Annotated in this window: 188 protein-coding genes and 1 pseudogene (1 of these 189 cut by a window edge); 100 read left to right on the top strand and 89 right to left on the bottom strand. The window is 46.7% G+C overall.

The genetic code is table 11. The annotated features are described in order from the left end of the window. Both ascF and ACVA53_RS00940 read right to left on the bottom strand, forming a co-directional pair. Positions 1-1,145, bottom strand: the 5' portion of a protein-coding gene (ascF, locus tag ACVA53_RS00945; protein WP_446504295.1) for a PTS cellobiose/arbutin/salicin transporter subunit IIBC. It extends 343 nt beyond the left edge of the window; the window shows 1,145 of its 1,488 coding nt (coding positions 1-1,145); it begins with the start codon at positions 1,143-1,145; its stop codon lies off the left edge, out of view. A gap of 143 nt (positions 1,146-1,288) precedes the next feature. Beyond that, positions 1,289-1,411 (bottom strand): hypothetical protein, encoded by a 123-nt coding sequence (locus ACVA53_RS00940; protein WP_446504294.1) that lies wholly within the window; start codon positions 1,409-1,411, stop codon positions 1,289-1,291. A 213-nt stretch (positions 1,412-1,624) separates the two neighbouring features. On the opposite strand from ACVA53_RS00940, the gene ACVA53_RS00935 reads away from it, so the two are divergent. Both ACVA53_RS00935 and edd read left to right on the top strand, forming a co-directional pair. Continuing rightward, a complete protein-coding gene (locus ACVA53_RS00935; RefSeq protein ID WP_446504293.1) occupies positions 1,625-2,164 on the top strand; it encodes a gluconokinase in 540 nt (179 codons plus the stop codon). After that, complete coding sequence (gene edd / locus ACVA53_RS00930) at positions 2,161-3,957, top strand: phosphogluconate dehydratase (RefSeq protein ID WP_446504292.1); 1,797 nt, start codon at positions 2,161-2,163, stop codon at positions 3,955-3,957. Before ACVA53_RS00935 ends, edd begins: the two co-directional genes overlap by 4 nt. A 136-nt stretch (positions 3,958-4,093) precedes the next feature. Here edd and ACVA53_RS00925 read toward each other — a convergent pair whose 3' ends face one another. After that, positions 4,094-5,101 (bottom strand): substrate-binding domain-containing protein, encoded by a 1,008-nt coding sequence (locus ACVA53_RS00925; RefSeq protein ID WP_446504291.1) that lies wholly within the window; start codon positions 5,099-5,101, stop codon positions 4,094-4,096. 873 nt (positions 5,102-5,974) lie between these two features. On the opposite strand from ACVA53_RS00925, the gene mglB reads away from it, so the two are divergent. From mglB to mglC, 3 genes are all read left to right on the top strand, one after another. Next, entirely contained in the window at positions 5,975-6,955 is a 981-nt protein-coding gene (mglB, locus tag ACVA53_RS00920) for a galactose/glucose ABC transporter substrate-binding protein MglB (protein WP_255043896.1), read from the top strand. A gap of 62 nt (positions 6,956-7,017) precedes the next feature. Then, positions 7,018-8,529 (top strand): galactose/methyl galactoside ABC transporter ATP-binding protein MglA, encoded by a 1,512-nt coding sequence (gene mglA, locus ACVA53_RS00915; protein ID WP_255043897.1) that lies wholly within the window; start codon positions 7,018-7,020, stop codon positions 8,527-8,529. 11 nt (positions 8,530-8,540) lie between these two features. After that, on the top strand, positions 8,541-9,569 hold the full coding sequence (gene mglC / locus ACVA53_RS00910) for a galactose/methyl galactoside ABC transporter permease MglC (protein WP_446504290.1): 1,029 nt from the start codon (positions 8,541-8,543) through the stop codon (positions 9,567-9,569). A 408-nt stretch (positions 9,570-9,977) separates the two neighbouring features. Here the strand turns inward: mglC and ACVA53_RS00905 are convergent, their stop codons facing one another. The 4 genes from ACVA53_RS00905 to ACVA53_RS00890 form a co-directional block, all read right to left on the bottom strand. Continuing rightward, a complete protein-coding gene (locus tag ACVA53_RS00905) occupies positions 9,978-10,976 on the bottom strand; it encodes an ABC transporter permease subunit (RefSeq protein ID WP_446504289.1) in 999 nt (332 codons plus the stop codon). Next, complete coding sequence (locus ACVA53_RS00900; RefSeq protein WP_255043901.1) at positions 10,973-11,827, bottom strand: taurine ABC transporter ATP-binding protein; 855 nt, start codon at positions 11,825-11,827, stop codon at positions 10,973-10,975. Before ACVA53_RS00900 ends, ACVA53_RS00905 begins: the two co-directional genes overlap by 4 nt. A 29-nt stretch (positions 11,828-11,856) precedes the next feature. Continuing rightward, entirely contained in the window at positions 11,857-12,885 is a 1,029-nt protein-coding gene (tauA, locus tag ACVA53_RS00895) for a taurine ABC transporter substrate-binding protein (protein ID WP_255043902.1), read from the bottom strand. Positions 12,886-13,151: 266 nt separating this feature from the next. Further along, the gene (locus tag ACVA53_RS00890) at positions 13,152-14,525 is read right to left on the bottom strand and encodes an aminotransferase family protein (protein ID WP_255043903.1); all 1,374 of its coding nucleotides are present in this window, start codon (positions 14,523-14,525) and stop codon (positions 13,152-13,154) included. A 178-nt stretch (positions 14,526-14,703) separates the two neighbouring features. Between ACVA53_RS00890 and pdxR the strand changes: the two genes are divergently transcribed. The 7 genes from pdxR to ACVA53_RS00855 all read left to right on the top strand — a co-directional run bounded on the left by pdxR (position 14,704) and on the right by ACVA53_RS00855 (position 22,345). Then, positions 14,704-16,188, top strand: coding sequence for a MocR-like pyridoxine biosynthesis transcription factor PdxR (gene pdxR / locus ACVA53_RS00885; RefSeq protein ID WP_446504288.1), 1,485 nt, complete (start codon positions 14,704-14,706; stop codon positions 16,186-16,188). A gap of 75 nt (positions 16,189-16,263) precedes the next feature. Further along, positions 16,264-17,013 (top strand): TSUP family transporter, encoded by a 750-nt coding sequence (locus ACVA53_RS00880; protein WP_255043907.1) that lies wholly within the window; start codon positions 16,264-16,266, stop codon positions 17,011-17,013. A gap of 14 nt (positions 17,014-17,027) precedes the next feature. Next, a complete protein-coding gene (locus ACVA53_RS00875; protein WP_255043909.1) occupies positions 17,028-17,804 on the top strand; it encodes an SDR family NAD(P)-dependent oxidoreductase in 777 nt (258 codons plus the stop codon). A gap of 12 nt (positions 17,805-17,816) precedes the next feature. Then, complete coding sequence (gene ald / locus ACVA53_RS00870) at positions 17,817-18,938, top strand: alanine dehydrogenase (protein WP_255043910.1); 1,122 nt, start codon at positions 17,817-17,819, stop codon at positions 18,936-18,938. A gap of 160 nt (positions 18,939-19,098) precedes the next feature. Next, complete coding sequence (locus tag ACVA53_RS00865) at positions 19,099-20,430, top strand: aspartate aminotransferase family protein (protein ID WP_446504287.1); 1,332 nt, start codon at positions 19,099-19,101, stop codon at positions 20,428-20,430. Positions 20,431-20,476: 46 nt separating this feature from the next. Beyond that, complete coding sequence (locus tag ACVA53_RS00860) at positions 20,477-21,313, top strand: 3-keto-5-aminohexanoate cleavage protein (RefSeq protein WP_255043913.1); 837 nt, start codon at positions 20,477-20,479, stop codon at positions 21,311-21,313. A 60-nt stretch (positions 21,314-21,373) separates the two neighbouring features. Next, positions 21,374-22,345 (top strand): TAXI family TRAP transporter solute-binding subunit, encoded by a 972-nt coding sequence (locus ACVA53_RS00855; protein WP_255043915.1) that lies wholly within the window; start codon positions 21,374-21,376, stop codon positions 22,343-22,345. A gap of 137 nt (positions 22,346-22,482) precedes the next feature. Here ACVA53_RS00855 and ACVA53_RS00850 read toward each other — a convergent pair whose 3' ends face one another. The 5 genes from ACVA53_RS00850 to ACVA53_RS00830 all read right to left on the bottom strand — a co-directional run bounded on the left by ACVA53_RS00850 (position 22,483) and on the right by ACVA53_RS00830 (position 26,484). Beyond that, on the bottom strand, positions 22,483-23,373 hold the full coding sequence (locus ACVA53_RS00850) for a LysR substrate-binding domain-containing protein (RefSeq protein ID WP_255043917.1): 891 nt from the start codon (positions 23,371-23,373) through the stop codon (positions 22,483-22,485). Positions 23,374-23,466: 93 nt separating this feature from the next. Next, positions 23,467-24,327 carry a sugar phosphate isomerase/epimerase family protein gene (locus ACVA53_RS00845; protein ID WP_446504286.1) on the bottom strand — a complete coding sequence of 287 codons (861 nt, stop codon included), beginning with the start codon at positions 24,325-24,327 and terminating at the stop codon, positions 23,467-23,469. A 56-nt stretch (positions 24,328-24,383) separates the two neighbouring features. Further along, positions 24,384-25,019 carry a dihydroxyacetone kinase subunit DhaL gene (gene dhaL, locus ACVA53_RS00840; protein WP_446504285.1) on the bottom strand — a complete coding sequence of 212 codons (636 nt, stop codon included), beginning with the start codon at positions 25,017-25,019 and terminating at the stop codon, positions 24,384-24,386. Between the two features lie 2 nt (positions 25,020-25,021). After that, positions 25,022-26,020, bottom strand: coding sequence for a dihydroxyacetone kinase subunit DhaK (locus ACVA53_RS00835; protein ID WP_255043920.1), 999 nt, complete (start codon positions 26,018-26,020; stop codon positions 25,022-25,024). An 8-nt stretch (positions 26,021-26,028) separates the two neighbouring features. After that, a complete protein-coding gene (locus tag ACVA53_RS00830) occupies positions 26,029-26,484 on the bottom strand; it encodes an RpiB/LacA/LacB family sugar-phosphate isomerase (protein WP_255043921.1) in 456 nt (151 codons plus the stop codon). A 431-nt stretch (positions 26,485-26,915) separates the two neighbouring features. Here ACVA53_RS00830 and ACVA53_RS00825 point away from each other — a divergent pair, with 431 nt between their 5' ends. The 15 genes from ACVA53_RS00825 to ACVA53_RS00755 all read left to right on the top strand — a co-directional run bounded on the left by ACVA53_RS00825 (position 26,916) and on the right by ACVA53_RS00755 (position 42,360). After that, a complete protein-coding gene (locus ACVA53_RS00825) occupies positions 26,916-27,569 on the top strand; it encodes a GntR family transcriptional regulator (RefSeq protein WP_255043922.1) in 654 nt (217 codons plus the stop codon). Positions 27,570-27,628: 59 nt separating this feature from the next. Further along, the gene (locus tag ACVA53_RS00820; RefSeq protein ID WP_446504284.1) at positions 27,629-28,453 is read left to right on the top strand and encodes a transketolase; all 825 of its coding nucleotides are present in this window, start codon (positions 27,629-27,631) and stop codon (positions 28,451-28,453) included. 23 nt (positions 28,454-28,476) lie between these two features. Beyond that, positions 28,477-29,490 (top strand): transketolase family protein, encoded by a 1,014-nt coding sequence (locus tag ACVA53_RS00815; protein WP_446504283.1) that lies wholly within the window; start codon positions 28,477-28,479, stop codon positions 29,488-29,490. Then, the gene (locus tag ACVA53_RS00810) at positions 29,483-30,451 is read left to right on the top strand and encodes a sugar phosphate isomerase/epimerase family protein (RefSeq protein ID WP_255043925.1); all 969 of its coding nucleotides are present in this window, start codon (positions 29,483-29,485) and stop codon (positions 30,449-30,451) included. Before ACVA53_RS00815 ends, ACVA53_RS00810 begins: the two co-directional genes overlap by 8 nt. Positions 30,452-30,532: 81 nt before the next feature. After that, the gene (locus ACVA53_RS00805) at positions 30,533-31,543 is read left to right on the top strand and encodes a tripartite tricarboxylate transporter substrate binding protein (protein WP_255043926.1); all 1,011 of its coding nucleotides are present in this window, start codon (positions 30,533-30,535) and stop codon (positions 31,541-31,543) included. A 96-nt stretch (positions 31,544-31,639) separates the two neighbouring features. Further along, positions 31,640-32,506 carry a hypothetical protein gene (locus tag ACVA53_RS00800; RefSeq protein WP_446504282.1) on the top strand — a complete coding sequence of 289 codons (867 nt, stop codon included), beginning with the start codon at positions 31,640-31,642 and terminating at the stop codon, positions 32,504-32,506. 13 nt (positions 32,507-32,519) lie between these two features. Beyond that, positions 32,520-34,055: a tripartite tricarboxylate transporter permease gene (locus tag ACVA53_RS00795; protein WP_446504281.1), complete on the top strand. Its 1,536-nt coding sequence runs from the start codon at positions 32,520-32,522 to the stop codon at positions 34,053-34,055. A gap of 12 nt (positions 34,056-34,067) precedes the next feature. Beyond that, positions 34,068-35,030, top strand: a complete 963-nt coding sequence (locus ACVA53_RS00790; RefSeq protein ID WP_446504280.1) for a D-2-hydroxyacid dehydrogenase — start codon at positions 34,068-34,070, stop codon at positions 35,028-35,030. A gap of 22 nt (positions 35,031-35,052) precedes the next feature. Next, entirely contained in the window at positions 35,053-36,093 is a 1,041-nt protein-coding gene (locus tag ACVA53_RS00785) for an aldose epimerase family protein (RefSeq protein WP_446504279.1), read from the top strand. Positions 36,094-36,571: 478 nt separating this feature from the next. Continuing rightward, complete coding sequence (locus ACVA53_RS00780) at positions 36,572-37,891, top strand: PTS sugar transporter subunit IIC (protein WP_255044549.1); 1,320 nt, start codon at positions 36,572-36,574, stop codon at positions 37,889-37,891. 34 nt (positions 37,892-37,925) lie between these two features. Beyond that, complete coding sequence (locus tag ACVA53_RS00775) at positions 37,926-38,234, top strand: PTS sugar transporter subunit IIB (RefSeq protein ID WP_255044550.1); 309 nt, start codon at positions 37,926-37,928, stop codon at positions 38,232-38,234. Positions 38,235-38,303: 69 nt separating this feature from the next. Then, positions 38,304-39,719 (top strand): glycoside hydrolase family 1 protein, encoded by a 1,416-nt coding sequence (locus ACVA53_RS00770; protein ID WP_446504278.1) that lies wholly within the window; start codon positions 38,304-38,306, stop codon positions 39,717-39,719. A 19-nt stretch (positions 39,720-39,738) separates the two neighbouring features. Beyond that, positions 39,739-40,683, top strand: coding sequence for an ROK family protein (locus tag ACVA53_RS00765; RefSeq protein ID WP_446504277.1), 945 nt, complete (start codon positions 39,739-39,741; stop codon positions 40,681-40,683). Positions 40,684-40,694: 11 nt separating this feature from the next. Further along, the gene (locus ACVA53_RS00760; protein WP_255044553.1) at positions 40,695-41,030 is read left to right on the top strand and encodes a PTS lactose/cellobiose transporter subunit IIA; all 336 of its coding nucleotides are present in this window, start codon (positions 40,695-40,697) and stop codon (positions 41,028-41,030) included. Positions 41,031-41,166: 136 nt separating this feature from the next. After that, positions 41,167-42,360 carry a carbohydrate porin gene (locus tag ACVA53_RS00755; protein ID WP_255044555.1) on the top strand — a complete coding sequence of 398 codons (1,194 nt, stop codon included), beginning with the start codon at positions 41,167-41,169 and terminating at the stop codon, positions 42,358-42,360. A 70-nt stretch (positions 42,361-42,430) separates the two neighbouring features. On the opposite strand, the gene ACVA53_RS00750 is transcribed toward ACVA53_RS00755, so the two are convergent. Beyond that, complete coding sequence (locus ACVA53_RS00750) at positions 42,431-42,661, bottom strand: hypothetical protein (protein ID WP_446504276.1); 231 nt, start codon at positions 42,659-42,661, stop codon at positions 42,431-42,433. 181 nt (positions 42,662-42,842) lie between these two features. Continuing rightward, a complete protein-coding gene (locus ACVA53_RS00745) occupies positions 42,843-43,850 on the bottom strand; it encodes a LacI family DNA-binding transcriptional regulator (protein ID WP_255044557.1) in 1,008 nt (335 codons plus the stop codon). Between the two features lie 809 nt (positions 43,851-44,659). On the opposite strand from ACVA53_RS00745, the gene ACVA53_RS00740 reads away from it, so the two are divergent. Then, positions 44,660-48,112 carry a hypothetical protein gene (locus ACVA53_RS00740; protein ID WP_446504275.1) on the top strand — a complete coding sequence of 1,151 codons (3,453 nt, stop codon included), beginning with the start codon at positions 44,660-44,662 and terminating at the stop codon, positions 48,110-48,112. A 95-nt stretch (positions 48,113-48,207) separates the two neighbouring features. On the opposite strand, the gene ACVA53_RS00735 is transcribed toward ACVA53_RS00740, so the two are convergent. Beyond that, entirely contained in the window at positions 48,208-48,846 is a 639-nt protein-coding gene (locus tag ACVA53_RS00735; RefSeq protein WP_255044559.1) for a CatB-related O-acetyltransferase, read from the bottom strand. A gap of 633 nt (positions 48,847-49,479) precedes the next feature. On the opposite strand from ACVA53_RS00735, the gene ACVA53_RS00730 reads away from it, so the two are divergent. Next, the gene (locus tag ACVA53_RS00730; RefSeq protein WP_255044560.1) at positions 49,480-49,686 is read left to right on the top strand and encodes a hypothetical protein; all 207 of its coding nucleotides are present in this window, start codon (positions 49,480-49,482) and stop codon (positions 49,684-49,686) included. Positions 49,687-49,818: 132 nt separating this feature from the next. Here ACVA53_RS00730 and ACVA53_RS00725 read toward each other — a convergent pair whose 3' ends face one another. Together ACVA53_RS00725 and ACVA53_RS00720 are read right to left on the bottom strand one after the other, a co-directional pair. Continuing rightward, positions 49,819-50,376, bottom strand: coding sequence for a DUF1439 domain-containing protein (locus ACVA53_RS00725; protein WP_446504274.1), 558 nt, complete (start codon positions 50,374-50,376; stop codon positions 49,819-49,821). A gap of 206 nt (positions 50,377-50,582) precedes the next feature. Further along, complete coding sequence (locus ACVA53_RS00720) at positions 50,583-51,695, bottom strand: NADH:flavin oxidoreductase (RefSeq protein WP_446504273.1); 1,113 nt, start codon at positions 51,693-51,695, stop codon at positions 50,583-50,585. Between the two features lie 406 nt (positions 51,696-52,101). Between ACVA53_RS00720 and ACVA53_RS00715 the strand changes: the two genes are divergently transcribed. The 4 genes from ACVA53_RS00715 (at position 52,102) to ACVA53_RS00700 (ending at position 56,304) form a co-directional block, all read left to right on the top strand. Beyond that, positions 52,102-52,518, top strand: a complete 417-nt coding sequence (locus tag ACVA53_RS00715) for a hypothetical protein (protein ID WP_255044566.1) — start codon at positions 52,102-52,104, stop codon at positions 52,516-52,518. A gap of 69 nt (positions 52,519-52,587) precedes the next feature. Then, positions 52,588-53,763, top strand: coding sequence for an amidohydrolase (locus ACVA53_RS00710; protein WP_446504272.1), 1,176 nt, complete (start codon positions 52,588-52,590; stop codon positions 53,761-53,763). A 110-nt stretch (positions 53,764-53,873) separates the two neighbouring features. Then, positions 53,874-55,220 (top strand): MATE family efflux transporter, encoded by a 1,347-nt coding sequence (locus tag ACVA53_RS00705; protein ID WP_446504271.1) that lies wholly within the window; start codon positions 53,874-53,876, stop codon positions 55,218-55,220. A gap of 202 nt (positions 55,221-55,422) precedes the next feature. Next, positions 55,423-56,304 carry an NAD(P)-dependent oxidoreductase gene (locus ACVA53_RS00700; protein WP_255044570.1) on the top strand — a complete coding sequence of 294 codons (882 nt, stop codon included), beginning with the start codon at positions 55,423-55,425 and terminating at the stop codon, positions 56,302-56,304. A gap of 544 nt (positions 56,305-56,848) precedes the next feature. On the opposite strand, the gene ACVA53_RS00695 is transcribed toward ACVA53_RS00700, so the two are convergent. After that, the gene (locus tag ACVA53_RS00695) at positions 56,849-57,235 is read right to left on the bottom strand and encodes a hypothetical protein (protein WP_255044618.1); all 387 of its coding nucleotides are present in this window, start codon (positions 57,233-57,235) and stop codon (positions 56,849-56,851) included. 659 nt (positions 57,236-57,894) lie between these two features. Here ACVA53_RS00695 and ACVA53_RS00690 point away from each other — a divergent pair. The 3 genes from ACVA53_RS00690 to ACVA53_RS00680 all read left to right on the top strand — a co-directional run bounded on the left by ACVA53_RS00690 (position 57,895) and on the right by ACVA53_RS00680 (position 61,658). Continuing rightward, positions 57,895-59,787 carry a PTS mannitol transporter subunit IICBA gene (locus ACVA53_RS00690; RefSeq protein ID WP_446504270.1) on the top strand — a complete coding sequence of 631 codons (1,893 nt, stop codon included), beginning with the start codon at positions 57,895-57,897 and terminating at the stop codon, positions 59,785-59,787. Positions 59,788-59,922: 135 nt separating this feature from the next. Further along, the gene (locus ACVA53_RS00685; protein WP_446504269.1) at positions 59,923-61,071 is read left to right on the top strand and encodes a mannitol-1-phosphate 5-dehydrogenase; all 1,149 of its coding nucleotides are present in this window, start codon (positions 59,923-59,925) and stop codon (positions 61,069-61,071) included. 50 nt (positions 61,072-61,121) lie between these two features. Then, positions 61,122-61,658: an MltR family transcriptional regulator gene (locus ACVA53_RS00680; protein ID WP_255044621.1), complete on the top strand. Its 537-nt coding sequence runs from the start codon at positions 61,122-61,124 to the stop codon at positions 61,656-61,658. Positions 61,659-61,780: 122 nt separating this feature from the next. Here the strand turns inward: ACVA53_RS00680 and nagB are convergent, their stop codons facing one another. From nagB to ACVA53_RS00620, 12 genes are all read right to left on the bottom strand, one after another. After that, on the bottom strand, positions 61,781-62,581 hold the full coding sequence (gene nagB, locus ACVA53_RS00675; protein ID WP_255044622.1) for a glucosamine-6-phosphate deaminase: 801 nt from the start codon (positions 62,579-62,581) through the stop codon (positions 61,781-61,783). A 302-nt stretch (positions 62,582-62,883) separates the two neighbouring features. Continuing rightward, positions 62,884-63,699, bottom strand: coding sequence for a phosphonate ABC transporter, permease protein PhnE (phnE, locus tag ACVA53_RS00670; protein ID WP_255044623.1), 816 nt, complete (start codon positions 63,697-63,699; stop codon positions 62,884-62,886). An 8-nt stretch (positions 63,700-63,707) separates the two neighbouring features. After that, positions 63,708-64,508 carry a phosphonate ABC transporter, permease protein PhnE gene (gene phnE / locus ACVA53_RS00665; protein WP_446504390.1) on the bottom strand — a complete coding sequence of 267 codons (801 nt, stop codon included), beginning with the start codon at positions 64,506-64,508 and terminating at the stop codon, positions 63,708-63,710. Continuing rightward, positions 64,508-65,338, bottom strand: coding sequence for a phosphonate ABC transporter ATP-binding protein (gene phnC, locus ACVA53_RS00660; RefSeq protein WP_446504268.1), 831 nt, complete (start codon positions 65,336-65,338; stop codon positions 64,508-64,510). Before phnC ends, phnE (ACVA53_RS00665) begins: the two co-directional genes overlap by 1 nt. Positions 65,339-65,349: 11 nt before the next feature. After that, the gene (gene phnD / locus ACVA53_RS00655) at positions 65,350-66,288 is read right to left on the bottom strand and encodes a phosphate/phosphite/phosphonate ABC transporter substrate-binding protein (RefSeq protein WP_255044625.1); all 939 of its coding nucleotides are present in this window, start codon (positions 66,286-66,288) and stop codon (positions 65,350-65,352) included. 235 nt (positions 66,289-66,523) lie between these two features. Then, a complete protein-coding gene (locus tag ACVA53_RS00650) occupies positions 66,524-66,868 on the bottom strand; it encodes a hypothetical protein (protein ID WP_255044626.1) in 345 nt (114 codons plus the stop codon). Between the two features lie 184 nt (positions 66,869-67,052). Beyond that, positions 67,053-68,180 carry an anhydro-N-acetylmuramic acid kinase gene (locus ACVA53_RS00645; RefSeq protein ID WP_446504267.1) on the bottom strand — a complete coding sequence of 376 codons (1,128 nt, stop codon included), beginning with the start codon at positions 68,178-68,180 and terminating at the stop codon, positions 67,053-67,055. Between the two features lie 58 nt (positions 68,181-68,238). Then, complete coding sequence (locus ACVA53_RS00640) at positions 68,239-69,231, bottom strand: M23 family metallopeptidase (RefSeq protein ID WP_446504266.1); 993 nt, start codon at positions 69,229-69,231, stop codon at positions 68,239-68,241. 9 nt (positions 69,232-69,240) lie between these two features. Next, positions 69,241-69,624 carry a PilZ domain-containing protein gene (locus ACVA53_RS00635; protein ID WP_255044629.1) on the bottom strand — a complete coding sequence of 128 codons (384 nt, stop codon included), beginning with the start codon at positions 69,622-69,624 and terminating at the stop codon, positions 69,241-69,243. Positions 69,625-69,895: 271 nt separating this feature from the next. Beyond that, a complete protein-coding gene (fabV, locus tag ACVA53_RS00630) occupies positions 69,896-71,107 on the bottom strand; it encodes an enoyl-ACP reductase FabV (protein WP_446504265.1) in 1,212 nt (403 codons plus the stop codon). Between the two features lie 135 nt (positions 71,108-71,242). After that, the gene (locus ACVA53_RS00625; protein WP_446504264.1) at positions 71,243-71,704 is read right to left on the bottom strand and encodes a methylated-DNA--[protein]-cysteine S-methyltransferase; all 462 of its coding nucleotides are present in this window, start codon (positions 71,702-71,704) and stop codon (positions 71,243-71,245) included. Then, positions 71,701-73,113, bottom strand: coding sequence for a DNA-3-methyladenine glycosylase 2 family protein (locus tag ACVA53_RS00620; protein ID WP_446504263.1), 1,413 nt, complete (start codon positions 73,111-73,113; stop codon positions 71,701-71,703). Before ACVA53_RS00620 ends, ACVA53_RS00625 begins: the two co-directional genes overlap by 4 nt. Positions 73,114-73,906: 793 nt before the next feature. On the opposite strand from ACVA53_RS00620, the gene ACVA53_RS00615 reads away from it, so the two are divergent. Continuing rightward, positions 73,907-75,481, top strand: a complete 1,575-nt coding sequence (locus ACVA53_RS00615) for a cytochrome-c peroxidase (RefSeq protein ID WP_446504262.1) — start codon at positions 73,907-73,909, stop codon at positions 75,479-75,481. 54 nt (positions 75,482-75,535) lie between these two features. Here ACVA53_RS00615 and ACVA53_RS00610 read toward each other — a convergent pair whose 3' ends face one another. Both ACVA53_RS00610 and ACVA53_RS00605 read right to left on the bottom strand, forming a co-directional pair. Further along, complete coding sequence (locus ACVA53_RS00610; protein ID WP_446504261.1) at positions 75,536-75,850, bottom strand: heavy metal-binding domain-containing protein; 315 nt, start codon at positions 75,848-75,850, stop codon at positions 75,536-75,538. Between the two features lie 190 nt (positions 75,851-76,040). Further along, positions 76,041-76,784, bottom strand: coding sequence for a dienelactone hydrolase family protein (locus ACVA53_RS00605; protein WP_446504260.1), 744 nt, complete (start codon positions 76,782-76,784; stop codon positions 76,041-76,043). Positions 76,785-76,919: 135 nt separating this feature from the next. On the opposite strand from ACVA53_RS00605, the gene ACVA53_RS00600 reads away from it, so the two are divergent. After that, complete coding sequence (locus tag ACVA53_RS00600; protein WP_446504389.1) at positions 76,920-77,921, top strand: glycosyl transferase family protein; 1,002 nt, start codon at positions 76,920-76,922, stop codon at positions 77,919-77,921. Positions 77,922-78,123: 202 nt separating this feature from the next. On the opposite strand, the gene ACVA53_RS00595 is transcribed toward ACVA53_RS00600, so the two are convergent. Then, positions 78,124-80,133, bottom strand: a complete 2,010-nt coding sequence (locus ACVA53_RS00595; protein WP_446504259.1) for a methyl-accepting chemotaxis protein — start codon at positions 80,131-80,133, stop codon at positions 78,124-78,126. 752 nt (positions 80,134-80,885) lie between these two features. On the opposite strand from ACVA53_RS00595, the gene ACVA53_RS00590 reads away from it, so the two are divergent. Both ACVA53_RS00590 and ACVA53_RS00585 read left to right on the top strand, forming a co-directional pair. After that, on the top strand, positions 80,886-81,851 hold the full coding sequence (locus tag ACVA53_RS00590) for a TDT family transporter (protein WP_255045199.1): 966 nt from the start codon (positions 80,886-80,888) through the stop codon (positions 81,849-81,851). Positions 81,852-81,989: 138 nt separating this feature from the next. Next, the gene (locus tag ACVA53_RS00585; protein ID WP_446504258.1) at positions 81,990-82,376 is read left to right on the top strand and encodes a DUF2799 domain-containing protein; all 387 of its coding nucleotides are present in this window, start codon (positions 81,990-81,992) and stop codon (positions 82,374-82,376) included. Positions 82,377-83,982: 1,606 nt separating this feature from the next. Here the strand turns inward: ACVA53_RS00585 and ACVA53_RS00580 are convergent. Beyond that, positions 83,983-85,995: a heparinase II/III domain-containing protein gene (locus tag ACVA53_RS00580; RefSeq protein ID WP_446504257.1), complete on the bottom strand. Its 2,013-nt coding sequence runs from the start codon at positions 85,993-85,995 to the stop codon at positions 83,983-83,985. 353 nt (positions 85,996-86,348) lie between these two features. Here ACVA53_RS00580 and ACVA53_RS00575 point away from each other — a divergent pair, with 353 nt between their 5' ends. From ACVA53_RS00575 to kduD (ACVA53_RS00565), 3 genes are all read left to right on the top strand, one after another. Then, complete coding sequence (locus ACVA53_RS00575) at positions 86,349-88,124, top strand: sodium:solute symporter family transporter (protein WP_446504256.1); 1,776 nt, start codon at positions 86,349-86,351, stop codon at positions 88,122-88,124. A 68-nt stretch (positions 88,125-88,192) separates the two neighbouring features. Continuing rightward, positions 88,193-89,599 (top strand): glucuronate isomerase, encoded by a 1,407-nt coding sequence (uxaC, locus tag ACVA53_RS00570; protein WP_446504255.1) that lies wholly within the window; start codon positions 88,193-88,195, stop codon positions 89,597-89,599. A 35-nt stretch (positions 89,600-89,634) separates the two neighbouring features. Beyond that, positions 89,635-90,396, top strand: a complete 762-nt coding sequence (gene kduD / locus ACVA53_RS00565) for a 2-dehydro-3-deoxy-D-gluconate 5-dehydrogenase KduD (RefSeq protein ID WP_446504254.1) — start codon at positions 89,635-89,637, stop codon at positions 90,394-90,396. A 65-nt stretch (positions 90,397-90,461) separates the two neighbouring features. On the opposite strand, the gene ACVA53_RS00560 is transcribed toward kduD (ACVA53_RS00565), so the two are convergent. Continuing rightward, entirely contained in the window at positions 90,462-90,788 is a 327-nt protein-coding gene (locus tag ACVA53_RS00560; RefSeq protein ID WP_107349286.1) for a cupin domain-containing protein, read from the bottom strand. Positions 90,789-91,204: 416 nt separating this feature from the next. Between ACVA53_RS00560 and ACVA53_RS00555 the strand changes: the two genes are divergently transcribed. Continuing rightward, positions 91,205-91,843 (top strand): RpiB/LacA/LacB family sugar-phosphate isomerase, encoded by a 639-nt coding sequence (locus tag ACVA53_RS00555; RefSeq protein ID WP_255045111.1) that lies wholly within the window; start codon positions 91,205-91,207, stop codon positions 91,841-91,843. A 296-nt stretch (positions 91,844-92,139) separates the two neighbouring features. Beyond that, positions 92,140-92,550, top strand: coding sequence for a VF530 family protein (locus tag ACVA53_RS00550; protein ID WP_446504388.1), 411 nt, complete (start codon positions 92,140-92,142; stop codon positions 92,548-92,550). A gap of 55 nt (positions 92,551-92,605) precedes the next feature. Here ACVA53_RS00550 and ACVA53_RS00545 read toward each other — a convergent pair whose 3' ends face one another. Both ACVA53_RS00545 and kduD (ACVA53_RS00540) read right to left on the bottom strand, forming a co-directional pair. Beyond that, positions 92,606-93,172 (bottom strand): YgjV family protein, encoded by a 567-nt coding sequence (locus ACVA53_RS00545; RefSeq protein WP_446504253.1) that lies wholly within the window; start codon positions 93,170-93,172, stop codon positions 92,606-92,608. Positions 93,173-93,283: 111 nt separating this feature from the next. Further along, positions 93,284-94,045 carry a 2-dehydro-3-deoxy-D-gluconate 5-dehydrogenase KduD gene (gene kduD, locus ACVA53_RS00540; protein WP_446504252.1) on the bottom strand — a complete coding sequence of 254 codons (762 nt, stop codon included), beginning with the start codon at positions 94,043-94,045 and terminating at the stop codon, positions 93,284-93,286. A 274-nt stretch (positions 94,046-94,319) separates the two neighbouring features. Here kduD (ACVA53_RS00540) and kdgR point away from each other — a divergent pair, with 274 nt between their 5' ends. The 7 genes from kdgR to ACVA53_RS00505 all read left to right on the top strand — a co-directional run bounded on the left by kdgR (position 94,320) and on the right by ACVA53_RS00505 (position 100,735). After that, positions 94,320-95,102, top strand: a complete 783-nt coding sequence (kdgR, locus tag ACVA53_RS00535; protein ID WP_446504251.1) for a DNA-binding transcriptional regulator KdgR — start codon at positions 94,320-94,322, stop codon at positions 95,100-95,102. 83 nt (positions 95,103-95,185) lie between these two features. Next, a complete protein-coding gene (locus ACVA53_RS00530) occupies positions 95,186-96,124 on the top strand; it encodes a sugar kinase (RefSeq protein ID WP_446504250.1) in 939 nt (312 codons plus the stop codon). Between the two features lie 10 nt (positions 96,125-96,134). Then, positions 96,135-96,758: a bifunctional 4-hydroxy-2-oxoglutarate aldolase/2-dehydro-3-deoxy-phosphogluconate aldolase gene (locus ACVA53_RS00525; protein WP_446504249.1), complete on the top strand. Its 624-nt coding sequence runs from the start codon at positions 96,135-96,137 to the stop codon at positions 96,756-96,758. 245 nt (positions 96,759-97,003) lie between these two features. Next, entirely contained in the window at positions 97,004-97,801 is a 798-nt protein-coding gene (locus ACVA53_RS00520) for a transporter substrate-binding domain-containing protein (RefSeq protein ID WP_446504248.1), read from the top strand. 233 nt (positions 97,802-98,034) lie between these two features. Then, entirely contained in the window at positions 98,035-99,249 is a 1,215-nt protein-coding gene (locus ACVA53_RS00515; RefSeq protein ID WP_446504247.1) for a GGDEF domain-containing protein, read from the top strand. 59 nt (positions 99,250-99,308) lie between these two features. Further along, the gene (locus ACVA53_RS00510) at positions 99,309-99,998 is read left to right on the top strand and encodes an endonuclease (RefSeq protein ID WP_446504246.1); all 690 of its coding nucleotides are present in this window, start codon (positions 99,309-99,311) and stop codon (positions 99,996-99,998) included. Positions 99,999-100,156: 158 nt separating this feature from the next. After that, complete coding sequence (locus ACVA53_RS00505) at positions 100,157-100,735, top strand: outer membrane beta-barrel protein (protein ID WP_446504245.1); 579 nt, start codon at positions 100,157-100,159, stop codon at positions 100,733-100,735. Between the two features lie 176 nt (positions 100,736-100,911). Here the strand turns inward: ACVA53_RS00505 and ACVA53_RS00500 are convergent, their stop codons facing one another. Genes ACVA53_RS00500 through ACVA53_RS00490 form a run of 3 tightly spaced genes read right to left on the bottom strand, consistent with a single transcriptional unit; the run spans position 100,912 to position 105,659 of the window. Then, a complete protein-coding gene (locus ACVA53_RS00500; protein WP_446504244.1) occupies positions 100,912-102,555 on the bottom strand; it encodes a polysaccharide lyase 6 family protein in 1,644 nt (547 codons plus the stop codon). A gap of 56 nt (positions 102,556-102,611) precedes the next feature. Next, entirely contained in the window at positions 102,612-103,868 is a 1,257-nt protein-coding gene (locus ACVA53_RS00495) for an alginate lyase family protein (protein ID WP_446504243.1), read from the bottom strand. A 9-nt stretch (positions 103,869-103,877) separates the two neighbouring features. Beyond that, entirely contained in the window at positions 103,878-105,659 is a 1,782-nt protein-coding gene (locus ACVA53_RS00490; RefSeq protein WP_446504242.1) for a sodium:solute symporter family protein, read from the bottom strand. A 439-nt stretch (positions 105,660-106,098) separates the two neighbouring features. On the opposite strand from ACVA53_RS00490, the gene ACVA53_RS00485 reads away from it, so the two are divergent. From ACVA53_RS00485 to ACVA53_RS00460, 6 genes are all read left to right on the top strand, one after another. Next, the gene (locus tag ACVA53_RS00485; protein WP_446504241.1) at positions 106,099-106,779 is read left to right on the top strand and encodes an oligogalacturonate-specific porin KdgM family protein; all 681 of its coding nucleotides are present in this window, start codon (positions 106,099-106,101) and stop codon (positions 106,777-106,779) included. A gap of 185 nt (positions 106,780-106,964) precedes the next feature. Continuing rightward, complete coding sequence (locus tag ACVA53_RS00480; RefSeq protein ID WP_255044469.1) at positions 106,965-107,681, top strand: FadR/GntR family transcriptional regulator; 717 nt, start codon at positions 106,965-106,967, stop codon at positions 107,679-107,681. Between the two features lie 326 nt (positions 107,682-108,007). Then, a complete protein-coding gene (locus ACVA53_RS00475) occupies positions 108,008-108,415 on the top strand; it encodes a GNAT family N-acetyltransferase (protein WP_446504240.1) in 408 nt (135 codons plus the stop codon). 267 nt (positions 108,416-108,682) lie between these two features. After that, complete coding sequence (locus ACVA53_RS00470; RefSeq protein WP_446504239.1) at positions 108,683-109,090, top strand: DUF1330 domain-containing protein; 408 nt, start codon at positions 108,683-108,685, stop codon at positions 109,088-109,090. Between the two features lie 15 nt (positions 109,091-109,105). Beyond that, positions 109,106-109,717, top strand: coding sequence for a LysE family translocator (locus ACVA53_RS00465; RefSeq protein WP_446504238.1), 612 nt, complete (start codon positions 109,106-109,108; stop codon positions 109,715-109,717). A 24-nt stretch (positions 109,718-109,741) separates the two neighbouring features. Beyond that, on the top strand, positions 109,742-110,380 hold the full coding sequence (locus ACVA53_RS00460) for a glutathione S-transferase family protein (RefSeq protein WP_446504237.1): 639 nt from the start codon (positions 109,742-109,744) through the stop codon (positions 110,378-110,380). A 521-nt stretch (positions 110,381-110,901) separates the two neighbouring features. Here ACVA53_RS00460 and ACVA53_RS00455 read toward each other — a convergent pair. After that, positions 110,902-113,052 carry a heparinase II/III domain-containing protein gene (locus tag ACVA53_RS00455; protein ID WP_446504236.1) on the bottom strand — a complete coding sequence of 717 codons (2,151 nt, stop codon included), beginning with the start codon at positions 113,050-113,052 and terminating at the stop codon, positions 110,902-110,904. Beyond that, a complete protein-coding gene (locus tag ACVA53_RS00450) occupies positions 113,052-115,193 on the bottom strand; it encodes a heparinase II/III domain-containing protein (protein WP_446504235.1) in 2,142 nt (713 codons plus the stop codon). Before ACVA53_RS00450 ends, ACVA53_RS00455 begins: the two co-directional genes overlap by 1 nt. A 309-nt stretch (positions 115,194-115,502) precedes the next feature. Between ACVA53_RS00450 and ACVA53_RS00445 the strand changes: the two genes are divergently transcribed. The 4 genes from ACVA53_RS00445 (at position 115,503) to ACVA53_RS00430 (ending at position 119,321) form a co-directional block, all read left to right on the top strand. Next, the gene (locus tag ACVA53_RS00445; protein ID WP_446504234.1) at positions 115,503-117,269 is read left to right on the top strand and encodes a sodium:solute symporter family transporter; all 1,767 of its coding nucleotides are present in this window, start codon (positions 115,503-115,505) and stop codon (positions 117,267-117,269) included. Positions 117,270-117,353: 84 nt separating this feature from the next. After that, positions 117,354-117,683, top strand: coding sequence for a cupin domain-containing protein (locus ACVA53_RS00440; RefSeq protein WP_446504233.1), 330 nt, complete (start codon positions 117,354-117,356; stop codon positions 117,681-117,683). Positions 117,684-117,741: 58 nt separating this feature from the next. Continuing rightward, positions 117,742-118,668 (top strand): sugar kinase, encoded by a 927-nt coding sequence (locus ACVA53_RS00435; RefSeq protein ID WP_446504232.1) that lies wholly within the window; start codon positions 117,742-117,744, stop codon positions 118,666-118,668. A gap of 29 nt (positions 118,669-118,697) precedes the next feature. Then, positions 118,698-119,321, top strand: a complete 624-nt coding sequence (locus ACVA53_RS00430; protein WP_255044482.1) for a bifunctional 4-hydroxy-2-oxoglutarate aldolase/2-dehydro-3-deoxy-phosphogluconate aldolase — start codon at positions 118,698-118,700, stop codon at positions 119,319-119,321. Between the two features lie 615 nt (positions 119,322-119,936). Here the strand turns inward: ACVA53_RS00430 and ACVA53_RS00425 are convergent. From ACVA53_RS00425 to ACVA53_RS00400, 6 genes are all read right to left on the bottom strand, one after another. After that, positions 119,937-120,686, bottom strand: a complete 750-nt coding sequence (locus ACVA53_RS00425; protein ID WP_446504231.1) for a 3'-5' exonuclease — start codon at positions 120,684-120,686, stop codon at positions 119,937-119,939. Positions 120,687-120,715: 29 nt separating this feature from the next. Beyond that, positions 120,716-122,590 (bottom strand): DUF294 nucleotidyltransferase-like domain-containing protein, encoded by a 1,875-nt coding sequence (locus ACVA53_RS00420; RefSeq protein WP_446504230.1) that lies wholly within the window; start codon positions 122,588-122,590, stop codon positions 120,716-120,718. A gap of 261 nt (positions 122,591-122,851) precedes the next feature. Next, complete coding sequence (locus tag ACVA53_RS00415) at positions 122,852-123,817, bottom strand: LacI family DNA-binding transcriptional regulator (RefSeq protein WP_446504229.1); 966 nt, start codon at positions 123,815-123,817, stop codon at positions 122,852-122,854. 310 nt (positions 123,818-124,127) lie between these two features. Continuing rightward, entirely contained in the window at positions 124,128-124,433 is a 306-nt protein-coding gene (gene chbA / locus ACVA53_RS00410) for a PTS N,N'-diacetylchitobiose transporter subunit IIA (RefSeq protein WP_255044486.1), read from the bottom strand. Between the two features lie 107 nt (positions 124,434-124,540). Then, the gene (locus ACVA53_RS00405) at positions 124,541-125,869 is read right to left on the bottom strand and encodes a PTS sugar transporter subunit IIC (RefSeq protein WP_255044487.1); all 1,329 of its coding nucleotides are present in this window, start codon (positions 125,867-125,869) and stop codon (positions 124,541-124,543) included. A 29-nt stretch (positions 125,870-125,898) separates the two neighbouring features. Further along, positions 125,899-126,207 (bottom strand): PTS sugar transporter subunit IIB, encoded by a 309-nt coding sequence (locus tag ACVA53_RS00400; RefSeq protein ID WP_255044488.1) that lies wholly within the window; start codon positions 126,205-126,207, stop codon positions 125,899-125,901. Positions 126,208-126,393: 186 nt separating this feature from the next. Between ACVA53_RS00400 and ACVA53_RS00395 the strand changes: the two genes are divergently transcribed. Further along, positions 126,394-127,677 (top strand): PTS sugar transporter subunit IIC, encoded by a 1,284-nt coding sequence (locus ACVA53_RS00395; protein WP_446504228.1) that lies wholly within the window; start codon positions 126,394-126,396, stop codon positions 127,675-127,677. A gap of 230 nt (positions 127,678-127,907) precedes the next feature. Next, positions 127,908-129,302, top strand: a complete 1,395-nt coding sequence (locus ACVA53_RS00390; protein ID WP_255044490.1) for a glycoside hydrolase family 1 protein — start codon at positions 127,908-127,910, stop codon at positions 129,300-129,302. A 107-nt stretch (positions 129,303-129,409) separates the two neighbouring features. On the opposite strand, the gene ACVA53_RS00385 is transcribed toward ACVA53_RS00390, so the two are convergent. Together ACVA53_RS00385 and ACVA53_RS00380 are read right to left on the bottom strand one after the other, a co-directional pair. Next, positions 129,410-131,119 carry a solute:sodium symporter family transporter gene (locus ACVA53_RS00385; protein WP_446504227.1) on the bottom strand — a complete coding sequence of 570 codons (1,710 nt, stop codon included), beginning with the start codon at positions 131,117-131,119 and terminating at the stop codon, positions 129,410-129,412. Between the two features lie 50 nt (positions 131,120-131,169). Next, positions 131,170-133,272: an alpha-galactosidase gene (locus ACVA53_RS00380; protein ID WP_446504226.1), complete on the bottom strand. Its 2,103-nt coding sequence runs from the start codon at positions 133,270-133,272 to the stop codon at positions 131,170-131,172. A gap of 220 nt (positions 133,273-133,492) precedes the next feature. Between ACVA53_RS00380 and ACVA53_RS00375 the strand changes: the two genes are divergently transcribed. Beyond that, the gene (locus ACVA53_RS00375) at positions 133,493-134,548 is read left to right on the top strand and encodes a LacI family DNA-binding transcriptional regulator (RefSeq protein ID WP_446504225.1); all 1,056 of its coding nucleotides are present in this window, start codon (positions 133,493-133,495) and stop codon (positions 134,546-134,548) included. Between the two features lie 94 nt (positions 134,549-134,642). On the opposite strand, the gene ACVA53_RS00370 is transcribed toward ACVA53_RS00375, so the two are convergent. Genes ACVA53_RS00370 through ACVA53_RS00360 form a run of 3 tightly spaced genes read right to left on the bottom strand, consistent with a single transcriptional unit; the run spans position 134,643 to position 138,680 of the window. Then, positions 134,643-136,247: a hydantoinase/oxoprolinase N-terminal domain-containing protein gene (locus ACVA53_RS00370; protein WP_446504224.1), complete on the bottom strand. Its 1,605-nt coding sequence runs from the start codon at positions 136,245-136,247 to the stop codon at positions 134,643-134,645. Positions 136,248-136,258: 11 nt separating this feature from the next. Beyond that, positions 136,259-137,392 carry a DUF917 domain-containing protein gene (locus ACVA53_RS00365; protein WP_446504223.1) on the bottom strand — a complete coding sequence of 378 codons (1,134 nt, stop codon included), beginning with the start codon at positions 137,390-137,392 and terminating at the stop codon, positions 136,259-136,261. Then, positions 137,379-138,680, bottom strand: a complete 1,302-nt coding sequence (locus tag ACVA53_RS00360) for a cytosine permease (RefSeq protein WP_446504222.1) — start codon at positions 138,678-138,680, stop codon at positions 137,379-137,381. The genes ACVA53_RS00365 and ACVA53_RS00360 overlap by 14 nt, the downstream gene beginning before the upstream one ends. A 118-nt stretch (positions 138,681-138,798) precedes the next feature. On the opposite strand from ACVA53_RS00360, the gene ACVA53_RS00355 reads away from it, so the two are divergent. Further along, on the top strand, positions 138,799-139,728 hold the full coding sequence (locus tag ACVA53_RS00355; RefSeq protein ID WP_446504221.1) for a LysR family transcriptional regulator: 930 nt from the start codon (positions 138,799-138,801) through the stop codon (positions 139,726-139,728). Positions 139,729-139,835: 107 nt separating this feature from the next. Further along, positions 139,836-140,281 (top strand): annotated as a pseudogene (locus ACVA53_RS00350) (PACE efflux transporter). Between the two features lie 86 nt (positions 140,282-140,367). On the opposite strand, the gene ACVA53_RS00345 reads toward ACVA53_RS00350, so the two are convergent. Together ACVA53_RS00345 and ACVA53_RS00340 are read right to left on the bottom strand one after the other, a co-directional pair. Continuing rightward, a complete protein-coding gene (locus ACVA53_RS00345; protein WP_446504220.1) occupies positions 140,368-141,561 on the bottom strand; it encodes an acetate/propionate family kinase in 1,194 nt (397 codons plus the stop codon). Between the two features lie 393 nt (positions 141,562-141,954). Next, on the bottom strand, positions 141,955-142,866 hold the full coding sequence (locus ACVA53_RS00340) for a LysR family transcriptional regulator (RefSeq protein WP_446504219.1): 912 nt from the start codon (positions 142,864-142,866) through the stop codon (positions 141,955-141,957). Positions 142,867-142,968: 102 nt separating this feature from the next. On the opposite strand from ACVA53_RS00340, the gene ACVA53_RS00335 reads away from it, so the two are divergent. The 3 genes from ACVA53_RS00335 (at position 142,969) to ACVA53_RS00325 (ending at position 146,886) form a co-directional block, all read left to right on the top strand. Beyond that, a complete protein-coding gene (locus ACVA53_RS00335) occupies positions 142,969-143,898 on the top strand; it encodes a hypothetical protein (RefSeq protein WP_446504218.1) in 930 nt (309 codons plus the stop codon). Between the two features lie 176 nt (positions 143,899-144,074). Next, positions 144,075-145,037: a helix-turn-helix transcriptional regulator gene (locus ACVA53_RS00330; protein ID WP_446504217.1), complete on the top strand. Its 963-nt coding sequence runs from the start codon at positions 144,075-144,077 to the stop codon at positions 145,035-145,037. 475 nt (positions 145,038-145,512) lie between these two features. Next, positions 145,513-146,886: a carbohydrate porin gene (locus tag ACVA53_RS00325; RefSeq protein WP_446504216.1), complete on the top strand. Its 1,374-nt coding sequence runs from the start codon at positions 145,513-145,515 to the stop codon at positions 146,884-146,886. A gap of 147 nt (positions 146,887-147,033) precedes the next feature. On the opposite strand, the gene ACVA53_RS00320 is transcribed toward ACVA53_RS00325, so the two are convergent. Then, positions 147,034-148,020: a LacI family DNA-binding transcriptional regulator gene (locus ACVA53_RS00320; protein ID WP_446504215.1), complete on the bottom strand. Its 987-nt coding sequence runs from the start codon at positions 148,018-148,020 to the stop codon at positions 147,034-147,036. A 235-nt stretch (positions 148,021-148,255) separates the two neighbouring features. Here ACVA53_RS00320 and ACVA53_RS00315 point away from each other — a divergent pair, with 235 nt between their 5' ends. The 3 genes from ACVA53_RS00315 to ACVA53_RS00305 all read left to right on the top strand — a co-directional run bounded on the left by ACVA53_RS00315 (position 148,256) and on the right by ACVA53_RS00305 (position 152,298). Next, the gene (locus ACVA53_RS00315; protein WP_446504214.1) at positions 148,256-149,695 is read left to right on the top strand and encodes a sucrose-specific PTS transporter subunit IIBC; all 1,440 of its coding nucleotides are present in this window, start codon (positions 148,256-148,258) and stop codon (positions 149,693-149,695) included. 195 nt (positions 149,696-149,890) lie between these two features. Further along, entirely contained in the window at positions 149,891-150,850 is a 960-nt protein-coding gene (locus ACVA53_RS00310; protein WP_446504213.1) for an aminoimidazole riboside kinase, read from the top strand. Then, entirely contained in the window at positions 150,847-152,298 is a 1,452-nt protein-coding gene (locus ACVA53_RS00305) for a sucrose-6-phosphate hydrolase (RefSeq protein ID WP_446504212.1), read from the top strand. Before ACVA53_RS00310 ends, ACVA53_RS00305 begins: the two co-directional genes overlap by 4 nt. Before the next feature lie 360 nt (positions 152,299-152,658). On the opposite strand, the gene ACVA53_RS00300 is transcribed toward ACVA53_RS00305, so the two are convergent. Then, positions 152,659-153,321 carry a CatB-related O-acetyltransferase gene (locus ACVA53_RS00300; RefSeq protein WP_446504211.1) on the bottom strand — a complete coding sequence of 221 codons (663 nt, stop codon included), beginning with the start codon at positions 153,319-153,321 and terminating at the stop codon, positions 152,659-152,661. A 326-nt stretch (positions 153,322-153,647) separates the two neighbouring features. Here ACVA53_RS00300 and yieH point away from each other — a divergent pair, with 326 nt between their 5' ends. Beyond that, positions 153,648-154,316 (top strand): 6-phosphogluconate phosphatase, encoded by a 669-nt coding sequence (gene yieH / locus ACVA53_RS00295; RefSeq protein WP_446504210.1) that lies wholly within the window; start codon positions 153,648-153,650, stop codon positions 154,314-154,316. Positions 154,317-154,382: 66 nt separating this feature from the next. Here yieH and ACVA53_RS00290 read toward each other — a convergent pair whose 3' ends face one another. Then, positions 154,383-155,702 carry a tetratricopeptide repeat protein gene (locus tag ACVA53_RS00290; protein ID WP_446504209.1) on the bottom strand — a complete coding sequence of 440 codons (1,320 nt, stop codon included), beginning with the start codon at positions 155,700-155,702 and terminating at the stop codon, positions 154,383-154,385. 306 nt (positions 155,703-156,008) lie between these two features. Between ACVA53_RS00290 and ACVA53_RS00285 the strand changes: the two genes are divergently transcribed. Further along, positions 156,009-156,392 carry a DUF3302 domain-containing protein gene (locus ACVA53_RS00285; RefSeq protein ID WP_446504208.1) on the top strand — a complete coding sequence of 128 codons (384 nt, stop codon included), beginning with the start codon at positions 156,009-156,011 and terminating at the stop codon, positions 156,390-156,392. Continuing rightward, a complete protein-coding gene (locus tag ACVA53_RS00280) occupies positions 156,392-157,522 on the top strand; it encodes an HlyD family secretion protein (protein WP_446504207.1) in 1,131 nt (376 codons plus the stop codon). The genes ACVA53_RS00285 and ACVA53_RS00280 overlap by 1 nt, the downstream gene beginning before the upstream one ends. A gap of 261 nt (positions 157,523-157,783) precedes the next feature. On the opposite strand, the gene ACVA53_RS00275 is transcribed toward ACVA53_RS00280, so the two are convergent. From ACVA53_RS00275 to ACVA53_RS00260, 4 genes are all read right to left on the bottom strand, one after another. Next, the gene (locus ACVA53_RS00275; protein WP_255041189.1) at positions 157,784-158,791 is read right to left on the bottom strand and encodes a LacI family DNA-binding transcriptional regulator; all 1,008 of its coding nucleotides are present in this window, start codon (positions 158,789-158,791) and stop codon (positions 157,784-157,786) included. A gap of 215 nt (positions 158,792-159,006) precedes the next feature. Beyond that, positions 159,007-160,095 carry a porin gene (locus ACVA53_RS00270; protein ID WP_446504387.1) on the bottom strand — a complete coding sequence of 363 codons (1,089 nt, stop codon included), beginning with the start codon at positions 160,093-160,095 and terminating at the stop codon, positions 159,007-159,009. A gap of 163 nt (positions 160,096-160,258) precedes the next feature. Beyond that, positions 160,259-161,275, bottom strand: coding sequence for a nuclear transport factor 2 family protein (locus tag ACVA53_RS00265; protein WP_446504206.1), 1,017 nt, complete (start codon positions 161,273-161,275; stop codon positions 160,259-160,261). A 92-nt stretch (positions 161,276-161,367) separates the two neighbouring features. Continuing rightward, positions 161,368-162,654: an MFS transporter gene (locus ACVA53_RS00260; RefSeq protein WP_255041191.1), complete on the bottom strand. Its 1,287-nt coding sequence runs from the start codon at positions 162,652-162,654 to the stop codon at positions 161,368-161,370. 355 nt (positions 162,655-163,009) lie between these two features. On the opposite strand from ACVA53_RS00260, the gene ACVA53_RS00255 reads away from it, so the two are divergent. Next, entirely contained in the window at positions 163,010-164,569 is a 1,560-nt protein-coding gene (locus tag ACVA53_RS00255) for a sodium:solute symporter family transporter (protein ID WP_446504205.1), read from the top strand. A gap of 9 nt (positions 164,570-164,578) precedes the next feature. Beyond that, positions 164,579-165,949: an L-serine ammonia-lyase gene (locus tag ACVA53_RS00250; protein WP_255041193.1), complete on the top strand. Its 1,371-nt coding sequence runs from the start codon at positions 164,579-164,581 to the stop codon at positions 165,947-165,949. 202 nt (positions 165,950-166,151) lie between these two features. Here the strand turns inward: ACVA53_RS00250 and ACVA53_RS00245 are convergent, their stop codons facing one another. The 6 genes from ACVA53_RS00245 to ACVA53_RS00220 form a co-directional block, all read right to left on the bottom strand. Continuing rightward, complete coding sequence (locus tag ACVA53_RS00245; protein WP_255041195.1) at positions 166,152-167,261, bottom strand: porin; 1,110 nt, start codon at positions 167,259-167,261, stop codon at positions 166,152-166,154. 317 nt (positions 167,262-167,578) lie between these two features. Further along, positions 167,579-169,075 carry a sodium/proline symporter PutP gene (putP, locus tag ACVA53_RS00240; protein WP_255041196.1) on the bottom strand — a complete coding sequence of 499 codons (1,497 nt, stop codon included), beginning with the start codon at positions 169,073-169,075 and terminating at the stop codon, positions 167,579-167,581. 139 nt (positions 169,076-169,214) lie between these two features. Then, positions 169,215-169,907, bottom strand: a complete 693-nt coding sequence (locus ACVA53_RS00235) for an aldehyde dehydrogenase family protein (RefSeq protein ID WP_446504204.1) — start codon at positions 169,905-169,907, stop codon at positions 169,215-169,217. A gap of 25 nt (positions 169,908-169,932) precedes the next feature. Next, complete coding sequence (gene putA / locus ACVA53_RS00230; protein WP_446504203.1) at positions 169,933-173,070, bottom strand: bifunctional proline dehydrogenase/L-glutamate gamma-semialdehyde dehydrogenase PutA; 3,138 nt, start codon at positions 173,068-173,070, stop codon at positions 169,933-169,935. Between the two features lie 87 nt (positions 173,071-173,157). Continuing rightward, complete coding sequence (locus tag ACVA53_RS00225) at positions 173,158-173,376, bottom strand: hypothetical protein (protein WP_446504202.1); 219 nt, start codon at positions 173,374-173,376, stop codon at positions 173,158-173,160. 130 nt (positions 173,377-173,506) lie between these two features. Further along, entirely contained in the window at positions 173,507-174,298 is a 792-nt protein-coding gene (locus ACVA53_RS00220; RefSeq protein WP_446504201.1) for a helix-turn-helix domain-containing protein, read from the bottom strand. Between the two features lie 590 nt (positions 174,299-174,888). On the opposite strand from ACVA53_RS00220, the gene ACVA53_RS00215 reads away from it, so the two are divergent. From ACVA53_RS00215 to ACVA53_RS00205, 3 genes are all read left to right on the top strand, one after another. Next, a complete protein-coding gene (locus ACVA53_RS00215; RefSeq protein WP_446504200.1) occupies positions 174,889-175,848 on the top strand; it encodes an AEC family transporter in 960 nt (319 codons plus the stop codon). 794 nt (positions 175,849-176,642) lie between these two features. Beyond that, positions 176,643-177,353, top strand: a complete 711-nt coding sequence (locus ACVA53_RS00210) for a helix-turn-helix transcriptional regulator (protein WP_255041203.1) — start codon at positions 176,643-176,645, stop codon at positions 177,351-177,353. A 165-nt stretch (positions 177,354-177,518) separates the two neighbouring features. Then, the gene (locus ACVA53_RS00205) at positions 177,519-177,692 is read left to right on the top strand and encodes an addiction module component (RefSeq protein WP_255041205.1); all 174 of its coding nucleotides are present in this window, start codon (positions 177,519-177,521) and stop codon (positions 177,690-177,692) included. Positions 177,693-177,774: 82 nt separating this feature from the next. Here ACVA53_RS00205 and pdxH read toward each other — a convergent pair whose 3' ends face one another. After that, on the bottom strand, positions 177,775-178,419 hold the full coding sequence (gene pdxH, locus ACVA53_RS00200) for a pyridoxamine 5'-phosphate oxidase (RefSeq protein ID WP_446504199.1): 645 nt from the start codon (positions 178,417-178,419) through the stop codon (positions 177,775-177,777). Positions 178,420-178,588: 169 nt separating this feature from the next. Between pdxH and ACVA53_RS00195 the strand changes: the two genes are divergently transcribed. The 3 genes from ACVA53_RS00195 (at position 178,589) to ACVA53_RS00185 (ending at position 183,887) form a co-directional block, all read left to right on the top strand. After that, positions 178,589-180,415: a sensor histidine kinase gene (locus ACVA53_RS00195; protein WP_446504198.1), complete on the top strand. Its 1,827-nt coding sequence runs from the start codon at positions 178,589-178,591 to the stop codon at positions 180,413-180,415. Continuing rightward, positions 180,412-181,716 carry a sigma-54-dependent transcriptional regulator gene (locus ACVA53_RS00190; protein ID WP_446504197.1) on the top strand — a complete coding sequence of 435 codons (1,305 nt, stop codon included), beginning with the start codon at positions 180,412-180,414 and terminating at the stop codon, positions 181,714-181,716. Before ACVA53_RS00195 ends, ACVA53_RS00190 begins: the two co-directional genes overlap by 4 nt. A 218-nt stretch (positions 181,717-181,934) precedes the next feature. Then, a complete protein-coding gene (locus ACVA53_RS00185) occupies positions 181,935-183,887 on the top strand; it encodes an EAL domain-containing protein (RefSeq protein WP_446504196.1) in 1,953 nt (650 codons plus the stop codon). Between the two features lie 68 nt (positions 183,888-183,955). On the opposite strand, the gene ACVA53_RS00180 is transcribed toward ACVA53_RS00185, so the two are convergent. The 6 genes from ACVA53_RS00180 to ACVA53_RS00155 all read right to left on the bottom strand — a co-directional run bounded on the left by ACVA53_RS00180 (position 183,956) and on the right by ACVA53_RS00155 (position 191,619). Continuing rightward, positions 183,956-185,608 carry a DUF342 domain-containing protein gene (locus ACVA53_RS00180; protein WP_446504195.1) on the bottom strand — a complete coding sequence of 551 codons (1,653 nt, stop codon included), beginning with the start codon at positions 185,606-185,608 and terminating at the stop codon, positions 183,956-183,958. A 173-nt stretch (positions 185,609-185,781) separates the two neighbouring features. Beyond that, on the bottom strand, positions 185,782-186,186 hold the full coding sequence (locus tag ACVA53_RS00175) for a hypothetical protein (RefSeq protein ID WP_255041212.1): 405 nt from the start codon (positions 186,184-186,186) through the stop codon (positions 185,782-185,784). 258 nt (positions 186,187-186,444) lie between these two features. Next, a complete protein-coding gene (locus ACVA53_RS00170; RefSeq protein ID WP_255041213.1) occupies positions 186,445-187,188 on the bottom strand; it encodes a phosphatase in 744 nt (247 codons plus the stop codon). Beyond that, entirely contained in the window at positions 187,188-189,311 is a 2,124-nt protein-coding gene (locus ACVA53_RS00165) for a tRNA(Met) cytidine acetyltransferase TmcA (protein ID WP_446504194.1), read from the bottom strand. Before ACVA53_RS00165 ends, ACVA53_RS00170 begins: the two co-directional genes overlap by 1 nt. Before the next feature lie 111 nt (positions 189,312-189,422). Beyond that, positions 189,423-190,397 carry a ParB/RepB/Spo0J family partition protein gene (locus ACVA53_RS00160; protein WP_255041216.1) on the bottom strand — a complete coding sequence of 325 codons (975 nt, stop codon included), beginning with the start codon at positions 190,395-190,397 and terminating at the stop codon, positions 189,423-189,425. 7 nt (positions 190,398-190,404) lie between these two features. Beyond that, on the bottom strand, positions 190,405-191,619 hold the full coding sequence (locus tag ACVA53_RS00155; RefSeq protein WP_255041217.1) for an AAA family ATPase: 1,215 nt from the start codon (positions 191,617-191,619) through the stop codon (positions 190,405-190,407). A 1,338-nt stretch (positions 191,620-192,957) separates the two neighbouring features. Between ACVA53_RS00155 and ACVA53_RS00150 the strand changes: the two genes are divergently transcribed. The 6 genes from ACVA53_RS00150 to ACVA53_RS00125 all read left to right on the top strand — a co-directional run bounded on the left by ACVA53_RS00150 (position 192,958) and on the right by ACVA53_RS00125 (position 203,854). Then, positions 192,958-194,958, top strand: a complete 2,001-nt coding sequence (locus ACVA53_RS00150; protein WP_255041218.1) for a replication initiator protein RctB domain-containing protein — start codon at positions 192,958-192,960, stop codon at positions 194,956-194,958. Between the two features lie 118 nt (positions 194,959-195,076). After that, positions 195,077-197,359, top strand: coding sequence for a patatin-like phospholipase family protein (locus ACVA53_RS00145; protein ID WP_446504193.1), 2,283 nt, complete (start codon positions 195,077-195,079; stop codon positions 197,357-197,359). A 396-nt stretch (positions 197,360-197,755) separates the two neighbouring features. Continuing rightward, positions 197,756-198,832: an efflux RND transporter periplasmic adaptor subunit gene (locus tag ACVA53_RS00140; protein ID WP_446504192.1), complete on the top strand. Its 1,077-nt coding sequence runs from the start codon at positions 197,756-197,758 to the stop codon at positions 198,830-198,832. Beyond that, the gene (locus ACVA53_RS00135; protein ID WP_446504191.1) at positions 198,832-201,927 is read left to right on the top strand and encodes an efflux RND transporter permease subunit; all 3,096 of its coding nucleotides are present in this window, start codon (positions 198,832-198,834) and stop codon (positions 201,925-201,927) included. The genes ACVA53_RS00140 and ACVA53_RS00135 overlap by 1 nt, the downstream gene beginning before the upstream one ends. Before the next feature lie 148 nt (positions 201,928-202,075). Further along, positions 202,076-202,420 (top strand): hypothetical protein, encoded by a 345-nt coding sequence (locus ACVA53_RS00130; protein ID WP_255041223.1) that lies wholly within the window; start codon positions 202,076-202,078, stop codon positions 202,418-202,420. 702 nt (positions 202,421-203,122) lie between these two features. Further along, positions 203,123-203,854 carry a prephenate dehydratase domain-containing protein gene (locus ACVA53_RS00125; protein ID WP_255041224.1) on the top strand — a complete coding sequence of 244 codons (732 nt, stop codon included), beginning with the start codon at positions 203,123-203,125 and terminating at the stop codon, positions 203,852-203,854. Positions 203,855-204,162: 308 nt separating this feature from the next. Here ACVA53_RS00125 and ACVA53_RS00120 read toward each other — a convergent pair whose 3' ends face one another. Then, positions 204,163-205,389 carry an MFS transporter gene (locus ACVA53_RS00120; protein ID WP_446504190.1) on the bottom strand — a complete coding sequence of 409 codons (1,227 nt, stop codon included), beginning with the start codon at positions 205,387-205,389 and terminating at the stop codon, positions 204,163-204,165. 205 nt (positions 205,390-205,594) lie between these two features. On the opposite strand from ACVA53_RS00120, the gene ACVA53_RS00115 reads away from it, so the two are divergent. Further along, complete coding sequence (locus ACVA53_RS00115; RefSeq protein WP_446504189.1) at positions 205,595-206,476, top strand: LysR family transcriptional regulator; 882 nt, start codon at positions 205,595-205,597, stop codon at positions 206,474-206,476. Between the two features lie 19 nt (positions 206,477-206,495). Here ACVA53_RS00115 and ACVA53_RS00110 read toward each other — a convergent pair whose 3' ends face one another. Together ACVA53_RS00110 and ACVA53_RS00105 are read right to left on the bottom strand one after the other, a co-directional pair. Then, positions 206,496-207,095, bottom strand: coding sequence for a TetR/AcrR family transcriptional regulator (locus tag ACVA53_RS00110; RefSeq protein WP_446504188.1), 600 nt, complete (start codon positions 207,093-207,095; stop codon positions 206,496-206,498). Positions 207,096-207,318: 223 nt separating this feature from the next. Then, on the bottom strand, positions 207,319-208,086 hold the full coding sequence (locus ACVA53_RS00105) for a hydratase (protein WP_255041229.1): 768 nt from the start codon (positions 208,084-208,086) through the stop codon (positions 207,319-207,321). 146 nt (positions 208,087-208,232) lie between these two features. Here ACVA53_RS00105 and ACVA53_RS00100 point away from each other — a divergent pair, with 146 nt between their 5' ends. Further along, the gene (locus ACVA53_RS00100) at positions 208,233-208,430 is read left to right on the top strand and encodes a hypothetical protein (protein ID WP_255041230.1); all 198 of its coding nucleotides are present in this window, start codon (positions 208,233-208,235) and stop codon (positions 208,428-208,430) included. 156 nt (positions 208,431-208,586) lie between these two features. Here the strand turns inward: ACVA53_RS00100 and ACVA53_RS00095 are convergent, their stop codons facing one another. Then, positions 208,587-209,102, bottom strand: a complete 516-nt coding sequence (locus tag ACVA53_RS00095) for a hypothetical protein (protein ID WP_446504187.1) — start codon at positions 209,100-209,102, stop codon at positions 208,587-208,589. Positions 209,103-209,557: 455 nt separating this feature from the next. Between ACVA53_RS00095 and ACVA53_RS00090 the strand changes: the two genes are divergently transcribed. Then, a complete protein-coding gene (locus ACVA53_RS00090) occupies positions 209,558-211,132 on the top strand; it encodes a cytochrome-c peroxidase (protein WP_446504186.1) in 1,575 nt (524 codons plus the stop codon). A gap of 100 nt (positions 211,133-211,232) precedes the next feature. Here ACVA53_RS00090 and def read toward each other — a convergent pair whose 3' ends face one another. From def to ACVA53_RS00075, 3 genes are all read right to left on the bottom strand, one after another. After that, on the bottom strand, positions 211,233-211,775 hold the full coding sequence (gene def, locus ACVA53_RS00085; protein WP_446504185.1) for a peptide deformylase: 543 nt from the start codon (positions 211,773-211,775) through the stop codon (positions 211,233-211,235). 167 nt (positions 211,776-211,942) lie between these two features. Next, positions 211,943-213,508, bottom strand: a complete 1,566-nt coding sequence (locus ACVA53_RS00080) for a DHA2 family efflux MFS transporter permease subunit (protein WP_255041239.1) — start codon at positions 213,506-213,508, stop codon at positions 211,943-211,945. A 3-nt stretch (positions 213,509-213,511) separates the two neighbouring features. Beyond that, complete coding sequence (locus ACVA53_RS00075) at positions 213,512-214,612, bottom strand: HlyD family secretion protein (protein ID WP_255041240.1); 1,101 nt, start codon at positions 214,610-214,612, stop codon at positions 213,512-213,514. Between the two features lie 186 nt (positions 214,613-214,798). On the opposite strand from ACVA53_RS00075, the gene ACVA53_RS00070 reads away from it, so the two are divergent. Further along, entirely contained in the window at positions 214,799-215,722 is a 924-nt protein-coding gene (locus ACVA53_RS00070) for a LysR family transcriptional regulator (protein WP_255041241.1), read from the top strand. Between the two features lie 7 nt (positions 215,723-215,729). Here ACVA53_RS00070 and ACVA53_RS00065 read toward each other — a convergent pair whose 3' ends face one another. From ACVA53_RS00065 to ACVA53_RS00055, 3 genes are all read right to left on the bottom strand, one after another. Next, the gene (locus ACVA53_RS00065; protein WP_255041243.1) at positions 215,730-216,257 is read right to left on the bottom strand and encodes a glycine zipper family protein; all 528 of its coding nucleotides are present in this window, start codon (positions 216,255-216,257) and stop codon (positions 215,730-215,732) included. Positions 216,258-216,564: 307 nt separating this feature from the next. Continuing rightward, on the bottom strand, positions 216,565-217,728 hold the full coding sequence (locus tag ACVA53_RS00060; RefSeq protein ID WP_255041245.1) for a glutathionylspermidine synthase family protein: 1,164 nt from the start codon (positions 217,726-217,728) through the stop codon (positions 216,565-216,567). Positions 217,729-218,462: 734 nt separating this feature from the next. Further along, a complete protein-coding gene (locus ACVA53_RS00055; RefSeq protein WP_255041247.1) occupies positions 218,463-219,026 on the bottom strand; it encodes a hypothetical protein in 564 nt (187 codons plus the stop codon). A 437-nt stretch (positions 219,027-219,463) separates the two neighbouring features. Here ACVA53_RS00055 and ACVA53_RS00050 point away from each other — a divergent pair, with 437 nt between their 5' ends. Beyond that, a complete protein-coding gene (locus tag ACVA53_RS00050; RefSeq protein ID WP_255041249.1) occupies positions 219,464-220,549 on the top strand; it encodes an AI-2E family transporter in 1,086 nt (361 codons plus the stop codon). 79 nt (positions 220,550-220,628) lie between these two features. On the opposite strand, the gene ACVA53_RS00045 is transcribed toward ACVA53_RS00050, so the two are convergent. Then, complete coding sequence (locus ACVA53_RS00045) at positions 220,629-221,354, bottom strand: TetR/AcrR family transcriptional regulator (RefSeq protein ID WP_255041303.1); 726 nt, start codon at positions 221,352-221,354, stop codon at positions 220,629-220,631. Positions 221,355-221,521: 167 nt separating this feature from the next. On the opposite strand from ACVA53_RS00045, the gene ACVA53_RS00040 reads away from it, so the two are divergent. Genes ACVA53_RS00040 through ACVA53_RS00025 form a run of 4 tightly spaced genes read left to right on the top strand, consistent with a single transcriptional unit; the run spans position 221,522 to position 226,977 of the window. After that, positions 221,522-222,598, top strand: coding sequence for an efflux RND transporter periplasmic adaptor subunit (locus tag ACVA53_RS00040; protein WP_446504184.1), 1,077 nt, complete (start codon positions 221,522-221,524; stop codon positions 222,596-222,598). Between the two features lies 1 nt (position 222,599). Further along, positions 222,600-223,676, top strand: coding sequence for an efflux RND transporter periplasmic adaptor subunit (locus ACVA53_RS00035; RefSeq protein WP_446504183.1), 1,077 nt, complete (start codon positions 222,600-222,602; stop codon positions 223,674-223,676). 8 nt (positions 223,677-223,684) lie between these two features. Continuing rightward, positions 223,685-223,921 carry a hypothetical protein gene (locus tag ACVA53_RS00030; protein WP_255041253.1) on the top strand — a complete coding sequence of 79 codons (237 nt, stop codon included), beginning with the start codon at positions 223,685-223,687 and terminating at the stop codon, positions 223,919-223,921. Continuing rightward, positions 223,918-226,977, top strand: coding sequence for an efflux RND transporter permease subunit (locus ACVA53_RS00025; RefSeq protein ID WP_255041254.1), 3,060 nt, complete (start codon positions 223,918-223,920; stop codon positions 226,975-226,977). Before ACVA53_RS00030 ends, ACVA53_RS00025 begins: the two co-directional genes overlap by 4 nt. Before the next feature lie 77 nt (positions 226,978-227,054). Here ACVA53_RS00025 and ACVA53_RS00020 read toward each other — a convergent pair whose 3' ends face one another. From ACVA53_RS00020 to ACVA53_RS00010, 3 genes are read right to left on the bottom strand one after another with little or no spacing between them, the layout of a single operon-like run. Further along, on the bottom strand, positions 227,055-227,732 hold the full coding sequence (locus tag ACVA53_RS00020) for a ChrR family anti-sigma-E factor (RefSeq protein ID WP_255041255.1): 678 nt from the start codon (positions 227,730-227,732) through the stop codon (positions 227,055-227,057). Continuing rightward, complete coding sequence (locus tag ACVA53_RS00015; protein ID WP_255041256.1) at positions 227,725-228,342, bottom strand: sigma-70 family RNA polymerase sigma factor; 618 nt, start codon at positions 228,340-228,342, stop codon at positions 227,725-227,727. Before ACVA53_RS00015 ends, ACVA53_RS00020 begins: the two co-directional genes overlap by 8 nt. A gap of 44 nt (positions 228,343-228,386) precedes the next feature. Next, positions 228,387-229,022, bottom strand: coding sequence for a hypothetical protein (locus tag ACVA53_RS00010; RefSeq protein ID WP_446504182.1), 636 nt, complete (start codon positions 229,020-229,022; stop codon positions 228,387-228,389). Positions 229,023-229,186: 164 nt separating this feature from the next. Between ACVA53_RS00010 and ACVA53_RS00005 the strand changes: the two genes are divergently transcribed. Next, on the top strand, positions 229,187-230,569 hold the full coding sequence (locus ACVA53_RS00005; RefSeq protein ID WP_446504181.1) for a DUF4397 domain-containing protein: 1,383 nt from the start codon (positions 229,187-229,189) through the stop codon (positions 230,567-230,569). Positions 230,570-230,686: the final 117 nt, after the last annotated feature.

Below are 230,686 nucleotides of genomic sequence, written 5' to 3'. Positions count from 1 at the left end.
CCGTAAAGCGCAGGCTCAGAAATACCGGCCATCAGTGCTGATGCACCCGCAGCCATCGACGTTTGTTTCAGTGCAATGTTTTTGGTCTTCCAAGCAACAGCCAAACACGCGCCGCCCATACCGATGTTTGCACCGATTTCTGATGGCATTACCATGCCCTCGGTACCTGTTTCAGCAATAGTTTGGATGATTGTTGGCGTAAATACGCGGTGCATACCGGTAAGTACCAATAGAGGCCACAATGCGCCCATGATAGCAACAGCGAGAGGACCTAGAGCACCGTGGATAGCATAGACAAGTGTAGAAATTGCAGTACCAATCCAAATGCCCATAGGGCCGACAAACAGGATACCAATCGGTGCGGCAATCAATACGATCAGCATTGGTTTTAAGAAGTTTTTCGTCACAGCTGGCGTGATGCTATCCACCCAACGTTCAATGTACGATTGGATCCAAGTCATGATCAGAACAGGAATTACCGTGTAGGTATAACGAACAGATGTTACAGGGATACCAAACAGTTCGACTGCACGGCCGTCGGCCGCCTGTGCCATCAGATCAATGAAGTTCGGGTGAACCAGCACACCGGCAATACCGATAGCCAGTGACATATTGGTTTTAAACTTAATCGCAGCCGATGCCGCTACCATAATAGGGAGGAAGAAGAAGGCACCGTCACCAATCGTGTTCAGCAGGATAATGGTTGAGTGATCGGCTTCGTAGATGTTGAACATCAATAACAGCATTGCGGCCAGTTTTACCATCGAGCCACCGATAATCGCCGGGATCAACGGTGACATGGTGCCAACAAGCGCATCCAGCATTTTGGCACCAATCACTTTAGGTGTTAGCTTTACCTTCGGTGCCGGTGTGTCGTCAGAAGAAGTGCCATCAATGTTACACAGCTTCATCACTTCTTTGTAGGCAGCAGCCACATTGTTACCAATGATAACCTGGCACTTATCACCATTGTGAACGATGCCCATGACACCCTTCACGCCCTTCAAGGCTGCGGCATCAATTTTAGCTTCATCTTTCAGAACAAAACGTAGACGAGTCATACAATGAGTCAGTGCGACAACATTGCTTGATCCCCCTAATTTTTCGACAACCGAGCGGGCTACCGCGCTGTAATCATTAGACATCTTCTCAACTCCTGCGTGTACGGAGAATAGCTAGCTCGCCTATTATGCAGCCTATTCCCCAATAAAATGCGTTGAATGTCACCCGATAAAATGTAAATACTGGTGATCAACAATTTGTTATTTTGCTTACTGGTTGATTTCACTCACCAGTTGACCAATGGCTTGCCTGTCACCTTGGCCAAAGGTTGTGCTTTGCCTCCATCCTTGATTGCAATAACCGGCACGACCTTCATCACACTCAGTTTGCTTTCGATAGTTTGTTCCATTTATCCCCCTCTCCATGGCACAGCCCGCTCTCTAAAACCGGAACAACTTTGTTGCTGTGTAGAACATGGTGTTTTGATGAATTCTTGATTCAGTGGTTCACAATCAACCAAGTTACGGGTAACATGTTACCAATAACATCGATAAAATAAACCCGATTTTGAAGATCATCTGAGAAATGAGATCTAGATCAGAAAAAGATTCAAGGAGCTTACATGGCGGGAAAAAGCATCATAGTGATGGGGGTATCTGCATCAGGGAAAAGTACTATTGGTTATGAGCTTGCCCAGCGTATTGGCGGCAAGTTCATCGATGGTGATGACCTGCACCCTAAAGCCAACATTCTAAAAATGGCTCAAGGCGAGCCGCTGAACGATAAAGACCGCGAGCCTTGGTTGGAGCGGATCCGCGACGCCGCTTTCAGCATCGAGAGCAAGAACGAAACCGGTATAATTGTTTGCTCAGCACTGAAGAAATGTTACCGGGAACAAATTCGTGAAGGAAATCACAATTTGGCCTTTTTGTACTTATCAGGAACACAGGACGTGATTCTTGAGCGTATCCGCCTGCGTCAGGGTCACTTCATGAAAGAAAACATGATTGCGAGTCAGTTTGCGGTACTTGAAACTCCTGTTGATGAAGCAGATGTCATTACCGTCGATATTGACCAAAGTATAGAAGCGATTCTAGATAGCTCTGTGTCTGCACTCACTGAACGATCTGTATCCGTCATTTCTCAGGAGCTCATCGCATGATCCACCCAACCATTACCCTGATCACCGAGCGTATCAAGGCCCGAAGCAAAGCTCTGCGCTCGAGTTTTGAAACCAAGACCACGCAGCAAGCAGAACAAGGAAAAGGCCGCGCTAGCCTTTCTTGCGGCAACCTTGCCCATGCGGTAGCCGCCTCCTGCCAGCAGGAAAAAAGCCAAATTCTGGATTTTACCCGCGCTAACCTGGCCATTGTCTCGTCTTACAATGACATGCTAAGTGCCCACCAGCTCTATAAAAACTACCCAGACCACATTAAAACAACACTCAAATCATTAGGGCATACAGCACAAGTAGCTGGCTGTGTGCCGGCCATGTGTGATGGTGTCACCCAAGGCCAGCCGGGCATGGACATGTCGTTGTTCTCACGAGACTTGATTGCCCAATCCACCGCATTCTCGCTAAGCCACAATGTGTTTGATGCCACCTTGCTACTGGGCATTTGCGATAAAATAGCACCAGGACAACTGATGGGAGCACTGAGCTACGCCCACCTGCCTACCGCATTTATTCCTGCAGGCCCAATGCCAACCGGGATAACCAATGACAAGAAAGTCGCAGTACGCCAGCAGTATGTGGCTGGTAAAGTAGGTAAAGATGCGTTGCTCGAAATGGAATGCCAAGCCTACCATTCAGGCGGCACCTGCACGTTTTATGGCACAGCCAATACCAATCAGTTGGTATTCGAAGCAATGGGCTTAATGCTGCCAGGTTCAGCCTTTGTGGCACCCAACACCGAGCTACGCACAGCACTGACCGAACATGCCAGTCTTGCTCTTGCCGCTATGACCGCCGATTCACCGAACTACCGCCCGCTCATTGATGTCTTTACTGCAGGGAATTTGGTCAATGGTGTCATTGCCCTGCTCGCTTCTGGCGGCAGCACTAATCACACTATCCATATGCTGGCTATCGCCCGTGCCGGCGGCTTGCTGCTTACTTGGGATGATATCAGTGAGCTGTCAGACATCGTACCGCTGCTTGCCAAGATGTACCCGAATGGCCCGGCAGACATCAATGCTTTCGAAGCTGCAGGCGGCGTTCCTGCATTAATGAAAGCACTGCATGATCGCGGATTACTCAATGATAATGTGCAAACCGTTTTCGGTGAGTTTTCCGATCAACTGACCCTGCCGGTGATGAGTGGCAACAAGCTGGTATGGCAACCTGTTAGCAAAAGTAGTAATACCGATGTCATTGCAACCAGCGGACAAGTATTCAACCAAACAGGCGGAACAAAAGTTCTGAAAGGGAATTTAGGCCAAGCGGTTATCAAGGTGTCTGCGGTCAAGGCCGAGCACCAATATATTGAAGCGCCAGCTAAGGTTTTCCGTTGCCAGCATGACGTGGAAGCTGCCTATCAAGCCGGTGAATTTACTGGGGACTGTGTCATTGTGGTCAGCCACAATGGTCCTGCGGCCAATGGTATGCCAGAACTTCACAAACTCATGCCCATTCTTGGCAATATCCAGAAAGCCGGTCACCAAGTCGCATTGGTCACCGATGGACGCCTATCTGGTGCTTCCGGTAAAATCCCAGCTGCTATCCATATCACGCCTGAAGCCCTGCGTGGCGGCGCGATTGGCCTGATTGAAGATGGTGATATCGTCAAACTCGATTGCCAAACTGGGCTACTGGAAGTGGCAGCGCAGTTTGACCAGCGCCAACCGGTCCAGCTAGATACAGAGGCAGGTCAAATCACCTGGGGACGAGATATCTTCAAGGTGATGCGCGAAAATGTCGGTGGTGCCGATGAAGGGGCAAGCTTCCTATTCTAATACCAATCTGGATAAGTAGTTGATCAAGTATTTATGTAGGTTGATATAAGCCATTGCTTACAAGCACGACTTAGCAAATACAAAAAAGGGAGCACTGTAATAAACAGTTCTCCCTTTGCAATAAGAAGGCTGAGGATTAAAGACTTTCCCCACGGCTAATGGTAAAGCCCATATCAAACACATTCCGCTCACTACGTTTACCTTCCAGCGCCTGGAGTAGCAACTCTGCGCTCTTTTCGCCAATTTGGTAACGCGGCGTATAGATACTGGTTAAACGTGGAGTAATGGCCTGACCGATATCCAGTGCGTTATAACCAACAACGCTAAGGTTCTGCGGCACCTGAATACCCCGCTCGTTACACGCCAGAATAGTGCCGATCGCAATATCATCATTGGTACAGAACACTCCGTCCAAATCAGGACACTCCGCCAAGGCTCGACTTAATAGCTCCCCACCGAGAGTGAAACTGGAATGTTCATGGGTCAGGATATGGAATTTCTCCAGCCCAGCTTCGTCCATTGCCTTGTCATAACCTTCCATCCGTAGTTTGGTACGGGTATCCAAGCGTGCGCCAAAGTAGGCAATATGACGCTTACCTTTGTCGAGCATGGTTTTAACCGCGGTGTACGAGGCATTGACGTGATCCAGCCCTACCACCATATCAACCGGGTGTTCTGGTAATTCCATCGCTTCCACCACAGGCACCCCGGCAGTTTTGATCATCTGCAGCGTTCGCTCAGTGTGTGCCGTCCCGGTCAGAATTAGGCCATCAACCTGATAAGAAAGCAGGGACGCTATTTTGCGCTCTTCAACGTCTTCATCGTAACTGAAATGGGCAATCAATATTTCATAACCATTAGCGTTTGTCACCGCTTCAATGCCTTGGGCAAAACTGGCAAATACTTGGTTCGACAACGAAGGTAGCAACACCCCTATCGCCTTGCTGGAAGATTTTGACAGCATGGCGGGGGCGCGGTTTTGAATGTACCCCAGCTCTTCCACCACTTCAGCAATTTTGTCGCGCGTTTTGGCTGACACCGATTCAGGGTTACGCATATAGCGGCTAACCGTCATTTTGGTAATGCCAATACGATCGGCAATATCTTGCAATGTCGGTCGAGATTTTCGTTGTTCTTGTTTCATAACAATAAGATAGATTGCAGGTCGGCTTGAAATGTTACAGTAACATATCATTTAACATATGCCTAAACAACCATTTGCCACTGATACGCACATAAATATAAAATGGCAGTCCAAACAAAACACAAAACACAAAACACAAAACACAGATTATGTTATCGCATACCACTATTGTATGACTAATGAAGAATCCATATGCAACGTGCAAATAAACTATTGAAAAATCAACACCTCCTCACATTTATCATTTAGTAATATAGACGTAAAAAACACCCGCCCCAATTAATGACAAATCATTTACTGTTTTCGTTTACACATGAAGATAAGTGCTACTATACGTTTGATTTATATCACTTATAATTATGCCTTATGTCACAAAACAAAAAATATACAACAAAGAAAAAATATCTGTCAAAAAATAAAACACCAAAGCATAAAGTTTTGTTTATAAAGAAAAAAATATCTAACCCCCACCATTAACAATAACTTCCTGCATTTTAAATAAGAGTACTGCAGCGATGATAAAAAAACAGGAAACTTTCATTAACAATCGGTATTTAACTATGATAAGTAATACACATTTATCGCTATACAAAAACAGGCTACACCCCTTATTTATATTGACATATGTTGTATTTTAAATTTCTAACAACCATAAAAAGCGTCATCTATTCTGATTTAGTATAGATATAATTGTATTCACTAAATATATGCTTTCCCGTATTAAATCCCCCCTAGGATAACGTTTACATTAGCTCAAAGTAGATCACATTATTCCTAACTCACCACAGTATAGAATTGTTGCCATGAAACGACAGGATGAAGTGGTATATCGCTTTTAATAAAAATAACATCTACACAAATAGGATTAGGTGAATGAAAAAACTTACCGTATTAGCCGCATTATGTGCAGGGATTGCTTTTGGTACGCCAGCAGTAGCGAAGACAACATTGGGATTCACAGTATATAAATACGATGATAACTTCATGTCAGTTGTTCGCCAGGCCATCGTCAAGGAAGCAGAGTCCGATGGCGATATCAGGCTGCTGATGAACGACTCCCAAAACAACCAATCGATGCAAAATGATCAAATCGATGTATTACTGGCACGTGGAGTAAAAGCGTTAGCAATTAACTTGGTCGACCCTGCTGCAGCCCCTGTCGTCATTAATAAAGCAAAGATGGATGGAGTGCCGATTGTTTTCTACAACAAGGAACCAAGCGCAGAGGCATTAGCCAGTTATGATCAAGCTTTCTACGTAGGTACCGACTCTAAAGAGTCAGGAATTATTCAAGGTGATTTGATCGCAAAACATTGGCAAGCTAACCCAGAGTGGGATACCAATGGTGATGGCGTTATCCAATATGTTCTTCTAAAAGGAGAGCCAGGCCACCCTGATGCTGAAGCACGTTCATCTTATGTCATCAAGACTCTTAATGAAGAACACAACCTTAAGACTGAAGAACTGCACCTTGATACTGGCATGTGGGATACCGCAATGGCCAAAGACAAGATGGATGCATGGATTTCAGGACCAAATGGCAAAAGTATTGAGGTTGTCATTGCTAACAATGATGCAATGGCTATGGGTGCCATCGAATCACTAAAAGCGGCTGGTCGCTCTGAGATTCCTGTGTTTGGTGTCGATGCGCTAAATGAAGCACTTGCCCTTGTTCGTTCCGGTGAAATGCAAGGTACAGTACTAAATGATGCGAATAACCAAGCAAAAGCAACTTTTGAGTTAACCCGTAACCTAGCCAATGGCTTACCAGCCGGTGAAGGTACTGAATGGGTTATTGATAACAAAGTGGTACGAGTACCCTATGTTGGCGTAGACCTCTCAAACTTGAACTAGCCTTTCTCCCTTGGTGAAGAGCCTTGCTCTTCACCATTTTTTATTCCGAGAGCACACACAATATGAATTCAGAGCACCAGTCACAATGGCTGTTGGAGATGACCGGGATAAGTAAATCATTCCCGGGTGTAAAGGCATTGGATGATGTTTCCCTGAAAGTTCGCCCCCACTCAATTCATGCATTAATGGGCGAAAATGGGGCGGGCAAATCAACATTGTTGAAATGCTTGTTTGGTATTTACGAAAAAGACGAAGGTGAGATCCTTTTTCTTGGTAAGAAAATTAATTTTCATTCCTCAAAAGAAGCATTGGATAATGGCGTTTCCATGGTTCACCAGGAGTTGAACCAGGTATTACAACGTACCGTGATGGATAATGTCTGGCTGGGCCGCTACCCCAAAAAAGGGATTTTTGTCGATCATGACAAAATGTACCAAGATACCAAGGAGATTTTTGACGAACTAGATATCGACATCGACCCGTGGGCAAAAGTATCAACGTTATCGGTATCACAGATGCAGATGGTTGAAATAGCCAAAGCTTTTTCTTATCAGGCCAAAATCGTCATCATGGATGAACCGACTTCTTCTCTCACAGAAAAAGAAGTCAACCACCTGTTTACCATCATCAAAAAACTCAAAGACAAAGGCTGCGGCATTGTCTACATTTCCCACAAGATGGATGAGATATTCTCCATCTGTGACGAAATCACCATACTGCGTGATGGCCAATGGGTAAACACCCGCCCACTCAAGGGGTTAGATATGGATCAAATCATATCTATGATGGTTGGACGAGAGCTCACCCAGCGATTCCCCAAAAAAGAAAATGTGCCAAAAGAAGTGATATTGAATGTCAAAAACCTTACCGCACAAAACCAGCCTTCCATTAACGATATCAGCTTTGACCTCCACAAAGGTGAAGTGCTGGGCATTGCTGGCTTAGTCGGGGCGAAAAGGACGGATATAGTTGAAACCCTATTTGGTATCAGGGAAAAGAGCTCAGGCCAAATCCTACTTCATGACAAAGAGGTGCTAAACCGAGACTCCCACGAGGCGATTAATAATGGTTTTGCTCTCGTCACAGAAGAGCGGCGTTCAACCGGGATCTACAGCGGCTTGGATATCACCTTCAACTCCTTAGTTGCCAATATAGAAAGCTATCGCGAATCGTATGGTTTTTTGAGCAACCGCAAGATGAAAAGTGATACCCAATGGGTTATCGACTCGATGAGCGTCAAAACCCCTTCGCACAAAACGGCCATTGGCTCGTTATCGGGCGGTAACCAGCAAAAGGTTGTTATTGGCCGCTGGCTGCTTACTGAACCAGAAGTCCTAATGATGGACGAACCGACCCGGGGAATCGACGTTGGGGCCAAATATGAAATTTATCAACTGATTAATGACCTGGCGAAAAAAGATAAAGGGATCATTATCATTTCATCGGAAATGCCAGAGTTACTAGGTATCACTGACCGGATACTCGTCATGAGTAATGGGCAATGTGCCGGTATTGTTAACACCAAAGAAACCACCCAAAGCGAAATACTTAATTTAGCTTCAAAATATCTTTAAGGACATAAAATATGGAAATTGCAAAAACACTCAAGCCACCTAAAGATATTAAATTTGCCAATTATATTAAAGAAGGTGGAATATATGCAGTATTGCTGATACTGCTAGCCATTATTATTATCCAAGAACCTTCTTTTTTAAGTCTGCGTAATTTTAGTAATATCCTGACTCAGTCTTCAGTTCGCATTATCATCGCCTTAGGGGTCGCAGGGCTGATTGTCACTCAGGGCACCGACTTATCTGCTGGGCGCCAAGTTGGCTTAGCTGCGGTTATTTCAGCGACTCTGTTGCAGAGTGTCGATAATGTCAACAAAGTCTTTCCGGGGCTTGGTGATATACCACTGGTTGCCGTTATTATTACCGTCTGTGCTATCGGTGCGGTAATTGGCCTTGTTAACGGGATCATTGTCGCCTATCTAAAAGTAACCCCATTCATTGCCACACTTGGCAGCATGATCATGGTGTACGGCCTCAACTCACTTTACTTTGATTCTGTGGGGGCTTCACCAGTTGCCGGGTTTGACGCTCGCTTTTCTAGCTTTGCCCAAGGCTTCATCCAGTTCGGTGATTTCAGGCTATCTTACCTCACCTTCTATGCCGTGATTGCCATTATCTTTGTCTGGGTACTGTGGAACAAGACGGTTTTTGGCAAAAATATCTTCGCTATTGGCGGTAATCCTGAGGCAGCCAAAGTCTCCGGGGTCAATGTTCCTATTACCTTACTAAAAATCTACGCGCTTTCCGGGGTATTCTACGCCTTTGGCGGTATGTTAGAAGCCGGTAGGATAGGCAGTGCGACCAACAACCTTGGCTTCATGTATGAACTTGATGCTATCGCGGCCTGTGTTGTGGGCGGTGTGTCTTTTGCTGGCGGTGTCGGCAGTGTAAAAGGGGTGGTCACAGGGGTACTGATATTTACCGTCATCAACTACGGTATGACCTACATCGGTGTTAGCCCATATTGGCAGTACATTATCAAAGGCGGCATTATCATCTTTGCCGTGGCACTGGATTCAATGAAACACGCCAGCAAGAAATAACGTCTAAACAACGGTTATTTAGACGCAATGATTACCGTCCCGATAAGGGGTATAGAGTAAACTATGCTCATCAGTGAGTGAAAAGCTCACCCTGGTATGGCTTTATAGGTAGAAACATAACGTACACACTACGTATATTAGTGTGTACGTTTTTTTTTATAGTTCAATAAACCTGATTGCAGCACTTCTTTCTTAGCGTGTGCCTTAATACCAACCTACATAAATATTTGATCAACGACTTATCCAGATTGGTATAATTCAAAAAGGAGAGATGAATTTACCGAGCATCAGGCCAAACAGATCTAGCTCATTTCTGCCCGTGCGACGTGAAGTCGTATGAAACGTTGTTCACCACGGAAGCGTGAACCATCTGTATCACCAGACAAACTTATTGTTATAAGTGATTCGTTAATACCCTTTCCAAGGCACCAATTTTACCTCTAACCAACGCATGAATAAGTCAAAGGAATAGGCAATTAATCCGATGATTATAATGCCTGCGATGACCACATCGGTTACCAGAAACTCAGCAGCGTTAAGCACCATAAAGCCTATCCCTGCTTGGGCTGCAACCATTTCACTGGCAACCAATGTTGTCCAGCCAAAGCCAATACCGATACGAAGCCCTGTTAATATCTCCGGCATCGCGCTTTTAATGATCACATGATAAAGCACTTGGAATTTATTGGCCCCCATCGAGTAAGCCGCTTGGATCTGCTCACTTTTCGCAGATGTTACCCCCGCTCTAGCACTCAGTGCTATCGGTGCAAACATGGCAAGGAAAATCAAAGTGATCTTACTGGTCTCATCAATACCCAGCCAGATGATCACCAAAGGCAAATAAGCCAGAGGAGGAAGCGGGCGGTAAAACTCAATAAGTGGATCTAACACACCCCGCACCCATACATTGGTGCCAATTAATATACCTAGCGGAATAGCAGTCAGTGCCGCCAGAGCAAAAGCGCCGAACACCCGGGTCAGGCTGGCAGCAAGATGCTCACCTAAAGATACGCCCGAAAAGCCATTCACGGCTAAATCACCTAGCCTGTCGACCACAGACATCGGTGAGGGAAGAAACAGAGGTTTAATCCATCCGGAACCTGTCACCAAAGCCCACAAACCAATAAACACAATCACCGAGATAATCGACACAATCCTTGCGTCCCCTTGGCTCGGCTCACCGTAGTAATTAGGTGCTGTCTCGGTACGCTTTTTCAGTGCCGCTAATAATTTAGGTAGCAAAGGGAGATTACCATCTAAACCCACCGTATCTCGATAGTGAGGTCGCGGTGCATTAACCGGTTGAGGAGGAGCCACCTCCTGCAACACCTCTTGTACAGAATCAATCTGTTCGATAGACGTGCCCGTCGACTCTACAGCCTCAATATTCGATGCAATATTGCTCATGCCGCCACCTCCGGTTTTTCATCTTGGTGAATAATCGACAGCACCTTCTCACGCATCTCGATAAAATCAGGCATCGATTTCACCGCACGGGCATCTCGGCAAGCCAAAAATCGACGGTTGAAATCTAACTCAAAACTATGGGTGATCCGCCCTGGACGTGGCGACATGACGATAAGCCGTGACGCCATAAACAGGGCCTCCTCAACACTGTGCGTGATGAAAAACATCATTTTATTGGTCGCTTGCCAGGCATCAAGTAGTAGCTCCTGTAAGGTCTCTCTGGTGAGAGCATCAAGTGCACCTAACGGCTCATCCAACAGCAGGATACTGGGATCATTGGTTAGCGCTCTTGCAATACCCACCCGTTGCTGCATGCCGCCTGATAACTGGTAAACCTTGTGGTGATGGAAGTCTTTCAACCCGACCAGCTCAAGGTATTTGGCTGCTCGATCCAAACGTTCATTTTTCTCAACGCCTTGCAGTTTCAAACCGAAAGCGGTGTTTTCAATCACGTCCAACCAAGGGAACAGTGCGTGCTTTTGAAACACCACTCCTCGCTCTGCACCTGGGCCGATAATCTGATCACCAATCTCTCTGCCCATCGTTACCCTTGGCAAGCCTTCTACCCCAGAATTACCCAACGTCAGGTAACCCTTTGATGGCTGGATGAACCCAGCCATCAAGTTGAGCAAGGTGGTTTTACCACAACCTGAAGCTCCCAGAGCCACGACCAGCTCCCCTTGCTCAATTGTAAGATTGACCCCTGATAATGCTTTTACAGGCTCCCCGCCATTGCGATCATCGTAAATAACCGACACATCATGTATTTCCAGCACTTTTTCCTTGTCCATGACTGACCTCCATGTTGTTCCGTGACGGGTTAAAGCGCTATTTTTGCTGCATAGCTTGGATTGACGAAAACACTGTAGTCAGGTTGCAGGCCAGATATTTTTTTCTCTTGCAGCAGGAACTTCGAGGTAGCTTCCAATGCTTTGACCGCGCCGCCTTCAGCCTGACAACCAAGCCACTGGCAGGACAACTGAGTACTAACATCTGGGAACTCATACAGGCTCATTGCCTCTGGGACTGTGCTAACTTCACCGCCGGTCAGCTTAGCCACAGACACCGCGATAGGGTGATCAGCAGAGAACCCCTCTTGATTCACTCGGTACTCCTCATCGGCCTTGGCGATAACGGTTAGGAAATCAGTCATAAAGTCACTGTTTTTACTGGCGAAGGACTTACTTGCAATCAGGCCATCAAAGGTTGGCTTACCCCATGCACTCAACTGTTTGGATGTGATCAGCACTTGGCCTTCTTGCTTAATCGAGCCTAAAGCCGGATCCCAGATAAAGGCTCCATCGATATCGCCACGCTGCCAAGCCGCCACAATTGCACCGGGCTGCATGTTAATCAGCTTGACGTCTTTCTCGGTCAGACCAAATTGCTCTAGGGCAAATAACATATGGAAATGAGTCGTGGACACAAATGGCACACCAAGGGTTTTCCCTTTCAGATCTGCCGGTGAAGTAATACCACTGCCGTTTCTCACCACAAGTGCCTCGGCATCAGCGATGTTTTCCATCACCCACACCAGCTCCATATCGATGCCGTTACTGGCCGCGCTGGCAATCGGGCTTGAGCCTGCCACCGTCATATCCACCGCACCCGCAGCCATCGCCGTGATCGCTTTGGCTCCAGAATCAAACTTTCGCCACTTAATGGTGTAACCCGTTGCTTCCTCGAAGTGTTTTTGGTCAATCGCATATTTCATTGGGTTAAACATTCCTTGATAACCCACGGTTACTTCTTTTGCCGCCATGACAGGTGTCGACAGCAATAAAGCACCGGATATTGCACTAACTAAGGCCACGTTTTTGATGCCAATAGATGCTCGGTTATGTTTCATAATCAATTCCCTTTCACCAGTGGAGTTAGCTCTACCCTACGGAATATCCCCCTACATTCGGTAGTACCAATTCGCAGCTTAATTGGTCCAGATTTGCACCACTAGCAAGCGCACATTAAGTGCAATAGCCAAGATGCATATAGCAATACATCAAACAAGCATCAAACACATACCAAACCAACAGGTTATGTGATCAACCGGAGAACAAAGATCAAAAAAGGCTGCCAATGCAGCCTTCGGTATCAATGAATTAATGGTTGTTAAATTTAGCGAATGAGCGCTGAAAAGGCACTATCGAGCGCTTCGACAATCCTATCTGCTTCATCTTTAGTCAAGGTCAGCATTGGGCTCAGGCAGAGTGTGTTGTTGTAATCTCGGAAAGAGCGATTTGTCCGCCCGATCAGCACACCGTGTTGGGCGCACAACCCCACTACCTGCATCGCGATTGTTTCATCCACTGGCTGACGGGTCACGGGATCCTCCACCAGCTCCAACCCCAAGAATAATCCCTTCCCCCTGACGTCACCAATAATGGGGTAGCGACTTTGCAGGCCCTGCAACTGTGCCCGCAGATACTCGCCCATATGGGCAGCATTCTCGACCAAGTTCTCTTGTTCAATGATCCGCAAATTTTCAAGCGCAGCCGCTGGGCCAGCAGTACAACCGCCAAAGGTACTGATATCACGGAAAAAGCTTTCCTTTTCAAGAGGCTCATCAGCAAAAAGATCAAAGACCTCATCGGTAACTACGGTGCAGGAAATTGCAGCGTAGGCTGACGCAACCCCCTTCGCCATGGTGACAATATCCGGTTGAATACCGTAATGCTGATAGCCAAACCATGCCCCTGTCCGCCCCATACCACACACAACCTCATCAACATGAAGCAAGATGTCGTATTTTTGGCATATCGCCTGAACCGCAAGTAAATACCCTTCTGGTGGAGTGATCACTCCACCACCGGCAGTAATAGGTTCAATAACAACAGCCCCGACCGTGTCTGGCCCTTCACGAAGAATGACGTCCTCAAATGCCTTGGCTGCCAGTTCTCCGTAATTATCAACCGGGCCAAACTGGCTGCGGTACTCGCAACAATGAGGAAACTCAATAAACCCAGGGGTAAAAGGTCCATACTGGTTTCGCCTTTCTTCCTGGCCCGTCGAGCTCAAACAGGTGATGGTCGTGCCATGGTAATCACGTTCCCGGTAAAGGATCTTATGCTTCTTCCCGCCATATTTCTTAGCCGCAATTTGACGGACAATCTTATATGCCTTTTCATTGGCTTCCGAACCTGAATTGGAAAAGTACACCTTGCCCATACCCGGCATCAGATCCAGTAACTTAGACGCAAACTGTGCCGCAACAGGCGTCGCCGCCGTCCCCGCAAAATAGTTAAGGCTCACCAGCTGCGCTTTTACCGCCTCGGCAATACTCTCCCGACCGTAACCGACGTTGACACACCAAACACCACCTGATGACGCATCCAAATACTGGTTTCCATGAACATCCCACACATCGCTCCCCTGCCCCCGAACCATCATCGGTGCTGTTTGCGTGCCATGCTGGGTCATATGGTGCCACACGGCATCCTTGTCCATCGCCAACAGCTCATCCTTGGTGTATTGCTGACTCTGTGATTGCATATCCTGTCACTCCCTGTCATTACTTTTCCCCACCATAGGCAAGCCACCCAACACGCCATAGCGCCAGTTTTATCTTTTTGTGGGCACAGCTTTTTATCTTGCTATTCAACATGGCACATATCCTGCTGAATACCTTGCAGAAAAGACTATCGATGTTTTAGACGTAAAGGATCCTGCGATGAAAAACGAGCACCTTATTCACATTCAATTTTCACCGGAACGCAGTCTTCAAGAACAGATCCGTGAGCATTTATTAGAGAAAATCGGTAACGGACTATTTTCTGACAAGGCACTGCCATCCTGTCGTAAGCTGGCTTCGATGCTGCGGGTATCACGCAATACGGTTGTCTTGGTGTACGACCGCTTAGTCGACGAAGGGTATCTACTCTCGCACCAGCGCAGTGGTTATTACGTCAACCCTACGGCCTCACAACAGTCTGTAATGCCTGATGACATCACGCCCAACGGCAGCACAAAACCTGCACAGTTTTGGCGCAAACGGTTCAAAACGGATGTGTCTCAACAGCGTAATATAGAGAAGCCGAGTGATTGGCAACGCTATCCGTACCCTTTCATTTTTGGCCAGCCCGATCACTCACTTTTTCCGCTCAACCATTGGCGCGAATGTGGACGACTAGCCCAGCGAGCCAGTGTGATCAAAGACTGGGTCTCAGATTCCGTCGATTGTGATGATCCAGCCTTGATTAAGCAGTTACAGAACAATGTACTCAGCAAAAGGGGGATTCATGCCAAACCGGAACAAATCCTGATCACTATAGGCACCCAAAACTCACTTTATTTGTTAGCAAAGCTGCTGACCGGAAAGGAAACGTCTGTTGGTGTTGAAGATCCTGGCTACCCTGATGCGCGCAATATCTTTGCCAGCCATGGTGCACAAATACAGCCTTTATCGATCGACCTACAAGGCCTTACCGTCAATCCAGCTTTATATGGCTGCGACTATGTCTATACAACTCCCAGCCATCAGGTGCCGACCAATGTCACGATGTCTATGCCACGCCGCCAAGCCTTGCTTAATGCTGCCGAAGAACACGATTTTATCATCATCGAAGATGACTATGACAGCGAGGTCAATTTAACCGCCCAGCCCCAACCTTCGCTTAAAAGCCTCGACCACCACAACCGGGTGATCTATGTCGGCAGTTTGTCGAAATCCCTTTCCCCCGGCCTACGGGTTGGCTTCATGGTTGCCGATGAGGCTCTGATCACCGCAGCCAGACAACTCCGGCGATTAATGTATCGCCATCCACCTGCAAACAACCAACGAACCTGCGCACTGTTTATCTCTATGGGGTATTACGATACATACCTGCGAAAACTGCGCAGTCACTATGCCGAGAAATGGCAGATCATGCGACACAGCCTTGAGACCTACCTACCTCATTGCATGACCAATAGCACCTTGGGTGGCAGCGCTTTTTGGTTAGCCCTACCATCAGGTATTTCGAGCAAGGAGCTACAGCATCACGCCAAACAAGCTGGGATACTGATAGAAGCTGGAGATGTCCATTTTGCTTCACCGAACCAACAACTCCAAAGTTATGTGCGGTTAGGGTTCTTTGCTATCCCCGAGCAAAAAATACAACAAGGGATACACAAATTGGCCGAAATCCTTGATGCACTGTCCCAACAAAAATACTGAACTGGCTCTAATCAACCACACTGCCAAACCGTAACCTAGTGCTATGTTTCAACGGCACAGACCAAGGAAGGCAGTGTGATTATCTCTATTGTTATACCCGCAACGCTGTTTTTTGCTGCTTTCGTCCGCGGCTATACCGGATTCGGTTTTTCTGCCATTGCGATTTTGGTACTGACCCTACACTACCCCGTCGCCGAGACCGTTCCAGCGGTCTTGTTACTTGATTTACTCATCAGCCTACCACTGGTGGCTAGCAGCTGGGATCGTACCGATTTTCGCGCCTTACGCCGGATATTACTGGCGACATTTGCGGGTGTTCCAGTCGGCCTTGCGCTGTTGCACTGGCTGCCGGAAACAAGCCTGCAACTACTGGTGCCTGCGACAGTCCTTGCCATGGCATTACTGCCTAGATTCAATCATGCAATCGCACGTAAAGCCCTCGCCTCTCCAGTGCTTTGCGGCATCATGTCAGGCTGGACAACCAGCGCGGTATCCGCAGGTGGCGCGCCGGTGGTGATCCATTTGCGCTATAGCGGACTACCCGTTAGCCAGCAGCGCGATACCTTGATTAGTTATTTTTTTCTCACGACCTGCCTTGCCGTTAGCTTGGGCTATGCCGTCGAGAAACAGTTTTATTTTCTACCAGAGGCTCCACTTTTCACCGGCCTGCTTGCCGTCGTGGGGGTTACTGTAGGCCAATACCTTTTCCGCCGTAAACATATCGCGATTGCCCATCACGGCGCTTATTACTTACTGCTGTTACTCTCTGGCTGGTTGTTAATTCGTGCCATTACCAGACAATTCTTACCGCTGCTTTGGGATTAATAAGGAGATTAACCATGGCTCAACCAACCGTCTTCATTACTGGTGCTACGTCCGGGTTCGGGCTTGCCACTGCCCGGCATTTTGCTCGCCAAGGTTACGCCCTGATCATTACAGGCCGCCGCGAAGAACGCTTACGTACTCTTACTGATGAGTTGTCAGAATACACAAGTGTTTACCATGCTCAGATGGATGTGAGGGATGCCCAGCAAATTCAGCAGGTCATTACTGACTTACCGCCAGCATTTCGCCAAATCGAAGTCTTGGTCAATAACGCCGGCCTTGCACTTGGAGCCTCACCCGCAGATCAAGCCAAGCTAAGTGACTGGCACACCATGATCGATACCAATGTGACCGGCTTAGTCAACGTGACCCATGCCTTACTCCCAATTCTTAAGCAACAAACCAAAGCCAGCATCATTAACCTCGCCAGTATTGCAGCCAACTGGGCCTATCCTGGCAGCCATGTCTATGGTGCCAGCAAAGCCTTTGTCGCCCAGTTCAGCCGTAACTTGCGCAGTGACTTCGCAGGCACCGGGGTACGTGTTACCAGCCTTGAACCCGGCCTGTCAGAAAGTGAGTTCAGCTTAGTCAGGTTCGAGGGTGACCAAGGCAAGTACAACGCTATTTATGAACAAGCTAACCCGCTGCAACCAGAAGATATTGCAGAGATCATTGGCTGGATCGCCGAGCAACCAGCTCATATCAATATCAACAGCCTTGAAGTGATGCCGACCTCGCAAGCATGGGACAACTTCAAGGTGATCAAACAAGATAAATTCGACATTGTATAAAAGGAGTTAACGATGAAAATTGGCGTACCTAAGGAAATTAAGGTCCATGAATACCGCGTAGGCATGACCCCAGCCAGCGTCCGTGAAGTCTGTGCCCAAGGCCACACCGTGTATATAGAAACCACGGCAGGGATTGGTATCGGGTGCAGTGATGCAGAATACCGTCAAGCCGGCGCTGAAATCTTGCCTGACGCCGATGCGGTTTTTGCAACGGCAGACATGATCGTCAAGGTCAAAGAGCCTTTGGCGATAGAACGCGCTAAGCTGCGTGCCGGACAGCTCCTCTTCACCTACCTTCACCTTGCACCCGATATGGCACAAACCGAAGATCTACTTGCCAGTGAAGCGGTGTGTATTGCTTATGAAACTGTCACCGGACCTAACAACAGCCTACCGTTGCTGGCACCTATGTCGGAAGTGGCAGGACGGATGTCGATACAAGCTGGTGCCGCTTGCCTAGAAAAATCCCAAGGTGGGGTGGGCCTATTGCTGGGCGGGGTTGCGGGTGTCGCCCCGGCAAAAGTGAGTATTATTGGCGGTGGTGTGGTGGGTTCTAATGCCGCACAGATGGCTGTTGGGCTAGGCGCTGAAACGACTATTCTGGATAACAATATAGATACCCTGCGTAAACTCAATGCTCAATTTGGGGCCAGTGTAAAAACCGTTTATTCCAACCAACAAAACCTGGAAGACGCAGTGGTCGGCGCAGATCTGGTGATAGGCGGCGTGTTAATTCCAGGGGCTGCGGCACCGAAACTGGTCAGTGAAGCGATGATACAAGCTATGCGCCCAGGCTCTGCGGTGGTTGATGTCGCTATTGATCAAGGCGGCTGTTTTGCAACGTCAAAAGTCACCACTCATGATGCGCCAACCTATATTGTCGATGATGTGGTGCACTATTGTGTCGGTAATATGCCCGGCGCCTTGGCCCGGACTTCCGCTTTTGCCCTCAATAATGCCACCCTGCCATACATTCTCCGCTTGGCAAACCTTGGCTACAAACGTGCTTTGCAGGCCGATCTGCACCTCAAGAATGGTCTTAATGTCATCCATGGCAAGGTTACCAATGAAAGTGTTGCGAAAAGCCTCGATTTATCCTTTATCTCACAGGATAAAGCACTAGAGATCGCTTAAAACAAAAAAGGCCGGTAGCGAGTCACTCAACGCTTATCGGCCAACGGATACATTCCGCGCCCTATTCCTTTTCCTCATACCCCTAACATTTTATTCGTTTGCTCGCCGTCCTGTTTCATTCAACAATCAAACAACCCTTTGATATGCAAGGAATCTAGTAATGAGCCATGTTTTCCATCGTCACTGCCATGCCCAGCTACCGACCGTTGTTAGTGGTGATGGGATATACCTTACCGATAGCGAAGGGAAGCAATACCTCGACGGCTGTGGCGGTGCTGCCGTATCGAACTTAGGCCACAGCCATCGGCGGGTAAAAGTCGCTATTGCCGAACAGCTTGAGAGTATTCCCTATGCCCACACCGGCTTTTTCACCAGCGATAACAGTGAGCGGCTAGCAACACGATTAGCTGAACTTGCACCAGACGCTTTAAACCATACCTATTTTGTCAGTGGCGGCTCCGAAGCTGTTGAAGCCGCATTGAAAATGGCCCGTCAGTACTTCGTCGAAAAGGGAAAACCACAAAAGAGTCAGTTCATTGCCCGGCGGCAAAGTTACCATGGCAATACCTTGGGGGCGCTCTCGGTCGGAGGCAATGAATGGCGTCGTGAGCCGTTCAGACCGATACTCTCTGCCGCACACCATATTGCCCCTTGCTACGCCTATCGGGATCAACAACAGGGCGAATCAGAGCTCGCCTATAGCCACCGGGTGGCTGATGAGCTGGAACACAAAATTCTTGAGCTTGGAGCAGGCAACGTCATGGCATTCATTGCCGAGCCCGTAGTCGGAGCCACCGCCGGTGCCCTTCCTGCTACCGAGGGCTATTTCCAAAGGATCAGAGAAATATGCGACCGTTATGATGTGTTGTTGATCCTTGATGAAGTCATGTGCGGTATCGGGCGTACCGGCAGTTTCTTCGCCTTCGAACAGGAAGGTATTGTGCCTGACATAGTGACTGTCGCTAAAGGGCTCGGCGCTGGCTACCAACCGATAGGTGCAGCCATCGTCCACGACAAAATCTACACGGCGATCGCCGAAGGATCGGGCTTCTTTCAGCACGGTCATACTTTTATGTGCCACCCAATGGCATGCGCTGCAGCCCTCGCAACTGTCGATACAATTATCGACGACGACCTGCTCAGTGTCGTTGAGCGACGTGGCGAGCAGCTAATGTCAAAACTCAATAAGGCGTTGGGGCCACTGCCTTATATCGGAGATATTCGCGGCAAAGGGTTATTTATCGGTATTGAGCTGGTCAGCGATAAATTGTCGAAGGCACCACTTCCGAGCAAAACGCAGGCCCACAAGGCCATTAAATCAGAGGCGATGAAAAATGGTCTGATGTGCTACCCCATGGCAGGAACTATCGACGGCATAACCGGCCACCATATTTTACTGGCACCGCCCTTTATCATCGAAGAGCGCCAATTGGACGAGTTGGTTAGCAAATTAAAAGTGTCGCTGCTCAGTGCTTCGGCACAATGGATGTAGCTATTTACTGTTAGTTATTGGCTATCAAAAAACAGGAATTGAACAGATGGAAAACAGACTCTCTATCGGTCAAACTGCAATTATTGTCGCGCCCAACGGGGCAAGAAAGACCAAAGCGGATCACCCTGCATTGCCGATATCTCATCAGGAAATCATTGACGAAGTGATCGCCTGCCGCGACGCTGGCGCCGCCATGGTACACCTTCATGCCCGGGATAATAGTGGAAAGCACTCATTAGAGATCGAAGATAACCTCCTCTTATACCATGCTCTCAAAGAAAGAGTTGGAAGCAGTATTATTGTTCAGCTCACTACCGAAGCCGTCGGGCAATATTCCCCCGAACAACAAATGGCCCTAATCAATGAAGTCAAACCGGAAGCCGCTTCCTTTGCCTTGAGCGAACTGATCCCCGACAATAGCTACCTTGATAAAGCCAGTACCTTTTTTCATACAACCGCGGCACAAGGCTGCATCGCCCAGTACATTCTCTACAGCCCGGACGATTTAGCGCGCTATTTTGTGCTGTTGGAGCAAGGTATTTTACCCCAAGATAACCATCACATATTGTTGGTATTAGGTCGTTACGACAAACACCAAACCGCCACCCCACAAGACCTATCACCCTTCATGCAACAACGGCTTTTTTATCATAACAAGCGTTGGGCACTCTGTGCATTTGGAAAATATGAACACCTTTGCCTAACAGGGTCTATGATTATGGGTGGAGATATTCGAGTTGGCTTTGAAAATAACCATGTTAATCATCAAGGTACATTAGCCTCAAGCAATGCACAACAAGTGGCTAAGCTTGCCGATACAGCCAAACAACTTGGTTTGGCAACCCTTGATGCTGACCGTTTTCGCCAGCTCCTCACCGCTTAGCCAGACGCCGTATCCATTGGCTTTGCTTTATTGCGTAAAACTCATTAAGAAGGGACTTCTATGGGATCTATCAACAAGCTTTTTGCTATCACCGGTGCCGCAGTGCTGCTCGGTGCATCTTCACTTTCCGTTGCTGAAAGCCGCTTTGTCACCATTGGAACCGGTGGTGTAACTGGGGTTTACTACCCAACAGGCGGAGCAATTTGCCGCTTGGTCAATAAAAACAGAAAAGAACACAATATTCGCTGCTCGGTAGAAAGTACCGGTGGCTCCATATACAACATCAATACCATTCGAGCGGGTGAACTCGATTTGGGTATCGCCCAGTCAGATTGGCAATATCATGCTTACAACGGCACCAGTAAATTTGCCGATAATGGTGCGTTCAAAGATCTGCGCGCTGTATTTTCCATCCATCCCGAACCGTTTACTATCGTTGCCCGTGCCGACTCTGGAATCAAAACGTTTGAAGATCTCAAGGGCAAACGCGTCAATATTGGTAACCCAGGTTCAGGTCAGCGCGGTACTATGGAAGTACTAATGGAAAGGTATGACTGGACCATGGAGGACTTTAAACTGGCATCAGAGTTAAAAGCCTCGGAGCAGTCAAAAGCACTTTGTGACAACAAGATCGATGCCATGATCTACACCGTGGGTCACCCGAGTGGGGCAATCAAGGAAGCAACCACGTCTTGTGATAGCAAAATCATCACCGTTGCCGGTGAGAAAGTGAATAAGCTGATTGAAGACAACAGCTTCTACCGCGTTGCGACAGTACCTGGCGGTATGTACAAAGGTAACGCCATTGATGTCACCACCTTTGGTGTCGGTGCCACATTTGTTTCTTCTACCTCTGTGCCAGATGACGTGGTGTACAACATCGTTAAGTCCGTATTTGAAAACTTCGATGACTTCAAGAAACTTCACCCAGCTTTTGCTCATTTGAAAAAAGAAGAGATGATCAGAGACGGCCTGTCTGCACCGATTCATCCGGGTGCAGCGAAATACTACAAAGAAGTCGGCTTGATGTAACCACACCGTCAGTAATATCAAACGGCAAATACAACAAAGAGCGCATATGCGCTCTTTGTTGTTTAACGACAAGCCAATAAGCCAAGCCATAGTGGTAGGTATCTGTCTTAACGTTGGGTATGCCTTAACACTAACCCTTAAGACAACATCTCACCGATCCACTGATTGAAGACACACACCTTCCGAGCATGACGTTTATAGTTAGGCACAATAATGTAATAACCGTAGTGGCTTTCCATCGTTATGTTAAGCGGATTGAATAACTCTCGTTTAGCAATTAAACCCTCGACCATAAAATCAGGCAGTAACGCCAAACCCTGTTGACATTCCACCGCAGCGAGAGACATATAGAAGTGCTCGAACCCCACACCATAAAACGCCATAGGAAACTCAATATCGTGGTGGGTTTTAAATTGCTCCCACAACTGCGGCCGTGTCACTTGGGGGAGAAAAACATGTTTTGCCAAGTCATCGCTATGTCGAATCGGCGTTTTCCTAAGTAACTCAGCCGAGGCAACCAAGCGAAGGTTTTCCCGGCACAGCAACGTGGCATTTTCATAATATTTTGCCAGCGGTAAACACCGAATAACAATATCATTTTCATTGCTGATATCTTGCACTGGCCCATCGCCCGTTTTCAGCTGAACCTGAATATTGGGAAAGGCTTCAGCAAAACGGTTAATAAGCGGGATCAGCCAAAGGCTAGCAAAGGACGGGGTCACATTCACCGTCAGCACCTCGTCGACTTGATCGAGCTGACGCAAACTGGCCGTGGCATTTTGTAAGGCTTCTAGGGTTTCAGCAATTTGTGGCAAATACCGCAAGCCGACACTTGAGAGCCGAATCCCATTGAGGTGGCGTTCGAACAATGGCTGCCCTAGCTGCTGCTCCAGATGAGATATCTGCTTACTGACAGCCCCCTGGGTAACTGACAGCTCTTTGGCTGCTTTTGAAAAACTCAAATGATTAGCCACAGCGATGAACGTTCTGAGCGCCCTTATAGAAGGAAGCTCCTGCATATTTAGCACAACCCTATTCCTATTCCCTTAGCTCCAAGTCTTAATCTATGTGTTATAGAAGCAATAGGCAATTGTTAGGTAGAGTGACAATTGCAGATGGAGTCACGAAACGTTCGTTGGCCGATAGAGTTCCATTATCAGTTGAACAGATGCCCTTAATTTGGCGTTAATCTCCTCTAATGAAAGTACTTCACTCTTAGGCTTAAGCACTGCACGGCCATCCGCCTTCCGTATCATGGCAAAGGGAGCTTCAATGCTGAAAAACGGCATACTATTATGTTTAGATACATGCCTGAACAACGCTTGATAACGGCAGATCCCATCACCAACAGCACAGAATTGGTAGCTATTGCCATCAAACACAAGATCCTTGATATGAATATGTTCAGCGATATCCAAACTTCGCACTGCGCACTGGAACAAATCATTCTCTGGTCGGTGTGAAGCAAGGTTACCGGGATCAAAGTTGATCCCCAAAGCCTCTGAATTAAACTCATTGATTACCGGTTCAAAATCGCTCGAGTCATTGAGCATGTATGGCTGCTGATCACCGACATTTTCAATCAAGATCTTTATCTCTAACGCCTCCGCACGAGCAATGGCCCGACTTGCGGCTCGCTGAAACTGGCTTAAATTGCCATTTCGCGGTGCATATATAATTAATCGCTGACAATCGAGGATGCTAGCAAGGTTGATCCTCTTGAGTAGCCGCTCATCGCAATTATCCAGCGTCATATGACAGTGTGCCGCTAATGAGGTACAACTCATATGCCGTCGGTTAAGTAAATCACGAATATGCCTGACATTAGACTCGCTAACACCCTCCTCATCCAAATCATATATAGCCCCTTGAATCAGGGCTAACTCAACATTGTAAACATCCAGCGAGCAAATTGAGTCAAGTGCAGATTCGATACTGTGCCCGGCATAAGCAACCGTACTGATAGAAAAGTTATTTTTCACAATATACCTCTACTCACAATAGGCTCTAGCGCCCTGCTTAGCCCAACATACCTTTTTCATGCCACGACCTCAGTACAAGCATACTCGGCCATAAATTTTAGAAGCAAAGACATGGAAATAGCGCCAGGATCAGGATGTCCAAGCGAACGCTCGCCTAGCGTTTTCGCTTTCCCCGTGGTAGCAATCATTTCTTTTGTTCTTTCGACACCCTGTTCAGCGGCTTCTGCCACTTCAGCAATCGCTTGTCTGAAGTCGACATCAGCAAGCTGATAGGCACGTCGCATGGCGGGCGCCAAAGCATCAATCATCGTTTTGGCCCCCTCACTTGCCCCGCCTCGCTTATAGATCCCTTCAAGCCCTGCGTCTAAGAAGCGCGCAAATACAGATGACGTTAATTGCTTTTCGCCCGCAATAGCCTTCCCGCCAGCCCTGAACAAAGTACCAAATATCGCACCGGAGGCCCCCCCCATGGTTGACATCAGTTTTGTGCCGACTTTAGTCATGACATCACCCACATCACGCGCAGAGAAATCGTCACTCAGGTAAGAAGCAACCTGAGTGAAACCGCGCTCAATGCCTAAGCCATGATCACCATCACCGATAGCCTGGTCATACTTTGTCAGTGCAGGTTCATTTGCCACCATTCCCTTGGCAACCAATTGCATCATCTCAATCGTTTCACGTGTATTCATCATTATTTCCTCAGGGCAAAAGAATGGCACGAAGCGTCATACAGGCACTTAAGTTGTTCGTCTAATTTAAAAAGGGAGATGGAATACCCTGACATCTCAAGCGATGTACAATAATTGCCAACCAAGCAATCGTATACAGCAATCCCATTATCGTTCAAATAGTTGTTAACAGCCCGATTCGCAATCAGAAGTTCCATCTGGGTAGATGCGCCGAGGTTATTCACCAATACACACACTTCATCGCCAGCGTGCAAATCCAGATCTTTGTGTAATTTATCCATCAATGTCGAGACGGTTTCATCAGCAGTACCTAACTTAGATTTGCCAACACCGGGCTCACCATGCAACCCCATTCCGATTTCAATTTCATCATCGGCAATCTCGAAGTTAAAAGTATCATTTCTCGGAATAGCGCAAGGACCAAGAGCAACACCAACTGAAGCCGTGTGTTTCAAGGCTTTTTCTGTTGCGGCAACAACATCATCAAATTCATGGTACATATCTGCGGCTGCACCTGCCGCCTTCAGAACATATAACGCTCCAGCAATGCCCCGCCGCTCAACACTGTTCGATTTAGGCGCTGAAATTACGTCATCATTAATACGAACCGTATGAGATTTGATATCGTCGTCTTCCAGCAGCTCCGCTGCGATATCAAAATTCATATTGTCACCAGCATAATTTCCGTAGACAAAAATCACACCTTTGTTCGGATTCAATGCCGAGCAGGTTTCAATAATGACATCCGGAGACGGGGCGGCAAACACATCCCCAATAGCCACGGCATCAGCCAATCCGGCCCCCACATAACCACCGTACATAGGCTCGTGACCAGCACCGCCACCTGTCACAATAGCCACCTTGTCCGAACAAAAATCTTTGCGAAAGGCCGCAGTATACGAACCAACCGGCTCCAAATGATCGACGGCTGCCATAAAACCCTCAAACTGCTCTCGGGCTACGGCATCAGGGTTATTTAATAACTTCTTGGGCTTTCTCATGTTGCCTCCTATCCGAGCTGAATGGCATCTTCCAATTCCATGATACGTTGGACTTTAGGTAGTGATGACTCATCAATTTGATCAGCATCCAACCAGCTTTTCAGCACCGTTTTAGCTAACTCCGGTCCAATCACTCGTGATCCCATTGTTATAATTTGAGCACCATTGCTCTTTCTTGCCCTAACGGCAGAAAAAACGTCATGACAAAGAGCAGCACGAATACCTGGTACTTTATTGGCCATAATAGAAACACCTATACCGGTGCCACACACAATAAGCCCTCGTTCATGTTTATTACTAGCGACAGCACGTGCAACCCTCTCAGCAACATCCGCATATAAATTAGAACTATGTTTAGGGGCTTCACTATAATCTGTATATTCATAACCGAGTGAAACAAGGTAATCCTTTAGTATATTTTTAAATTCTACCGCTGCGTCATCGCAGCCTATTGCAATGTTCATAACAAGCTCCACATCAGGTAAACAAACAACATTTGATTTATATTTACGCTAAGGCATAAACAAATAATAATCTAATTAATCCATCGCTCTATTTGACATATATCACGAAATATCCACATCACCATGAAAATTAAAAAATAAGAATCTAATAAAAAACCAAAAAAATTAAACATTTAAATAAAAAATAGAAGCAATATTTATTTATTATTTATTGGTGTTTTTAATTAAAACAGTAACGTACTTTTTTTGTACGTTACTGTTTATTATAAAAACGTGTTGTTGCGTGATTGAGTTCAAATTTTAATCAGTTCAACTCACCTATACTGCCCTCAACATAAAAAATTAATTAAGAAATTTTTTAGCGTATGAGTCATAAGAACATGCTTATAATGGAGCTAAACAAGGACGCATACGGAAAAGGTCAAAGGACGATGAAGTTATCCGAGCAAGCATACCAAAAGCTTAAGACCATGATTCTTAACAATGAATTTAGAATCAGCCAGCAACTTCTCGTTGAAGATGCTGTTGAAATATGTGGTTTCAGCCGAACGCCGGTTCGTGAAGCCCTGCTGAGGCTGCAAGCTGATGGGTTGATAAAACTGCACCCAAGACACGGATTACGCATCTGTGCATTGTCCAAGAAAGACTTACAAGAGTTGTATGAACTCATTGCTCATCTGGAAGTAACAGCGATTGAGTTATGTATTCAACACCAGCTTAGTGACGCGCAAATTAACACGTTAAGAGAGTACACAAAGCTTATGAATGTGGCTCTAGAAAAAGATGACATCTTTTTATGGGCCGATTATGACCGGCAGTTCCATGAAGAAATATTTGAATACACTGGAAATTCAAGGCTAATAGAAACAGCCAAAAAATACAACGAACAGAATAAAAGATGTAAAGATATAGTGATTAAACTTCGTCCTTTACCTTGGGATTCAATTGCTGAGCATAATAAGTTGGTTGATGCGATAGAAAAAGGTGATGCTCTCGGCGCTAGAAAAATGCACTTAGAACACTGGCGAGAAGTATCAAAACAGTTTATTGGTTTTTTAGATAATTATCACTTCCTAGATAGCTAACGTTAAATAGCTAGATTTAAGAAAAACTCATCACTTATTTAATTAAGGAGGGCACTGCTATGCCTAAAAAAAGTGTGGCAGAGCTTTATGAACTTACCCGAAATATTCGTCTTGATATTTTGGATATGGTTTATAAGGCCCAGTCAGGTCATATTGGCGGTTCCTTTTCAGCTGCTGAAATAGTAACAACGCTGTATTTTTCAGAGATGGAAAATCTAGACCCCAATGACCCGCACAAAGAAAACCGGGATCGCTTTGTCCTTTCTAAAGGCCATGCTTGCCCTGTTTGGTACTCATGCCTATCACGTCTTGGCTACTTCGATCGTCAACATCTGGGCTCCCTTCGCCAAATCAACTCTATCCTGCAAGGTCATCCGGATATGAAAAGCACACCGGGTCTGGACACAACGGCAGGCTCTCTCGGCCACGGGTGTGCCGCCGCAACGGGGATGGCACTTGAAGGTGTAATGGTTGGAGATAACCGGCGAGTCTACTCCGTGTTAGGTGATGGCGAAATTAACGAAGGCGTAGTGTGGGAAACCGCAATGGTCGCTGCGAAATACCAGCTGGACAATCTCGTGTTCTTTATCGACAAAAATAACCTGCAGATGGATGGCACCAGTGACGAGATTATGCCGCTATTAAGCATTGAAGATAAGTTCACCTCTTTCGGTTGGAATGTGCTGACCATCGATGGACACGATATAGAGCAAATCCTGGATGCGTTGAAAGCCGCTCGTCACCATAAGGGCCAGCCCACCTGTATCGTTGCCAATACGGTAAAAGGCAAAGGTGTCAGCTTTATGGAGAATGTTCGTAACTGGCATGGCAAGGCGCCATCAACTGACGAATTTAATGCAGCACGTGCCGAACTGGTTGCCTAAGCAAAGAGAGATTGGTGAACATTATGAAAGAGCTAGTAAAGTCAAAAAAGCCAACCCGTTTAGCCTTTGCTGAACGTATGGTGGAATATGGTGAAATCAACAAAGATTTTGCAGTGTTCGAAGCAGATATCGGTTATTCGACCAACTCCTATCTATTCAATCAACAGTACCCAGAGCGCTACTTCCAGATGGGGATCGCCGAATTTGGCATGATGGCATCCGCATCAGGTATGGCCGCCAACGGGCGTCCGGTGATTGTTGCTGGCTATGGTGTTTTTCTTACAATGCGTGCCCTTGAGAGTGTTCGCAGTTTTATTTGCTACCCTAACCTGAATGTAAAATTGATGTCCTCTCACGGTGGGACCACCGCAGCAATCGACGGAGTTACCCACCAAGCTTCCGAAGACATGGCGCTAATGACCACACTACCAAATATGCATGTTTTTGCCCCGTGTGATACCGCCTCCACCCGCGCTCTGTTTGATGTCACGATGGAAACCAAGGGGCCGGTCTACTGCCGATTAATGCGTGATTCCTATTACGAACTGTATGACGAAACAGCGACCTTTGAGTGTGGTGGTAGTCATGTTCTTTGCACCGGCAACGATCTGACGATTGTTTCTTACGGCGATATTCTTTTCCAGGCCATAGAAGCTGCTGAGGAATTACGCGCATCGGGTATCGGCGTTGAGGTCATTGATGCCTACAGTGTAAAACCACTCGATTGGGAAACCATCCAAGCATCTATCAAGAAAACCGGACGCGTTATCGTTGCTGAAGGCCATCAACAGCGCAATGGCATGGCATATGAGATTGCAACACGAATGGCTAAAGCAGGCATCAGCGCAAGGTTTGATCATCTTGGTCTAAATGACACGTTTGCAGAGTCTGGCGCCTACCCGATGTTACTTGATAAGTACGGCCTATCCGCCAAACACATTATCGACGCAGCAAGCGCGATGCTTGTTAAGTCAGCAAGCCAGAAATTCACCAATCAACCTGCACATCAACAAGCACAGGGAGTTACCAATGTTTAAGCATGCAGTAATCACCCCATTCTTGGGGCAAACCAAGGATCGTTTTTCAGAATACAACGAACCCAAAACACTGGAACAAAAATTCCAGACCCTACGCATGATCGAAGGAATGACAGGTGCTGAGCTTGTCTACCCTTACGAAGTGAATTTCGACAACCTCAGTGAAGTCAAGTTACTGCTGGCTAAATATGACATCAAGGTTGCCTGCATTAATGTCAACGTCAAAGTTGAACCTGAATTTAAATCAGGCGGGCTAACCTCGCCAGACAAAGCCGTACGAGAAAGAGCGGTAAGCTTTATCAAAGAAGCAAAAGATTTTGCACAAGCCGTTGGTGCAGACAAGGTTCAATGCTGCCCGCTAAGCGATGGTTATGAATTCTCATTTCAGGCCGATTACACAGAAACCTGGCAACGCCTGTGCGAAACCTTCGCAGCGGCAGGTGAATATAAACCGGAGATACCGCTGTTTATTGAATTCAAGCCAAATGAAGTGCGAGGTCGTTGTTACCTAGATAATGCAGCGAAAACCATTTGCCTGATTAAAGATATTGGCAACCCGAATATCGGCGTCACTCTGGACTACGGCCATTCTTTATATGGTGACAACAATCCAGCGGAAGAGTTAGCACTACTGAACGCCCTGGATGTGAAGTACTACATCCATATTAACGATAACGATGGTAAGTGGGACTGGGATTACTTCTGTGGAAGTCGCAGCCTGATGCAATATATCGAATTTATCTATTATCTAAAAAAATTCAATTATCAGGGATGGCTGACCTCAGATACCTCCCCTACCCGCTGGGACATCGTCAAGATGTTTGAAGCTAACGTCAATATGACCAATCGAATTTCTGCCCGCATAGACGAAATCGGTATGTCCAATTTCGAAGAAAGTCTCCACAAAAAGGAATACATGGATATCTGGGCAGACCTGCAAAGTTACTTTATGAAGTTTTAGTGACTTCCTCTACAAATCGTTCAATAACAAATTGTTAAGTTAACCGCATACCCTACAAACATATAATAAAAGGTACACAACATGAAAAGAATAACCTTACTTGCCGGAGCGGCACTGGCTGCTGCCTTGTTATCTAACGTCGCTGTCGCGTCGGAACGCTACCCCAGCCGTAACATCACCGATGTGGTGACTTGGTCTGCAGGTGGCGGCACAGACGTCATCAACCGCGTGACAACGGCATCCATGGCAAAATATCTAGGTACCAATATTAACGTCATTAATAAACCTGGGGGGGTCTCTGGCTCTGTCGGGCTGTTGGAAGGTTACGGGGCCAAAGCCGATGGCTATACCTTTGTCGGCCTTTCTGAGTCCAATGTCGCCGCTGCCGTTATGGGTGGCTGGGATAACCGCATGGATGTTTTCGATTACTTTATTGTTGCTAGTTCTCCTGACGTTATTTCCGTATCCCGAAAGTCTCAGTTCAATACCATCGAAGAATTGGTTGAGTATGCCAAGAAAAACCCGAACAAACTGAGAGTCGGTGCAGGGTCTGCCGGTTCACTGCACCACATTAACTACCTTGCTTTTGCGAAAGGTATTGATGCTGAAATGAACTTTATTCCCTACCCGGGCTCATCAAATAGTCAGAATGCGACACTGAGTGGTGAAGTTGATGTGGTTATCACTTCGGTTGCCGAACAAAATCAGTTAATCCAATCTGGTGATTTTAAAGCGCTTGCCACTTTAACTGAAGAACCATTTACAGTAGGCGATATTACTATTCCTTCTGGCTTGGAAACCTATCCAGCATTGACTCAACACTTGCCAATCTCGCAAGCGATCGGCTTCGCCATGAAAAAAGAAACCCCGAAAGAAATTAAGATGAAGGTTGCCAAAGCCTTCGCCTCAGCGATGCAAAGTGATGAAATCAAAAACTACGCCAATGAAAACCATTACCAGATCCTAGGTGAATTTGGTAAGACAGCAAACGCGCGTATGGCTCGACTGGAATCACTTTTTAGCTGGACACTGTGGGAGCTAGAGGCTGCCAAAGTAAACCCTGAATCACTGGGTATTCCTCGCCCTGAGTAACACACCTGAGCTTGAAACCGGAGCCCAATGGTCAATCCAGCCAGGGCTCCCTTCACGCTTAACTATCCCATTTAACTTCTCTTATTGGGGGTCATCATGACTAGCGCAACCATGCACTCAAAAGACGAAAAAGTAGATGAAGACAAATTAGCAGCTCAAACGTTGGAACAGGAAAAAATGCATGGATGGGACTTTGCGTTCTCCCTTATTGTTATGCTGTTTTCACTTGGTGTCATAGCAACCTCATTGACCATGCCTTTTTCCGGTACCGTTGGTGGTGTTACTACCGAATGGTATGAATCACCGGGCCTTCTGCCGCTGTTTATCGGTTGCTCGCTGTTTGCTGCAGGCTTGTCTGTGTTTATGCAGAGTAAAAATGAACGGGGCCGGGAACGGTTTGTTAAATATTTCAAAGAGATCAATCCAACGGGGTTCCTCGTATCGGCAGGGGGGATCCTTAGCTATATCTATGTGCTGATCACTTGGTATGACTTTTTTCTCGCTTCAGCAGTATTTCTTCTCCTTTATATCGGTATTTATTACCTGGATCAGCCTGCGATTTCGAAAAAAATACTCAAGATTTACTACAGTGTTGTCACTGTCTCTATTGTCATTTTTATGACTGGCCTCGATAAAGCCGTGAACAGTGCATATCCATTTACCACAGATCTACTGTTAGTGGTTACAGCAATTGCCCTGATTGTTGCTATGTATAATGGCGCCAAAAAAACAAACCCAGAGCTAATACAAAAAGTACGCAGGATGACACTGATTGCCATTATTTTTCCAGCAATATTGTGTCCAATTTTTCGTTATTTCTTGTTGGTGCCCCTACCGAAAGAAGGTCTAGTTGTTGAACAATTATTCAACCATACCTACTACACCTATATTTCCACCGGGAAGACAAAAGTAGAAATGGATCTCTCTGATGAGCAGTTGTCTTTACTCGAAGATGCATTTTAATAGGGACTAATATATGGACATTTTATCTGTATTCGGAAGTATGTTTTGGCATATTTTCACCTCTCCGTTGCTGATACTGATCCTTGTGGGTAGTACCTTCTTGGGAATTATCTTTGGTGCAATGCCTGGCTTGACGGCCACTCTCGGTGTCGCACTACTAACAACCTTAACCTATGGGCTGGATAATCAAACAGCTCTGCTGGCATTGCTTTCTATTTATGTTGGTGGTGTCTATGGGGGAATGTACACCTCAATCCTACTGAATATTCCAGGGACGGCGGCCTCAGCGGCAACGGCTATGGACGGCTACCCAATGGCACAAAAGGGCCAAACTGGGCGGGCATTCGGTCTTGCAACGACATCGTCTTTGATCGGCTCAGCTATAGGCATGGTGTTTGTCGCACTGCTTTCACCGATGATTGCCAAAGCTGCACTGCAATTTACCTCCTATGAATACTTCCTACTTGCCCTATTTGGCATCCTGATCAGTGGTAGCCTTACATCACCGGAATTGGCGGTAAAAGGTTGGATCGCGGGATTATTTGGTATCTGGTTGTCAACCATTGGGCAAGACCATATGCAAATGTACCCTCGATTTACGATGGGTATGCATGAATTGGACAACGGTATCGATGTCGTGCCAGTTCTGATTGGGGCGTTTGGCATTCCGCAGATCATGTCTGTACTGGAATCCAAATTGAAAATGAAGTCGATGAACGCTAAATCGATTGGCAAACTGATACCGGACATGAAAACCATGTTTAAGAACTCCCGTTTAATCGGCAGTTCGGCGCTCACGGGGGTTGGTATCGGTGCCGTTCCAGGTATCGGTGAAGATATTGCATCATGGGTCGCTTACGGTATCGCCAGAAAAACCAGCAAAAAACCAGAAACCTTTGGCAAAGGCGCACCTGAAGGTGTGATCTCGACATCAGTTGCGAACCAAGCGTGTGTTGGGGGAGCAATGATCCCACTTCTTAGCCTAGGTATCCCAGGTTCACCACCTGCGGTTATGCTGCTTGGTGCCCTCATGCTGCACAATGTCGCTCCGGGGCCGATGCTGTTAAAAACTAACCCCGACTTTATTCCTCAAGTCACGGCGATTTTATTTGCAGCTGCGCTTGCAATGTGGGTTTGCGGCATGATCCTATCTAAGCAAGTAGTGCACATTTTACGTATCCCTCAAACACTCTTCATGCCTTTGATTGCGGTGTTATGTGTGATCGGTTCGTTCGCTTTAGGCATGCGAGTATTTAACCTTTATCTAATGGGGGGGATCGGCATCATCTCCTACTTCTTTATGAAATTGCATGTCCCCATAGCGCCATTAGTCATCGGGGTGATATTAGGGCCGATGGCTGATACGTCACTACGCACAGGGCTTAAAACAACAGGCGGCAGCTTAATGCCAATGATTGAGCGACCAATCTCGTTCATCTTAGTATGTCTTATTACTATGATTATCTGCAGCCAGATCCCAACGGTGAATAAAGCAATGCGTAGCCTTTTCTCCAATGTCAAAAACAAGCTAGCAACCTCGTCATCTTAAAAAGGAATTGTGATGAAAACAATTGTATGCCTTGATGGATATACCCTTAACCCAGGGGATAACCCCTGGGATCCTATTGCCAATCAGGGCAACTTCACTTGCTACGACCGCTCGACTGACGGACCAGAGCAAATCATTGAGCGAGCAAAAACTGCCCACATTCTGATCACGAACAAAACACCGATCACTCAGGAGATAATTGACTGCTGCCCGAGTCTTGAATGTATCGCAGTGCTGGCAACGGGTTACAATGTGGTGGATGTCGATTACGCGAAAGCAAAACAGATCCCAGTGATGAATGTGCCCGTCTATGGCACTGATACCGTTGCCGAAATGGTATTCGCCCATATCACGCACCTTGCCCGTAATGTGGCAACAAACAGCGATAATGTACGAGATGAGCTCGGCTGGACAAATAATGTCGATTGGACCTATTGGCTAAACCCTCAGATTGAACTGGCAGGGAAAACCATTGGGATTATTGGTTTTGGCAACATCGGCCAGCGAGTCGGTGAGATAGCTACAGCATTTAAAATGAAGGTGCTGGCACACGATGAGTACGCGCAATCATTGCCAAACTATCAGCACACCATGCTGGATCTTGACTCAGTACTGGCTCAAGCGGATTTTGTTTCATTACATTGTCCTGCCCTACCCGCAACGATGAATTTGATGAATGCACAAAAATTCGAGCTGATGAAACCGACAGCCTTCCTTATCAATACTTCCCGTGGGCAACTTGTGGTTGAAGAGGAACTGGCAGATGCACTCAACGTAGGCAAAATTGCTGGTGCAGCCCTCGACACTCTTTGGCAAGAGCCACCTAGGGCGGACAATCCGTTATTGACCGCTCAAAATTGCACTATTACCCCACATATTGCCTGGGCAACGCTTGACGCTCGCCAGCGCATAATGAATATGGTTGCGGACAATATCCGCTCCTTCCTTAATGGGACACCGCAAAATACCGTCTGATAAAACAGATTGAGGCCAAGCAATGCACATTGAACGTTTAGCTTTTGGCACTTTTTATAATCAGAGTGTCAATCAGATAACACTGTCTAATGATAATGGTATGTCGGTGTCTATTTTGGAACTTGGGGGGATCATTACCCAGCTCAATGTACCAAACGCCGATGGCGAAATAGCCGACGTGGTACTGGGGTTTGACAGCCTCCCTCCCTACATCAAAGACTCTCACTACTTTGGAGCATTGATTGGCCGGGTTGCAAACCGTATTGAAGGTGCACAGTTTGAACTCCAAGGCGAAACCATCAAAGTAGATGGTAACGCCTATCAGGGTAAACATTGCGTTCATGGTGGTCGATTTGGCTACCATCGCCGTGTATGGAAGGAAACTGAGACCGAGCAGAAAAACAGTGAGACCTCTATCACCTTCAAACTACTTGATGCCGATGGTGAAGAAGGGTTTCAGCACAACATCGTCGTGCTAGCTACTTATACACTGTCCAACAGCAACACATTAGCGTTAAAGTTCAACGCTTATGCTGATGGGGTAACTCCCGTCAACATTACGGCCCATAGCTATTTCAACCTGTATGGACATCAGGCTGGTTCAATTAAAAATCATAAGCTTACGATCTTTGCGAATAAACTATTGGAGCAGAAAGAAGACCGGATACCAAATGGTAATATTATCGCACTAGATCGGTCCGATTTCTGTTTCCAAAAGCCGAAGCGCCTTAATGGTGACGTGGAAAGAGGATTAGAAATCAACCACTCTTATGTATTCAACCATTCAGTACATGAAACAGGGCAGCTCAAAAAAATGGCCCGCTTAGAAGGTGATGGGCGAGTATTAACTATCTTCTCGAATGAAAAAACTCTGCATTTCTACAATGGCCACAACTTGGACGGTGTTGATGGCAAGGAAGATGTTCATTATCCAAGGTATGCCGGCCTTTGTCTCGAACCGAAAGGTTTCGTGAATGGTATCAATGAGGCTAACTTTCCTTGCACCGTCATCGACCCGTCAAAGAACTATGAACACACCATCGTGTATGATTTCAGTCAGTAAAATTCACCTAATTTGATATGGTGAACGGTTAACGGCCATCGCCGGTGATGAATCTCTCCTTTATATATCAAAAGACAAAATGTATACCCAAGTTACCTGGGTATACATTTAATAAAATCCGCCCCCCTCCTCCCAGAAGGAAATCAGCCAGTTAACCCCATCAACAGCGGCAAATCACATCCGTATCGCCTTTGTCCTTTTCTCCGCTCCATATAAAGTAAAAATCAACAACTAGATGTTAAACCATAATGTATAAACAGCTTTTGGATACCAACCATCTATTGCTGTTTAATCATGATGTGCCCTTCTAACTGTTTCAAATTAAAAACATCGACCTCGTCTTATCTTTAAAGCCAGTACGAGATTTATTTGTGAAATTGATCAAAAATCCAAACATCCAGACTGTAACCGGTTACCGTAACCGGTTACAGTCATTGCATAGATTAGAGCTTATAATTACAGAAAGGAGACTGAATCAATGAGTACACAAGCAGCTAGTTTGCAAAGTACGATGATGGATAGAGTAAATAGATTCCTACCCACTATATTAAAATTTGTTAATTCAAAGCCAATTACAGCAATCAAAGAAGGCTTCATGTTAACCATGCCTTTGACAATAATTGGCTCTTTTTTCCTTCTAATTGCATTCGTACCAATTGATGGTTACAACGAATTCATGGCTGGAATATTTGGCGAACAATGGGCAACACCTTTATTTCAGGTTGTCGGTTCTACATTTGATATCTTAGCGTTAATTGGTGTCTTTGGCATAGCATTCACCTATGTTAAATATGAAGGACATAATGGTATTAATGCTGGCGTTCTTGCAATAGTTTCAATGCTTATTGTGATTAATGCCTTTATTGTTGCTCCTGATGGAACAGAAATTGGCGGTGTAATACCAAAAGCCTTTTTAGGTGGTAAAGGTATGATCGCGGCTATATTAATAGGCCTATCTGTTGGCTGGATATATGCGCAGGTTCTTAACCGTAATTGGGTAATTAAACTACCAGAAAGCGTACCTGAAGGTGTTTCAAATGCGTTTAAATCACTAATTCCAGGTTTTATTATTATTTCTCTTGCTTTTAGTACTTATATTTTCTTTGATCTTGTATTCGATAAAACCTTTATTGAAACCATTTATGTCATAGTACAAACACCGCTTCAAAGCATGTCAGATTCATTTTTTGGCGCTGTAGGCATAGCATTACTTATCTCACTGCTATGGTGGTGTGGTGTTCACGGTCCAGTTATCGTCATGGGTATCATGGGACCAATTGTTACTGCAAACGCACTCCATAACCAGACATTAGTGACAGCGGGTGAAGCGCTAATCGCTGGCGATAATGCGAAAATTGTAACTAACCAGTTCGTAGATCAGTTTATTACCGTGGGTGGCTCAGGGCTTACCTTCGGGCTTGTATGTTGCATGGTGATGTTCGCACGCTCTGCACAATATAAACAGTTAGGTCGCCTGTCTTTAATCCCTGGAATTTTTAATATTAACGAGCCAATAATCTTTGCCACACCTATTATCTTTAACCCAATAATGTTTATTCCATTCGTACTTGCACCAGTAACATCAGCCGTAATGGTTTATAGCGCAATTAGCTTTGGCTTGGTAGGTCCGTTTACAGCAGTACAAGTCCCTTGGACAACCCCGATGATATTAAGTGGATTTATTATTGGTGGCTGGAGTGCAGCTTTGCTTCAAATCAGTATTTTCCTGATGACCATATGTGTGTATTTCCCATTCTTTAAATATCAAGATAAGTTAGCTGCTCAAGCTGAAAAATAAATAACGCTATAATAAAATAATTAAGGTAATTAAAATGAAAAAGATTCTACTTCTATGTGCTGCCGGCATGTCAACATCAATGGTTGTGAAAAAAATGAAAGAGTCCGCGGTATCAAAAGGACTTGATGTTCATATTGAAGCGCATGGTGTTGAAACAATCTCAGATTATTTAACAGAATACGATATTTTCTTGTTGGGCCCTCAAATTAGATTCAAAAAAGATGAATTACAAAGACTAGCCGATCCAATTGGTAAGAAAGTTGAAGTTATCGATATGCTTGATTATGGCATGTTGAAAGGCGAAAAGATCCTTGATGATGCTTTAGCACTACTTAATCAATAACATTTGTTAATACGCGTATCAAACGACAAATAGATACGCGTATCAATCTTAAAATTAAAAGAGATTAATATGAAGTTTTCAAATGAATTCTTATTTGGCGCGGCCACAGCTGCTTACCAAGTTGAAGGTGCGTGGGACCAAGACGGTAAAGGTATAACGAACTGGGATGAATTTACTAAAATCCCAGGTAAAACCTTCGAAGGTACGAATGGCGATGTCGCAGTTGATCACTATAATCGTTATAAAGAAGATATTGCTCTGATGGCTGAAATGGGCCTAGAGTCATACCGATTCTCTATATCATGGGCACGTATACTGCCCAATGGTACTGGAAAAATAAATCAAAAGGGCATTGATTTTTATAATAAACTTATTGATGAATGTCTCAAGCACGGCATCGTTCCTTTTGTAACCTTGTACCATTGGGATCTGCCGTTACCATTAGAAAAAGATGGCAGCTGGTTAAATAAGAAAACTGTCGATGCTTATGTGGAATATGCCAAGGTATGTTTCGAAGCCTTTGGAGACCGTGTTAAACACTTCATTACCTTTAACGAAACGGTGGTGTTCACCGCGCTAGGTTACCTTACTGGTGCACACCCACCAGGTATCACTAATGATCCAAAGAAATACTTCCAAGCCACACATAATGTTTTTTACGCCCATGCTCGCGCACTGATCGAGTATAAAAAACTTAACCAGTATGGTGAAATTGGCTTGAGTCATGTCTTCAGCCCAGCGTTTAGTATTGATGACTCAGAAGAAAACCAGTTTGCACAACTGCATGCAAACCAATTTAATACTAACTGGTTCTATGATCCTATCCTACTTGGTAGATACCCTGAATATGTTGTTCACGAACTTGAAAAATTAGGCTACGTTCCTGAGTGGACACAGGAGGAGTTAGATACCATTGCTCAAGCTGCACCATTGAATGACTTCATGGGACTAAATTACTATCAGCCACAGCGTGTTGAAAAAATTGATTCTTCCTTCCAAAGTAAAGAACTAACCCGTGAAAACTCGACGGGGTCACCTGGTAACCCAAGTTTTGACGGTGTTTATCGTACCGTAAAAATGGATGATAAGCGCTATACAAAATGGGATTGGGAAATTTCACCAGAAGGTTTTGTTTCTGGGCTAAAAATGCTCAAAGAGCAATATGGACAAATTAAGTTATATATTACTGAAAATGGTTTGGGTGATGAAGATCCCATCATTGAAGGAGAAATCTGTGACATTCCACGAATAAACTTTATCAATGATCACTTAGTTGCAGTAAAGGCTGCTATCGATAACGGGGTGAATATAAAGGGCTATTACGCATGGTCAGCAATTGATCTACTGAGTTGGTTGAATGGCTATAAAAAGCAGTACGGCTTTATTTATGTCGATCACCAAAACGGTTTGGAGCGTAAAAAGAAAGCATCATTCCATTGGTTTAAAGATGTTATCGCAACACGTGGTGAGAACTTACATAAATAGGCACTAGTGGTTGATAATAATGAAAAAAGAGCAACTATATCTCGCTTATGATATTGGTGGCACCAACATCAAATATGGCGTACTAACCCAAGATGGAAAAATTCTTGATAAAGGGAAAGTCGAGACAGAACTAAATGGTGAGGCCATTATTGATTGTCTTGTTGCGATTAAGGAAAAATATAGCCATTTTTACCAGTTAAAAGGTGCAGCAGTTTCATTACCAGGTTTCATTAATGTCGATACCGGCTATATGCAAACAGGTGGTGCAATAGATGATTTTTATGATATTAACTTTAAAGAAATCATGACAAAGAAACTCTCAATGCCCGTTGAGATTGAAAATGACGTTAACTGCGTTGCTCTTGCAGAAAAATGGTTAGGTAATGCGACGAAGTCAGAAAATTTTCTTTGTATTACATTAGGAACCGGTGTTGGTGGCGCAATATACTTTAATGGCCAGCTGATCAGAGGGCACAGATATATGGCTGGTGAATTCGGCTATATGTTAACGCGTGATTTTTTTGCAAACCAAGATTTGCCCGCAACCATGAGCTTTACAGCTTCGGTTAAAGAAGGCTTAAGACACCAATATATACTTCGCAAAGGTGAAGTCATGCTCGAGGAAGTGTCAGGGAATGATATTTATACGTTTGCTAAAGCGGGTGATGTTATTGCGAAAGATGTTATTGAGTCATTCTATGAGCATATCGCCATTGGTTTATATAACTTAATTTTCATTTTAAACCCAGAAAAAATAATTATTGGTGGTGCCATTAGTGAGCGACATGAAATTTTTGAAAAAATAATAGACAAGATACAAACCATCATCAATCATGATAAAGCGATAAATAATACGCAAACTTCAGATTATGTAAAAATTGAACCAACAAAATTTAACAATGATTCTGGTCTTATTGGCGCAGTCTATCATTTTATAACAATGTCTAATTCTAAACAGTTTTAAAGGGAGAGAATATGAGTGTATTAGTAGGTGAGGCGCTAGAAGGCACCGTTATGGAACTGATCATCAACGCTGGTGAATCAAAATCATGCGCGATGGAAGCACTGCGGGCAGCTAAAGCCGGTAGGTGGGATGAAGTTGATAACCACATGACGTCATCAGCTGCGGCAGCTAAACGTGCACATGATGTACAGACACAATTAATTGGTTTAGATGAGGGTGAAGGTAAAGTACCTGTAAATCTTATTATGGTTCATGCACAAGATCATATAATGACGGCCATGCTAGCAAAAGAGCTTATTGTTGAGTTAATTGATATCCATCGAATGTTACTAAAAAATAGTAATTAAAATAATTATCACCAATGCCTTATTTTAAATTACCCCATATTTATGGGTTAGTCTTACGTATTATTATAAATAAAATACATGCAACAACTGTTGTGTAAGAGCTTGTTACATCTTTAATTTTGTTAGGGTTTAAAAAATGAAACTATTACCATTAGCCATAGTAATATCTACACTGTTGGCAACATCAACTACTTTTGCCAAAGAAGTCGATTCGGATAATGATTTAACATTTACTGGTTATGCTCGCTATGGTCTGCATTATGCTGACAATGGAAACGATTATGTTCGGGCTGATGGGCAAATGTCAGACAGCGCTGCAGGCCGATTAGGTAACGAATCGAACGGCGGCGAATTCCAGTTTTCTAAAGGGTTTAACGGTAGCAATGGCACTAATTGGGATGTTGTGTTGATGCTGGAAAATTGGTGGAAAGAAGATGGTGAATATGGCGATATTGCTCTGAAGAAATTTTATACGGGCGTATCGGGTGTATTTGCATCACAGCCAGATCTTTATATCTGGGCAGGTAGAGACTTCCACCAACGCCCGCAACAAGGGATCAATGATTACTTTTGGATGTCTCATGATGGGCAAGGTGCCGGCTTCTATAATCTCAATCTTGGCGGTGTTTATTTCGATCTGGGCGCTGTTGGTCAGACTGCTGATGAAGGCACAGGTGATAGTGGTAACTATGCGATTACAACTAAACTTCACGGCATTAATTTAACTGACGATTTGGGCTTAACACTTTATGCTAACTACGGCTTTTCTTCTGATAAAGTAAAAGACTCGGCAGATCCGGGTAGAGAAGACATCACCGCTTATCAAGTTGCCGCAGTTTTAGACTATAGCGGCCATAACTTCATGATCCGTTACTCAAACAACTCTGATACCTCGGTATTTAATAAAACAGATGACCTAACCATTTGGTATGCAAGTTTAGAAGGTGCATTTGACCTAGATGATCGTACGGCTATCGAGTATTTAGCAGGTTTCCATAAGTACGACGGTGATGATAAAGCACTAAACCGAACAAACTATTCCGCAATTGTTCGTCCAACCTATGCTTGGACAGATGTGCACTCTACTTGGTTAGAGGCTGGGTACTCATTAGTTGATTACGATGAATCTGATGAAAACTCCGCATGGAAAGTGACGCTCTCTCAGAATATTAGCTTCGGCAACAGCTCATCTGATCGTCCAATGCTGCGTTTTTATGCGACTGTCGGTGAGGCCGAGAATAATGTTGATGCTAAGACGGGTTCTTTGAAAACCAAAGATATCGATCGAGACACATTTGCAGTGGGTGCAATGTGGGAAGCTTGGTGGTAATCATATAGTTACAAAAAAGAGCAGCAAAATGCTGCTCTTTTTTTTATTCGAAGCAAAAAATAAACAACACCTAAAGATTGACACTTTTCCTTTGTGAGCAGATTAAGCCATATCGCTTGGCATCAATACAGATCCCTTTCTCTACTTTACTTTCATTGACAATACTACATTGATGTGTAACCCGTTTTAATTCACAAGCCTGTTGTACATCTTTTAGTGTTGGTACTGCCGTTTGCATAATTACCGCCATGGCTGGTGCAGCGATGAAAGCTGCCATTGAGATAGAGATTAACCATTTCATATGAGCATCCTTGAGTATGTTTTCCAGAGTAACAACTTAATTCTAGACATTACATAAAGAAGTGCATATTTTATTTGCATAACTATGCGTTAAGCGGTACGAAATTGAGAGTTCTAATCATCTGATAGGTGCATAACAAAAAGGCCGTAATAGGCCTCTTAAGCTTAAAATGCGAAGCGTGTTACGTGTTTGGGGGTGTTGCTGAATGACGAACAATGAGCTCACCAGTAAACAGTTTCGACCCATTAGTGACCTGTTTACCTTCAGCTAATTCCTGCGCGATTTGCATTGCGTGAAGGGTCATTGCTTTTATTGGCAACTCTACCGTCGTTAGCGAAGGGGTGACAAATGCACTTTTCTCTTGATTATCAATACCGACAACGGAAACGTCTTCCGGAACCTTTATACCTGCATCAGACAGGGCCTTCATTACACCAATTGCAATATCATCGCTAGCAGCAAAGATAGCACTAAATGGAACCTTGACCTTTAGGAGCTGTTGGCATGCATCATAACCACCGTAAACCGTAAAGTCTGGGCAGATAATATGACGATCTTGTGCTACAAGTTGATGTTGCTCAAGCTTTTCTTCAAAAGCTTGAAATCGCAATCGCGTTGTCGGCGTTGTCGGCTCTGGTCCGATATAAATAATATCTTTATGGCCAAGGTCGATTAAATGCGTAATGGCAATTTGTGCAGCATGTGTATGATCAAAACCAACAGTATAGCCTGCCGATGCAGGGAGATCACGGCCGACATTGACGATTGGTGTTGAGATCGAGCGCTTAAGAGAAATGATGTCGCTTACGGACATCTTTCGCGTGTACAAAATGATAACGTCGCACTTTCGATCGGCAAGAAAATGAATGGCTTCTTTCTCTCGTTTAGCGCAGTTATGACCATCTGTTACAATGAGCTGCTTCCCTGTCTTTTCAGCGGTTTGAGATGCTTGTTTCAACAGTCGACCAAAGTAGTTCCCATCAAAATCAGACAGAACGATGCCAATGCTGTTGGATTTATTCGTAGCAAGAGCTTGAGCTAATGAGTTAGGACGAAAGTTGAGCGCATCCATTGCCTCGAAGATAGCTTTTTTGGTTTCTTTACTCACTTGGCCTGTGCCATTAATGGCTCTGGATACAGTCGCTTTCGACACTCCGACCATTTTACTTATGTCGTTTATTGTTGCCATGTAAACTTCTCGATATATGAACGCTAGCCAGCAAACTTATTATATTTTCTTATAGCCAGTATGACATTACTTTGGATCATTGTAATCGGTTTCTGTATTACCGTCATTCCACAGCTATTCTTTGGTGATTTATAGTGTGATCAGTAGATAATCAAGGTCAAAAAAACAACAGCTATAGTATAAAGGAAATCTGTTACGCAAGAATGACTCCCCAGAAGCAAGAGTTAACAAAGATCAAAACTGTCAGACACATCAGCTATGGGTAGTCAGTTGAACATCAGAGGCATGAAACTAGAAAGATCTGTCCTTGACCCAATCAAGATTCACACCACTTCCTGTTTACTCTAGGCCAGTGTAAGCATCAAAAATAACAAGAAGAGTAAATAAAAGTATCACCACCAGAAGCGCAGCGAAATTCAACACGCAAGTAAACTCTGAGTAAGGAAGTATATTGTTGAATACGAAATAACGGGCTTATAAACACCATTATGCTTGCCTTTAATGTAATCCGTCAGCACTGGCCCCATTTCATACTGATGATTTATATAAAATTCACTCTTTTAAAATATCAAAGTCACCACTATGAATTTATAATATCGAAATAACGAGAGCTTGTATGCAAACCAGTAATGTTAAATATACCCAAAAGTACCAACTGTACGTAGAATAAGGTGTTATCTATCACTTCAGCTCTCCATTAATTGGTAAGTACCGTTTGGCTTAGCTGTCGCTGTTTTAACGTAGTTTTATTCACCAAAGGCTCAATGACAAAGGTTACCACTCCCTTTTGTCTGTCGTAGAGAAAAAATATGCCCCTCCTTAGCAAAGTGACCCCATTCAGTTTACTCTTGAGTGCCGCCCTAACATTAACTGGCTGTAACGCTGATAGTCAGCACGACGACGATGATGATAGTTTACACCCAGACATCGGAACGGGTGTGTGCTCATCCCCTTCCATTGAAGCATTGCAACAGCCGTTAGATATTCATTTTGATGATTGGCGTTTTGATGCCGGCAATGCAGACTGGGTTGCAACCGCGCAGGTTGCAGGAAAGTACGCCGCAGCCAATAGCAAAACGCTGTCCATCGAGCTCCGTGATATCAACCAGAAGATTGAAACAACCATCACTGCCGATAGAATTATGCAATCAGTCCCTGACGTTATTCTAACGTCAGACAGTCAAATCTGCGCAATGAGCTTAACCCCATCTGGTCGCTTCCTTTATTTCGCCGTATGTGGTGACGACCAAGACGCCATCTTTGCCTATAACACCAATACCGACTCATTATCACTGTTTGACCAGCGCATTCTCTCTAGTCAACGCCAGCCACGCTTGGGAATGACGTATTTTCAAGGGCAATTATTCGTCGGCAGCGATAAAGGCGTTTATCGCTATAATGCAGATCGTAACGCTGTATATGACGGGGCGGGAAGAGGGAACGGTGAGTTAATCACTACCGATTCAGCAGTCACTGGCTTAGCGGTTGATATGCTGGAGGCGACACTCTACGCCACCACATCAACGGGGCTATACCGCTTTTCTCCACAGGAAAACACGGTTAATCAAATCAGTGACATTACCGAGATCGAAGCCATCACCTTAGGCCGGGTCTACGGCGCAGAAAACAGTGGGGGGTTATACCTTTTACAGTGTAAAGCCGATGATAAAGAACAACGGCTTTGGCATGTTGGCCTTACTGAATTACGGGATACAGACAAGGTCACCCCACAACTCTATCACCGTGAGGTAGACACCGCCCTGAGTGATATCAGTGCTACCGCTGACGGACGCATGATGCTGGCCCAGTCAAACGTTAAGATGATGTTTGAGCTTGGCGATCAACGTTTAAGTTATGATGACTGGCTGCTCAATGAACTTGATAGCTATAAACAAGCGATCTTCAGTCTCGTTGAAGGCGGCGGTATCCCTGGCACCGGTAATCAGCACGATAAGCCCGGCATGCTGTTACGCAAGATATCAGCATTCGATAAAAATCCCAACAAAACACCGATTGCCGATAATGTCGGTTGGGCGCTATTCCTTTTGATGGCTATCGATCAAGTTGCACCAGATCCGGATATCGAAAAGGTTATCGAACTTCTGATCCGCACCCATGCTGGCCTTACTCCGGGCCATGGTGGCGAGCGAACTGTCGATGGCCACTTCATTCGCGTTTATCGAAATGACGGCACCGTCGACGGAGAAAGTAACCCCAACACTGGTCAACTTCGCTCCCAACCTCAGGTATACGTAAGTATGAAGTTCTTGCCAGCGGCAATCAAAGCGGCAGAACTCTACCCTGACAACGCAAATCTGCAGCAATATCAGGAATACCTCCGCCAACTATTTAAGCGCTCCTCGGACGTTGTCGCGGCGCAACAAAGGATCACTTGGACTAACGACGATCATGGTCCAGTGCCTACAGGAGCAAAAGGCACAAACTTAATGGCGAATGAAACTTGGATCTTCGGTGATATTGCAGCCGCACAAGATCCCTACGTAACGTCAGATTACGCCCGTTATACCTATGATCGCGAAAGCTTCAAAATTGATGATTACCTAAAAGGCGAACCCGTAATCAAAGCTTCCCAGTCTGCATTTATCATCATGGGCGCAACAATGATCCTTAATCATCACTACTATGATGATGGCTGGAAAGAGCAGAACCGAAATTACTATGGCCTCACGATGGCGGAAACCGACGATATGGGCGCACCATACTTTGCCGCCTTCTCTGCTGGCAATCATCCGCCTTGCCCAACCGGTGACGAAAATTGGTGTGGTACGTATTACAACGATGGCCCCTCTGACCATCCTAATGATATTTTGCACTTCCCTGCAGTACTCGGCTTTGGCCAGCACCAACTAACGGCCCCTGTGGTAGGGGGATATATGGCTTATCGGGACGGTCGCCGCCAAGCAATGAATAACGCCTCAGGCGGAGAGTCCATCGAAATGCTCACTCGTTGGTCAATGGCGCTGGATGACTTTACGATGGATTCAGTTGGTATCGCTGACTTCTGGTACGGGGGCGTCGGGTTGGCAGAGGCCATCGCCCCCGGCACCATAGATAAACTGCGTGGTGATTTTTACCGCCCTTATGTGCAAGAGCAGGACGGTAAACTTATCTTTTCAAACATGACTCCCCGTCGTGTAATTGGCATTGATTCAAATGGACAACGTACCGATTACGGCTATCAAATCGCCCCATTTTCTCTTCCAAGAAACCACAGCCACTATGAAGTCATTGATCCCGAGGGTGACTGGATCGAATTGGAAGATACCATTGCAGAACTTGAAGGGCGAACCAAGCAGTTTACCAATCCGACCTTCCTACGCAACCTGCAAGGGTGGCAGAAAGTCGGCGGGGGGAATGCCGAGGTTGTCTCTGGCTTCACCGGTAAGGCCGTTCAATTGACAGCACAAGGCGAAACCTATGTAAACCAACCGCTGGATGTATCACTGGCTTTAACAGATAGCCGCTACCTTGTCGAAGTCATCGCAAGTGGTGACGGAAATGGTGCGCTACGGCTACGCTGGCGCGCAGACAAAGATATGAACAGCGCTCTTCTAAAAGAAGAAAGCGTGGACATTACAGGTTCAAATCCTCAGCCTCTAAGGCTTAAAAGTCACAAGCCTGATGGCGCAAATTACCTCCATATCGAGTATGTCGCCACGGAGGGCAGCGTGATGTTTGAAAACACGGCTGTCATGCTTCGTGGGGCTGATAGCCCAATCGAAAACGGAGGGTTTGATCAGGGCTTTTCTCATTGGTCGCCTGGCGATGGCGTTGACATAATAGACGCACCTGAATTGGCAACATCGGGGACTAAAGTACTGGAATTTTTCCGTGGCGCTGGAGTAATGCGATCTGCCAGTGTGGGGCGCAATTTTGACATTTCAAACGACCCAATTGGTACCCGCTACTTGTTTCGGTTTGACTACGATGCAACACAAGTCGAAGATGTTCAGTTCACAGGTCATATCGAGGTCCTTGATGAGGATGGCGAAAGGGTTGTATTACGACAAGATATTGTGGACTTAACACCGGGAAGTCAGGGAGAGCGAACATTTACCATTCGTAAACGGCCGACCGATACCCACTTTCTTCTAACATTAGAAATGAAGCAATTAGATGCGAACGCGCCGGCTGCGCGTATTTTCATCGATAACTTTCGCTTAGACAAGGAGCGCCTATTCCATCCCTCAGATTGTGTGATGGATAGCCCTAGTGGCTGCTTACCGTCACAACATAAATAGGCCGTGTTATTGTTTTACTCTCGGTAACAAGTCATTGGTGGAGGTCATTTCCACCAATGATTTTTTTTGTTCTTATTTATCTCCAGGCTCCAATACTACTCTCTTTTATCGTAATCAAGATGGGCTTTTTCCAGCACATCGATATCATCGCCACAGATCATATCTTTTAGAGCCTGGATCTTACTCTCGGGCCAATCGTAAATATTCAGGGCCAGTAACCGCTCAATGGTATCTGGCGTAAAACGTTTACGAATAGTTTTCGCAGGACTACCACCGACAATCGCATATGGCTCAACACCTTTGGTGACCACACTATTGGCGGCAACAATTGCCCCTTCACCAATAGTCACGCCCGGCATGATCATGGCACGCATACCAATCCAGCACCCATCGCCAAGGTGAGTATCCCCTTTCGACTGGTAAGCTTCGTCAATTTTGTCCATAAACGGGTAAAGTGAAAACCAATCAGCGCGATGAGTATGGTTTCCTCCCATCAAGATCACAGCCTCAGCCCCAATACAGACATAATCGCCGATATAGAGCTTATCGATTTCCCAGCGCGGTTCACGATGACAAGTTTGCTCATCGCCATGGAGATAACGCACGACAGAACGCTCGAAACCATTGTCGTAAGCATCGCTGTAGTAACTGTGAGTGCCTTTGATGGAAACATTTTGGTTTTTGACGGTCTCATGGAGCATTTCCATTTTCGACCAATGCTTATTGTTCGTCATCGCTTAGTTCTCTTTAAAACAGAAAAAACAGTTAGCCGATGAAAAGCAATTCAAGACCATCAACCAAACGTCCGCACCTGCAAGTTATTACGGCGAACATGAGTATATCTGTATTGGTGGTCTCGCTTTATTCTTCGGCAGTAAATAATTGAAGTTTATCTACTGCCTGCACTAAGCGACTTGGGGCTGCTTGAGGTAAGCCGTTTTGACAACGAAGATGCAGGTAAGCTTGCGAGTTAACATCAACATCTTGTGCACCTCCGTAATTGAATGGGTTCGAATAATTCAAGTACGGCTATCTTAGCGATATAACGCTTTCGGTCAATCTTTGCTTGCACGATGAAGCAGAAAACTAACGTTACCGTATAGAACGTAGCCTTCGAAGAACGGATAGAGCAGGACGTTCGAGAATACAGTGCTGATACTATGCATTTTCAGCAGGACACAACAATAACAAAAGCCCCAAACAACAAAATTAAGCCCTTGAAAATCATCACCCTTAAAAATAAACATCTAGAAGCACTACAACACCTAGCATAAGAAAAATTGATCAAGCTCAAGCCACCCTATCAATTTGTCTTATAATATAGCTAAAATAAATTTGAATAATTCAAATAATAAAGGAAAGTACACATGGAATTTTCACAGCGTTTTGTTAAACCTATTGTCGCTATATCGGTAATTTTGGCTGGTTCCGCTATTGCGACTCACATCAAGTCTCGTAATAGTGATGAGCTTGATTTAAAAAGTTCAACAGAATGCCTAGCTGAAAGTCTAGACAAAAGTTGCAATGATAGTCATAGCGTTCGTGACACTAATGGCTATGTTCTGGTGAAGTAATTCAAATACAGTGCTGACTGCAGCATAATTTCATCCCTACAATACGAAATTATCCGCTGTCGCAAGAGTGGAAATAAAAAAGGATTAGCTGTCACGCTAATCCTTTTTCTTGATTTGAAGCGTTAATAACGCTTAATCAAACAAGTCTATCACTAGCTTATTGTTCTTTATGACCAAATTTGGCTCGGCCGATTTGATTAAGGCTTCCTGCACTGTTGAACTATCGAGCTTGTACACCGGCTGTTTTGATAGCGCGTAGCCAATCATGGATACCGCAGGTTTTAATAGTTTTTTGATTTCTGGGGTAAGTTGTTTGCTACTTTCATCAAAGCGTTCTAACCGCAGTGATTTTAAATAAACCTCACCGCTGTCTTTGTCATATTCAGGAATAGCACTGAACTCGACATCCAAATCCAACCCCATGCTTTTCATTGTTAACATTTGTACCTGCGCATTGGTACTGGCAAACACAGACACCCGATCGGCATCAGCCCGGCCAATTTTGACCTCTAAATCATCTACCGCGACTTCTGCATACATCACATTTTCAACCCCCACAGATTGATCCAGACTGACGGAATCTTGCAGGTAGTTAGTCATATCTTGTTCTGAAATGCTGTAACTGGCGCAGCCCCCAAGCAAAGCGGCAGCCAATGCCACAGAAAGTATTTTGGCTTTTGTTTTTATCATCAATCACTACTCTTAGCTATCACCTCTTCTATTGTTAGCACAACAATAGAAAAGTGTTTCTATGCTTTGTTCTATTGTCATCAATACAGCATCTCTGCCAGCATCAAGTCATCGTGATGTCAGTATTTCATGGCTAACGACCAGATCAAAAAAGCCAGCAATATTTTGCTGGCTTAATCATCAACCGGTACAGAAATCTGCCGAATTTACATTTGAGCGAGCAGTGACTTTCTTTCCTTGTTCACCACACAGAAGTTTCCGCGCTTGGTACGACACTTCGAGCAACGCTCACACTCAACCGGTGCTCTGTCACCCTCTTTCCAACGCTTAATCAAATGCGGCTCAGACAGCAAAGGACGTGAAAGCGCGAAATACTGGATAGTAGTGTTTGCTGCAATCTTCTCTATCGCCGCAATATCCGTTAAGCCACCCACGGTGATCACAGGTACATTCACTTCTTGGCTGATAGCATGACCGTATTCATGAAAATAACCTTCTGCCTGGAGAGTGTGCCCATCAAAAGACTGGCCGATCATACTGTTTGCTTTGCCGTGAATATTGCCAGAGATGATAATGGCATCGACACCAACTTTCTCGAGCTCTTGGCAAACAATGCGGGTCTCATCGAAGGTCAAGCCACCTTCAAAAAACTCTGAGGCCGTCAGTTTGACGAGGATTGGAAACTCATCACCCACCAGCTTTCTGGTTTCAGCGTAGATCTCCATCAAAAATCGCATGCGGTTCTCTAGGCTACCACCGTACTCATCTTCACGGCGGTTGTAATATGGGCTTAGGAACTGATTGATCAGATAAGTGTGGGCTGCATGGATTTCCACTCCATCAAAGCCGGATTTTTGGGCTCGCAAACTCGCTTCAGCAAACGCTTTGACGATGTAATCAATGTCGTCCTTGGTCATCGCCTTGCCCAGTGTTTGGGTACCTATTTCAGGTACTTCACTTGGAGCAAGAATAACCCTATCGCCGAGGTTAAAGGTTGTTTTTGTGCCTCCGTAAGCTAGCTGCATGACAATTTTCGAATCATTAAGATGAACCAGCTCAGTCAGTTTCTTGTATTCATCGATAAAGGAATCATTGTAAATCCCCATCATCCCTGCATTGGGCTTTTCTTCTTCAACAATGTTTGCATAACCCGTTACGATCAGACCGACTTCACCTTGCGCGAGTTCTTCATAGATAGCGTAAAGCTTATCCGTCATATGGCCATCTTCTGTCGCCATATTTTCCCACGTCGCACTGCGCATGAAGCGGTTCTTTAATGTCATACGGCCAATACGGGTTTCACTAAACAAAGTGCTCAAATCCAATCCTCTACAAATATCGTGTGGTACACAAAAAGTGGTGGCTGATATTACAGAGGATCTGCATGGCAAAACTTAATCTAGATTAAGTAAAAGCGATACGTCGCACCATAATCTACGCCGAGCCGCGAATAATCAGCTCAACACCGTATTTCCTGTCGTTAACTACCAAGTGCCTGAAGGAACCTATTTAGCTTGGATAGCTCTCAACCCATTAAACATCGATATGGATGCTTTGATCACAGCAATCAAGCAAATACAGCCGTAACCAAAACAAAATAGCGATGACAGACTCACTGGCATCGCTACCTCACAGTTTTCATTCAATAACAGCATATTCATAGTGACTAACTATTCATTTTTGATAACCTTATCACCAACAGTAAACGATTGAGGTAACAAAGGAATGGTACTCACACTGCTAGGCGTTGTTTGTGGTTTACTGACCCTGTTGGCAATCAAAGAGCGCGGGCAATTTCGCAAATTATTTGGTGTAAGTGCACTTATCACATCATTCATCACGAGCTTTTTCTTGTTTGAACACCTTCAGGAAGAAAGGCGTCTTCGCGCTCTGACACCTTCAGCGCCTCAGTTTGCATTTGAAACCTATGCGCCCGACGAGTTCCTCAATACCGAAGGGGATCATTTCAGTTTAGAAGATCTCGAAGCGATCGCTTCCGAACTTGTTCGCCAACTACAAGAATCTGAAAACCACATCCATTCTCTTCAGCAACGGCTTGATAGTAAAAGGCAATTTATTTTGGATAATTGGGATGATGAACTTCCTGATGAGCTAAATATTAGTAGCGAATCCCTGCGATAGCCATCACACTTACCTCCAGTGATTCGGCGTAATATATGCAACTTACATACTATAGCTGCACAGAATACTATGATTACGCCGATTGATTCCTTTGACCCTATCAACTTTCGCCACTTCCTTCATCAATACCCCGAGCTTTCTCACCATGAGCGTCAAACCGCTGATGTGATCAACCAACAGCTGCGCCAGTTTGGCCTTGTCCCGAAAGCTGACCTCGGAGGACACGGTATAGTGGTGGAATTTGACAGCAAAAATCCCGGTGAAACCAGCCTGTTTCGCGCCGATTTCGATGCCCTGCCAATACATGAGAATGCCTGTCACCATTATGCCTCTCGTCATTCCGGGATCATGCATGCCTGCGGCCATGACGGACATACCGCTTCCTTGATGATGGTCGCCAAATACCTCTGCACACATCCACCGGTCACAGGCAGGGTTCTGTTACTGTTCCAACCGGCAGAAGAGACCGGATCCGGCGCCACGGCAATGCTTCAAGAACCTTGGCTAGCCCAACAACATATCGATAATGTCTTTGCTTACCATAACCTGCCCGGTTACCCGCTCAATACAGTCGTCATAAAACCCAATACATTTGCCTGCGCCTCAACCGGCGTGAGTATCGAGCTGTTTGGCAAAACCTCCCATGCCGCCAAGCCCGAAAACGGTGTGGCCCCAACTTATGCGATGATGGAAACCATCAAGTTGATCCAACAATTGCCTGAGCAGTTTCCCGACGTATTCGCATTAACTACCGTGGTGCACGCCTCTCTTGGCGAAACGGCTCAGGGCAAGGCTACGTTCGGTACCGCTCCGGGTTATGCCAAAGTACTTGCGACACTGCGCAGCGATAGCAGCGAAACCTTGTTGATGATGAAGTCGCTTATAGAGCAACAAATCGCCACCCAGTGTCAGCAGGAACAGCTCGGCCTCAAAGTATCGTGGCAAGAATGGTTCAATGCCGCCGTCAACTCACAGCCACATTGCCAGCAGGTTATCCACCAAGCCCGAGGGCTTGGCCTTCCCGTCAATATAGTTGAAGAGCCAATGCGATGGTCGGAAGATGTGGCGGAATTTCTGGCTAAGTGGCCCGGCGCCATGTTCTGTCTTGGCAGCGGTGAACAACATCCGCAGCTGCATAACCCCGACTATGACTTTCCGGACGCGCTTATCGCCACAGCCAGTCAGTTATTCTGTGCATTGATTGAAGAAAAGCACGGCAACATGAGTGACATGCCGATCGATTAACAAATCGGAACGATTAATCGACAAGAAGGCTCTAGAACTTAGCGGATGGATTGAAATATAATAATACAATTATTCACCTTTTGAATCCCTTTATGCAACAAGGAGCCCTCTTGCACCTCTCTCCATTTGTTAAGAAAAACCTCACAACCGCATGGCCATTGGCTATGAATGCACTGCTGATGCAGTCGATGTTATTGATTGACACTGTATTGATCTCACCACTTGGAGAAGTCCCTGTTGCTGCCATTGGTATTGCCACTGCCATTGTGGCTTTCCTACTCGGTTTTCAGAACGCGCTAGCAAACGGCACCCAGTTGGTGATCAGCCGGGCATATGGTTCAGGCCGCTCCGAAGCGCTGAGCGACTCGATCCTAAGTGGCATGGCAATAAACTTGGGGGTTGCAACGCTATTTTCGATGTTGCTGTTTGTGTTCGGGGAGCAATTGGTTGGCCATATCACCCAAAATCCTGAATTGCTTAAGTTAACAGTTGGTTATCTTAATATATCCACCTTAACCTTGCTGTTCAGCGCCATCACCCAAGTTCTGATTGCAGGTTTCAATGGGCTAGGTAAAACCAAGATTCCTTTTAAAGGCTATCTGATTGAATTACCGGTTAATGCCGTGGCGACGTATCTGCTAATCCATTCACTTGGCTTGGGTGTTTTGGGCGCGGCATTAGGCAGTTTAGTCGCTATTGTCGTGCGCACCATTTTCCTTGCTTATTGCGTCAATTTAGATGACATGTTTACCCTGCGCAAGCCAGAAAAAATCAGCCGTTTCGTTTACCTCACCAAGCGCCATTTTATTGAAATATTTCCGATTGCGGCCAATATGGCCATGCTGGCCGTCGGGGCGACTATCTACCAACTGCTTTATTCGCAGCTAACCCTATACGCCTATGTTGCCATCACCTTGATCATGCCGTGGATCCGTATGGGTACCCAAGTGACAACAGCTGCAGCCCACTCAACCGCTATCCTGATCAGCCAAGCCATCGGGGCCAACAAACTCGATGATCTGCGAGAAAATGTTGATACCAGCATTAAAATTGCAGTGATACTGTCTATCATCACTTGCGGCTTTTTCTTTGTGCTCAGTTTGTGCCTGCCGTTCATCTATCCAGAGATGAAACAGGAAACCTTCCAGGCACTGGCGATCACCGCCCCACTCTATATCTTCCTGCCCCTAGTCCGTGGCTACAATACCGTCCACGGCCACGCCTTGCGGGCCTTGGGCAAGACCAAAGCCGTCTTTGCCATCAATTTCTCTGGCCAATGGTTGGTGTCATTGCCACTGCTAGCACTCTTGCTCCAATTCTTTGATGCACCGCTGTTCTGGGCGTTTGCCATCATGCCATTCGAAGAATGTATCAAGGCAATTCCATTCCGCCACTTAGCACGCAAGACCCTCAATGAGTTCGACCAAGACAAAGCCTCAGAGCTGAACTACCACTAACGTACTAAACTCTTAGGGGAGAAAAATCACCTAGCACGACATCTCGCCTGTTCACAATTCAGAATCAGCTTAGATCTGGCTCAGATCAAAAAACTGTGAACTGGCAAAGATTTCAAAGCAATCTACATTTGCTTTAAGGCGAACAGACGTATATCCTTAAGCCAAATAGTCATACAATAGTATTTTTTATTAGGAGTCTGAAATGACTAAACCAGTAATTGGTTTCATCGGTCTTGGCCTTATGGGCGGCAACATGGTTGAGAATCTTCAAAACCGTGGTTACGAAGTTAACGTAATGGATCTTAACAAAGATGCAGTTGCTGCAGTTCTAGCTCGTGGCAACGCATCTGAAGCAGCTTCTGGTAAAGAACTAGCTGAGAAAAGTGACATCGTTATGCTTTGCCTAACAACTTCTGAAGTTGTTGAAAAAGTTGTATACGGCGAGACTGGTATCCTAGCAGGTATGTCTGAAGGCAAAACACTAATCGACTTCGGTACATCTATCCCAGCTTCTACTAAGAAGATCGGTGCTGACCTTGCTGAGAAAGGCGCAGGCATGATCGATGCTCCTCTTGGTCGTACTCCAGCTCACGCTAAAGATGGTCTTCTAAACATCATGGCTGCTGGCGACATGGAAACGTTCAACAAAGTTAAGCCTGTTCTTGACGATCAAGGCGAAAACGTATTCCACCTAGGTGCGCTAGGTTCAGGTCACGTTACTAAGCTTGTGAACAACTTCATGGGTATGACGACTGTTGCAACTATGTCTCAAGCTTTCGCAGTAGCTAAGCTAGCAGGCGTTGACGGTCAGCAACTATTCGACATCATGTCAGCTGGTCCTTCTAACTCTCCGTTCATGCAGTTCTGTAAGTTCTACGCTGTAGACGGCGAAGAAAAGCTAGGTTTCTCTGTTGCTAACGCTAACAAAGACCTTGGTTACTTCCTTGCGCTTTGTGAAGAGCTAGGCACTGAGTCTCTAATCGCTCAAGGTACTTCTACTAGCCTACAAGCTGCTGTTGATGCAGGCATGGGTAACAACGACGTACCAGTTATCTTCGACTACTTCACAAACCTTAAGAAGTAATTCGAACATAATTTAACGACGGCGCTGCAGCTTTATTGCTTCAGCGCCGTTTTTTATTTGGGGCTATTATTACTGAGCCTAACTCACTAAATTTCATCTCATTAATAATGAGACAGCCTTCCTTGATAAAACCAACGCAAAATCTGCACCTCCGCTTTCAGGTTGTATGCCGCCCCACCCCGCAAACTCACTCTTGATCATTGATGGCCATAGCCACACTCATCCCATAGCGGTATGAATTAAACCGCCTCACCTGGTAATAGCTAAGTAAGCTAGTAATTTCAGCTGTTATGCCAATCTGAATAAGTAGTTGATCTATAGATTACGCAGGAAAAATTGTTGTTATCAAGGCGGAAGTTGCAGTAATACCAATCAGGATAAATACTTGATGACTGAGGCGAACAAAAAACAGTAATGCAGCCATAGAGGATTGTTATGGTGGCCTTGAAGCCACCATCAAAGACTTATCCTCGCCGTTTGACGAGGATTGCTGTGTCAGACATTAAAATCAAATAGGTACGACAAAAAGAGTGATGCTGACCATTTAGAAATACACTCGGAAACCAGCCCTTGCTTCCAGCTCAATATCAAGTTCATCTAAGTACACTGCAGGCGTCAAATCAACATAGAAGCCCATTGGACGTACGCGGAACTCTGCACCGATCCCCGGAGTGATCGCCACATAGTGTTTATTTCTATCTACGTATTGCCCACCCAGGAACAAGTAAAGTGGCGTACCTTGTACGCCGTAGGTTTTATTTACACCAACACCGAACTGATCATCAAGGCTGACATTGATTCTAAAACCGTTGTGCTTCATGTCGACGCCCCAGAATGGGTCGCCCACTGAGAGGCCAATACCAGTATCAGCCTTCGCGGTCATTGATACACACATACCCATAGCTAAAATGACGGACATTATCTTTTTCATGTTGTTTCCACTGCGATAAAAGGCAGGATCTTAAAGCGACGGAAACGATAAAATGTTAAGAAATAAAAGAATTTACTGACATTTTACAGTTCAGGTCAGCTTTTATACTCCAATGAACAGGGACTAATCAAAACAAAAGCAGGTCACTGCTAGCAATTCAGATACTCGTTCTTTTACCAACCATTCACACAATCAATAACTCAAAAAAAACTACTACTTGTATCTCAAATTTATGGCTGTTCCACACCTACAAAGCAATGTAATAAAATTACAAAATAACAACTACGATTCTAATATGAGCATAATACACACAATTTTCGTGCGTAATTCATACATAAATTCACCACGCAAGTCAGTAACAGTTCAATTATGTGACAATCATCACTAATTATTTATGGTGCCATCAAGGATAAAATGTGACCATTATCACTCATTATTGATAATCATTATCAATAATGGCTAAATGAAAATTTAAAACAGCCTAAACTTGTGACAATAATCACATCAGCCTGAGGTGTGAGCATTTTATTGCGTGATATGGATCACTAAACGACCGACAATCATGCTTTTTTGAAATTTTGTGATACATTTTCCTCAACGATTAAACATACTTTTTAGGCCAGCTTGGTCATCCAATACATTACTTGAGGTCAACTTTTATGCTATCACCAGATGCAAAGATCAAAGTCCAAAGCTTTGGTCGATTCCTCTCAAACATGGTAATGCCAAACATCGGAGCATTTATTGCCTGGGGTTTCATTACTGCTTTGTTCATCCCAACCGGTTGGCTACCAAATGAAACGATCGCCTCCCTCGTTGGTCCAATGATTACTTACTTGCTGCCACTTTTGATTGGTTATACCGGTGGTAAAATGACCGGTGGTGACCGCGGAGCCGTTGTTGGTGCGATCACCACTATGGGGGTTATCGTCGGTACCGATATCCCGATGTTCATGGGCGCGATGATCGTTGGACCTCTGGGTGGTATTGCAATCAAGCGCTTTGACGAAGCCGTACACGGTAAAGTTAAAAGCGGCTTTGAGATGTTGGTAAACAACTTCTCTGCAGGGATCATCGGTATGATCTGTGCGATCATTGCATTCTTTGTGATTGGTCCTGCGGTTAAAGTTCTATCAACAGGCCTTGCGGCGGGCGTAAACTTCCTAGTTTCAGCGCACCTTCTACCGTTAACGTCTATCTTTGTTGAACCCGCTAAGATCCTGTTCCTCAACAATGCGATTAACCACGGTATCTTCTCACCTCTTGGCATTCAACAGTCTGAAGAGCTTGGTCGTTCAATCTTCTTCCTAATCGAAGCAAACCCAGGTCCTGGTCTTGGTCTATTACTCGCCTACATGGTATTTGGCAAAGGTAACGCAAAACAATCAGCAGCGGGTGCATCGATTATTCACTTCTTCGGTGGTATCCACGAAATTTACTTCCCATATGTACTGATGAACCCACGCCTGATCTTAGCGGTTATCGCAGGTGGTATGACGGGTGTGTTTATCAACGTTGTTTTCGACTCTGGCCTTATTTCTCCAGCATCACCAGGTTCTATTTTTGCCGTATTACTGATGACACCTAAGTCTTCTTTCCTGGGTGTAATCCTCTCAGTTATTGGCTCTGCTGCTGTGTCCTTCTTTGTTGCCTCTGTGCTGATGAAAACTCAACGCGACACGGGTGAAGAAGATGATCTAGAAAAAGCCTCGGCAGAAATGAAAGGCATGAAGTCTTCTTCGAAAGGCCAAACAACGGGTGCAGCAATTAACCTTGCGGATGTTAAATCAATCTTCGTAGCTTGTGACGCTGGTATGGGTTCTAGTGCGATGGGTGCAAGCTTACTACGTAAAAAAGTGGATGCGGCGGGCCTTGACATCTCCGTTACAAACTTAGCAATTAACAACCTTCCAGCAGACTCGCAACTGGTTATTACCCATAAAGACCTAACAGACCGAGCACGTACCTTTGCAGAGAATGCAATGCATATCTCTTTGAATAACTTCTTAGATGGAGACATATACGACAACCTAGTTTCAGAACTAACTGAAAGCCAAGGCAGTACAACTAAAGCGCCAGTGACAGCAGCGCAAACTGAAGCACCAACGAATAATGATAATAAGCTGACTCTGACAAGCGATGCAGTTTTCCTTGGCCTGAAATCTGATAACAAGCAAGACGCTATCAAGTTCGCAGGTGACCAACTGGTCAAACTGGGTAATGTCGCACCTCAATATGTTGATGGCATGTTTGCCCGTGAAGAGCTGGTTTCAACCTACCTTGGTGAATCTATTGCAGTGCCACACGGTACGATTGAAGCGAAGCAATTTGTCCAAAAAACAGGCATCGTATTCTGCCAGTACCCTGAGGGCATCCAGTGGGGCGAGGATGACGATGACATCGCCAAGATGGTTATCGGTATCGCAGCCCAAGGTGATGAACACAACATGGTGCTTATGGCCATCACCAACTCCCTAGATGACGAGGAAGCGGTAGAACGTCTTCAGAACACTAACAACCCAGATGATGTTCTGCGCATCCTGAACGCATAACTGCCGTTCAAGCGAGCTACTGAGTGAGGGAGGCCTGTCCCCTGACGGGCCTCACCTTCAGTCTAAATAGCTCACTGCTTATTTCGCAGTTAAGTCGTTAGCTATATAGATTCAACTTCTAAAAGGTCAAATATTATGAAAGCGTTACATTTTGGTGCAGGTAATATCGGTCGTGGTTTTATTGGTAAGTTATTGGCAGACGCTGGTATAGCTGTTACTTTTGCTGACGTAAATGAAACCGTTGTTTCTGAACTACAAAAACGAAATGAATACACCGTTAAAGTCGTTGGCGAAGAATGTGTTGTTGAAACGGTTAAAAATGTCACTGCGGTAAACTCTGCAACAGATGCTGTTGTTGACTGCATTGCCGAATCTGACCTTGTCACTACCGCTGTCGGCCCAACCGTGCTGAAAATCATCTCTAAATCTATTGCTTTGGGTATTGAAAAACGTGCAGCAGCCAACAACACTGCACCGATGAACATTATCGCAGCAGAGAACATGATCCGTGGTACGAGCCAGCTGAAAGAAGCGGTATTAGAGCACCTCTCTGATGAGATGAAGGCGTTTACTGAAGAGCATATCGGCTTTGTTGATTCAGCCGTTGACCGCATCGTACCACCAGCAGCAGAAGGCGAGACTGACCCGCTCGCAGTAACCGTTGAAACCTTCAGTGAATGGATCGTCGATCAAACTCAATTCAAGGGCGAAATCCCCAATATTCCAGGCATGGAATGTACTGATAACCTGATGGCTTTTGTTGAGAGAAAGCTATTTACCCTTAATACTGGCCATCTGATTACTGCCTACCTTGGCGTATTAGCCGGTCATGAAACAATCAAAGACTCAATTGAAGATGATGCTATCTTGGCTGAAGTTAGCGCAGCGATGGAAGAGAGCGGTGCAGTTCTTATCAAGCGATATGGTTTTGACCCTAAAGCGCATGCAGCTTACATCCAGAAGATCCTTGGACGTTTCGCCAACCCATACCTACGAGATGAGGTCGACCGTGTTGGCCGTCAACCAATCCGTAAACTCAGCCCTCAAGATCGCCTGATCAAACCACTTAACGGTACAATTGAATACGGCTTACCAAACCAACACCTGTTAAAAGGTATCGCAGCAGCCTTCCTTTACAAAAATGAAGACGACCCTCAGGCTGTCGAACTGCAAGCTATGTTCACAGAAAAAGGGTTTGCTGAGACATTAGCGCACTATTCAGGGCTGAAGAGTGATGCAGAAGTTGTTAAACTAGCCGAAGACGCTTATTTTTCACTGAAGTAATCACATAACAAAGTGCCACTGATGTGGCACTTTTTTCTTGTAGTAACCTTATGCCAATACACCCAACGAATGAATCTGAATTACTAGAAGCAATTTCTGAAGCAGAAGGTGCTGCAGGGGTCTTACTCGCAGCCTATGACGCTTTGGATGACAGTGTAGATGCACTTTTGCATAATATTTTTCATAAAGACGATTACGCGGTTAAGTTTATCGTCGAGCCTTTACTCACCAATGACGGTCCATTAGGTGAGATTATGGTACGGGCTAAGTTACTACTGGGCTTAGGAGTGATCAGTAAGGAAATTTACGATGACATTGAAATATTTGTCACGCTCAGGGAGTGGGCCAAAGTCCAGGGTGAAGATGTCTCTTTTACCGATGAAAATGTCTTGTTTGAACTAAACCGAGTGAATGCAATTGTGAAAATCATGCCAATTGATTTTGACGCCGACACCATTTCCAGCCTGTCAGGACCGATGCTGAAAATGTTTTTGGGCAGACACAACCAAAAGGTCCAATCAACCATCGTGCTTGCCATTACTGAAATCGTCAATCAGTTGTTCAAAGATAACCCGCTGGCTTCTTAATACTCGAACATCCTGATATAACTTATCCCATAAAAAAAGCCACTTACGTGGCTTTTCCTTTACTTATACCAATCTGGATAAGTCGTTAATCAAGTATTTATGTAAGTTGGTATTACAACACCTTAAATTCCTTTGATGTTCTCGGCCTCAAGCTCAGTGAAATACTTTACCGTTTTCACTTTCAGTTCCTGCTGTGCAGGCTCATCGGCAACAATGATAGCCTGACGATGAAGCTGAAGTGCCGTCACCGTCCACATGTGGTTCACACTACCTTCTACCGCCATCTGTAGTGCCAGTGCTTTGTTATGGCCTAGGCTTAGGATCATCACTTCTTCAGCATCAAGTAGGGTAGCGACACCGATAGTCAAAGCATATTTTGGTACTTGGTTGATATCGCCTTCAAAGAAGCGAGAGTTCGCAATACGGGTATCTTCGGTCAGTGTTTTAATTCGAGTACGAGAAGACAGCGAAGAGGCTGGCTCATTGAATGCAATGTGACCGTCGATGCCAACCCCACCCATGAATAGGTTAATTTTTCCGTAAGACTTAATTTTTTCTTCGTAAGCCGCGCAATGTGCATCAATATCGTCGGCAAGGCCGTCTAGCAAGTTTATGTTTTCTTCTTGGATATCAACGTAATTAAAGAAGTTATTGTACATAAATGAGCGGTAAGACTCAGGGTGGTCAGGATTAATCCCAACATACTCGTCCATGTTGAATGTTACTACGTGCTTGAAGCTGACTTCACCGGCGTTGTAAAGCTCGATAAGTGCTTTATACGTTGAAAGCGGTGTACCGCCAGTCGGCAAACCAAGTACAAATGGACGCGCTTCGGTTGGCTTGAAAGCATTGATCTTTTGAGCAATATGGCGCGCAGCCCATTTGCCAACTTGCTCTGCATTTTGTAGTGGAATCAGTCTCATTAGAAGTATCCTGTAAGTATTAACCAGCTCTTAATTTTCATTGTAAAATAAGATCCATGGTAAGGCTAATCTTTTCCAGTCATAAGTAGGGTTATTTATAGTTAAAAGGGTTATAACGATACCCTTTCCCCATACCTTTCCCAACTTATTTTTTTCAGCATTATAAGGGTGACGCGCAATACAGCGGAGGGAGGAGAGAGTGATGAAAAGCTTGTTCCAGCACATGGAAACAAGTCGTAGGCAAAACAGCTTGAGGCCCACCGAAGTGAGCCTTTCGTAAATGAAGAATATCGGCAATATGTCTATATCAATGCATGGCGGCAGCGGGCTGAGACCCACTCCGATACGACAACGGTTGCCAAAATCGAGAGGAAAATCACAGTCACCTGCGGCCAGGCCAACACTGCCATTGACTCTTGCAGCTTGAGGCCAATACCACCCGCACCGACCAAGCCCAGTACGGTAGACTCGCGGATATTAATATCCCAACGGAAGATAGAAGTGCCGATAAAGTTTGGTAATACCTGTGGCATCACTGCATAATCGAGGATCTGGAGCGGTGACGCACCCGTTGCAGTTATCGCCGCCACTTGGGTTTTATTCACTTCTTCGATTGCTTCGTACATTAGCTTGGCAACAAAACCAATCGAACGCAGGGCAATCGCAATAATCCCCGCCAGCAAGCCTGGACCCAATACTGCCACCAGCAACAAAGCCCAAATCAATGAATTAATCGAACGACTTGCAGCAATGATATATAGCGCAACAGGACGGACAAACGCCCTTGATGGTGTGGTATTCCTCGCAGCCAAGAAAGCCACTGGGAAGGCCATAACGACACCTAACAATGTGCCTAGGGTAGCAATATTGAGGGTATCCCACAGTGGTTGCCATAACTGCTCCATATAAGACCAACGTGGCGGCCACATTCGTCCCGTAATATCGGCCACCTGATTAGGCGCATCAACCACAAAGAACCACATAGTGTCCTTGTTCATCACCTGCCAGCAATAGATACAAACCGACACAAACATCAGCCAACCAAACCAACGCCACAAGCTCTCTTTTGCAGAATACTTTTGCCACTGGGCCTGATACGTAGAGTGAGTATTAGACATATCAGCTCCTATTGAATACGGTTACGGATAATGGCTGAAAAATATTCCGCCAGCATCACAAGACCAATGATGATCAACAAAATAGCCGCCGCCGAGCTATACTCGTAGCGATCCATTGCGGTATTCAGCGTCGCGCCAATACCGCCAGCGCCGACAATACCGATCACTGCTGACTCGCGGAAGTTAATATCCAAGCGGTACATGCTAAGCCCAATCACCCGTGGCATGACCTGTGGTTGAATCGCGTAATTTACCTGTTGGAACCAGCTAGCACCTGTTGCTTTCATCGCTGTCAGTGCAGCGGGATCAACAGATTCGATTTCTTCGGCAAACAACTTAGCCAAAAATCCGATAGTGGCAAATGTCAGGGTCACGAAACCGGCAAAGGTACCAAAGCCAAATAAAGCAACACACAAGATCGCAATGATGATCTCTTGGAAACTCCGAGCAATGGCAACGAAACTGCGACAAAACAGGTAAACCGGACGTGGAGCCAAATTCTTAGCCGCCCCAAGACCAAACGGGATAGATAACAGCACTCCGGCAACGGTTGACGTTAGTGTCATGGTCAGGCTTTCCACTAGACCAATACTGATGTTGTCCCAGCGACTAACAAAATCCGGCTGCATAAAGGCCATGATAAAGTTCAAGCCCCGCTCGGTTCCTTCGTAGACGCGCATCCAATTGATTTCAACAGAACCAATTGCGACATAAAAATAGAGACCGGCAACGATCCAAATCAGCCAGCGCCAAAACGGTTGCGCAATGAAGGATGGTTTTTTCCAGTGAGTAGGATACGTCTGGGCCATTACGCAGGCTCCGCCATAAGCCCAGTCATTACTGGCATAACCTCTTCCTGACAATCCATTTCCTGGCTATCAGTGGCACTGTTCCAGTCTTCTTCGCCGTAGATACGGGTCAAAGCATCATTACCCAACTCTTCGGGCTTGCCGTCGAAGACTACTTCACCGGCCTTCAGGCCGATAATGCGGTCGACAAACTGCTTGGCAAGGTTCACATCATGGATATTAATGATGGCTGGTAACTGGTGCTCGTTACAGATATCACTGATTAGACGCATAACCTGTCGAGCAGTACGCGGATCCAGTGCCGCGGTCGGCTCATCAATCAGCAGCAACTCTGGCTGCTGGGCAAGGGCGCGAGCAATCCCCACACGCTGGCGTTGGCCACCTGACAGAGCATCGGCACGTTTATCGGCATGCTCCATCAAACCAACACGATCAAGCAACGCATAAGCCGATTGGATATCGTTACCTTGGTATTTACGTAGGAAACTGCGCCAGAAAGGTACATAGCCCAAACGACCGGACAGTACATTTTCCATTACAGTAAGTCGCTCAATCAAGGCGTATTCCTGGAAAATCATCGCAATTTTTCGGCGAGATTGACGCAGTTCACGACTTCCCAGTTTGGTCAAATCCTGCCCTTTGAACAAGACCTCTCCAGACGTAGGCTCAGTTAAGCGGTTTACACAGCGGATCAGTGTTGATTTACCGGCCCCAGAGGGGCCGATAAGTCCAACAACTTCACCAGCTTGAATGTCTAGCGATACATTACTCAGCGCTTTATCTTTTGGTGAGTACTGCATCGTTAGCGAACGAAGTTGAAGTGTTGACATAATGGTTCCTATTAACGGCAAGAGTAAGAGACATCGTTAGCCTCATCAATGGTGCGGATCACCGCCCAGTGCTCTTGGTATGTAATAGGAATAAATTTCGCCTCGCCGTTACGAGTAAACTCTTCTTGTAGCTTGGTACCTTCCCAGTCGAAGCTGAAGAACGCCTCTTTGATCTTCTCTTGCAGCTCTGGATGAAGGTTGTGCGCCAGCCCGTAAGCCGTTGTCGGGAAAGTCTGAGACGTGTAGATGTTTTTGATATCAGATGCTTTAACCACTTCACGATCTAGCATGCGCTGAAGGACTGAGTTCGCTACAGCTGCAGCGTCATAGTCCTTATGAGCAACACCGATAATTGAATTATCGTGGGCGCCAGAAAAAGCCGGATTGAAGTCACGCTCAGGGATCATATCGTACTCTGCTTTCAAAATAGCCGAAGGCGCTTTGAAGCCGGAGTTAGAGGTTTGAGAAGTAAATGCTAGGTTCTTGCCTTTCAGCTCGTCAACACTCTCGATACCAGAGTCAGCATGCGTGATGATTTCCATTTCGTATCCGAAAGAGCCATCTTCACCCGCCATAATTGTAAACGGTACGAAGCCAGAGCAGTTTACGGCCAGCGGTGTAGAACCGGTGTTAAATCCGGCAATGTGCAGGCGGCCAGAGCGCATAGCTTCAATTTGCGCTGCATTATTTTGTACAGGAAAGAAGCGAACGGATTTACCGGTTTTTTCTTCCATGTGCTCTAGGAACTCGCTCCAAACACTGGCGTATACCGATGGGTCTTCAACAGGTGTATAAGCAAAAACTAACGTTGATGGGTTTACCCACTCGGCTTCGTTTTGAGGCAGGTCGGCAGTTAGATTACCAGCACGATCTTCGTAACGAGCGTCCATTGCAAATACAGAAGTTGTCAGTACCAGTGATACCGCTGCAGCGAGTGATTTTTTGAACATATTAATCCCGTGATATATGAGCATGTTTTAAATTCATGCTGAATATAGGGATTGGAAATGACAGAAAAGCTTAACTTCGATGATGGAAAAAAGACAAGATGTTTCTTTTTGTTACACGAAGATAAGTTGACAAGGTACTGGCACGATATATCAACATTTCACACAATTACAGGCTGTTCAGTCATTTTACGGCTAATTTTATGGCCATTTGTACTAGTATCAAATGATCCCGATGCTAATAACTAAGCTCAAATTTCACCGCACCGCTATCGATATCAACAGTACTATCACCCACCATTGCACCACCAGCCTCGACAGAAATACTGAAATCATTCGTCGCATTGAATTTCAATCCAGCACCAAATTCAGTCGGATCTTCAATATTTTTATTTTGGTAAATACTGTAATTATCCCGGCCAGTATTATCGACAGGGCGACTTCCTTGGCCAATAAACTCCAGCGGCTGCTTCGATTGTGATTCTTCGATAAAAATCTCGCCTAACTCACGCTCTATAACCGCATGCGCATTACCCGCAACGATTAGCATGACCAACAATCCATGTCGCCACTGACCCTTCATTAATACCTCACAACTGACTACATCCCACGATGAAAACTCATACCCACCGATCCGCATGATGCTGCAATATGAAGTCAGGTGGGTATATCTATTTTTTAAACTATCATCCGCTGAAAAACAATCCTATTCGAGGGCTGTTGAGATAAGAAATTGATAAATAGCCATCATTAACGCTGGCAACCTATCATACCGGGTAAATCACACCCAAAGACGCAGGTTGTGATGCCCCTGTGACTTCCGGTACATTACTCGGATGGCCATGAATACGTTGACGAGCCAACCAGGCAAAGGCCATCGCTTCCATATAATCAGGATCTATGCCAGCATCACCGGTATTGGCCACAGACCAGGCCGGTAATAGTTCAGCAAGGTGAGACATAAGGAGGGAATTATTCACCCCACCGCCACACACCAACAAACGTGGCTGCTCACCGTGGGCAAAACAGGCCACCTGCTCGGCAATGGTTTGTGCAGTAAACTGCAACAACGTTGCCTGCACATCCTGCTCGGACACCGTCTCAGCCAAGCCAATTAATTGCTCTTCCAGCCAAGGTAAGTTGTAGTGCTCGCGCCCCGTGCTTTTCGGGTATGAACGGCCAAGATAGGGGTCAGCCATCAACTTCTCAAGCAAAGGCTGACAGACCTTACCTGACGCAGCAAAGACGCCATCTTTGTCATATTTCTGGCCATGATGGAGATACACCCAAGCATCCATCAACATATTACCCGGTCCAGTATCGTAACCAATGACAGGCTGTTCGGGTCTAAGCACCGAAATATTGGCAATACCGCCGATATTCAATACCACCGTGGTCGAGTCTTGTTCGGAAAATAAGCCCTTGTGGAACGCTGGGACTAACGGCGCTCCCTGCCCTCCCAGCGCCATATCTTTGCGGCGAAAGTCGGCGACGGTGGTAATACCGGTTTTAGCTGCTACGATATTGGCATCACCCAGCTGCATGGTAAATGGGTAATCACCATCCGGTTGGTGGTATACCGTCTGCCCATGGCTACCCACAGCCATTACAGCGGAAGCCTCTATTTCCGCCTTTTCCAGTAGTTGATTAACTGCACCGGCAAACAGGTGCCCCAATTGGTGATCCAACTGGCCAATTTGCTTTAGATTTGTCGCCTGGCCCATACATACATCGAGCAATGCCGATTTCAACGTATCTGGCATCGGGTAAGCATCGGTTGCCAGCAGTTCAAGTTTTAAAGCCTGATGAGACTCGCTGTCAAATGCCACCAATGCAGTATCTACGCCATCTAGGCTGGTACCTGACATTACACCAATATAGAGCTCACGAGTCATAGCGTTTCCTTTCACAACCGTTGTTAATGCCAATACGCAGCAAAGATAAGTCGATGACTCAGCCTTCCTCTCCTGCCTGGCCTTTTTCATTGCTTGCCATTTGGATAGGCCGCGTAATATGAGGCGACTGGGTGAGTTGTACCTGCATCGACACCACATTATTGATCATATTGAGCAAGGAAGCCCATTGCACCGTTTTTTCTTTTTCAAACAAGCTATCGAAGTTATCCGGTGTCCACTCAACAAATGGTCGAGGATTCAAGGCTCGTCCCAAAAAACGGATCTCATAGTGCAAATGGGGCCCCGTCGACAACCCCGTATTGCCCGTCCAGCCAATCAATTCACCTTTACGGACAAACTCACCACGCTTCACATTGAACTTGTCCATATGAGAATACGTGGAGGTAAAGCCCATGGTGTGATCGAGTTTGAGGAAGTTACCTGATCCCTTGTTGCTTGGTCGAATCACCTCTATCACACCATCTGCTGGCGCATAGATCTCAGTGCCGGTATTTGCAGCAAAATCCAAGCCCAAATGGCGCTTGCGTTTCCCCGTTACAGGGTGGATCCGAGTACCAAATTGCGATGACATCCTGATCCCCGGCGTCGGATTGCCATTAGGGATCATGCGGAACAAAGTGCCCCTTACTGCCGAGCTAATCGCAGCGCTGTCGACTCGCTCTTCTAGGGTAACCACTTCGCCAGCTTCGTCTGTTTGCAGACCAAGAATGGTTTCTACGTCATCGATACGCAGGGAAAGGGCATCAAGCTCCGCTTTTTTCTCATTAAGCTCTTCAATCAACTCACGGTTACTAGCACTTTCCTCAGACAGGGAAGCGCTTAGCTGCTGCGCCTGAACATTAAGTTGGCTTAGCTGCAGCGTAGAATGAAGGTTATCTTGATAAAGGGTATAAACACCGTATCCACCGCCTGCCGCTGCAGTTAACAGTGCAGCGACCGCAAGGCCGATATAACGTTTCTTAAAGCGGTTAATAAGATAATGAGAGGTGCCACGATGATCGGACACCGAAATACAAATGTTTTCTGACATGATAACAATTCACGACTCGTCGAGATGGTTTTGCAAATCAGCTAGTTGTTCCAGCTCACGATGTAATAGTTCATCAGTGCCAACATTTAATTCGACCAAACGCCGGAGGTGCCCGGCACTTTCTAAATCAATATGGAAGATATGCATACGTAAATAAGCAGCATCATAGTGAACCAGCTGGGTTTCCATCCGCAGCTCAATGTCAGAGTCGTGCAGGAAAAACGATAAAAAATATTTATCGTCAGTATCTTGCGCTAACCAGCTCTCCGGCTTGGTCAGTAAGATCCCCTGCAGGGACAAGTCCAGAACTTCCGCCTGCCATTCACCATTGGCATTCATTAGCGTAGCTGGAGCCTGATATAAAATACGACTAAAGTGACGACGTTCAACCATAATCACTGCATTCTTTGTTGTTTTTTTATTGAACTGATTGTAATGATTCTTCGGTGATTAGACCAGATTTATCCTAAAACACAATTAATTATATTGAGGTTTTATGATCTCAATACTGATAAGGCACCAACCTAAGGCGGCATTTTCAAGCAGGAAATGTTTCATTAGTGAGAAAATAAAAATCGCCATTCTCATCACCGATATTCAGGCGACAATAAAATGACGATGTTATTCACAAGGATGCTTATCCCATTGACGGCAGTGCCCGTCGTTACGGCTGCAAGGCTTTAAGACTCTCTAGCGTGATGTCTTGTTGGTAATCAACACCCTCAAAACCAAAGCCATTGAGCTCCATGAAGTCCTGTTTATACCCCTTATAGTCACCCAATTGGGTGAAATTCTCAGCGGTCATCTCGGCCATGATTTCACTGACCTGCTGCTGCACATCAGGTGCCAGCTCCCAATCATCCATCCGGATCAAACGCTGCTCATCGGTTAGTACACCTTGCTCAGTCTCTTTTGGGCAATAGAACCGGGCATTGAACAAACGCTGCATCTGTTCAATACAGCCTTCGTGGGTGCCCTTCTCTTTCATCACCTTGAACAAAGCAAGAATATAAGGCGTAAAAGCAGGTATGAACACACTGGCTTTGGTCACCAAGGCTTTACACACCGCTACATGGGCTTGCCCACCAATTGCTGCGAGCTGTGTATTGATCTCTTCGGCAGTGGTATGCATGTGCTCTTTCGCCCTACCTAAGGTGCCCTGGTGATAGATAGGGTAAGTCACTTCTGGGCCAATATAAGAATAAGCCACGGTACGACAACCGTGAGCCAGAACACCCGCGTCAGACAAGCACTGCACCCAACTGGCCCAGTCTTCTCCACCCATCACCTTTACCGTGTCGGCAACTTCGTCATCGGTTGCGGTTTCAACGGTCATTTCCGCTAGGCTATCGGTTTCAAGGTTCAACGTTGGCCCCACCACTGGCTTGCCTGTGGTTTTGATCACCGATCGCCACATATCACCAGTTTCAGGGTTCGGTCGAACCCCGGTTGCCAAGCTATACACCACAAGATCAACCTTACCGCCAAGATCGCTTTTGACCGACTCGATCACTTGCTGGCGAACCTGCTGTGAGAACGCATCACCGACAATATTTGTCGCAACTCTGCCTGCTTTCTCAGCTTCTTGCTTGAAGAAGATATTGTTATACCAGCCCGCACTGCCGACTCCTTGGTCACTAGGGCCACGCTCAAACGACACACCAACGGTATCGGCCTCTGCACCACCAAAAGTATGGGCAATGCGCGATGCCAAGCCAAACCCTGAAGAAGCCCCCAGTACCAGCACTCGCTTCGCACCTCGCTCAATCGGCTTGGCTTGTTTCACATAATCAATTTGCTTACGCACCGCTTGCTGGCAGCCATAAGGATGGGCCGAGCGAGCCACAACGCCTTTGATCACTGGCTCAATAATCATTGTCTACTCCAAAACGAATCACTAAATACCATTTCTGGTGTCACCCTATCGGAATTTCGTGATTAGCAATAGCAAGGAAATCAATAAATGTTGGTGCTGAAGTGACTTCAAGGCTGCGTATTAAGTCATGCATAGCTATTTAACGAAATGCAGCTTTTCATGCTCAAGCAGCCAAACCTTGATGTCCAGCCCACCGGCATAGCCTGTCAACTTGCCAGAACTGCCGATCACTCGGTGGCACGGCACAATAATGGGGACGGGATTTTTGCCATTGGCCGCCCCAACGGCACGCACTGCTTTTGGGTTACCGATATCATTAGCAATATCACCATAAGAGCATGTATCCCCGTACCCGATGCCGTTCAACGCCTGCCAAACTGTTTGTTGAAATGCCGTACCTGTCATATCCAGTTCAACGTCAAACTTCTCTCGCTGACCATTGAAGTATTCTGCCAGTTGCAGGCAGCACTGTTCTGTTGTCTCAGAAGGCTGCTGTTGTAGATCAGGATCAGCATCAAACTCAATCGCGGTAATCGCATTGACACTCGCTACTACATTCAGCCAACCGATAGGGGTATTGATCAGTTGGTTACTCATAATGTTTTCCATAAATATAAGGTCAAATAACTTTGCCAAGGCATAGCCAACTCTGATTGGAAAGGCGGCATACCGGGTTTGTCTTGCCGCTGTTCTTGCAGTTTCTGCAGCGCTTTTTTCACCCCCAAATCACCGACAAGAAATATATTGGGATCACTCAAGCCGCGCAGTTTCAGGTAATCCACTGTCCACGGCCCGACTCCAGGCAGAGCCAATAACTCATCCGGTTCCTCTATACCCTGCTCAGCAACATAACGGCCAAATACCCGCAAGGTCTCCCGGCGACGCTCTGGCATACCCAGTTGGCCCAAGTCATAGTCAACAAAAGCGTCAGGTTCAGGGAAGAACAGTCGCTCAGGAAGGTTATCCGGATTCATTAAAATCAGCTTCTCAGTGAGGTTACGTGCTGCTTTTACTGATACCTGCTGGCCCAAGATAGCTCGAATACCTGCCTCAAACGGACTCCAAGTCCCCGGCAGACGGAGGCCCGTTTGGCTCAAGGGTTGCCCCATTGCCGCTTCAATCGCACTATCAATCACCGCTGAATCCGCATCCAAATCCAAACAACGACGAATATTAGCAATCGCTCGTGGTAAGCACTGCAAATCGAACAAGTTTAGTTCAACCCGAAATTGCGCTTTATCCGCCTGATGATAAGCGGTAAACCAGCCCTGCCCGTATTCTTTGCCGAACGTTCGACCATAACTGGTTTCGTCCAGCCACTCCAAGCCTTCAATCAAACGAGAGGCAAAAAATTCTTGCACCGACTCCCAGTCATAAGGCGGACGATACGACAGGGTAACCGTCACTGTCTGAGTTTGGTTTTCCGTATTACGACTCACCTCTGCTTGAGTAAGCTGCTTACGTACTTGCGACGGCGTTAACGAGAAGTGTTTGTGGAAGCAATCATTAAAGCGGCGGATGCTGTTAAAACCGCTTGCCAAGGCAATATCGGTAATGGGCAATTGGCTTTCGTGCAGTAACTTTTTAGCCAGCAAGCATTGTTGGTAAAGGCTATACGCTTTTGGCGACAGACCCATTTCAGTGTTGAATAATTTCCTCAGGTAACGATCGGTCACACCGAGTCGTTCCGCCAAATGCGCCAAGTCACCATTCACCAATGCCCCTTCATCAATTAAACGCTGCGCCCTTACAAAGGTCGTGCTTTTCCCTTGCCATGCTGGCGAACCCGGTGCACTGTCCGGACGGCAACGCAAGCAAGGGCGGTAGCCCGCCTGAGCGGCAGCCACCGCCGAAGGGTAATACTCAACATTCTTTTCCAATGGGGAGGGAGCCGGGCATATCGAACGGCAATATATACCGGTGGTTTTCACCGCAGTGAAGAACAAACCATCGTAGCGTCTGTCACGCGCCAAACGGGCTTGCTGGCATTGGGCGGGGGTCATCATGGCAGCTTGTCCTTCCGTACGGTGTTGATTGCTGGGCAGCTAACTCTTCTTTTTAGTCTACCCCGCCGGTTGGACAATACTAGCCATTTTCGGAACTGGTTTAAGTCAATAGGCTGACCGCTTATTACGGCGCTATCGCCCTGAAAATATTTTGTCCTCAATGAGAAGTCTTTTCACGTCACATGACGTGAACACAATAAATCATCCACCACACCTTAATGGGACAATTTATTTTATATTTTCATCACATTTTTGTTTTCAAATCATTACCAAATAAATGTTATAGCAAAATATTATCAATAAAAATCACCACTACCACATAATAAATCAATGCTCGCCACATAAAAAGAAATCAGCCGTCGTTAGCTATGATCCTCACTGCCAACTTAATAGCATCATCAAATTCTATATAATGGGTGAAAAAAATAATAATAAACAACGAACTAACAATCACAGGCTCACACAACACCACTCGAAAAAACTGTAAAAACAGACACTTCAAGACACCAAGAGCAAACACAAGCATTACCTACCAATACAAAAATCAATATCAATAAAATTACACACCCAAATAGTCAATATAAAAAAATGCACTTAACGAAAGGAAATATAGTGACACACTAAAAATCAATAACAAATAAGACATGGATTAATCCAATAATTAAGACACCGCCTATCACTATTAAAACTTATCTTTGAGACAACCCCAATCAACGGAAACAATTAAGGAAGGCTCTTAATAAGGGCCGCCATAGTTGATCAATACTAATGAACAAATCGGAGGCGGAATGCCATGACTCGTTCCAACCCATCTCATGTGTCGCCAGCAATCAGAAACAAACAGGTGCTCTTACTTCCTCTCCTAGGCCTCGCCGTTGGCTTTGCCATTAACTCAACGGCGGTAATGGCAAAAAAAAACAAGTCAGAGCCGCAAGGCGCAGATTACGAACTGACCTATTTGGAAGAATTGGGTAAAAGGTTATTTTTTGAAAATATTTCTGACCCCAAACGCATGGCGTGTGCCTCTTGCCATTTGCCTGCAGCAGGGGGCACTAACGGTCACTCACAGACCAACCTCGGGCAGGTAGCCGTGACTGGCGCCGATCCCAACGGGGTAAACTTTGGCCATGATCCGTACAAAAATATCAAGGAGAAGGGTAACCCTAACCCCGGCCAACCCAATGTCGGTGCACTTAAGCCACCGACTAATAAATACGTGCAGTTTTTGGATGAATACGGTGAGCGGGCAGGTACTCCGAACTTTATAGTCGAATGTGTACAAGCTGGCCCAAATATTTTACCTTGCGGGGGCGCATTCTGGAATGGGCGGGCTACCGGCACCAAGATCACCGATGACGGGATCAATGTCTTCGATGGGTTAGGAGATAAATACAAATACCAGCAAATGTACCAAAAATACCTCGGCCCGGTAGCCGACCAGGCTCATGCCAGCCCGTTTGTGAACCCGGTAGAACAAGGCCACAAAAGCAAGCTGGCAACCTGCGAGCAGGTCGCCAAGACTAAGTGGGGCTCAGAACTGTACTACTATGCTTGGGGAGTTGAACTCGACTGCCAGTATGATACCGATAACGCCTTCGGCCGCTTTGCTGTAGCCCTGGGGGCATGGCAGATGTCGGCAGAAAACAATGTGTTTAACTCCAAGCGTGACAAAGCACTGGCTTATGACAAGAAATACGATGATGGTAAATTCCCACTCATCGGCTTCACCTATGAAGAAAACCTCGGCCATGATCTGTTCTACGGCAACCCCTTCGCTGGCACTGGTGCAGGCTGTGCTTTCTGTCACCGCAGCGGAAAATCGCCAGATGGGACCGACAAATTCGAGCGCTATACCGATGATGCCTATCACAATATCGGGGTGCCCAAGAACTACGAGGTGCCGGGCGTGGACGAGAGCTCGATACCAGATATTGGGGTAATGTTCTTAACCGAGAAGTCGAATCACGAAGGGCTGCACAAAACCCCAACCCTGCGCAATGTCGACCAGCGGCCGAACCCTCAATTCCACAAGGCGTATACCCACAACGGCTATTTCAAGACGCTCAAGCAGTTGGTGCACTTCTATAACACCCGGGACGCCAAGCCCAACTGTGAAACCACGTATGACATCAAAGCTGCAACGGTTGAACAAGCGATGGCCAATGACTGCTGGCCAAACTCTGAATACCCAAGCACAATGGCAAGGGGAATTGTCGGTAACTTGGGCCTATCTCCTGAAGAGGAGGCGGCAATCGTGGCTTACCTGAAAACCCTGACCGATACTACGGTGGTCGAAAAGCCCAAGCCTTACCAGTCCACCAGCTATGATCTCAAGCGTTTAAGCCATAGCTACTTAGCTAAGCCTTAACCACCTAGCAATAACTGAAAATGCACCATCAAGCCTGTCAGCTTGGTGGTGCTTCTATTTAAGCTTCACCGCCGTGCCGTAAACCAAGATTTCTGATGCGCCCTGCATAATTGCACTCGTGGTAAAACGGACATTCACTATCGCATCGGCACCTAATGCTTCCGCTTCGGCTATCGCGCGCTGAGTCGCCTCCTGCCGGGCTTCGGTCAGCATCTCAGTATAGCCGCGGATTTCACCGCCGAAGATAGTCTTGAAACCCGCCATGATATCGCGGCCAACATGCTTGGACTGCACCACGTTGCCAGTGACAGTACCTAGAACTTCCTTAATTTCGCGGCCGTAAACCTCAGGGGTCGTGACATAGAGCATATTCATCATCCTTATATTTAATAACAACCTACAAAAATATTTGATCAGTCTTGTTGGTCAAAATCGCTGCTTTTCTGACTGTGGTTCATAGCAAAGGTTCAAAAAAGCAAAAAGCCAGCTAACATTGTGCTGGCTTTAACATATCAGATAATAATTTGTAAGTTATTATTTTATTGAGGTTAATTACTTACTACCACTCAACATCATCAAGGTAAGTTAGGAAACGCTGCCACGATTTAAAATCGGCATCCTGACGGTAGTTATCTGAGCCATAGACAGTGAAAGCATGTGGTGCACCGCTGTACACAATCATTTCATTGCTCACGCCGGCTTTTTCCAATTCACCTGATAACACCGCAAAGTCGGACATCGAGATCGCGGCATCCGCAGCCCCATGAAGGACTAAAATATTACCGTTTGCTTTTGAATAATCCTGACCTTCCGGAGTCTTCAACCCACCATGGAAGGTGGCAAAACCTTTCATGTCGGAGCCAGAACGAGCCAACTCAAGTACAGCCGCGCCGCCAAAGCAATAACCCAGCGCTACTGACTTATCGGTATTGGCCCCCAGCGAGTCCGCCATTTGTAGCGCACCATTCATCAAATCACGCATTTTCTGTCGGTCTTTGTAGAGCTCTCCGGTATGCTGACGCTTATCTTTCACTTCGGTCGGCCTGATCCCAGCACCAAACAAATCAGCAGCAAACACCGCATAGCCTTGTTCTGCCAGCATCTGAGCTCGCTTGACTTCATAGTCAGTCAAACCATCCCAGTCGTGAATAAGCAACACTAATGGCGCCTCCTCAGATGGCGATATATAGTATCCCTCATAGGCCTCATCATTAACCTTGTACTCTATCGCCCGACCTTCAGTTGCATTTGCCCCTAGAGACATCACTGCCAGCAACACTCCTAACGTCATACGTTTATTCATCACACTCATCCTTATTGACTGCGCTATTACTTAGTTTCCAGAAATAAGTGTAGGCAAGCACTGACGAAAGTGTAGAAATACCCGGACGACAATCCTGTTTCATTATATGAATAAATTTATTAACTTAGTGTTAATATACTTGAGCACATTGACACGGAAGACACCATGACTGCTTTTTCAGAATTTATTAAACACGTTGGCCGCGGAGAAAAGGGCCGTCGCTCGCTCACCCAAGACGAAGCGCGTGAAGCGCTGGATATGTACCTCGACGGCAAAGCCGAGTTATTGCAACTGGCCACCCTGCTGATGCTGCAACGGGTCCGCTGCGAAACGAGCGAAGAAGCCGCTGGGTACATTCAATCTCTACGTGGCCGGATCTCAGCAGACTGGCGTGAGCTCGATGTCGATGTTGACTGGCCATGCTTTGCCGGTAAACGCCGCCAACCACCTTGGCTCTTGCTCGCTGCCAAACTACTCGCGCAAAATGGCATCCGTGTCATGCTAAGCGGTCATATGGCTATTGACGCGATCAAATATCAGGTTGAAAGTGCATGTCCTGCACTGAGTATCCAGCAGGCCGCGACACCGGATGAAGCGAGACGGATCCTTGCCGAAGAGAATATTTGCTATATCCCGCTTTCAAGCTATTGCGAGCCACTCATCGACTTATTGGCATTGCGTAAGTTAGTGGGGCTTAGAACCCCGCTCAACACCGTAGCCCGGGCACTCAACCCAACGGCTGCACCGTATGCGATTCATGGCATTTTCCATCAGGGCTATGAGCAACTCCACGCCGAAGCCGCCCAATTAGTGGGAGACAACAACATGGTCGCCTTCAAAGGCGAAGGTGGTGAGAGTGAGCGCAGTCCACGTACCGCATGCCGTTTATCAGGTGTCACCCAAGGCCAGTTATTTACTGAAGAGTGGCCGACTTACTTGGAAGGCGCCTCTGGTAAACACGGCGAGATCAGTGGGGAGTTCTTGCAGAAAGTCTGGCTTGGTGAGGCAGAAAACCATTACGGTGAATATGCGGTGATTTCGACCTTAGCAATTGTGCTGAAGATGATCGGCATTTGTAGCGAACAGGAACAAGCGCTATCGATGGCTCGTGAATGGTGGGAAAAGCGGTTGAGTTAAATTACGGCATGGCGTGCTGAACTTATGCCTATTCTTTGAAACGCTTATCGAGCCAAATGCAGCGGTATTATAGAGTCACTCTGAAGTAGCAGCTTATACCAACCTACATAAATATTTGATCAACGACTTATCCAGATTGGTATTACCTACAATAATCAGGGGCAAAACCGCCCCTGATGATCATCAAACCTTACGCCAACACCTACGCGCTCGCAGTATGGATGTGGAACTTATCGACTTCTGATGACAGCTCCACCATGCGCTGCTTGATCATATTCATCTCATTGTGAATATCCGCTATTGCCTTCATGGTATTGCCGGCCAGTTCCAGCAAACCATCAATATCGGCATCCACGCTTTTAGCTGTTTGGGATTGCTGACTCGCTGCCGTCGCTATACCAATATTGAACTCGGCAATTTCATTAACGTTACCAATCAGCCCTTCTACCAATAATTTAGCTTCAGAGACCACTTCCTGAGTTTCCATCGTGGCCTCACGACTTTGCTGCATATTAGTGTATGACGCTTTAGCATTCTGGGTAATACCGTCGAGTAGCTGGCGAATATCTTCAGTGGATGTTTTACTCCGCTGGGCCAAGGTTCTCACTTCATCCGCGACGACGGCAAACCCCCTACCTTGATCACCCGCTCTTGCAGCTTCAATCGCTGCATTCAGTGCCAATAAATTGGTTTGCTCAGAAATAGCGTTGATCGTATCAAGAATAACGGTCACCCCTTTCATCTGCTGTTCAAGAGTTTCTATGCACTGATACGTCTCATTGACACTATCTAGCAGCCGCGAGGTCGTCTGTTGTGATTGTTCACTTTGGGCATAGCTCGAGTCCGCACTTGCACGAGCCAATTCGGTACTGTGTTGCGCATCATTGGTAATACCGGCAACCTGTTCACTGGTTTGTGCCATTTCGGTCATTGCGGTAGCAATACTGTCACAACGGGTATGAGTTTGCTGACTGTCCGTGCTTGCCAGTGCAATTAACTTCACCATCTCTGCCATCTCTTGCTGGGTTTGGCACGCGACACTATGGGCCTTGTAAAGCGTATCGCTTACGCTATCCGACAATCTATCCAGCTTCTTACCGATCTTCCCAATTTCATCATCGCGACTATCAGCAAGGCGAATGGTTAGATCTTTCGTTGCCGCCATCGTTGATAGTTTGTCTGAAAAAGCAGTGACACGCTGAGCTAACCGTTTGATAGAAAAAATGGTGAACAAAATCAAAGGAAGAATAATGAGTGCAACGAGGCCAGAAAAAAAACACAATTGATTAGCAACACCTTGCTTTTCAGCTTGCACGTTGGCCGTTAATTCAGCGGCCATCTGATCACGTAGGCCTTTGACTGCGGCAATTCGCTCTGTGGCTAACCCAAACCAGTTCGGTGCACTAGGGCCTTCAATAGCAGACAGTGATGCTTTCTGGGCTAAAAACTGCTGTTGAATGCTCATCACTTGCTGCCAAGTATTTGAACGTATGATGGTTTCAAGTTGCTGATAATTTTTCCCGCCTAGCAGTAAGCGAGCTTGACGGATCGCATAAGCTTCGTCGTTGATATATCCCTGGATTTGCGCATAACGGTCGAGGCTTGATTGCTGGCTAGCGAATACTCCATTGAGTGCCCCACGTGCCATTCCTGCCTGCTCTTTGGTGATCAGCAACTGCAGCAAGCCCTGCATCTCTTGCTTGAGCTCAGCATTGCTTATTTGTGCTAACAATATCGAGAGGTTATCCAGTGCCAACCGATTAATATTTGAGTAATAGGCAAACGGGGAGTCAACCAGCTGCAACGTATCGACTTGCTGTCGGATTACTTGGCGCTTATCCAATTGCGAACGAACCGCTCCCAACAGCGGTTCAACGGCTTGGCTATCCAAATACTCGGGGGTGAATGCCAGTAATGACTGATAAGCATTGTCCGCAAGAGTTCTTTGTTTTCTTAAGGCTTGCACCTGAGGGCCCACCCCTTTACTACCGATCACACCCGCAGTTAATCCACGTTCAACCGCAAACTGATGGGCCACCTCATCATAAAGATGAAATAAGGCGACGGTTTCCTGAGCGATATCGGCTTGAGAGCGTTTATCCATTAATTGATGGGTTTGCCAACCAATCACAGACAGCAGCAGTAAAGTGGGGATAACGAAGGTAATGAGTAAAGTTTGGCGTATGGTCAAAGAGTTGAACGGGCTGATCATGGTTAACCTCTTGATATTTATAATTCCTTTTACGAATTAAAAATATCAAATAAACGTTATGATATCCGGTAACCCCATCACCAATTGAACAAATGCTGACGAAACAATCAATACAGAAGGAATTTACCATAAAGTTACCCACTGTTTTTGTGGATAACATTAAACAGACGTTTAAAAACAGCAGGTTAGCATTTTCAATGAAATAGCGATATTTTTTAGCTGCAAAATAAAAGCCGCACCATTGCAGTGCGGCTTAGTTTTATCACTATTCTGTTGCTCCAGTCTACCTACACAGCACACATAGAGCGTTGATTGAAATACAACTTGAGGCTTCGCCACTCATTACGTTGAGTATGCCGTATCCGATATAGTCACAAATTTAAATCGGACATCTTTAGTGTTTGACGAAGAAGTACTTTGTTTTTTTGTCACTTAACCAAATTGTAAACTAAGCAATACCGACGCTTAGTGTGGTTGATTCACATCAACCTGCTTCCTGTACCCTTGAGCCACATGTACGAAAACAGCTCATTCCTCCAGAAGCTAAATATAAATCAGCTCATTTACAGGTCACAAACTAAATATGGTACTAAATTCCACTTTTAGCAAACCTGATTTACCAAATCTTCGACCAAAATGTGACCGAGTCCAAACTCTGTTTTGATCCATCCCCCGTAATCTCACTGCCAAACTGTTGTAGAATGCTTCCTTCTCCAATCTGTTTTATGTTCAACGAAGGTTTTTATAACTCAATGACAGCATTAACCAATGCTTTGATACACATTCCTACGGCCCAAGCCGCGTTGGCTTTAGCCTCAATGGGAACGGGCCTTGCCTGGTCACTGTACTTCCCTGAGCATGCCGATTGGTATCGCGGTATAGGTGCTCTGATCGGTGCTATGCTGCTGATCCCCGTGGTTCTTAAGTACTTGTTCAACCCTAAGCGTTTTATCCAGGACCTCCGCCACCCACTCTATGGGAGCTTAATGGCGCCGATGTCGATGACCTTGCTGGTCTTATCCGACTACCTATCTTCGCTCCATGTTGAAGTCGCTCGCTTTCTTTGGTACCCCGCACTGGCCTTGCATATGTTTATGATGGGGTTCTTCTTTTTCTGCCAAATCAAAAACTTTCGATTAACTAATATGTACCCAAGCTGGTTCCTCTACCCTGTAGGGGCAATTAGCGGTACCTTGGCTGGCCCACAGCTTGGCCACCACGATTTCGCTTTGGCCATGACAGATGCCTGTATCGCCATTTACTTCCTTATGTTACCTGTCGTGCTCTACCGTTTATGCTTTGCTGGACGACTGCCAAGACCAGCCCGACCGACGCTCGCTATCATGGCAGCCCCTGTCAACCTTTCGTTGACCGCTTATCTGTTGAATGTCAGTGAGCCGGACCCAGTCTTGACCGGTGCTTTAGCGGGAATAGGTATCACCATGACTATCTTGGTTTACCTGTGCTATTTCAATTTACTTAAGCAACGCTTTCAACCGTCATTGGCCGCAGTCACCTTCCCTTCGGTGATCAGCGCCGTTGCACTTGAGCGTCTTACGGACTGGTTTGCCATCTATTATCCACATTGGTCATGGCTCGAACGATTGGGTATTTTTGAAATGATCGTTGCGACAGGTCTCGTACTTTGGGTTGGTTGGAACTACCTCGGCTATTACTGGCCTCGCACAGCCCCCTCCCGGTTGCTATCTAACAGTTAGACCACAATAAAAAACGGGCTTTTATGCCCGTTTTTTCATAAGGATTTATACTTGAAGTGTAAGACCTGCCCAGCAGTCAGATAGCCTATCTATTTGCGCTAGCGGGATCACTTTCACACTTGCTTGCGGAGGTAGACGATGAAACACCTAGTTTTACTTGTAGCTGTCCTCGGCTTAGCGGCCTGCACCGGTCAGTCTTATGACACAGAACTGGCTCAAAAAAACCAATGGAAAATGATTGGTGTTAAAGACGGTAAAAATGGCCGCTTGGTTCGCACCGAGGCCGAACTGAATAGACTCAGTGAAATGCCTGAAGGCGCTATCAACGATTATCGCCTGGGTTACCAACAAGGTATTGAAGATTACTGCCTACCCTACAAAACCTATAAACATGGTAAGCAAGGGGAGCACTACACAGGCCAGTGTCTCAATACCAAGCATGAAAACTTGGCCACCCAAAGGTGGGAGGCTGGTTACCGTGAGTATGTTTCCGAACTAGATTTACTCTTGTTAAATAACGAATAACACAATAAAAAAGCGGCTCATTTTCATGACCCGCTTTTTTATTTAACTCTGTCTCGACAGCCACCCCACTGAAGGGCCTGCGATTTATTGTCGTCTTATTGCTTAGCTTCCTGCTGTTTGGCGTCCTGCTGTTGCTTTGCCTTCTGCTCATCCGCTTTTAGGCGAGCCAGTAAAATTTGGGGGATTGCTAACATTTCAATCATTTTGCCATCACACTGTGTAATTCATTGCCAAGGAACGACCAAACACTACCCTTAAGTGTGACCCGGTTCAAATTAATTTAATGTTTTCATGTAATAAAACAATAAAAAGTGGTGACGTCAACAACCGGAAACATTTTCATCCAATAGAAAAACCACCAGCACAGGCAAAACAAAATATTTTACTCTTGCACGAAAAAGAGCTTTTCAACATTCAATGTACCCGAACATACTGCATACATCACACAAATGAACAAAGTGTCAGATCTTAATCGGTAAATGCAACTAATTGAGCATTTACGTCAACTTCTATTCAGGTAAAAACACTATGCTGGTATCAGTATCTGTTTATGGAGAGAACGATGAAATTATCTGATATCAAGAGCCTCCGGCAGCTTAGCAGCCACTACCAAAAGAATACGCAGGGCAGTCTTCACCGCCGAAGAAGAAGTCGAGTTAGGGAAGAAAACCCAATTGAAGATTTGGCTGACACGACGGTTTGGTCAGGACGAAACCGCCGTTACAATACTGCTAATACTTAATACCAATCTGCAAAAAATTTGTTTAGTATTTTTGGTATAAGCCGTACCTACACATTGCTCTGATATTTGACCAGACAAGAAAAAACGGCCCTGAGCTTTCGCTCAGGGCCGTTTCCCGTTCCTAATATCCAGGGTTCCAATCAGGATATCAACTGGGCTTCCCCAGTCGGTCTCAATCACACAAGTGCAGTAGTAGACCTTTAAACCACTCTCCCCCGTTCTAAGGAGAATGATCTTTTATTCGCAATTTGATGCTCTCAAATCTTGAAAGCAATTTATCATATAATTTTATAATTGAAAAAAATATTTGAGTTAATACTTGTTTATTTTATTGTAATAATCATGAATTCCATTTCCTGTTGATTATACTGAAGCACATGAATAACAATCAGTCTCATAACAACTTCGTTATAACGAATAAAAAAACACATTTAAAACAATATTATATAAAAAATGGAAAATGTGACGCCTCAATCCAAGTATACCTGTGACACTATAACCCGAGGAAATCTGAAATGTAACGCCACTTTTAACTCAACAAAAGTTGAATTAAATCATCCTAAAATGCTCCCCCAAATAGGGGGCAAGAGCGCAACAAGCCAATCTATGATTCATACCAACCTACATAAATATTTGATCAGTCTTGCTAGTTAAAATCGCAGTTCTCTGCGTTAGATATTTTATAATTAGAGCAACTAGTTACTGCAATATCTGCCTTGTTAACAACGATTTTTCCAGTGCAAATACTTGATCAACGACTTATCCAAATTGGTATCAAACTCCTAAAACGAAATAGAAAAGCATCACTCGAGTAAAGTAGTGATCATGACCATACTTAGTTCCGGCTCCAAGCCCATCAGCTGGCTACGAAGCACAATGCGATGACTGATATTCAATGCCACTCGCTGATAAGGCCACTTTTATTGACTGCAAATTTCCACCACGGCTAAGACTAATATAAACGCTATCGCCTACCCATTGTACATCGACACTGTCGAGTGGCTGTTGGCTATCAAGATCATGGATCACGACTGCTTTATAATGTGTTTTCTTGCTTCTCAATAACATATACGACAAATTACTGGTGGCAGGATTATCCGGCGCCTGACCTGTCAGCAATGCGCCATCCGCAGCAACAAAACATTGATACGGCGCTTCACCTTTGATATCAAACTGCTGAGCTGTTATACCAGAGACTGATTGGAGCTGACATTCAGTCATTCGAGCGAGCGGCCCGTTTAATGGATTATCACACTCAACCGCCGACAGATTTACTTGATGCTCTCCGCGAACATGCCAAATTAGATCCAACTGCTGGGCATATGGATTGTCCACCTGATTAATTTCAATAGCGGCATTACCCAACCAGATCACGCTGCGGCGGAAACGAACATCACGGTACGCATCTTCATCCCAATGTACCAAGGTATGACTGTCCAAACCTGGATGCATTTTGGACCAATCAACGACAGTATCAAGGCAAGTAACGTCATCTTTCTGCTCAAAACTGAGCACTTCAGGGATAGCCGGCGGCTGGTTTTTCTGGTTAACCGCCAAAGTGTTGTGGGTCACTGTATTTTTATAATACCCGTAATGAAGCTCAGCGCCGTATCCGGTAGTACCGAGATCAGGTAGGATTTCTTTACCATCACGACAAAGGATAATCCCCAAGCGATCATAATGGTCATGCTCACCACCATATGGTGTGTGCTTCACCAGCAGCATGTTATTTCGAGTGTCGTCTTTGCAAATCGTCAAGCCAACACCCGGAGCATGGATAGGTTGAGTTACTAATGGTTCTGCATCCGGCAGCACATCCACCCCATACAGTAAAGCGTCAATATTATCGCGGCTTTTATTTTGATAAATGCTCTGTAATGCCGAAGCAAATAGCGGATGTTTGAATTCGCTGTATGCATACTCGAATAAGTGCGAATGAGTTAGCATCTCTTGACCAGCAATACAGTCATTCAAGCGTGGAAAACGGCCATCAATTTGTATTAATTTCAACGGGAAAGCGAGCATTTGGAAAAAGCTAGGGTGCTCCTTCAGTGAATGCTGGCTACCTCGAGCCATCATCTCATAGCCCATCAACGCCTGCAGGGCATAATAATGGTAATGGATCGAGCCTTCGAACCACAAGCCTTCGCCGATAATGCCGTGGTCCAACTGATAGCGAAGACCGTATGGGCTATTAACAGCAAAATCGATAAATCGTTGCTCATCCAACAATAAGCCAATGACCCCAATGGTCGAGCTGATCTTCATTTCATGGTTATGTAGCTGATCGCTGCGATGCAGCATCATGAACTCAGCGCCTTCACGCAATAAATTCTGCTCAATATGAGCCCGCTCTTCAGCGGTTAAAGCCTCACGGACAAAATCATAACCGCGGGCAAAATCCATATGGCAATTTGCTTCACACAGCGTCTGGGCATTTGCCTTACCCGGCCCATTGTAGGGAATACCGCCGTGTTCTTCATAATCTGGGTAATGATCGGCATACCCCATCAGGATATCACGAACTTTATCGACGTATTTTTGCTCACCGGTTAAGTGCCACAGCAAACCCAATTCATTACAGGCTTTTGAATTCAAACCATTAAGACCGCGCCACCATGCCCCATCATAAGGTTCGCCAGTATACACCTTACCGTCAACGGAACAGCGGTGTTCGCAGGGACTGTTTCTTTGCCAGTCAAGACGAACGCCATGCTCGGGACAGAAGTAATACAAGTTCCATGTTGCACGAGAGTCCGGCGGAACAAGGGTGTCAGACGTCATAATGGTATGGTTACTTGAAATCAGGCTATCAATGATTGCTGAACAATCCTTGCTCTTGACCTTTGCCATCTCATCACTTGTAAATTGAAGCATTGCTAACTCATTTTTTATGAACCGTTGTTTTAATTATACACATGAGATGAGACTTGTTAGTAGAAAACATGAAAAAACCAAACAAGCTCACAATTTTGACAATCACTCAATGACAGTCAAGCAAACCCATGGCTGCCAAAATTTACGGCAAGCTTCTGTTCTGGAAAACCAAATATTTCTCACTTTTAACCACAAAACAACAAAAAGAAATAGCGTTTCATTTTTTTACGAAAGTGATTTTGATCACGGAATTAGCAACGGATAATACATAAACTGCCTCCCATCAGTTTTGGACTATGAATAGCAACAGACCAACCATCCTATGTGATGATTGGCAAACCTAAGAGAGCACTATGAATATAGAGATTATGGTAATAGGTGGGTACTTTATGTTGATGATTTTCATCAGCCTCGCCTTTAAAAAAATGGCCAGTAACTCTTCAAGCGACTACTTCCGGGGGGGAGGCCGAATGTTATGGTGGATGGTGGGTTCCACCGCTTTCATGACCCAATTCAGTGCCTGGACGTTCACAGGTGCAGCAGGTAAAGGCTTCAATGATGGCATGTTGGCTGCCGCGGTATTCATCGGTAACGTGCTGGCTTATGGCGTATCATACCTTTGGTTTGCTAAGCGCTTCCGTCAAACCCGCGTTGACACACCAACACAAGCAATTCGTAACCGCTTTGGTAGTACCAACGAACAGTTCTTCACCTGGGCTATTATTCCACTCAGTATTTTGAATGCTGGTGTATGGCTAAACGGTTTGTCTGTCTTTGTCGGTGCGGCATTTGGCTTTGATATGACCACGACTATCTGGCTGACAGGTCTGGCAGTATTGGCTATTTCTCTGCTATCAGGCGCTTGGGGTGTTGTTGCCTCTGACTTTGTTCAGACCATGGTTGTCGCGGTTATTTCTGTTGCCTGTGCCATTGTTGCACTCGTTGCGGTAGGTGGGCCCGGTGAGATCGTCACCAACTTCCCATCCGGCTTTGTCATGGGGCCGGACATGAACTACCCGCTGATTATTGTTGGTACTTTCCTGTTCTTCTTCGTTAAGCAAGTTCAAAATATCAATAACATGCAGGATTCTTACCGCTTCTTGAATGCTAAAGATTCCAACAACGCCAGCAAAGCTGCGCTAATGGCGATGGTGCTAATGGCTGTGGGTAGCTTGATTTGGTTCATTCCACCATGGGCGTCTGCCATCCTTTATCCTGAAGCAGCTACCCAGTATGCCGCTCTTGGCGGTAAAGCCTCCGATGCGGTATATCTTGTGTTTGCAGAAAACACCATGCCAGCAGGTACAGTCGGCCTTCTTGTTGCCGGTATCTTCGCCGCAACCATGTCTTCAATGGACTCCGCACTGAACCGTAACTCCGGTATCTTTGTTCGCAGCTTCTGGACCCCTATCGTCCGCAAAAACAACCCAGGTAGCGAGAAATCACAGCTACGTGTTGGTCAAATCACCTGTATCGTCAACGGCATTATCGTCATTCTTGTTGCCCAGCTATTTGCTAACCTAAAAGAGCTGAGCCTATTTGAGTTGATGATGACAGTATCAACACTGGCTTCGTCGCCAATCCTTGTTCCATTGTTCATGGGTATGTTCATCAAGAAGACGCCTCGCTGGGCAGCATGGGGAACAGTGGTATTCGGCATGTTCGTCTCTTGGCTATGTGTGAACGTCTTCACCCCTGCCACACTGGGCGAGCTAATGGGTATCGAATTTACCGGACGTGAAGTCTCTGAACTGCGCAACATGATTGCTATCGGTGCTCACCTGTTCCTAACTGCAGGCTTCTTCTGGGCGACAACACTGTTCTACAAAGAGGATTCACTGAACGAGCAGGAAAAAGCCGAAGTCACAAAGTTCTTCGAAAATGTCGAAACAGAGTGCATAGCTGACGACAACCAGGACGAGTTCGACAAAATGCAGCGTGAGAAACTAGGAACCATCACTATCATGATGGGTACCGGTCTGCTGGCAATGACGCTACTCCCTAACCCACTGTGGGGAAGATTCATGTTCCTGTGTTGCGCAGGGATCATTTTACTAGCAGGTTACTTGCTCAAAAAAAGTGCCAATATCAAGCCACAACCAGCGGATGATCTTGCAACTCAGCGTTAATTCTTAAACAGACCAATAGTGCCGCTTCATTGCTTGAGGCGGCATTTATATATATTAAAGAGTAAGTAATGAAGAAGCCTTTTCTTGACCAGCATTTTTTACTTCACAACTCAACTGCACAGCACCTCTATCACAGCTATGCCAAAGAACTTCCAGTCATTGACTATCACAATCATTTAAGTGCCCAAGATATTTATCAAGATATCCATTACCACTCTATTGCCGATGCTTGGCTATCACATGATCATTATGTGTGGCGGGCGATGCGAGGCAATGGTATCGATGAACATTACATTACCGGTACAGCCAGTGACTACGAAAAGTTCCAAAAATGGTGTGAAACGGTCCCTTATTTAATTGGCAACCCTTTTTACCATTGGGCCCATATGGAGCTACAGCGCTACTTTGGTGTCACTGACCTAATCTGCCCTGATAACTGCGACAAAATATGGCAGCAATGCAATGACCAAATAAAAGGAGAAGGCTTCTCTGCCCGGCAACTACTTGAACGAATGAATGTTGAATCACTCTGTACAACCGATGATCCCTTAAGCGACCTTCGCTATCACCGCCATTTAGCCGAATCAGGTTTCAGCGTAAAAGTACTGCCAACATTCCGTGCAGACGATGTCTTCAATATCGACAACAGCAAAAAGTTTGTTACTTGGGTGGCCAAACTCAGCTCACTGACTGACTTAAGAATCAACAATATTGAAAGTCTGTACCGAGCATTGGATCTACGGTTTGATTATTTCCATGAACATGGCTGCCGCTTATCAGATCTAGGGCTTAAAACGGTTCCCTATAGTGACTCAACACTCGAAGATGCTGACCGCTCTTTAAACAAGGCACTTTCCGGCCAGCCCTTGTCAGACAGAGAAGTCAATCAATTCAAAACCCAGCTATTCCAGTATCTGGGGCAAAAAAACTACGATCTTGGCTGGGTGATGCAGCTCCATATTGGTGTGCTGCAAGACACCAACCAACGCCGCTTTGAGCAACTTGGTGGCGCTACCGGCTTCAGTGCCATTGACGATACTTGCATTGCCCAAAATCTTGGTAAGCTACTCAGCCAGCTGGACTACCACCGTTCATTACCAAAAACTATCCTGTACTGCCTCAACCCCAAAGACAATTATGTACTCGGAGCAATGGTCGGTGCTTTCCAAGACAGCGACTGTGGCCCCGGAAAAGTTCAACTGGGTGCAGCTTGGTGGTTCAACGATCAAAAAGATGGCATCGTAAACCAGCTAAAAACCTTGGGTAACCTTGGCGTACTCGGGCGGTTTGTTGGCATGCTCACGGATTCAAGAAGCTTTCTCTCCTACCCTAGGCATGAATACTTCCGCCGTATTCTCTGTAACCTCGTAGGAGAGTGGGTAGAACGCGGTGAATTGCCAGACGACGAAGCATTGCTGAAACGCTTGGTCAGCGACATTTGTTATCACAACGCAAAACATTATTTTAGTCTTTAAGACGCTGAAAAATAAAATGTAGAAAGGGTGATTAGATGATACTTAATGAATTTAACCTTAAAGGTAAAGTTGCCATTGTTACCGGTTGCAATCGAGGGTTGGGACAAGGTATTACGTTAGGACTCGCTCAGGCAGGCTGTGACATTGTGGGGGTTAGTTCATCGGGCAGCGAGGAAACCAAAGCAATCGTCGAAGCGTTAGGCCGCCAGTTCATCGATATCCGCGCTAATTTAATGAAGCTAGATGATATCCCTGACATTGTAGCTACAACCTTAGATCAATTTGGTAAGGTAGATATTCTGGTTAACAATGCTGGGATCATTCGCCGTGAAGATGCGATCAATTTTAGCGAGAAAGATTGGGACGATGTCATGAACATCAACCTCAAAACCACGTTTTTCTTGAGCCAAGCGGTTGCCAAACAGTTCATAGCCCAAGGCAATGGCGGCAAAATCATCAACGTGGCTTCAATGTTATCTTTCCAGGGTGGCATCCGTGTCCCTTCCTACACCGCGTCGAAAAGTGGCGTGATGGGTGTCACGCGTTTGATGGCCAACGAATGGGCTAAGCACAACATCAATGTCAACGCGATCGCACCAGGCTATATGGCAACCGACAATACCGCTCAACTTCGTTCTGACGAGCAACGTAATGCAGAAATCCTAGACCGAATTCCAGCTGAGCGTTGGGGTGAGCCTGCTGATTTGGCCGGTCCTGCTGTTTTCCTGGCCTCCGATGCCGCCAATTATGTCAATGGGTTTACCATGGCCGTCGATGGTGGTTGGTTGGCTCGGTAAGCAATTTTCAAATAAAAAGGCCAGAGCAATGAACAATGCTCTGGCCTTTTTTTATTTCGTAAAGGTTATGCCTCTACAAAATCCTTACGCATTGGCGTAAAGGTATCAATCAAAATACCCGCCTTCAGGCAACGGCAGCCGTGCAAAATTTCAGGCTCTTTGTACATGGTATCGCCCGCTTTGACGATTTTCGTATCATTACCAATGGTAAATTCAAACTCACCAGACAAGACATAGGTCAATTGCTCGTGCGGATGAGTATGCAGCGCACCGATTGCACCATCTTCGAAGTGCACTTCAACTGACATCATGTTGTCGTTGTGAGCCAGGATTTTACGGCTGATACCTTCACCTAAATCTTCCAGTACAACATCGTTATTAAATACAAACATTTGAACACCTTTTCTATGGTTCTGAGCATTACTTGCTTGGCTATATCTTACATCAAACACCAAACAAGTAAAATAATTGAAACCATGTTTCACTAAATATAGATAGCATGAAGGTAAACGCACCGTATTTCTTTGAAGTAAAGACAAGACAGAGAGTCACGGCTAAACGAAGCACCAGAAACGATGACAACGGCAATAAAACAATAATTTAAATGAAAAAAATTGGAAATACCAAATCATTAGTACAAGCCAAGCAGAAAAGCAGTGCACATTCTCAGTAGGTTCCAATAGCATCAATTGGTAAATCAGTGCAAAACCACAGTTTAAAATAATTTAATTTTTATTTTTTTGAAAAGCCTTTTCATTTTTAAGCCTCTATCTTATACTTACCATATCAACGACAGAGAGATATTGTTATGAAAATCGCACTAATGATGGAAAACAGCCAAGCGGCAAAGAACGCTATGGTTGCAGCTGAACTAAACAACGTTGCTGGTGGCCTTGGTCATGACGTATTCAACGTAGGTATGACAGATGAGAACGACCATCATCTAACATACATCCACCTAGGTATCATGGCGAGCATTCTTCTCAACTCTAAAGCTGTAGATTTCGTCGTAACCGGTTGTGGCACTGGTCAAGGCGCTATGGTGGCAAGCAACCTACACCCTGGTGTTGTTTGTGGTTACTGCTTAGAGCCATCTGACGCATTCCTTTTCAACCAAATCAACAACGGTAACGCTATCTCTCTAGCGTTTGCTAAAGGTTTTGGTTGGGCTGGTGAACTAAACGTACGTTACATCTTCGAAAAAGCGTTTACAGGCAACCGTGGCGAAGGCTACCCAATTGAGCGTGTTGTTCCTCAACAAGCTAATGCAGCGATCCTTAACGACGTGAAAAAATCAGTGTCAAAAGGCATCGTAGAAGGTCTACGCGCCATCGACCAAGAGCTAGTTAAAACGGCCGTTGGTAGCGCACACTTCCAAGAGTGCTTCTTCGCAAACTGCCAGGATGAAGACATCAAAGCGTACGTACTGGCGCTTCTTGAGAAGTAATTTGTCATTACACTGAAAACGCATAGATTACGGTTTTCGAAATGACTAAGGCTCTGGGCATGCTCAGAGCCTTTTTGTTTGTCAGTATCTTTTAGCCGTGAGTACATTTGATCTTACTTGGTACCTGTCTGGCTATTTATTGCAATAATCATAGGGAAGAAAAGCATACTCTGTTAGACTCCCATGCCCTCTTTCCTTCTGGGTTTAGAGCTTGTAACACTGCCGTGTTTGATTGAAGACTAGCGCGTAGATCCCCAACCAGCCTTGGTTAACTAGATACTTAGGAACTCATTATGATGACTGATGACGAAAGAATTGAATTACAACAGAACAACCCATTGCACGGTCTTAAGTTAGAAACATTACTGCAAGAGCTGGTCGACTTCTACGGTTGGGACATTCTTGATACGGCAATGCGTTTTAACTGCTTTAACACCAAGCCATCGATTGCCAGCAGCGTGAAGTATTTAAAAAAAACCGACTGGGCACGAGAGAAGCTAGAAAATTTCTACCTATATCGCTTTAAGCGTATGCCTCGTGCATCAAGCGAAGAGTTTGAAATGCCACCACGCGCTCGTACTTTCCCTCACGGTCTTGAGCCGAAAGAGCCGATGGAACTGACTGTTGAGTCAATTTTGAAATCACAAGCAAAAGCAGCATCTGCCCACAAAGAGCGTTCTTCGCGTGGACGCCACTCGCGCCGATAATTAACAACGACCTCAACATTTACAACGTGGCCGTGAGTAAATAGCGAAGGGTTAGCTAAGGCTGATTGGCCAGTTGTTCCAAACTCGGCATCTCCGATTTGGAGCAACAAGTCAATTTTGGCATAGCCCGCTGCTGGCGACGTAACCGGATTATAGTCGCCACATTCACACTCAGTAACGTTGCTTCCAACAAGGTACCACCAATCGAGCCGACCACTATATTGTTACTCAGCCAACATAAAGCCCCGACGAAGAACGCCAACCTCATCTTAATCCCCTCAAGGCAAAACAGGGCATATGTCCCAATACACGCACCGGCAATAGGAAGTAAATCTAGCCAACGTTCTGACAAATAAAAGCCGACAACCAAGTTACAGACAATGAAGAAATACGCAAGTAGCTTAGACTGATACTTTACCGACAAGGCAGTTCGAAAAGCCGAAATCAGCGCACTAAAACTAGCAATTGCTGCACCGAGCAAGAAAAAGTGAATCATATGGTTAATATTAAATATCACCATCAACACTTTGAGTTTTTTGTCGTCTTTTTGATAGAACGCCGTGATCCCCAATGCGAAGCTAACAAAACCGAGCGCTTGGGCTAGCGATAATTCACTCAACAATTTCCGACTCTCTTTTACGTTTCACCACACCTTTCACTATGGCGAGATACAAATACGAAAAAACGGCCGCATCTCACAAGAGATACAGCCGCTAAAACAATCACTTAAAAATTAGCGAGCTAGCCAGCCACCATCAACAGCCAGTGTGTAGCCGTTGACATAAGAGCCAGCATCAGATGCTAGGAACACACAAGGACCTGCCAAGTCAGCTGGCTCACCCCAGCGATCAGCAGGAATACGCTCTAGGATCTCCGCATTACGTTTCTCATCAGCACGTAGCTGCGCAGTATTGTTGGTTGCCATGTAACCTGGGGCAATCGCATTAACATTGATATTGTGCTTCGCCCACTCGTTAGCCATCAGACGTGTCACGCCCATTACACCACTTTTCGATGCCGTGTACGAAGGCACACGGATACCGCCTTGGAATGAAAGCATCGATGCGATATTTACGATCTTACCGCCATGGCCCTGAGAAATGAACTGCTTGGCAACCGCCTGAGACATAAAGAACAGTGACTTGATATTGATGTTCATCACGTCATCCCAGTCCTGCTCGCTAAAATCAATCGCATCATTACGACGGATAATACCGGCGTTATTCACCAAAATATCAATTTTGCCAAACTTGGTAACAGCTTGGTCAACAATGCCTGCAATATCATCAGTTTTCATTAGGTTGGCACGGACATCGAGGAATTCACGTCCAGTCGCTTTGATTTTCTCAATCGTTTCAGCTGGCTCAACAATGTTAACACCCACAATGTCACAACCCGCTTGGGCCAACCCCAGTGCCATACCTTGTCCAAGGCCCGTGTCACAGCCCGTCACGATGGCAACTTTACCTTCTAGGTTGAATGTATTCAGAATCATCTCATTTCCTCGGTGTGTGTTCCCGGCCCCAAAGCCCTGAACAATATGTTTATGTTCCCGTTAATGTAGGCTTACTATATCAACCAAGAAAAGCCACATCAAGTTTTTTGAAAAGCCGTTTTAATTTTGATTTTATAGGTATGACTCAAGTCACATAACTACAGGTAATTTGTGTTGATTCATATTTTTTAAAAAAGGTTTTCATAAAAATAGATACAGAAAAAGTTAGAACGTATAATGTTAACGACAACGAATATAATGAAAGGAACGTTTGATGGAATCTGCTAAACAGCCTGAAGCTGTCTCGTCAGTAATGAAGGTGTTCGGGATCTTGCAGGCTCTTGGCGAGCAAAAAGAGATCGGCGTTACCGAGCTTTCTCAGCGCCTAATGATGTCAAAAAGCACCGTATACCGCTTTTTACAAACAATGAAAATGCTGGGTTATGTCTCTCAAGAAGGTGAAACAGATAAGTATGCACTAACTCTGAAGCTATTTGAGCTTGGTGCAGCCTCATTAGAACATGTAGACCTCATCGACTTGTGTGACAAAGAAATGCAGCTAATTTCTCAGCAGACCAATGAAGCCCTGCACCTTGGTGCGCTGGATGAGAACGCCATTATCTACATCCACAAAATTGATTCAGGCTACAACCTGCGTATGCAGTCACGAATCGGTCGCCGTAACCCGCTCTACAGTACCGCTATCGGTAAAGTTCTATTGGCTTACCGCAGTGAAGAGTTCACCCGTAATGCCCTGAAAGACGTTAACTTTATTAAGCATACGGATAAAACCCTAGAAAATATTGACCAATTGCTTAACGAGCTGAAAACAGTCAAAGAGCAAGCTTTTGCTGAAGATAACGAAGAGCAAGAGCCAGGTCTACGCTGTATGGCTGCGCCTGTTTTTGACCGTTTTGGTAATGTTATTGCAGGCCTGTCTATCTCGCTGCCAACGATCCGTTTCGATGAAAAACGCAAGTCCTACTATATAGAACTGCTACAAAATGCCAGCCGAAACGTCTCAGCACAGATGGGATATCACAACTACCCACAATAAATAGAAACAACATTTCATTTTTATTGACTTGTAAGGGCTTATTGTTAAAAATACCCTCAACAACCAATCTTGAGGGTTTTTTTATGGCTTTAAAACGTGTTGCTGTGATCGGTGAATGTATGGTCGAACTGCAACGTAAAGGCGAGCTCATCAAACAGAGTTTTGGTGGTGACACGCTCAATACGGCACTGTACCTTTCCCGCTTGACCCACCAGCATGATGTCAAGACAAGCTATATCACAGGTCTTGGCACTGACAGCTTTAGCCGCGACATGCTGGCTGACTGGCAGCAAGAGCACATCAGCACTGAGCTGGTTTTCCAGTCCGAAGAGAAAAACCCTGGTCTTTACCTGATCGAAACCGACGATACCGGTGAACGTACCTTCCATTATTGGCGCAATGATGCAGCTGCTCGCTACTGGTTGGATAACATCGACATCCCCACCTTAGTAGAAAAACTAACGGGTTTTGACATGATCTACCTCAGCGGGATCAGCCTGGCTATTTTGCCTTCGGAAGCACTTGATAAGCTTTTCCTCATACTAGCCGCATGCAAAGCGCAAGGCAGTAAAATTGTTTTCGACAATAACTACCGTCCTCGCTTGTGGCAAAGTGCCGACATCGCAGCAAAGCGCTACCAAACCATGCTGTCATTGACTGATATCGCCCTACTGACATTTGATGATGAAATCATGCTATATGGCGAGCATACTGTGGACGAGTGTATTGCTCGTACTCAGCAGTGTGGTGTGGGTGAAATTGTTATCAAGCGCGGCGCTGAGGACTGCCTTGTCGTTACAGCCCAAAATTGTACATCTGTTGCGGCCACCAAGGTCGACAGCGTCATAGATACCACTGCCGCCGGTGACTCATTCAGCGCCGGTTACCTGGCAACACGCCTGACAGGTGGTGATACCGAGCAAGCGGCAAAGAATGCCCACGTATTAGCCGGTACCGTGATCCAACATCAGGGCGCCATTATTCCAGCCACAGCAATGCCTGTATTGTTCAATTCTAATTAAGGAAGACATCATGACTACGTTAAATGCTCGTATGGGCGAGCTGAAAGTTATCCCAGTGATTGCCATTAAAGATGCCGATAAAGCCGTAAAATTGGCTCAGGTACTCTCTGAAAACGGCCTTCCTTGTGCCGAGGTGACTTTCCGTACCGAAGCGGCCGCGCAAGCTATCCGCAACATGCGTGATGCTTACCCTGACATGCTGATCGGTGCGGGTACTGTATTGACGGCAGCACAAGTAGACCAAGCCATCGACGCAGGCGTAGACTTCATTGTCAGCCCAGGCTTCAACCCTACCACAGTGAAATACTGTCAGCAGCGTGAAATGCCAATCATCCCTGGCGTCAACAACCCAAGCATGGTTGAGCAAGCCATGGAGCTTGGCCTTAATACTTTGAAGTTCTTCCCGGCAGAGCCTTCTGGCGGTGTGAACATGCTTAAAGCGATGACTGCAGTATATCCAGTTAGCTTTATGCCAACAGGTGGCGTAAGCCCATCAAACGTTAAAGACTACCTAGCGGTTAAGTCGGTGTTTGCTTGTGGTGGTACTTGGATGGTTCCGGGCAACCTCATCGACGAAGAGCGTTGGGACGAGTTGGCGGATCTGGTTAAAGAAGTGGCTAACGTAGTCGCTTAATAATCGCATAACCCAGTACGGCTCAACATTGAATAGGTAGAGGAACGAAAATTTCAAAAGCGCATAGACACACCCATGTGGCTCCAAACCGTCACCTCTGACGGTTAAGGTTTTGAAATTTTCTCCTCTGCCTTTCTCGCTATCCTGCCTGGCTCCCTGCCCAGCCCTCCCTTCCACTGCAAATTTCCAGCCTGCTGTTACACTTGAAAGACCCTTAAATGTTTTCCAGCTAGAAGTCTTTCACAATGAATTACGCCAAACCAAAGCCTCGCTACCTGATCCCTTTAAGACTCGCTATTTACAGCTCAGCCTTGTTCGCAGTGGTTCACCTTCATGCCGAGCAAGGCAAGCTGACTGTCGCCATCTCAACTGATATGCCTCCGTATGTGATGGACAGTGGTAGACAAGGACTTGAAGTAGATATCGTCAGGCAGGCATTGGAAGGCTATGAACTCAACTTTGTCCAAATGCCGCTGAGTGATGTACAAAATGCCGTTCAGGACAAAAAGGCCGATGTAGCGATTGGCGTTTTAGTGGATGGCGGTGACATTTTTTATTCCGATCACCTCGTCACCTTTGTGAATTTCGCCATCACTAAAAAAAGCGATGATATCGCGATTGATTCTATCGATGATCTCAAAACCCACCCGGTACTGACTTGGCAGAACGCCTACCTTGAGTTAGGTGATGAGTTCCAGACATTATTTGCTCCAGGTGCAGAATACCGCTCTAACTATCATGAATTTGGTGACCAAGCCAAGCAGGTCGCACAATTCTGGAAAGCCGACAAGCAAGTTATTGTCATCGACCGAAGCATTTTCGAGTTCTTCAGCAAGGCAATGAAACAATCAAGCGACAGTGTCGAATACCACAGTATTTTCCCGCCCGTTACTGAATTCAAAGCCAGCTTCAAAGACAAAGCGGTCAAAGATGCTTTCAATAAAAAACTGAAGGAAATGTGCCAAAACGGCAAATACGTCAAGCTGCTAGAAATGTATGACGTCGAGTTGGAAGCCACAGTGTGTGACAAACTGCCGCAATAACTAGCCTAGAATATAGAAGCACATATCTTATCTACGCCAAGCAATACACACATAATCGATATGTGTGTGTTGCCTTGTATTAACATTCAAACAACACAGTGTAATGTGATTACATTCTCACTTTAAGTGGGTTATTAAGCATTTTATTAACAGTGCTCTATGATTTTAATACCAGATTAATCAGAAAATGGAACACCCTATTTTGTTGCGATGCAAGAAATGGGAAATATGCAATGGATAGTTTTACTCTCGATATAAGAACACTTAATTTCATCATTATTCTATTTTCTTGTATCTATAGTGCTGGCTTTCTTCTCTATCAACGCTCGCAAAAAAAGATCTCAGGCTTGGGACTCTTTGCCCTGTCACTACTGTTCATTGGTATTGGCCCATTAGTTCTCAGCTTTAGAGGAACAACTTCAAACTGGCTCTCCATTATCATTGCTAATGCCATCATCATGTTAGGCTTCCAATTGGTCCTGCACAGCCTGTGTTTATTTAGAAAGAGTTCGCTGAAATATACTTACTTCACTTATGCCTGCTATCCGCTATCCATCTCGTTATTCTATTATTATTCGCATATCGTACCGTCGATAAAAGCACGGGTCATCGTCATTAGTGTCTTTGTTGCCATCAGTACGATAATCACGGCGATAGCCACTCTAAATGGAAAACAGAAGGACTTAAAAATCGCCGTATGGATGATGTCATCATCTTTATTTCTGTATGGCACTTTTATGGTTTTTCGTGCTACTTGGTCTGCACTTTCAGAAGAAATACACAACTTCATGTATGCAGGTTTACTCCATCAACTCACGTTCTTATTTAGCATTCTGTTAGTGGTTGCGATGAGCTTTAGCATGCTGTGGATGATCAATGCCCGCTTGGTCAGATCAATTCGAGAGGTTTCTAGACGTGATCCCTTAACCCAACTTTATAATCGCCATGCATTAGAAAGAGTATTACCCCGCATATTGGTAGAAAGTCATAAAGCGATGTCACTAAGCATCATTATGACTGATATAGATAATTTCAAGTCAATAAACGACAAGCACGGTCACTTGGTCGGTGATAAGGCCTTAATACGAGTGGCAAAAGTCATCAATACTGTCACTCGCCCCTGCCATTTTGTATTTCGCTTTGGTGGGGATGAAATACTGATCATCTTGCCTAATAGTCACCTTGAAGAGGCCAACATTCTCGCTGAGTCGCTAAGAAAAAGCATTTTCACATGTGGCTTAGTTGATAACATAAAGCTACCACTCACATCGAGCTTTGGAGTCGCCAGTCTTCGTGATGGCGAAAGTTGGGAAAGCTTAGTATCAAGGGCCGACCAAGCACTCTATCACGCAAAAAAATTAGGGCGAAATACCGTCGTCACCAGTCCGCAACACATGGAACCAAGGAAAATTCATCAAGTTGCACCTTGTGACAAAGCCATATCCTAAGCGCCACAATCTCTATTATACTTTTTCAATCACAAACATTAGCCAGACATAAACCGGTAATGAGTCGCCTTTCAGCACACAGTCCAAACCAGCGAACCTTAATCAGATCTGTTTTTGCAGTTCTAGAAAGTCATTATGGCTACTTCGACTGGTGGCCAGATACCCCGCCCTACCAAACCATGTTAGGCACCATCCTCGTCCAGAACACCAACTGGAGAAACGCCGATAAGGCTCTGAATAATCTGGGTAAGTCTGCTAATAATCCGCATCTTATCGAGCTTTTACCACTTGACGAACTGGCGCAAAAAATCAGGCCTAGCGGGTATTTCAATCAAAAGGCTATCAAACTCAAAGCTCTAACCGAATGGTTCAAAGTCTACCAGTACGACATCAAACAAGTTAGAGAAATAGAGCTTTCAACTCTCAGAAAGGAGCTATTAGCGATAAAGGGCGTAGGGGGAGAAACCGCTGATGCCATCTTAGTTTATGCCATCGGCAAACCGTCTTTTGTTATCGACGCCTATGCCAGGCGGATATTCGAACGTAATGGGCTAGAAGTACCCAAAAACTATGAAACGTTCAGGCTGCTGGTTGAGCAAGCCATTCCAGCTGATACCAAGCGCTATGCATTTTACCACGGACTTATGGTTGAGCACGGTCAGCAGTTCTGCAACAAATCCCCCAAATGCGCCTTATGCCCACTGGTATCCTCATGCCCCACAGGAAAACAAAACATCCAATCGTCATAAAGAAACACTTGCTTACATCTAGCACGAAATAGCAACTAAATGCTGCGAAAAAACGACCTTTTTGTCAGCTTTCTGTGATTTCAGCTTCCTCACTGATTACAAACGGCGTCTTCACCTCCATAATCCTCCCGCTTCCCACTTTGACAGTAAGACAGACAATGAAAAAGTTACTCGCAACCGCCGCCCTAACCATGCTGACCACAGCTCCAATGTTCGCCAGCGCTAATCAGCATCACACCCACCACCATTATCATCATGGCGGTCCTAACGCTTATCAGGGGCCGCGTGTTGGCTTGGGGATCTCTTATCTGTCTGATCAATACATAGATACTGATACCGGCTTCAAGTTGGAAGGGGGTTTCGATTTCAACCGCATTGTGGGCTTTAACCTTTCTTATGAAGAATCAGGTTATGACTACTACCGAGGCTCTGTGGATTACAGCACTGTTAAGCTTGGGACGGACTTAGGCTATGCATTCCCTCTTAGCCCAAGCGTATCATTAAAGCCCTACGTATCATTGGGCTTTCATCGCACAACTGAAGATGACAATTGGTGTTCGAGCAAATATTGTTATTCGACCAATTACTCTGATACCAACACCTATTACGGTATTGGTATGCGCCTGACGGCAGACATGTTCTACATTAATGTGTCTAACGAAGTGATGAAGCTTGATGTGGGTCCTTACCGTTACGAGCCAAACCAAATCGCTGTTACTGTCGGCCTAAAGTTATAATCACAAACAGGCCGCCAATTCTTTATAGAACAGCGATTTTAACCAGCAAGGCTGATCAAATATTTATGTAGGTTGGTATAATTGGTGCCGACAGAAAAAAGCCCGTACACAACCTTGGAATATGTACGGGCCGGACTGCGCCATTAACAATGACGTTAAACTAGCAAGCTAGAAGTCTAACTCTTTGGAGCAACCTGCAAACGGTAGCTTGGACCGATTTCGTCAGCCGTCAGTACATGAAGTTTTGACACGTCTGCACCACCTTCAGCGAACTGGTAGAAGTCGCCGACCTTGATGTAGTTTGGCTTCTGCTGAGAAACGCCTTTTGGAACACCATCAATACCATGTACCTGACCAAAGTAGATCTCATCGCGGTATGTCGGACTTGTTAACGGGGTCGCAGGGTCGGCACGCAGAGCCTGCAAGCCTTCCCCTTCGTTGTACACCACGTTGCTGCTGAACGAGATGTGATCGCCGGTGAAGATAGCCTCTACCTCGCTGTTATCGAACAGGCTGACACGGTGACCCTGATTGCCATGAACCATCCCGAACTCGACATCAACCATGGTGTTGTTTTCCACCGTCACGTTCTTCGGCGTCCACTGCTTATTCAGCTCTTTGCCTTTTACAGACTCATCAAGCTTTTCATTGTTCTTTACATCGATAATACCAGTGTTGATCACCACGCCACCACGCACATCGGCATTACCGGCAATCTGACCACCGGATCCGCGCAAGCCCACAAGGTAGTTATTGCGCACCACATGATCTTCATCGTAGATACGGATACCACCGGTGTCCTGTTTGTTGTTACCGATGATCACGTTGTTCTCAACCACGTTGGCCTTACCATGACGCAGTGAAATCATCGCGGCACTTTCAAAAATAGTGTTACCGGCAATGCGGTTCTCACTCGATTTAATCGAGATCAGCTCACGCTCACCATCCGAGTCCACCAGCAAGTTATTCACAAACTGGGTGCGCGATGGCCACTGACTGCTCTTCGAGTCGCCAATACGGATCGCTTCCCAGCTATTGCCGTTATAGCGGATCGCTTCTTTGATATCTAATTCGTTATAGCGGTTTTTCTTCTGAGAGTAGAAAATATTGCCTTCGATAAGATGGTTATCCGCCTTATCGTCAATGTTCTTCTGGATACCAATCAAGGTACCGCGTTTGTGCTTGCCTTCGAAGCGGTTATTGATGACCTTGCCATCTTTGCCCCAAAGTGACACCCATAGGTAACGTGGGTACTCACTACGCCTTTCGTCCGGCTCGTACGCGTAGTCATCGTTGAAGTAGTAGAACGTTGAGTTCTGCAGTGTATTACGCATACCTTCAAGACGTACGCCACCAAAACGCTCTGCCGGGCCACCCTCAGTAAACACAAGGCTATCTAGGGTAATATCGTCACCCTTGACCACTAGTTGAACCAAGCCAGTCAACAATACTGTCCCCGGCTGCTCAGCCTTCACCGTAATGCCGTCAGCGGTTAGCTCGACCACGCCCAAGTCGGCATAGCGACCCGGAGCAATCGTGATCTCCTCACCCGGCTTAGCATTTTCAAGCTGTTGCTTCAACGCCTCAACCGCTGGCTTGCTCACAACGTCAACTTTTGCGATATCAACCACTTCACGATTTGCGGCTTCAACCAACTGCTCGGCAGTTAAGGATGTCAGTGACACTTCAGCAACAGAGGGCTCAACCGTCATTTCAGGTAATTGTACCGGTACTGGTGCATTTGCATCCTGGGTCGAAGCTTGGACGTTAAAAGACAGCGCAGCTAGCAATGCCAGCGCGATAGGCGTGTATTTTTTCATTCTATGTTCCTTATACCGGGCGACAGGATTGCCGCCCGGGAATTACAGGGAGAGGTTTACAGTTTTGGATATAGCAGGTAAGCGTCTCGCTCTGCCCACACTTGGGACAGGTTATTTAGCTCGGCATTTTCAAAGCCAATCTTGTCGATAACCTGATCGTAGTAGTCAGTACCCCAAGCTAAGTCAGCCTTACGATATACCGTCAGCATACGGTAAGTCTGGAAACGGCCCTTCTTCACATCGTTGTCAGCGTGCGGCCAATCTTCGATACGCTGGTATTGCGCGACATAGTCGATAGCCGATTTCATGCTGCGACCACGATAATCATGGTTCCAGATATCGACACCTAGCTTGTCACCAAGTTGCGCCAAATATGCCATCGCATCCAGGTTGAAGTAGCTGTAGTGATAACCTCGGGTACGCGCCAGCTCTTCTGGCTGGGTACCCTTGCTATCAAGCTGCTCACGGATCCGCCACTTAGTTTGCGCGACGGTCATCTTGGCGATGTCTTCGCGACCAAGGTAGTAAGCGATACCAGCGATCTGCGCCTGCATCCAAGTACCGTGGTTGTTCGGTGAAAACTGCTCTGCCGTTCCTTGCTCGGAAGTGATCAACCAGTCAAGGAAATCGTTGAGCCAAGCCCTCATTGCCGTATCGTCTTGCTCGGTCCAGTGCTCAGACAGTTCAATCAACGCCAAGGCATCAACCAGACGGTCAGAAAAGCTGCGCGAATCAATCATGCCGCTGCGGCGCTGGTCATCAACGCCCGGAACCGCTTGCGCATAACGCACGTTCGGATTCATGCGTGTCTCTGGGTTGATAAACCAATGACGTAACATGTCCGCGGCCTGCTCGGCGTACTTTTCCTCACCCGAGAAGTAGTACGCCACACCCAATGCTCTTACCGAGCGAGTGAACAAGCCAATGCGAACTGAATCGGTCGCATCCGTTTTCGAGTCCGGATTGGTGTTGCCATCATCACGAACCCAAGGCAAACCATCTTCAGTCTTCTCGTTCGGCCACCAGTAAGGGCTGATAGAGAAATAATCATGCTTATCACCGCTTGGCGGCATCAGAGTCTTGTCGGTTACCGACAAGAGCCCAACTTTCATTGCCGCTTCCGCTTCATCCAGCAGGCGCTGGTAACTAGCCTGCGCCTCCTCGGTAGCCGTATCATTGTGGATACGTGCCTTGCTTTCGGCAATCAAATCAGCATCGAAGAAAACGGTGTTAGGCGTTCCGTCAGCAGCAAATACAGGGGCGGCAAACAAAGCACCAGCAATCGCTATAGATGTGAATGTACGTTTCAACATACCCACCCCTTAGTCCTGCTCAGCCGCGAGCTCTGCGCCATTTTCGACTTTCTCATCGACGGCTTTAACCAGTAGCAAACCAACAGCCAGAACAATTGCACCACACAGAACAAAGATCATTCGGCCCCAGAGTGGGTTCGGTAGGACAAACATAACCATCACACCCACACCCGCTGTCGCGATCAGTGAGCCCAGCATGCGGCGCTGTTTGTTATCCAGCTTCTTCTGTTCAGTTGATTCAGCAACCAATGGTGTTGCTAGGTTATTGAAGAAACGATCAACGTCTTTCTGGCGCTCTTCCGTAAGCGGCTTGTAGAACACAGTCGACAGGATGAAGAAACCAGCAGTGAAGATCAGGTGACCAATCAGGCCGATAGCCACTTTCAGGTCAGCCCATTCACGGCCAGTAAGCGGCTCAAGGTTGAACCAGCTCTGAATCATGTCTGCGGTAATAACAAAACCAACGAAGTATGAAACGATACCACCGACAACCAGCGTACCCCAACCAGCCCAGTCTGGCGTCTTCTTGATGAAGAAACCACAGAATGCAGGAATCGTCATTGGGAAGCCGATAAGCGCACCCACATACATCATGGTGTCAAACAGGCTTAGGCCTTTCAGTGAGTTGATAAATAGGGCAACCAGGATGATTGCGATACCGAAGAAAGTAGATGTCAGTTTAGAAACAACTACCAGCTCTTTTTCAGACGCATTTGGACGTAAGATTGGCTCGTAGAAGTTTTTAACAAAAATACCTGAGTTACGGTTAAGGCCTGAGTCCATAGAAGACATAGTTGCGGCAAACATCGCAGAGATAAGCAGACCAACCATACCAGCAGGCATATACTGCTCAACAAAGTATAGGTAGGCAAAATCACCCGCTTTAGAACCCGCATCTGGGTATTGAGCAGCCAGATCAACACCTTGTCCAGCGATGAACCAAGAAGGCATGAACCAGATTAGTGGACCCATTGTCATCAGGATACAAGCTAGCAGTGCTGCTTTTTTCGCATTCTTAGAATCTTTGGCCGCTAGGTAACGGTATGAGTTCAGCATGTTGTTGGTGATACTGAACTGCTTGAAGAAAAGGAAGAACGCCCAGATACCAAAGATGCTTAGGTAGTTGAGGTTGTTACCAGAAACAAAAGAAGCACCTTCTTCCAGTGGGAAGTTGTTAACGATCTCGCCAACGCCACCACCCTGGATAATTGCAACAATCGCACAGGTAACGGTTACAGCCATGATGATAACCATCTGCATGAAGTCAGAGGCAATAACTGCCCATGAACCACCCGTTACAGACATGATGAGTACAACCAGACCCGTTAGAACGATTGTCATGGTCATATCGAAACCAAAAATACCAGAAGCAATAATCGCCAGGCCGTTCAACCATATACCCGCGGTAATAACGCTGTTTGGCATACCTGACCAAGTAAAGACCTGCTCATTGTTCTTGCCAAAACGTAGACGGATAGCCTCAATAACTGTCACAACTCGCATTTGGCGGAACTTAGGTGCGAAGTAAAGATAGTTCATCAAGTAACCGAAAGCGTTAGCTAGGAAGATAATCGCAACAGCGAAACCATCATCGTACGCTTTACCCGCCGCACCAGTAAATGTCCAAGCACTGAACTGGGTCATAAATGCAGATGCACCTACCATCCACCAAAGCATGCTACCTCCCCCACGGAAGTAGTCACTGGTGGTATTTGTAAATGTGCGGAACATCCAACCAATTGCAATTAGAAACAAAAAGTAGATGCCGACGATCATAATATTAAGATCCATCGAAGGGAGTCCTTTTGAGTAGTAATTTGCTTATACTATAAAAACCCCAGCCACTTTCTTGTACTACAATATTCATTAATCGAGATAACGATCACGATAAATTTAAGCTAATAATAACACAAATCAATTTAACTCATTTAAATCAATAGCTTAAAACAATTAAGTGCAGCTAGCATCATACTGAAACAAATTGATTGAAATCAAAATGTCATACTTTTTTGATCTGTTTCACGTTTACAGCCTTAAGGAAAATATTCAAAAAAGCCAAATAAATGTAATTAAACTACTGAATTAAATCATATTGAACAATAAACCGTGATCGAGATCACCATAGATCATGATCACAATTACTAATAACCCCTGATTGACGGCAAGGAACAAAACAATACTATTGTATTACTTTATTAAGAACGCCCTACAATTCAGGAAAAAAAACACTATGTTCAAACATTCTCCCCTGATGCTACTTATTGGTTCAGCTCTTATTGCAGGCCAGGTCAGCGCCGCTTCAATCGATTTCCGTCACGAATACAAAGGAAAATCAGAGCAGCATGCTAGCCGCGTTAAAATCAACGAAAGCATTGGTGATCTTTATTTCAGCGGTGAACTGAAGTTCAAGGGTGCCAATGGCAAGTTTATGGAAGACTTGAAAAATAACGGCTGGGAATTTGATTGGGGATACCGCTTCCGTAATGGTAACTGGACACTTCAGCCAGGCATGCCAATTGAGGGCCGTGAAAGCGGTATGACCTATAAGCCGCAGGTTCGTCTAACTTATGCGTTTGAACAAATAGAAGGCCTGACACTGAGCGGTCGTTACCGCCATGATTTCAAAACCTACAGCAATGGTGACAGCACAGAAAAGCGCCACCGTGTAACGGGTAACGTTGGCTACAGCATTAATGACTGGCAGTTTGGTCTTGAAATGAACTACTACAAAGCTGAAGGCTATGAGCTGTACGACGGCAAAGACACCAACTACGAAAACAACATCAGCATCCGCTACCGTCCAGGCGCTTGGAGCCCATATGTTGAATTCGGTGATGTTAACTACACCCGTGATAATGGCAAAGACGACCGCGAACTACGTAGCCGTGTAGGTATTACTTACAGCTTCTAATAATTTAGGCATGCAATATTAGCCATTAGCTAATATTGCCCCCTAACGGCAAGTTCATTATGATAAAAAGCCGACGAAAGTCGGCTTTTTTGCATGACAATTTCGAAACTGCTCAAGTAAAAACGCAAAATCCAGTATACTGTAGTCATATAGTCATACATATAGTTATCGAACCAAGGATTAACATGTCTTCTAGTTTTACCGTGATAGCGGGATCCAAACGCAGCCTGCACGTTCAGGTAGCCCGCGAAATCGCCCGTCGCATTCTCTCTGGCCAGCTAGCGCAAGGCCAAGTGATCCCTGGAGAAATGACGCTTTGTGAACAATTCGGCATCAGCCGTACCGCTTTGCGTGAAGCCGTTAAACTTCTAACATCAAAAGGTCTACTTGAATCTAAACCGAAGATCGGTACCAAAGTCGTTGATCGCCTTAACTGGAATTTCCTAGACCCACAACTACTTGAGTGGATGGAAGGTTTGGAAAATGCCGAAGTCTTCTACCACCAGTTCCTCGGTTTACGTAAAGCTATCGAGCCAGAAGCATGCGCGCTAGCTGCCCGTAATGCCACTGCAGAGCAACGTATCGAACTATCTGAAACCTTCCAACAGATGTGTGATATTGCTGCTGACTTTGACCAAGCTCGCTGGGCTGAAGTCGATATGAATTTCCACCGCTTGATCTTCTTCTCAACAGGCAACGACTTCTACCTGCCTTTCGGTAATGTCATGGCGACCATTTTCATGAGCTTCATTCACCACTCATCCAAAGATGGTGGCGTGTGCATTAATGAGCACCGTTCAATTTACGATGCGATTATGGCCGGTAACGCCGATAAGGCACGTTCTGCTTCTCAGTTCCTGCTTAAGGAAGAGAAACACCGTTTGCCAAGCGAAGTCGCGTAATTAGCCACCTACCGCTAACTGTATATACCCAAGAGGCACCCTAAGTCGCTTGGCTATATACGGTTATGCTTATCACCTCCTCCAACTCAGCATATCTATTATATCAACCTACATAAATATTTGATCAGTCTTGCAGGTTAAAATCGCTGTTCTCTGCGTTAGATATTTTGTAATTAGAGCCACTAGTTACTGCAATCTCTGCCTTGATAACAACGATTTTTCCAGTGCGAATACTTGATCAACTACTTATCCAGATTGGTATTACTCCACAAACTTGTCATATCTATCTGTTAAGCTTGAATTGAATCATTGAGTTTGGAGTTAGTATGATCCGACACGCCACTATGGAAGATGGCCCAGCAATTTGCGTATTGCTCAAACAACTCGGCTATCAAGCCAGTCCAGCCACTATTGATGCCATGCTAGATAAAACTGACCAAGTCAGTTTTGTATTCGATGGTGGGGAAGCCTTATACGGGGTGATGACCCTGATCACTTTCCCATATTTTCCCACTGGCGAACGTATTTGCCGAATCACAGCCTTAGTGGCTGATAAAGATAAGCGAGGCAAAGGGATCGGTTCAACGCTGATTGAAGCGGCTAAAAACCATGCGAGAGAGCATGCTTGCCAACTGCTTGAGGTGACGACATCTTTAAGCCGATATCAGGCCCAAGAGTTCTATGCTAAACAAGGTTTCGAGAAGCGCTCTCTACGTTACACCCTTGAGCTCTGAGCCTTGGTCGCCTGAGTTAAGTGCTCTGTCAGTTAATACAGCAATAAGTTGTACATAGAGCTATATATAAATGACTGTAATAAGAGTCGATGTTTATCCAACATTGTTAATTTACGCATGACAATACTAACTATAAGGCTTAATTGTATATTGGCCGCAAAATAAACCAACATTTTGATATTCACCTTTACCTATTAGTCACTTCTCTTCATATTAGGCAATAATACAAACCAAAAAGAGAGTTATCTGCAACTTGTTGGAGTGAATATGGAAGTTATAAATCAGCTAACCCCATCAGATAAGCAAATAGAAAGACTCGGCAACGAGCCTGATTCCGGAGAAATCCACTTGCTGAATCTCTTTAAATTTCGTGAAAAAGCGGTATATCCCGACGGTCGAAAAACAACATTAACAGGTAAAGAAGCATATGAGCTTTGTGGCAATTCTATGCTTGGTGTACTTGATAAACATGGTGCTGAAGTGGTGTTTTTCTCTGAAATAACCGGGCTAATTATCGGTGAGGTTGATGAGCTATGGGATGCATTCGTTATTGTAAAATATCCATCAAGAAAAGCCCTATTAGAAATGACATCATCTGAAGAATTCCTTGCATTAAAAGCCCACCGGGAAGCCGGACTAGAAGGGCTGTTAAATATAGAAACCAGCATACCCTAGGAGCATAATTAGGTAATGAATTACTTATACTCATTAATATTATTTGCTGTTGTATCATCAGCAACCCCAGGTCCCAATAACATCCTGGTTATGACTTCTGGATTAAACTTTGGGATAAAAAAAAGCTTACCTGTGTTATGTGGTATATGCCTCGGTTTTGCTTTTATGTTGCTGATCGTTGGATTTGGTTTCGGGCAGGTCTTTGACCTCTTTCCCCATTTACACACCATTATCAAAATATCTGGTGTGCTGTATTTACTGTATTTAGCATGGTTAATTTCAAGTTCAAGTGACGGATTGGGAACCAAGGAGCAACCAGAACCGTTATCGTTCTTCAACGGAGCTTTATTTCAATGGGTCAACCCCAAAGCATGGGTCGTGGCAACTGGTGCTATAGCCGCTTTCACGACCTCCAACAGTGAGTTTGCCGCTCAGGCCCTCATTATCGCGGGTACATTTTTAATCGTTTCTTTTCCTTGTGTGGGGATCTGGCTATATTTTGGCACATGGCTGAAGCGATATTTAAACCATGAACACCATCGCAAATGGTTCAATTTCTTAATGTCTGGTTTATTGGTATTCTCTGTATTACCCGTTATAGGAGAACTTATTAAACCATTCACCTAAGGCCCGTTAATTAAGGAGAACCTCGTGTACCAATTGTATTACTACCCCAACAATGCAAGTCTCGCCCCTCACTTTCTGCTATACCATATGAAGCTCGACTACGAACTACTGTTAGTCGACAAGCAGTCTAATTCACAAAAGTCGCCAGACTATTTAAAACTCAACCCTGCAGGCCGGATCCCCACCTTGGTCAATAATGGCATAGCACTTTTTGAAAGCCCGGCCATCTGTATCCACTTATGTGAGCAACATCCAGAATATGGCTTAATACCGGCACTAGGCAATAAAGCACGCCCTTTATTTTTCCAGTGGCTAACCTACCTAAACAACACCCTACAGGCCGAGCTGATGGTTCGCTACTACCCTCACCGCCACACCAATGACGAAAAGACCATTCCCAATGTTATTGCGGCGCAAGATGATCGCATTGCCGATGCTTTGGCAGTGATAGATAAACAATTGGCAGGCAAAACATACCTGTTAGGTGAAAAACTCACTGCCTGTGATTTCTTCTTGTTTATGCTGGCCGAGTGGTCTTTACCTATCAAGAAGTCACCGCTGCACTTTTCCCATTTAGCAGGCTACCTAAAGCGGATGTCACAACACCCAACAGTAACTGCGGTGTGTAAAATAGAAGAAATAGATCTATCTCCGTTTCAATAACATCACTTTTGATTAATACAGTGGCTTAACTGCGGTTACCATCGGGATCAGAAAATAACAACAAGAATGCTCTTGAGAAGAATGATTTGAAAGGGATAACAAGCAAACAGCCTCGAACTGCAGGCAAAAAAATAGCGCTCCGTCCTAGAGCGCTGTTTAACAAGGCAAAGCTTAAGTTAGGAAGTAGTTGTTATAATAAGTCAGTCTCAGGGTAGCCATTTGAGGAACGGCTATCTCGATTGATGAGCTCATTATAAGATCACGCCTCTTGTAATACAATATACCCAAAGCGATAAAGCGTTATAATTTGCATTTATTAACAAAACCATTATTAAATCGTGACCTAGATCTTGTTTTTATGATATTGAATTTCACCACAGCACCCATTAATAATACAAAAGCACTAGCGCATTTCCGCCTCCTAGCTTCAACCAATCAGGGCGGCTCTGGCGACACTCAGGTCATAGACGCAAAAAAGCCGGGCAAGCCCGGCTTTTCATTATTCACTTAATGAGTGTTTGTTATAGCTGAGCGTATGGACCTTCCCAGCTGAAGCTCTCGCCAGCAAAGCTCACTTCATGCTTGCCGTCTTGCAGACCACCAGTTTGGTTAGATACTGCATAGGTCAGCACCTGGCCGTCAATAAGATGCAGACGAACAACAGATGCAACATCATCCATACCCACCACTTCAACGCGCTCTACTTTACCGCGGGCATCAACCGATGCTTCTACCGCTTCGTTGAAGTAACCGTGCGTTTCCAGCACGTTGGCAAACAGGTGAGATTTCGCTTTCTGGCGCAGTACAAACATTGGCTCAGAGCGTAGGTTGAAATCAGGATCGTTGGCGCCCAAGCGACCGAAGATCACTTCACCCTTGTTGCCCGCAGAGCTCACCATGCTGTAGTAGCTGTTGTCATGCAACCAGCTAACTAGCGTGCTGCCTGACACTTCGCCTTGAGCAACCTGCCAGATATGCTGGTAGCCATCGCTTTCACCCATTGGCTTCAAGCTAGCATTTGCCTGGTAGTCGAAATCAGTACGAATGATCTGACCTGTGTGGTGTACAGGGAAGTCATACTCGTGCTCGTCTTCAGAGATCAAACGGTATAGGTCGATGATCAATGGGTTTTCGATACCGTCAACTTTCGCCAGTAGCACGCTACGCTGCATATCAACACCTGCGTAGTATTCGCGTACGATGCCGCTCATGCCCTGGAAGTCTTCGTTTTCAGTTTTGAAGAAGTGCAGTTCACCGTTACGAGATTCAGCCATTGCCGTGTTGAATTCGTTCTGGGTCTTGCGATCAACAACTACTGTGTTGTGCGCGATAGTTTGCTTACAGTAGCTCTTGTTTTCTGGAATGTAGCGACCACCGAACTTAGGCTCAACGTTTACCCAACGGCCGAAACCGTAGTCATGCAGGGTTTCGTGGCCTTTGTTAAATACGCTTAGGTGAAGGCCGTCGTAGTGACCGTGATCCAGTGCAGAGTGGTACTGGTGATCAGAACCGTGCTGACCGAACCATAGCAATGCCATGGTATCTTGATCTTTGCTGTCACGGTGACGCATGATGGTCAGGCCACCCTTGTCGCCATTAGGGCCATCAGTGACAAACAGGCTACCCCAGTTAAATGCAGGGATATTTTCTTCTTTCGCTACCGCGTCAGACAGTTTCTTACCGGAGATATGTACCCACACATCCTTCTGGTGAGCAGCCATCGCCAATAGGTTGGCGTCTTCTTCGTAACGACCGTAACACGCACTTGTCGTGATCAGAACACCTTCATCATTGATGTCGATGGTCTTAGACGAGTCGTTCAAAGCCGGTAGCGTACCGTCTGGGAAGGCCGTTGACATTACCGCATAGCTGGTTGTTTTAATCACACCATCTTTATGGGCGAAAATACCCACTTCTGGCTGACGACGCTCAATTGCTTCGGCAAACAGTTGGATTGGACGCAATGAGAAACGGTGGTAGTAAGGGCCTTCCATGTAGTAGCCGTCTGGCGAGAACAGTTGAGAAAGCTGAGCCAGGAAGCCACCGCTAACGCTATCGCCTTTTAGACCGTAAAGCGCCTTATCAACGATTTCCTGGTTCTGAATTGCGTAACCACAGATACCCACACCAGCAACAGCCCATAGACCGTGGTTGTGAATGATATCGAAGTCGTGCGCGTAAGTGTCAACAAACATATCAGCCATGATCTGGAACAAATCGTTTTCGATCAAGCTGCGCTCGTCGTCAGACAGCGTATGGTGAATACAGCTGTACGCACAAGACGCGTAAAGCATCCACATGTTCTCGTTCAGTGTCTGGTGGAAAATACGACCAGGGTGGTTACTGTCTAGGCTGACGTTCAGTTCCAGCTTAGGGTAAACCTCTGCATACGCTACCAGTAGGTTGCGAATGTAGTCACGGTAAGCTTCATTTTCGGTGATCAGATACAAACGGCCAGCAATATCCATATGGATGTAGTTTTGCTTGTGGCGGTTGTGCTCATAACCACCACCCTCGCCATGGCCAGGTACTTCAATACCAACCGTCGCGATGTAGTCTTCCAGTTTTTCAATGTCACGGGCCAGTGCGTTGCCCATTAGGGTATCTTTACCCAGATCTTCGCGAAGGATCGCGGCTTCGTCAAAGCTAATCAATAGTGGTTGGTACGTCATTATTTCGTCTCCTGCTCAACAGCAAGGAATCCTTTCCAGCTATAAGTCTTGTCGTTAATGATAATTCGATGTTCGGTCGTGTCAGTTACATTTGGCTGGTTGCTTACCATTACAGTGAAGCGGATACCTTCCCCTTCAATAGCAACCACCGAGCCTGTCTCGTTGTGAACCAGAACGTCAATCTGATGGATCTTACCACGGGCATCAACAGAGGCTTCCACCGCTTCATTGAAGTAACCATGGGTCTCCAATGCCGAGGCGAACAGCAAATCTTTGCCTGTAGTTCGCAAAATAAAACTGGTTTCGTGGCGCAGGTTAAACTGCGGATCATTGGCACCAGTCTGGGTGAAGATCACCTCATTGTCGGCGCTTGAACTGGTGCCAAGCCAGGTATAATAACTGCTACCCTGCAACCAACTGACCAAGGTACTCTTACCCGCTTCGCTGCGGGCAAGGTTCCATAGATGTTGGTAACCATAATTATCACCCAATGGGTGTAATTCAGAGTTTGTCTTGTATTCAAAGTCAGTACGGATGATCTGGCCTTGATATTGGTGCGAGTAGTCGTACTGGTGCGGCTTGTCGCTGGTCAGGCGGTACAGATCAATCAGCAGTGGATTTTCCAATTGGTCTGATTTAAGCAACATCACAGTACGCTGCATCCCCACACCGGGATAATGTTCGTCAGCAAAGGCACTCATCGCCTGAAGCTCAGTACCTTCGCCCATAAAGAAATGTGGTTTACCGTGGGTGCGGTCAGCACGCTCGACATCAAACTGGTTCTGACAGCCTTCATCCACCGTCACACCATTATGGTTAATCGTCTGACGGGCGTAGCTCTTGTTCTCATCAAGGTAGCGGCCACCAAACTTAGGTTCGATATTCACCCAGCGGGCGAAACCGTATTCACGCAGAACTTCTTGACCACGGCTATAAAATGCAACACCCAAGGTATCAAAATGACCATGCCCCATACCGTGCTGGCCGTAGTTCATCGAAAGTTGGCAAATGTCTTTGTCATTGCCTTGCATACGAAGGAAACCTTGCGCACCGCATGTGCCGTCAGGGCCTTCATTCAATTCAACACTAGGCCAAAGAGGCGGCTCAATATTCTCTTCGGCGTCGCACGCTTGTGACAATGCTTGCCCGCAAGGGTGCATCCACACCAGATCCTGAATTTGTGCCATCCCAAGCAGGTTCTTATCAAAGCCATAACGCTTGAAGACCATGCTCACCGCGACCACGACACCCATATCGGTGATCCCCATAGATTTGGATGCATCATTCAAGGCCGGGAACACACCATTCGGATAAGCCGTCGCCAGCAATGCTTGGGTCGTTTGCTTAATCACCTGCCCTTTGTAGTTGTAAATATCCAACTCAGGCATATGGCGGTGCAGAACCTCAGCAAAAACCGCCAATGGGCGAATAGCGAAGCGATGATAATAAGGCCCTTCAATATAATAGCCCGAAGGCGAGAATAACTCCGAGAGTTGAGCCAAAAAGCCGCCGGTCTTGCCGTCACCGGCTAACCCATAAACAGCCATATCGAGGTATTTACGCTCGCCGATAGCAAGACCGCAGATCCCCGCAGCGGCTACAGCCCAAATACCATGGTTATGAATACGATCAAAATCGAAGTCGTATTTCTCTGTGGCAACGTGCAGCATCGGTTTAAACAAATTTTCAACGATGTGGTCACGTTGCGAATCACTAAGCCATGTACTAATGCAGGAATAGCCTAAACTTGCATACATAAGCCACATGTGCTCGTTGAGCATTTGATGAAACAACCGACCAGGAGGGTTAGTGTTGCGTTGAACATGAAAGTCGAGCTGTAAGTATTTATCTGCATATTGGGTCAACAATTGCCCTGCATACTCGGCATAACGCTCATTTTTAGTGATCAGGAACAAACGGCCAGCGAGGTTAATGTAATGGTAGTTTTGCCTATGCTTATTATGTTCATAGCCACCGGCTTCACTTTGTCCGGGAACATCCATTGGCAATGCCATATATTGCTCAAGCTCAGTCTGCAGCTTCGCAATCGTTTTTCCCATTAACGACGAACTACCGATTTCTTCATGTAAATCAGCAACTTCATCGTGAGTAAATAATACTGGCTGGAGAGTAGTGTTCATGTTGACCTCTAGATTAGAGCGTATACGCACCTCTTTGATAGACATAAAATAATACAAATAGGTTTTTGTTTCACTACTGTTTTGAAAAAACTCGACAGCAGTCACATTTCAGCACTCGTATTGACCTGCGTCAAAATTGAGACCTAAGCAATTGTTTATTAAAAATATAATCGCACTTTAACCCATTCTAAAAAATGAGGCGCAGAAAAATAAATTTGATGGAGGTCACGAAAACAGTCAACTTGTATTACAATATAACTTTTCAATTATTACACTACTGCCAATTCGATAAACTTAAGGCTGAAAAAGATGACCATTGATACTTTCGTAGTTCTGGCCTATTTCCTATTTCTAATCGCTATCGGGTGGATGTTTAGAAAATTCACCACCTCTACCAGTGATTACTTCAGGGGGGGAGGCAAGATGTTATGGTGGATGGTAGGTGCTACCGCCTTCATGACACAGTTTTCAGCATGGACGTTCACTGGTGCAGCAGGGAAAGCATTTACAGATGGTTTCGCCGTAGTTATTTTGTTTTTAGCAAATGCCTTCGGTTATTTCCTTAACTATCTGTATTTCGCACCAAAATTCCGCCAGCTACGAGTGGTAACAGCAGTTGATGCCATCCGTATGCGTTTCGGTAAAACTACAGAGCAGTACTTCACTTGGGCCAGCATGCCAGATAGCCTTATCTCGGCAGGTGTATGGTTGAACGGTCTGGCAATCTTTGTTGCCGCTGTATTTGACATCCCAATGGAGGCAACAATTGTCTTTACGGGTATCGTTCTGATGGCAATGGCTGTAACGGGTGGTTCTTGGGCGGTTATTGCCTCTGACTTCATGCAGATGCTTGTTATCATGGCGGTAACTATCACGTGTGCAATCGCTGCATACTTCCACGGTGGCGGTATTGGTAACATCGTTGATAACTTCCAGGGTAACTTCCTGGTAGGTAACAACTTGAACTACATCAGCATCTTCATCCTTTGGGTTGTGTTCATCTTCATCAAACAGTTCGGTGTGATGAACAACAGTATCAACGCATACCGCTACCTTGCTGCGAAAGACAGTGAGAACGCGCGTAAAGCGGCAGGCCTTGCTTGTATCCTAATGGTTGTTGGTCCTGTCATCTGGTTCCTACCACCATGGTACGTAAGCGCATTCATGCCTGATTTTGCAGCGCAGTACGCATCAATGGGCGACAAAGCCGGTGATGCTGCTTACCTAGCCTTCGTGCAGAATGTAATGCCTGCCGGTATGGTTGGCCTACTAATGTCTGCAATGTTCGCTGCGACCATGTCTTCTATGGACTCGGGTCTGAACCGTAACGCGGGTATCTTTGTTTGTAACTTCTATCAGCCAATTTTCCGCCCACATGCGAACCAGAAAGAGCTGATCATTGTTTCTAAACTAACCACTATCATGATGGGCTTCATCATCATCTCGATTGGTTTGTTCATTAACTCACTGCGTCACCTAAGCCTGTTTGACATCGTACTGAACATCGGTGCATTGATTGGCTTCCCTATGCTTATCCCAGTCCTTCTAGGTATGTGGATTCGCAAGACCCCAGACTGGGCAGGTTGGTCAACGCTAATCGTTGGTGGTGTTGTTTCTTTCATCTTCGGTATTGCACTAAAGGCCCATCACATCGAGAGCCTATTCGGTCTTGAGCAGCCACTAACTGGCCGTGAGTGGAGTGACCTTGTGGTTGGACTAAGCCTAGCAGCACACGTTGTGTTCACTGGTGGTTGGTTCATCATGACTAAGTTCTTCTACAAAGGCTTGACTGTAGAGCGTGAGAAAGAAGTAGAGAAACTATTTGAAAACTGGAATACCCCACTTGTTTCTGGTGGTGACGAGCAGCAATCGCTAGATACAGCACAGCGTTCAATGCTTGGTAACCTGATCAGTGTTGCAGGCTTCGGTATTCTAGCAATGGCCTTGATTCCAAATGATCCATCAGGCCGTGGACTGTTTATTTTGTGTGGCTCTATCGTACTAACGGTCGGTATCTTGCTGGTGAGTGCTTCTAGAAAAAAGCCTGAAGCCGCAGCCGAAACGAGTGCGGCTTAAACAATAACATCAGCAAAGGTTGAGCCTTTGTACCCTACTTTCATTTGTAAAATTTAAATACATTATTTTCGGGAGAATCACACAATGTTTTTCGATATCAATAACACTCCGTGGGAAGATCTAGGCGATGGCATCCAACGTAAAATCGTTGGCCACACTGAAGATCTAATGGCTGTACACCTAATCTTCGCCAAAGGCGCAATCGGCCACCCACACGCCCACGATATCCATGATCAGATTGGCTACGTGGTAGAAGGTAGCTTCGAAGCAGAAGTTGACGGCGAGAAGCGCGTGCTGAAAAAAGGCGACGCATACATCGCTAAGAAGCTAGCGGTTCACGGTGCGGTAGCACTAGAGGAAGGCAGCATCCTTCTAGATATGTTCTCACCTGTTCGTCAGGACTTTTTGAAGTAATTACCCTTATGGGAAGGTCACCACAGTGCCCTTCCCATCACCTTTTTCCGGAGTATGTATGGCTACAATGAACATTGCCATTCTTGGCGAGTGCATGATCGAACTGCAACAAGCCAATGACCAACTAACCCGTAACTTTGGTGGTGATACCCTTAACACAGCGGTATACCTATCTCGTCTGACCAAAGACCATGATATCAACACCACTTACGTAACAGCCCTAGGTAACGACAGTTTCAGTGATGAAATGTTGGCAGCTTGGAACAAGGAAGGGATCAATACTGACTTGGTGCTACGCCTAGAAGGTAAACTTCCTGGCCTTTACTACATCGAAACCGACAGCACTGGCGAGCGCAGCTTCCACTACTGGCGTAACGATGCAGCAGCAAAATACCTGCTTGAACAAGAGCAAAGTGCAGATCTGCTGAACAACCTAATGGCTTTTGATGCTATTTACCTTAGTGGTATCAGTCTAGCTATCCTAACGGCCGAAAGCCGTGAACAGCTATTTACTTTCCTTGAAGATTTCAAAGGCAAAGGTGGCAAGGTATTGTTCGACAACAATTACCGTCCTAAGCTATGGGCCTGTGTGAAAGAAGCACAAGAAGCCTACCTTCGCATGCTATCCCTTACTGACATCGCACTACTGACGTTTGATGACGAGCAGCTGTTGTTCGGCGATGAGACACTCGAAGAGTGTATCGAACGTACCCAAGGTGCCGGTGTAACAGAGCTGACTATTAAGCGTGGTAAAGACGCTTGCTTGGTTGTGACCAGCGAAGAGAACGTATATGTTCCAGCGCTAGTGGCTGAAAACGTTGTCGACACGACTGCGGCAGGTGACTCGTTCAGCGGTGGCTACCTAGCCAAGCGCTTCACTGGCGGTTCAGCGACTCAAGCAGCTCATGCAGGTCATCAGGTTGCCTCGACGGTTATCCAATACCGCGGTGCTGTTATCCCTGCCGACGCAATGCCAACGATTTAACACACGATACTAAGTGAGAGTAAAGAATTATGAGTAACCTAAACGACAAACTAGCTGCGTTGAAAGTAATCCCTGTTATTGCTATCAAAAACGCTGAAGATGCAATCCCACTAGGTAAAGCCCTAGTTGACAACGGCATGCCTTGTGCTGAAATCACTTTCCGCACAGAAGCCGCTGTTCAGGCTATCCGCAACATGCGTAAAGAATTCCCTGAAATGCTGATCGGCGCAGGTACTGTTCTAACTAAAGAACAAGTTGACGAAGCTATCGATGCTGGCGTTGATTTCATCGTAAGCCCTGGTTTCAACCCAACAACTGTTAAGTACTGTCAGGAAAAAGGCGTTGCTATCGTTCCTGGCGTTAACAACCCAAGCCTAGTTGAGCAAGCAATGGAAATGGGTCTACGTACCCTGAAGTTCTTCCCTGCTGAGCCTTCTGGCGGTGTTTCAATGCTTAAAGCACTTACTGCGGTTTACCCAGTTAAGTTCATGCCAACTGGCGGTGTTAGCCTTAGCAACATCGACGACTACCTAGCTGTACCGTCTGTACTGGCTTGTGGCGGTACGTGGATGGTTCCTGGTGACCTTATCGACAACAAACAGTGGGATGAGCTAGGTCTGCTAGTGAAAGACGCTGTTGCCAAAGTACAGTAATTGCTCCACCCCCGATGAATTTTCTGATTTTAGTCGATCATTTTGATTTTTATTAGTTATTTGCCAAAGTAACTACATTAACGGATCCATTTGCCCTAGCGATATGCTGGGGCTTTTTTTTATCTAAAAATAGGCAAACAACTGACAACCCGCTGTGATACCAATCTGGATAAGTGGTTGATCAAATATTTATGTAAGTTGGTATAAGATGGATTATCTCGAACTGTTCTTTAACTATGAATTTTAACTAACAGGCGGGCGGGGGTATTGATAAACTTCAGGCGGTGGTCTGTTCATCTTTTCGGTGGTGCGGTAAAGCTCCATGTATTGACGGTTCATGGGCGGCTCGGCATAACTGCGTGTAAACATACTACTTTCACAACCCATTAGGGCCAACAAACCGCATCCCCCCAGGAGTGCTTGCAAATATAACCTCGTGCGACCCCACGGCTTTGCACTTACGGTTGCCAGACGTTTCATCAGATGCTCTCACTCAGCAGATCACATCTTAACTATAAGTCAGATTCTCACTTTCTGGAGAGCAATAGAAAACAAGCTATATTGAAAACCGCTTCAATGTAAAGGATGAGGGGCGGCTCAGGCCCCTAGAAAAACTTAGCGGTGGTTAGTCGTCAATTCATAGTGGTGCATGTCATACACCTCTTCCAACCGCGGTTTCGACGGGCCGAAACACTTTGTCATCAGTGCCAACAGCAACTCACCGGTGGCAACCGCATCAATCAAGGCACCGTGGCTAGGGTACTCCGGTAGGCCATAGCGCAGGCGGATAGAAGACAACCGGTAGTCCCCTTCTTCACGCATGTGCCGGTTGGTCACCAACATTTTCTCAATCAGCAAAGTATCAAGCCATAATATTGGTGGCATAGCCATATCAAAACGATTTTGCAGATAATGTTCGATAAAAGACTTTTCAACCGTCAGCCCATGGACCAACACAATCTTGCCTGCCATTTTGGCAAACAACGTTTCCATCGCCTCATCCAATGCCAGACCGGTTGTCAGCATTTCTGGGGTAATCTGATTGATAATCGCCGATTGGGCATTGATGCCACTGCTGTCTTTAATATAAGTTTCTTCACAACTGCTAAGGTTAAGCATCCCTTTCTGCATCTCGACATAGCCAATGCTCAAGATCTGATCTTTGTCAGGGTTAAGCCCTGTCGTTTCAAAATCGAGGCAAAGAATATCGAGATCCAGCATAGAGGTATCTGGCGTGGGCAAACTCCCCTCAAGCAGTTGGATAACCGGCCCATCCGACGCTTGGGAAGCATAAGCATCTCGCCATTTCGTTTGGGCTCTGGCTAAACGGTTTAGTGGTTTAAAATACGACAACATACGTTTCATTATTCTGGATTTCCCCTACGGTACTTCACTTAGGCTTGGCTGAAACGCAACTTCACTGCATCCTGATGTTCAGCAATAATGCGGAACGCATCCTTGAGGTGCTTACGTTCGAAGCTACCAAACATATCAGGAGAAATATGGTTATCCGGCACGTCACCTTTTTTCAGTGCCTGAAGTTGATGGCTATAACGCACCCGGGTAATAAAACGGTAGGCACCAATGATGTCCTTAAGGCTTTCTTCACTCAAGCAGCCGTGATCAAAGGCATATTGGAAACGCTCCTCAGTACCCGTCAGAGTACAACCCACCGACAAACTATAGATCCGAGCCAAATCGACGATCAGGTTCAGAGCATACTTTTTGATATTGAGGGTATTGCTTTGTTCGCCATTCTTCTCCAACACAAACTTATTAAAAATCCCGAGCGGAGGCTGGTTAGCAACGGTATCCTTGGCCAGAATACTCAAGAAAGTGCTGTTCTCGCCCAGTAGGCTCATCAGGTGCGCCTGCAACTCTTCAGAGAGCTCAGTTTGACCATGAATAGCCCTCACTTCCAAGAAAACCGTAATATTGAGCAGTCGCTCATACTCAGGGTTTTCCGCCCACTTCGAGTAATAGGTTTTCCACACAGACAATGGCTGGCACCACTTCTGAACCGATGCCATGAAGTTGCCGCTACACAGGCTATAACCACAGGCATCCATCCACTTGCAGACATCCATTGCCAGTAGTTTGAAATACATACGCTGATCGCCTGTCACATCATCAGATAAAATGATGGCATTGTCCTGATCGGACAAGGCATGAACCTCATTGCGGGCGTGGGAGCCCGCAACCACCCAAGCATATTCACAAGGTGGTGGGCCCATCTTAGCTTCCACCAATTGCAAAATACGGCGATTAAACGTATCCATGAGCATCGCCATTACCTGACCGATGATCTCCGAGCCGACATTACCCTCGATCAAGGCTTCAAAAATCGCCTGCCGCTCTGGCGCCAACGCCACCAGCTCTTCTAATGAGTCGGTATAGTTAATTTTTTCGATCAGGAAGATAGCTTGCACCCGGTGCTTCTGCACCAAGTGGGTTGTTGTTACCACCCCGACCACTTGCCCTTCTTTTACGACGGGAAGGCTGCGGACATTGTGCTGCATCATCAAAGAGGCCGCCTTCATCACCAAGTCATCCGGCGCAACCGTTAGCGGGTTGGGGGTCATCACTTCTTGGATCTGTCGGCTGGGATTCACACACTTTGCCAGTACCCGCTTGGCCAAATCGCGATCGGTCATAACCCCGACAATTGTATTGCCATCCTTCACCACAGCAACTGGCGACGGCGTTTCAATTGTCATCCGGTAGGCTGCCTGCTGGATCGACATTGTTGCCGGAACAACAGCGACCCTATCGCTAGCAACCTCTGCGACGGTTTTGAAGAACAACCCCTTTTCATCATCCGACCACACCACGCTCAACGCTGATTGAATGCGAACTTGCGCTTGAGCGGCAAAGTGCTGGGCATATTCCGGATAAGAACGCAGGATATGCTTGAGCTTGCCATGGGGGATCAAATACAGCAGGGAGTTCTCCATCGCTGTCGCCGTATAAGCCATCTCAGCTTTGCTACTGTCCCCTTCTGTTTGCAGGAAACTAAAGCCGAAGATATCTTGCTCACCCAACTTGGCCCGAAGCACCCCATCGGATTTGCGCTGCTCCATCGCACCGGTGCGGATGATATAGAGGTAGCACTCTTCTTGGTCGGTCGAGAAAGCAATACGCTCTCCCTGCCCTAGATAATTAATTTTTATGCAGCCTGCGATTTTTTCGAGGCAATCCTGAGGCAACTTATCAAAGGGGTCGACATGGGTCAGAAATTCAATGATGTTCGGTAACAAGGTGTGAGACATGGGCGCTATCCGGTTGGGGGAAATGATCGTACTGAGCCAATCCGAAGATAAGCCGTCAACGAGAAATATAATAATACAATTGGATGTGTTTCGGAAATGCAAGTCTATGCTGTGACGCAACTCTACGCCACGGATCACAGCAAAGATAATCTTTATAGGAATACCGGAGAAGATGACGCTCACATGCAGGATAACGTCTTGACGGATATAGGCGATTCACAACCTGCAGCATAGTCAATTCGACCACACCGATTCAGCACATTACGCTAAGGTCGTTACTGACGCACGAGCAACCAGTCGACCAGCAACAGCAGGGGGCTGTTCAATTTGCTGAGGCTTTCCTTCGACGATGCTCTGTACCCGCTTAAGGCAATCATCAATCAATGATTCAGTCGGATAGCTGATACACGTCAGAGGGGGATACAGCAAACTCGCCAGTGGCGAGTCTTCCAAACTGATGATCGATACTTCCTGCGGTACCGCGATATTGAATTCTCGCATCAGGCGCATTGCCTGGGCAGCATAGCTATCTCGTTTTACCACCAAAGCCGTGTATTTGGTAAAGCTGTTGATCAGTGCCAGCAACCCTTGCTCGACATCGTTTTTGGCTTCCACCACCAGCTGGCGATTGAATGGAATTGAAAGATTTTGCAGCGCACTGCGATAGCCATCCAGCATCTGTTGGCTGGCGGCCTCCTTGGCATCATCGACGAGCAGGGCAATGTGACGGTGACCTTTACCAAGCACATAGCGGCAAGCACTTTCGGTGGCAAAAGCATAGTTGTAGCCGCTGACAATGCTGCCTTCGATAGACACGTTATCGAAGTGGACCACATTGGCGGGCTGAGGACCTACCGATGGCGCGCCCATTACGATGATCGCTTCACACTGATCTTGCAGCTCATCAATGACCCTGCGTTGATCGTCAGCATCACTGGCGTAGTGCAGCAACATGAATTTATTGAAAGACTTAAGACCTTTGGATAACAATGGCAGGTAGTTTGCGACATTGGTTGCCTCGGCCGATGGCAACACGACACCGATATAATGTGAAGCTTGCTTCGCAAGATTCTGCGCAGCAACGTTCGGCCGGTAGTTCAACTCACCGACGGCTTTTAACACCGCTACTCGGCTCTCTTCCTTTACCCCTCGCGTACCACTGAGCACACGGGAGACCGTGGCCTTAGACACATTGGCGAGCTTTGAAACATCAGTAATAGTTGCCATTTTCCGTACTACATTGTTGTTACCCCAAATTCCCTACTGCACCTGACAAGCTGATTGCCCGTCAAATAGCAGCACATCTTTATCATACCATAGCCCCTACGACATACACTCAGCAGCACTAAAAATTCTCTTTTATCTCGGGTAGTTTCCGCTGGTTTCCAAAACTAACGGAAACACGCTGCGAGGCGACTGAGAACCAAGAGCCTTTCAGGCGTCCTCAGTATGCATTACGAGTAACCATGAAGGAACGTTATTCATCGTGAAGTATTTGGGTGAGAGGGCTCATTAACCACCCTCTCTTATTTGTTGCTCACTGGACCTTGCGGTGCAATTCAATGAGCTCTGCGACCAACTCTTTGGCCAGCATCGAGGTCATCAGGTGGTCTTGAGCGTGAACCATAATCAGTGTCATTTTGGTTTTGCCTTCACCCTCATCTGCTTCAATGAGCTGGGTCTGTACCAAATGGGCTTGGTTGGCAAACTCCTGAGCTTCCTTCATTAGGCCCTCGGCCTCAGTGAAGTTACCCTGCTTGGCATGGCGTAGCGCTTCGTAACAGAGGCTACGAGACTGACCAGCATTGATGATGATGCCCATGACCTGTTCTTCTAAATCCATCTTAACTCTCCGCTTTGTTACAGCCCTGCCATCTAGCCGCAGGGCTGGGTTTTATTCGCTAAAACAATTGATTGTTTTCTTAAATACTTGCTTTGGCTTATCTGACATTACGCTGTTACAGGTTCGCCTTGAGCCGCTTCTTCTTCCGCGTTATTCGCTGCTTCTTGCTCAAGCAATTGCTTTTCGTAAGCTTTTAGGAAAGGCATGTACATCAAGACCGCTGATGCCATACAAAGCAAACAAAGAACGACAGGACTGAATGACCAGTTCGCCGCCCATGAGGCACCGATAGGACCCGGCGTTGTCCATGGCGTGAGTGATACCACGCGAGCAACCAAGTTAAGGTCAAGGGCAATATAGGCCAGCGTTGCATTGACCATAGGAACCAACACAAATGGTAGGAAGAACAGTGGGTTCATAATGATTGGCGCACCGAACAAGATAGGTTCGTTGATATTGAACATACCCGGTACCACACCCATTTTACCGATTGTACGAAGATGAATGGCTTTACTACGTAGTAGCAGGAAGGCCAGTGGCAAGGTCGAACCCACGCCACCGATCAGTAGGTAGTGATCCCAGAAGCCCTGAACATAGATGTGCGGGATAGCTTCACCTGCTGCCATTGCCGCTTGGTTAACAGATAGGTTCGCCATCCAGAATGGGTTCATGATACCAGTCACGATCAGCGCGCCGTGGATGCCAGCAAACCATAGGATCTGACACACAAGCACAGACAGTAGAAGTGCAGGCAAAGTATCGGATGCAGAGACCAAAGGTTCAACCAAAGCCATGATCGCCTGTGGGATGATCATACCTGTTTGCGACTCAATAAACAGGTTCAGTGGGTGCAGGGTCAAAATCAGCACCAATACCGGAATCAGGATTTCAAACGAGCGGGCAACACCGGTCGGGACCTGAGGGGGTAAGCGAATAGTGATGTTATTGCGTTTAAGGAAGGCATACACCTCGGTGGCATAAATCGCCACGATCAGCGCGGTGAAAATACCCTGGCCCGAGAAATACGCAGTGGAAATCATGCCATTTTCAAGTGGTGCCGCCACCAACATAAATGCCATGAACGACAACATACCTGTCGTTAGCGGATCAAGATCGTGGTGCCGCGCCAAACTGGCGGCAACCCCGACCGAGATAAACAAGGTCATTATCCCCATGCTGAAATTAAACGGTAGCATCAAGGTTTCAAAATGTCGCTCGGAAAAGTCCAGCCATGCGCGGGCAAAGCCCCAGCTCGTATCTTGTGAGAACGGAGGAAATATAAACACCAACATGAATGAGCCAACAATCATGAAAGGCAGTGCAGCGATAAAACCATCACGTATAGACGTAACATATTTTTGTTGTCCGATGGCGCCAGCCATTGGGGTGATTTTTTGTTCAATCACCCCGATTAACTTGTCGTATAGGGCACTCATAACGATTCCTTTATTGTTGTCGTTTGTGATTAACCGTCAATTAACGACAGGGCAAAATCCAACACCTTGTCGCCCTTCTGCATGCCGTAATCCATCATGTTAATTGGCTCAACCTTGATGCCATGGGCGTCAGCTTTCTTTTGTAAATCCGGCTGCATGTATTTCACCTGTGGACCAAGCAAAACCACTTGATAATTACCCACCTGCTGATCAAATTCTGCGGCACCATAAGCCTGAATCTCAGCAGCCAAGCCACGCTTGTCCGCTTCAGCGACCATTTTTTTCACCAACAAACTTGTCGACATACCTGCAGAGCAACACAACATAATTTTTTTCATTTTTAAGTCCTATCCCGAATGATTTAGAACTGAAATATACGCCCAACGGAAAACCCAGGAAACCGGTTTCCATGCGGTCCATCTCTATTTGTGAGGTCGATCACCAGAAAACCCAGAATGTTCTGGCAAAATGTGATCCGTTCAATATTCAGAACGGAAACTGTTTCCAAAGGATTAGCAAAACCTATGAACATTCAAGTAATGAATGTCGCAGCTAGTGTTATCGAACAACGTATTTCACCACTGGCAAACTGGCTGACACGCAGTAATCACATAACCGCTTTGAGAGATGGCTTTTCATTAGCCATGCCGTTTGTGATCGTCGGTAGCTTGTTAGTGCCCTTTATCTTTCCGCCATTTGCGATCAACCAAACCAGCACTTTCGGTCAACTCTACCTCACCCTAAGACCCCTTCTCGCCCCCACATTCGAGCTGACTATCGGCTTAATTGCGCTGATTATTGCCTTTGGTTCCAGTGCCAGTCTGGCCAAGCAATACCAGATCCCTGAGCGCTTATCCGGCCTCACCGGCTGTTTGGCTTTCCTGCTGTTTATTGGTTTTAGCGGCAGTGCCATGCCTAATGTCTATCTTGGAGGTATGGGGATCTTCACCGCTTTAATATCAAGCACTTATTCAATTGAAATTATTAGGTTTTTCTATAGTAAAGGCTGGTATATCAGCCTGCCTGATGAAGTACCGATCATGACCCGCAATGGCTTTAAGCTGATTGTGCCGCTAATGTTTATTCTGCTCTCCATCAGCATTATCAACGCCTACCTACAACTGCATACCGGTATGATTCTACCGGAGCTGATTGCCGCCGCCTTCCAGCCATTAATCGTCGCTTCCGATACCCTGACGGCTGTACTCATCTCACTGGTTATCTGCCATTTACTGTGGTTTATCGGTATTCATGGCACGTTGATCATCACCGGGATTATGAATCCGTTCTGGATGACTTATCTGGTTGAAAACCAACAGGCCCTTGCCAGCGGTGCCGAACAATTACCGCATATCTACATGCAAGGTTTCTGGGACTATTACATACTAATCGGCGGTATCGGCTCGACCCTGCCACTTATTTTCATGGCAATGCGAAGCCAATCTAAACAACTGAAGTCAGTGGGCAAAATTGGACTCATCCCATCGCTCTTCAACATCAACGAACCGATATTGTTCGGCTTTCCGATCATCATGAACCCGCTATTCTTGATCCCCTTTGTCGGCGTACCATTGGTCAATGCATGTGTTGCCTGGTACCTCACCGACATCGGTATTCTCGACAGGATGGTAGCGCTGCTACCCTGGTCAATGCCGGCGCCACTGGGCGCGGCATGGGCTGCTAACGGGAGCTGGAAGAACATGTTCATGTGCCTCTTTGCGATATTTAACTCATGGATGATTTACCGCCCATTCTTCAAGGTCCATGAAAAGCAATTGATTGAACAAGAAGCCCTGCGTCAGCGATAAGTCCTGTGTGCCAAAAATAAGCCCTACACCAGCAATAAAACGCTTCACCCCATCCAAGCCGCCTGATCTGAGCGGTTTTTTCGTTTAGATCAAAATCACAAAATCAACGATACCCTACCTGTTTTTTGTGACCACTCTCATCCTATGGAAACCGGTTTCCGTCTTAATCTATATTTTCTCAGCCTATGCCAGTAGATTGCTCCAGCAGAACAACTAACAGGCAGGACACTATGACAACGTACACTTTCCCGGAAGGTTTCCTGTGGGGAGCAGCAGCATCGGGTATTCAAACTGAAGGCACAACCAATCAAGTCCACCCGTCTATTTGGGATACTTGGCACCAGAGCAACCCTGAGCGTTTCTTCAAGGAGATCGGCCCTACGACAGTTTGCCAAACCTACGAGCGTTACCAAGAAGACGCTGCACTGATGAAAAAGATCGGCATGAACTCATTCCGGACATCGATTCAATGGTCACGCCTGATCAAAGATTTCGAAACGGGTGAAGCCTGCCCGGATGCAGTCGCTTTCTATCATGCCTATATCGATGAAATGATCGCCAACGGCATCACACCGATGATCAACCTCTACCATTTCGATATGCCCGCTCAGCTACAAGATCAGTACGGCGGTTTTGAGTCCAAGCACGTTATCGAGTTGTTCGAGAAGTTTGCCCGCACTGCATTCAAACACTTCGGCCATAAGGTCAAGCACTGGATCACCTTCAACGAGCCGATTGTGCCAGTTGAGGGCGGTTACCTGTATGACTTCCATTACCCATGCAAAAAAGACGGCAAGCTAGCCGTACAAGTTGCTTTCAACATCATGGTGGCCCATGCCAAAGCGGTATTGGCGTACCACGATATGAAGTTAGATGGTGAGATTGGCGTGGTATTGAATCTCACCCCTTCCTACACCCGCAACGACAGCGATGCTGACCAGGAAGCCGCATGGTATGCCGATCTGCTGTTCAACCGCAGCTTCCTCGACCCTATGGTGAAGAACACCATCCCAGAGGAGTTGTGCCAGATCCTGCGTGATAACGACATCATGCCTGAATTCAGCACCGCAGAAATTGATGAAATCAAATCTGCTGAGGTCGACTTCCTTGGCGTCAACTACTACGTACCACGCCGCGTCAAAGCCCGAGAAACCGAATACACACTGGACTACTTCACGCCTGAGAAGTACTTCGAAAATTACATTAACCCACAAGGCCGCTTCAACCCTTACCGCGACAACAACGAAATCCTACCAACCGCTATCTACGATATCGCCAAGAATATCCAGGACAACTACGGCAACATCAAATGGTACCTGGCCGAGATTGGTATTGCGATGGACTTGGAATCGGAAGGACCCGTTAAGGAAGACGGCATGATTGACGACAGCTTCCGTACCGAGCTAATGAAAGAGCACTTCATTCAGCTCCATCGCGCGATGGAAGATGGCGCTAATTGTTTCGGTATCCACCAGTGGACTTTTATTGATAACTGGTCATGGCTCAACTCGTTCAAGCGTCGCTACGGCTTCTACCGATTAGATTTAGAAACCGGTGACCGTATCCCTAAACGCCACTCTGTTTGGTTTAAAGAATTGGCAACGACCAACCAATTCACCGTGTAAACCGCCCCCTCGTTCGACCTTGCTTGAATGAAAAATAGCCCGGCAATGTGCACACTGCCGGGCTTTTCATTTCATGTAGCGTAATTATCTAGCAACACATATCGTGGTTAGGATTCTGATGCTAACGCTTGCTGCGAGGCTTGTTTTTTCTTGGCGTACCTAACGGCAATACCCACCAGCATGACCACACCACACAAGCCATATACCTGCATGAAAGTCGGGTCGTCAGAGACAAAGCCAACCTTGCTAAACATAATGTAAGCGCCCAGTACCATATATAAAATGACGGCTGATGCTTCGAAGCGGAACTCCCAAGGCGTCACATCCATGCTCTCATTAACTGGCATAACATAGTCACTGTTACGAGGAGCAAAATGGCCAATCACGAACATCAACACGGTACAAACCACAAACAAAATAGCCAGTTGATGCAAGAAGTGCAGCGGCGTTTTGAAAATAAGCTGCATTGAAGCATAGGAGCTAACAAAAACCACTAGCGCCACTTTTGCCGCAATCGCCGGAACACGTTTTGAGATATAACCGACAAAGACAATGGTAAAGATTGGCACACTAAAGAAGCCCGCCACCATCTGTAGGTACTGGAACAGGCCCTCAGGGGCATACATGATAAACGGTGCAATACAGATAGCGACGATCGCAATCACCACTCCAAATACTCGGCCTTTAGCGACCAATGCTTTGTCGGACATACCTTCTTTGGCAAAGATCGGTTTGTAGACATTCAAGGCAAACAGCGTAGTCGAGCTATTCAGTACCCCATTAAACGTCGACAGGATGGCACCAAACATTACCGCGACAAAGAAACCCACCAATGGCTTAGGCAGCACTTCATTAACCAAGCGGGTGTACATGGTATCAGGATTACCCGCATCGGCACCAAACAGGTGAAAAGCAATGATCCCCGGAATAATCAGGAACAGTGGTGAGATCACCTTGATAGCACCCGCCCAGATCACCCCTTTCTGACCTTCTTTAAGGTTTTTCGCCCCTAGCGCACGCTGAATAATCGACTGATCGGTACCCCAGTAGTACAGGTTGACCAAAAGCAGGCCGGTAAACAAGGTCGAGAACGGCAGTGGATCACTGGCTGAGCCTACTGACTCCAGCTTTTCAGGCGCGGCATACAGAAGGATATCTAAGCCTTCACCGAAGCTGCCACCGCCAAGGGCAAACAAGCCGAAAACAGGGATCATCAAGCCGCCAATAATCAGGCCAACACCATTGATGGTATCAGCTATCACCACCGCTTTTAGTCCACCGTAAATGGCATAGAAGAAGCCCAGTAAGCCGATAGCTGCACTGATCAACGCAATGGCCTGGAATTCAGAAATACCCAAAATAGACTCGATATCAAAAATGCCCGTCAATACCACTGCGCCAGCGTACAAAGTGGTCGGGAGAATATTGATAATGTACTGGCACAAGAACAGCAAGGTCACAAACTTCTTCACGCCCAAGTCATAACGGCTTTCCAAGAAATCAGGTACCGTGGTGATCCCCTGCTTGAGGTACCGAGGTACCAAATACAAGGCGATCAAAACCAGTGTTACCCCACTGGCAACCTCCCAGCCCATCACCGACATATTATGGGTATATGACTGGGCGGACATCCCGACAAAACTGGTCGCACTAAGATTGGTCAAAATGAGTGACGAAGCAATCAAACCACCGGTCAGAGAGCGGCCGCCGAGAAAAAAGCCATCGTGTGAGTCATTCTTCGAGTTCTTTACTTTGCTGTAGGTAAACCAAACCACAAAGCCAGTGAACAAGAAGAATGAAATGAGTGTAATTTCCATCTTTCAGTTCCTTTTGTTTGGCGGCACCTTTAGATGCCACCGGGTATGTTTTAATCTTTTTGTAGGTGTAGGATCAGAGCTGATTCGGGATCGAGGATCGGTAAAATAAGCCCGATTTCCATCAAGTTATCTCCCCGGAGATGCAGGGTTTTGCCAAGCCATGCAGGGCGGTGTTTCATCAGTTGGAAAGAGGTCTGTGGCATCTCGACTATTTTGACTGAGTACATTGCCTCTGAATCCAAACAGTTAAGGCGTAAAGGTGCTGGCAATGCGTGGGTCGGCATCGCGCGTTGGCAAACTGTGATCAGCATTTCATCCTGATGTTCAACGCCATAGATATACTGACGCTCATCGGCCGGATCAATTCTGAAAGCTCGTCCATTGTGCAGTAGCGATCGGAAGCTCTTGTGAAGTTCGATATAACGGGCAAAGGCTGCTTTTTCTTCCTCGCCAACCTTGACCGGATCAAGCTCTACGCCCATGTGGCCTTGCAGGGCGGTTACACCCCGCAGGTTGATATTGTGCATCCGATTGGTCGAGTGACACTCTGCTGGACCGATATGTGCCCCCATCACTTCAGGCGGGAAGAAGTAGCTCATACCACGCTGTATCGTCTGGCGCTCAAGTGCGTCATTACAGTCAGAGGCCCAAAAACGGTGAGTACGCTTGAGAACTTCAAAATCGATCCTGCCACCGCCGCTTGAACAAGATTCAATTTCAACCTTAGGGTGTTTGCTTCGTAGCTGATCGAGCAGGGCATAGAATGCCTGAGTCTGTCCCCTGACCGCTGGTTTACCTTCATGGGCCGGTTGAACCAGTTCGCGGTTCATGTCCCACTTGAGATAGCTGATCTGGTAGCGGGACAACAAGTCATCCAAGCGATTAAACAGATAGTCAAAGCAGTCAGTATTTTGCAGATCGAGTACATATTGCCAGCGACCCGATGGTTGCTGATAGCCATCTATACCCAGTACCCAATCAGGGTGGGCACGGTACAGGAGGGAATCCTGGCTCACCATTTCAGGCTCAACCCACAGGCCAAACTCCATGCCGCGATCAATCACATGTTGAATGACCGGCTCTAGGCCGTTCGGGTACTTAGTTTCATCCAGATACCAATCGCCCAACGCTGCTTTCTCACCATCACGGCCGATGAACCAGCCGTCATCGATAATAAAGCGCTCAACGCCCATTCGTGCCGCTTCGCTGGCCATCTGCATGATGTAGTCAGGATCATGATCAAAGTAGATCCCTTCCCACGTGTTAAGGTGAACAGGGCGAGCTTGCTCTGGGGTAAATGCAAGGATGTTTTCGCGAACATAACGATGGAAGCGCTCGGAGATCCCATTCAAGCCAGCGCTACTGTATGTCGCATAAAGCTCAGGGGTTGAATAACTTTCATGCGGGGCCAGTGCCACTTCACCGGAAAACAACAACTCGCTGGCTTGAATAAAACGACGACCATCACTACGTACATCGGCACGCATACGGTGGTTACCGCTCCAGGCAAAATGGAACCCCCACACTTGTCCTGATTGCTCCGTAAACCCTTTAGCACCAGCAAACAGACCTGGGAAGTTTTCATGGGATGTACGGCCACGGCGGTTTTCCTGCACAAAGCCACCATGTTCAAACGCAACACGGTGGGTCTGGAACTCTTGGCACCAGCGGCCATGGAACGTCATCAATTCATTGGCGTGATAAGGGACAGGCAATGTACAGGCTAACTTATCCAGAGAATAGGCTTCATCACCCAAGTTCTTAATGGTGAGCTTTTGACACAACACGTCACTGCTCACATCCAGTTCAAACTCAACATTCAACTGCAGCAAGGCCACGTCATCCACCAGCTCGAACACCACCTTCTGACCATCACAATGATAGTTTTCCATGGTAAACACTGGAGCGAAATCACTGCCTTGGCGATTGCCTTCCAAGCCCGGCGCATTGAAATGCCCTGCTCCCAGTTCAGGACATATGGTCAACGGTACATCGACATCAAGTCGTGCTTGGCTGACAGGACGCTCGGTCGCAAGAAACAAGTCTTCATCAATGGCGGCAACCTTGTTACCCCAATGGATTATTTCCGGGATACGCCCTAACTTAAACACCAAACTCAGGTTCTGGCTTTGCAAGTGAAGTAATTTTGTCATGGGTCTCTCAAAATTGTTTTCGATAACATTTACAAACAAACTAAGCCAACACCCCCTCCCTGCAAAAGCGAACAACGGCTAAAATGTGATCAAAGATCCCTTTATAAAGCCCACAACGTGAGACCCATCACTAAATGTTTTCGAAAACACAAAGACAACAAAATGTCTTTCCTCGTGTTCATGGTAAAATGCTTTTGATGATAAAAATGGATGGCAAGCAATGACTGCAACGTTTAAAGATGTCGCCCGTTTGGCTGGCGTATCCACCCAAACAGTATCCCGAGTAACCAATGGGGCAGAGAATGTGTCGAACAAAACCCGGGAGAGGGTTCTTGCCGCTATTGATGAGTTGGGTTATATACCGAACAAGGCAGCACAGGCACTCAAAGTTCAGAATAAAATCATTGGCTTAATAACCCTGGATATGGCGTTGCACGGTGCTGCAATGATAGCCAACGGCGTACGCCAACAGGCCCATGAGGCGGGATATACGCTAGCAATATCGGCGGTTGATGATCTTGAAGATCACGATATTGAAAGTGCCGTCAGAGAGCTGATTGCCCAGCAAGTTGAATCCATCATCATCAATGCCCCAGTTTCTGCTGAGCTCGCGACTGAGTTGGTTGGCAAGTACACCAAGGTAAAATTGCTATTCATCGACGTCCCTCAAGACACGCAGGTCAATGCGGTCTGCAGTGCCAATGAAAGTGGAGCGAGAAAAGGCGCGGAACTGCTGATAAAGCAACAGCGAAATAAACCGGTTTTTCTGACAGGCCCACATATCTCCCACGCTTCGCAACTGAGAACCCAGATCTGGCGTGATGTGTTTACCAAACAAGCATTTTCCGTTGTCGCTGAGCTGGAAGGGGATTGGTCTGCCGCCAGCGGATACCAAGCGATGCGCCGGGCGATCATGCAAAACCGCGACTTCGACAGCGTCTTGGTCGCCAATGACCAAATGGCACTGGGGGCGCTACGAGCATTGAATGAAATGGGTATTGAGGTGCCAAGCAGTGTCTCGGTGATCGGCTTTGATGGTACCGAAGACAGTGAGTTTTTCTCCCCTCCCCTGACAACCATCAAGCAGGACTTCACCTTGCTTGGCCAGACCGCCGTCAACAAGTTACTGGCCACAGCATCTGATCACGTTGATATCACTCACATTGACGTTACCTTGATTGAGCGCGCCAGTACTGCGCCGCGCGATCAGGATAGCGGAAGTATCGATCAGGCAAGAAAGCTGCTCGATAAAGCACTGAGGTTACTTGAACAGTAACCTAGCCAGAGACTTGCCAAATTCAGGCCCAGAATGATATCGCGATTCGGGCACCACAACCCGGGCCTGAGCATTAAAAATAGGGACCATTAAGTTAGGCGATCTTTCCCGCTGCCTTGATCTTCACATGGACCCGATTGCCTTGCAGGTAGCTAAGTGGGATTTCATGGCGTTCAATCACCTGGACACTGTCAGGACAAGCCCCGGCTTCCACCGCCAATTGCTTAGCTTCCAACGCTAATGCCTCGAGCACAACCTGCCGTTGATCCGGTGCAATCTCGACGATCTTGTCCAGCTGCCCTGATATCTCACCTAGGGCAACACCAATCGCATTGGCCACTTCAAAGTGTTGTGGGCGAACCACTTCACTCACCCCATTGAAGCTATCGGGTAGCAAGGCACTACCGCCACCCACTAGGATCACTTGGACCTTGGCAGCCGAGGTTTTCATCTTATCGATGCCCTCTTCCACCTGCTCCACCATCATCTGGTAAATATCTTCAGCCAGTTGATTGCTCATATCCAACCGTTGGGCGGCAGGTTGGCCATTCCAAGACATAGCGCCTGTGGATAGTGCAATATCGGTCAAGGTCAGGGTCTCTCCGCCAAAGCTGCGTGCCAATTGCGTTAATTGGTGGCCGACACTTTCCGGGCCCAACACTAAACAATTCGAATCATGACTTTCAGTACCTTCAATTACAGCACCTTTAACCACAGTACCGCCACCAATCCCGATAGCCAGAATATCCGGCATCCGGAAATTGGTACGCACCTCGCCAAGCTCTACCGCCGCACTGGATTCACGCGGATAGCCGTGAGTCAAAGCACCGATATCCGACGTAGTTCCACCAACATCAACCACAATGGCATCGGTCAACTTTGTGAGATGACTAGCACCACGGATCGAATTGGTTGGCCCGCACGCTACAGTGAGGATCGGGTATTTGAGAGCAAACACTTGTGACATCAAAGTGCCGTCATTCTGGCCAAAATACGGAGTCACATGGATGCGATGAGCTTCCAACGCATGGCAGAACCCTTCCACAAAACGCTTGGCGGTTCCCTGCAGTGCCGCATTGAGGATAGTGGCATTTTCACGCTCAAGTATGCCCAGACTACCAATTTTATGGGACAGAGAAATGCCGACACCCGGCAACTCTTCACGCAACCACTGTGCCACTTGCAATTCCTGCTGGCTATTTACCGGCGAGAACACGCCGCAAAGTGCAATCGAATCAACATGGCCGCGCATTTGTTGGCAAAGCTGGCGAATTTCCGCCTCTTGAATATCAGCAATAAGCTGACCATCGTATTCATAGCCACCGTGCGCCTCATAAAAGTGCCCACCGAGTACCGCCTGCCATTCACGGCTCCAACCACAAAGTGGTGGGACACTACTACCGCTAGGCAACGACAGACGGATCATTCCAACCTTGTCGAGCCCCTTACGTTCAACAATGGCGTTGGTACACTGGGTTGTGCCCAGCATCGCGTACTGAACTTGCTCGCCACTAATATTGGCTTGCTCAAGCAAGGTCGATATTGCCCCATCAATCCCAGATGCAATATCTGTGGTTGTTGCTACTTTGACTTTAGCCACGCAGTTGAGCGCAGTATCAAGCAGTACGCCATCAGTATTGGTACCACCAACATCAATGCCTAAACGAAATTGACCTAAGCGAAATTGTTTCTCTTCCATACCACTCTCTCCTATTTCGCTTGTGTCTCTGAGCGTTTCAGTGATTCCACCGGGCAATATTGGGCTGAGTAGCCAAAGTAAGCAGGCCCGGCAACATCAATTCCCTTCTCTGTGCGCCACTTTTCATCGCACGGGTAAGCAATAAGATCAACCCGTTGGCCATAGCGCAATTGCTCAGTCGTAATGGGGTGGCCAGTTTCATGATCCAAAATCGAGATCAGATCCGGTGTGACCGCCAATAGATTATCCTGCGCTAAATCTTCGGCCTGAGTCCCTTTATGGGCGAGCAATAATTCATTTTGGAAATGGACATACACGCTATCTAAGTCTGAATCAGGATCCGCCTGTATCAGCCTTTCGATTGTCACACCACCCTTCACGAAGCCACCGCTGGTGCTTCTTTCTATATCAATGATTTTGCCACTGATAATCTTGTGGCCACCGACAATGTCCAGCACAGCGACAACGCCACTTAGTCCTTCGTCATTGGCTTTCCTGATAGCAGCGCCGATCTTCATCGCCTTAGTCAGGGTTGCTGGCAGCGCACTGCGCTTAAGAGACGCACCGCGCATTGGATAATCACACATCGCCGCCGAACCGCCCATCTGTTCGGTGATCGGACGGGCAAAGCGTTCAGACCATACACCATCAAGCGGATGCAAGATCACCACATTGCCTTTTTCATCAGCCAAGGTATTGGGTGCTGATGGCAAACCATCAAGGTAAAAGGTCACCATTTGCGATTCAGGAAAAGCCCGTCCCATAGCATCACAATCAATTACCGGGATCCCTTTTTGTGCCGCCACCAAAATAGGTATGAGGGAGTTAAAGCCGCCCACTTCAATCGGGTAGGTCGCTTCAATATCGCAGCCCACCGCTAGCTCCATAGCTTCGAAGGCCACTAGCATCTGCTCGCGTGAATTGATTTTTTCAATCGCCACTGTCGGTGCACCAATCATAGATGAAGGTACGGTCATCCAATCATCAGCCACTTCATCGAGCGCAATAATCTCAACCGGTTTAGTCGCATTAGCAATCGCGACTTTAGCCATCAAGGCACCGCTGTAAGGATCTCCTCCTCCGCCTGTTCCCAGCACGGTTGCGCCCAAGGCAATATCATCGATCATTTGTTCATTGATAATCACGCACAGTCTCCTTTTCAATGACTGACAACTTTACGAGCACCATATAGGCCACCAGCGAGGCAAGGATGCCGTCGATGGCCGAAATGCTGGTTAACGTAAACAATCCGAAAAACTCACCTGCAGTGCAGCCACTGATGACACTGCCGAATCCCCAAGCAATCAAACCCTTGAACATCCAATCAGGGGCGTTAGAGATACGCTCGAAGGTCAGTGCCTCTTTATCAATAAGGTAATACTGCGCCAAATAAACCCCTGCAGACGGGGCAATCGTCACACCCAGTAATGTCAGGAAGGCGGTAAACTTATCCACCATGCCAAATTGGGCTATCCCCAAGCCGACAATAGTCATCAATACCACCAACAATGGGCGGGGTACCGATGGCAGCGTCACCGACATACCCAGTGCGCCAGAGCATAGGTTACTGCTGTTAGTCGTCCACTGGGCGAAGACCAGCACGATAATGGCAGCCAGCCCCAAGCCTAATGAAAAGAAGACATCGACCAGATTATCGGTACCTGTCATCTGGGTCAGCAACAAGGCAACCACTATGATGGCGCTGTTGCCAAACAGGAAGCCAAATCCAGCACCGAGAATGGCGTCTTTACGGGTTTTGGCATAACGGGCGATATCCGGGGCTGCGACTGCCGCAAGGATCCAAATAGACATCACGAAAGAGATTGCCTCGCCCATCGAGAGCGGCGACTCAATCATTTTGGCTGAGGTAGACTGAGCGCCTGACGCCATATAAAGACCAATGGTGATCAGCGTGACCATCAAAGGCACAGAGTAAGTACTGAGTTTACCCAGTGCCCGTACTCCATAAATGGCCGTCACCATCATCAATATGCCGCCACCAACCAAAGCCGCACCATGGGAAACCACCAGATCGTATTTGGCCAGGGCATCAACCATAATCAAGGCAAAGAAGTCAGCTTGGAAGGAAAACCAACCCACCAGCGAGATCCCGGTGATAGCCCCCATTGTCTTGCCACCTAGGCGACCAAACACCGCGCTACTGATCAGCGGCGTTGATACCCCAGCCTGATAGCCTATGTTGGCACACAGCATAGCGATAATGGCTAGCAAAGCCGAACCAATAAAAGTGGCCGTCAGTGCTTGGTCAATCGGTAAACCACTGCTCAAGAATGCCCCGAGGAACAAGCCTGAAATATCAATCCCGATCGCCAACCATATCAAGCTGATCACCATCCAGCTCCGCTTTGCATTCTGCGGTACCGGCTCCAGCTCAAAATCATTAATTTTTGAATCCTTTCCTTTCTCGGTCATTCAGCCACCTTGCATTTTTATCCCTAAATATCACATAAAAAAAGTTAGCAGCTTGTTACATTCTAATAAATACATATTATTGAATATAAACATTCGAAAATAACTATGGAAGAACACCATGACGATCCAAGCCCCGACTCTGGATAAAAGGGATCTGCGCCGCCTTGATCTATTCCGTGAAATCGTTGAGCAGGGTGGGATCAGCAATGCTATCCATAGCACAGGCCTGAGCCAACCGGTACTGAGCAACCAGCTTATCACATTGGAAAAAAGCTTAGGTGTGAGCCTCTGTAAACGAGGAAGGAGCGGGTTCGAACTGACTGATGAAGGAAGGTCTGTGTATAATTATGCAAATGAAATCAGCGCGATGTTGACCGAGTATGCCTTCAAACTCAAAGGGGTACATTCAACCTTGTCAGGGCATGTCCGGGTGGGTTGTTTAGATAATACGGCAACCTTGACCAACAACCCATTGCTCAAAGCCATCGAGCAATTTTATCAGCTGAGCGACGATGTTGAGGTCACTTTGGACGTGGGCGACTACACCCAACTCAATGAAAAATTATTAAGCGGTCAACTGGATATGATGCTTTGCGTACTTGGTGATCGCCAACGTACCGCCTTTGAATTTGCCACGCCTCTGTTTATTGAACAAAGCCAACTGTATGCCCGCAAAGATCTGGCCGAGCAGATCATTGCCAACCACTACATACTCTCAGGTTGTCGCATCAACATGGGCGGATACGCTGTCGGCACCATGAAAGCACTGCTTAATATTGAACAGCACCCAGGAGTAAAGCTGTACAATGGCTGGCATGTCGAGTCCGGCTTGATGCTTACTCTCGCAGGCAGCCACCTCAGCTTCCTGCCGACCCACCTGATCGAACAAAATCGCGCCTGCCAACACTTAGTGGCTCTCCAACCCGACAAGTGGAAGTTAGAAAACCAGTTCTACCTCATCACCAAAGGTAAGCCCAGTACCCTGTCATCGGCAGCTCGAGCATTCACAGACCTGCTTAATACCGTTGCGAAAGAGAGCAACGATTAATAATCTCCCAGCTATCACGATGTGTGATAAGCGTTATCTGGCTGTTAGGATCGAAGCTGCCAAAATGCCCGCTCTTTTTCATTCGTAGCCTTAGATGAGAGATATTGATACGTGGGTTAGAACGAGTATTTCATGCGGCTTTATTCGAGGTATTGGCAGTATCGCTATCCATTGGGCTATTGATGCTTTTTACTGATCATCAAGTCGGCGCTTTATCAGGAACTATGATAATCATTGCGACCATCGCGCCATGGCTTGGAACTTTGTGTTCAACTGGGGCTTTGACCAGTTTTTTCCGGGAGACAAAACCAAACGTACTATCGCAAAACGCGCCTACCACGTGGTGTTATTCGAGCTGGGCTTATTGGCGCTGACCATTCCTGTAATGGCCGCCATTTTTGGTGTAAGCCTTTATCAGGCATTTATCATGGATGTCGGCGTGACGGTGTTTATTACTATCTATGCCTTCGTGTTCAACTTTATCTACGACCATATCGGGGCAATTATCATCAAAAAACGTCGGAACGCTTCAACGTTGACGGTATCGATATAAACTTTTCGAACGCGGTGAGTTTTAACCATAAAAAAAACCGCCAGAGATGCTGGCGGTTTCTTTTTATGTCTGTGCTTCGCTTGTAATTAAGCGTGTAGCAGTTCCATTGACTCTTTCGCGATTACCCACTCTTCGTTCGTTGGGATAACCATAGCTACTGGCGTGTTTGGCTTGGTGATAACACCTGCATTGCCAAAGCGTGCAGCAGCATTGCCTTCTTCGTCTTCACGGTAGCCGAAGATCTTCAGGTTCTCAAGGATCTTGCTACGGATTGGCAGAGAGTTCTCGCCGATACCCGCGGTGAAGATGATGGCATCTAGCTCATCTAGCGCAACCATGTAAGAACCGATGTACTTAGCAACACGGTAGCAGAATAGCTCAAAGGCAAGTGTTGCACCTTCGTGGCCATTTTCCATCGCTTCAATGATGCCGCGACAATCGCTTGTCAGGCCAGACACACCTAGAAGGCCCGACTTCTTGTTCAGCTCGTCGAATACTTCCTGCTGAGACCAACCTTTCTTCAGTAGAAACTCAATGATGCTTGGGTCAAGGTCACCACAACGCGTACCCATCATTAGGCCCGCTAGTGGTGTAAAGCCCATACTGGTATCAACACTCTTACCGTTCTTAATAGCACATACCGATGCGCCATTACCTAGGTGAACAGAAATGAAGTTGCTTTCTTCAACTGGCTTGTTGACGACCTTCGCAGCTTCACGGCTAACATAGTAGTGGCTTGTACCGTGGAAACCGTAGCGACGGATGCCGTAGTCAGTGTAAAGTTTCTGAGAGATAGCACCAGTGTATGCCTTCGCTGGCATCGTCTGGTGGAACGCTGTATCGAATACAGCGTACTGAGACAGGCTTGGGAAAGCCGCCATCGCTGCGCGCATACCGATAACGTGAGCAGGGTTATGAAGAGGCGCAAGATCACTCAGGCTGTCGATCTCTTCCAGTACTGACTCGTCAATTTTAACCGTCTTAGTGAATTTCTCACCGCCGTGAACAACACGGTGACCGATGGCAACGATATCTTGCTTCATGCCTAGCTCTTCAAGCAGGGCAACGATGCGATCAACGGCCTGCTGGTGGTGGTTACCTTCAGCATCAAGCGCGTGCTCGTGCTTTTCACCATCGATTTTCCAGCTTACTACGGCTTCAGGCATACCGAAGCATTCGCCAAGACCGCTTAGGGTCGCTTCGCCGCTGACAGTGTCGATAAGGGCAAACTTAAGTGAAGAACTGCCAGAGTTGATTACAAGTACTAGAGAGTTGCTCATGGGTTATCTCATCAGATTAATTAGGGCTCTAGAACAAAATGTTCCGTTACACGTCTTTCCGGTCTGTCGACCTATCTAGAAGAAAAAGTGTGGAGCAGCATTTTCTTCTAATTTATAGCTTTTGATTACATTATTCAATTTTTTTTGAATAACTCAACTTTTGTTTCGACAATTTTGTAAAAATTTGAAAAATCACTGGTTCAGATCAAGTTTAAGGCAACGAAAACGTTTTCGTTCGTCTAGTTTGTAACCAAAAACGACAAGAACACACAAAGAAATGTTTATGTCATTAAACAAATTATAGAAAAAAGAAACGACGGAAAGGGCAAAAAAAGCGCAGGGCGAAGCAAAAAAGCATCCGCCATATCTAGAGCCATATAAAAAGTATCGTAACTAACTGATTAAACGAATTTTATCATGTTGTGAGCGGAACCATTCACTAATAAAAGTCATCAAATGACGGATCCTTGGGTTGATATGGACATCATGGTGGCACACCAACCACCAGCTCACACCAGGCAAGGTAATATCAGGTAGAGGGATAGGCTCTAATTCCGGATAACGCTTGGCAATCGAGTGAAAGACAACGGCAATCCCCGCCTTGGCCCTCGCCAACTCTAGCTGCATCTTGAAACTATCGGTGCGAAAATTGAAATGAGACTTACTGAGCGACCTTCCAAACTGACTGGCCGTTTCAATATCGATCTCTAGCTGATCAAACCCAATGAATTGATAGTTGCTGGTATACATTTCGCGTACCGTGGCAGGCTTGCCAAACTGCTTGAGATAATCCCGGTGAGCATAAAAACCTATCTCCTCGCTGTGCAGTAAGCTAACCACCAAATCAGATTGCTCAGGTTTGACTTTCGATATCAGCACATCAGCTTCACGCTTATTCAGATTCACCTCCTTGTTAGCGACCAGTACTTCAACTTCAATATCGGGATATTGTCGCTGAAATTCATTCAGCAACGATGGCATAAAGTAGAAAGACATTATGTCACTAGCCGCCAATCGAACATGGCCAATATGTTTGCCACTGTGAGCAGATACCTTGGTGATAAACCCATCGACTCCTTTTGCCGTCACTTTTGCATCACTTAACAGTTCATTACCCACCAAAGTCAGGCCCAAGCCCTGCGTCGAGCGGTCAAACAGGTTAAAACCCACTTTCTCTTCGAGGGCTGAAATATGCCGACTGATTGTCGGCTGTGACATGCCTAACTTCTGACCAGCCGCAGACATACTCCCTTCTTCGGCAACGGCAAGAAAAATACGAATGCTGTCCCATTCCATGTTATGCATTCTCAAATACCCACTATGTGTTTTTATGTATTCACTATATCGAGAAAAAGCTTTTAACTAAGGAGGATGATTTTGAAATGAATCGCAAGGTTGGAGAAAAACATGAGAAGAGCCTTAGTGTTAGGTGCTGAACATGAAATGGGGGCACTGCTTTGTCAATCACTTGCACAATATCATTGGCAGATCACTGCAACAATTGCCGACCCCAGCCAACCTTTCTCACTGTCTACTAACCTGACACTGGCTGAACTCACCAAGCAAGATGGAGAATTGCTCGATGACTTGGTGGCTGATACCGACACCGTTTTCCTGCACCTGCCTGATCCTATTTTGGACAGGCGGGTGATTTTTTCTCTCGATGAGATATTGAAACGGGTGATCCGGTATCAAAGCAACTTAGTTATCACCACCAATGTGTACGATACTTGCCATTCTTGGCTTAATAGCCTCATTTTCTGGCAAAAAAAGAAGCCGGTTGATTATGCCTTACCAAAGAAAATACGCATCCAGCTAGAAAAGGCTGCGTCCGCAGGTGCTAATATTAAGGTTCTTTGCTACGGGCATAACCTGAACTTTTCCCTCGACCGGAGCTACCTCGGGATCTTAGTCAAAGAAACCAATCATAAGCTCATTCTGCAGTCTCCCAGTGCCTATGAGGTAAGCCACTACTGGACTTATCTCCCAGATTTAGCAGAGAACATTGCCCAACAAATCACTACCGAGCCCATGTTCACCTGTCCTCTGGCTATCGATTACTACCCTGGCCATCAAGCCAGTATCAAAGATATTGCCCGCGGCCTGGCGCTCAGTACTGGAAAGCCGGTGACGGTCACTCCGCTACATTGGACCTTACTCGAAGCGATTGCATTGTTCTCGCCGCTGTTCCGTGGTTTTATCAATATGCGCTCCCTGTGGCAGCAAGGCGGGAGATTACCTGTGCGCTCTTCGCACTGGCAACAGCCCGTGCTCAAGCATACTCCGCTGGAGTTGGCATTGCAGCATAGTTGGCATCAGCTGAGGCACCCTTCCTGACTGAATAGCGGCTTAATTGATACGAAACAGTTCTTAAAGGCGGTCACATTTCCCTCATTCGGTCGATGCATTCACCTATGAGATCAATATGATATTCATTAACTCACACTGCCAACCCAACCATCATGCCTCAAATCCCCTGCGCGTCGATGTCGCTCCACAAAGGCTGGCTCGACATGCTAAAGCAAACCGCTATTCAATTTAGCCTCAAACCTGAAGATTACTTTCCGGAAAGTAAATGGGGTGAGCAAATTCACATACGTCCAACCGATCTACGTACGTTCAGTGCCAAGTTCAAGCTGCTGTGTCAAGACAGTGGGGAGCCACTATTACCCGCTTTTGCCGCCAAGCATGTCTCACCGCTGACCTTCAGTTGCTTTTCGCTGGCTTTGTGGACAGCCAACAATCTCAACACTTTTATTCAGGACGCCTGCCAATACTGCATCTTGATTGGTTCCCCCATTCGACTAAAGCGCCATATAGCGCCGCATGGGAACAGCGAGCTGTGGGTGATCAACCATGATCCCTACAACGACAAGTTAAAGGTGTCTGATCTTGGCTTTATGATGTATATCGCCACTTTAATCGAGATGATCCAGCAAGTATCCGGCGGCATAGATAACCTGATATTGAAAATCGGCCGGTGGCCATTCAGCCTACAGCAACAGCAGCAATTCGAGAAAATGATGCGATGTAAAATCGAAATAGGCTCACCAATCATCACTATCAGTTTTCCCAACGATGTTGAGGCAATAAAACTAAAAGGCAGGGATCCCGATATATATTCAGCTGCCGTTCCCCCTCTGCGCCAGGCAGTCAGCAAGCTGGCACACCACGATATCATCCTGTGTATTTATAAGCTGCTGGATAACGAAGTGAACCTGCAGACCGTCTCGCGGGAAAAAATCGCAGCAGAGATGCTAATGAGTGTGCGAACCCTCAATCGTCGCCTTTCGACTCTGGGCTCTTGCTACCGGCAAGTACTGGAGCAATACAAGCTGGAAAAGGCCCTACTGCTGCTAAGCCAACCCAATATCAATCTGACCGATATCGCCTTCCGACTCGGGTTTGCTGATCTCAGTAGCTTTTCCCGGGCATTCAAAAGTTGGACCGGCTACAGCCCAACACATTTCCTATGATCCGGTGGCAGGCCAATTGATATACTCAGGGATTGCCTTCTAGTGCCATAGACCTTTACTTTTACCATAAAATCGTCATTTATGAGGTTGAACAAAACTGACTTCACTTTCGATAATAGGGTCATTCATCAGTTAAGGTGGATCGTTATCGTGCTGCTTGTCACGTTTTGCGCAGCATGCACACAAGTTTATCGACCCCCTCCTAAAGCTATCAATGTGCGCGATACATTATTTTTCGCTCATCAATCAATTTCACTTGTGACAAAGTTATCAGAAACATGCATTTTAGGTAACGTTCCCGAAAAAATCGATCTATCATCCACCCAGATACAAAAAGTGAAGTAACCAACACAACTGGTTTCTATTTCTTCTTCGATATAGAGCTTGTACATCAAAAGTATAAGCCGAAGTACGCTTACGAATTATTTTGGGAACGTTTGCAAAAAACCAAAATAATTAATGTGAGAACATAAGAATGAAACTACACACTTTAGCGGTTGCTGTAACAATGGGGCTAATGACTACATCGGTATTAGCAAGTGAAGACGTTGCAGCATTAGAGCAACGTATTAATGCATTAGAACAAAGAGTTGTACAAACAGAGCAGGTTTCTACCGAAGCAAATGAAAAGGCTTCTTCGTTTGAATTTCACGGTTATGCACGCTCTGGGTTATTGATCAACGACGACCTCAACGGCGCGACAGGCACAGGACCTTATATGACGGCTGCAGGTGCCATTGGTGCGCCAGTTGGACGACTTGGTGTTGAAGATGATCATTACGTTGAAGCGAACTTGATTCATAAGCGCTTTGCAGATGATGGTTCTAGTGCCTTGTTTCGTATCATGTTAGCCGATAGTACTGAGACAAATAACGAGTGGACTGCCAGCGAAAGCCAGTTAAATGTACGACAAGTATATTCAGAACTGAACCGTCTGAGCATGTTCTCTGAATCTGAAGCGTTTTCTGAAGCAACGTTTTGGGCGGGTAAACGATTCGATCGCGACAATTTTGATATTCACTTTTTCGATTCGGATATTGTCTTCTTATCAGGTACTGGCGCAGGCGTTTACGACGTTCAGATGAGCGACAACTGGAAAGCGAATTTCTCTATTTATGGCCGAGATTTTGGTGAGATTGATAGCTCATCGACAGATGTAGAAAATTACATTGCAACCATGAATAACCGCATTGGCCCATGGCAAGTGATGTTGAGTGGCATGACGTCAGCTGACAACGATAACCGCCTAAATGGTGCAGCTGAAAGTGGTGTACACGCTATGTTTGCGTACCATGGAGACAACTTCTTTGGTTTGAGCGAAGGCTTCTCTAAAACGGGTATGCTAGTCGGTAGCGGCCTAGGTGCGGAGCTAAAAGGCATCGGTTCAAATGGTGATCTACTGGATGACGCAAAAGCTGTTCGTCTGTTTAGCTACGGTGTGACTCGCATTGGCGACAACTGGCGTTTAGCACCTGCATTGATGGCAGAGCATAGCCAAGACCGTCTGAAGAAGAATGACGAGTTTACATGGGCTTCTTTGAACGTTCGATTAGCTCAAGAATTCACAGAGAACTTTGAGATGGTTTACGAAGGTTCATTACAGTACATGGATTTGGACAACTCGACAGAGCAAGCGAGCGGTGGTTTCTATAAAGCCACAGTTGCGCCAACACTAAAGCTTTCAACCAGTAACGGCTTTTTTGATCGACCAGAACTGCGTTTCGCTGTGAGTTATGTGGACTGGAGTGAAGACCTAAATGGTTACTCGATCAGCACTGAAGCAGATGCAGCAACGATGGGAGAGGGCGGCGAGGTTCTATTTGCACTGCAGATGGAAACTTGGTTCTAATTACCTGATATATCGTTTAGATAAAGAGTTTTAATCATGATGTGATGTTCGCATCATTAAATGCCAACCTTATCGTTTCAACTCGAAGGTTGGCATTTTTGTATCTTGAAACGACTTAATGTCTAAAGTGTAGGTTGGTATAACTCGCTAGCAAGACTCTCGCTCAATGGTGGTGAAGGTCAGCACCATCTTACTCATTTCAAAGCCTTTTTTATCAATACGCTCAAGTAGTAACTTGGCTCCATTTTCTCCCGCTTTATCAAACGCATAGTTAAACGTAGAAAGCGTTGGCGTGCAAACTGAAGCAAGCTCATCGTCACCTACACCTAGAACTAATACATCTTTTCCAGGTACAAGCCCTGCTTCCTGAATGGCTCTGATCGCACCTATTGCGATACGGTCAGTTGCACAAAACAGGCCGTCGAGCTGAGTGTGATCTTTGAGAGACTGCTTAGCCAGCTTGTAGCCTGAATCTATGGTGAAGTCACCACGGGCGTGAAATTGCAGTGTGAGGTCGTTAGATTGAAGCGATTGAGCGAAGCCTTCCGATCTCATCTTATCAACCGCGATATCATCGCCTTGTACACCGATGAACCCCATATGCTGACACCCCTTCGAGATGAGGCGGTTGCCAGCTTCAAATCCAACACGGGTGTCGTCGTGCACAATGCTTGGGATGTTAAACATCGAACCATCTTGACCAACCAACACTACGGGCACTGCAGAGCTTTGGATCGCTTTGACTAATTTGTTGTCGAGGTGGGTCGCGTACAGGATGATGCCTTCAACACGCTTCTGGTTAAATATCTGAATATATTCGAGTTCTTTGTGGTGTGTTTGGTGTGTGCTCGCCAATAGAACATGCTTGCCCGCTTGCTCTAAAACTGCGGTTAAACCGTCGACCCCTTGAGATGTGGCGTGGGAAGAAACCCTAGGAACAATCACCCCAACAAGGTTAGTTTTCTGAGACTTTAAGTCTTTAGCAACTTGATTTGGGAGATAGCCACACTCTTCTACCGCTTTACGCACCTTCACCTTGGTCGCGTCTTTTACGCCATACTCATCATTGATTACTCTTGAGACCGTCGATTTGGAAACTCCAGCGAGACGAGCGACATCATGAAGACTAGCCATTATTCATTATCCATTTGTAATTTTAGTTTTGGGATTGTTTGCAAACAGACCATCAAATTTGTCTGCTTATCAGGAGATTTTAACCCTGTCTTCTTATCCTAGGGAGATAATTTGAAGATCATTCTCACAGTATTGAGCAATTATCTTTGATCATTTGTTATTTCTAGGCAAAGATTTGTTTTGCAAACGTTCCCGAAAATTCAAAAGCTCGAATGATAATCCAATGGGGTATGTAATGAATTATCCAAAAATAGCAAAAGAGCTGCTCTCTCTATTAGGTGGTAAAAGTAATATCACCGCACTCGCACACTGTGCGACTCGTCTGCGTCTTGCAGTTGCAGACCAAGATAGAATTGATGAACAGGCGATTGATAACCTAGAAGGGGTTAAGGGCCAGTTTAAAGTGGCGGGGCAATATCAGATCATCTTTGGTTCAGGCATCGTTAACCAAGTTTATGCAGAGCTGGCTAAGCTGACCGAAATGACGGAAATGTCAACTAACGATGTGGCGTCTGCGGGTGCTGACAATCAAAATATCGTGCAACGAGCAGTGAAAGGCCTGTCTGATATTTTTGTCCCAATCATTCCTGCGATTGTTGCTGGTGGTCTGTTAATGGGTATCTACAACCTATTGACAGCTCAAGGCTTGTTCATTGATGGCAAATCTTTAATCGACGCTAATCCGGGGTTGACCGACTTAGCAAACATGATCAACACATTTGCTAATGCACCTTTTGTTTACTTACCTATTTTATTAGCATTTTCAGCGAGTAAGAAGTTTGGTGGTAACCCATACCTTGGTGCGGCTTTAGGTATGTTGATGGTTCACCCAGATCTTCTTAACGGTTGGGGCTTCGGTGGCGCATCGGTGTCGGGCAGCATTCCAGTTTGGAACATTCTAGGCTTCGAAATTGAGAAAGTGGGTTACCAAGGTTCAGTACTGCCAGTTCTCGTTTCTGCGTTTATTCTAGCGAAAGTCGAGCTTGGCCTGCGTAAAGTGGTACCTTCTGTTCTGGATAACTTGCTAACACCGCTACTGGCTATCTTCGTGACTGGTCTATTGACATTCACGGTTGTGGGTCCATTTACACGTGATATCGGCTTCCTACTGGGTGATGGCCTGAACTGGCTATACAACAGTGCTGGCTTCATTGGTGGTGCGGTGTTTGGTTTGATTTATGCTCCGTTCGTTATCACAGGTATGCACCATAGCTTTATCGCTATCGAAACTCAGTTGCTTGCGGATATCGCAACGACGGGTGGTACGTTCATCTTCCCTATCGCGGCGATGTCTAACGTTTCACAAGGCGCGGCGGCACTGGCTGTTGGTTTCATGACTCGTGATACAAAAATGAAGAGTATTGCGATTCCTTCTGGTGTGACAGGTCTGCTTGGTATTACTGAGCCTGCAATGTTCGGTGTGAACTTGAAGCTTCGCTACCCATTCATTGCCGCGGTTTGTGCAGCTGCTGTTTCAAGTGCATTTATCACTATGTTCAATGTGAAAGCACAAGCGCTGGGTGCAGCGGGTATTCCGGGCATCATCTCAATATCACCAGAAAAAATTGGCTACTACGTGGTAGGTATGATTATCGCGTTCGTGACTGCCTTTGCTCTGACCGTTGTTTTAGGTCTGCGTGAGCGCAGCAAGCAAAATATTAAAGCAACAGCTTAACGTTTCTCCCTAGAAGTGAAGCCCCCCTTTTCACTTCATTTCCTAAGCTTTGGGGTGCTAGCTAGGTGATTTGGCTTAGCTAGCCTTTTTATATTTTTATATGACAGCGTGAAGTGTCACCTTGCTTTCGGTTGCTACTGCTTTCGATTGCCATCGCTTTCGGTTGTCATGATTTTCAGTTTTAAGGTAAGAAAGATGAATCAAGTTTGGGTAACTGGAGACGCTGTCGTCGACCTCATTCCGGAGACTGACGCGACATTATTGAAATGTCCGGGCGGTGCGCCTGCTAATGTCGCGGTAGCGATTTCTCGCCTTTTAGGCAAAAGCGCATTTTTCGGCCGAGTGGGTAACGACCCGTTTGGCACTTTTATGGAAGTGACTCTGCAAAAGGAAGGTGTGAATACCGAGCGTTTGGTGAAGGACCCTGAACAACGCACATCAACTGTGGTGGTTGATCTTGATGACCAAGGCGAGCGCAGTTTTACGTTTATGGTTAAGCCAAGTGCCGACCAGTTTATGTCTGTTGAAGACATTCCCGAATTTAAGAAAAACGAGTGGTTACACGTCTGCTCAATTTCTTTGGCTAATGAACCAAGCCGAAGCAGTACCTTTGAAGCTATCCGACGCATGAAAGCCGCGGGCGGTTACATCAGCTTCGATCCAAACCTTCGCGATGAAGTGTGGCAAAACCCATCTGAAATTAAGTCTGTGGTCATGAAAGCGGTTGAATTGGCTGATGTGGTTAAATTCTCAGAAGAAGAGCTGGATTTCTTAACCGATTCAACTTCGATGGAACAAGGTTTAGCTAACATTGCAGATCTTAACAACACGCTTGTTTTGGTTACGCAGGGCGCGAAAGGCGTTTGGCGAGTATTTGAAAACCAAGGTGTGTTGATTTCAGGTCGCCCAGTGACGCCAGTGGATACCACGGGTGCAGGCGATGCTTTTGTTGGCGGTTTGCTTGCAAAGCTTTCTCAACATGAAGAGTGGAATAATCAACAAGTCGTTGATTCTGCAATTCAGTGGGCGAATGGTTGCGGTGCATTGGCTACAACGCAAAAAGGCGCGATGACCGCACTTCCAACGCAAGAGGCTCTCACTCAGTTTATTCAAAAAGACTGTTCAAATACGAATGCCGTAGAGGAGAGTGTATGAGTTTGAATTCTAACTGGACAGTAGAGCAAAGGTACTGTCGCGTAGAGCAGATTTCTCAAGACAGTATGGATGCGATGGTAAAACAGCGTAAGCAAGATTCTGGATACCCTAGTTACCATATTGCTCCCAAATTTGGCTTGCTGAATGACCCGAATGGTTTGTGTTACTTCAACGGCGAGCATCATATTTTTTACCAATGGACGCCGGTTGGCCCTGTTCATGGCATGAAGTATTGGTATCACCTGTCTACAAAAGATTTTGTTCACTTCGAAGACCATGGCATTGGACTGCATCCAGATCAAGACTACGATTCTCATGGGGTTTATTCTGGTGGAGCTCTCGTTGAAAACGACGAAGCTATTTTATTCTTCACGGGAAATCATCGTGATGAAAACTGGGAAAGGTCCTCAACTCAGTGTGTTGCAAAGATGTCTGTCAAAGGGCAAATAGAAAAGCATGGTGTGGTTATCGAAAATGAACACTACACAGAACATTTCCGAGATCCAAAAGTGTGGAAGGACGGTGACGATTACTTGATGGTTGTTGGGGCTCAGACCCAAGAAGAACGTGGTTCAATGGCGCTGTACAGAAGTCGTGATCTCATGAACTGGCAGCATAAAGGTTCTATTCAAACTCGTTACAATAATCTTGGCTATATGTGGGAATGCCCTGACTTTTTCGAGATAGATAACCAGTCAGTGATGTTGTTTTCTCCACAAGGTGTCTCTAGCGATAATCCGTACGATTTTAAAAACATTTACTCAGTGGCTTACATTGTTGGTGATTGTTTGAATTTAGATTCGATGGAATTTGAAAACCATCAAGATATCGCGCAGCCTGATTACGGATTTGATTTTTACGCACCTCAGACTTACTTAGACGATTCCGGTCGCCGGATCTTGATTGCTTGGGTAGGCCTTCCTGATATCGACGCTCCATCTGTAGCGCACCAATGGGCAGGTATGCTGTCTTTACCTCGCGAGTTGAAAATTCAAGATGGCTATCTCATTCAGTCTCCACTATCTGAGCTTAAAGCGCTACAAGGAGAAGCGGTTGCGGTTGAGAATGCTTTCGAATTGGATACGACGAGCTTCATGGTCCAGCTCGAAACGGATACGAAAACGGACGAGTTTGAGTTAACGCTAGCTAATGCTGCGGGTGATAACATCGTGTTCAGTGCCACGGCGACGGAGTTCATTCTTGATCGCAGCAAGATGTCTCAACTCTACGCGGAAAAGTTTGGCTGTGTGAGAAAAGCGCCGAGGTTGAGCACCAAGCAAACCATCGAAGTTTATGTCGATAAGTCGGTGATCGAAATCTTCATTAATGGCGGTAAACATACAATGACCAGCCGCTTCTTCATTGACGATTTGAACTTGTTGTCCATTACTGGCGACTTGAAAACCGTTTATCACTCGATAGGGCCAATTAAAGGGCTTGATAATTAAGATTATACTTACATCCTGCAATAGTGACTCATGGAGAGTTTACAGCTGATTTTCTGGATACCTCTTAAAACCACAGGTTACAGTCGGGATAAGTGAGGCAACCTCCGTATACACAGGACGTTTCGTGTCAGCCTGAAAGGGGGCAGCTGACACGTCATGTAGTTGATTGATGAGTAAGTGACTATCATTACATTTTCATACTTGATAACGAGTTTACAAGAGAAGTTAGGATGCTCATCCAATGACTTGTGCAAATAGTCCAGGGGGGGCGTCTAGCTGATTGTCACAAATCAAGCTTAGAAACAACAAGGCCGCCCCAAAAATGGACGGCCTAGATCTGCCAGTCTACAGGTGATGGTATTACACCTCAAAGCGCTGGTAACGCTCGAACAAGGCCTCGATATCGTTGCTGCACATCACGTCCATGTTCTCCTGCAAGCGTTTCATCGGCCAGTCCCACCATTTCATTTCTAGCAGCATCGCAATATGCGGATCGCAAAAACGCTTTTTGACTTTCTGGCCGGGATTGCCGACGATCACGGCATAAGGTTCAACATCTTTGGTAACAACAGCCCGCGCACCGATCACCGCCCCATCACCGATGGTAATGCCGGGCATAATGACACACTCACTGCCGACCCAGACATCGTTGCCAATCACCGTATCGCCAGCGCGTTCGAAGCCCGATTTAACCTTGCCGCCGAATTTACTGACATCAAAAGGAAACGATGAAATCCAATCATGCCGATGGCCCTGATTCCCAGCCAGCATAAAAGTCGCCCCGGATGCTATCGAGCAGTACTTGCCGATAATAAGCTGGTCGACCTCGCCGAAGATCCCTGACTCCCAAACCGCCCGACTCGAGTGGTCGCCCAGCAAATACCGAACACAATGATCCTCAAAATGTTTGTCATGGTAATAGCCGGAGTAATACGTATGTTCTCCGACTGTAATGTTTGGATTCTTTACATGTTCCCTGACTTCATAACCGCCAAGCCATGAAGGAAATATGGATGAAGTCATAGCCACCCCTTATAAATGCGCACTGCTTTATTACTCGTTATGCCAACAAGTATAGTGACGATAACCACATCCATAAATGCCAACATCTGATAAAGGTTGAACAAATCACTGCAGCCGAGCTTATAACAGGATAAACGGCTACCGGCTTCTGCTGTCCAAACATGATTAGGCCAGTATTCAACTGGCATTCAATGCGTGCTGAATCAAATTATTCTTATCATTTTATTACCAGTTGGCGATACAGCTAGCAAAATACCAATCTCTGTATTGTCGAATGCGCTGGGCTGGATTAACAATCAATGCAGCGAGATATACAGGATGAGAATATGAATAAGGTTCAGCCCTATCACACCCGTTGCGTTATCTTCGATTGCGACGGCACCTTGGTAGACAGCGAGCGGCTGTGCAACCAAGCATTAGTGAACATCTTTTCCCGGCTTGGCGGAGAGCTTAGCCTCGACGAGTGTATTGAGCATTTCCAAGGAGGTAAGATTGTCGATATTCTCGCCGAAACCCGACGACGTACAGGGGTTACAGTATCTATCGATACCCTGGAGCCTATGTACCGGGAAGAATGCCGTAAGCTATTCAACGAGCATTTAATACCTATAGACGGTGTTCCCAGCTTGCTCCAAGAGCTGACCCAACTTGGCATTGATATGTGTATTGCGTCCAACGGTCCGGTCCATAAAATGGAACATACCCTCGGCCTGACCAACATGCTGCACTATTTTGACGGTAAGCTCTTCAGCGGCTTTGAAGCCAGCAGCTGGAAACCGGATCCGGACTTGCTGCACTTTGCCGCCATGAATATGGGCTACCGACTGCAAGACTGCGTATTTGTCGATGACACTGCGCGTGGCGTTCAGGCTGGGCTCAATGCAGGGATCCCGACGTTCCATTACGCCGCCCCTCATGCGCCAGAAATCACTGACCCAAGGGTGATCACTCTGACCCAAATGCCGCAGCTGCTTGATTATATTCGTGCCCAATAACGAAAAAGGCCCGGTTGAGTTGCTATGAACCAACTCAACCGGGCCTCTTCTATCAGCGTTCATCCGTTAGGACTTTCCTTGATTATCATCGTTTCCTGACAGCAAGCTATCCCACGACGCCTGCCACGGCTGTTGCTGGTAGCCCGACATTGATGTTTGGCTTTCGGAGTTAACCGCGCTGAACGACGTTGCTGTGCTGGCCTGCAAATCATGTGTCGTCAGTCCCCCCTTAGCTGCTCGCATATCAGTTTCAGACCAACCCTCCTCACCTTTATATCCATTCTGTACAATCTCAGCGGAGCCGATATTGTCAACGGGTTGCAGTGTTGACATTTCACTGGCTAGATCGCCCAACGCCAACGTTTCGAGGTTTTCTTCTGTTGGCCGGTAGCCCTCCCTGCCATAGAGCTTATCGAGCAAATACATCACCGAATGAGGGGCTAAGTCCTCGTCTTGCTTAAGCATCTTATAGACTTTGTTTGCCACATTTTGAACCCCGAGAATAGTATCTATATCAAGGAGCTGAACGACTTCATCTCGTGCTTCTTTGGCCTGCTTATAACCATTCACATATGCCAAGGAATACCAAATATAGGCGATAGTGGCATCAGTCATAGTGGTGCGGTTATGCATCTTGGCCACCAGCATCTGGGCCTCACCGTCCCCTCTTTCGGCCGCCCGCTCAAGCCAATACATGGCTCGGTGACAGTCCTTACTCACACCAATACCCACCTGATAACAAAAAGCGGTTTTCATAAAACCATTGATATCCCCTTGCTTTGCCGCTCGAAAGCGCCACAAAAATGCCTCTAGAGGCTGATGTGGCTGGGCAAACTCAGACAGGTACCAATCACCAAGAAACAGCATCGCGGCTATCAGCTCTTTGTCTGCAGCCTCCTGTACCATTTCCAAACCCGCTTCGACATCGATGTCAGTTCCCTGACCACGGATCAGTAGCAGTCCAAGTTCAAATAACTCTTTCGCTTCGCCGCACTTCGCTTTGACTACCTGCTCCCAGTATCGCGATTTGGCTTCGCCTTCAGGATCGTCAATATCGGCCCGACACAAGCGAGCCAATGCATTCTGGGCAATGATATTGTCGAGTTTGGCCGCTTTGTCATACCAGTTAATGGCTTCTCGCACATTGGTCAGTTCATATTCCTTGGCTAAGGACAACTGACTCGATACATGGCCGGTCTGCGCCTTGAAAATCTTTTCTTCACGCTCGGCAATTTTCGCTTTTTCGAGCACTTGCTGATATCGAGCTTCTTTCTGCCGCTTTTCAAGCAAAAGCTGTTGCTGTTTGCCCTGGGAGGCAAAAACACGGTATAGGATCCACGCCAGTAAGCCTGCTGAAAGGCCTGTCACAACCATTAGATAAGGCATATCCCCTCTACACTTCGAATTTATATTTATATAATACCGAACATCTACCGCATTCGCTGAGACCGCTCCCTCTTTCCCAAAAGCAGCGGTCTTTTTCTCTTTGATTACTTATATCGACCAACAGATCAAAAACTGGAGGGGAGATTCCCCATAAGTATATGACAAATCCTCTCTATTCAGCTTGTTTGAATTCGAAATAAAGCCAACAAAAACAAGCATAAAAGTAAATCAGTGCTAAATTTGTTAGTGGTTACTGGATCTTGGTAGCCTCCACAGAATCATTGCCAGTAAGGATAAGGAGCAAGGATGTTTCTCGACTATTTTGCCTTAGGCGTTTTATGCTTTGTCGCGGTATTCCTGTTCTACGGGATCATCGCCATTCACGATATCCCCTATGAAATTTCAGTAAAACGTAACCACCCCCATCAAGATGCAATTCACTATGCTGGCTGGGTGAGTCTATTTACCTTACATGCCATTTGGCCGTTTCTGTGGATTTGGGCCACGCTCTGGCGCGAAGATCGCGGCTGGGGATTTACCAAAATCCAAAACGAGCAGAACGAGTTGCACCATGAAATACTGAAGCTGTCAGAGCAGGTCGAGCACCTCACCGGTAAAGTTGCAGAATTGGAAGTGATACAGGCCAGACACGATAACTCGACAGACACTCAGCAGGGAGGTGAGCACTAATGGATCTATTACTCATTCTGACCTATGCCGCGCTGTGTATTGCCGTTTTTAAAATCTTCAATATCCCACTCAACAAGTGGACCGTACCTACCGCAGTGCTCGGCGGCATTATTCTGATTGGTACCTTGATATTGCTGATGAACTACAACCATCCGCATAGCAATATGGGCGGGCAATTTTATGTAACAACGCCCATTGTTTCTGGCGTGAGGGGCAAGGTGATAGAGGTACCTGTTAAGGCCAATACCCCAGTCAAAAAAGGTGATGTACTTTTCCGTATTGATCCCACCTTGTACGAAGCTGAGGTCCAACTGCAGTTGGCCGCCCTTGCCGAAGCAAAGCAAAATGTTCTGGGCCTTGAAGCGGCATACCACGCAGCCAAAGCCAGTACCGAGCGGGCGATAGCCGAACGTGATCGGACTCTTAGCCAATACCAACGCTATGAAAAGGGGTTTAAGCGCGGTGCGTTTACCAAATCGGAAGTCGATAACCGCCGCCAATTCTACCGCAGTGCCGAGGCTTCACTTTCAGCTGCACGGGCAGAAGAACAACGCGCCAAGCTAACCTACGAATCGCAAATCATGGGGGAAAATACAGCAATAGCTAAGGTCCGCGCCCAGCTGATCCAAGCCCAATTCAACTTGGAAGAAACCGTGGTCCACGCTCCGACGGCTGGCTATGTCACTCAAGTAACGTTGCGCCCCGGCATGATGGCTGTTCCCTTGCCACTAAAACCGGTGATGACTTTTATCCACCAGGAAGAGCAGTTTTTTATCGGTGCCTTCAGGCAGAATTCGCTGCTCAGGCTACGCCCTGGGTTTAAGGCCGACTTTATCTTTCGTGCCCTGCCTGGCAAGACGTTCCAGGGTGAAGTGATCGAGGTATTACCGGCTATTGGCGAAAGCCAAGTTCAAGCCTCAGGTGTTCTTTATGGCAGCGATCAGCTGCTACGCCAAGGCCGTCCATTGGTTAAACTGAAAATCACCGATGATCTGACTGAGTATCACCTGCCACAGGGGGCAAATGTCGAAATTGCGGTTTACTCAGACAGCTTCGAACATGTCTCGGTTATGCGTAAAGTACTGATCCGAATGAAAAGCTGGCAGAACTACCTGTTCCTTGATCATTGATCTGAAAAAATCACAATAAATAAGAATAAGGTACTAAATTACAATAACTTGTAAAGAAAGACACTAAGGTGGTGTGGCCTTGACTCTAAGGCCACCCACCAATGAGAACCTTAGCGAACAATTTGTTTGCTTTTATATGACCAATCGCAGCAAACCGTTTTTCACTCATAAGCATTACTGCGATGGGTTCTTTTGGGAGGAAATCGACACTGTTATTCGATCGATATGCATTATTGACTTTATTCAGTCAATACAGCGCCATCATTTTCTCAGGGTATTACGCTCGACCAACTCCACCGGGATCATCAACTTCACTAACGCACGGTCTTCTGACTGAACTTGATTAAGCAATAACTTCACCGCCTCTTTGGCCAAGCGATTAAAATCCTGTTTAAACGTTGAGAGCTGGTATCCCAGCCAGCTGGCTTGGGGAATATCATCAAACCCAATGACTTGGATATCTTCAGGGATCGACAAACCAAATTCACTGCGAGCAATATCCATCAGGGCAATGGCTAAAGTGTCTGTCGAACAGAAAAAAGCATCAGGATGATGATCTTCAGCTAACACAGCCCGAATACCATCGAGCGCCTCTTCATACACATAACTGGTCTGAATATCCCTTGGCGTTTGGCCAGTCAAAGACTGAAGCTCCTCGGTGAATCCCTCAAGGCGTTCGGTATTGGTATAAGCAGGAATATTACCGGTCAAGTATGCGAGCTGTTCAGCACCACGCTGTACCAGCGTACGCGCGGCTATTTTCCCCGCACTGTAGTTGTCACTGATCGCTGAACTACACTTTGTTCCCTCTTCAATACGCGCAAATTGAACAATCGGGATATTAAAATCACGACATTCCTCATACAGAGCAGTATTGAACTGTGCAGAGGCAGCCATCACACCGTCAACACGGTATTGGAAAATATTCGGGATCGAGTGTTGCTGCTGGTCATCAAGCTCCCAAGGGATCAATACTGCTGAATAGCCGTTTTTCTGTAACTCTTTACTGAGCAGCTGCAAGGTTTCCATATGAATAGGATAATCGGAGTCAGGGAAAACCAAGCCAATCAATCTCGATTCATTGGTTGTCAAACTACGAGCAAATGCATTTGGGCGATAGTTAAGCTCTTTGGCTGCCGCAAACACCTTTTCACGGGCTGTGGCGGAAACTGAACTCCCATCAATGAATACGCGAGACACCGTCGACTGGGATACACCAGCAAGCCTTGCAACATCACTAGCGGTAACTGGTTGTTTTTTAACAGACATATTAGGGATTCGGTTGAAACTATTGGAATAATTATATCAAACAACCCTTTGAATGCGCATGCAATTTTATCTAGCTATAAGGAAAAACAGAAATGCCTCATTTTACCATATCGTAAATTGTCATCATCGAGATAACAAAAGCCGCTACCAGCGTCCGGACTGATAACGGCTTTATCGTTAATTTCTTTTCTGTTCGACTACTTACACCTTAGTGATTAAAAGTAGTAACGAATACCAGCAGAAAGCTTGTCATCGGTGTTAACAAACTCTGCACCGTTCCATTTATCTTTACCTTCATCGAACTGGTACTCCGCCCAAAGTAGGAAAGTATTCTTAGTAAAGTGGTATTCCACACCCGGGGTGAAGGTTTTACGCTCATAGCCCTGTGCACGCCCATCCGTTTCGGTCATATAGTTAGCATTGAACGTAGCACGAAAGCCATTATTGAAATGGTAATGGGTATAAAGCTCACCACCGCGTGAGTCGAAGAATTCTGCACTGGTATCTTTACCAACAACTTCCCAGCTATCTGCGGTGTGGAAAGTCATTCCCAAGAAGTAATTCGCCGAACTGTAATTCAGGCCAACAAGACCGATGCGGGCTGTGTCACCGTTTTGTGTGCTGAAGTGATCAATAACACCGTTAATATCGGTAATTTCGTTCTGGTGGTAAGCAGCTCCCACAGTTAGGCCCGCAGCGATTGGGTAAAGTACCGATGCGCCGATGCCATTCTTCAAGGTCGCCGTCGCATCGCCAGCGAGGCCTACATCGGTGCGTGTTGTCTGATAGGTGAAGCCATATTTCAGATCACCAAGATTATTGCGGTAAGTCAGAGAGTTTGCAGCACGGCCAGTACCACTGCTAATCCCCCAATCTGAGAGGTTGTAAACGTTTGATCCTCGGGTTCCGTAGGTGCGGCCCATATCGGTGAACCAAGCTACATCGTAGAACGTTGACCACTGCTTGGTACCTGCGGCAATTTTGCCGTATTTGTCGTGCTCGACACCGGCATAAAGTAGGCGGTCATAAATGTCACTACCGTTGGAGCCGGAGTTGTAACCCCATTCAGCATGGCCAAAGCCCTGCCAATCATTATCTAGCTGCTTAACGCCTTTAAGGCCAAAGCGCGAACTACCACTGTTCCAAACGGGCTCGGAATCACCACCGTTATCTTGGTAGCGCGCTTCAAAGCGACCATCGATAGTCAGGCTATCGCCGCTGTCGTTAAAGAAGGTATGAGCAGCGACCGCAGAACCTGAAGTCAGTGCAGCCATTATAATCAGAGATAGTTTTGTTTTATTCATCATACTACTTGCCTCAAAATCAGGCGTCAGCAACCCTCAGGCTGACATCCTGACAAATTGATAAATATTGTTTTTTTAATCGTAAAAAAGGGCGCCCCAAAGGGACGCCCGATATCGCACAGGCGTGCTATCTTTCACAAGAGGAAAATGTGGAGCTTGCGAATTACAGTGCTGGGTTCAAAATTTGCTGAGTACGCTCAAATACATCCAAACCCTGCTGCTTCAGCCAGTATGGAAGGTCGATAAGAACCCAGTTCTCGGACAGTTTGTCGCCGTCACGGTAGTAAACGTCAACCACTTGCATGTCTGCACGCACTTCGCCACCAGTCATACCTAGGAAACCACCAGTTGGTGTGTTTGAAAGGTTTGGCCAGCCGAAGAAACAAGAGAAGTTACCTTCAGCGAAACGACAAACGTGGCCGTTAAACTTCTTGTCTTTTAGGTTGTTACGGAACGGCAGTTGGTGCTGCTGCTGGTAACGAGGGATAGTGTATGATGCACCGATACCACATGGGCCGTACCAGATCATGTCTTTTGACCAGCTCTTAGCCAGTACTTCTGGTGGGCAACCCATCGCGCCGCTGTCGTTAAGTGCAGATAGATCATCAACCATCTTGTTAACAAGAGCCAGAGTCGCAACACCTTCTTCTGGCGCAGCATCTTCAAACAGTAGACCGTCGTGGTTACGTGGGCCAGGGTAAACGAAGTGCTTGCCCGTTGAAGGAGGTAGTGGGTAACAACCCGCTTGATCCATCATGCCTAGAAGGTCAAGGAAAAGACCGGTCTTAGTGATCTTGCCATCAACAACACAGTTAAATTCTGCGTAGCGAACGTTCATGATCTTACCAGTAGGACGCATGCCTAGGAATTCAGCGTCTAGTAGACCCATGAAGTGACCCATGCTCATAACCCACGTTTCGCCTGGCGTTACTTCGTTTTCACCGCCGATAAAGATATCTTGACGACGCTGCATGCGAGTCATTGACTTCATTAGTGGAGACCAGAAAACGTCAGCGGCTGCTTGTGCGCCTTCTTGCTCGCGGAATGGGTAAACGCCACGCCATAGGTAACCTTCAGATGTATGTGCTTTTAGTACTTCAGCAACGTTTTCGTGAGTTGCGTTTTCCATTGCGTCGAAGTAGTTACGTACAACGCGTTTCGCTTCTTGATACTTGCTCATAATGCAAATCCTGTCTTTATTTAATCTCAACAGAGCACAGTCTGTCGTTGATAATGGTTGTAGGCTTCGCTTCGGCGAAGCCCAAAATTTCGTTAAGCTGTTGCTTTATCTTTCTTTGAGAACACGCCGCTTTTAAGCGTTTCTGGTAGAGATAGCCATAGTAGACCCGCTAAGATCCATACGATTGGCGAGCCCCACATTGCTGTTTGTAGGTCTGAACGCTCTTGGATGAATACCAACACCATGGGTGCCCACATACCAATCAGACGGCCACCGTGGAACAGAGCAGCGCCGAAACTACGAAGGTGTGCTGGGAACAATTCTGAGAAGTAACCACCCCAAACCGCACTTGATGCAAGACCAAAGTTATAAACAAGGCCAAGGATCGCTAGCATGTTTAGCCCCATGAAAGTAGCGTCAGATGGTGCGATAAAGAAGATTGACGCCATGATACCGGCAAGGATGAAGCCGAATGCATTCACCTTACGGCCCCACTTATCGGCAACTGCACCCCAAACCCACGCACCTAATAGGCTACCAAATGCTGAGATTGAGAAGATAACGCCCATGGTTTGACCATCGAACATGCGTACTTCTTTTAGGTACGTTGTTACGAAACCATTGAAGAATTGGAAGCCGTAAAAGTTCATGCCAGAAAGCAGAAGACACGTTAATGTGATGCGTAGATTAGTACCGCGGAACATCTCGCCCCATGATCCTTTCTTCGCCTCAATATCCTTACCATTTGCGTCTTGCTGTACTTCTTCACCAAACGCAATCACTTTTTTGTCACTTGGTAGAACAAAGAACATAACAACAGCAGCAACTAGTGGTGGAACACCACCAACAATCATCATATTTTCCCATGCAGCATCAATGCTTGCTAGGTAAGCTGCATACGCACCCATTGCCATGACAGCCACAGAGAACATAGATGAAGCAAATGCCGTCAATTTACCGCGAACAGAGTCAGTGAATAGACCAATCATCAATGAAACCGCAACCGTGAAATAACCACCCAGTGCGATACCAACAATGAAACGCATTGCCGCCCAGCCTTCATAGCTGGTAAAACTCATGTTAAGGATTGTCGCAGCACCATTGATCGCAGTAATTGTGATCAGTACGTTTTTCTTGCCGAACTGGCTTGCGAACCAAGCACAACTTAGGGCGCCAATCAGGGCACCAAGTGATTGCCAAGTATAGAACTGGGCAGTATGTGCAAGGGTGATACTGTCATAGGCGTCGACGATGTAGGGACGGACGTAATCTATAACCACGAAGTTGTAACAGTAAAACACGTAACCAACCAAAATTGCCAAATAGGCAGCTGCGCGTTGCACCATTGGAACTTCGTTCATGTGTTTCTTGCTTGTCATGAGCGAATAATCCTCTAAATTTATTTGTATCACCCTTGTTAAACAATTGGGTGACCGAAGCTGTGTAGAGGGTCTATCCCCCCTTCCGCTTTCTGGTGGCAGATATTACACAGCCATGCAGGGTAAAAACCGTGATACAAATCAATTTTACATGAATGCGTACCCAAAAAAGGATTTCATGGGACATCGATCACACTCAGTATGTTTTTTATACAGATAACACTAAAAACCCTGTCAACATTGATCACGATCACGCAAACATACCAATGAAGTCCCACATCAAGGTGATTTTATGTACTATCCATCGCGATAATTATTCGGGCAACGCCCATAGAAACAACAAGGCAAACCCATTATGGTTGCGTACTCAAGCATTCTTGTCGTGCTGATATACCTGGTATTTACTATATTTATTAGCTACTTAGTAAACAAAAAAACATCCAATAGAGGCGATTTTTCGACGGGTGGGAAACAGTTTGGCTGGTTAACAGTAGGGGTTTCAATTCTAGCCACCTATATTAGTGCCATGACTTTTGTCGGAATGCCGGGCTGGGTATACAGTGATGGCATGCAGGCAATTGCTATCCACCTCAATTACCCCATCGTTATTTTCTTTAGCGTGGTGTTCTTTATCCCCATTTTCTACAAGCTGGGGCTAACCTCTATCTACGAATACCTCGAGCACCGCTTCGGCGTCATAACAAGAACAATTAACTCATTGGTTTTTATAGTAGTTCAGTGTATTACTTCTGGTATTATCTTGTACGCCGTTTCGCTTATCCTGGTTAGGATCCTGCCAATAAGCGTTGAAGAAGCAATCATTTATATCAGCCTGTTTACGGCGCTTTATACCTATGCGGGCGGGATTTCAACAGTGATCTGGACTGATGTTATGCAATCCGGTTTCTTACTTGCGGGTTGTGTGGCGATTTTTGTAACACTGGTCATGAGCCTGCCTGATTTGGGTGCGCTCCCAGAACTATCCAGTGCCGTAGCAGCCAAACTGTCAATGGCAAACTTATCCACCAGCTTTGGTGATGACACCACGTTAATGGCTGGCCTTATCGCAGTGAGCTTTCTCCATTTGAGTGTATATGGTTCTAACCAGCTGATTATTCAACGTACACTTGCGACCCGCTCGGTAGAAACCGCACAGAAGTCGATGCTTGTCTGTGGTTATGGTGCCTTTTTCGTTTACCTATTTTTCAGCTTGATGGGTGTGCTGTTATTTGTGTTCTATCAAGGACAACCTTTTGAAAATAGCAACGACGTGATCTTGGACTTTGTCTTCAATCATACTCACCCATTGATAGTAGGATTAATCATGGCCGCGCTTTCTGCCGCTGCAATGTCGACCCTAGACTCCTCCTACAACTCAATGGCAACAGTCGCTACTTTCGATATTTATAAGCGCTTTATCAAGCCGGATAAAGACAATATCCACTATGAAAAAGTGGCACGACGCCTGAGTCTGAGTTGCGCCATGCTTGTTGTGATCCCAGCCATGTTGGCAATTTCCAATGAAAGTGTACTCAAAAGTATCGCGAGCCTGACATCCATCTTTGTTGGCATCCGTCTCGGATCTTTCTTGTTAGGGATCTTCTCACGATCTTCTAACGAAGCAGGCATCATCGCTGCCAGTATCGCCAGTATATTGGGTATCTTACTGTGCCAATCCGCTGGAGTGGCTTGGCCTTGGTATGCCCCAGCAGGCACCGTGGTATTTATCGCGACAGGGTTAATTGTCAGCCGACTGATAGGACAAACAACGGCAAGCCAACTTGCCTTTTTCGAACAACAAAAAAGCCTCTACCATGCACCAACGACCAGCCAGTATATGCTTTTAGTATTCGCAGCTTTTACAGTGCTGACATGCTTCTTTTTGCCAAGTTTACTGGCAAAAGTATTATTTTAAGGAACGATCATGCTATCTATTTTCGATATCTACAAAGTGGGTGTAGGCCCATCCAGCTCCCACACCAACGGACCCATGCTGGCTGGTTTCGATTTCTGCCAGAAAGTCGATGCCATGTTAGACGATGTGGCACGGGTGCAAGTGGATTTATACGGTTCGTTGTCACTAACAGGCAAAGGACACCACACTGACCGTGCATCAATCTTAGGCTTGATGAACAACAAGCCTGATGCGATTGATATACAAGCGGCCAACAAGGCGATGGCTGAAGGAGTGACGAACAAGACTTTGCAGTTTGCGGGTAAAAAAACCATCAGTTTTGATGTCGATACTGACATGCTGTTCCACAGCAGTAACTTACCCTTGCACGAAAACGGCATGACCATTACCGCCTTCAACCAGGCCGGTAAGCAACTTTTCATCGAGACCTACTATTCTATTGGTGGCGGTTTTATTGCAACCGCCAACGAGTTGCAAAACGGCAAAGCCACCAACGAAGTGACCGTTCCCTACACGTTTAAGTCCGCGGAAGATATTCTCGCGCTTACTGAGCGCGAAGGCATCAGCATCGGGGCGATGTTCTTGCGTAATGAACTAGCCTTCCGCAGCCAAGATGAACTGGATGCCAAAGCAGCTCAAATCTGGCAGGTGATGTCGAGTTGTATGGCCCGTGGTTTTGAAACTGAGGGAGTCCTGGAAGGGGGCCTACATGTGGTGCGCCGCGCGCCAGCCCTGCTGAAAAAGCTAGAGTCCAACCAAGAGATCGAAAACGATCCGATGGTGATATTGGATTGGGTAAACCTGTTCGCCTTTGCCGTCAGCGAGGAAAACGCAGCTGGCGGCCAAGTCGTCACCTCACCCACCAATGGGGCTGCGGGGGTGATCCCTGCCGTACTTATGTACTACAACAAGTTCATCCAAGAGCTAAACGATAAGCAAATCAAGGACTTCTTAGCTGTCTCTGCGGCCATAGGCATGCTCTACAAAATGAATGCATCTATCTCGGGTGCAGAAGTGGGCTGTCAGGGCGAAATCGGTGTATCGTCCTCGATGGCGGCTGCAGGGTTAACAGCGATCCGCGGTGGCAGCAACGAACAGATCTGCATGGCGGCAGAAATTGCCATGGAGCACTCCCTAGGAATGACCTGTGACCCGATCGGTGGCTTGGTTCAGATCCCATGTATCGAACGCAATGCGATGGGCGCGATGAAAGCCATCAATGCCTCACGCATGGCACTCAAACGCAACAGCAAATCGCTCATCTCCCTCGACAAGGTCATCGACACCATGTACCAAACCGGTAAGGACATGAACAAGAAGTACCGTGAAACCTCTTTAGGCGGCTTGGCAATGATCCATCTAGCACCACCATGTGAATAAACACCCAGGCCGAGCTTTCAAGGCTCGGCCGTTACTGCAACCTCTGCCTTGATAACAACAATTTTTCCTGTGCAATCTATAGTTCAACGACGTATCCAGGTTGGTACCACACATGAAATTAGCTTGAGTTAGGTCAATGAATACAAAAAAGGCTGACACCAATGCCAGCCTTATATCTGCTCGTCTATGCTTGGAAGCGAGACTAGAATACGTAAGCGAAGTTGAAACCACCGCCATTATCGGTACGGCTAGACTCGCCACGGAACTCATTCAGCTCGTTACGCTTGGCTTCGAATGACAGTACCGTTTTCGGCGTGAAGGCATAAGATAGGCCGACAGCATAGACTTGGCGGTCGCCAGTCACATCGCCTTCACCGTCGAAGTCGACATGCGAGACGTAAGCATATGGACGTAAACCAGATTCAAGCGCGTAATGGGCGTACACATCAACGGCGTTGGCATCTGCCCACTCGGTGCGTGGGCCACCCTGTAGACCGGCTTTGTGAATGTTTTCACCTTGGGTATAAACCGCTGCCACTTTCAGGCCACCGGCAACATACTGACCACCGACAGTGAGTGCGGTTTGCTTGTCACCGTCTTCAAGACCATTCACATTCTGAGCGTTAGCCACTTCAACTTTGTTTTCAAGGTAAGCCACACCCAGGCTTACACCTGAGTCAAAATCGTAGCTGGTCGATAGCGCATAGTTGTAGTCACGCTTAACCGTATCGCTTTGAACTTGCTTGTCTTCATCCTCAAAGCTGCCAGTTTCACCATTGCTGGTAAAACCGTAGTGCGCCGATACGTTCACGCCGTTATTGCTGTAACGGTAAGCTACCAAGTTATCACCACGACCAGTCGCAGCAAAGCCACCGTCAGTACCCTCTGAGTAGATAGGCGTTGCATCCGGGTCGATGATGATCAGGTTATCCATGTAGCGGGCAACATCATGGTAGGCAGACCATTGCTTACCGAAACGCAAGCTGCCCAGCTCCTCGTTATTGATGCTCACATAACCCAAGCGGTTACGGAAATTACTGCTGCCCGAGGTTGGGTTATTCAGAAACTGATCCCACTCAAATTTTGCATCCAGCGTCCAACCTTGCTGAAGTTGGCGCTCAAAGCCCATGTTCAAAATACTTCTGGTGGCAGAGAAAATGTCATCCTCACCCCATACAGGTTGGAATGCATCAAGAACGAAAACGCCACCCACATCGAATTTGTTTTGGTCATCTTCATAAAGAGTAAATGCCGATGCCTGACCAGCGAGTAAAAGGGTAGAGATGACTACAGAGGAAATTTTCAGCTTCATTTAATAGGTACTTCTAGTGATAGTTTTGACAATAATGCGTGTTTGCCAGCACAAACTATCAGAACAACCGCAACAATGTAATAGTAAACTAGTACGCAAGTGGGGGTTGTTTTCACTTATTTTACATCACAGACCCGGCTTATACCTATTAAATCATAAGGTTATATCGAAAAGACATACTCGAGAAATTTTTTAACCCATTCGTTCAAGTGATTAAAAATCAGTCAAAACAACTGTATCGGCTTTGTTTTTCCGATAAAAAAACGGCTTCTCAAAAGAGAAGCCGCTTGTTTTAATGATGGTTTACGCCAAAACGATTACTTAAACTCAACCAAATTATTCTGGTAAGTGTCGAACTGTGCTTCCACTTCTTCCGACGCACCACCGGTCATCTTGCTCACCACGACAATGGTAATTGTGGCAAAGATAAAGCCTGGGACAATTTCGTAAAGATCAAAAATACCACCGGTCAGCTGTTTCCAGATCACCACGGTGAGTGCACCGGTGATAATACCGGCCAGTGCGCCGTTACGGTTCATCTCTTTCCAGAACAAACTCAGCAGCAATGCTGGGCCGAATGCCGCACCAAAGCCTGCCCATGCGTATGACACAAGACCAAGTACAGTGCTGTCTGGGTTCATTGCCAGCATCAGCGCAACAATCGACAAGACGATAACCGCAATACGGCCAACGGTGACAATCTCTTCAGAGGTTGCTTGCGGACGGAATACCTGCTTATAGAAGTCTTCTGCCAACGCCGAAGATGACACCAACAACTGGGAATCCGCCGTACTCATGATCGCCGCCAAAATCGCGGCAAGCAAAATACCGGCAATCACAGGGTGGAACATCGAGTTCACCAGTAACATGAAGATACGTTCACCGTCATCCAAGTTACCGGCTAGCTGGTTATCAACAAACAAGATCCCCACCAGACCCACCAATACAGCACCAGCCATGGACAGGGCAGTCCAACCAACCGCTATGCGTCGAGCGGTAGTGATATCAGCGTTGCTTCGGGTTGCCTTAAATCGCGCCAAAATATGCGGCTGACCAAAATACCCTAGACCCCAAGCAGCCAGCGAGATAATCGCAATGGCCGATAGCGGTTCCCCCTTCACATCGTTGAACAAGGACATCAGCTCAGGGTTTTTCGCTTCCAGTGCTATTGCCAGATCGCCCGGGCTACCGTTCATCGCAGCAATAGGCACAATCAGCAACGCCGCCGACATCAACAAGCCCTGTACCAAGTCGGTCCAAGATACGGCGAGGAAACCACCGAACAAGGTGTATGAGACCACGCACACCGTACCGACAACGACCGCAATAGTGTAATCAAGACCGAAGACCGTCTCGAACAACTTACCACCGGCAACCAAACCCGAGCTGGTATAGAAAAGGAAAAACAGCAAGATAAAGAATGCTGAAATAGTTTGGAGCAACTTGGATTTATCGTTGAATCGGCGGGCCAAAAACTCAGGGATGGTCAGCGCATTGTCGGTCGTAATACTGTATGTACGCAGACGTTTGGCACAGATCAGCCAGTTGAGCCATGTACCGAGTAGCAAGCCGCCAGCCAGCCACAATGACTCGATACCCGCCGCATAAGCGTAGCCAGGCAGACCCAGTAGCAGCCAGCCACTCATGTCCGATGCCCCAGCAGACAGTGCTGCTGGCCAAGGCCCCAACGTGCGTCCACCAAGGAAGTAATCGGCTGAATTTGACGTACGCTTATAGGCGATGTAGCCAATGGCCAGCATACCAATCAGGTAGGCGATGAACGTTGCTGTAATAGCAAAGCTGTTCTCTATCATTTTTTGAGTTCCCTCACTTAAAGCCCCCTGTTCATTGCAGGGCGATTTGATTATAACGCTGAAATCAGCGATGGGTTGTTGATTGGCCGCCCGCAGGTTGCAAGCTAGTTTCCCCCGTATTTAGCGGCCCAACCCTCGGTTAGTGTTCCTCACCACTCCCCAACTCGAGCAAGGTGGCATTACCGCCAACCGCTGTAATGTTGATGGTCCGTGTTCTCTCGGTCACAAAACGCAGTAAGTATGTTGGACTGCCGATAACCGGAAGCTTGTCGGTATCAGTCTCACTGATAAGCTGAGCAAGCAAACCGGTTCGGGCAGCAAGTTGGCGCGCAAGCGCCTGGGTCGTTGACAGCTTGCCAGCATAGGCCACGCCAGCCACCGAAGGGTGGCTGGCCAAGTCAGCAAGCTGATCGTTATCGATAGCGGTGATCACCCCGCCAGCACAGCCGCTTTGCTCCAGCTGTGCGGCCAAATCTTTCGCTTTTACCGGGTAATCTGCAGCTAAGCAGACATACACAGTATTGCCCGTCACCAATGCAGCGGACAACTGGCCAACCACTGCCACCAGCGGTGTATCACTGTCTGCGGTGACAATAAAGCTGCCACGTCCGGCACAGTAAAGCTCGTTGGTTTCACCGGTTGGACCCGGCATCAACAAGGTCTGAGCCACATGCTCTTCAGCATGACGACACTGAAACTCCACCATGGCACGGCATTCAGTTGCCAGCTGATCGGTCCAATGACGCAAGATACGGGTACGCGCTTCATAGCCTAGGTTGTTCCAGCCTTCCCATGCCGCCGAGCTTGTATTTACCAATGTTTGAATCGTCATGATCACTCCTTAAATTTCTCGACGGTTATTGGGCTTCAACACAATCTTGGGTAAAGCGGTACAGGTAGTGCGGGCCACCCGCTTTCGGGCCAGTCCCCGACAGTCCCTGTCCACCGAAGGGCTGAACGCCAACCACCGCACCCACCTGATCCCGGTTGATGTAGCAGTTTCCGACACGGGCACGGCGCTCGATATGGCTGTAGGTTCGCTCGTTGCGGCTATGTACACCCATCGTCAAGCCAAAACCCGTGTGGTTGATTTGGTCGATCACCTGATCAAGCTCGTTGGCTTTGAAGCGAACGATATGCAAGATCGGGCCAAAGTTTTCATTCTCCAGAACATCAATAGAAGGGATTTCAAACGCCGACGGTGCAACGAAATCACCGTACTGGCAAGTCGCTGGAATCGTAGCCTGTGCCACTAACGTAGCTTGGTTTTTCAGCGACTGGATATGGGTTAGCAGCTTGTCGCGGGCCGTGGCATCAATTACCGGGCCAACATCAGTACTGTGCAGCTCAGGGCGTCCCACCAACAGCTCAGCCATAGCTCCTTTAATCAGGCCTATCACCCTATCGGCGATATCTTGCTGAATAAACAAGACACGCAGTGCCGAACAACGCTGACCCGCAGAGGCAAAAGCCGAACGCACCACATCGCGCACCACTTGCTCAGGCAGGGCAGTACTGTCGACAATCATGGCATTCTGGCCACCGGTCTCGGCAATAAACGGAACCGGCTCACAATCTCGGGCAGCCAAACTACGGTTGATCCGCTGGGCCGTTTCTGTCGAACCGGTAAACGCCACCCCGGCAATACGGGTATCAGCGGTCAATGGCGCTCCCACCTCGGCACCGGTGCCCGGCAACAGCTGGATAGCGCCAGCAGGAACACCGGCTTCAAGCATCAGCTCAATCGCTCTAAAAGCAATAAGCGAAGTTTGCTCGGCCGGTTTGGCCACCACGGTATTACCCGCAGCCAGCGCCGCAGACACCTGACCAAGGAAAATTGCCAACGGGAAATTCCACGGGCTGATACAAGCGAACACACCGCGCCCCTGGTAGCTTAGCTGACGGGTTGTACCGTCAAAGCCCATTACAGATTTGGGCTGGGCAAACTCCTCCGATGCCTGATTGGCGTAGAAGCGGCAAAAGTCCACCGCCTCGCGGATCTCGTCAATGCCGTCCTGAATCGTTTTACCCGCTTCGCGATGGCATAAAGCCACCAGTTCACCAGTATGCGCTTCCAGCAAATCTGCCAGACGCTGCAAGCACTCTGCACGCTCGGAAGCAGGGCAGGCCGACCACTGCGGGAAAGTACCCGCAGCGATAGCAATTGCTTGTTTAACCTGTTCTTGATTAGCAAAGGCCACCGTTCCCACGCTCTCGCGACGATCATAGGGCGCAGTCACGGCAAAAGTGCTTTCGCTATCCGTTACTGCAACCCCATTGATAATAGGGCCGGCCAGCCATTGATGCTGGGCAAATGCCTGAACAGATTCATTAAATGGCTGCCACTGCGAAGCAATCTCAATATTGACCCCAGCAGAGTTCTTACGCTCGTCTCCGAAAATCTGCGGCGGTAACGGGATCAGGCTGTTGTGCAACGTAGGACGTGACTTTAAGGTATCAACCGGGTGCTGGATCAGGCTTTCTACCGGGCAGTTGGCATCAACCAAACGGTGGACGAACGAACTGTTCGCACCGTTTTCCAATAAGCGACGGACCAAATATGGCAGTAAATCTTTATGGCTACCAACCGGGGCATAGATCCTGACGTTGGTCTGGTGCATCTTCATCACATGGTTATACAGTGCATCCCCCATGCCATGCAGACGCTGGAACTCGAAGTTGCGGTGTGACTGGGCCATCGCCATTACCGCCGATACCGTATGGGCATTATGGCTGGCAAACTGCGGATAAATCAGACCATTAAGGTGAGGGGCCAACAAGAATCGGGCACAAGCCAGATAAGACGCATCGGTCGCTTCCTTACGGGTAAATACAGGATAGCCACTAAAACCACTCTGCTGAGACAGTTTCAGTTCGCTATCCCAATAAGCCCCTTTGACCAAACGTAGCGGGATAACATCGCCCTGCTCTTTAGCCAATGCAGCTAACCACGCCAGCACCGGCAAAGCGCGTTTAGAGTAAGCCTGTATGACCAAGCCAAAGCGTCCCCATCCTTTCACGTCATCAGAGCGGTAGAGTTTTTCGAATAGCTTCAATGAAAGCTCAAGACGATCGGCCTCTTCGGCATCAATGGTAATGCCGACATTGAGTTCGCGGGCGCGCTTAAGCAGCGACAGAACCGACTCGTACATTTCATCCAGCACGCGGGCTTCGTTAGCCACGTCATAGCGTGGATGCAAGGCTGAAAGCTTGATGGAAACCGTTGGGTCTGGTGAGCGGGTATTACTGCCACTTTCGCTGGCATAGCTGTCACGACCTACCGCCTCAACAGCCATTACATAATCTTTAAAATATTTCTGGGCATCCTGAGCGGTTAGAGCAGCTTCACCCAGCATATCGAAGGAATAGGTAAAGCCTTGGTCACGTTTACTTTTGCCATTTTTCATCGCTTCAGCAATGGTACGGCCAAGGACAAACTGGTGACCCATGATCTTCATCGCCTGATTCATGGCTTGGCGGATCACCGGCTCAGACATCTTGTTAACAAGGCGGTTAATAACATGGCTTGGTGCGCCACTTTCCTTGGCATCCAGGCTAACCACTTTACCAGTCAGCATTAGACCCCAGGTAGACGCATTAACAAATAACGAATCGGAGCTTTTCAGGTGCGACTTCCAATCTGCCACGCTGAGTTTGTCACGGATCAGGGCATCGGCCGTGGCGGCATCTGGAATACGCATCAACGCTTCAGCCAGGCACATCAGCAAAATCCCTTCTTTGGTGTCCAAGCTATATTCAAGCAGCAGAGCATCAATCATCTGGATCGCGTTCTGATCGGATCGAACCCGCTCGATCAGGCTGGTGGCTTGGTCAGATGTAAACTTCCGCTCTTGCGCTGTTGGCTCAGCCAACGGCATCAACTGACCCAGCCATTGTGATTCATCCACACTGTACAGTGGCGAAATCTGAGACCAGAGCTCATCCAGTGGACGCTCAATAAAATCAGGCTGAAGTACTTCTGCCGCATTGAACATAGTGATTCCCTCAATAGTGTACCGGATAAGGTAAACAGCATTTTCAGTTACTGACTGCCCCTACCCAAGAAAATTGTTACATCAGTGTTACCAGTAAGGGGGGATTTTATTTTCCAACACTCCGATAGTCTTGCTATATTCTCCGATACTTTTTAGCAAAAGTCCGGCTTTTAACAAAGTTCGACGGGAATTATTTAAAAAATATGCATTTTTCCATAACCCAAAGCCTGGCGCTGCTGAAAAATCACACAAATCCAGAACGATGATCAAGGGAGAACGGAACAATGATAAAGTAAGATCAGACATTGGATGTGCACAGTGAAGCTACTCATCAGCATGATGTGTAGCTTAAAGGGAATATCAAATAGGAAAAACAGTTAGACCAGAGAAGGAATGCTACAAGTTTTCAACAAATGGGTAGATATTGATGATCAGATTAATTTGCGGGGTTGTCACGGCGATAGCGCGCTGGCGGCTTGCCATACAATCGGGTAAAGGCTTGGGTAAAACTGCTCTGACTGGCAAAGCCTGTACTCTGGGCCACTTGCGCAACACTTAGCTGGGACTCTTCAATAAGCTCCCTTGCCAGTTCTAGCCGCTTTTTCAATACATATTGGTGAGGAGTGGCTCCTGTCTGCTCTTTGAACAGATGATGAAATTGACTTTCCCCCAAAAAGACCAAGCCAGCCAACTGGGAAACAGAAATTTTTCGGGTCAGGTGCTGAAGAATATATTGATCAATCACATCCATGTTCAACCGGTAGGTTTGGCGATCAAGTTTCAGCGGCTTGAAGTGGCGATGCAGCACACACATCAAAGTGTCGGTACATGCTCTGCTGAGCAGCAAATCATCGGGATGGGCAGCCATCTCAGCAGTCAGGGCCTGAATGAGGTGCTGTGCTTGGCGGTCAAGGTGGAAATAACCCGATTGATCAAACAGCTGGGCAATATGATCTTGAGAATAAGATGCCTGAAATTGCTCATTAGCAACATTCAATACCAAAATTTCATTATTACCAACACCGGAAAAGGCATGCTCTGAGTCTGCCGTTACCAAACATCCCTGACCGGGACATACCAGATTACCCGCTCCTTCGATATCAAATTCTGTTTGCCCTGATAAACCAATCACCACCTGGTTATAGCCATGGTTATGGTGATCCATCTGCGCCGGCAATGTAACGATTTCAGAAGGTTTGAACATTGGCGTGTTTAGCTTTTCTTTCATGCTAAATGATCGAAGAATATGACAGTGATTCGTAGATCGATAGTACCATAATTCCCCCAATAGCTATACCCAGCCCACACCAGCTAAGCAATCATTACCGTTCATCTTGAAATCCATTGACTTATATCGGAACCATGATCAAGTGGGGATATTTTACGGCCAATGTGATTCTGATTCTATTTTGTTGATTTAAAAACCAGCAATCAGATTTGTTAGCTAACAAAGCCCAAAAGACCAATTCATTCCCATCATATAAAACGGATATACTTTCAACGCTTTAAATTAAAAAGAGTGCAATTGGCCAAGCTCCCTTGGCTAGCTGCTGGCACTTTCAACAGTCAATAACAGAGATTCTCTTGATCATCGTTCTGGGAAAAAGGCCAAGATCACGATCTAACTTGATCATCGTTCCAGTCGGAACTACATTGCCCGTTATGACACACCTCTTGATCATCGTTCCGTATATTTTCAGTAGGTTGCCAATCTTTGATTGCCGATAAGAAATAGATCGAAACAATGATCCTTGATCATGTTTCCAATCTTGAGGCTAATTGTGTTACAAATAGCCTTCATACTAGGAATAGGCGATCATGACAGAGCTGCTTGCACAACTACATTATTCATTTTCCATCACCGGCCCTATATTTCTGATGCTGGGATTAGGGATTTACCTCAAACGTATCGGTATGCTGACGGAAGCATTTATAGAGACCGGCTCCAAACTGGTTTTCAATCTTACCTTACCAGCAATGCTGTTCCTGAGCGTTTCCCGCTCCAACATATCTGAAATAGGAAATCCTGATTTATTACTGTTTGCACTGGCTGCGAATATTCTCACTTATCTAATGTTCGAATTATTGGCAAAGCGAACCATCAAGCAGAAGATAGATCGCGGCGTCGTGGTCCAAGGTGCCTTTCGGGCCAACACCGGTATCATCGGCCTTGCCTATGCCAGTAATGCCTTCGGCGACAATGGTCTTGCCCTTGGTTCGTTATACGTAGCCGTCATTACTGTCGCGTATAACATCCTTGCAGTGATCACCTTGTCTCGCTCTAATCCAAATTTACCAAGCCTCAATACTGGCTTCCTGCTACGCTCCATTATCAAGAATCCGCTGATCATCAGCATAATCTGCGCGCTACCATTCTCTATTTTTGCCATTCCGCTACCGGAACTCATCACTAAATCCGGTGGGTACTTTGCAGGAATGACATTGCCACTGGCATTGTTGTGTACTGGTGCAAGCCTAAATTTCAACCAGTTACGGCAGGAGCCAGCGAATACCCAGTATGCCAGCATAGGAAAGCTCGTGATAGCTCCGCTATTTATTACCCTTGCAGGTATTGGATTGGGCTTTAGGGAGCTCGAACTCGGACTTATCTTCCTGATGAGTGCCGCCCCAACAGCTGCTGCCAGCTATGTTATGGCAAGAAATATGGGAGGTAACGCTTACCTCGCAGCAAATATTATTGCCGTTACCACGCTAGGATCGATATTCACCAGTAGTTTAGGAATCACTTTGCTTAGAACGTTTAATTACGTCAATTAAGTCAAAGTCACTGCCGTCTTATTTACCCTTAAAAATAAAGAGGATATTGCGGTGCTACAAATGGCTAATTACACTGCGTAATTAGCCATTTGTAATAAAGAGTAATCCTATTCAAAAACAGCCAGCTTAAACAAATAAATATAGTTACACTTTAACGGTTTCTTTTGAATATAAAACCTTATGATTGCAGGTGTATGCATAGCTAGGCAGACCTACTTTCACAACACATTAGTGTCTATTTTATTACCGAAAAATGTGCGTCAAAACAGGCTGAAAGTTATGCAAATCATCTGAATAATCTATCGTTTTCAATCAACCAGCCAAAATTAATCGCGCTGAAAATGAAACATTTTTCCAATTAATCATTTTTATGCACGATGTTTTATAGCGAACATAAAAAACCTCAAACTCACACTACCACACCTTTGTCAATAGGTGATTTCCCCCCTTACCTGCTTATCACACTATTGTTATAGTACTTTCCGTCGACAGAGAGACGGTTTTACCGCTTTCTGCCTACAGTATCCAACTTTGGATACATACCAAGCGGGTTCACTTTGGTATAAACCCTCATACCAAAGAATATGAACCTGATTGGGTACCTCTTCTACACGTCGTACAGGATTGTGCTCTTCGGAGTCAAACTCTTGTCTTTGCCGACCTATTAGGTCGGCTTTTTTTTATCTTTTTTACAAATGTGTCCAAAAATCCGTCATTCAGATATTGTAACCTCTAGCTATTCAATTAAACTTCACTGTTGCAACTGCTCTATTCTATTAACTCAGGCACACGTAGTGAAAAATAAAGTCGACCCCTCTTTACTACATATATTTAATCAGCTCCCAGGGTGTTGGGGATGTAAAGATAAAGATTCAGTCTTCGTTTATGCTAATTCCGAATACGGAAACATAATTGGTGTTGATCATCATTTAGATTGTATCGGCCGTACCGATTTCGACATGCCAAGCCCGACGGTTGAATGTGCAGAAGCATTCAGGGAACAAGATAATCTTGTGCTGACATCAGGAAAAAGAATGCGAGTACTGGATATCCACCCTTATTCCGATGGCAGCTGGCGTGCACACTTATTCACTAAAACCCCTTGGAAAAACGATGAAAACGACGTCGTCGGAACCATTTTTTCAGGTGTCGAACTCAAAGATACGGCAGTATTAGAAGTTGGCCACTGGATTTGCCGGGCAGCTGGTATCGATCCGAAAGAGCAAGCCTCTTTCAATCTTGACCTCAACCACAACGCCATAAACCTTAACACCCGTGAATCTGAAGTACTCTTTCTGCTGCTTTACGGCAAAAAGCCACAGTATATGGCCAAGGTGCTCGGTGTTTCGGTTAAAACAGTAGAGAATTATGTCATTCGACTGCGCGAGAAGTTCAATGCCCGTTCAAAGAACGAACTTATCGACATTGCGCTAGATCTCGGCTTTGGCTCGCATATCCCCGAAAGTATGCTTAAACGCCAGCTATCGGTAATTTTGAAAGAATAGATGGCTCAATTTTGTCATTTGTAACCGCAAAAGACGCAGACTTAGTTTGCCTTTTTGCAATCCAAAGCTTGTTTCCAGATCAATTTTTGTACTGGGCCAATTACCTATAATTCGCCCAGTCATTAAATTTACCGGCCTAAGCGCCAACGATATGCTGGAAAAACTATGAAGCAATTTACTGTCACCTACGTTGTACACCCGCATTTCAACATCCCTTGCAAATACCAAATCCAAGCGGTGAGTGAAATCGATTCCATCACTAACGCCGAAAAAGCCCTTAAAGTGCGTCACCCTGAAGGGGTAAGTATAGTGACTAGTCAGCAGCAATTAGCGGCATAAAAAAAAGAGCAGCGAAGAGCTGCTCTTTTTTGGTCTAAACCCAGTGATACCAGTCTTGATCAAATGTTTATGATGGATTTGATCAAGGCGCCAGGCGCTCAATGCCCCATTGCTGGGTTGCATCCTGTATCCGGGTATACAAAAAACGGTCATGCAAGCGGTTAGCACCGCCCTGCCAGAATTCAATCGAATTGATTTTTACCCGATAACCGCCCCAAAACGTCGGCACCGGCACCTCACCTTTGGCAAATTTATCTTTCAGCTCGAAATACTTACTTTCCAGCGCCTGTCTGGCAGAAATTCGCGCGCTCTGTTTACTTGCCCATGCAGCAATCTGGCTCTCTTTTGGTCGTGACGAGAAGTACTTCAGCACTTCCATTTTTGACAACTTTTCCGCGCAGCCAGTAATGTGGACCTGCCGCTCAAGAGGGTGCCATGGAAAGTGCAAGCTGATTTTGCTGTTATCAGCCAAATGCAACGCCTTGCGGCTACCAAGATTGGTATAAAAGACAAACCCATCTTTATCAAAGTGCTTCAATAACACAATGCGCTGATAAGGCTGCCCGTGCTCATCAACAGTCGCCACTGTCATCGCAGTGGGATCGGTCAGCTTTGCTTCTATCGCCTGCTCAAGCCAGGTGTTGAATAGTTGCTCCGGCTGCTCCGGCAAATCATGACGGCGCAAACCACCCTGTGTATAGTCGCGACGAATATCAGACAATTCCATTGTTATCTCCGCTCATTCTCTGGATGTATCTTATAACGCTGAAATTGTGCGCTTTGTCTGATTGAAACACAAGTAAATTGCCCGACAGTCTAAGCCAACACGCGACTCTGTAACCAAGCTCGACGTTTCCACCTGCTGAATTTGTTACATTGAAAAAAAAGGCCTTCCAATGTCGGATAAGAAAAAATTTTTTTGCATTGCCCTGCTAATAGGCAGCGTGGGCGCGATGCTCATCAGTTGGGCCACCTTGTCACAGATCCAGCGCCACCTCAGCGAAAAACTCATTGTGGATGTCACTCAGCTGGGTACAAAAATTGACACCCAACTTGAACGTTACAACCAGCTTCCCGATGTTTTAGCCCGTGATCCGCGGTTGCTCGCTCCCCTTCTAACCAAACACAAACCCGTTTCAACGGTTGGTGATCAATTCCAAGCCGTAAACCAGCTACTTGCGCAATGGAGCCAAACCTTAGGTGCCGACACTATGTACCTCATTGATATGAATGGCACCACGCTAGCTTCCAGCAATTGGCAACAACCGGACTCATTTGTAGGACAAAACTTCAGTTATCGTCCCTATTTTCAGCAGGCCGCCAAGGGGCAAAATGGACAGTACTTTGCGTTGGGTGCACGATCAGATAAACGAGGTTATTATTTTTCTGCGCCCGTCACGATAAACCAACAGCCTGTAGGCGTACTCGCCATCAAGGTGGATCTTTCATTACTCGCCGACATCTGGCAGTACGATGATATTGAATATGCGATAACCGATCGCCTGGGAATCATTTTCTATAGCTCTGAATCCCAATGGCTTTATCACTCGCTGACACCGCTAAGCGACACCACGAAGCAACAAATAAAACAATCGCGGCAATATGGCTATGTAGATATCGCCACGCTTACCCAAGCAGAGAACCTTACGGCATTCAACCAGCAGCCCGTCATCCCCTTGCATGGAGCTGCCGCTACTACGTCGCAAACCTATATCACCGCTCAGCATGACATGGATAAAGCTGGCTGGTACATCTTCGGCTTTACACCGCAAGCAAAAGCATTTGAATATATGGGGCAGGTACTGTTGTTGTTTGTCCTGATCTACACCCTGCTATGTATCGCGGTCCATTCTTGGTGGCAAACCTACCGAGCCAGGATCGATCTAGCCAACCTTAACAGTCGGTTGGAAAGGCGGGTAAGCCAGCGTACCCGACGGTTGCAAGAAACTAACCAGCAGTTAAAAATCACCCTAAGCCAATACGAGCATAGCCAAGCAGAATTGAAACAAACCCAGGATGAACTGTTGCAAGCCGCCAAGCTCGCGATGCTGGGTGAACTTTCTGCCAGCATCAATCATGAAATCAACCAGCCACTCGCAGCCATTCGGACCTATGCCGAGAACAGCCGGAAACTATTAGCCAAACAGCGTTATGATATGGTCAGTGGCAATATTGATGAAATCATCGAGCTTAACCAGTTGATCACCGACATCATCGCCCGATTCAAAGTTTTCGCCCGCAAGCGAAATTTTTACCAAGCCTCGCCTCGGACCAATGTCGCAGACTCTATCCGCTCTTCCTTGTCGTTAGTACGCAACGCGTTAATCAAACAAGGAGTTGTACTTCGGTTGGCGGACTTTCCAGACAATGTAATCATTAATATCGATGCTGTGCAATTTGAACAAGTGTTGATTAACTTATTGCAAAATAGCCTTCAGGCACTCAAGAATCACTCCGAACCTCAGGTTGGGATCACGCTAATCGTCCATTCAGGCCGGGTTGAATGCCGAATATGGGATAATGGTCCCGGATTAAGTCCAGAACAAAAAAAGCAGGTTTTCTTGCCGTTTTACACCACCAAGGAAGATGGCTTAGGGCTTGGAATGACAATATCCAAACGTATTATCGATGCGTACCATGGCACACTCAGCGTCAGTGATCACTCCGGCGGAGGTGCTGAATTTACCCTCAGCTTACCATTAGAGAGCGAGAGCAAACCATGAACATCCCTGTTATCTTTATAGATGACGAAAAGTCAGTCCGACATGCCCTTGGCCAAACACTCGAGATAGAGGATTACGATGTCGCTCTCTTTGCCAGCGCCAAACCCGCTCTGGATCAGCTGACTAATCAGTTCCCAGGCGTCATTATTTCCGATATCAACATGCCCGGCATGGATGGTCTCACCTTTCTCAAACAGGCGCTAACGTTAGATTCCGAGCTTTCCATTATCATGCTCACCGGCCATGGAGATATTTCAATGGCCGTTGAAGCCATGCGGCTCGGCGCTTATGACTTTCTCGAAAAACCATTTTCAACGGAACACTTACTCGATGTCGTCAAACGGGCTGGCGAAAAGCGTCAGTTAGTACTGGAAAATAGGGAGCTACGCCGAGAGCTTGAAGTACAAAGTGGCCCCGGACCTCGAATTTTAGGCAATGACCCGTCCATCAAACAGCTGAGGCGGATCTTATCTCACCAGTCAAAAACACATACTCCGCTTTTTATCCACGGCCCCAGTGGTTGTGGCAAATCCCTCGTTGCCCGATTTGTCCATGACCATGGCTTACAGCCACAACAACCGTTTGTCACCATTGATTGCAGTGCAACCGGCGCCGAAGTGCAACTGAGGGAGCTTATCGCGAGTATCACAGAGCAGTCATGTGGTTCAGGGACAAAGCTGTCACCCTACTTTGCCACACTCTACCTTAAGCACATCGGCCAAACACCGCCACAAATTCAACCTGCATTGGAACATTTCATTGAATCACTATGCAAAGAAAATAAGGCTGTTCGGGTTATTGTCAGCGCCGATACCGACAACCATCAACAAAGCCAAGCCGGCCTGTTGCACAGTCTTTATTTCAAGTTGGGCTTCATCTCACTAGATTTGCCACCGCTTCATAAACGGCGGAACGATATAGCTCTGCTGTTCCATAACTTTCTTCGAACGGACTGTAGCCGTTTTGGTATAGAACCGCCGCACATTGACGCGCGATTAGAGCAGTGGTTGATTGAACAAGGTTGGCCGGGAAATGTGCGCGAACTGCGGCAGTTTGCCGAGCGCTATGCATTGTTGGGAGCCAAGGCGCTCGACACCCAACCACAGCATGGCAGTGATCAATCACCGGCAGCAACACTGGCGGTAAGAGTGGCCGATTTTGAATGTAAAGTACTGCACGACGCGCTCAATCGCCATCAGGGGAGACTAAAGGAGGTACAACAAGAACTGGGCCTTGCGCGAAAGACCTTATATGACAAACTAAGAAAATATCACATTGATAAGAAAGATTTTAAAGCCTAGCCCATCCACTGTCGGAACCATAAAGCAAAGCCAAATGAAAACCAGGAATGGTTTACACATTTTTTCGAACTATCTCCATAAAACAAGATGTTAGTCAGCCCTGCACGTCTAGCTAGCGCGAAATTTTGATACCTTTACCAGAGCGCTAGAATTGACAGCCTCAGTCGCCTCAACGGTTCCAATCAATTAATTTCTCTTCGAGCTTGCGGAGATCAACAATGAACTTATTCCGCTACACTTTTTCTTGGGTTGCGAGTACTTTCACCACCCTGTTATTGTGCTTTGTCGCTTTACATTCCCTGAGTATACGCGGTGCTCTCATCGAGCAGGCTCAGCAACAACTGCAATTAAGTACCTCATATTTTGAACAGCGCTTGGGGTTATTGGATATACAAGACAATCATATCCAAGCTAACTACACGATGCTGCTGGAGCAGGTCGGTCAAATCGCCCCGCAGGTGCAATCACACGTACAGGTGCTCGCCTCCAGCCAACATTTTTCATCTCAAGCATTAAGCCAGTCAACACAGATAACTCCGCAACCAACTCGTTTATGGCCAACAATCTCATCGCAACGTATCTTGTTCGGCAGTAGCGAACAAGCTATCCGATTTACGGCTGAAGTTCCTATCGATAAAATCACAGCATCATTTTGGCTGAGGCTTCTGCCCGGGGTAGTGATTGGTACTGGCATCTATCTGCTCATTTTGTTGCTTTTGTTCGTGCTGCTTAAGCGAAAGCTCCAGCCTCTAACGCAACTGGCACTGCAGTCTTCGACTATTGGTCATAACTCGCTTTCAATTCCACCGGGAACATTAAACAGTATTGAGGCAAAGGCCTGGGTAAAAATGTCCGGACGTTTTAAAAAACAGCTCGATGACATTTTTCAACAACAAGCCGATGAAGCCAATAAACTGAAAGCCCAAGCCTATCAAGACAAAGTATCTGGTCTTGGTAATCGCCACTACTTTATTAATCAACTCAATGCCTGGCTCGAGAACCCACAGCAAAGTGGTCTGATCTTACTTAAATCAACCTTACTCGATGAAGTGTATCAGCAATATGGTTTTGAAAAAGGAGATGCCTTTACCCGCAAGTTGGCCGACGATCTCAATGCCAACATCATTCATGCCCAAGTTTATCTGGCTCGGTTATCCTATGATGAGTTTGCGGTTCTACTGCCCAATATCGCCACACACAAATTACTGCAAGTTGCCGATGCAATGTTTGACGTGCATCGACAACAAGAAAAAGCGTACCGAGGTGAAATCACAGACAGCGCATTTTTGGGCTTGTTGATGGTTGAGCAGGCCAGTAGTGCCAGCCATATCCTCGGTCAACTTGATAACATCCAGGCCCAAGCATCACGTAACCCAGCTGAGCCGATACAGTTGGCAGACAACCAGCACCAAGTGCCGAGTTTCGGTAAGCAGCAATGGAAGTCATTATTGCTCGACGCCATCGATAACAACGCAATGAGCTATCAGTACCAGCCGGTTGTCAATGAGCATCAACAACCACTCCATTTCGAAGTTTTTTCATCGCTCAAAGCTGAACAGTCACACTACAATGCAAATCAGTTTCTCGGTGCGATTGAAGATGTCGGTGCGGGGGTGTTGCTCGACAAACACGTCATTGCCCACCATGTGAATGTCTTGAATGGTGACCAGAGCCGCGGACCATTTTCTATCAACCTCACGACAAACAGTATCACGGATCCGGCATTCAACCGCTGGCTTGATCAAATGCTATCGCGTAACCAACACCTGTCTCAGCGTTTGCATTTCGAAATTCCGGAATCGTGCTTTATTCGAACTCCCGATGCTTGTGGCTTATTGTGCTCAGCCATTCGTTTTTACAAATTTCGCTACGGCGTGGACGGCTATGGCCGCTATTTCAAATCACTCGCTTATCTTGAAGAGTTCCGCCCCGACTACGTGAAAGTTGATTTTTCGTATACCCATCAGCTCAACGATGATTTGAAAAAACAACTACTGTCGTCAGTATGTAGAACGGCTCACAGCCTCAATGTCATGACCATTGCTACCCGAGTAGAAACAGAAACACAGCTTGAGAGGCTATCTGAATTATTTGTTAGTGGCTTCCAAGGCTTCTTTACTGAACAGAAAGCTAAAGATAAGCGATTACCGACACATCCGCATCTACATTAAATAGGTCAGATAATGTATTTTAATTTACAGTGTAAATTAGATTTACACTGTAAATTTAATGACCCCGATTAAAGCGGTGAGCACTGAAAAACATGCTCAAAGATATGAAGTTTGGAAGGACCGTGATCTTGTGTGATAAGCAATTTCTCTTTTTCCAATCGACTTTGAACCCCTGCATAGAGCCGATTAACAGCAGTGATCATGACCCGAGAGCGTAGCTCATCATACTCGTCGCGTAACTGTTGATAGTCAGATTCCAGCATACCAATCTGTAACTTATGTTGCTCGGCAGCATAATGAATCCGTTCACTTAATTCGACAGGGCGCTTATGCTCAGGGAGCTTCAGCAGCTTAAGCTCTGCTTGCTTAATTTTATCGACGTTTTGAAGCTCGATCTGATAGTCATGATGCTTATCTTGCAGTTGCTTTAGAAGGTATTCAAATTTGGTAAAAGCAGTTAACAACGTAGGAACACCAGACAACGCACCAAGGTTGACCGCACGAATACTATAACCCGCTTCAGTTACCCCACCGCTTAAGCTACCTTGCCGCTTGAACTGATCCATAACAACAACTTCGCCCTCAGCACGAATGACACTATGAAGGACATGTAAGGTAAACATCGCATTCTGCCCACAGGAAATGTCAGCAAACTGGGCAAACTTACTCGTGACACTGCCTTTGGCTTCGATAGAACAGCCAAGCTTGTTCCCTTCGAACTTACGCCCAATGATCCCCTTAATAATTGATATATCACCGCCAGCTTTCAATTCAGCCAATTCAACAAAACCAGCGACAGTTATATTCCCCGAAGCTGTAACCTTCATACCGGGTGTTACATCCCCAGTGATCAAGATACTCCCATCAAAATTAATATGACCCGTTGCGACATTCACCCCTTTTAAGATTAATGCCTCATCAACTTGCATTCCTCGGGGTTTAGCAACAGGGATCCCGGGTTTTTCTGCCAATAACAAGTTAGGATCCTGCTCGCTGATAAGCGTCCCTTCACCTGGTTGAAACTGGTTGTCCTTACCTGGTTTAGCCGGTAAAACCTTCCCCTCTACGGTATAACCCACAACACCTTCCGTCGCAGGAATGCGTCGCATCAATGCCTGGCCAGCTTTAACCGTGATCAGTTCACCCAAATCACGCATATCCACCTTGCCATCATCTGTCGCTTGAGGCCTCAATATACGGTGACTTGCATCATCGACCAGTGATTCAAACCAGGCGTCAGCACCGTTTTCGGGTAAGCGGCCGAAAGCCACGGGCAAAGTGATTTTTTCACCGGGCAAGAGGCTATGGGCTTCATGCAAAAGTTGATGAAGTTGAGTTTTACGGATCCCTTTGATGATTCTGTTCTGCTTCAGCGCTTCTAGAATATCAGGCCCGGTAGTATGAGTTCCCCCATAAGGTGCTGTTAGGGTAATAGCAGCACGCATAAAATCAGGGTCAGCTTTCACCACGAGGCTAGCGTTACGCCGCTCCGCGATAACAATAGGCTCAAGATCAGTGGTTTGTGGGTCAATATCATTGTCATGGCTGGTGACAGCAAGCGCTGAATCAATCGCTTTTTCGAACAAATAGAAATTGCCAGCACCAACGATAGTAAGTTGTTCGAGTAACACCCCACGCGTTGGTACTGTTTGCTGGTCTGCGGTTGCCGCAAATAACACTGATTGTCCATCATCAGAGATACGCAGAAAAAGCTCTGCCATATCAACTCCTTTTTCTGCTATTGGCGAACAATAAAGTAATGGTACCCCTCAATATTACAGTAACAAATCAGCTACCTAGTATATGTTCAGTCACAAATTCATGTGAAATTTATCAATAACCCAACAATAGGCAATTGAATGCATATTGATTTAGCAATAACAATTCATACAGGTCAGACCAAGGCGATAGTGCGTAACTGATGAGACGTCAGCCATTGGTCAGTAATAAACATATAACTACCATTATTAGGGTGCTTTTTATTTACGGAAATTTTATCTTGTCGCAGATAGCCTTCCAGCATACCAACCGGTTGGAGATACAGTTGATAGCAGGCTGTCAAAGGCAGGGGGGTCGATGATTCAAAATAGATCATTTGCCGGGTAATTCTGTTTACCGTTACTTTTACTCCATAATCATGACTGTCGATGGTTTCACCACTGCTGAGAAGGTGGCCAAACAGACGACCAGCGATACCGCCACGACCAACGGAGTAGCACTTTTCGATATCAGAATCTTGGCAAACAGATGAATGAATCATCTCTTTTAGCGCTGGAGGAACATCTTTTATTAAACTCATGCTGACTCCTTATTATTATTTTTTTGCCTACCACAATAACAATAATTCGCCTTTGTATACGACACAAAGTCCAAGCTAAAATTTAGTGGCATTCTTAAATCGTAGACAATGAGGCAAAAGAATACAAATCTAAATCACAAAGCAGTCTCACCTGCGATTTACAGTGTAAATTTTGACAACAAAAAAGGTGGCAACAGCCACCTTTTCAAATAAAACTTCACGCACATTGTTATGCTGAAATTTACACTGTAAATTATCTTAACGAAGAGACTGAAACTCTTCAATCGGCGCATGACCACGAGACTCAAGAAATTCAATAAATCGAGATGCACTCGTTGTAACAATGGAAGACTCGTCGATATTCACTTTGTCAAACAATGCTGCCGCAGAATCAAATTTTCCTATGTCGTAAGCAAAGTGAGCATCAGACCCTGTTGTGAACGACACGCCAACCTCTTTACCAATTTCAGCAATACGTTCACACCTTGGCTGGCTTCCTATCCTAGAGCCTGACAGCGAAGAATTATTTATCTCAACCAACACGTTGGCCTCAGCCGCTGCCGCCAGAACACGCTCAAAGTCGAAATCAAAATTAGGGTTGCCTAAATGACCCAACGCATCAACACGACCTGACTTAATAACATTAAGCAACGCTTCTGTATGTTGCGTCGATGAAGATGGCGCAAACACTGGCTCATGGAAACTCGCCAGAATCCAGTCAAGGTGACCTTCCACTTTGGCAGAGATATCAATTTCTCCTTCAACATTCATTATGTTTGCTTCAACACCTCGTAAGATACCTACCCCATGAAGAAAGCGAGGCAAGATTTTCTGGTTGGCAAAATGCCAAAAATGAGGAGCGCCAGGCATTGAGGAGGCATGGTCAGTGACGCACATTAATTGCAGACCTTTGTCTGCAGCAGCAGCCGCATTCTCTAATACCGTGCTATACGCGTGCCCGCTAGAGACTGTATGGCTATGGGTGTCGACAACAAATTTCATTACTCGCTCCTTGCTAAAGAATTCTTTTTAAAATCAGATCTGACAAAATCACGTAAAGCCTGCTCTGCCTGTTTACGGCCCGTCAGTTGGAATTGTTGGACAATGTCTTGCCAAGATTTGCGTTGAATAGCTTTAGACACTGCCAAATGAAACGTAGCCAATTCGCAAGACTGTCCGATATGAAGCAAGCGGTGATACAGATATTGCTGCAGCGCAGGCAACACTGATTCGTACCCCAAGCCACCTTGGCAATATAACGAAAGTTGATCTTCTACCCATTGAGTCGGAAGGGCTGGCGGCATGGCTTTAAGCGATAATGACTCAATCAACAGCGGCAGAAACTCTTCAATTGCCATCTCGCGAAAAGCTTCACATGCATTGGTAGTCAAACCTATCGCAAATAAAACCCTCGCCCTGGTAAACCACTGCTGACTTAAATCACAAATAGGTTGTACACACAGCAAGGATGGATATCCACTCGAGGCATCTTTTTGCAGGCCCAAACGAACAGGCATATACCCTGCTCTCTGCCAAAAATGCAAAAGCTCGGTGACATAACCGAAGCTGGTGCCGAGGAAATTATATCGACCCTGTGACCAGAGCCTGACTGAGGACAATAATTGCTGACCAATGCCTTGCTGCTGAAAATCGGGGTGAACCGCAATTCTTAGTATACGGCCAGAACGTTGCATTGCGGCTTCAGAAATACCAAGATGAGCAGCAAGAGACTGGGCAAGTAGATGGCCTCGTGGCCTTCGTACACCAAGTTGGATTTGCTCGGCAAGTTCTGGAGAGAAGCCCCCTTCATCGACAATCAAACAACAACCCAACACATTATCGTCATTTCGGCAGACCCAAATATGCAAGCTGTCATCATCAAGTAAGTTTACCAAATCGGCAGGCGACGTTTGATAGTGTGCATTGATCAATAAACCAAATAATGAAGAAAGAAGTTTTTCCGAAACGAGCAGCTGGTTTTTATCAAGATATTCAAACTGTGCCGTATTGGGATCAAGGCCTGACGTGGCAGGCTCAGCATCAAGCAGCAAGGCTTTGAAAATCCAGTTTTCCAACGGATCATTATCTGCCCAACGGATCGCTTGCTTCATTTCAAACGCACGCCACTGTGGCATGAGTTTATCCAGCAGTTGACGAAACTTAACAGCGAAACCACGTCCCGTTCCCTCATAACCATGTACAGTACTGGAAAACACCAAACGTCCAAAACTGTTGAGTAGCATGTTGAGAACAGGGGCCGGTATAGCCGCAGCTTCATCTACCATCACCAGATCGGCGTTCGGCTTTTCTGATGACAACACATCCGGAGCAATAAAAGCCAGCGAACCTTTGCCAAGTTCAAGACATTTTTGGTTGGTAAATGGCACTCCAAACTGATCCGCAGCATGACGAAACACTGCCTGACAAGCTGCAAAAGAGGGGGCGGTGACAACAATTTTGATGTTTCGCTCAGCCAGCAAACTGGCCGCGGCTAATCCCAGCGACGCTGACTTTCCCCGACCGCGATCCGCGGTTAAAACCAAAGGTCGCTTACGGTGACCTGTCACTACCCGGCGAATAGATTCAACGGCACTAGCTTGGCAAGCGGTCAAAGTACCAAAAGGGAAAGTAGCTTCTGTTGGGCCAACAGTATCCATCTTCGCTAAATCATGAAAAGGCAATGCCGGCAAATCCAAGTCCGGCTCGAGTATCACGACGTTGGGATGCTGAAACAATTCACTCAACCGTCTGGTAAAATTTGAACCGCTATTATCAAACCACTCAGGTGGCAATAACAACAGCAAGATCCCTCCACCAACGACGGTACCGGACAATGCACCAAGGGCTTGAACATCCAGAGCATGAGCTCCCTGCCCACTATGTCCGTTAAAAGTCAGCATCTGACATTCCCTACCTAACCATAATTTGGCTTTCTTGAAAGGAATAGCGTCTATATCCGCACAGAGTGGCTCGCCACAAAAAAGCCGATTCGGATAATGAGGTGCAAAAGCATCTAAAACTTGCGCCGACCAGTCTGTGCCGCCCTTGGCAACAACAAGGTATCGGATATTACGAGCAGCCGCAATCGAAGAGAGTGAACGGCAGAATTCAGAAAGTAGGGACATGCTATAACTCAATGGCAAACAACTACCCGATAATACCAATATGCCGGTAGTGGTGCGAAAAAAAACCACGCTCGAAAGCGTGGTTTTAATATACAGAGTCAGCTGAATATTCTATTTCAAATAATCGGCAAGGTAGGTGAGGATTTCATCGGCTTGTCGCTCGGTCAACTTTTTCAGCTTAAGCTGAAGCTTATCACCATCGCGCAAATAACTGATTTTTCCCTTCACCAACTCTTGCGGTTTAGGCTTCTCGATCTCGACTTTTGGCTGAAGAGTCTCACCAATCTGCTCAAGTTTACTGGTCACCTCACGGGTAATACGGGTAATACCAGAAGCATCGATTGACTTCCACATCGCTTCATCACCGGCAGAAATTTCGGTAACAAATGACTGTTGTTGATCATTGTTGAGGCCGAAGAACAGACGGTGAAGCTTAACAATCGTCGGTCGGCCAAGTTCTCCGACACTCGGGTAAGCCATCAGCAATTCCATTGGCAAAGATGCTGCCTTCAATGCCCCACTGACCAAGGCTTCGCTACACTGACAATACCTCGCGAGCTCTTTTTGATCGGCGACTTTACCGGTTTCAAGCAGCGCCTGCATTTCCTTACCACGTTCAAACAATGACAGCGGTTTATGCGCATTAGCGACATCAGAAAGGAATTTGGCGTGCTCGCCATTAATCCCCTTACCGACATAGATAAGGAAATCTTTCTCAGCCAAGATACATGACATGCGACGGCGACTACCGTCAAGCACCTCGATTCGGCCATCATCCAACCAACGACCAACAGCTGGGTACTGCTGTCCACGATCTTTAAGCGTGTTGAGGATATCAGCCAGCGCATGCTCGTTAAGGAAAGCCTGTTCACGGGCATTCTCAGCAAAAACACGCGTTTTTTCAGCAACCTGGTTGGCTTGGATTTTGATTAATTCAAACGCAACAGTGTCCTCGCCAGCTACCGCCAACTCAATAACGGATGCTTTATCACGTGCCGCTGTTTGGGCCTCTGTTGGCGTTGTTGCGCGTCGTTTGTCAGCTTTACCGAACAAACGCGCATTAAGATCTTTGGTTTTAATCGCCATCCACTTATTACTCCCGGTTCAGGTTAGCCCAGTGAGAGTGCATTACACGCTCTAACTCTAGACCAACACGTTGGATCGCATCTTGCGCTGTTGAAAGGGTCTTTTTACCCCCTTCAAATTCGGCCGCCGTTAGGTCGAATACAGTGCTGTAGGTATCGGCACAAGTCTCAAAGGCACGGCTTCGCGGTACCGTGGCCATCATGACTTGCTCACGAAGCAGGTAGTTCATTTCGGTCAGCACCGATACCTGCTTCTTATTGTCATCCTCGAACATGGTCGGCATCAGTCGGATGAATTCCAAACCATGCCAATCTTCTGGGAACATCTCGTAAACTGTAGGCAAATGCTGGAAAAAATTAACGGTAGAGGCCCAGTCGAGACGTTTTGCCGCACAGGGAATGATCAAGGCATTGGAAGCATACATGGCATTCCATACCAGCGGATCAATGTGCGGACCGGTGTCAATCATGATGATGTCAAACTCATCAGCAATAGGATCGATAACCTTTTCCTTAAGCAGGCGAACAATATTCAAGTCCTGATTTTCAGCCAGATCCTGCCATGCATCAGCATTGAACATGGCATCTTCAGGGAAGGCTGCAATGGTCTTCAAGTTCGGGTATTGAGTGGGCATTACCACATTACCCATCACGAATTCCTTGTCGATATCCTGCCCTTCAGGCACATTTTCCAGCATTACATCAACCGCTGAATAAATGGTTTCCTGATCGCCGACACTGATCTGTGGGTTAAGGAACAAACGCAACGAACCCTGCGGATCCAAGTCAATCAAGCAAATTCGGTAGCGCTTATCCAAGTCCAGCGCGAGGCATGCTGCAAGGTGTACAGCTGTCATCGATTTGCCGGTGCCACCTTTCTGGTTTTGGACATTAACAATCCACGGTTTACGCCCCGCACCTTCACGCTCGTAAAATGCTGGCTTTTTTGTCGCATCCATCAATTGATGCGCTTCTTCCAGGCTAATTGAATAATGATTGGCGTTATTTTTCGTAAATTGGTGGCCATTCGCTTCCATGCGTGAAATAGCATCATCCAGCTTACGGCGGGTAAGGCCTGACCGACTTTCCATCAATGCTTTCGACATTGGAGGAAACGCTTCTTCCCGACGCTCCTCCAACACAATCTCAATTCGGTCTGCTTGGACCTGCTTCGTCTGCTCGGCGATATTGAGCAAGTTGTCTATGGTTTGTTCCCTGTTCATTGTCTTTATTCACCTTGAAACATTTTGCTATATTGTACAACAAAAAAACACTAAAACAATAAAAAGCTGAACGGTGACATGTGATATTTATCTCAGCATAAAGCACAAAGTAAAGCAAAAAACAGACATATTTCTCTTGAATTCTGAGAACAAAAGAGAGTGATTAACTTGGAAAGAGAGATAAATTTAAAGTGTTACGGCGTCACTATTTTACATTGTAAATCCAATTAACCCTTAATTATTCCGGAAGCGTGTCTTTTTTGGCTAGATTACGGACGCTGTCACTTTGATTAAATTTTACCCCCAATGGCCCCGATGAATAGCATTCAATGAAAATAAACAAAAATGATGATGAAATCCTTCAATTTCATTATGATCGACCAAACACCGACAAAACATGATCACGGCGATCAGCGTGAAATTAGTGGCTTAGCTTAATCTACGCTAGATTGAAGCCCCATAGTCTTGATCATCGTTCCCGTATCGACAGCAAGATCACGAAGCATGATCAAGGGAAAATCCAGCCACACAGGAGACTCGACTGCACGCAAGTATGATCGGAAAAATGATCAAGTGATTGACGGTGTAAATCGATCTTAGAACGGTTCCCCCCGAAAGCATGGATATATCCGCTCAAATTACGGTGAATGTAGGTCTGATAAGGGCTTAGCAGGCAAAGAAGCGTAATCTTTTTCCGTATCAAAGGCTGTAAAATAACCTTTGGTGTTAAAATTGAAATGCACGAGCTACGGCTTGATCATACATCCGCTTCGGACACATGATAAATACCCTGTAGAATACGGCGAGTGTTAAATCAACTTTGGTCAATATTTCTTCGCTACGGGGTGCTCCGAGGAAAAGAACACTAAAAATAACGTTGAATGACACAAGCATGATCATCTTTCCGGTGACAAAAAGGGGAAAATGAAGACTTTGGGATTCGCCAATACATCGAAATAGCCCATTTTGAAGCTGATGTTCAATTTGACCTGTGGATAACCTGTGAGTGTGCCATGATCATGCTTTCTAACTCTTGATGATCATGTTTGCAGATTGATGATGATCATACTTCCAACCTCATGATGATCATCGTTTCTATTACTTGTTGATCATATTTCCAGAACAGCCATGATCATGCTTTCGAAGTGGTCGTTTTTTATATCTTTAAGTTTCAATGCCTTACGTGCTTATCAACGTCCAGATCATAAGATCATATAATCAATAAGATCAAAATAAACAATAAGATCAGTTTAAAAAAAGCCAATAAAAGATCTTTCTTTCTTGTCATATTTCTATTAATCTTTCACGGAAAAATGGTGCATCTACGGCTAATGACAAATGAATTCCGCGCTTTCATCAAAGAATAACAACCCTGAGAAGGTATTGATCCTCGCTCCACGATCCCACAAAGATGGGCATTTGTTCTCGATCCCGGCAAACTTAATTGATTGGCTTCCACAGTACCAACACTTCAAAGGTGTTACTAAAAGCATTATCGAGTTACTTAACTTGATTTCGCTACGCGGCTTATCCACTCATGATGGTATGGTATCGACCACAGAGTTGGTTGAAGCAACGGAAGGACACTTGACCCGGGCGGCGATCCAGCAACGCTTAAGAGCGGCGGTTAATATCGGTTTGTTCAAACAACAACCCGTAAGATTCGAAGAAGGGCTTGCGGGTAAAACCATGTTGCATCATTTCATCAACCCGGCCATGTTGATCTCACAGCTTGGTACTGGAAGCTTGAATTCAGAGCAATCCAAAGCGAAAGAAAAACAAAAACGTTCAAAAGCATTGGCACAAAACCATGTAAACCGCCAATTGCTTAGTGAGCACGGATTGGGTACACCGCCAAGCATGCTAGATGAAGCTGATCAGATTGTGATCTCTCCCACCAGCTGGGCGGGTATCATCGACCAAGCGCTGGCCCCACCTCGTACCAAAAAGAGTTATCAGAAATCCATGGTGGCGATCAGTGGCACCAAGGCAATCATTGAAACACGATCATCGAAATCGATCATGACAGTTGATGATCTGATGACTTTGTTTGCCTTGTTCACCCTGACGGTGCAATACCACGATCATCACATTGCTGATTATGAAATTCAATCGCGCAGCATGGGTAACAAAACCCCAGTATATATCACGGATATTCTTGCTCTGAGGGGCAAGAAGGACAGTGGGCCGGCTCGTGACTCTATTCGCGAAAGTATTGATCGCATTGAATTTACAGATTTCCAACTGCATGAGCTGACCGGTCGCTGGATGAGCGAGAATATGCCGGAAGGGTTCAAGAGTGACCGTTTCCGTTTCCTGGCCCGAACCATCACCGCATCCGAAGAAGCACCGACGGAAGGGGATGATGGTGAGATCAGGATCAAGCCGAATTTGTATATTTTGGTGTGGGAGCCATCATTCTTCGATGAGTTACTGACCCGGGATTATTTCTTTCTGTTCCCACCAGAGATCCTGCGCCAGCATACCTTGGTTTTCCAGCTGTATTCGTTCTTCCGAAGCCGGATGTCACGTCGCTACACTGACTCGATGATGCTGAGTGAGTTGAACCAAAAACTGGCTCGCAACATTGAATGGCGCCGTTTTTCAACCGACTTGATCCGCGAGCTGAGCAAACTGGCCGAAGAGAAGATCACAAATCAGGTCTTTGCGGTTAATTTGTGGGGTTATCACTTGACGATCACACCGCACGAGGAAGGCAAGCGTTATTGCGATTACCAGATCGATATCCGCTGTGATGTCGATGAAGTGATCCGTTTCTCGCGGGCGAAAACGACCAACGAAGGTAAGCGCACCATGGCACCGACGATGCCTAATCCGCTGCGCAATGAAATTTTGCCTAAGAAAGAGCTTGATCAGCTTTCCGAGATCATTGATGGTGAATTTGAACCTATCCAGCGCAAAGAAAGCCGTCCGAAGGGACGTTTAGGGCGCCGTGTGAAGCTTCGCAAACACTTGGTTGAAATCAATGCGGATGAATTGACCATTACCTTGTCCAAGTATACTTCCTCAGAAGCTCTACAGCGCAGTATAACGGCGTTATCGGCAATGAGTGGACACTCAGTTGCCTCTATCAGTGAAGAGTGCCACAGCTTGCTGGAGAAGCTCGATTGGCTTCGGGTGGGGGGGGATGTCGTTCCTTACGAAACCCTGAGCAAAACTATTGAGTTATACAATGGCCAACACGACCAAGGCCATTTGTCGATTGAACGGCTTATTTCTGGCCTGGCTGTAAGGCGCAAAGTCTGTAAGTTGGTCTATGAAGGGCACGTTAATGATCAGGTAATGCATGCGCTGAGCGATATTGCCAGCGGTCGCTAAGTTCTCGTCATGAATCATAAAAAAATCCGGTCAGTTCCTCACTGACCGGATTTTTTTATGCCTGTTGTTCAGCTAACTGGGTATATTATTGCTATTAGTTCCAGTTATAGGATGTGTCATGGAGTGGCGGAAAATGTGTCGGCGCTGGCTGGGCGGCTTTTGGCTCGGGATCTTCGGTGTTGTTTTGGGGAGCTTCAGTGCTGTGGCGACAGAGTCTCGACCGCAGATCGGCGTGGTACTGAGTGGCGGTGGAGCCAAAGGGGCTGCCCACATTGGGGTACTGGCGGTACTGGAGGAGAACCGGATCCCGGTTGATGTGATCACCGGTACTAGTATGGGCGCCTATGTGGGGGGCATGTATGCCATGGGCCTGTCTGCCCGAGAAGTGCAGCAAAAAACGATGGTTGCTGATTGGCAGAGCGGTTACAACGATCGGGTGGGTCGTAATGATTTGGAATTGCGCCGCAAACAGCAAAATGACAATTATCAAATCTATACCGACATCGGTATTGATCTTCAAGGTAACTACCAATCCAAACCCGGTGCCTTCCAAGGGCAGGGCATGGCCATTTTGCTTGGCCGCCTAACCGACAATCTCCCCGCACTCGATAGTTTTGACGATTTGGCGATACCTTACCGGGCTGTGGCAACGGACATCGTTCATGTCCAGCCTGTGGTGCTTGAAAGTGGGCACCTGGCAACGGCGATGCAGGCTTCGATGACAGTACCGGGTGCCCTTCAACCGGTGCGAATAGACAATCAGATATTGGTGGATGGTGGCATCGTCAACAATATGCCTGTTGATGCAGCTCAGGCGTTGGGCGCTGACGTGATCATTGCGGTTGATCTGCGTGATGCGCTGTTTGGTGAGCAAGATCTCAATAGTGCATTCAATATTATCGGCCAGCTCACTACTTTCATGACCAATACCAGTTCTGACCAACAAATGGCGCTGATGGACGAGGGGGATGTTTATCTCCAGCCGGATGTCCCTTTCATGCTGGCACCGGATTTCGATAAAATGGATCAGGCTTATGTTGCCGGCCGTAAGATAGCATTGAATGCACTGCCGCAGCTCAAACGCTATCAGTTGCCAGAGCAAGACTACGAGGCCTATGTGCGTGCAAAGCTCGATCGTCGTTCACAGGTATTGGCCAGCCCGGCCTACTATATCGATCGGATTGAGGTGAACAACCATACCTCACGCTCTGATTTGGCGCTGCTCGAAGTGATGGATCTCAAGGCTGATCGGGTGATCACCAACGAAGAGATGGACGAAGCGGTAAAAAAACTCAATCGACAAGATATCTTCGAGCGTGTCACCTATCAAATAGAGCAGAAGGATGATGAAAGCACCTTGGTGATGGATGTCCGTGAGAAATCCTGGGGCCCGGGCTACCTTAACCTGAAGTTTGCTTTTGAGGATGACTTTGCCAACCGCTCAGATTTTGCCTTCGGTACCCAGTATATCTACACCAACCTGACTGATAAGGGCGGCGAGTGGCAGTTCGAATGGCTGCTGGGGAGCTGGAAGAAAATTGATACCAGCTTCTACTTTCCACTCGATTACCAAAAGAACACCTATACCTCGTTTGGTGTCAACTGGAACCGCGAAGTGCGTGAATTTATTTTGTCGGACGAACAAGCGGACATGATTGGCCGAGATCCTGGCACGGATGTCGAGACTGAGTACAGTGTTTTCAATGGCTATGTCGAGCTGGGGTGGAACCTGCAACCATGGAGTTCGCTGGCAGTGGGCTACCGTGGTGGTGTCGGTGAGGTCAGTGAAATCAATACCACTAATTATCAGGATTATTCGGCCCACGGCCCCTTTGTGTCTTTTGTTTATGATGATCTGGACAGCCTGTTCTTCCCACGCGAAGGTTTTATGCTCCATACCGAAGTGGGGCTTGGCTTGAGCCGCAGTTCGTTTAACGATGAAGAAACAGTATCGAGCGACAGTGCCTACGCACAAGTGAAATTACTCAAACCGTTTAGCTATGAAAGGCATAGCTTGATCGCGACCATGCAGGCGGGTGGCTATGATGGCGACGATCTCTTGCCGGTTTATGTGCAGGATCTGGGGGGGCTGTTCAATCTGTCGGGTTACCATCGCTACGAGCTTAACGGCCGATATAAGCTGTTTGGGGCGTTAATGTATAGCTACCGGTTGCTGGATAATAATTTTGGTGCCGTGTCGATTCCGGTATATATCGGTGGTTCGTTGGAGCAAGGCGGTGTTTGGGATGATAAGTCGGACATTGATTTTGACTCCAGCTTAGCGGCTGGAAGCCTGTTCTTGGGGTTAGATACCCCTATAGGACCGGTATACCTTGCTTATGGTATGGCAGAAGGAGGGCAAAATTCCTTCTACCTATCGCTGGGTACAACATTCGATTAGTCATTTCGCAGTGTTTATCGTCGGTTGGAGGATAGCAGCGTGGAGGTTGCTTCCTGATTTGACAGGGAGTCACAGGGTCGTTTCATTAAAGTTGGAACCGTCACCTCAAAGGCAATCATTGCTTTGTTATTCCTGACATTTTATTGACAATATGCCTCAGAGCTGAGGCAAAATACTCTACGGATATAACCTTTGTCCCTTTCGATGAGTTAGGTTTTCACCGGTATGGATACTAGGTTGACCTAGTCACCCTCTCGAAATGCAATATATGAGTTATTTTGCGAGCCATCGACCGGCTCGCTTTTTTTTATCTGCAACAAATAACCCACCAGCTTCTCCCTTTCTATACTTGATTATATCAGCTGTAATTTTCCCATTCCCTCAGAAGGATACTGCGTGCGTTTGAAAGGGACTCTGTTCAGTTTACTGCTCCTGGTTTTGCTGGTGGCGGGTATTGCCTATAAGGAATACTTGTCAGCTGGTGTGTCTGCCGTACGTTCAATGCCGACGCCAACAGTGGTGGTGGCTGAGGTGCAAAAAAAGCTGGTCCGGCGGGAAGTGGAAGCGTTGGGAACCGTAAAGTCGCGTGAGTCGGTAGTGCTCACGGCCAAGGTGACTGAAAAAGTTGATAGGGTGCTGTTTGAAGATGGCCAGTCTATTTCAGCTGGCCAGTTACTGGTTACCCTGCATGCTGACGAGCAGCAAGCCAAGGTACGGGCTGCCAAGGCCAACCTCAAAGAGCAGCGTCGTGAATATCAGCGAATTGAAGGGTTGGTCAAGCGCAATACCATTGCCCGCTCTGAGCTGGATGCCATCTATACCGATATCGAAGTCGCCAAGGCGGTGTTGGCCCAGATTGAGGCCGAGTTGGCGGCGAGGTATATTCATGCGCCGTTTTCAGGTGTATTGGGCTTTCGACAGATCAGCCCCGGCGCCTTGGTGACACCGGGAGCGGTGATCACCACCCTTGATGATATTGCTACAGTAAAACTCGACTTTTCTATTCCCGAGGCGTTTCTCGGTTTGGTAGCCCAAGGTGCAGTGATCGAGGCCAGCGCTGCAGCGTATCCTGATGAAATATTCCGTGGTCAGGTTGCCAGTATTGGTAGTCGGATCAACCCGCAGACCCGTGCAATGGTGGTACGGGCTGATATTGCCAACCGTGATTTACGGTTACGCCCTGGCATGCTGATGACCCTGTCCTTGATTGTCGGCGAACATCAAGGGTTGATGGTGCCGGAAGAAGCCTTGGTCCCCCGCCAGCAGCAACATTTCTTGTTTGTGGTTGGGGCGGAGGGCATTGTTGAGCAGCGCGAAGTCGAGCTGGGTTTCCGTCGTCGGGGCGAGGCTGAAGTGCTGTTAGGTATAGAGGAAGGTGAGCGGGTGATCACCCGGGGAATCCAACGGATCAGGCCGGGGCAGAAAGTGGAAGTCCGCGAGCAAGAGCGCTTTACCTTCAGGGAGGCTGGCTGATGTGGTTGTCGGATCTCTCGGTCACCCGTCCGGTACTGGGCTCGGTGATCAGCCTGTTGTTGGTGGTGTTTGGTATGGTGGCGTTCGATCGGCTGCCATTGCGAGAGTATCCTGATATTGACCCGCCGGTTGTGACAATTTCCACCAGCTATAGGGGCGCGTCGGCAGCTATAGTTGAAACGCGGATCACCCAATTGGTGGAAGATAGGATCGCCGGTATCGAAGGGATCCGCTCTATTAGTTCAAGTAGCCGTGATGGTCGTTCCAGTGTGACTTTGGAGTTCTCAATTGGCCGCGATATCGACGCCGCAGCCAATGATGTTCGTGACCGTATTTCTGGTATTTTAAATAACTTACCCGATGAGTCCGACCCGCCTGAAGTACAGAAGGCAGCCGCGGGTTCGGAAGTGATCATGTGGCTTAACTTGGTCTCTGATCGGATGGATACGCTGGCGCTGACAGATTATGCCAGCCGCTATTTGGTTGATCGCTTCTCGGTGATCGACGGAGTAGCAGGGATCCGCCTTGGCGGCGGCAAATCTTATGCCTTGAGGATCTGGATCGACCGCCAGAAATTGGCGGCAAGGGGCTTGACCGTCACGGATATCGAAGATGCATTGAGGGACGATAATATCGAACTGCCTGCAGGTTCGGTGGAGTCACAGAGCCGGCAGTTTACGGTTCGTACCCAGCGCAGCTTTGTCGCCCCTGAAGATTTTGTTCGCTTGGTGATCGGTAGCGGTGATGATGGTTATTTGATCAGGCTTGGTGATGTCGCCAAGGTGGAACTGGCCGCCGAAGAAGAGCGGATCACCTTCCGTGGCAACACCCAGGACATGATTGGAATAGGGATCACCCGCCAGTCAAAAGCCAATACCTTGGATGTAGCCAAAGCGGCCAATGACTTGGTCGATCAGCTCAACTCGACCTTGCCGCCAGGTATGGAGATTAAACGCTCCTATGACTCCTCTGTGTTCATCCAGGCCTCGATAGACGAGGTGTACAAAACCCTGATGATTGCCCTCGGGTTGGTGGTGGTGGTGATATACCTTTTCCTTGGTAGTGTCCGTGCCATGCTGATCCCCGCCTTGACCTTGCCGGTCTCGTTGATTGGTGCCTTTACGGTGCTCTATGCCTTGGGTTTTACTCTTAACTTGTTGACTTTGTTGGCACTGATTTTGGCTATCGGTATCGTGGTTGATGATGCCATTGTGATGCTGGAAAACATTCACCGCCGTATCAGTAGCGGTGAGCCCCCGCTCAAAGCTGCGTATCTCGGAGCCAAGCAGGTTAGTTTTGCCATTATTGCCACGACTGTGGTGCTGGTGGCGGTCTTTCTGCCGATCGGCTTTCTCGAAGGGGATCTGGGTAAATTATTCCGTGAGTTCTCTATTGCCATCAGTGCGGCGGTAATACTGTCATCCTTGGTGGCGTTGACGCTGAGCCCTATGATGGCCTCGAAATTGATGCGGCCAGTTGATAAGGAAAGCGGCTTGGTCAGGCTCAGTAGTCGTGCCATGGCCGCGCTAACGGCGAGCTACAAGGGTATGTTGGCCCATGCGATCAATCGCCCGCGCCGGGTTATTGTGGCCTTGGTACTGGTATTGGTTGTCTGTGGCTGGCTGCAACAGCGTCTTCCCTCTGAGTTTGCCCCGCGGGAGGACAGGGGGGCGATGTTCATCATCATCAATGGCCCGCAGGGGGCGAGCTTTGATTTTATCCAGCCTTATATGGATGAGGTCGAGCACCGCTTGATGCCATTGGTGGAAGCTGGCGAGATCAAACGCTTGCTGATCCGTGCGCCGCGTGGATGGGGGCGGCTCGCTGATTTTTCCAATGGCTTTGCGATTGTGGTGCTGGAGGATTGGGCCGAGCGCCGTCCCGCAGGGGCGATTATTGGTGATATCCGTCGGCGCTTGGGTGATTTGGCCGGGATCACGGCTTTTCCGGTGATGCGTCAGCCGTTCGGTCGCGGGGTCGGTAAACCGGTACAGTTCGTATTGGGAGGCGGCAGCTATGAAGAGCTGGCCCAGTGGCGGGATATCATACTCGATGCCGCGGCTCGTAACCCCAAGATTGTCGGTCTGGATCATGACTACAAGGAAACCAAGCCACAGCTGCGGATCGTGATAGATCGCGATCGGGCTGGCGATCTCGGGGTGTCGTTAAAGACGATTGGCCAGACCCTCGAATCTATGCTCGGATCCCGTCAGGTAACAACTTATTCATGGCGCGGCGAAGAATACGATGTGGTCATCGAAGGCCAGCGCGAACGGCAAAATACCGCTGCCGACTTGGCCAATTTGTATGTCAGGGCTGAACAGGCCGAGGCATTGGTTCCGCTGTCGAGTCTCATCCGTGTTGATGAATACGCTGGCGCACCACAGTTAAACCGTTACAACCGGGTAAGGGCGATTACCCTCGAGGCTAATTTGGCTGACGGCTATACCTTGGGCGAAGCCCTTGGCTATCTTAATGGCTTGGTTGATGAGTTGCTGCCTGCTGATGCTGTGGTCAATTACAAAGGCGCGTCCAAAGACTATCAAGACTCCAGTACATCGATTGTGTTTATCTTTGCCTTGGCACTGGTTGTGGTCTTTTTGGTCCTCGCCGCGCAATTTGAGAGCTATATCCATCCGTTGATTATTATGCTTACCGTGCCGCTAGCGACAATGGGGGCATTGCTCGGGCTCTACTTCACTGATCAGACCCTCAATATCTATTCGCAGATAGGCCTTATCATGCTGATTGGCTTGTCGGCCAAAAACGGGATCTTGATTGTTGAGTTCGCCAACCAGTTGCGCGATCAGGGGATGGCGTTTGATGAGGCTTTGCTTGAAGCTGCATCCGAACGCTTGCGGCCTATTTTGATGACAGCCATAACCACTATCGCTGGTGCGATCCCGTTGATTCTGGCGACGGGGGCAGGGGCTGAAAACCGTGTTGTCATCGGTATTGTTGTGTTGTGTGGTATCACGGTCGCCACTTTGTTTACCCTGATTGTGATCCCGGTGATGTACCGCTTGCTCGCTCGTCATACCCTAAGTCCCGAGCATGTATCGCGGCAACTGGCACGGCAGATAGAAGACAGTTGAAGTACGCTAGAATGTAGAAAAGGCATCGAATACATCAATAAAAGTGCGAATTATTACTGAATTTGCGGTGTTCTATTACGACAATTTCCTGCCTTTCCGCTACTATCACGGCAGTAATCACGACAAGACTTAATCTGGTGATAGTAATATGAAAATTTCTGTTGATGGCGGCTCATTCAAAGTTGCAATCGAAACTGAATTTGCAGGACTGATTGAAGAGTCTGCTGCTATTTATAACGAAACCTTCGAGCAGGCGAAAACCAAAGACAAGACGATTTTGCGTTTCTTGCAAATCATCATTGAGCATCGCGACAGTGATGATGCGATTGGTTATGCCGTACTGGGTTTGCTGGGTTGGTACCACATCAACATCAATCCTGTTGAAGACCAAGATATTGAATTGAACCTGCCGAAAATCTTGCCGCACCTGATTAATCCGGCCGGCGATCTGACCGCAACAAGTGCCAGCGAAGGCAGTACCTTTCTGCATTGATTGAAGGGGAAAAAAGTCTGATATTTATAGAAGCCAATTGGGATCGCCAGTTGGCTTCTATTTGTTATCTAACGGGCAACCCCAAGGAATATTCGTAGAAAACCCTTGATTATACCAACCTACATAAATATTTGATCAGTCTTGCAGGTTAAAATCGCTGTTCTCTGCGTTAGATATTTTGTAATTAGAGCCAACTAGTTGCTGCAATATCTGCCTTGATAGCAACGATTTTTCCAGTGCAAATACTTGATCAACGACTTATCCAGATTGGTATTAAAAGTCATTTATAATTCGCCATGAAATTTTTTATTGTACGTTTCAATATAGCTTGAGCTTCTCTATTCACTTTTCTCCGTACTTGCTGCGAGTCTTTTTTCATAATTTAACTGTCTTTCCACATACGCGGCAACGGTAAATGACTTTGCAAATAAATCGCTGAATAAACGTCCGGTGCACTAAACAATAATGATGATGTTTACATTCCATAGTGAATAATTCCCTTAAAGCAATTATTAAATGCATGTTATCTTTTTATGTATTGGTGGGCAGTATCATTTTGGTATCAATTATTAATTATGTATAAGTGATACCAAAAAGATATCCACTGCTCTGACCATATTTAGTGATAGAGTTAATAAAAAGATACTGGTGAAATTGTCATACTAAAAGGTCTACTCTTAGTCAGCTGTAAAGGAAATACGGATGTTCAAATCACTGGGTATTGCCATAACGGTAGCCACGATTTTCGTTTCAAACGTGACAGTCGCAAGCGAAAATATTTTTGCTCAAGCATCAAAAGGGAGCTTCAACGATGCAGCAATTGTTAAGTTATTTGAGAAACAGCCTGCTTTAACGGCAGAGGTTATTTTTGCCGGCACGCCAACAAATACGTTCAAGCAAGCGGTAGACAATAGTGCGCTTGCGTTTAGTGCAGTCGAAAATAGTACGATTGATGGCCGCCTAGTACAGGCGTCAGTTGAGGCATTTCAACAATACCAATTAGTTGAAGCAAGGGCTTTCATAACGACGCCGATCGAAATGTGTGTCTTGATGAACAGTCAGGATGTCGCTAATAATACCGGTATCACCACGATTGCTTCTCATCCTGCGGCTTTGAAACAAATTAATATATGGAAAGCAGGCTTTAAACCACAAGAAGTGGAAATCCCTGAAGGGACCGCAGCCGCAGCAAGGCTTGTTTCCAGCCAAGAACTCCCTGAAGGTACGGCAGCAATAGGTGCATGTGTTTTAAATACGGTCTATACCAATCTTGATGTTGTCGAAAGAGGAGTTCAGGATAATAAAAACAATAAGACTTCTTTTTTGCTCATGAAGGTTGAGCCGCGCGAAACTGAAATTAGCGAGGGTGAGGCCCGTTCCGAACTAATGGAAGCCATTAAGCTGGGGAAAAAAACGGTGAAAGTTAATCTTTAGGTGATATTGCCATAGATATTCGCTGAAAATAGTTTGGGCTTCTATGTGTTTTAGTCGAGATATGCGAAAAAACGTAGGCCAGTAGCCATTGCTACTGGCCTATTTTTTGTATCAGCTAATACCAACCTACATAAATATTTGATCAGTCTTGCAGGTTAAAATCGCTGTTCTCTGCGTTAGATATTTTGCAATTAGAGTTACTAGTTACTGTAATATCTGCCTTGATAACAACGATTTTTCCAGTGCAAATACTTGATCGACTACTTATCCAGATTGGTATAATTGTCGGCGTAAGCGGCGTTTCGAGATCAAACGTGTGTAGCATTCGCGGCAACATTGTTGTTTTGATTTTGGTTTGTTTGTGCCTGGTTATTCATCGCTTGGTTATCTAACCGGCCGCTAAGGCGGGTTAGTAGCAGGGCGACAATCACGATAATCGCACCAACCCAAGGAGTATGCATTAAACCAGCGTTGGCGACGATGTGGCCGCCCCCCCATGAGCCTAATGCGATACCGATGTTGAAGGCTGCAATATTAAGACCTGAGGCAACATCAACGGCATCCGGGCTGACTTTCTCTGCCAATTTGACCACGTATACCTGCAAGCCCGGTACGTTACCGAAGGCAAAAGCACCCCATACCAAGATAGTCGCTACTGCGGCAATTGGATTGTAGGCTGTGAGATTGAACATCAGCATGGTTGCTGCTAAACCAGTGAAAATAATGGTCAGTGCTTTGATTGGCCCCATCTTGTCGGCCATTTTACCGCCCCAGATATTGCCGATAGCGACAGATACGCCGTATACCATCATGATCAGACCAATGGCTCCGGAGTTGAATCCAGACACATCTTCCAAAATAGGTGCCAGGTAGGTAAAGGCTGTAAACGTACCGCCATAACCTAGTGCGGTGATGGCATACACCAACAGTAAGCGCGGTTGGGTCAGGACTTTCAGTTGCGCTGATAGCTTAGCTGCTGGTGGCTGTTTCAAGTTGCCCGGAACCAAAATAGCGCTGCCAATCAACGCGATCAGACCAAGTAGCGCGACAATCAAGAAGGTCGCCTGCCAACCGAATGTTTGGCCGATATAGGTACCCAGTGGTACACCGGTCACCAGGGCTACAGTCAGGCCGGTAAACATGATAGCAATGGCACTGGCAGCTTTGTCTTTTGAAACCAATCCAGTGGCAATGGTTGAGCCAATGGAGAAGAATACCCCGTGGGCTAGGCCAGTTAGGATACGTGCCAAGATCAGGGTGTTATAACCCGGAGCCTGCCACGCCAGCAAGTTACCTGCAACAAACAGGCCCATGACCGATAGCAGGACCGCCTTGCGGTTCCATTTACCGGTTAGGGCAGTCAAAACCGGGGCGCCTACGGCAACACCCAGGGCATACAAACTGACTAGCAGGCCGGCAGAAGGTAGTGAAACATTAAGGTCGGCTGCCATGGTTGGGATCAAGCCCACGATGACGAATTCTGTGGTTCCGATAGCAAAGGCGCTTAGCGTCAATGCCAATAGTGCTAAAGGCATAGTCTTTCTCTCTATTCAAGTAATTAAACCGCCGCTGCGGCCTACATAGGCTTTGAGCTGTAAAGCTCACATCCGGCGGCACTCTCTCTGTTGGCAGGCATTATTCAAAAAATTGCTATTGCTAAAAACAGCACCTTTTACAAATGATTTTTGCTATAAATGAAAAAATGCGAAGGTGATAAAAAATGTTGGAAGGAAAGGTGCCATGCGAACGCGCTCTGATGATTTGGAAATTTTACTGACCGTGGTCGATAGCGGCGGCTTCTCTGCGGCTGCAGAGGCGTTGGATATCCAGGTTGCGCGGGTCTCCCGGGCTGTGAGCAAGGTCGAGAAACAGCTTGGCGTGTCTATTCTCAACCGTACTACCCGTAGGGTCGAGCTGACTGACGAGGGGCGGCAGTTTATCGAAGCGGTGAGGACTGGCCTACAGCATATCCAGCAGGCCGAGGAAGACATCATGCAGCGCGGAGAGTTGCCCAAGGGGAGGCTCAGGGTGGATGCGGCCAGCCCGTTTGTGTTCCACCAACTGGTCCCGTTGATCCAGTCGTTTAAAGCGGCTTACCCTGAAATTGAGCTCGAGCTAACGTCCAATGAAGGCTTTGTCGATTTGCTGGAAAAGCGCACCGATGTGGCGATCCGTATTGGCAAGCTGGATGATTCCACCTTACATGCCCGGCCGCTGGGAAGAAGCCCGCTCTATATCGTTGCTGCACCGGAATATCTGGCCAAGCGCGGGCTCCCCAAGCTGGTCAACGAACTCCACCAGCACGATTTGATTGGTTTTGCCGGCGCCAAGATCCTCAATCGCTGGCCGCTTAAAGGGTTGGATACCATCACTCCTTCGATGATATCAAGCAATGGCGAGACAGTCCGCCAGCTGGTGCTGGCCGGTAATGGTATCTCGTGTCTGTCGGGCTTTATGGTCAACAAGGATTTGGAGGAGGGGCGTTTGGTCTCTTTGCTGGAAACAGAAAAACTGGTCAATACCGGCCGCGAGCAGGTCAATGCGGTGTTCTATAAATCATCTTCGGTGGCAAGGCGGATCTCGGCCTTCATTGATTTCATCCAGCCGCAGCTGACGCTGTAGACTTATACCCAGTTCACACCTAGAACGGATAGTGGTTGAACACATCCTCAATCATTTGTTTTAGCGGAGCGCCATTTTCATCGTTATCCGAGTCGTTGACGCGGGCGTAGGTGCGAAGCCCTGAGATCTGGACCTGGATATGCCGTGCCAATTGGTGCGGGTCTTTCTCTTTGTCAATCTCACCCAGCTCCTGGGCTTCGACGATCAGCTTTTCGAATTCACTTTCCATCTTGCGGAACGATCGCTTGGCCTCTTGCAGCAATTCTTCATGCTCGCCGGTGAGCTCGGCCACGGTTTTGGCCAGCATACACATACCACTCGGCGCTCCATGCTGGGTGTTGATCACCAGCTGCTCCATGAACAGTTTCAGCGCTGCCACGGGCGATGCACTATTAGCCCGGCAAGCTGCCAACTTCGCGACCCCTTGTTCGGTGTAGTGTTGCAGGGCTTCTTTGAACAGCCCCTCTTTGCTGCCGAAGGCGGCGTAAATGCTGCCTGGGCGCATATCTATCACGTCTTGCAGGTTGCGCATAGACGTAGCGTGAAACCCTTTTTCCCAATACAGGCTCGTGGCTTTGTCGATGACTTGCTGACGGTCAAATTTTGCATGGTTTGCCATGATGAGTTTCCAACCTAACTCGTGAACGATAGTTCAATTTTAAGCGTAACCGCGGCTCAAGTCTAATCTGCTGTTGTCAGAAGGTAGTTTCGGTATGGTTGAGATTGTGATTAAGCGATTGGTCGCAACAAGGTGATGAAGGCGTCGTTTGTGGTTCTGCACTAGTGAAACCGGAACAATGATCAAGGCTTAAACAAGAAGCTTGATCATTGTCCCTATGTGGTTATTTTTTTTCAACAAACGTCACTTGGTACTCACCAATGCCGTCGTATTTGATCGTCGTTGGTTTATCAAACTCGACTTCAACAATACCGCAGTACGAACCGGTGATAATGGCTTCGCCTGCAGAGAAGTGCATGCCGCGGCGGGTCATATAGTTGATCAGCCAGTACACAGGATTCTGCGGCATAGTATTAGGGTGCACGCCTGCGAAAGTTTGTACTTGCTCACCTTGCGTTACAGTGATGTCAATCTTAGCGGCGGCAAACGCTTTTTCGCGTTCAATTTCAGGACCGATAAACATGCCTTGGTTAACTAGGCAATCAGCCAGTTTCTCAAAGAATTCCGCACCGCTGTCATCGGCAAAGCGAGCTTGCATCAACTCCAGTGCCATATGGCATGGGCCAATTGCCGCGTTGATTTGCTCTTCGCTGTAACCTTCTGGGTTAGCTGGCAGATCAGCGTTTAGGATAAAAGCAATTTCAGGCTCAATACGCACTGCGTTGTTATCGGCAAACAGCTCACAGCTTTCGCCTTGTTGAATAGTCTCAGCAAAAATTGGTGCAACCACAAACTTGTCGTCTGAAAGCGGTAGTAAGCACTTCCATCCACCCACTTTGTCGCTGTGTTGGTCAATCATTGACGATTGGATTTGCAGAGCATCATCCACATTGGCTGGACGTTGCTGCTCGTCAAGGCGTGGTGCTTTGGTACCTGGTACTCGACGGTTTAGTAGTTCGGTAGCTGCTAGTTCAAAATTCATAATAGTCATATTGTATTACCTTTGGTTTATCCATAGATAATATCGATATTTACCAACTCTGGGTAGTGAAACTACTCGGAAGTGGAATATTTGTCATAAACAATTTAGTCGCTCCCAATCGACGTCATTGGCTGTCGTTTCGTTTGTATTCGTAGGTGGAATGCGTACTGCTGCACCCGGTATGCCTATCGCTAGATACTGAATTGCGGCAAAATGCTCTCTCGATGCTGGCTGACTACCTGCATGGCTATGCTTTGGCGATGAGCTGCCAATCTGGCAATGAACTCAAGGTTGATATGCTGTCTGGTCCTTTAGCGTTTTATATGCGGGCATTGCAGAAGATGGTGAAGTAAAGGGGGGATGTCGTTCCCTCTCTTGATCATGCTTCCAGAATTGAGGACACAAAAAGGCAGTCCGCAGGCTGTTTGAAACCGTGCCGAAGGTAATATTTTTGGCTCCGGTCTGCCATGTCGAAATCTCGCCTCCATTTTTGTATGATAAATATTCAGCTATTTATTCTTACCGTGAATAAATAACAATTCTCGAGCGAGCTTTGACACTGCTTGATATATCGCATCGCCACATCCGGCATTATTTCGTAGATCGACCTCTCTTTCTTCAAATTGGCCACTACTACGGCAATGAAAATAAATTTCATTCAGAATGCCAATATCGTATTTATTCACAATATGTACTCGTTCTCGAATAAGCCGGGGGAACTGGTTGATGGTAATATCAACAAACTTATTGTCCACTTCGAGCCAAACATGACTGAGAATCTCTGGGTAGTCAGAGAGGTTATTCCTGCACCATATTACTTTCGGATTATAGCCCTGTTCTCTCAAATACATCGCCAGCATGTTGTTGGCTAAATCACAAGAGCCAAACGGGAAAGCATTGAGCTCTTGCCAACGAGGGAGATCGCAATAGCGGTAAGATTGGGTTTCTATGATGGTAACAAGTGCATTCCTAAAGGTATGGACATGGTATTGCATAGTGGTTTCTCCCTGTTGACCCTTACTCATTATCTTCCAAATTTAGCATTATTATCAGTATAGGCATGTAACTTGAGTTATTGTTTTTAGCCTCGAGATTTAATGGTAACTATTATCGTTATAGTTTTAATTTTTTATATTAGCCACTAATTAACAATGGTTATCTTTCTCATACATAAAGGTATGTTAATCACTGCAATTAATCAATTCTAATAATCCATAAAATCCCTGTGAGAATATGAGACATATCTTAGTTTTGGGTTTTTATACCTGTTGTTTTTATTGTTTTTTATTGTTCTTGAGAAATGTTTCTAGCAAAAAATTACTTACACTTTTTGTGGGTGATATAAATGTATCTGTTAAGGAGATTTCGATTATTTTAGATGTTAATAATTAAGCTTTTCATTTTGAATCGATTAAAACTGACTTTGTAGAATGAAGTTATCCGCTTTAATTATAAAAATATAAGTAGTTGGAGCTTTTTGATGAGTATTAACATGGCTAGGTATATAAAAAATAATAAGGGAGTAGATAAAATATCTATTCCATTTTTCTTAGGCATCATGAGTGCCACTGTCTTTTCTAGTAATGCTGCAGCGGAGGACATGACATATCTTGAAGAGTTAGGTAAGCGTTTATATTTTGAAAATATTTCATTAAATAACAATATGTCTTGTGCAACTTGTCATGAGGGGTCTGCTGGTGGGACGAATGGCGATTCACATATTAACAACACAGAAGTTGCAGTAAGGGCGTCAGACGGCGTCAGTATCGGAGCCTTAAAGCCGCCTAATAACCAGTATTTACAGTTCTTGGATTATGAGCAAGCATGGAGCAAAAAAGGGGTAAATGATTTTAATGATTCCTGTGAACCTGCGGCACCAGGTGCACCTCGCGCACCCTGTGGGGGCGCATTTTGGAACGGTCGAGCCAAGGGCGGTATGATAGAAGACGAAGGCATCAATGTTTTTGCCGGTCTTAGCAGTGAATACGAGGATATGTATCGTAAATATATTGGTCCATTGGCGGATCAGGCGCATGCCAGCCCTTTTATTAACCCGGTTGAGCAGCAAGAACCCACCAAAAAGTCAACTTGTGTTCAGGTACGAGATGACACTGAGTGGGGTGAGCAGCTGTATAAATTCGCCTGGGGTAAAGATCTGAAATGTGGTAAGAAAAACGTTGATAAAGTCTTTGCTCAGTTTGCGGTCGCCATTGCTGCTTGGCAAATGTCTAGTGATAATAACCGCTTTGATTCTAAACGGGATATCGCCCTTAAAAATGATGCAGATGGTAAATTCCCATTGGATGGATTTACTGACCAAGAAAACTTAGGTCATGATCTATTCTATGGAATTAGAGGGCCTGGTACACCGGGAGATCATCGAACTCCGCAACAAGGCTTCTTTGGAGGTGCTCGTTGTGCTTTCTGTCATCAGAGTGGCAACGACCAAGGTGAAGGGAAACTTGAACGCTACACCAATGATAGGTACTTCAATATTGGTGTGCCCCGTAATCATGAAATCCCTGGTGATCCCAATCCAGATGATGGCTTGATGTTTACGACTAATAACCCTTTCAACAAAGGGCAGCATAAGGTGCCAACTCTACGTAACGTGGATAAACGCCCTCATGACGGTTTTGTCAAAGCGTATACCCATAATGGTTGGTTTAAATCTCTGGAGCAACTCGTTCATTTCTACAACACAGCAAACGTAGATGCAGTAGCCTCTAAAGAAAGATGCCAGATGGACAAACCTACTGTTGAGGAAGCGATAGATAATGACTGCTGGCCAGAACCAGAGCATATGCAGACCTTCATATTTGCCCAGTTTGGTGTTGGTAACCTCGGTTTGACCAAGGATGAAGAGCTGGCGATTGTTGCTTACCTGAAAACGTTAAGTGATCAGAGTCACCCAACCAAACCGAGCCGTTACAAACTACACATCATGGATCCAAAACGTATGCAGCACAGCACCTTGGGTGGTGGTTCTCATTTCCCACAGGAGCCAGAGCCTAAAGACCCATTTGCTGATAAGTTCTCTTTCGGACGATTCTAACGGACAGACGTTAAGTTTGTTAATAATGAATAACACCCAAGCGGCAGTTGTCGCTTGGGTGTTTTACTTGGGACTACTTTAAAAATAATGGGCTAGCAATTTATGGCTGAGCTATCCGTTTTAGATACTCAACCTCGGTGTAGTAATCAGTTTTTTCGGCTCTATCAAGAAAAACTAAGCCATTGAGATGATCCAACTCATGCTGGAAAATGCGGGCAATAAAGCCTTCCATCTGGGTTTTGACTTCTTTGCCCTCGAGGGTGTCGTAGCGTACCTCGATATGGGAGTGACGGTTAACTAAGGCGCGGATCCCCGGAATACTCAGACAGCCTTCCCAGTCTTTTTCCATGCTATCGCTCGCCCAGGTAATTTCCGGGTTGAGCATCAAGGTCGGCTCCATCATCGGCGCGTCGGGATAGCGTGGATTCGGGCAGGAAGCAACAATAAACGCGCGAATAGATTCACTGACCTGCGGCGCAGCAATACCGACACCATTATGCTCAAGCATCTTTTGTTGTAGCGCCGTAAAGAATGGGGCTAACTCCTGATATTGGGCTGCCGAAAGTGGCGAGGCATGTTCGCGCAAGATAGGGTTGCCAAGCTGGGCGATGGTGAGCGTTTCCATGGTGCTAGTCCTTTTCACGGTTTCTCCGTAAAGCATATACCGATGTGAATAGAGGGCAAAGGGAAAATGGTAATAGGACGGGGCTGATGAATGGCGGGTAATGCTGTGTCAGCAAATAGGCTCTGTAAAGAGCCTATTGAGTCGGGGAGCCTTGCCGTTTAACAACGTGGGCTTAGTTACTCGTATCAATCATCCATACACATGATCAGCACGGCTGCGAAAGCCAGGAAGGCTGTCATCATCAGGAACACATCGTTGTAAGCCATAATAGCCGCATCACGCTGCATGGTGGATAGCAGAGTTGCCTGAGCTTGTTGCATCGCGGTGCCTGCATCACTCCCCGCCTTGATGAAGAAATCAATTTGCTGCAGCATCTGTTGCCAGCCATTGTTGCTGACACTGGGTAGAGACTCCTTGATGTGTCCGAGGTGCTCCCGGGTTTTGTTATCCAGCAGGGTGGCAATAATCGCAATGCTGAATGCACCACCGAGGTTACGCATGACATTGGTCAGCGTCGATGCATCAGGCGTATCGGCTTTGCTGATATGTTTCATCGCTACCAATGACAAAGGCACCATGATAAATGGGCTACCGATGGCACGTAGCACCATAGATAGGATCAGCTGTTGGCCGCCGAAATCGACGGTCATATGGGTGTTGACGTAACAGCTCACGCCAAACATGGCAAAGCCAAAGGTGACCAGATACTTAGGTTTGATGAACTGGACCAACTTAGGCACGATGGGGAACAGCAGTAATTGCGGGAAGCCCATCCACATTAATACTTCACCGATTTCCATCGCGTTGTAGCGCTGGATTTGAGTGAGGTAAAGCGGCAGTACATAAATCGAACCGAGCAGCGCCATCCCGAGGATCAAATAGGCCAGACACGACATGGCAAACTGCCTTTCGCGCAGCAAACGCAGGTTAACCAGTGGTTTTTTGTGCTGCAGCTCGTTGATGACGAAATAGACCAAGCTGACGGCGGAGATGATTGCCAGAGTGATAATAAAACTCGAGCTGAACCACTCTTCGCGATTGCCTTCTTCCAACACTACTTCCAAGCACCCCAGTCCAAGGGCCATAGTAACAATCCCGAACCAGTCGGCTTTGAGCAAGGAGCCGAGATTGAGCGGTTCGTCATCCAAGCCATAGCGGATCATCGAAATCACCAAGATCGCTGGTGGGATGTTGATATAGAAAATGTAATGCCATGATAGGTTTTCAGTTAGCCAGCCACCGAAAGTCGGCCCGATAGACGGAGCGAAGGTGGCAGTCACACCGAACAACGCCATCCCGACGGCTCGCTTTTGGATTGGCAGTAGTTGTATGACCAGCGAGAAGGCCAATGGGATCAATGCGCCGCCGCTGAAGCCCTGCATGGCGCGAAACACAATCATTGAGCTCATGTTCCATGACAATGAGCAGAGGAAGGATGACAGGGTGAAAATCACTGTCGTCCATGTTAAATACCGGCGTTTGCCCAGTGCTTTTGATAACCAGCCACTGAGCGGTATCGCGATCATTTCAGCCACTAAATAGGAGGTGGAAATCCACGAGCTTTCATCCAGTGTGGCAGACAGTGCCCCCTGAATATCTTTGAGCGAGGAGTTGGTGATTTGGATATCCAAAATCGCCATAAAGGCGCCAATTAAGCCGCCGAACAGAGCAATCCAGTGGCGGCGAGGAACATGGAGCGCCTCGCTTTCAACAGCCGATGGCTGTTGGCTTGTAGTGATTTCTGCACCCATGACTTAGCCTCGTGTATCGACAGTCGCCACGACAGACAACCCCGGGATCAGCCTGCCTTTCAGGTTTTGTGGGTCAGGAATGGTAATTTTTACCGGTACTCGCTGAACAATCTTGGTGAAGTTACCGGTCGCATTTTCTGGCGGTAATAGCGCAAATTTCGCCCCGGTTGCCGGTGAGAAGCTATCAACCACTCCTTGCAAAGGTTGGCCGGGGAAGGCGTCCAATTCTACGGTGACACTTTGGCCCTGATGGATCCCGCTCAGCTGAGTCTCTTTGAAATTGGCTTCAATCCACACATTGCTGGTCGGCACCAAACTCATCAATGGCATACCTGGTTGAACATAGAGGCCAACCCGAAGGCTACGTTTGCCAACAATGCCATCAACAGGTGCATAGATGTTGGTGTAGGCAAGGTTGAGTTGGGCTTGTTCAAGCTGTGCTTGTGCTTCGGTCATAGCCGCTTCGGCTTGTTTGACCTGACTGGCAATCACCACGAGTTGATCTTTAGCGCCTTGGTAGCTGGCATTGGCTTCTTCGAGCTGTGCTGCGGTGACCTTCTGGTGCGAGGTCATGCTATCAAGTTCATCTTGTGATGAGTAATTGCGTTTGAGCAGGCTGCGGGTGCGGGTCACTTGTTGTTTGGCACGATCGAATTCGGCTTTCGCTGAGGCAATTTGGCTTTGCACCTGACGGATTTGGGTTTTTTGTAATTGCTCTTGGGCATGAAGGTTGTCGATAGCCGCTTGGCTGACAGCTAAATTCGCCTTGGCCTGATCCAATGCTGCTTTGAAATCACGGTCGTCAATTTTTGCCAGCAGATCACCGGTTTTTACTTGCTGGTTATCAGAGACAAAAGATTTAGTGATATAGCCACTGATTTTTGGGCTGATGTTGGTGATATCACCTTGTAGGTAGGCATTATCCGTTGATTCGAAATATTGGCCATAGCCAAACCAGTAGCCACTGCCTAGTGCGCCTAGCGAAAGCATGATCAAGGTAGCGATCAGTGGCGCTTTTTTCTTATTACGTTTGGGAAGCGCGTTTGTTTCTGCTGGTGAATTGCTTGGCGAATCGGCTTTGGAAGCTTGGCGTTGTTCGGTCATTTTACCCTCGTTTTTATACCCAAGTGATATCAAGCTGCAGGTTCTCTGCGGGAATAATATGGGCTTATAAGAATTGGCTTTAGGAAAGTGTGTCAAATTGTAAATGATATCGATTGGTTGATAAGATAGGAAAAAAGGGAAACAGTGTTGCACTAATCTTACTAATAGGCAGAAGGCTGGGTTGTGATGGACTTGAATTCGGTAGCGATTTTTTCACAAGTTGTTGACTGTGGTAGCTTTACACAAGCTGCCGATGTGTTAGATATAACCAAATCGACTGTTAGCCGAAAAGTTGCGGAGCTGGAGGAGCACCTTGGCGTGCGTTTGATCACGCGTTCAACCCGCAGTTTGATTTTGACGCCCGAAGGTGAAGCGTTTTATCAGTCCTGTATCCAGATGCTGGAGATCATGGGTCAGGCGGAACTTGAAGTCAGTGCCAATCAGGATTTGATCCGAGGCCGACTGTATGTCGTGATGCCAGTCGAATTGGGGCACCAAGTTTTGGGTGGTTTATTGAATACATTTTTGAAGCAATACCCGTACGTTTCTTTGCATGTTGAAATGACTAACCGTGAAGTGGATGTTATCGGGGAGGGGATCGATTTATATGCCCAAGTCGGCGAATTGGATGATTCAAGCTTAGTGTCGAGAAAGTTGACTGAATCGCGTCGGGTACTGGTTGCCAGCCCTGAGTATCTTGAGCAATATGGCATGATTGTAAGCCCTGCGGATCTCAAAGCCCCGCACCACCAAATCAAGGTCCATAACAAGGCGGTGAAAATCCCCAATTGGCATTTGATGCACGAGGGGGAAGCGGTGAGTGTTGATCTGCCATATCGCCTCAGGGTCAATACCATTACGGCATCGCTGTCGGCATGCCTCGATGGTTTGGGGATCGCTCTCTTGCCTGAATTTATCTGCCGTGAACATTTCTCGTCGGGTGAATTAATCCAGTTATTGCCAGAGTGGGATATGCCTCTGATACCGCTTAGTTTGGTCTATCCACAGCGCAAACTTATGCCTAAGCGATTGCGGGTGCTGGTGGATTATTTGGTTGAGCAGTTTGATCTACGGGTGAAAAAACACGCAATCGATGCCGAGTCGCGTTAGCGGGCTGTCAGTTTGCCGCGTATTGTTGTAGGTCGACTTTTTTGTTGACTGGCTTGTCGTTCGGTTTGTTAATTGATTTGTGGAGTGAACCTGTGACTGTTTGGTCCTTGCTATCTACATCAGAGCTGAAATCAACCTTGGCAAGATCATCCACTTCGGCATCGAGGATCTCATAGCCCTTGAGCTCCATGCAACGGCGTAATACCAAGGATTGGGTTTGGGTTGCTTTGACCGAGCCTACTGCAGCGCCGGTACCTGCTCCGAGTGCGAGCCCCCACACCATACTCTCCCCCATACCCACATCATCAGACAATATTCCGCCCAGAGCCCCTGCTGCGGTACCGATCAACGCCATATTGGCTGCACTGGTGCGTACGGCCTCACCTTTATCGACTTCCTGGGTTTTTTGGCGGCATTCTGCCAAATCTTGTTCGTACTCTAACCCGGTTTTATCGTGGGAACCCACAACCGGAGCGGCATTGTAAGAACAAGCAGAGAGCAATGAAGTACAGATGATCAGGGCAAGTCTATTCACCGGGCTATTACCATATATCAATCGACAGTTGGTCGTTATGGTAGGAGGAAAGCCCCGCATCTTCAATACAGTGTTTTTTATTTTATGTTTCTTAATGCTAACAGAGCAATAAATTGGCGGGTTGGCTAAATTATTTACAATGTAAATTGTTTGAGAACGATAGCTACATACGGTGTCGTTATTCGACGTTGAAGGCGATAGGAGACACCGAGCAGGTTATAGCACTGCGCTTGCCGGCTCGGTAGCTGTCATTGAGTTGCAGTGCCAGTTAGACGTTACTGGTTTAAAAGTGATATGTTCCTTTTAATTACAAAATGACATGCGGCAAATAGCGTGACATATCTTGGGTCACCCTAGATCTATCTTCTCTGATTGATATCCCTCCCGCTTGATCATCAACCAGCCAGCTGCCGATCAGAGTGTAAGCGTTATTGAATTTCGGCAGCGGGTGGTAGGCCTGATAGATCACGCCCTCGTCCCCATAAGGGCCGTCGACGCGTAAGGTCTGCTTGCCGTTTTCGACGATGGTGATATTGGCACCCTCGCGGGCGAAAATCGGTTTAATCACATAGTCCTTGAGCTCGCCAAGGCCGGGATCATCGGCAAAGAAAGCTGGAAGTAGATTCGGGTGCCCTTTGAACTTGCGCCACAACATAGGCAGTAACGCCTTGTTACTCAGTACCGACTTCCACATTGGCTCCAGCCAGTTTATCGAGTTGGATGGCAGGTATTTGGCATACTCTTCTCTTAGCATGAATTCCCATGGGTAGAGCTTGAACATCCAACGAATGGGTTTGTCGGTCATGTCGGTAAATTCTTTTTTACCGTTGAGCCCGATATCTTCGATAAACACAAAGGCGGTGGATAAACCCGCCTCTTTGGCACAGTCTTCCATGTATTGCACCGTGCCCCTGTCCTCAACGGTATCTTTGCAGCAGGAAAAGTGCAGGGTTTGCCCCGGTTGCTGGCGCGATAGAGTTTGGAAGCGCTCTATCAACAACTCCTGTAGCAAGTTGAATTGATCAGCATCACGGCGGATTGCCCCGCTATTGACCATGTCTTCTAGCCACAACCATTGCCAAAATCCGGTTTCATAAAGTGAGGTTGGGGTATCGGCATTGTTTTCATACAGTTTTGCAAAGCCGGTGCCGTCATAGGCAAAATCGAGTCGGGAATAGAGTGAAGGCTCTCGGCTACGCCAAGAATCCAGGATCGGTTGCCACATCGCTTCTGGTATTTGGAACCGCCGCAACCAGTATTCGTCAGCGACAACTTCGTCGACGATCTCCAGACACATCTGATGGATTTCCTCTGTCGGATCTTCCAGATCGCGCTCTATTTGTTCTAAGGTGAATTGGTAATAGGCGGTTTCGTCCCAGTAGGGATCGCCGTACATGGTGTGGAAGCCGAACCCGTATTCTTTGGCTAACTCCCGCCAATGAAGGCGCTCTTTGCTGTTGATCCTTAACATGTATTTTCCTGAACTATGCGATGAAGCTTTGGGCCAGTATGGCATGGAGTGAGGCGAAGAAAAGAGACGAGTGATGAAATTTTAGAGTCACGGCACCATTGGCGTGGTGAGCGGGAAAATCATGGCGCGGGTGAGTTAAAATATAAACAAGCTGATGCTTTATGGTATTTATTTACCGCTATTATCATCTCGTTACACACTCTGGCCCCGGTACGTCATTTACGCAAGCTAGATTGATATATGTCACATCTTTGTGTGTCTGGCGGGGTATAGTAGCCCTCGTTAAATTCAGGTTGCATGCTTCGTACCTGTAAGGTTTAACATCACTACAAATAATCGTTCGGGTAAGTTACCGGTAAATAGTTATTGTTCACCGTTCCTTGAGTAGCCATTTGGCCATCCAACCTTTTGCTTTAACTTGGTGCTTACCCATTTTTTTCTTCCTTCTTTCCTCCGATTTCTTTGCTGCCCGCTCGCAAGCGGACAAGCAACACCATACTGCTCCTTATACCAGCCTACATAAATATTTGATCAGTCTTGCTGGTTAAAATCGCTGTTCTCTGCGTTAGATATTTTGTAATTAGAGCCACTAGTTACTGCAATATCTGCCTTGATAACAACGATTTTTCCAGTGCTAATACTTGATCGCCGTATTTCAATAATGGGTCATGGAAGGCTGTTGCTAGACTTGGAGCCCTTCGCTTGGCCTATTGTTATTTTCTAGCGAACTGTGATTAAAGCACACCTTGAACCGATGGATTCCAGAGGTTTGTCATGCCAAAAGAAGCCTTCCAAGCTTGGGTAAAACCGGTTGCAGGAAAATTCAACTCAAATTGAGCAGTCTGGAAGTTGACGTTATCTGGAGATTGGTGAAGGGTTTCAAGTATGTAGTTTTCATCCTCAGAAGAGAGTGCTGTCAGTGAGGAGAAATAAAAATCATTGTAGGTGGCATCTTGGATGCACCAACGCTGAAACCTTATTGGATTCTCATTGACTTTGATGATTACGGTGTCGGCTTCCTGATGTGGATCACACATATAGTCGCTGTTTAAGCTTAAAAAGTTGAAATATAGCTTTTGCTCGCCGGTTTCTGAGTGGGCAATGTTTGCTGATACGGTGTATTGGGTATTGAAGTCTAATCCTTGGACTTTTGATACATGTGCGCTAAGGGGATCGTCTTGATACCAATGTGTCATGGTGGTTATCCACCCATTGGGGGTTAACGATTTCCAACTCTCATCGTCAGCTAATACGGGCATGCTGCATAATGCTGCCACTAGAAGCATTTTATTGTGCATAATTATTCATTGTTTTAGAGGGTAGACAGATGTTAGCGGGGGAGAGCACATCTTGCCAGAGCAAGTGGCCAAAATATGTTGAATGGGTGAAAGAAAAAAAGGTCTCTTTAAGTCGTTGGTTAGTGATGGTTGGAGGGTAAGAGACCTTTGTACCAATGGCGGACGCTAATTCACGTAATGGGTACGAACATCCCGAAGGAATGCAAGAGGAATTGTATGCCCTTTGATTAGAGTAAAAAATCTAATTGACGAATTAATGAACAACAACCAAGGGGGCGAAAAAGTGCTACCTGTCGTGAAATGGTAAGCTTCCTCACAAAGTAATGGTTACTATTTGACCAAGTCAGGGCGAGGGCCCTTCAGTCATTAAAAAGCCATTTGTGAGGTTGATTGTGAACGCTCAACAATTCTTAGTAACACTCCCGGGCAAAAGTTCGATGGATACTTTTATCAAGGCAATGTTATTGCTGCTGGTTGTTTATTCTTGCTATCAGGTCCTGCAGCCATTTTTACTCCCCATCGTTTGGGGAGCCATTATTGCTATTGCTCTGATGCCGTTAGTTAAGTGGTTGCAACGTCGGTTCTCCCTTTCCCAAGGCAAGGGGAGCATGCTGGTCACCTTGGTAGCGCTAGCCGCACTCATTGTCCCGACGGTATGGTTTTCCGGTGCGGTGGTAACAACCACCCAAGAAGTTGCCACATCGGTCTCTGCCGGAACATTAGCTATTCCGCACCCAGAGGCGTCGGTCGCTGAAATACCGGTTGTGGGTGAGCCGCTGCATAAGGCTTGGAGCCTATCTGCAACCAATTTGGAAGGGGCGTTGGAAACCTATGCACCTCAAGTGAAAGCGTTTGTTTCTAGTGGCTTATCTGCGATTGGTAGCTTGGGTGGCAGCGTCGTTCAGTTTATTATCTCGATTATTATTTCAGGTGTTGTGATGAGCAACTCTGGCCGCTGTAAAGCCATGGCAAATAAAGTGGCTGCTCGACTACTGGGTGAGAAAGGTGAAGATTATGTAGGCTTGTCTATTGCCACCGTACGCAGTGTTGTTCAAGGTGTCATTGGTGTTGCGGTTATTCAGGCGGTACTGGCTGGGTTAGGCATGGGTATCGCAGGTGTCCCGGCGACTGGACTATGGATGTTAGCAGTATTGATTTTGGCGATTATCCAGTTGCCACCGATTTTGGTGCTGGGTCCGGTGATGGCTTACTTGTTTGCCGTCGAGACAACAACCGTGGCTGTTCTCTTCATGGTGTGGGGTCTTTTGGTTAGCGCAAGTGATACCGTGCTGAAGCCAATGTTGATGGGCCGCGGTGTGGATATTCCAATGCTGGTTATCCTGCTTGGTGCGCTGGGTGGTATGATGATGTCAGGTATTATCGGGTTATTCGTTGGTGCGGTTGTTCTGGGACTGGGTTACAAGCTACTGATGACATGGCTTGAACAGGCAGAGCCAGTTTCACCAGCGGATACTGAAGAAGAACGAAACGAAACAGCATTGCCTGTAGTGGTTACTGTTTAAGCCAACAAAAATGAATAAATAAAAACAGAAAGGTCAATACCCATGGTATTGACCTTTTTTGTTCAATCTTGGGTTGTGTTTAGTTTGCTATGCTGCTGTCACATCCCCATTCGCAAGGAAGATCGATAAGAATGTCCGAGAGTTTTTCCGGGTGTAGCATTTCTTCGGGAGAGATGTTTAATTGGGTTGCCATGGTTTGGTTAAACAGTTCCCAATGGTTAAGCAAACACTGCTCTTCACTGGCGCCTTCCCACGTATCCAAAACGAATGGCTTCATGCTGGCGGCACCGTGTGCATACATCATCATTTGCCACTTCATTTCCCATACCTTTATCTGTGTGGTCGGGCAGTCCCGGTTACAGTTCTCGACAAGCTGATTGACGAAACTTTCAAGTTCGCCGTTGCTATCGAAGAAATAGTCCATCAGCACATCACCTTGCCTAACGCCATCAGCAATCAGTTGTACTGGTTGAGGGTGAGCGAGCTGCTGGGCCAGCAACATGGTAATAAAGCGATAGAGAATAATGTTGCTCGGTAGCTCGGAAGGTATTTCATCCAGTAGCTTGTACATGTAGCCCAGAAAGTAAACCTGCAGGCAGTCACTGATACTGTGCCAGATTTTTTCCTTACTGCCGAAATGGTGGCGGATCAAACTGTGCGACACACCTGCGCGCTCGCTGATGTTTCTCAGTGACACCCTTTCGTAACCTAACTCGCAAAACATTTCTGCGGCGGTCTTGATGATTAGCAGCTTGGTTTCTTCGGCGGCCTGTGCGCTGCGACGGCCCTGTTTTCTCTCTGTCATCATTATATCAGTTTCATAGCCCATGCCATTTTTACCAAAAAAACGCGAATGCGTCATCTGTGTGTCTACAAAAACATTTATTGTCCACCTGTAAAATATATTTGATCTACGGCAAGATCAACCTATACTGCACGGGTGTGTAATATAAAATTCAGAGAGAATCGCCTGTGAAAGGAACGTCCATTACGTCCACCCCATTTGTCAGGGTGGCAACGTTGGTGTTGCTGGGAAGCATCCTAGCCGGATGTAACCAAGCCAACTCCGAAATAACTCAAGAGGTTGTCAAGCCTGTGAAATTGTTGGAAATTCCAGTCCCAGCAAATCAGGCGAGCAATGCCTTTCCTGGAAAGCTGGAAGCTACGCAACGCGCTCAGCTTTCATTCCTGGTGCCAGGAGAAATTGAAAAACTGTCTGTAAGGGTTGGCCAGCGTGTTGAGCGTGGTCAGGTACTGGCAGTTTTGGATGATCAGGATTATCGGTTGGCTTTTGATGCCAAGATGGCAGAGTTTGAACTGGCACAAAGCCAGTTTCAGCGCGCCAAACAGTTATACGGCAAGAAGCTGATCAGTACTGATCAGTTTGACCAGCGCGAGACGGCTTACAAAGCGGCGGCTGCTAACCTTGAGCAAGCGAAGACCGATGTTGAACATACCTTGATTAAAGCCCCTTTCAACGGTGTCGTTTCGCTGAAATTTGTTAACCAGAATCAGTTCGTTGGTGCTAACCAGCCGGTGATGAATATCCAGAATGTGGATGAGATGGATGTCAGTTTCAGCTTGCCGGTACCGTTTGTGAAACAGTCGAGCTTATCGTCTATCCGCAGTACCGCGGTGTGGGTTGAAATGGATAACCAGCCAGCCCAGCAGATCCAAGCCCAGTTCAAAGAGCTTTCTACCAAGCCAGATGCCGATACCAACAGCTATACCGCGAAAGTGACTCTTTCTCGTCCTGAAGCCATGAACCTGTTATCAGGCATGACAGGTCAAGTGCACTTTGCCAAACCTGAACTGGCAACCGTGTTGCGCCTGCCAGAAGGTGCGTGGGTTGAGAAGCTAAATGGCCAGGGGACACTGTGGCAGTTTGATCCTGCGACAGGTGTTGTCGATGCCTTGGAAGTCGTTCTGAACGATAAGGGTGAGGTGACGTCAGGATTGACACCGGGTGCCATGGTGGTGATCGCCGGAGCGAAAGATTTGTTACCCGGGCAGCAAGTACGCGCTTGGGAACGCGAGGGTGGTATCTAATATGTTGAAGAAGATGTCACTAGCTGCACTTTCGATGTTGGTGCTGGCTGGTTGCCAAGAGCCGCCACAGCAACAGGAAAACGCTCCCCTTGCTGTTTCGTCTCTGATGGTTGATAAACCGGTTACCAGCCAGTTCCGCTCTTTTAAGGGACAGGTTGAAGCGGCTGAAAACACCCCGCTAGCTTTCCGTGTTGAGGGAGAGCTGCAGCGTGTGTTGGTTAAATCAGGCCAACAGGTCAAGAAAGGCCAGTTACTGGCTGAACTGGATGCTGATAAGTTTGAGCAGCAGCGCAATGATGCGCAGGTGCAGTTTCAGCTAGCTACCAAGCAGCTGAAGCGTGGCCGTGAGTTGTTCGAGCGAAAAATGGTATCCAAAGCTGAGCTTGATGAATTATCTGCTAACCACAAGTTGGCAAAAGTGAATTTTGATTCGGCTGAACGACGTTTGGGCTACACCCGTTTGGTGGCACCGTTCAACGGTGTGGTAGCCGATGTGCCGAAAGAGTCCTATGAGGCAGTGTCTCCGGGAGAAGCCGTTGTCAGCCTGTACCAAGATGATCTGCTTTATATCAATATTGCCGTGTCCGATAACGTATTGGCCATGCTTAACCCGCTGCAAACGAACCGTAATTACCAGCCAATGGCACGTTTCGGGACGGAGTCGCAAACCTATCCGGTGAACTATCTTGAGCACACCAGTGAGCTGGAGCCCCAAAGTCAGACCTACCGTATGTGGTTTGAAATGCCTCAGCGCACCCCTGCCATTTTACCGGGCACCAGTGTGTCATTGCGTGTTGATATGGCCGCAGCTGGCCTGAGTACCCTGCAAGGCTACCAGCTTCCTATGACCGCAATTGAAGCGGGTCGCGAAGATGGCCAGTTTTTTGTTTGGAAGATTGAGGATAACCAGGCTTTCAAGATGGAAGTGGGGATTGGCCAGCTCAATAACCACGGTGCCATCGTGAGCAGCGGTATTAACGAGGGGGATCGTTTGGTGACATCGAGCTTGCGTAAATTACGCGATGGGATGGACGTGATCTTGTTAGAAAAAGCGACCACAGAGGCGCAAGCCCTGTGAAGTTGAGCATGCCTATTGTTCGCCAACCCCTCATTCGCTGGATCGTTTGGCTTGTGATCACATTGGCCGGTCTTGCTTTTTTTACTGAGCTGGGTCAGTTGATGGCAGGGAAGCTGATTGAAGAAGGCATGCAGTATTTAGAATTATCAATTCAGGCCAAGCCCGTTGCAATGACATCTGTCGAGCTTGGTGCACAAGATTGGGGATTGACTATGGCACTAGCCACTATGGGAGCAATACAGTGAATATTGCTGAGTATTCAATAAAAAATAAAGTCATTAGCTGGCTGTTCATTATTATTCTAGCCGTGGGAGGCGTTACCTCATTTTTGGACTTGGGGAGGCTGGAAGATCCGGCGTTCACCATCAAGGATGCCATGATTGTTGCCACCTATCCGGGTGCCACCACGACTGAGGTTGAAGAAGAGCTCACCTACCCGCTGGAGAAAGCGGTGCGTCAGTTGCCGTATATCGATAAAGTCACTTCGACCTCGTCGGCTGGGATGACCCAGATAATGGTGAGTATGGAGATGACTTACGGCCCGGATGAATTGCCACAAATCTGGGATGAGATGCGTCGTAAGGTCAATGATTTGCGTCCGACCTTACCATCGGGTATTAGCTCATTGCAGATCATCGATGACTTTGGTGACGTGTATGGTGTGATGATCATGTTGACCGGTGACGGCTATTCCTATGTTGAACTGAAGCAATATGCCGATTACCTGACCCGTGAATTGGAATTGGTCGACGGTGTTGGCAAAGTCAGTCTGGCCGGTGATCAGCAAGAGCAGATTTTTGTTGAGATTTCAGTCGAGCGTATGGCGGCATTGAACCTGGACATGAATACTGTGGTTGGCTTGTTGAATCAACAGAACAGTGTGACGGCGTCTGGTGAGATAATGATTAATGGCCAGAACCTGATCATCCGTCCTAACGGTGAAATGAACAGTGTTGAGTCGCTGGAAAACCTAGTTATACACGGCCGTGATACTGGCAATCTGATCCGCTTGAAAGATGTTGCCACCGTTTCTCGTGGCGAGCAGGAAAAACCGGGCAATATTGTGACCTATAATGGCCAGCCTGCGATAAACCTGGGTCTTTCTTTTGCGTCTGGTGTCAACGTGGTAGAAGTAGGTAAACACCTTGATGCCCGTTTGGCAGAGCTGGAAAACATCAAGCCAGCCGGTGTCGAGTTGAACTACTTCTATAACCAAGCACAGGAAGTGGACAAGTCGGTGCAAGACTTTGTGGTGAGCCTAGGTCAGGCAGTCGCGATTGTTATTGTGGTACTGCTGTTTGCCATGGGGCTGCGCAGTGGTGTGATCATCGGCTTGGTACTGCTACTGACGGTATTCGGCACCTTTATCATGATGAAGCTCAATGATGTTGAGCTGCACCGTATCTCGCTCGGTGCCCTGATCATTGCCCTGGGTATGCTGGTGGATAATGCCATCGTGGTAGTTGAAGGGATTTTGGTGGGTTTGAAGAAAGGCCGTACCAAGGTGCAGGCAGCGGCAGATATTGCCAAGCAGACCCAATGGCCGCTACTCGGCGCAACGGTAATTGCCATCACGGCGTTTGCGCCGATCGGTTTGTCGTCGGATGCCACCGGTGAATTCATGGGGTCGTTGTTCTGGGTGCTGTGTTACTCGCTATTCCTAAGCTGGATCACCGCACTGACACTGACACCATTCTTGGCAGATCTACTGCTCAAAGAGGAAGATAAAAACCAGCAAGATGATGAAGACCCCTACAAAGGCGTGCTGTTTACTGTCTTTGGTGCTTTGCTGAGATTCGCTTTGCGATTCCGTTGGTTGACCATGGCCAGCATGGTTGCGCTGCTGGTAACCGCTGTGATCGCGTTCGGCCAGGTGAAGCAGTCATTCTTTCCGCCGTCGAACACACCGATGTTCTATGTCGATATGTGGATGCCGGAAGGGACCGATATACGCGAGACCATGGCGCAGACCGAAAAGGTTGAGGAGTATATCCGAGGCCAAGAGGGGGTGGCGTTCGTGACGACATCTGTCGGTCAGGGTATGCAGCGATTCATGCTGACTTACCAGCCGGAGAAAAGCTACGAGTCTTACGCCCAGCTACAGGTCCGTACCACCAGCCGCGACAATATGTTTGATTTGCTGCACAAGCTTGATGCTGGTTTGCCAACCGAGTTTGACCAACCGACATTCCAATTCAAGCTAATGGAATTTGGACCATCGCCAGCATCGAAAATCGAAGCGCGGATCATCGGTCCAGATCCGCAAACCCTGCGTGATATTGCGCTGCAGGTCGAAGATGTTTTGTTGCAAGATTCAGGCGCTCGAAACGTTCGCCATGACTGGCGTGAGCGTACCAAGGAGCTAGTGCCGCAGTTCAATGAGACCAAGGCGCGACGTTTGGGGATATCGAAAGAAGATCTGTCCAATACCCTGCAGATGGCCTACGGCGGTAACACCATTGGCCTACTGCGCGATGGTACCCATATGCTGCCGATCATCACCCGCCTGCCGGAGTCAGAACGTGTTGATTACAACACCCTGCAGAACCTCCAGCTTTGGAGCCCGGTTCAGCAGGCCTACGTGCCGATTGAGCAGGTGATTGATGGTGTTGATCTCGGCTGGTCTGAGCCGCTTATTCAGCGCCGTGATCGTAAGCGTACCCTGACGGTGCTGGCAGACCACGATGTGCTGGGAGACGAGACGGCGGTAACCTTGTTTAACCGTATTCGTCCACAGGTGGAAGCGCTGCCGCTACCTGTTGGTTATAACATCGAATGGGGTGGTGAGTATGAATCGTCTAAAGATGCGCAGGAAGCCATGATGGGCTCGATGCCGATGGGCTACCTGTTCATGTTCGTTATCACTATCTTCCTGTTCAACTCGGTGAAGAAACCACTGGTGATCTGGGCGACGGTTCCGCTGTCGATTATTGGTGTGGCTTTTGGCTTGTTGGCGACCAATATTCCGTTTAGCTTTACAGCGTTGCTTGGTTTATTGAGTTTGAGTGGCATGATATTGAAAAACGGTATCGTATTGCTGGATCAAATCAATATCGAACTGGAGTCGGGCAAGGTGCCATATGATGCGATTGTTGATAGTGCCATCAGCCGTGTACGTCCGGTGAGCATGGCGGCATTGACGACAATTCTGGGTATGATCCCGTTGGTATTTGATGCCTTCTTTAACTCGTTGGCGATTACTATTATGGCAGGCCTTGGCTTTGCTACTATCCTGACCCTGATTGTGGTACCGGTATTGTTTGCCTTGTTCTATAACGTTAAACAACCTGTAAACGCTTAACGTCATAGTTAGAGTAAAGAAAAAACCCCGTTGTGTGTTGTGCACAACGGGGTTTTTTAATTCTGCTGTTATTGGGTTTAACGACGGAAGAACAGCTGGCTGAATGGGTTGAGCAGAGTTGCTAGACCTGAAGTGAAATGCAGTGGTGCATTTAATAAGGTCAGGCACAAACAATCCTGTCCATCTCGGGTACGTGGTAAATGTTTGTGCTTTTCAGTTTGTACAATGAAATCACCTGGTTGATAGGTACCATTTTCATCGTAGAACTCACCAGCAAGGACCAGGGTGATCTCTTGGCCCTGATGGGTGTGCTCTGGCAATGCACTGTCAGAATCCATGTAGATGAAATTCATTTGACTGTCACCGCTGACGTCCACTTGAGCCCGTTTGATATTGCCCGGTAGGCGAGACCAAGGACCTATCTTGTCATTATGTCGCTGTAAGATAGATGGAAGCGGGTATGCTTTATCTTCGAGTGCCAATTGGCTGGCTGGAGCCTCATCGAGTACCGGTATATCAACACAATCTTGGGCCATGATTTCCATCATCATCGCATTCAGTGACGGGGATAACGCTGCGGGCTCGCTTTTCTCTAGCTCACTGGCTTGTTCGGCTTCGATGGACGCCAGTTTCTGACGGCAATGCGGGCAAAGATCCAGGTGAGCGCTGATCATGATGCTTGATGCCGATTCTAATTCACCACAGGCGTAGTGACTGAGGAGGTCATGGTTGGGATGGAATCGAATGTTAGCCATCTAGGGCCTCCTTCATTTTTTGCAGGGCAAGACGTAATCGGCTTTTTACTGTGCCGAGTGGCACATCAAGGGCATCGGCCACATCTTGGTGTGATGCGCCTTGCATACAGACCATTCTTACAACCTCGGCTTGGGCTGGAGGTAAAGCAGCAATGGCATTCTCAAGCTCGTGACTGACAATGGCATGAAACTCATTAGGAAGCTTGTCATCATCCAACTCCTCATGGAGGATTGGCCAGAGATCGTCACCTTGTACCCAGTCTTGCTGATGCTTTGATTTTCGGAGTAAATCGAATTTAACATTCCTTGCAACAGAGTAAATCCAAGTCAGAGCCGCTCCTTTAGATCCGTCATAGAGGTGAGCTTTAAGCCAGATCTTGAGCATGGTTTCCTGGACAATTTCCATCGCCATCGACTCATCACGTAATTGCTTGCGGGAGAAGTTAAGCAATTTCGGGGCGACAGAGGTAAACAGCTGCTCGTAGCTGCGACGACAGCGGGTATCGGCAATATTGTTCAGTAGCTGTGCCACATCAATGGCAGGCGCTTCATCGTTGATCATAGATTCCTTGCTGATCCCGGACTGCATTACTGCATGTGTTCTCATCATAACCTTATCTGCAAGCATATGTCTGTTTGCAATAAACGCCAAAACTAATTGAAGCGATCACTTTGTCGAATGATTCTTTTCAGATACCTGATACACAGTCGAGCATCTGGGGATTTAAGCAGCCGCTGTTTTTTGTCTAAAGAGATAGGGAGTATTTCCAACCAACGCCAGCACACCCAATTAGTGTTGAGTTGATGGTCGGAGCCCGCAACGTGTGCGACTGAAAATGCAGGCTCATGTGCAAGCCTATTCGGATAATGACGTTCAGCTGGATGAAATTGGTGGGTGCATTCAATCAGGCGAACCACCAGAATGTCATCCATGGGGAGATAGCTGTTTTGCCATAGTGGGTAAAGCTGCCCTTCTAATTTTTGGTGCTTAGTTTCTGGGGATGTGACCCTGCCCCAGTGCTCGATGGTCAGCTTCAGTTTAATTTGACTCTCGCTGAGCCAATCAACATCTTCAATTGCAGCGAACATGATAATGTCGCCGTTGTTGGTGGCAGCTTGCCCTGAATCATCTTGCATCACTAACCATAATCCACCTGCTCGCAGGCCGTCAGATACCGTGTGGGTGAAGGTGTATCCGGTACCACAGATATTACCGTTACCCATTGGCATAAAGTGTTTTGTGCACTTTAGAAAGGGTAAACGTTTATGTTCATTACGGGTTAGCGACACTATGCAATCTCCTTTTTTAATATCTACGCGGTGAAATTGCGTTTGGATGACTACGGTTTTTCGACGGCAGCGAGAAAGTCTCAAAAGTGAGATTTATTTTTTTGATCGGTCAAAAGCAAGGCATGCGTATCAAACGGCACAGACAAACGTTGAGGAACGATCTGATGAATGCCAAGCCACTAACACTCGCTGTAATTTCTGCATTTGCACTCGTTGGCTGTTTAGACAATGATGACGACGACACAACAACAGCAACATCCAAGTTGCGTGTCACCCATGCCAGTAGCGATGCACCACTGGTTGCCATCAACCTCAATGGAAAAACGGTTGAAGGCTTGGAGATGGTCGACTATCAAGTCGCCAGCGGGTTATTGTCTATAGACAGCGGTACTTACGAGGTTGCTGTTGAAGCCTTGCTCACTGGCGAAGACACCCTGGAAGTGATCAATGAGAATCTCGATTTCGCACCGGACATGCAATACGACGTGTTTGCTGTAGGTCAGACAGCAGATATCGCGCCAGTCGTTCTCAGTCGAGAAGATATTGCCCCTACAGGTGACGAGGTCCGTTTAGATGTACTGCATGCCCATCCTGATGTGCCCCCCGTTGATATCTACCTTACCACCGACGAGGCGATCACTGATGCAGACCCGGCTGTGCCCGGATTGGGCTTCGCCATCGACAGTGACATATTACCTGTGACGATTCCGTCTGGTACGTATCGAATTCGTGTCACTGTAGAAGGCTCTAAAGACGTTGCTTTTGATAGTGGTGAACTGGATTTAGCTGGTGGTAGTGATTTGATGATCTCCGCGGTCCCGAATGTAGGTGGTGGTGCGATATCACCGGTAAATCTACTGGTCGCTGATGGTGAAGGCGTTGCTGTATTGCGTAACACCGGAGAAAAAGCCACAGTGAGAGTCGTACATGCTGTTGATGATGCACCAGCTGTCGATGTATTGGCCTCAGGTTCACCGGTTGATGGTTTAACTAACATCGAATTCAAAGAGTTTCGCAGTTTGGATGTCGATGCAGGAAGTTATGATCTTGGTGTCGCTGCCTCATCTGATAATACCCTGATTGTTATCGACGCTCCGGGATTGGAATTCACTGCCGGCAGTGCAACTAGCATTTACGCCATGGGTAAACTAAGCAGCGTGACTGATGAAACCATTGAGCCTGTGGTTATTGAAGAAGATCTTCGTTCGGTTGCGACCTATGCCAAGGTACGTGTTGTCCATGCCAGCCCAACCGCAGGCGGTTTGGGGCTCGTTGATATTCATGCGTCTGCTGACGGTGTGTTCAGTGAATCAACGGTTGTCCTTGAAGGTGTCGATTTTACCGAAAGTGCAGTACTTAACGTGCCCGCTGGTACTTATATGCTGGCAGTGATATTACAAGGTGATGATACTTTCACCCCAGCCGTGGCAGCGACAGCCATGGTTGAAGATGGCGGTGTGTATTCCGTTGTTGCAACGGATGATTTTGCTGGCGGATTGGTACTGAATGTCGATAATTCTGCGGATGCAGAACCTGAAACCGAATAATTAATCGCGGCACTAAATAGATAAAAGCCATCCAGCGGATTAATGCCATTCGGTTAAGCACTAGCGCTTATATCTCAATGGATATCGGCTAGGAATATAGAGCACTGAACGTGGATA

This window comes from Photobacterium sp. DNB23_23_1 (assembly GCF_052873815.1).
Note: the sequence above shows the minus strand (reverse complement) of the source record. Positions and strands in the feature narration are given on the sequence as shown.

Coding starts and splice junctions, on each gene's coding strand:
- ACVA53_RS00555 (WP_255045111.1), top strand. CDS start 91,205: ATGAAAATCGCACTAATGATGGAAAACAGCCAAGCGGCAAAGAACGCT.
- phnE (WP_446504390.1), bottom strand. CDS start 64,508: ATGGCCCAGACGTATCCTACTCACTGGAAAAAACCATCCTTCATTGCG.
- fabV (WP_446504265.1), bottom strand. CDS start 71,107: ATGATTATTGAGCCAGTGATCAAAGGCGTTGTGGCTCGCTCGGCCCAT.
- ACVA53_RS00125 (WP_255041224.1), top strand. CDS start 203,123: ATGTTCAAATCACTGGGTATTGCCATAACGGTAGCCACGATTTTCGTT.
- ACVA53_RS00800 (WP_446504282.1), top strand. CDS start 31,640: ATGACTAGCGCAACCATGCACTCAAAAGACGAAAAAGTAGATGAAGAC.
- ACVA53_RS00875 (WP_255043909.1), top strand. CDS start 17,028: ATGGCTCAACCAACCGTCTTCATTACTGGTGCTACGTCCGGGTTCGGG.
- uxaC (WP_446504255.1), top strand. CDS start 88,193: ATGAAGAAGCCTTTTCTTGACCAGCATTTTTTACTTCACAACTCAACT.
- ACVA53_RS00575 (WP_446504256.1), top strand. CDS start 86,349: ATGAATATAGAGATTATGGTAATAGGTGGGTACTTTATGTTGATGATT.
- ACVA53_RS00620 (WP_446504263.1), bottom strand. CDS start 73,113: ATGATGACCCCCGCCCAATGCCAGCAAGCCCGTTTGGCGCGTGACAGA.
- ACVA53_RS00035 (WP_446504183.1), top strand. CDS start 222,600: ATGTTGAAGAAGATGTCACTAGCTGCACTTTCGATGTTGGTGCTGGCT.
- ACVA53_RS00315 (WP_446504214.1), top strand. CDS start 148,256: ATGAATTATCCAAAAATAGCAAAAGAGCTGCTCTCTCTATTAGGTGGT.
- ACVA53_RS00835 (WP_255043920.1), bottom strand. CDS start 26,020: ATGAGAAAGCCCAAGAAGTTATTAAATAACCCTGATGCCGTAGCCCGA.
- ACVA53_RS00490 (WP_446504242.1), bottom strand. CDS start 105,659: ATGGATCTTAATATTATGATCGTCGGCATCTACTTTTTGTTTCTAATT.
- ACVA53_RS00450 (WP_446504235.1), bottom strand. CDS start 115,193: ATGAACACTACTCTCCAGCCAGTATTATTTACTCACGATGAAGTTGCT.
- ACVA53_RS00360 (WP_446504222.1), bottom strand. CDS start 138,680: ATGACCGAGAAAGGAAAGGATTCAAAAATTAATGATTTTGAGCTGGAG.
- ACVA53_RS00255 (WP_446504205.1), top strand. CDS start 163,010: ATGGTTGCGTACTCAAGCATTCTTGTCGTGCTGATATACCTGGTATTT.
- ACVA53_RS00155 (WP_255041217.1), bottom strand. CDS start 191,619: ATGAACAGGGAACAAACCATAGACAACTTGCTCAATATCGCCGAGCAG.
- ACVA53_RS00925 (WP_446504291.1), bottom strand. CDS start 5,101: ATGAAACAAGAACAACGAAAATCTCGACCGACATTGCAAGATATTGCC.
- ACVA53_RS00815 (WP_446504283.1), top strand. CDS start 28,477: ATGAAAGAGCTAGTAAAGTCAAAAAAGCCAACCCGTTTAGCCTTTGCT.
- ACVA53_RS00560 (WP_107349286.1), bottom strand. CDS start 90,788: ATGTTTGTATTTAATAACGATGTTGTACTGGAAGATTTAGGTGAAGGT.
- ACVA53_RS00435 (WP_446504232.1), top strand. CDS start 117,742: ATGGCTACAATGAACATTGCCATTCTTGGCGAGTGCATGATCGAACTG.
- ACVA53_RS00130 (WP_255041223.1), top strand. CDS start 202,076: ATGAAAATTTCTGTTGATGGCGGCTCATTCAAAGTTGCAATCGAAACT.
- ACVA53_RS00080 (WP_255041239.1), bottom strand. CDS start 213,508: ATGGGTGCAGAAATCACTACAAGCCAACAGCCATCGGCTGTTGAAAGC.
- ACVA53_RS00810 (WP_255043925.1), top strand. CDS start 29,483: ATGTTTAAGCATGCAGTAATCACCCCATTCTTGGGGCAAACCAAGGAT.
- ACVA53_RS00585 (WP_446504258.1), top strand. CDS start 81,990: ATGAAACACCTAGTTTTACTTGTAGCTGTCCTCGGCTTAGCGGCCTGC.
- ACVA53_RS00260 (WP_255041191.1), bottom strand. CDS start 162,654: ATGACAAGCAAGAAACACATGAACGAAGTTCCAATGGTGCAACGCGCA.
- ACVA53_RS00030 (WP_255041253.1), top strand. CDS start 223,685: ATGCCTATTGTTCGCCAACCCCTCATTCGCTGGATCGTTTGGCTTGTG.
- ACVA53_RS00805 (WP_255043926.1), top strand. CDS start 30,533: ATGAAAAGAATAACCTTACTTGCCGGAGCGGCACTGGCTGCTGCCTTG.
- ACVA53_RS00650 (WP_255044626.1), bottom strand. CDS start 66,868: ATGAAGGGTCAGTGGCGACATGGATTGTTGGTCATGCTAATCGTTGCG.
- ACVA53_RS00680 (WP_255044621.1), top strand. CDS start 61,122: ATGCCAATACACCCAACGAATGAATCTGAATTACTAGAAGCAATTTCT.
- ACVA53_RS00775 (WP_255044550.1), top strand. CDS start 37,926: ATGAAAAAGATTCTACTTCTATGTGCTGCCGGCATGTCAACATCAATG.
- ACVA53_RS00215 (WP_446504200.1), top strand. CDS start 174,889: ATGACAGAGCTGCTTGCACAACTACATTATTCATTTTCCATCACCGGC.
- ACVA53_RS00345 (WP_446504220.1), bottom strand. CDS start 141,561: ATGAGCAACTCTCTAGTACTTGTAATCAACTCTGGCAGTTCTTCACTT.
- ACVA53_RS00420 (WP_446504230.1), bottom strand. CDS start 122,590: ATGTCTCACACCTTGTTACCGAACATCATTGAATTTCTGACCCATGTC.
- ACVA53_RS00180 (WP_446504195.1), bottom strand. CDS start 185,608: ATGGCAGAGCTTTTTCTGCGTATCTCTGATGATGGACAATCAGTGTTA.
- ACVA53_RS00745 (WP_255044557.1), bottom strand. CDS start 43,850: ATGGCAACAATAAACGACATAAGTAAAATGGTCGGAGTGTCGAAAGCG.
- ACVA53_RS00500 (WP_446504244.1), bottom strand. CDS start 102,555: ATGAAAAAATACACGCCTATCGCGCTGGCATTGCTAGCTGCGCTGTCT.
- ACVA53_RS00865 (WP_446504287.1), top strand. CDS start 19,099: ATGAGCCATGTTTTCCATCGTCACTGCCATGCCCAGCTACCGACCGTT.
- ACVA53_RS00530 (WP_446504250.1), top strand. CDS start 95,186: ATGGCTTTAAAACGTGTTGCTGTGATCGGTGAATGTATGGTCGAACTG.
- ACVA53_RS00225 (WP_446504202.1), bottom strand. CDS start 173,376: ATGTCTGATCTTACTTTATCATTGTTCCGTTCTCCCTTGATCATCGTT.
- ACVA53_RS00445 (WP_446504234.1), top strand. CDS start 115,503: ATGACCATTGATACTTTCGTAGTTCTGGCCTATTTCCTATTTCTAATC.
- ACVA53_RS00440 (WP_446504233.1), top strand. CDS start 117,354: ATGTTTTTCGATATCAATAACACTCCGTGGGAAGATCTAGGCGATGGC.
- ACVA53_RS00790 (WP_446504280.1), top strand. CDS start 34,068: ATGAAAACAATTGTATGCCTTGATGGATATACCCTTAACCCAGGGGAT.
- ACVA53_RS00785 (WP_446504279.1), top strand. CDS start 35,053: ATGCACATTGAACGTTTAGCTTTTGGCACTTTTTATAATCAGAGTGTC.
- ACVA53_RS00710 (WP_446504272.1), top strand. CDS start 52,588: ATGATTACGCCGATTGATTCCTTTGACCCTATCAACTTTCGCCACTTC.
- ACVA53_RS00425 (WP_446504231.1), bottom strand. CDS start 120,686: ATGAAACGTATGTTGTCGTATTTTAAACCACTAAACCGTTTAGCCAGA.
- ACVA53_RS00525 (WP_446504249.1), top strand. CDS start 96,135: ATGACTACGTTAAATGCTCGTATGGGCGAGCTGAAAGTTATCCCAGTG.
- ACVA53_RS00375 (WP_446504225.1), top strand. CDS start 133,493: ATGACTGCAACGTTTAAAGATGTCGCCCGTTTGGCTGGCGTATCCACC.
- ACVA53_RS00610 (WP_446504261.1), bottom strand. CDS start 75,850: ATGCTCTATGTCACGACCCCTGAGGTTTACGGCCGCGAAATTAAGGAA.
- ACVA53_RS00465 (WP_446504238.1), top strand. CDS start 109,106: ATGAATTACTTATACTCATTAATATTATTTGCTGTTGTATCATCAGCA.
- phnE (WP_255044623.1), bottom strand. CDS start 63,699: ATGTCTAATACTCACTCTACGTATCAGGCCCAGTGGCAAAAGTATTCT.
- ACVA53_RS00250 (WP_255041193.1), top strand. CDS start 164,579: ATGCTATCTATTTTCGATATCTACAAAGTGGGTGTAGGCCCATCCAGC.
- ACVA53_RS00725 (WP_446504274.1), bottom strand. CDS start 50,376: ATGATAAAAACAAAAGCCAAAATACTTTCTGTGGCATTGGCTGCCGCT.
- kdgR (WP_446504251.1), top strand. CDS start 94,320: ATGGAATCTGCTAAACAGCCTGAAGCTGTCTCGTCAGTAATGAAGGTG.
- ACVA53_RS00935 (WP_446504293.1), top strand. CDS start 1,625: ATGGCGGGAAAAAGCATCATAGTGATGGGGGTATCTGCATCAGGGAAA.
- kduD (WP_446504254.1), top strand. CDS start 89,635: ATGATACTTAATGAATTTAACCTTAAAGGTAAAGTTGCCATTGTTACC.
- ACVA53_RS00905 (WP_446504289.1), bottom strand. CDS start 10,976: ATGAGCAATATTGCATCGAATATTGAGGCTGTAGAGTCGACGGGCACG.
- ACVA53_RS00760 (WP_255044553.1), top strand. CDS start 40,695: ATGAGTGTATTAGTAGGTGAGGCGCTAGAAGGCACCGTTATGGAACTG.
- ACVA53_RS00395 (WP_446504228.1), top strand. CDS start 126,394: ATGAACATTCAAGTAATGAATGTCGCAGCTAGTGTTATCGAACAACGT.
- putP (WP_255041196.1), bottom strand. CDS start 169,075: ATGATAGAGAACAGCTTTGCTATTACAGCAACGTTCATCGCCTACCTG.
- ACVA53_RS00860 (WP_255043913.1), top strand. CDS start 20,477: ATGGAAAACAGACTCTCTATCGGTCAAACTGCAATTATTGTCGCGCCC.
- ACVA53_RS00640 (WP_446504266.1), bottom strand. CDS start 69,231: ATGTCAGAAAACATTTGTATTTCGGTGTCCGATCATCGTGGCACCTCT.
- ACVA53_RS00370 (WP_446504224.1), bottom strand. CDS start 136,247: ATGGAAGAGAAACAATTTCGCTTAGGTCAATTTCGTTTAGGCATTGAT.
- ACVA53_RS00480 (WP_255044469.1), top strand. CDS start 106,965: ATGTCTTCTAGTTTTACCGTGATAGCGGGATCCAAACGCAGCCTGCAC.
- ACVA53_RS00290 (WP_446504209.1), bottom strand. CDS start 155,702: ATGCCTTATCTAATGGTTGTGACAGGCCTTTCAGCAGGCTTACTGGCG.
- ACVA53_RS00185 (WP_446504196.1), top strand. CDS start 181,935: ATGAACTTATTCCGCTACACTTTTTCTTGGGTTGCGAGTACTTTCACC.
- ACVA53_RS00330 (WP_446504217.1), top strand. CDS start 144,075: ATGCTAAAGCAAACCGCTATTCAATTTAGCCTCAAACCTGAAGATTAC.
- ACVA53_RS00105 (WP_255041229.1), bottom strand. CDS start 208,086: ATGACTATTATGAATTTTGAACTAGCAGCTACCGAACTACTAAACCGT.
- ACVA53_RS00270 (WP_446504387.1), bottom strand. CDS start 160,095: ATGAATAAAACAAAACTATCTCTGATTATAATGGCTGCACTGACTTCA.
- ACVA53_RS00645 (WP_446504267.1), bottom strand. CDS start 68,180: ATGACTCGTGAGCTCTATATTGGTGTAATGTCAGGTACCAGCCTAGAT.
- nagB (WP_255044622.1), bottom strand. CDS start 62,581: ATGAGACTGATTCCACTACAAAATGCAGAGCAAGTTGGCAAATGGGCT.
- ACVA53_RS00730 (WP_255044560.1), top strand. CDS start 49,480: ATGGAATTTTCACAGCGTTTTGTTAAACCTATTGTCGCTATATCGGTA.
- ACVA53_RS00580 (WP_446504257.1), bottom strand. CDS start 85,995: ATGCTTCAATTTACAAGTGATGAGATGGCAAAGGTCAAGAGCAAGGAT.
- ACVA53_RS00120 (WP_446504190.1), bottom strand. CDS start 205,389: ATGCCTTTAGCACTATTGGCATTGACGCTAAGCGCCTTTGCTATCGGA.
- ACVA53_RS00855 (WP_255043915.1), top strand. CDS start 21,374: ATGGGATCTATCAACAAGCTTTTTGCTATCACCGGTGCCGCAGTGCTG.
- pdxR (WP_446504288.1), top strand. CDS start 14,704: ATGAAAAACGAGCACCTTATTCACATTCAATTTTCACCGGAACGCAGT.
- ACVA53_RS00110 (WP_446504188.1), bottom strand. CDS start 207,095: ATGGCAAACCATGCAAAATTTGACCGTCAGCAAGTCATCGACAAAGCC.
- ACVA53_RS00635 (WP_255044629.1), bottom strand. CDS start 69,624: ATGGTTGAACGTCGTCACTTTAGTCGTATTTTATATCAGGCTCCAGCT.
- ACVA53_RS00115 (WP_446504189.1), top strand. CDS start 205,595: ATGCGAACGCGCTCTGATGATTTGGAAATTTTACTGACCGTGGTCGAT.
- ACVA53_RS00265 (WP_446504206.1), bottom strand. CDS start 161,275: ATGAGCAAGTATCAAGAAGCGAAACGCGTTGTACGTAACTACTTCGAC.
- ACVA53_RS00285 (WP_446504208.1), top strand. CDS start 156,009: ATGTTTCTCGACTATTTTGCCTTAGGCGTTTTATGCTTTGTCGCGGTA.
- ACVA53_RS00190 (WP_446504197.1), top strand. CDS start 180,412: ATGAACATCCCTGTTATCTTTATAGATGACGAAAAGTCAGTCCGACAT.
- ACVA53_RS00075 (WP_255041240.1), bottom strand. CDS start 214,612: ATGACCGAACAACGCCAAGCTTCCAAAGCCGATTCGCCAAGCAATTCA.
- mglA (WP_255043897.1), top strand. CDS start 7,018: ATGAATTCAGAGCACCAGTCACAATGGCTGTTGGAGATGACCGGGATA.
- ACVA53_RS00485 (WP_446504241.1), top strand. CDS start 106,099: ATGTTCAAACATTCTCCCCTGATGCTACTTATTGGTTCAGCTCTTATT.
- ACVA53_RS00405 (WP_255044487.1), bottom strand. CDS start 125,869: ATGAGTGCCCTATACGACAAGTTAATCGGGGTGATTGAACAAAAAATC.
- ACVA53_RS00470 (WP_446504239.1), top strand. CDS start 108,683: ATGGAAGTTATAAATCAGCTAACCCCATCAGATAAGCAAATAGAAAGA.
- ACVA53_RS00060 (WP_255041245.1), bottom strand. CDS start 217,728: ATGTTAAGGATCAACAGCAAAGAGCGCCTTCATTGGCGGGAGTTAGCC.
- yieH (WP_446504210.1), top strand. CDS start 153,648: ATGAATAAGGTTCAGCCCTATCACACCCGTTGCGTTATCTTCGATTGC.
- ACVA53_RS00695 (WP_255044618.1), bottom strand. CDS start 57,235: ATGAAAAAGATAATGTCCGTCATTTTAGCTATGGGTATGTGTGTATCA.
- ACVA53_RS00595 (WP_446504259.1), bottom strand. CDS start 80,133: ATGATCAGCCCGTTCAACTCTTTGACCATACGCCAAACTTTACTCATT.
- ACVA53_RS00275 (WP_255041189.1), bottom strand. CDS start 158,791: ATGTCTGTTAAAAAACAACCAGTTACCGCTAGTGATGTTGCAAGGCTT.
- ACVA53_RS00735 (WP_255044559.1), bottom strand. CDS start 48,846: ATGACGAACAATAAGCATTGGTCGAAAATGGAAATGCTCCATGAGACC.
- ACVA53_RS00385 (WP_446504227.1), bottom strand. CDS start 131,119: ATGGAAATTACACTCATTTCATTCTTCTTGTTCACTGGCTTTGTGGTT.
- ACVA53_RS00795 (WP_446504281.1), top strand. CDS start 32,520: ATGGACATTTTATCTGTATTCGGAAGTATGTTTTGGCATATTTTCACC.
- ACVA53_RS00510 (WP_446504246.1), top strand. CDS start 99,309: ATGAGTCGCCTTTCAGCACACAGTCCAAACCAGCGAACCTTAATCAGA.
- ACVA53_RS00495 (WP_446504243.1), bottom strand. CDS start 103,868: ATGTTGAAACGTACATTCACATCTATAGCGATTGCTGGTGCTTTGTTT.
- ACVA53_RS00550 (WP_446504388.1), top strand. CDS start 92,140: ATGACTGATGACGAAAGAATTGAATTACAACAGAACAACCCATTGCAC.
- ACVA53_RS00765 (WP_446504277.1), top strand. CDS start 39,739: ATGAAAAAAGAGCAACTATATCTCGCTTATGATATTGGTGGCACCAAC.
- putA (WP_446504203.1), bottom strand. CDS start 173,070: ATGTTCAATGCGGCAGAAGTACTTCAGCCTGATTTTATTGAGCGTCCA.
- ACVA53_RS00355 (WP_446504221.1), top strand. CDS start 138,799: ATGACGATCCAAGCCCCGACTCTGGATAAAAGGGATCTGCGCCGCCTT.
- ACVA53_RS00055 (WP_255041247.1), bottom strand. CDS start 219,026: ATGCACAATAAAATGCTTCTAGTGGCAGCATTATGCAGCATGCCCGTA.
- ACVA53_RS00900 (WP_255043901.1), bottom strand. CDS start 11,827: ATGGACAAGGAAAAAGTGCTGGAAATACATGATGTGTCGGTTATTTAC.
- ACVA53_RS00005 (WP_446504181.1), top strand. CDS start 229,187: ATGAATGCCAAGCCACTAACACTCGCTGTAATTTCTGCATTTGCACTC.
- ACVA53_RS00245 (WP_255041195.1), bottom strand. CDS start 167,261: ATGAAGCTGAAAATTTCCTCTGTAGTCATCTCTACCCTTTTACTCGCT.
- ACVA53_RS00045 (WP_255041303.1), bottom strand. CDS start 221,354: ATGACAGAGAGAAAACAGGGCCGTCGCAGCGCACAGGCCGCCGAAGAA.
- ACVA53_RS00335 (WP_446504218.1), top strand. CDS start 142,969: ATGAGAAGAGCCTTAGTGTTAGGTGCTGAACATGAAATGGGGGCACTG.
- ACVA53_RS00830 (WP_255043921.1), bottom strand. CDS start 26,484: ATGAACATTGCAATAGGCTGCGATGACGCAGCGGTAGAATTTAAAAAT.
- dhaL (WP_446504285.1), bottom strand. CDS start 25,019: ATGAATACACGTGAAACGATTGAGATGATGCAATTGGTTGCCAAGGGA.
- ACVA53_RS00505 (WP_446504245.1), top strand. CDS start 100,157: ATGAAAAAGTTACTCGCAACCGCCGCCCTAACCATGCTGACCACAGCT.
- chbA (WP_255044486.1), bottom strand. CDS start 124,433: ATGGATTTAGAAGAACAGGTCATGGGCATCATCATCAATGCTGGTCAG.
- ACVA53_RS00300 (WP_446504211.1), bottom strand. CDS start 153,321: ATGACTTCATCCATATTTCCTTCATGGCTTGGCGGTTATGAAGTCAGG.
- ACVA53_RS00235 (WP_446504204.1), bottom strand. CDS start 169,907: ATGACGATTCAAACATTGGTAAATACAAGCTCGGCGGCATGGGAAGGC.
- ACVA53_RS00320 (WP_446504215.1), bottom strand. CDS start 148,020: ATGGCTAGTCTTCATGATGTCGCTCGTCTCGCTGGAGTTTCCAAATCG.
- ACVA53_RS00310 (WP_446504213.1), top strand. CDS start 149,891: ATGAATCAAGTTTGGGTAACTGGAGACGCTGTCGTCGACCTCATTCCG.
- pdxH (WP_446504199.1), bottom strand. CDS start 178,419: ATGGAATTGTCTGATATTCGTCGCGACTATACACAGGGTGGTTTGCGC.
- ACVA53_RS00020 (WP_255041255.1), bottom strand. CDS start 227,732: ATGGCTAACATTCGATTCCATCCCAACCATGACCTCCTCAGTCACTAC.
- edd (WP_446504292.1), top strand. CDS start 2,161: ATGATCCACCCAACCATTACCCTGATCACCGAGCGTATCAAGGCCCGA.
- ACVA53_RS00625 (WP_446504264.1), bottom strand. CDS start 71,704: ATGAGTAACCAACTGATCAATACCCCTATCGGTTGGCTGAATGTAGTA.
- ACVA53_RS00755 (WP_255044555.1), top strand. CDS start 41,167: ATGAAACTATTACCATTAGCCATAGTAATATCTACACTGTTGGCAACA.
- ACVA53_RS00430 (WP_255044482.1), top strand. CDS start 118,698: ATGAGTAACCTAAACGACAAACTAGCTGCGTTGAAAGTAATCCCTGTT.
- ACVA53_RS00770 (WP_446504278.1), top strand. CDS start 38,304: ATGAAGTTTTCAAATGAATTCTTATTTGGCGCGGCCACAGCTGCTTAC.
- ACVA53_RS00590 (WP_255045199.1), top strand. CDS start 80,886: ATGACAGCATTAACCAATGCTTTGATACACATTCCTACGGCCCAAGCC.
- phnD (WP_255044625.1), bottom strand. CDS start 66,288: ATGTTCAAAAAATCACTCGCTGCAGCGGTATCACTGGTACTGACAACT.
- ACVA53_RS00605 (WP_446504260.1), bottom strand. CDS start 76,784: ATGAATAAACGTATGACGTTAGGAGTGTTGCTGGCAGTGATGTCTCTA.
- ACVA53_RS00780 (WP_255044549.1), top strand. CDS start 36,572: ATGAGTACACAAGCAGCTAGTTTGCAAAGTACGATGATGGATAGAGTA.
- ACVA53_RS00520 (WP_446504248.1), top strand. CDS start 97,004: ATGAATTACGCCAAACCAAAGCCTCGCTACCTGATCCCTTTAAGACTC.
- ACVA53_RS00400 (WP_255044488.1), bottom strand. CDS start 126,207: ATGAAAAAAATTATGTTGTGTTGCTCTGCAGGTATGTCGACAAGTTTG.
- ACVA53_RS00325 (WP_446504216.1), top strand. CDS start 145,513: ATGAAACTACACACTTTAGCGGTTGCTGTAACAATGGGGCTAATGACT.
- ACVA53_RS00685 (WP_446504269.1), top strand. CDS start 59,923: ATGAAAGCGTTACATTTTGGTGCAGGTAATATCGGTCGTGGTTTTATT.
- ACVA53_RS00095 (WP_446504187.1), bottom strand. CDS start 209,102: ATGAGTAAGGGTCAACAGGGAGAAACCACTATGCAATACCATGTCCAT.
- ACVA53_RS00820 (WP_446504284.1), top strand. CDS start 27,629: ATGCCTAAAAAAAGTGTGGCAGAGCTTTATGAACTTACCCGAAATATT.
- ACVA53_RS00205 (WP_255041205.1), top strand. CDS start 177,519: ATGAAGCAATTTACTGTCACCTACGTTGTACACCCGCATTTCAACATC.
- ACVA53_RS00715 (WP_255044566.1), top strand. CDS start 52,102: ATGGTACTCACACTGCTAGGCGTTGTTTGTGGTTTACTGACCCTGTTG.
- ACVA53_RS00740 (WP_446504275.1), top strand. CDS start 44,660: ATGCCCCTCCTTAGCAAAGTGACCCCATTCAGTTTACTCTTGAGTGCC.
- ACVA53_RS00015 (WP_255041256.1), bottom strand. CDS start 228,342: ATGATGAGAACACATGCAGTAATGCAGTCCGGGATCAGCAAGGAATCT.
- ACVA53_RS00305 (WP_446504212.1), top strand. CDS start 150,847: ATGAGTTTGAATTCTAACTGGACAGTAGAGCAAAGGTACTGTCGCGTA.
- ACVA53_RS00050 (WP_255041249.1), top strand. CDS start 219,464: ATGGATACTTTTATCAAGGCAATGTTATTGCTGCTGGTTGTTTATTCT.
- tauA (WP_255043902.1), bottom strand. CDS start 12,885: ATGAAACATAACCGAGCATCTATTGGCATCAAAAACGTGGCCTTAGTT.
- ACVA53_RS00415 (WP_446504229.1), bottom strand. CDS start 123,817: ATGGCAACTATTACTGATGTTTCAAAGCTCGCCAATGTGTCTAAGGCC.
- ACVA53_RS00690 (WP_446504270.1), top strand. CDS start 57,895: ATGCTATCACCAGATGCAAAGATCAAAGTCCAAAGCTTTGGTCGATTC.
- ACVA53_RS00390 (WP_255044490.1), top strand. CDS start 127,908: ATGACAACGTACACTTTCCCGGAAGGTTTCCTGTGGGGAGCAGCAGCA.
- ACVA53_RS00475 (WP_446504240.1), top strand. CDS start 108,008: ATGATCCGACACGCCACTATGGAAGATGGCCCAGCAATTTGCGTATTG.
- ACVA53_RS00380 (WP_446504226.1), bottom strand. CDS start 133,272: ATGACAAAATTACTTCACTTGCAAAGCCAGAACCTGAGTTTGGTGTTT.
- ald (WP_255043910.1), top strand. CDS start 17,817: ATGAAAATTGGCGTACCTAAGGAAATTAAGGTCCATGAATACCGCGTA.
- ACVA53_RS00340 (WP_446504219.1), bottom strand. CDS start 142,866: ATGCATAACATGGAATGGGACAGCATTCGTATTTTTCTTGCCGTTGCC.
- kduD (WP_446504252.1), bottom strand. CDS start 94,045: ATGATTCTGAATACATTCAACCTAGAAGGTAAAGTTGCCATCGTGACG.
- ACVA53_RS00145 (WP_446504193.1), top strand. CDS start 195,077: ATGGAGTGGCGGAAAATGTGTCGGCGCTGGCTGGGCGGCTTTTGGCTC.
- ACVA53_RS00135 (WP_446504191.1), top strand. CDS start 198,832: ATGTGGTTGTCGGATCTCTCGGTCACCCGTCCGGTACTGGGCTCGGTG.
- mglB (WP_255043896.1), top strand. CDS start 5,975: ATGAAAAAACTTACCGTATTAGCCGCATTATGTGCAGGGATTGCTTTT.
- ACVA53_RS00220 (WP_446504201.1), bottom strand. CDS start 174,298: ATGAAAGAAAAGCTAAACACGCCAATGTTCAAACCTTCTGAAATCGTT.
- ACVA53_RS00165 (WP_446504194.1), bottom strand. CDS start 189,311: ATGTCCCTACTTTCTGAATTCTGCCGTTCACTCTCTTCGATTGCGGCT.
- ACVA53_RS00750 (WP_446504276.1), bottom strand. CDS start 42,661: ATGAAATGGTTAATCTCTATCTCAATGGCAGCTTTCATCGCTGCACCA.
- ACVA53_RS00160 (WP_255041216.1), bottom strand. CDS start 190,397: ATGGCGATTAAAACCAAAGATCTTAATGCGCGTTTGTTCGGTAAAGCT.
- ACVA53_RS00825 (WP_255043922.1), top strand. CDS start 26,916: ATGAAGTTATCCGAGCAAGCATACCAAAAGCTTAAGACCATGATTCTT.
- phnC (WP_446504268.1), bottom strand. CDS start 65,338: ATGTCAACACTTCAACTTCGTTCGCTAACGATGCAGTACTCACCAAAA.
- ACVA53_RS00455 (WP_446504236.1), bottom strand. CDS start 113,052: ATGACGTACCAACCACTATTGATTAGCTTTGACGAAGCCGCGATCCTT.
- ACVA53_RS00195 (WP_446504198.1), top strand. CDS start 178,589: ATGTCGGATAAGAAAAAATTTTTTTGCATTGCCCTGCTAATAGGCAGC.
- ACVA53_RS00170 (WP_255041213.1), bottom strand. CDS start 187,188: ATGAAATTTGTTGTCGACACCCATAGCCATACAGTCTCTAGCGGGCAC.
- ACVA53_RS00515 (WP_446504247.1), top strand. CDS start 98,035: ATGGATAGTTTTACTCTCGATATAAGAACACTTAATTTCATCATTATT.
- ACVA53_RS00700 (WP_255044570.1), top strand. CDS start 55,423: ATGACTAAACCAGTAATTGGTTTCATCGGTCTTGGCCTTATGGGCGGC.
- ACVA53_RS00070 (WP_255041241.1), top strand. CDS start 214,799: ATGGACTTGAATTCGGTAGCGATTTTTTCACAAGTTGTTGACTGTGGT.
- ACVA53_RS00940 (WP_446504294.1), bottom strand. CDS start 1,411: ATGGAACAAACTATCGAAAGCAAACTGAGTGTGATGAAGGTCGTGCCG.
- ACVA53_RS00175 (WP_255041212.1), bottom strand. CDS start 186,186: ATGAGTTTAATAAAAGATGTTCCTCCAGCGCTAAAAGAGATGATTCAT.
- ACVA53_RS00280 (WP_446504207.1), top strand. CDS start 156,392: ATGGATCTATTACTCATTCTGACCTATGCCGCGCTGTGTATTGCCGTT.
- ACVA53_RS00090 (WP_446504186.1), top strand. CDS start 209,558: ATGAGTATTAACATGGCTAGGTATATAAAAAATAATAAGGGAGTAGAT.
- ACVA53_RS00150 (WP_255041218.1), top strand. CDS start 192,958: ATGAATTCCGCGCTTTCATCAAAGAATAACAACCCTGAGAAGGTATTG.
- ACVA53_RS00615 (WP_446504262.1), top strand. CDS start 73,907: ATGACTCGTTCCAACCCATCTCATGTGTCGCCAGCAATCAGAAACAAA.
- mglC (WP_446504290.1), top strand. CDS start 8,541: ATGGAAATTGCAAAAACACTCAAGCCACCTAAAGATATTAAATTTGCC.
- ACVA53_RS00890 (WP_255043903.1), bottom strand. CDS start 14,525: ATGCAATCACAGAGTCAGCAATACACCAAGGATGAGCTGTTGGCGATG.